This window comes from Actinoplanes sp. NBC_00393 (genome assembly GCF_036053395.1).
In the GTDB taxonomy this organism is placed as follows: Bacteria; Actinomycetota; Actinomycetes; order Mycobacteriales; family Micromonosporaceae; genus Actinoplanes.
The window spans coordinates 7,800,203-8,030,888 of the sequence record NZ_CP107942.1 but is presented as its reverse complement, the minus strand read 5'-3'; the positions used below and the strand labels follow the sequence as shown (position 1 = coordinate 8,030,888).

The 230,686-nt window shown below is 70.5% G+C and carries 201 protein-coding genes, 2 tRNA genes, 1 pseudogene and 1 riboswitch (2 of these 205 cut by a window edge); of the genes and pseudogenes, 128 read left to right on the top strand and 76 right to left on the bottom strand.

The features are described 5' to 3' along the window. Window positions 1-91 carry the beginning of a 2-isopropylmalate synthase gene (leuA, locus tag OHA21_RS37105; RefSeq protein WP_328463128.1) on the bottom strand. The gene continues 1,631 nt to the left of window position 1, outside the view, so only the first 91 of its 1,722 coding nucleotides appear in the window; the start codon lies at window positions 89-91; its stop codon lies beyond the left edge, outside the window. 143 nt (window positions 92-234) lie between these two features. Next, window positions 235-1,029: a hypothetical protein gene (locus OHA21_RS37100; RefSeq protein WP_328463126.1), complete on the bottom strand. Its 795-nt coding sequence runs from the start codon at window positions 1,027-1,029 to the stop codon at window positions 235-237. Window positions 1,030-1,165: 136 nt separating this feature from the next. Here OHA21_RS37100 and OHA21_RS37095 point away from each other — a divergent pair, with 136 nt between their 5' ends. Both OHA21_RS37095 and OHA21_RS37090 read left to right on the top strand, forming a co-directional pair. Further along, window positions 1,166-2,431 (top strand): aspartate kinase, encoded by a 1,266-nt coding sequence (locus OHA21_RS37095; RefSeq protein WP_328463124.1) that lies wholly within the window; start codon window positions 1,166-1,168, stop codon window positions 2,429-2,431. Window positions 2,432-2,439: 8 nt separating this feature from the next. Then, window positions 2,440-3,510, top strand: coding sequence for an aspartate-semialdehyde dehydrogenase (locus OHA21_RS37090; RefSeq protein WP_328463122.1), 1,071 nt, complete (start codon window positions 2,440-2,442; stop codon window positions 3,508-3,510). Between the two features lie 424 nt (window positions 3,511-3,934). Here the strand turns inward: OHA21_RS37090 and pyrE are convergent, their stop codons facing one another. Further along, complete coding sequence (gene pyrE, locus OHA21_RS37085; protein ID WP_328463120.1) at window positions 3,935-4,459, bottom strand: orotate phosphoribosyltransferase; 525 nt, start codon at window positions 4,457-4,459, stop codon at window positions 3,935-3,937. 150 nt (window positions 4,460-4,609) lie between these two features. On the opposite strand from pyrE, the gene OHA21_RS37080 reads away from it, so the two are divergent. Continuing rightward, window positions 4,610-4,906 carry a hypothetical protein gene (locus tag OHA21_RS37080; RefSeq protein ID WP_328463118.1) on the top strand — a complete coding sequence of 99 codons (297 nt, stop codon included), beginning with the start codon at window positions 4,610-4,612 and terminating at the stop codon, window positions 4,904-4,906. Window positions 4,907-5,559: 653 nt separating this feature from the next. Here OHA21_RS37080 and OHA21_RS37075 read toward each other — a convergent pair. The 3 genes from OHA21_RS37075 to OHA21_RS37065 form a co-directional block, all read right to left on the bottom strand. Beyond that, window positions 5,560-7,230 (bottom strand): ISAzo13 family transposase, encoded by a 1,671-nt coding sequence (locus tag OHA21_RS37075; RefSeq protein WP_442874930.1) that lies wholly within the window; start codon window positions 7,228-7,230, stop codon window positions 5,560-5,562. Between the two features lie 367 nt (window positions 7,231-7,597). Next, a tRNA-Pro gene (locus tag OHA21_RS37070) sits at window positions 7,598-7,674 on the bottom strand. A 73-nt stretch (window positions 7,675-7,747) separates the two neighbouring features. Then, the gene (locus tag OHA21_RS37065; protein ID WP_328463116.1) at window positions 7,748-8,641 is read right to left on the bottom strand and encodes a metallophosphoesterase; all 894 of its coding nucleotides are present in this window, start codon (window positions 8,639-8,641) and stop codon (window positions 7,748-7,750) included. Window positions 8,642-8,666: 25 nt separating this feature from the next. Between OHA21_RS37065 and OHA21_RS37060 the strand changes: the two genes are divergently transcribed. Next, a complete protein-coding gene (locus OHA21_RS37060) occupies window positions 8,667-9,119 on the top strand; it encodes a GatB/YqeY domain-containing protein (RefSeq protein WP_328463114.1) in 453 nt (150 codons plus the stop codon). Window positions 9,120-9,198: 79 nt separating this feature from the next. Here the strand turns inward: OHA21_RS37060 and OHA21_RS37055 are convergent, their stop codons facing one another. Beyond that, a complete protein-coding gene (locus OHA21_RS37055) occupies window positions 9,199-11,622 on the bottom strand; it encodes a transglycosylase domain-containing protein (protein WP_328463112.1) in 2,424 nt (807 codons plus the stop codon). A gap of 332 nt (window positions 11,623-11,954) precedes the next feature. Between OHA21_RS37055 and OHA21_RS37050 the strand changes: the two genes are divergently transcribed. Then, on the top strand, window positions 11,955-12,257 hold the full coding sequence (locus OHA21_RS37050) for a WhiB family transcriptional regulator (protein WP_041832981.1): 303 nt from the start codon (window positions 11,955-11,957) through the stop codon (window positions 12,255-12,257). On the opposite strand, the gene OHA21_RS37045 is transcribed toward OHA21_RS37050, so the two are convergent. From OHA21_RS37045 to OHA21_RS37035, 3 genes are read right to left on the bottom strand one after another with little or no spacing between them, the layout of a single operon-like run. Beyond that, window positions 12,258-13,388, bottom strand: coding sequence for an ArsA family ATPase (locus OHA21_RS37045; protein ID WP_328478781.1), 1,131 nt, complete (start codon window positions 13,386-13,388; stop codon window positions 12,258-12,260). 28 nt (window positions 13,389-13,416) lie between these two features. Continuing rightward, on the bottom strand, window positions 13,417-14,367 hold the full coding sequence (locus OHA21_RS37040) for an ArsA-related P-loop ATPase (RefSeq protein ID WP_328463102.1): 951 nt from the start codon (window positions 14,365-14,367) through the stop codon (window positions 13,417-13,419). A gap of 23 nt (window positions 14,368-14,390) precedes the next feature. Further along, window positions 14,391-15,206 carry an Rv0361 family membrane protein gene (locus OHA21_RS37035; protein WP_328463100.1) on the bottom strand — a complete coding sequence of 272 codons (816 nt, stop codon included), beginning with the start codon at window positions 15,204-15,206 and terminating at the stop codon, window positions 14,391-14,393. Between the two features lie 141 nt (window positions 15,207-15,347). On the opposite strand from OHA21_RS37035, the gene OHA21_RS37030 reads away from it, so the two are divergent. From OHA21_RS37030 to OHA21_RS37010, 5 genes are all read left to right on the top strand, one after another. Next, window positions 15,348-15,503, top strand: a complete 156-nt coding sequence (locus tag OHA21_RS37030; RefSeq protein ID WP_093619400.1) for a DUF4177 domain-containing protein — start codon at window positions 15,348-15,350, stop codon at window positions 15,501-15,503. Next, a complete protein-coding gene (locus OHA21_RS37025; protein ID WP_328463094.1) occupies window positions 15,500-15,994 on the top strand; it encodes a RidA family protein in 495 nt (164 codons plus the stop codon). Before OHA21_RS37030 ends, OHA21_RS37025 begins: the two co-directional genes overlap by 4 nt. 94 nt (window positions 15,995-16,088) lie before the next feature. Beyond that, window positions 16,089-16,892: an MBL fold metallo-hydrolase gene (locus OHA21_RS37020; RefSeq protein ID WP_328463093.1), complete on the top strand. Its 804-nt coding sequence runs from the start codon at window positions 16,089-16,091 to the stop codon at window positions 16,890-16,892. Then, window positions 16,889-20,473, top strand: coding sequence for an adenylate/guanylate cyclase domain-containing protein (locus OHA21_RS37015; RefSeq protein WP_328463091.1), 3,585 nt, complete (start codon window positions 16,889-16,891; stop codon window positions 20,471-20,473). The genes OHA21_RS37020 and OHA21_RS37015 overlap by 4 nt, the downstream gene beginning before the upstream one ends. A 31-nt stretch (window positions 20,474-20,504) precedes the next feature. Beyond that, a complete protein-coding gene (locus OHA21_RS37010) occupies window positions 20,505-21,500 on the top strand; it encodes a serine/threonine-protein kinase (protein ID WP_328463089.1) in 996 nt (331 codons plus the stop codon). Window positions 21,501-22,526: 1,026 nt separating this feature from the next. On the opposite strand, the gene OHA21_RS37005 is transcribed toward OHA21_RS37010, so the two are convergent. The 3 genes from OHA21_RS37005 to OHA21_RS36995 form a co-directional block, all read right to left on the bottom strand. Next, a complete protein-coding gene (locus OHA21_RS37005; RefSeq protein WP_328463087.1) occupies window positions 22,527-24,530 on the bottom strand; it encodes an ATP-binding protein in 2,004 nt (667 codons plus the stop codon). Between the two features lie 11 nt (window positions 24,531-24,541). After that, on the bottom strand, window positions 24,542-25,927 hold the full coding sequence (locus OHA21_RS37000) for a carboxyl transferase domain-containing protein (protein WP_328463085.1): 1,386 nt from the start codon (window positions 25,925-25,927) through the stop codon (window positions 24,542-24,544). A gap of 183 nt (window positions 25,928-26,110) precedes the next feature. Next, window positions 26,111-26,788, bottom strand: a complete 678-nt coding sequence (locus tag OHA21_RS36995; RefSeq protein ID WP_014447921.1) for a Crp/Fnr family transcriptional regulator — start codon at window positions 26,786-26,788, stop codon at window positions 26,111-26,113. 206 nt (window positions 26,789-26,994) lie between these two features. On the opposite strand from OHA21_RS36995, the gene OHA21_RS36990 reads away from it, so the two are divergent. The 5 genes from OHA21_RS36990 to OHA21_RS36970 all read left to right on the top strand — a co-directional run bounded on the left by OHA21_RS36990 (window position 26,995) and on the right by OHA21_RS36970 (window position 31,703). Then, window positions 26,995-28,176, top strand: coding sequence for a CapA family protein (locus OHA21_RS36990; protein WP_328463082.1), 1,182 nt, complete (start codon window positions 26,995-26,997; stop codon window positions 28,174-28,176). Between the two features lie 35 nt (window positions 28,177-28,211). Further along, window positions 28,212-29,138 carry an endonuclease III gene (nth, locus tag OHA21_RS36985; RefSeq protein WP_442874950.1) on the top strand — a complete coding sequence of 309 codons (927 nt, stop codon included), beginning with the start codon at window positions 28,212-28,214 and terminating at the stop codon, window positions 29,136-29,138. Further along, window positions 29,135-29,695 carry a TlpA family protein disulfide reductase gene (locus tag OHA21_RS36980; protein ID WP_328463080.1) on the top strand — a complete coding sequence of 187 codons (561 nt, stop codon included), beginning with the start codon at window positions 29,135-29,137 and terminating at the stop codon, window positions 29,693-29,695. Before nth ends, OHA21_RS36980 begins: the two co-directional genes overlap by 4 nt. A 73-nt stretch (window positions 29,696-29,768) precedes the next feature. Further along, complete coding sequence (locus OHA21_RS36975) at window positions 29,769-30,497, top strand: NUDIX hydrolase (protein ID WP_328463078.1); 729 nt, start codon at window positions 29,769-29,771, stop codon at window positions 30,495-30,497. A gap of 27 nt (window positions 30,498-30,524) precedes the next feature. Beyond that, window positions 30,525-31,703 carry a MarP family serine protease gene (locus OHA21_RS36970; protein ID WP_328463076.1) on the top strand — a complete coding sequence of 393 codons (1,179 nt, stop codon included), beginning with the start codon at window positions 30,525-30,527 and terminating at the stop codon, window positions 31,701-31,703. A 279-nt stretch (window positions 31,704-31,982) separates the two neighbouring features. Here OHA21_RS36970 and mycP read toward each other — a convergent pair whose 3' ends face one another. Beyond that, window positions 31,983-33,281, bottom strand: a complete 1,299-nt coding sequence (gene mycP / locus OHA21_RS36965) for a type VII secretion-associated serine protease mycosin (RefSeq protein ID WP_328463074.1) — start codon at window positions 33,279-33,281, stop codon at window positions 31,983-31,985. Window positions 33,282-33,455: 174 nt separating this feature from the next. After that, complete coding sequence (gene eccCa, locus OHA21_RS36960; RefSeq protein WP_328463072.1) at window positions 33,456-37,394, bottom strand: type VII secretion protein EccCa; 3,939 nt, start codon at window positions 37,392-37,394, stop codon at window positions 33,456-33,458. A gap of 152 nt (window positions 37,395-37,546) precedes the next feature. Between eccCa and eccD the strand changes: the two genes are divergently transcribed. After that, window positions 37,547-38,914 (top strand): type VII secretion integral membrane protein EccD, encoded by a 1,368-nt coding sequence (eccD, locus tag OHA21_RS36955; RefSeq protein WP_328463070.1) that lies wholly within the window; start codon window positions 37,547-37,549, stop codon window positions 38,912-38,914. A gap of 171 nt (window positions 38,915-39,085) precedes the next feature. On the opposite strand, the gene OHA21_RS36950 is transcribed toward eccD, so the two are convergent. Beyond that, window positions 39,086-39,589: an inorganic diphosphatase gene (locus OHA21_RS36950; RefSeq protein WP_328463068.1), complete on the bottom strand. Its 504-nt coding sequence runs from the start codon at window positions 39,587-39,589 to the stop codon at window positions 39,086-39,088. 570 nt (window positions 39,590-40,159) lie between these two features. On the opposite strand from OHA21_RS36950, the gene dacB reads away from it, so the two are divergent. From dacB to folE, 6 genes are all read left to right on the top strand, one after another. Continuing rightward, window positions 40,160-42,517, top strand: coding sequence for a D-alanyl-D-alanine carboxypeptidase/D-alanyl-D-alanine endopeptidase (gene dacB, locus OHA21_RS36945; protein WP_328463066.1), 2,358 nt, complete (start codon window positions 40,160-40,162; stop codon window positions 42,515-42,517). 53 nt (window positions 42,518-42,570) lie between these two features. Continuing rightward, entirely contained in the window at window positions 42,571-43,611 is a 1,041-nt protein-coding gene (locus OHA21_RS36940) for a zinc-dependent metalloprotease (protein ID WP_328463064.1), read from the top strand. Continuing rightward, window positions 43,611-44,576, top strand: a complete 966-nt coding sequence (tilS, locus tag OHA21_RS36935; RefSeq protein ID WP_328463062.1) for a tRNA lysidine(34) synthetase TilS — start codon at window positions 43,611-43,613, stop codon at window positions 44,574-44,576. The genes OHA21_RS36940 and tilS overlap by 1 nt, the downstream gene beginning before the upstream one ends. Window positions 44,577-44,641: 65 nt before the next feature. Beyond that, entirely contained in the window at window positions 44,642-45,217 is a 576-nt protein-coding gene (gene hpt, locus OHA21_RS36930) for a hypoxanthine phosphoribosyltransferase (RefSeq protein WP_328463060.1), read from the top strand. 257 nt (window positions 45,218-45,474) lie between these two features. Next, on the top strand, window positions 45,475-47,481 hold the full coding sequence (ftsH, locus tag OHA21_RS36925) for an ATP-dependent zinc metalloprotease FtsH (RefSeq protein WP_328463058.1): 2,007 nt from the start codon (window positions 45,475-45,477) through the stop codon (window positions 47,479-47,481). A gap of 3 nt (window positions 47,482-47,484) precedes the next feature. Further along, on the top strand, window positions 47,485-48,129 hold the full coding sequence (gene folE / locus OHA21_RS36920; RefSeq protein ID WP_328478779.1) for a GTP cyclohydrolase I FolE: 645 nt from the start codon (window positions 47,485-47,487) through the stop codon (window positions 48,127-48,129). 11 nt (window positions 48,130-48,140) lie between these two features. On the opposite strand, the gene OHA21_RS36915 is transcribed toward folE, so the two are convergent. The 3 genes from OHA21_RS36915 to OHA21_RS36905 are packed head-to-tail and all read right to left on the bottom strand — an operon-like array spanning window position 48,141 to window position 51,698. Further along, window positions 48,141-48,401, bottom strand: a complete 261-nt coding sequence (locus OHA21_RS36915) for a hypothetical protein (RefSeq protein ID WP_328463056.1) — start codon at window positions 48,399-48,401, stop codon at window positions 48,141-48,143. A 10-nt stretch (window positions 48,402-48,411) separates the two neighbouring features. Beyond that, window positions 48,412-49,089 carry a hypothetical protein gene (locus tag OHA21_RS36910; protein WP_328463054.1) on the bottom strand — a complete coding sequence of 226 codons (678 nt, stop codon included), beginning with the start codon at window positions 49,087-49,089 and terminating at the stop codon, window positions 48,412-48,414. Beyond that, window positions 49,086-51,698 (bottom strand): FtsK/SpoIIIE domain-containing protein, encoded by a 2,613-nt coding sequence (locus OHA21_RS36905; protein ID WP_328463052.1) that lies wholly within the window; start codon window positions 51,696-51,698, stop codon window positions 49,086-49,088. The genes OHA21_RS36910 and OHA21_RS36905 overlap by 4 nt, the downstream gene beginning before the upstream one ends. A gap of 138 nt (window positions 51,699-51,836) precedes the next feature. Here OHA21_RS36905 and OHA21_RS36900 point away from each other — a divergent pair, with 138 nt between their 5' ends. The 4 genes from OHA21_RS36900 to OHA21_RS36885 are packed head-to-tail and all read left to right on the top strand — an operon-like array spanning window position 51,837 to window position 54,073. Next, window positions 51,837-52,220 (top strand): hypothetical protein, encoded by a 384-nt coding sequence (locus OHA21_RS36900; RefSeq protein ID WP_328463050.1) that lies wholly within the window; start codon window positions 51,837-51,839, stop codon window positions 52,218-52,220. Then, a complete protein-coding gene (locus OHA21_RS36895) occupies window positions 52,217-53,209 on the top strand; it encodes a WXG100-like domain-containing protein (protein ID WP_328463048.1) in 993 nt (330 codons plus the stop codon). The genes OHA21_RS36900 and OHA21_RS36895 overlap by 4 nt, the downstream gene beginning before the upstream one ends. Before the next feature lie 9 nt (window positions 53,210-53,218). Continuing rightward, on the top strand, window positions 53,219-53,503 hold the full coding sequence (locus OHA21_RS36890; protein ID WP_328463046.1) for a hypothetical protein: 285 nt from the start codon (window positions 53,219-53,221) through the stop codon (window positions 53,501-53,503). Between the two features lie 27 nt (window positions 53,504-53,530). After that, on the top strand, window positions 53,531-54,073 hold the full coding sequence (locus tag OHA21_RS36885) for a hypothetical protein (protein ID WP_328463044.1): 543 nt from the start codon (window positions 53,531-53,533) through the stop codon (window positions 54,071-54,073). On the opposite strand, the gene OHA21_RS36880 is transcribed toward OHA21_RS36885, so the two are convergent. The 7 genes from OHA21_RS36880 to OHA21_RS36850 are packed head-to-tail and all read right to left on the bottom strand — an operon-like array spanning window position 54,074 to window position 62,516. Further along, window positions 54,074-54,676 (bottom strand): hypothetical protein, encoded by a 603-nt coding sequence (locus tag OHA21_RS36880; RefSeq protein WP_328463042.1) that lies wholly within the window; start codon window positions 54,674-54,676, stop codon window positions 54,074-54,076. Beyond that, window positions 54,673-55,788 carry a M23 family metallopeptidase gene (locus OHA21_RS36875; RefSeq protein ID WP_328463040.1) on the bottom strand — a complete coding sequence of 372 codons (1,116 nt, stop codon included), beginning with the start codon at window positions 55,786-55,788 and terminating at the stop codon, window positions 54,673-54,675. The genes OHA21_RS36880 and OHA21_RS36875 overlap by 4 nt, the downstream gene beginning before the upstream one ends. Beyond that, entirely contained in the window at window positions 55,785-56,327 is a 543-nt protein-coding gene (locus OHA21_RS36870) for a hypothetical protein (protein WP_328463038.1), read from the bottom strand. Before OHA21_RS36870 ends, OHA21_RS36875 begins: the two co-directional genes overlap by 4 nt. 6 nt (window positions 56,328-56,333) lie before the next feature. Then, on the bottom strand, window positions 56,334-58,283 hold the full coding sequence (locus tag OHA21_RS36865; RefSeq protein ID WP_328463036.1) for a DMT family transporter: 1,950 nt from the start codon (window positions 58,281-58,283) through the stop codon (window positions 56,334-56,336). A 1-nt stretch (window position 58,284) separates the two neighbouring features. Continuing rightward, entirely contained in the window at window positions 58,285-61,854 is a 3,570-nt protein-coding gene (locus OHA21_RS36860; protein ID WP_442874949.1) for an ATP-binding protein, read from the bottom strand. Between the two features lie 37 nt (window positions 61,855-61,891). After that, window positions 61,892-62,254, bottom strand: coding sequence for a hypothetical protein (locus tag OHA21_RS36855; RefSeq protein WP_328463031.1), 363 nt, complete (start codon window positions 62,252-62,254; stop codon window positions 61,892-61,894). A gap of 1 nt (window position 62,255) precedes the next feature. Then, entirely contained in the window at window positions 62,256-62,516 is a 261-nt protein-coding gene (locus tag OHA21_RS36850; RefSeq protein ID WP_328463029.1) for a hypothetical protein, read from the bottom strand. 363 nt (window positions 62,517-62,879) lie between these two features. On the opposite strand from OHA21_RS36850, the gene folP reads away from it, so the two are divergent. The 7 genes from folP to OHA21_RS36815 all read left to right on the top strand — a co-directional run bounded on the left by folP (window position 62,880) and on the right by OHA21_RS36815 (window position 67,324). Continuing rightward, window positions 62,880-63,692 carry a dihydropteroate synthase gene (folP, locus tag OHA21_RS36845; RefSeq protein ID WP_328478777.1) on the top strand — a complete coding sequence of 271 codons (813 nt, stop codon included), beginning with the start codon at window positions 62,880-62,882 and terminating at the stop codon, window positions 63,690-63,692. 30 nt (window positions 63,693-63,722) lie between these two features. After that, window positions 63,723-64,085 carry a dihydroneopterin aldolase gene (gene folB / locus OHA21_RS36840; protein ID WP_328463027.1) on the top strand — a complete coding sequence of 121 codons (363 nt, stop codon included), beginning with the start codon at window positions 63,723-63,725 and terminating at the stop codon, window positions 64,083-64,085. Then, window positions 64,082-64,609, top strand: a complete 528-nt coding sequence (gene folK, locus OHA21_RS36835) for a 2-amino-4-hydroxy-6-hydroxymethyldihydropteridine diphosphokinase (RefSeq protein WP_328463025.1) — start codon at window positions 64,082-64,084, stop codon at window positions 64,607-64,609. Before folB ends, folK begins: the two co-directional genes overlap by 4 nt. Beyond that, window positions 64,606-65,127, top strand: a complete 522-nt coding sequence (locus OHA21_RS36830) for a DUF3180 domain-containing protein (protein ID WP_328463023.1) — start codon at window positions 64,606-64,608, stop codon at window positions 65,125-65,127. Before folK ends, OHA21_RS36830 begins: the two co-directional genes overlap by 4 nt. Window positions 65,128-65,254: 127 nt before the next feature. Continuing rightward, window positions 65,255-66,493 carry an ABC transporter permease gene (locus OHA21_RS36825; protein WP_328463021.1) on the top strand — a complete coding sequence of 413 codons (1,239 nt, stop codon included), beginning with the start codon at window positions 65,255-65,257 and terminating at the stop codon, window positions 66,491-66,493. A gap of 13 nt (window positions 66,494-66,506) precedes the next feature. Then, window positions 66,507-66,788 (top strand): hypothetical protein, encoded by a 282-nt coding sequence (locus OHA21_RS36820; protein WP_328463019.1) that lies wholly within the window; start codon window positions 66,507-66,509, stop codon window positions 66,786-66,788. 44 nt (window positions 66,789-66,832) lie between these two features. Further along, window positions 66,833-67,324, top strand: a complete 492-nt coding sequence (locus OHA21_RS36815; protein WP_328463017.1) for a hypothetical protein — start codon at window positions 66,833-66,835, stop codon at window positions 67,322-67,324. Window positions 67,325-67,327: 3 nt separating this feature from the next. Here the strand turns inward: OHA21_RS36815 and OHA21_RS36810 are convergent, their stop codons facing one another. After that, on the bottom strand, window positions 67,328-68,293 hold the full coding sequence (locus OHA21_RS36810; protein ID WP_328463015.1) for an ABC transporter ATP-binding protein: 966 nt from the start codon (window positions 68,291-68,293) through the stop codon (window positions 67,328-67,330). Window positions 68,294-68,295: 2 nt separating this feature from the next. Between OHA21_RS36810 and OHA21_RS36805 the strand changes: the two genes are divergently transcribed. The 4 genes from OHA21_RS36805 to OHA21_RS36790 all read left to right on the top strand — a co-directional run bounded on the left by OHA21_RS36805 (window position 68,296) and on the right by OHA21_RS36790 (window position 73,243). After that, window positions 68,296-69,015 (top strand): ABC transporter permease, encoded by a 720-nt coding sequence (locus tag OHA21_RS36805; protein WP_442874948.1) that lies wholly within the window; start codon window positions 68,296-68,298, stop codon window positions 69,013-69,015. Window positions 69,016-69,103: 88 nt separating this feature from the next. After that, window positions 69,104-69,820: an ABC transporter permease gene (locus tag OHA21_RS36800; RefSeq protein WP_328463013.1), complete on the top strand. Its 717-nt coding sequence runs from the start codon at window positions 69,104-69,106 to the stop codon at window positions 69,818-69,820. A 141-nt stretch (window positions 69,821-69,961) separates the two neighbouring features. Further along, a complete protein-coding gene (locus OHA21_RS36795; protein WP_328463011.1) occupies window positions 69,962-70,963 on the top strand; it encodes a glycine betaine ABC transporter substrate-binding protein in 1,002 nt (333 codons plus the stop codon). 1,791 nt (window positions 70,964-72,754) lie between these two features. Beyond that, entirely contained in the window at window positions 72,755-73,243 is a 489-nt protein-coding gene (locus OHA21_RS36790; protein WP_328463009.1) for a hypothetical protein, read from the top strand. Window positions 73,244-73,441: 198 nt separating this feature from the next. Here the strand turns inward: OHA21_RS36790 and OHA21_RS36785 are convergent, their stop codons facing one another. Next, a complete protein-coding gene (locus tag OHA21_RS36785) occupies window positions 73,442-74,584 on the bottom strand; it encodes an NADH-quinone oxidoreductase subunit D (protein ID WP_328463007.1) in 1,143 nt (380 codons plus the stop codon). Window positions 74,585-74,596: 12 nt separating this feature from the next. Next, window positions 74,597-75,559: an SAM-dependent methyltransferase gene (locus tag OHA21_RS36780; protein ID WP_328463005.1), complete on the bottom strand. Its 963-nt coding sequence runs from the start codon at window positions 75,557-75,559 to the stop codon at window positions 74,597-74,599. A gap of 167 nt (window positions 75,560-75,726) precedes the next feature. Here OHA21_RS36780 and OHA21_RS36775 point away from each other — a divergent pair, with 167 nt between their 5' ends. The 11 genes from OHA21_RS36775 to OHA21_RS36725 all read left to right on the top strand — a co-directional run bounded on the left by OHA21_RS36775 (window position 75,727) and on the right by OHA21_RS36725 (window position 87,881). After that, entirely contained in the window at window positions 75,727-76,584 is an 858-nt protein-coding gene (locus OHA21_RS36775; protein WP_328463003.1) for a Rossmann-like and DUF2520 domain-containing protein, read from the top strand. After that, window positions 76,581-77,414 carry a pantoate--beta-alanine ligase gene (panC, locus tag OHA21_RS36770; protein ID WP_328463001.1) on the top strand — a complete coding sequence of 278 codons (834 nt, stop codon included), beginning with the start codon at window positions 76,581-76,583 and terminating at the stop codon, window positions 77,412-77,414. The genes OHA21_RS36775 and panC overlap by 4 nt, the downstream gene beginning before the upstream one ends. Beyond that, window positions 77,415-77,843, top strand: a complete 429-nt coding sequence (panD, locus tag OHA21_RS36765; RefSeq protein ID WP_328462999.1) for an aspartate 1-decarboxylase — start codon at window positions 77,415-77,417, stop codon at window positions 77,841-77,843. It begins immediately after the preceding gene. 84 nt (window positions 77,844-77,927) lie between these two features. After that, window positions 77,928-78,833 (top strand): septum formation family protein, encoded by a 906-nt coding sequence (locus OHA21_RS36760; protein WP_328462997.1) that lies wholly within the window; start codon window positions 77,928-77,930, stop codon window positions 78,831-78,833. A 154-nt stretch (window positions 78,834-78,987) separates the two neighbouring features. Further along, complete coding sequence (locus OHA21_RS36755; protein WP_328462995.1) at window positions 78,988-80,634, top strand: L-aspartate oxidase; 1,647 nt, start codon at window positions 78,988-78,990, stop codon at window positions 80,632-80,634. Continuing rightward, the gene (gene nadC, locus OHA21_RS36750) at window positions 80,631-81,488 is read left to right on the top strand and encodes a carboxylating nicotinate-nucleotide diphosphorylase (protein ID WP_328462993.1); all 858 of its coding nucleotides are present in this window, start codon (window positions 80,631-80,633) and stop codon (window positions 81,486-81,488) included. The genes OHA21_RS36755 and nadC overlap by 4 nt, the downstream gene beginning before the upstream one ends. A gap of 46 nt (window positions 81,489-81,534) precedes the next feature. Further along, on the top strand, window positions 81,535-82,293 hold the full coding sequence (locus OHA21_RS36745) for a type III pantothenate kinase (protein ID WP_328462991.1): 759 nt from the start codon (window positions 81,535-81,537) through the stop codon (window positions 82,291-82,293). Between the two features lie 57 nt (window positions 82,294-82,350). After that, the gene (gene lysS, locus OHA21_RS36740; protein WP_328462989.1) at window positions 82,351-83,859 is read left to right on the top strand and encodes a lysine--tRNA ligase; all 1,509 of its coding nucleotides are present in this window, start codon (window positions 82,351-82,353) and stop codon (window positions 83,857-83,859) included. Window positions 83,860-83,964: 105 nt separating this feature from the next. After that, window positions 83,965-84,321, top strand: a complete 357-nt coding sequence (locus tag OHA21_RS36735; RefSeq protein ID WP_328462987.1) for a histone-like nucleoid-structuring protein Lsr2 — start codon at window positions 83,965-83,967, stop codon at window positions 84,319-84,321. A gap of 336 nt (window positions 84,322-84,657) precedes the next feature. Then, entirely contained in the window at window positions 84,658-87,180 is a 2,523-nt protein-coding gene (locus OHA21_RS36730; protein WP_328478773.1) for an ATP-dependent Clp protease ATP-binding subunit, read from the top strand. 95 nt (window positions 87,181-87,275) lie between these two features. Beyond that, on the top strand, window positions 87,276-87,881 hold the full coding sequence (locus tag OHA21_RS36725) for a DUF4291 domain-containing protein (RefSeq protein ID WP_328478771.1): 606 nt from the start codon (window positions 87,276-87,278) through the stop codon (window positions 87,879-87,881). Here the strand turns inward: OHA21_RS36725 and OHA21_RS36720 are convergent. Next, the gene (locus OHA21_RS36720) at window positions 87,835-88,731 is read right to left on the bottom strand and encodes an A/G-specific adenine glycosylase (protein ID WP_328462986.1); all 897 of its coding nucleotides are present in this window, start codon (window positions 88,729-88,731) and stop codon (window positions 87,835-87,837) included. The two genes, OHA21_RS36725 and OHA21_RS36720, sit on opposite strands and share 47 nt — an antisense overlap. Before the next feature lie 20 nt (window positions 88,732-88,751). On the opposite strand from OHA21_RS36720, the gene OHA21_RS36715 reads away from it, so the two are divergent. From OHA21_RS36715 to OHA21_RS36700, 4 genes are all read left to right on the top strand, one after another. Beyond that, window positions 88,752-89,261: a glycine cleavage system protein R gene (locus tag OHA21_RS36715; protein ID WP_328462984.1), complete on the top strand. Its 510-nt coding sequence runs from the start codon at window positions 88,752-88,754 to the stop codon at window positions 89,259-89,261. After that, window positions 89,258-89,797: a peptide deformylase gene (locus tag OHA21_RS36710; protein ID WP_328462982.1), complete on the top strand. Its 540-nt coding sequence runs from the start codon at window positions 89,258-89,260 to the stop codon at window positions 89,795-89,797. The genes OHA21_RS36715 and OHA21_RS36710 overlap by 4 nt, the downstream gene beginning before the upstream one ends. Window positions 89,798-89,890: 93 nt before the next feature. After that, window positions 89,891-90,637, top strand: coding sequence for an adhesin (locus tag OHA21_RS36705; protein WP_328462980.1), 747 nt, complete (start codon window positions 89,891-89,893; stop codon window positions 90,635-90,637). 3 nt (window positions 90,638-90,640) lie between these two features. Then, entirely contained in the window at window positions 90,641-91,150 is a 510-nt protein-coding gene (locus tag OHA21_RS36700) for a 2'-5' RNA ligase family protein (protein ID WP_328462978.1), read from the top strand. A gap of 572 nt (window positions 91,151-91,722) precedes the next feature. Here the strand turns inward: OHA21_RS36700 and OHA21_RS36695 are convergent. The 5 genes from OHA21_RS36695 to OHA21_RS36675 form a co-directional block, all read right to left on the bottom strand. Then, window positions 91,723-92,823 (bottom strand): hypothetical protein, encoded by a 1,101-nt coding sequence (locus OHA21_RS36695; RefSeq protein ID WP_328462976.1) that lies wholly within the window; start codon window positions 92,821-92,823, stop codon window positions 91,723-91,725. 291 nt (window positions 92,824-93,114) lie between these two features. Continuing rightward, the gene (disA, locus tag OHA21_RS36690) at window positions 93,115-94,296 is read right to left on the bottom strand and encodes a DNA integrity scanning diadenylate cyclase DisA (RefSeq protein WP_328462974.1); all 1,182 of its coding nucleotides are present in this window, start codon (window positions 94,294-94,296) and stop codon (window positions 93,115-93,117) included. An 83-nt stretch (window positions 94,297-94,379) separates the two neighbouring features. After that, the gene (radA, locus tag OHA21_RS36685; protein ID WP_328462972.1) at window positions 94,380-95,804 is read right to left on the bottom strand and encodes a DNA repair protein RadA; all 1,425 of its coding nucleotides are present in this window, start codon (window positions 95,802-95,804) and stop codon (window positions 94,380-94,382) included. Between the two features lie 35 nt (window positions 95,805-95,839). After that, window positions 95,840-96,562: a hypothetical protein gene (locus OHA21_RS36680; RefSeq protein ID WP_328462970.1), complete on the bottom strand. Its 723-nt coding sequence runs from the start codon at window positions 96,560-96,562 to the stop codon at window positions 95,840-95,842. A 106-nt stretch (window positions 96,563-96,668) separates the two neighbouring features. Further along, window positions 96,669-97,496 carry a UbiA family prenyltransferase gene (locus OHA21_RS36675; protein WP_328462967.1) on the bottom strand — a complete coding sequence of 276 codons (828 nt, stop codon included), beginning with the start codon at window positions 97,494-97,496 and terminating at the stop codon, window positions 96,669-96,671. A 47-nt stretch (window positions 97,497-97,543) separates the two neighbouring features. Here OHA21_RS36675 and OHA21_RS36670 point away from each other — a divergent pair, with 47 nt between their 5' ends. From OHA21_RS36670 to OHA21_RS36655, 4 genes are read left to right on the top strand one after another with little or no spacing between them, the layout of a single operon-like run. Further along, window positions 97,544-98,269, top strand: a complete 726-nt coding sequence (locus OHA21_RS36670) for a class I SAM-dependent methyltransferase (RefSeq protein WP_328462965.1) — start codon at window positions 97,544-97,546, stop codon at window positions 98,267-98,269. Beyond that, window positions 98,266-99,420, top strand: coding sequence for an acyl-CoA dehydrogenase family protein (locus tag OHA21_RS36665; RefSeq protein ID WP_328462963.1), 1,155 nt, complete (start codon window positions 98,266-98,268; stop codon window positions 99,418-99,420). The genes OHA21_RS36670 and OHA21_RS36665 overlap by 4 nt, the downstream gene beginning before the upstream one ends. Further along, window positions 99,414-100,481 carry a type III polyketide synthase gene (locus OHA21_RS36660; RefSeq protein WP_328478769.1) on the top strand — a complete coding sequence of 356 codons (1,068 nt, stop codon included), beginning with the start codon at window positions 99,414-99,416 and terminating at the stop codon, window positions 100,479-100,481. Before OHA21_RS36665 ends, OHA21_RS36660 begins: the two co-directional genes overlap by 7 nt. Beyond that, a complete protein-coding gene (locus OHA21_RS36655; protein WP_328462961.1) occupies window positions 100,478-100,930 on the top strand; it encodes a DUF6023 family protein in 453 nt (150 codons plus the stop codon). Before OHA21_RS36660 ends, OHA21_RS36655 begins: the two co-directional genes overlap by 4 nt. On the opposite strand, the gene OHA21_RS36650 is transcribed toward OHA21_RS36655, so the two are convergent. Next, the gene (locus OHA21_RS36650) at window positions 100,927-101,673 is read right to left on the bottom strand and encodes a hypothetical protein (protein WP_328462959.1); all 747 of its coding nucleotides are present in this window, start codon (window positions 101,671-101,673) and stop codon (window positions 100,927-100,929) included. The genes OHA21_RS36655 and OHA21_RS36650 overlap by 4 nt on opposite strands. A gap of 335 nt (window positions 101,674-102,008) precedes the next feature. On the opposite strand from OHA21_RS36650, the gene OHA21_RS36645 reads away from it, so the two are divergent. From OHA21_RS36645 to OHA21_RS36615, 7 genes are all read left to right on the top strand, one after another. Then, on the top strand, window positions 102,009-102,494 hold the full coding sequence (locus OHA21_RS36645) for a CarD family transcriptional regulator (RefSeq protein ID WP_014447856.1): 486 nt from the start codon (window positions 102,009-102,011) through the stop codon (window positions 102,492-102,494). A 47-nt stretch (window positions 102,495-102,541) separates the two neighbouring features. Then, window positions 102,542-103,252: a 2-C-methyl-D-erythritol 4-phosphate cytidylyltransferase gene (ispD, locus tag OHA21_RS36640; RefSeq protein ID WP_328478767.1), complete on the top strand. Its 711-nt coding sequence runs from the start codon at window positions 102,542-102,544 to the stop codon at window positions 103,250-103,252. A gap of 336 nt (window positions 103,253-103,588) precedes the next feature. Continuing rightward, complete coding sequence (gene ispF / locus OHA21_RS36635; protein ID WP_328462957.1) at window positions 103,589-104,065, top strand: 2-C-methyl-D-erythritol 2,4-cyclodiphosphate synthase; 477 nt, start codon at window positions 103,589-103,591, stop codon at window positions 104,063-104,065. Between the two features lie 661 nt (window positions 104,066-104,726). Beyond that, window positions 104,727-105,113 (top strand): PPOX class F420-dependent oxidoreductase, encoded by a 387-nt coding sequence (locus OHA21_RS36630; protein WP_328462955.1) that lies wholly within the window; start codon window positions 104,727-104,729, stop codon window positions 105,111-105,113. Window positions 105,114-105,132: 19 nt separating this feature from the next. After that, window positions 105,133-106,350 carry a hypothetical protein gene (locus OHA21_RS36625; RefSeq protein WP_328462953.1) on the top strand — a complete coding sequence of 406 codons (1,218 nt, stop codon included), beginning with the start codon at window positions 105,133-105,135 and terminating at the stop codon, window positions 106,348-106,350. 57 nt (window positions 106,351-106,407) lie between these two features. Next, window positions 106,408-107,250, top strand: coding sequence for a hypothetical protein (locus OHA21_RS36620; protein ID WP_328462951.1), 843 nt, complete (start codon window positions 106,408-106,410; stop codon window positions 107,248-107,250). Window positions 107,251-107,269: 19 nt separating this feature from the next. Further along, window positions 107,270-108,421 carry an outer membrane protein assembly factor BamB family protein gene (locus OHA21_RS36615; protein WP_328462949.1) on the top strand — a complete coding sequence of 384 codons (1,152 nt, stop codon included), beginning with the start codon at window positions 107,270-107,272 and terminating at the stop codon, window positions 108,419-108,421. A gap of 268 nt (window positions 108,422-108,689) precedes the next feature. Here the strand turns inward: OHA21_RS36615 and OHA21_RS36610 are convergent, their stop codons facing one another. Then, window positions 108,690-109,904, bottom strand: coding sequence for an ROK family protein (locus OHA21_RS36610; RefSeq protein ID WP_328462947.1), 1,215 nt, complete (start codon window positions 109,902-109,904; stop codon window positions 108,690-108,692). 47 nt (window positions 109,905-109,951) lie between these two features. Here OHA21_RS36610 and OHA21_RS36605 point away from each other — a divergent pair, with 47 nt between their 5' ends. Next, window positions 109,952-111,169, top strand: coding sequence for an MFS transporter (locus OHA21_RS36605; RefSeq protein ID WP_328462945.1), 1,218 nt, complete (start codon window positions 109,952-109,954; stop codon window positions 111,167-111,169). 7 nt (window positions 111,170-111,176) lie between these two features. On the opposite strand, the gene hisC is transcribed toward OHA21_RS36605, so the two are convergent. Together hisC and OHA21_RS36595 are read right to left on the bottom strand one after the other, a co-directional pair. Then, window positions 111,177-112,256, bottom strand: a complete 1,080-nt coding sequence (gene hisC, locus OHA21_RS36600) for a histidinol-phosphate transaminase (RefSeq protein WP_328462943.1) — start codon at window positions 112,254-112,256, stop codon at window positions 111,177-111,179. Continuing rightward, window positions 112,253-113,251: an RDD family protein gene (locus OHA21_RS36595; RefSeq protein WP_328462941.1), complete on the bottom strand. Its 999-nt coding sequence runs from the start codon at window positions 113,249-113,251 to the stop codon at window positions 112,253-112,255. Before OHA21_RS36595 ends, hisC begins: the two co-directional genes overlap by 4 nt. Before the next feature lie 139 nt (window positions 113,252-113,390). Between OHA21_RS36595 and OHA21_RS36590 the strand changes: the two genes are divergently transcribed. From OHA21_RS36590 to OHA21_RS36580, 3 genes are all read left to right on the top strand, one after another. Further along, window positions 113,391-113,876, top strand: a complete 486-nt coding sequence (locus OHA21_RS36590) for an Lrp/AsnC family transcriptional regulator (RefSeq protein ID WP_328462939.1) — start codon at window positions 113,391-113,393, stop codon at window positions 113,874-113,876. Between the two features lie 61 nt (window positions 113,877-113,937). Continuing rightward, window positions 113,938-115,209, top strand: coding sequence for a hypothetical protein (locus OHA21_RS36585; protein WP_328462937.1), 1,272 nt, complete (start codon window positions 113,938-113,940; stop codon window positions 115,207-115,209). Between the two features lie 70 nt (window positions 115,210-115,279). Further along, window positions 115,280-116,947: a fumarate hydratase gene (locus OHA21_RS36580; protein ID WP_328462935.1), complete on the top strand. Its 1,668-nt coding sequence runs from the start codon at window positions 115,280-115,282 to the stop codon at window positions 116,945-116,947. Between the two features lie 24 nt (window positions 116,948-116,971). Here OHA21_RS36580 and OHA21_RS36575 read toward each other — a convergent pair whose 3' ends face one another. Then, window positions 116,972-117,493: a hypothetical protein gene (locus OHA21_RS36575; RefSeq protein WP_328462933.1), complete on the bottom strand. Its 522-nt coding sequence runs from the start codon at window positions 117,491-117,493 to the stop codon at window positions 116,972-116,974. 302 nt (window positions 117,494-117,795) lie between these two features. On the opposite strand from OHA21_RS36575, the gene OHA21_RS36570 reads away from it, so the two are divergent. From OHA21_RS36570 to rlmB, 7 genes are all read left to right on the top strand, one after another. Continuing rightward, window positions 117,796-120,654, top strand: coding sequence for an AfsR/SARP family transcriptional regulator (locus tag OHA21_RS36570; protein ID WP_328462931.1), 2,859 nt, complete (start codon window positions 117,796-117,798; stop codon window positions 120,652-120,654). A 31-nt stretch (window positions 120,655-120,685) separates the two neighbouring features. Beyond that, window positions 120,686-123,607 carry an AfsR/SARP family transcriptional regulator gene (locus OHA21_RS36565; protein ID WP_328478765.1) on the top strand — a complete coding sequence of 974 codons (2,922 nt, stop codon included), beginning with the start codon at window positions 120,686-120,688 and terminating at the stop codon, window positions 123,605-123,607. Between the two features lie 31 nt (window positions 123,608-123,638). Then, window positions 123,639-124,994 carry a class II fumarate hydratase gene (locus OHA21_RS36560; RefSeq protein WP_442875198.1) on the top strand — a complete coding sequence of 452 codons (1,356 nt, stop codon included), beginning with the start codon at window positions 123,639-123,641 and terminating at the stop codon, window positions 124,992-124,994. A gap of 85 nt (window positions 124,995-125,079) precedes the next feature. After that, the gene (locus OHA21_RS36555) at window positions 125,080-126,732 is read left to right on the top strand and encodes a S8 family serine peptidase (RefSeq protein WP_328462927.1); all 1,653 of its coding nucleotides are present in this window, start codon (window positions 125,080-125,082) and stop codon (window positions 126,730-126,732) included. Between the two features lie 65 nt (window positions 126,733-126,797). After that, on the top strand, window positions 126,798-128,360 hold the full coding sequence (locus OHA21_RS36550) for a S8 family serine peptidase (protein ID WP_442875197.1): 1,563 nt from the start codon (window positions 126,798-126,800) through the stop codon (window positions 128,358-128,360). 66 nt (window positions 128,361-128,426) lie between these two features. Continuing rightward, window positions 128,427-129,842: a cysteine--tRNA ligase gene (gene cysS / locus OHA21_RS36545; RefSeq protein ID WP_328462923.1), complete on the top strand. Its 1,416-nt coding sequence runs from the start codon at window positions 128,427-128,429 to the stop codon at window positions 129,840-129,842. Next, on the top strand, window positions 129,842-130,966 hold the full coding sequence (rlmB, locus tag OHA21_RS36540; RefSeq protein ID WP_328462921.1) for a 23S rRNA (guanosine(2251)-2'-O)-methyltransferase RlmB: 1,125 nt from the start codon (window positions 129,842-129,844) through the stop codon (window positions 130,964-130,966). Before cysS ends, rlmB begins: the two co-directional genes overlap by 1 nt. Before the next feature lie 331 nt (window positions 130,967-131,297). Here the strand turns inward: rlmB and OHA21_RS36535 are convergent, their stop codons facing one another. The 5 genes from OHA21_RS36535 to OHA21_RS36515 all read right to left on the bottom strand — a co-directional run bounded on the left by OHA21_RS36535 (window position 131,298) and on the right by OHA21_RS36515 (window position 141,771). Next, complete coding sequence (locus OHA21_RS36535; RefSeq protein WP_328462919.1) at window positions 131,298-132,410, bottom strand: outer membrane protein assembly factor BamB family protein; 1,113 nt, start codon at window positions 132,408-132,410, stop codon at window positions 131,298-131,300. Window positions 132,411-132,471: 61 nt separating this feature from the next. Further along, window positions 132,472-134,769: an RICIN domain-containing protein gene (locus tag OHA21_RS36530; protein ID WP_328462917.1), complete on the bottom strand. Its 2,298-nt coding sequence runs from the start codon at window positions 134,767-134,769 to the stop codon at window positions 132,472-132,474. Window positions 134,770-134,848: 79 nt separating this feature from the next. Further along, a complete protein-coding gene (locus OHA21_RS36525) occupies window positions 134,849-137,041 on the bottom strand; it encodes an FG-GAP repeat domain-containing protein (protein WP_328462915.1) in 2,193 nt (730 codons plus the stop codon). Between the two features lie 15 nt (window positions 137,042-137,056). Continuing rightward, complete coding sequence (locus OHA21_RS36520; protein ID WP_328462913.1) at window positions 137,057-139,252, bottom strand: FG-GAP repeat domain-containing protein; 2,196 nt, start codon at window positions 139,250-139,252, stop codon at window positions 137,057-137,059. Window positions 139,253-139,287: 35 nt separating this feature from the next. Then, window positions 139,288-141,771, bottom strand: a complete 2,484-nt coding sequence (locus tag OHA21_RS36515) for an FG-GAP-like repeat-containing protein (protein ID WP_328462911.1) — start codon at window positions 141,769-141,771, stop codon at window positions 139,288-139,290. Window positions 141,772-142,284: 513 nt separating this feature from the next. Here OHA21_RS36515 and OHA21_RS36510 point away from each other — a divergent pair. Together OHA21_RS36510 and OHA21_RS36505 are read left to right on the top strand one after the other, a co-directional pair. Then, window positions 142,285-146,058, top strand: a complete 3,774-nt coding sequence (locus tag OHA21_RS36510) for a hypothetical protein (RefSeq protein ID WP_328462909.1) — start codon at window positions 142,285-142,287, stop codon at window positions 146,056-146,058. Next, window positions 146,051-146,536, top strand: a complete 486-nt coding sequence (locus OHA21_RS36505) for a hypothetical protein (protein ID WP_328462907.1) — start codon at window positions 146,051-146,053, stop codon at window positions 146,534-146,536. The genes OHA21_RS36510 and OHA21_RS36505 overlap by 8 nt, the downstream gene beginning before the upstream one ends. A 4-nt stretch (window positions 146,537-146,540) precedes the next feature. Here the strand turns inward: OHA21_RS36505 and OHA21_RS36500 are convergent. Next, window positions 146,541-146,614, bottom strand: a tRNA-Thr gene (locus OHA21_RS36500). Between the two features lie 138 nt (window positions 146,615-146,752). Between OHA21_RS36500 and OHA21_RS36495 the strand changes: the two genes are divergently transcribed. Then, entirely contained in the window at window positions 146,753-147,841 is a 1,089-nt protein-coding gene (locus OHA21_RS36495; protein ID WP_328462905.1) for an ABC transporter ATP-binding protein, read from the top strand. A 62-nt stretch (window positions 147,842-147,903) separates the two neighbouring features. Here the strand turns inward: OHA21_RS36495 and OHA21_RS36490 are convergent, their stop codons facing one another. Beyond that, window positions 147,904-149,502: an outer membrane protein assembly factor BamB family protein gene (locus OHA21_RS36490; protein WP_328462903.1), complete on the bottom strand. Its 1,599-nt coding sequence runs from the start codon at window positions 149,500-149,502 to the stop codon at window positions 147,904-147,906. Between the two features lie 82 nt (window positions 149,503-149,584). On the opposite strand from OHA21_RS36490, the gene OHA21_RS36485 reads away from it, so the two are divergent. Continuing rightward, window positions 149,585-150,016: a GNAT family N-acetyltransferase gene (locus OHA21_RS36485; protein WP_328462901.1), complete on the top strand. Its 432-nt coding sequence runs from the start codon at window positions 149,585-149,587 to the stop codon at window positions 150,014-150,016. Here the strand turns inward: OHA21_RS36485 and OHA21_RS36480 are convergent. Both OHA21_RS36480 and OHA21_RS36475 read right to left on the bottom strand, forming a co-directional pair. Beyond that, on the bottom strand, window positions 149,970-150,479 hold the full coding sequence (locus tag OHA21_RS36480) for an MSMEG_6728 family protein (RefSeq protein ID WP_328462899.1): 510 nt from the start codon (window positions 150,477-150,479) through the stop codon (window positions 149,970-149,972). The genes OHA21_RS36485 and OHA21_RS36480 overlap by 47 nt on opposite strands. 95 nt (window positions 150,480-150,574) lie before the next feature. Further along, on the bottom strand, window positions 150,575-151,552 hold the full coding sequence (locus OHA21_RS36475) for a hypothetical protein (protein WP_328462897.1): 978 nt from the start codon (window positions 151,550-151,552) through the stop codon (window positions 150,575-150,577). Window positions 151,553-151,676: 124 nt separating this feature from the next. Between OHA21_RS36475 and OHA21_RS36470 the strand changes: the two genes are divergently transcribed. Next, complete coding sequence (locus tag OHA21_RS36470) at window positions 151,677-153,443, top strand: potassium channel family protein (RefSeq protein ID WP_328462895.1); 1,767 nt, start codon at window positions 151,677-151,679, stop codon at window positions 153,441-153,443. Here the strand turns inward: OHA21_RS36470 and OHA21_RS36465 are convergent. Further along, entirely contained in the window at window positions 153,420-154,640 is a 1,221-nt protein-coding gene (locus tag OHA21_RS36465; protein WP_328462894.1) for a DUF4032 domain-containing protein, read from the bottom strand. The genes OHA21_RS36470 and OHA21_RS36465 overlap by 24 nt on opposite strands. 92 nt (window positions 154,641-154,732) lie before the next feature. Here OHA21_RS36465 and OHA21_RS36460 point away from each other — a divergent pair, with 92 nt between their 5' ends. Both OHA21_RS36460 and OHA21_RS36455 read left to right on the top strand, forming a co-directional pair. Next, window positions 154,733-156,091, top strand: a complete 1,359-nt coding sequence (locus tag OHA21_RS36460; protein ID WP_328462892.1) for a trypsin-like serine peptidase — start codon at window positions 154,733-154,735, stop codon at window positions 156,089-156,091. Between the two features lie 10 nt (window positions 156,092-156,101). Continuing rightward, on the top strand, window positions 156,102-156,806 hold the full coding sequence (locus tag OHA21_RS36455) for a phosphatase PAP2 family protein (protein WP_328462890.1): 705 nt from the start codon (window positions 156,102-156,104) through the stop codon (window positions 156,804-156,806). 874 nt (window positions 156,807-157,680) lie between these two features. Here the strand turns inward: OHA21_RS36455 and nagA are convergent. The 3 genes from nagA to OHA21_RS36440 are packed head-to-tail and all read right to left on the bottom strand — an operon-like array spanning window position 157,681 to window position 160,615. Next, window positions 157,681-158,775: an N-acetylglucosamine-6-phosphate deacetylase gene (nagA, locus tag OHA21_RS36450; protein ID WP_328462888.1), complete on the bottom strand. Its 1,095-nt coding sequence runs from the start codon at window positions 158,773-158,775 to the stop codon at window positions 157,681-157,683. Continuing rightward, window positions 158,772-159,695 (bottom strand): ROK family protein, encoded by a 924-nt coding sequence (locus OHA21_RS36445; protein ID WP_328462886.1) that lies wholly within the window; start codon window positions 159,693-159,695, stop codon window positions 158,772-158,774. Before OHA21_RS36445 ends, nagA begins: the two co-directional genes overlap by 4 nt. Next, window positions 159,692-160,615 carry an SIS domain-containing protein gene (locus tag OHA21_RS36440; protein ID WP_328462884.1) on the bottom strand — a complete coding sequence of 308 codons (924 nt, stop codon included), beginning with the start codon at window positions 160,613-160,615 and terminating at the stop codon, window positions 159,692-159,694. The genes OHA21_RS36445 and OHA21_RS36440 overlap by 4 nt, the downstream gene beginning before the upstream one ends. A gap of 190 nt (window positions 160,616-160,805) precedes the next feature. On the opposite strand from OHA21_RS36440, the gene OHA21_RS36435 reads away from it, so the two are divergent. The 5 genes from OHA21_RS36435 to OHA21_RS36415 all read left to right on the top strand — a co-directional run bounded on the left by OHA21_RS36435 (window position 160,806) and on the right by OHA21_RS36415 (window position 164,541). Continuing rightward, complete coding sequence (locus tag OHA21_RS36435; protein WP_328462882.1) at window positions 160,806-161,591, top strand: DeoR/GlpR family DNA-binding transcription regulator; 786 nt, start codon at window positions 160,806-160,808, stop codon at window positions 161,589-161,591. 85 nt (window positions 161,592-161,676) lie between these two features. Beyond that, complete coding sequence (locus OHA21_RS36430) at window positions 161,677-162,078, top strand: contact-dependent growth inhibition system immunity protein (RefSeq protein WP_328462880.1); 402 nt, start codon at window positions 161,677-161,679, stop codon at window positions 162,076-162,078. Between the two features lie 41 nt (window positions 162,079-162,119). Then, entirely contained in the window at window positions 162,120-163,133 is a 1,014-nt protein-coding gene (locus OHA21_RS36425) for an ABC transporter ATP-binding protein (protein ID WP_328462878.1), read from the top strand. Next, window positions 163,130-164,137 carry an ABC transporter permease subunit gene (locus OHA21_RS36420; protein WP_328462876.1) on the top strand — a complete coding sequence of 336 codons (1,008 nt, stop codon included), beginning with the start codon at window positions 163,130-163,132 and terminating at the stop codon, window positions 164,135-164,137. The genes OHA21_RS36425 and OHA21_RS36420 overlap by 4 nt, the downstream gene beginning before the upstream one ends. 71 nt (window positions 164,138-164,208) lie before the next feature. Continuing rightward, window positions 164,209-164,541: a DUF3263 domain-containing protein gene (locus OHA21_RS36415; RefSeq protein ID WP_328462874.1), complete on the top strand. Its 333-nt coding sequence runs from the start codon at window positions 164,209-164,211 to the stop codon at window positions 164,539-164,541. Here OHA21_RS36415 and OHA21_RS36410 read toward each other — a convergent pair whose 3' ends face one another. Beyond that, a complete protein-coding gene (locus tag OHA21_RS36410; RefSeq protein WP_328462872.1) occupies window positions 164,542-166,749 on the bottom strand; it encodes an AAA family ATPase in 2,208 nt (735 codons plus the stop codon). It abuts the gene before it with no gap. 104 nt (window positions 166,750-166,853) lie between these two features. On the opposite strand from OHA21_RS36410, the gene OHA21_RS36405 reads away from it, so the two are divergent. From OHA21_RS36405 to thrC, 4 genes are all read left to right on the top strand, one after another. Further along, window positions 166,854-167,465: a hypothetical protein gene (locus OHA21_RS36405; protein WP_328462870.1), complete on the top strand. Its 612-nt coding sequence runs from the start codon at window positions 166,854-166,856 to the stop codon at window positions 167,463-167,465. Between the two features lie 46 nt (window positions 167,466-167,511). After that, the gene (locus OHA21_RS36400; RefSeq protein WP_328462868.1) at window positions 167,512-170,289 is read left to right on the top strand and encodes an alpha/beta fold hydrolase; all 2,778 of its coding nucleotides are present in this window, start codon (window positions 167,512-167,514) and stop codon (window positions 170,287-170,289) included. Next, window positions 170,286-171,155: an ABC transporter permease gene (locus OHA21_RS36395; protein WP_328462866.1), complete on the top strand. Its 870-nt coding sequence runs from the start codon at window positions 170,286-170,288 to the stop codon at window positions 171,153-171,155. The genes OHA21_RS36400 and OHA21_RS36395 overlap by 4 nt, the downstream gene beginning before the upstream one ends. A 375-nt stretch (window positions 171,156-171,530) precedes the next feature. Next, window positions 171,531-171,669: riboswitch (SAM riboswitch) on the top strand. 11 nt (window positions 171,670-171,680) lie between these two features. Next, window positions 171,681-172,964: a threonine synthase gene (gene thrC, locus OHA21_RS36390; RefSeq protein ID WP_328462864.1), complete on the top strand. Its 1,284-nt coding sequence runs from the start codon at window positions 171,681-171,683 to the stop codon at window positions 172,962-172,964. Window positions 172,965-173,176: 212 nt separating this feature from the next. Here thrC and OHA21_RS36385 read toward each other — a convergent pair whose 3' ends face one another. Beyond that, window positions 173,177-173,614: a hypothetical protein gene (locus tag OHA21_RS36385; protein WP_328462862.1), complete on the bottom strand. Its 438-nt coding sequence runs from the start codon at window positions 173,612-173,614 to the stop codon at window positions 173,177-173,179. Next, on the bottom strand, window positions 173,614-174,117 hold the full coding sequence (locus OHA21_RS36380; RefSeq protein ID WP_328462860.1) for a GNAT family N-acetyltransferase: 504 nt from the start codon (window positions 174,115-174,117) through the stop codon (window positions 173,614-173,616). The genes OHA21_RS36385 and OHA21_RS36380 overlap by 1 nt, the downstream gene beginning before the upstream one ends. A gap of 385 nt (window positions 174,118-174,502) precedes the next feature. On the opposite strand from OHA21_RS36380, the gene groL reads away from it, so the two are divergent. Further along, window positions 174,503-176,125 carry a chaperonin GroEL gene (gene groL, locus OHA21_RS36375; RefSeq protein ID WP_328462858.1) on the top strand — a complete coding sequence of 541 codons (1,623 nt, stop codon included), beginning with the start codon at window positions 174,503-174,505 and terminating at the stop codon, window positions 176,123-176,125. A gap of 135 nt (window positions 176,126-176,260) precedes the next feature. Here groL and OHA21_RS36370 read toward each other — a convergent pair whose 3' ends face one another. Continuing rightward, complete coding sequence (locus OHA21_RS36370) at window positions 176,261-181,711, bottom strand: Ig-like domain-containing protein (protein WP_328462856.1); 5,451 nt, start codon at window positions 181,709-181,711, stop codon at window positions 176,261-176,263. A 109-nt stretch (window positions 181,712-181,820) separates the two neighbouring features. Here OHA21_RS36370 and OHA21_RS36365 point away from each other — a divergent pair, with 109 nt between their 5' ends. Further along, entirely contained in the window at window positions 181,821-183,620 is a 1,800-nt protein-coding gene (locus tag OHA21_RS36365; RefSeq protein WP_328462854.1) for a glycerol-3-phosphate dehydrogenase/oxidase, read from the top strand. Next, window positions 183,617-183,901, top strand: coding sequence for a DUF4031 domain-containing protein (locus OHA21_RS36360; protein WP_328462852.1), 285 nt, complete (start codon window positions 183,617-183,619; stop codon window positions 183,899-183,901). The genes OHA21_RS36365 and OHA21_RS36360 overlap by 4 nt, the downstream gene beginning before the upstream one ends. Here OHA21_RS36360 and OHA21_RS36355 read toward each other — a convergent pair. After that, entirely contained in the window at window positions 183,874-184,512 is a 639-nt protein-coding gene (locus tag OHA21_RS36355) for an HD domain-containing protein (RefSeq protein WP_328462850.1), read from the bottom strand. The genes OHA21_RS36360 and OHA21_RS36355 overlap by 28 nt on opposite strands. 29 nt (window positions 184,513-184,541) lie before the next feature. On the opposite strand from OHA21_RS36355, the gene OHA21_RS36350 reads away from it, so the two are divergent. Both OHA21_RS36350 and OHA21_RS36345 read left to right on the top strand, forming a co-directional pair. Then, complete coding sequence (locus OHA21_RS36350; protein WP_328462848.1) at window positions 184,542-185,669, top strand: FUSC family protein; 1,128 nt, start codon at window positions 184,542-184,544, stop codon at window positions 185,667-185,669. Between the two features lie 57 nt (window positions 185,670-185,726). After that, window positions 185,727-187,352 (top strand): PrsW family intramembrane metalloprotease, encoded by a 1,626-nt coding sequence (locus tag OHA21_RS36345; protein WP_328462846.1) that lies wholly within the window; start codon window positions 185,727-185,729, stop codon window positions 187,350-187,352. On the opposite strand, the gene OHA21_RS36340 is transcribed toward OHA21_RS36345, so the two are convergent. After that, window positions 187,343-187,639 carry a GroES family chaperonin gene (locus OHA21_RS36340; RefSeq protein ID WP_185046288.1) on the bottom strand — a complete coding sequence of 99 codons (297 nt, stop codon included), beginning with the start codon at window positions 187,637-187,639 and terminating at the stop codon, window positions 187,343-187,345. The two genes, OHA21_RS36345 and OHA21_RS36340, sit on opposite strands and share 10 nt — an antisense overlap. A gap of 157 nt (window positions 187,640-187,796) precedes the next feature. Between OHA21_RS36340 and OHA21_RS36335 the strand changes: the two genes are divergently transcribed. Continuing rightward, on the top strand, window positions 187,797-189,056 hold the full coding sequence (locus OHA21_RS36335) for an AI-2E family transporter (protein WP_328462844.1): 1,260 nt from the start codon (window positions 187,797-187,799) through the stop codon (window positions 189,054-189,056). A 48-nt stretch (window positions 189,057-189,104) separates the two neighbouring features. Here OHA21_RS36335 and OHA21_RS36330 read toward each other — a convergent pair whose 3' ends face one another. From OHA21_RS36330 to OHA21_RS36310, 5 genes are all read right to left on the bottom strand, one after another. Continuing rightward, window positions 189,105-189,455: a DUF1416 domain-containing protein gene (locus OHA21_RS36330; RefSeq protein ID WP_328462842.1), complete on the bottom strand. Its 351-nt coding sequence runs from the start codon at window positions 189,453-189,455 to the stop codon at window positions 189,105-189,107. A 2-nt stretch (window positions 189,456-189,457) separates the two neighbouring features. Next, window positions 189,458-190,306: a sulfurtransferase gene (locus OHA21_RS36325; protein ID WP_328462840.1), complete on the bottom strand. Its 849-nt coding sequence runs from the start codon at window positions 190,304-190,306 to the stop codon at window positions 189,458-189,460. Between the two features lie 184 nt (window positions 190,307-190,490). Next, window positions 190,491-190,568 carry an Ms5788A family Cys-rich leader peptide gene (locus tag OHA21_RS36320; RefSeq protein WP_316248150.1) on the bottom strand — a complete coding sequence of 26 codons (78 nt, stop codon included), beginning with the start codon at window positions 190,566-190,568 and terminating at the stop codon, window positions 190,491-190,493. A gap of 79 nt (window positions 190,569-190,647) precedes the next feature. Then, window positions 190,648-191,439 (bottom strand): LmeA family phospholipid-binding protein, encoded by a 792-nt coding sequence (locus OHA21_RS36315; RefSeq protein ID WP_328462838.1) that lies wholly within the window; start codon window positions 191,437-191,439, stop codon window positions 190,648-190,650. A gap of 73 nt (window positions 191,440-191,512) precedes the next feature. Next, window positions 191,513-192,505 (bottom strand): hypothetical protein, encoded by a 993-nt coding sequence (locus OHA21_RS36310; RefSeq protein ID WP_442875196.1) that lies wholly within the window; start codon window positions 192,503-192,505, stop codon window positions 191,513-191,515. 306 nt (window positions 192,506-192,811) lie between these two features. On the opposite strand from OHA21_RS36310, the gene OHA21_RS36305 reads away from it, so the two are divergent. From OHA21_RS36305 to pstB, 6 genes are all read left to right on the top strand, one after another. After that, window positions 192,812-193,528 carry a winged helix-turn-helix transcriptional regulator gene (locus tag OHA21_RS36305; RefSeq protein WP_328462834.1) on the top strand — a complete coding sequence of 239 codons (717 nt, stop codon included), beginning with the start codon at window positions 192,812-192,814 and terminating at the stop codon, window positions 193,526-193,528. 14 nt (window positions 193,529-193,542) lie between these two features. Beyond that, window positions 193,543-194,427 (top strand): mycothiol synthase, encoded by an 885-nt coding sequence (mshD, locus tag OHA21_RS36300; protein ID WP_328462832.1) that lies wholly within the window; start codon window positions 193,543-193,545, stop codon window positions 194,425-194,427. A gap of 276 nt (window positions 194,428-194,703) precedes the next feature. After that, the gene (pstS, locus tag OHA21_RS36295; RefSeq protein WP_328462830.1) at window positions 194,704-195,798 is read left to right on the top strand and encodes a phosphate ABC transporter substrate-binding protein PstS; all 1,095 of its coding nucleotides are present in this window, start codon (window positions 194,704-194,706) and stop codon (window positions 195,796-195,798) included. Between the two features lie 38 nt (window positions 195,799-195,836). Next, window positions 195,837-196,907, top strand: a complete 1,071-nt coding sequence (gene pstC / locus OHA21_RS36290; protein WP_328462828.1) for a phosphate ABC transporter permease subunit PstC — start codon at window positions 195,837-195,839, stop codon at window positions 196,905-196,907. Between the two features lie 32 nt (window positions 196,908-196,939). Continuing rightward, window positions 196,940-197,989, top strand: a complete 1,050-nt coding sequence (pstA, locus tag OHA21_RS36285; RefSeq protein ID WP_442875195.1) for a phosphate ABC transporter permease PstA — start codon at window positions 196,940-196,942, stop codon at window positions 197,987-197,989. A 12-nt stretch (window positions 197,990-198,001) separates the two neighbouring features. After that, window positions 198,002-198,778, top strand: coding sequence for a phosphate ABC transporter ATP-binding protein PstB (gene pstB, locus OHA21_RS36280; RefSeq protein ID WP_328462824.1), 777 nt, complete (start codon window positions 198,002-198,004; stop codon window positions 198,776-198,778). Between the two features lie 103 nt (window positions 198,779-198,881). On the opposite strand, the gene OHA21_RS36275 is transcribed toward pstB, so the two are convergent. After that, entirely contained in the window at window positions 198,882-199,649 is a 768-nt protein-coding gene (locus OHA21_RS36275; RefSeq protein WP_328478755.1) for an NUDIX hydrolase, read from the bottom strand. Between the two features lie 98 nt (window positions 199,650-199,747). On the opposite strand from OHA21_RS36275, the gene OHA21_RS36270 reads away from it, so the two are divergent. Continuing rightward, window positions 199,748-200,725 (top strand): Gfo/Idh/MocA family protein, encoded by a 978-nt coding sequence (locus tag OHA21_RS36270; RefSeq protein ID WP_328462822.1) that lies wholly within the window; start codon window positions 199,748-199,750, stop codon window positions 200,723-200,725. Here OHA21_RS36270 and OHA21_RS36265 read toward each other — a convergent pair. The 3 genes from OHA21_RS36265 to OHA21_RS36255 all read right to left on the bottom strand — a co-directional run bounded on the left by OHA21_RS36265 (window position 200,722) and on the right by OHA21_RS36255 (window position 203,388). After that, the gene (locus tag OHA21_RS36265; RefSeq protein ID WP_328462820.1) at window positions 200,722-201,729 is read right to left on the bottom strand and encodes an inorganic phosphate transporter; all 1,008 of its coding nucleotides are present in this window, start codon (window positions 201,727-201,729) and stop codon (window positions 200,722-200,724) included. The two genes, OHA21_RS36270 and OHA21_RS36265, sit on opposite strands and share 4 nt — an antisense overlap. A 3-nt stretch (window positions 201,730-201,732) precedes the next feature. Then, a complete protein-coding gene (locus tag OHA21_RS36260) occupies window positions 201,733-202,359 on the bottom strand; it encodes a DUF47 domain-containing protein (RefSeq protein ID WP_328462818.1) in 627 nt (208 codons plus the stop codon). Window positions 202,360-202,443: 84 nt separating this feature from the next. Then, complete coding sequence (locus OHA21_RS36255; RefSeq protein WP_328462816.1) at window positions 202,444-203,388, bottom strand: hypothetical protein; 945 nt, start codon at window positions 203,386-203,388, stop codon at window positions 202,444-202,446. A gap of 98 nt (window positions 203,389-203,486) precedes the next feature. Between OHA21_RS36255 and sigJ the strand changes: the two genes are divergently transcribed. After that, complete coding sequence (gene sigJ / locus OHA21_RS36250) at window positions 203,487-204,371, top strand: RNA polymerase sigma factor SigJ (RefSeq protein WP_328462814.1); 885 nt, start codon at window positions 203,487-203,489, stop codon at window positions 204,369-204,371. Here sigJ and OHA21_RS36245 read toward each other — a convergent pair. Further along, window positions 204,354-204,860 (bottom strand): DUF402 domain-containing protein, encoded by a 507-nt coding sequence (locus OHA21_RS36245; RefSeq protein ID WP_328462812.1) that lies wholly within the window; start codon window positions 204,858-204,860, stop codon window positions 204,354-204,356. The genes sigJ and OHA21_RS36245 overlap by 18 nt on opposite strands. Before the next feature lie 176 nt (window positions 204,861-205,036). Between OHA21_RS36245 and OHA21_RS36240 the strand changes: the two genes are divergently transcribed. From OHA21_RS36240 to OHA21_RS36220, 5 genes are all read left to right on the top strand, one after another. Further along, the gene (locus OHA21_RS36240) at window positions 205,037-206,944 is read left to right on the top strand and encodes an ATP-dependent DNA helicase (RefSeq protein WP_328462810.1); all 1,908 of its coding nucleotides are present in this window, start codon (window positions 205,037-205,039) and stop codon (window positions 206,942-206,944) included. Window positions 206,945-206,946: 2 nt separating this feature from the next. Then, window positions 206,947-207,372 carry an NUDIX hydrolase gene (locus OHA21_RS36235; RefSeq protein WP_328462808.1) on the top strand — a complete coding sequence of 142 codons (426 nt, stop codon included), beginning with the start codon at window positions 206,947-206,949 and terminating at the stop codon, window positions 207,370-207,372. Between the two features lie 65 nt (window positions 207,373-207,437). Continuing rightward, window positions 207,438-207,656 carry a hypothetical protein gene (locus OHA21_RS36230; RefSeq protein WP_328462806.1) on the top strand — a complete coding sequence of 73 codons (219 nt, stop codon included), beginning with the start codon at window positions 207,438-207,440 and terminating at the stop codon, window positions 207,654-207,656. A 47-nt stretch (window positions 207,657-207,703) separates the two neighbouring features. Then, window positions 207,704-207,955 carry a hypothetical protein gene (locus OHA21_RS36225; RefSeq protein WP_328462804.1) on the top strand — a complete coding sequence of 84 codons (252 nt, stop codon included), beginning with the start codon at window positions 207,704-207,706 and terminating at the stop codon, window positions 207,953-207,955. Window positions 207,956-207,970: 15 nt separating this feature from the next. Beyond that, window positions 207,971-208,828: a hypothetical protein gene (locus OHA21_RS36220; protein ID WP_328462802.1), complete on the top strand. Its 858-nt coding sequence runs from the start codon at window positions 207,971-207,973 to the stop codon at window positions 208,826-208,828. Window positions 208,829-208,919: 91 nt separating this feature from the next. Here the strand turns inward: OHA21_RS36220 and OHA21_RS36215 are convergent, their stop codons facing one another. Continuing rightward, a complete protein-coding gene (locus OHA21_RS36215; protein WP_328462800.1) occupies window positions 208,920-209,294 on the bottom strand; it encodes a DsrE family protein in 375 nt (124 codons plus the stop codon). Between the two features lie 12 nt (window positions 209,295-209,306). On the opposite strand from OHA21_RS36215, the gene mtfM reads away from it, so the two are divergent. Beyond that, window positions 209,307-209,411: a small membrane protein MtfM gene (gene mtfM / locus OHA21_RS36210; RefSeq protein ID WP_328462798.1), complete on the top strand. Its 105-nt coding sequence runs from the start codon at window positions 209,307-209,309 to the stop codon at window positions 209,409-209,411. After that, window positions 209,408-210,007, top strand: coding sequence for an FABP family protein (locus tag OHA21_RS36205; protein WP_328462796.1), 600 nt, complete (start codon window positions 209,408-209,410; stop codon window positions 210,005-210,007). Before mtfM ends, OHA21_RS36205 begins: the two co-directional genes overlap by 4 nt. On the opposite strand, the gene OHA21_RS36200 is transcribed toward OHA21_RS36205, so the two are convergent. After that, window positions 209,990-210,754: an aminotransferase class IV gene (locus OHA21_RS36200; RefSeq protein WP_328462794.1), complete on the bottom strand. Its 765-nt coding sequence runs from the start codon at window positions 210,752-210,754 to the stop codon at window positions 209,990-209,992. The two genes, OHA21_RS36205 and OHA21_RS36200, sit on opposite strands and share 18 nt — an antisense overlap. Window positions 210,755-210,809: 55 nt before the next feature. On the opposite strand from OHA21_RS36200, the gene OHA21_RS36195 reads away from it, so the two are divergent. The 8 genes and pseudogenes from OHA21_RS36195 (at window position 210,810) to OHA21_RS36160 (ending at window position 216,229) form a co-directional block, all read left to right on the top strand. Beyond that, on the top strand, window positions 210,810-211,208 hold the full coding sequence (locus OHA21_RS36195) for a Fur family transcriptional regulator (protein WP_328478754.1): 399 nt from the start codon (window positions 210,810-210,812) through the stop codon (window positions 211,206-211,208). An 8-nt stretch (window positions 211,209-211,216) separates the two neighbouring features. Then, on the top strand, window positions 211,217-212,242 hold the full coding sequence (gene ygfZ, locus OHA21_RS36190; RefSeq protein WP_328478752.1) for a CAF17-like 4Fe-4S cluster assembly/insertion protein YgfZ: 1,026 nt from the start codon (window positions 211,217-211,219) through the stop codon (window positions 212,240-212,242). A 21-nt stretch (window positions 212,243-212,263) separates the two neighbouring features. Continuing rightward, a complete protein-coding gene (locus OHA21_RS36185; protein ID WP_328462792.1) occupies window positions 212,264-213,097 on the top strand; it encodes a 3-keto-5-aminohexanoate cleavage protein in 834 nt (277 codons plus the stop codon). Further along, on the top strand, window positions 213,094-214,002 hold the full coding sequence (locus OHA21_RS36180; RefSeq protein WP_328462790.1) for an asparaginase: 909 nt from the start codon (window positions 213,094-213,096) through the stop codon (window positions 214,000-214,002). Before OHA21_RS36185 ends, OHA21_RS36180 begins: the two co-directional genes overlap by 4 nt. Before the next feature lie 79 nt (window positions 214,003-214,081). Then, window positions 214,082-214,456, top strand: a pseudogene (locus OHA21_RS36175) (helix-turn-helix domain-containing protein); the annotation flags it as partial. 14 nt (window positions 214,457-214,470) lie between these two features. Continuing rightward, window positions 214,471-214,944, top strand: coding sequence for a hypothetical protein (locus OHA21_RS36170; protein WP_328462788.1), 474 nt, complete (start codon window positions 214,471-214,473; stop codon window positions 214,942-214,944). A 72-nt stretch (window positions 214,945-215,016) separates the two neighbouring features. Further along, window positions 215,017-215,331 carry a DUF2516 family protein gene (locus tag OHA21_RS36165; protein ID WP_328462787.1) on the top strand — a complete coding sequence of 105 codons (315 nt, stop codon included), beginning with the start codon at window positions 215,017-215,019 and terminating at the stop codon, window positions 215,329-215,331. A 4-nt stretch (window positions 215,332-215,335) separates the two neighbouring features. Next, window positions 215,336-216,229 carry an alpha/beta fold hydrolase gene (locus tag OHA21_RS36160; protein WP_328462786.1) on the top strand — a complete coding sequence of 298 codons (894 nt, stop codon included), beginning with the start codon at window positions 215,336-215,338 and terminating at the stop codon, window positions 216,227-216,229. Between the two features lie 541 nt (window positions 216,230-216,770). Here the strand turns inward: OHA21_RS36160 and OHA21_RS36155 are convergent. After that, a complete protein-coding gene (locus OHA21_RS36155) occupies window positions 216,771-216,986 on the bottom strand; it encodes a hypothetical protein (protein ID WP_328462785.1) in 216 nt (71 codons plus the stop codon). A gap of 60 nt (window positions 216,987-217,046) precedes the next feature. On the opposite strand from OHA21_RS36155, the gene OHA21_RS36150 reads away from it, so the two are divergent. Continuing rightward, entirely contained in the window at window positions 217,047-217,850 is an 804-nt protein-coding gene (locus OHA21_RS36150) for an EI24 domain-containing protein (protein ID WP_328462783.1), read from the top strand. A 970-nt stretch (window positions 217,851-218,820) separates the two neighbouring features. Here the strand turns inward: OHA21_RS36150 and OHA21_RS36145 are convergent. From OHA21_RS36145 to OHA21_RS36135, 3 genes are all read right to left on the bottom strand, one after another. Next, window positions 218,821-219,834, bottom strand: coding sequence for a LacI family DNA-binding transcriptional regulator (locus tag OHA21_RS36145; protein ID WP_328462781.1), 1,014 nt, complete (start codon window positions 219,832-219,834; stop codon window positions 218,821-218,823). Window positions 219,835-219,849: 15 nt separating this feature from the next. Next, window positions 219,850-221,253 carry a GH1 family beta-glucosidase gene (locus tag OHA21_RS36140; RefSeq protein ID WP_328462779.1) on the bottom strand — a complete coding sequence of 468 codons (1,404 nt, stop codon included), beginning with the start codon at window positions 221,251-221,253 and terminating at the stop codon, window positions 219,850-219,852. Between the two features lie 88 nt (window positions 221,254-221,341). Next, a complete protein-coding gene (locus tag OHA21_RS36135; RefSeq protein ID WP_328462777.1) occupies window positions 221,342-222,103 on the bottom strand; it encodes a maleylpyruvate isomerase family mycothiol-dependent enzyme in 762 nt (253 codons plus the stop codon). Window positions 222,104-222,171: 68 nt separating this feature from the next. Between OHA21_RS36135 and OHA21_RS36130 the strand changes: the two genes are divergently transcribed. Continuing rightward, window positions 222,172-223,236, top strand: coding sequence for a UDP-N-acetylmuramate dehydrogenase (locus OHA21_RS36130; RefSeq protein WP_328462776.1), 1,065 nt, complete (start codon window positions 222,172-222,174; stop codon window positions 223,234-223,236). Here OHA21_RS36130 and OHA21_RS36125 read toward each other — a convergent pair whose 3' ends face one another. After that, window positions 223,237-223,812 carry a CAP domain-containing protein gene (locus OHA21_RS36125; RefSeq protein ID WP_328462774.1) on the bottom strand — a complete coding sequence of 192 codons (576 nt, stop codon included), beginning with the start codon at window positions 223,810-223,812 and terminating at the stop codon, window positions 223,237-223,239. A 392-nt stretch (window positions 223,813-224,204) separates the two neighbouring features. Here OHA21_RS36125 and OHA21_RS36120 point away from each other — a divergent pair, with 392 nt between their 5' ends. The 7 genes from OHA21_RS36120 to OHA21_RS36090 all read left to right on the top strand — a co-directional run. Then, window positions 224,205-224,903, top strand: a complete 699-nt coding sequence (locus tag OHA21_RS36120) for a response regulator transcription factor (RefSeq protein WP_328462772.1) — start codon at window positions 224,205-224,207, stop codon at window positions 224,901-224,903. A gap of 65 nt (window positions 224,904-224,968) precedes the next feature. Further along, window positions 224,969-227,332, top strand: a complete 2,364-nt coding sequence (locus tag OHA21_RS36115; protein ID WP_328462770.1) for a chemotaxis protein CheA — start codon at window positions 224,969-224,971, stop codon at window positions 227,330-227,332. Window position 227,333: 1 nt separating this feature from the next. Further along, the gene (locus OHA21_RS36110) at window positions 227,334-227,771 is read left to right on the top strand and encodes a chemotaxis protein CheW (RefSeq protein ID WP_093619555.1); all 438 of its coding nucleotides are present in this window, start codon (window positions 227,334-227,336) and stop codon (window positions 227,769-227,771) included. Then, entirely contained in the window at window positions 227,771-228,643 is an 873-nt protein-coding gene (locus OHA21_RS36105; RefSeq protein WP_328462767.1) for a hypothetical protein, read from the top strand. The genes OHA21_RS36110 and OHA21_RS36105 overlap by 1 nt, the downstream gene beginning before the upstream one ends. Window positions 228,644-228,656: 13 nt before the next feature. Further along, complete coding sequence (locus OHA21_RS36100) at window positions 228,657-229,826, top strand: protein-glutamate methylesterase/protein-glutamine glutaminase (protein WP_328462765.1); 1,170 nt, start codon at window positions 228,657-228,659, stop codon at window positions 229,824-229,826. Next, the gene (locus tag OHA21_RS36095; protein ID WP_328462763.1) at window positions 229,823-230,668 is read left to right on the top strand and encodes a CheR family methyltransferase; all 846 of its coding nucleotides are present in this window, start codon (window positions 229,823-229,825) and stop codon (window positions 230,666-230,668) included. Before OHA21_RS36100 ends, OHA21_RS36095 begins: the two co-directional genes overlap by 4 nt. Before the next feature lie 5 nt (window positions 230,669-230,673). Further along, on the top strand, window positions 230,674-230,686 hold the beginning of the coding sequence (locus tag OHA21_RS36090) for a response regulator (protein WP_173476755.1). It continues 374 nt past the right edge of the window; only the first 13 of its 387 coding nucleotides appear in the window; it begins with the start codon at window positions 230,674-230,676; the stop codon falls past the right edge of the window.

Here is a 230,686-nt window from a genome sequence, read left to right as displayed (position 1 = left end):
GGTCCGGCAGTTCAACGGAGAATTCATTCTTGTACGGCGTGTAGCGCTCGTACGGCATCGAGGACGAGCGCTGCGAGGAGAAAACGGACATGTGACTGCTCCTGTCGAAACGAAGACGAGCAGGCGGCGTGCATCAACTCCGCGACGAGGTGCCGGCCTGAAATGGGGCCTCGTCGCGGCAGCGAAGGAGAAGGTACGCGTGCCACATGTCGCCCAACACCCTACGTGATCGAGTCAGCCCGGGCTAATGACCTGCCCGGATGGTGGGAAGTCGGTGGGCTGCACCACGGCCGGCGGGCTGTTCATACCCATCGGCTGGCCGCCCGCCTCCGGGCCCGGCAGCGGCACGGTCTGCGGACCGTCCACCCGCCGAACCAGCTTGAGCACACCGAACTCGACCCGGGCCGCGGTCAGCAGGCCGTCCTCGGAGTAGCAGTAGATGCCGACGTCGACCGGCGCGTCCAGCGCAGCCGAGACCGAATCGACGGCGTAGCAGGAGCCCTCGGCCCCGGCCAGCGGCTGCACCGCGGAGACCGCCAGAGCCGACTGCCGATCGGTGAACACCGAAAGCCACTGCCGGAACAGGCGCTGCACCTTCGGGTCGTACTTGCGGGGCACCTTGTCACCACGCTCGGCGACCCGGACGCAGGTCGGCGTGATCGGATTGGTCTCGGTGGCGAGGGTGCACTGGAACAACCCGCCGGCATTGCGGGTGACGGTGACCCCGGCCGTGCCGCCGAGCGCGCCGTTCGGGATGTCGACCTTCCAACTGCCGTCCTGCGCCACCGTGGCGACCACCGCGCGGGGTGCGCCGTCACCCGTGTCCAGGCTGTAGAGAGCGGCGTACCGCAGGTCCAGCCCGAGCGCGGCCAGGCCGGCCAGGGCGTCGCGGGCTTCGGCGGCCGGCTCAGCCTCGGGGGAGGCCGAGGCCGACGGCTCCGTGTCAGGGGTGTCTGCGCCGCAGCCGGCCAAGCCCATGACCAGTAGGGCGGTGGTCAACGCGAAAAGGCGCACCGCGACATTGTTCACCCCATCCCGCGACACGCTGCTGTGGTGACTCCGGCGTGTCGCGCCCGCAATGGCCGGAATCTGGGATCGCCTGTCGAGCAGCGGCAGACGCGCGGCTAGGGTGGTTGCGACTGTGTAACTGGAGGGTTGGTTCGCCGTGGCTCTTGTGGTGCAGAAGTACGGTGGTTCGTCGGTGGGGACCGCCGAGCGCATCAAGCGCGTGGCGGAGCGCATCGTGGCCGCCCGCAAGGCCGGCGACGACGTCGTGGTCGTCGTCTCCGCGATGGGTGACACCACGGACGAGCTGCTCGATCTGGCCAACCAGGTCAGCCCGCTGCCGCCGGGTCGCGAGCTGGACATGCTGCTCACCGCCGGCGAGCGGATCTCGATGGCGCTGCTCGCCATGGCGATCCACAACCTGGGGTATGAAGCCCGGTCGTACACCGGCTCCCAGGCCGGCGTGCTCACCACCTCGGTGCACGGCAAGGCGCGGATCATCGACGTCACCCCCGGCCGCCTGCGGACCGCGCTGGACGAGGGCGCGATCGCCATCGTCGCCGGTTTCCAGGGCGTGTCGCAGGACACCAAGGACATCACCACCCTCGGCCGCGGCGGATCGGACACCACCGCGGTCGCGCTGGCCGCGGCGCTGCACGCCGACGTCTGCGAGATCTACACCGACGTGGACGGCGTGTTCACCGCCGACCCGCGGATCGTGCCGGACGCCAAGCACATCAAGAAGATCACGTACGAAGAGATGCTCGAGCTCGCCGCCGGCGGTGCGAAGGTGCTGATGTTGCGATGCGTGGAGTACGCCCGCCGGTTCGGGGTGCCGATCCACGTACGCTCGTCGTACTCGAACAAAGAAGGCACGCTCGTCACCGGATCGATGGAGGACCCTGACGTGGAGAACGCACTGATCACCGGGGTCGCTCACGACCGCAGCGAAGCGAAGATCACGATCGTCGGGGTGCCCGACGAGCCGGGCGCGGCCGGCCGGATCTTCGAGACGGTGGCTCAGGCCGAGATCAACATCGACATGATCGTGCAGAACGTCTCCACCGAGGGCACCGGGCGCACCGACATCTCGTTCACGCTGCCCAAGGCCGACGGGGCGAACGCGATGGGCGCGCTCGACAAGATCAAGGATCAGATCAAGTTCAAGAGCCTGCTCTTCGACGACCACGTCGGCAAGGTCTCGCTGATCGGTGCGGGCATGCGCTCGCACCCGGGTGTCGCGGCCGCCTTCTTCGCCTGCATCGGCGCGGCCGGCGTCAACATCGAAATGATCTCCACCTCGGAGATCCGGGTCTCCGTCGTCTGCCGGGACACCGACCTCGACACCGCGGTCCGTGCAGTGCACGACCAGTTCGAGCTCGGGGGTAACGAGGAGGCGGTCGTCTACGCGGGTACCGGCCGGTAAGCCCGGCGATGGCGCAGCCAACGCTCGCCGTCGTCGGAGCGACCGGCTCCGTCGGGTCAGTCATGCTCGAGCTGCTCTCGTCCCGGCGCAACGTCTGGGGCGAGATCCGGCTGATCGCCACGGCCCGGTCCGCCGGCAAGGTCCTGACCTGCCGCGGCGAGCAACTGATCGTGCGCGAGCTGACCGCCGAGGCCTTCGACGGGGTCGACGTCGCGATGTTCGACGTGCCCGACGACGTGTCGGTCCAGTGGGCCCCGATCGCGGTCTCCCGGGGCGCGGTCGTGGTGGACAACTCCTCCGCGTTCCGCATGCAGTCCGACGTACCGCTGGTGGTGCCCGAGGTCAACCGTGAGGTGGCCGGGCACCGCCCGCGCGGCATCGTCTCCAGCGCGAACTGCACCACCGCGGCGATGATCATGGCGGTGGCTCCGCTGCACTACGAGTACGGGCTACGCGAACTCGTGCTCGCCTCGTACCAATCAGCCTCCGGCGCCGGCCAGATCGGCGTCGACACCCTCCACGACCAGCTCACCAAGGTCGCCGGCGACCGGCTGCTCGGCTCCCGGCCCGGCAACGTGCGCCAGGCGGTCGGTGACGAGCTCGGCCCCTTCCCGGCCCCGCTGGCCCTCAACGTGGTGCCCTGGTCCGGCGAACTGGCCGACCTCGGCTGGTCCTCGGAGGAGCTGAAACTCCGCAACGAGTCCCGCAAGATCCTCGGCCTGCCGGCGTTGAAGGTCTCCGCCACCTGCGTACGGGTCCCGGTCGTCACCGGCCACTCGATCGCGGTGCACGCCGTCTTCGCCTCCGAGGTCACCGCGGACGGCGCCCGCCAGGTGCTGCGCAACGCCCCCGGCGTCATCCTCGTCGACGACCCGGAAGCCGGCGAGTTCCCGATGCCGATCGACGCGGTCGGCACCGACCCGTCCTGGGTCGGCCGGATCCGCCGGGCGATGGATGATCCGCGCGCCCTCTCCCTCTTCGTGACCGGCGACAACATGCGCAAGGGGGCGGCCTTGAACACCGTCCAGATCGCTGAGCTGATCGCCGCCGAGCTGAGCAAACGCCCCGAACCCAGCTGACACCCACTGTCGTCTCCCGGCCGTCGAAGCAGCCCTGCTGGTCAGCCGGTTCTTGTCGGCTGACGCCCAGCGTCGTCTCCCGGCCGCCGAAGCAGCTTTGCTGGTCAGCCGGTTCTTCTCGGCTGACGCTCAGCGTCGTCTCGCGGGCGCTGAGGCAGCTTCGCTGGTCAGCCGGTTCTTGTCGGCTGACGCTGAGCGTCGTCTCGTGGGCGCTGAAGCAGCGTTGCTGGTCAGCTGACTCTTGTCGGCTGACGCTCAGTGTCGTCTCGTGGGCGCTGAGGCAGCTCTGTTGGTCAGCCGGCTCTTGTCGGCTGACGCTCAGCGTTGTTTCGCGCGCCGGGGAGCGGCACTGGGTGTTCTGGCTGGCGCTCAGCGCTGCCTCGCGGCGGTTGAGGCAGCGCTGAGGGTCAGCTGGGGACCGGGGTCAGGCGGCGGCGTCGAGGTCGGCGCGGGTCAGCAGGGCGCGCAGGGTGATGCCCTCGGCGGCGAGTGCCTGAGCGCCGCCCTCCTGCCGGTCGATCACGCAGACCGCGTGGTCCACATGCGCGCCCAGCTTGCGCAGGTCCATGGTGGAGAGGACGACCTGGCCGCCGGAGGTGACGACGTCCTCGACGATCAAAACCCGCCGGCCGGCCACTTCGGCGCCTTCGGCGAGCCGGGCGGTGCCGTACTTCTTGGCCTGCTTGCGGACGAAAGCGGTGGGCAGGCCGGCGTGCCGGGCCAGCGCGGTGACGACCGCGATGCCGCCCATCTCCAGCCCGGCGAGGACCTCGGTGCCTTCCGGAATCAGTACGGCGAGCTGCTCGGCCAGCTTGTCGAGCAGGACCGGGTCGGCCTCGAACTGGTACTTATCGAAGTATTCGGTCGCGGTGCGGCCGGAACGCAGAGTGAATTCGCCGGTCAGCCGGCTCACGCTGCGAACCTGCCGGGCAAGGTCGGAGTCAGTCACAAGGACTCAGCTTGTCAGGCCGCCGCCGGAGCCCGTGCGGCACCCCTGCCGGTCACCCGTAGGCGTACTTGATCTCCTCCTTACCGCAACATATGTCTGTTTGGGGTAGTTTTCGGCTAATTAGTGGCTCGCGCCCGGAAGGAAAGTTCTGTGACACCCTTCGCGCTGCTCTTCCTACTCGCCCTCGCCGGCTCCTCCTGCTTCGCCCTCGGCCGGGCTCTCGGCCGCGGCGAACGCTACGAACGCGGCTACCGGGAGGGCTTCCGCGACGGCGAGACCGGCTCCCTCGCCCGCGCCACCCGGCTCATGCAACTCGGCGACCGCCCCGCCATCGCTCCGGTGGTGGAGACGATGCTCGGCCCGTACGCGGTACCCCAGCAGGCCGCACCCCGCACCGTCGGCCCGGTGGTGGTCGGTGTGCCGTCCCGCGCCCAGCTGGCCATCTGACCGGCAGCCCGTATCAACGTCAAACCCGCCGCCGGACCCTCAGCGAGGTGCGGCGGTGGTCGGCCGTATGCCGGTTGTTCTTCATGGGCGACGCCGGCGGCCCACCAGACCCGACCCCACCTCGCCGGACTATCCCAAGCGCGAGAGCCACCCCAGGGGGCACGCCGAGGCCGGCCAGCCGTCGCTGGTGCCGGTTATGGAGGCCTGGTTGCCTGGGTGGGCGACGGCTGGGCGGGGTGGGCCGTCGCTGGTGCCGGTTATGGAGGTCTGGTTGCCTGGGTGGGCGACGGCTGAGCGGGACGGGCCGTCGCTGGTGCCCGTTATAGAGGCTGCGTTGCCTGTGGGCTACGGCTGAGGGCGGCCCAATTCCGGTAGGCGGCCGGGCGTCCTTGACCAGGGATTGCGCCCCCAGGCTCATGATCAACCGGTCGGCGTGGCGGTGGCGGCGATCCGGCTGGCTCTCACGGCTGTTCCGGGGTGTCGTAAACAGCCGTGAGAACCGGCCGGGAAGATCGTGCAAGTTGATCTTGATGGGTCGGGCATGTTCGGCTGGCGGCACCTCGCCGCCAAGATCAACTCAAGCCAAGTCGCATTGGACGGTGGCCGGCCCGTCGCTCAGGCCGGTATGCGGGTCGGTTAGGGCTCGTCGATTTTTAACTCGCTGTTTTGATCAAGGCGGGTGCGGTGAATCCGGCGGCGCGGGTGTGAGCGGCGAGGTCGGTGTGGTTGGTGAGGCGGATGTTGCTGGGTTCGATGGGGTGCTGGATTTGGGTGAGCAGGGTGCGGGTGTTGCGGATGGCGACGTTGATGGTGGTGCCGGCGACGCCGAACAGATCGGCGATGACCTTGCGGGGCAGTTGGTAGCGGTCGTGGAGCAAGGTGGCCAGTAGTTGGTGGCTGAGGGTGACGCGGATCTTGCGGCCGCCGCCGCGGGGCCGGGCGTGGCCGCGCAGGTTGTGCAGGAACGCTTCGTGTTGGGCTTGATGGGGAACGGTGAGCCGGCTGATCAGGTCGTTCCATGCGCTGTCGGGCATGCCGGTGATGGCCGGGTGCACCAGCGCGGCCAGGTGATGCAGCGGTGGTAGGGCTGTCGCGGGTTCGCCGGCGGGTGTGGCCGGGTCGGGGCGCAGGGTGTAGTTCCAGTCGCCGTGCCAGTCGTGACGGTCGATGGCCAGGGTGCTCATCTGCTCGTCGGTGATGACGACGCCGGTCGGGTAGTGGCCGGTGTCGAGTTCGGCGTGCACGCGCAGCCCGCTGCTGGTGGTGGTCGCGGCGATCGTGTGGACGATGGTCTCGTGGCTGGTCAGGGGTCGTGCCCGCCAGTTCATCGAGATGTGGGCGAACAAGCGATGCTCGATACGGTTCCATTTACTGGTGCCGGGCGGGAAGTGGCAGACGGTGATCGGTAGCCCGATTTCGGCGGCGAGAGCGGCCAGATCCGTTTTCCAGGCGCGAGTGCGGTAGCCGTTGGATCCGCCGGCGTCCGCGGTGATCAAGAGCCGTCCGGCGTTCGGGTAGCGGTCACGGCCGTAGCCGTCCCACCAGCGGCGCAGAGTGGCGACGGCGAACGCGGCGGTGTTGTGGTCGGTGCCGACGGCGACCCAGCCGGTGTCGGCGGCCAAGTCGTAGACCCCGTAGGGGATCACCTGTCCCAGCTGCGGATCGGCGAAGTCGTGGGTGCGGACTACGGCCGGCTCACCGGCAGGCCGCCACTCGCGGCCCTTGTTCGCGAACGCGCCGACGAGTTCCTTCTTCTTCGTATCGACGCTGACGACCGGGTCACCGCTGGACAGATAATCCTTGACCTGCTCGTTGATGTAGCCGAACTGGGCGTCGCGGTCGGGATGGCGTCTGCCTTCCAGAGTCTTGGCATTGCCCTGAAGGCTGAATCCCTCACCGTGCAGCAGAGCAGCGATCGTGTCCGGCCCGGCCTTATGACCCCGCCCGGCCAGTTCCTGCGCAAGGTGGCGCAACGACTTCGTCGTCCATCGCAGCGGCGACATCGGGTCCCCCCGCTCGTCCGGCTCGACCAGCCCCAACAACGCCGGCATCAGAGCGGGATCATGTTCGGTCACCGGCTTCCGGCCGCCACCGGCACGGCGGACCCGGCCCAGCGGCGCCACCCCGGCCTCCAACTCATCGACGCCCGCAGCCACCGTGCCCTCCCGGACCCCGGCAGCTCGCGCTACCGCCCGGATCCCGCCATGCCCCAGCACCCGAGCCTCAGCACCCAGCAGCAACCGGCGTTGCCGCTCGTCCAGATGCGGCAAGATCACCTCAAACTTCGCTGCCAGCCTGCCCCGTTCCTCCTCCGATACCGCCATAACAGATCAACGCATCGAAATCCGCCAAGCAACGGCTTGTTCTTCGACGAGCCCTTACCTGGGTGAGCGACGGCTGAGTGGGTCGGGATGAACGCGCTGCAAGAGGTAGGTGCAGGAACACGGGAAGCGGCTGCGGGGAGGAATGCGGGACTCGGCTGCGGGGAGGAATGCGGGACTCGGCTGCGGGGAGGAATGCGGGACTCGGCTGCGGGGAGGAATGCGGGACTCGGCTGCGGGGAGGAATGCGGGACTCGGCTGCGGGGAGGAATGCGGAACTCGGCCGCGGCGAGGAACGCGGGACTCGGCCGCGGAAAAGCGGCAGGCCCGGCCACCGCGAGCGGTGAACCGGGCCTGACCTGCAACCACGTGGTCGGGGTGGCGGGATTTGAACCCACGGCCTCTTCGTCCCGAACGAAGCGCGCTACCAAGCTGCGCCACACCCCGAGCTGCGAGAGAAATACTAGCTGACGCCCGCAGCGCCCCGCCAACCGGTATCCCTGATCCGAGAAATCGCAGGTCAGCGCGGTATCAGTGTAAGCAGGGAGGCCTCCGGACGGCAGGCGAAGCGGATCGGTGCGGTGGGGTGGGTGCCGAGGCCGGCGGAGACGTGCAGCCAGGCGTCGGAGCCGGGCCAGCGGTGCAGACCTTTCGCCATGGCTTGCGGCAGGTCGCAGTTGGTGGTGAGGGCGCCATAGCCGGGCACGCAGACCTGGCCGCCGTGGGTGTGACCGGCCAGCAGGAGCGCGAAGCCGTCGCCGGCCATCGCGTCCAGGACCCAGGAGGCGGGGGTGTGGGTGACGCCGAGGTGCAGGTCGGCGCCGGGGCTGATCGGGCCGGCCACGGCGGCGTAGTCGTCGCGTTCGACGTGCGGGTCGTCGACGCCGGCCAACTCGATGGAGCGGCCGCCGGCTTTCACGATGGTGCGGGCATTGTTCAGGTCGGCCCAGCCGGCGTCCACGAATGCGGCCCGCAGGTCTTCCGAGGGCAGCTCGACGCCCTGCACGTACTCACGGTCGGGCAGCAGGTATTGCAGCGGGTTCTTCCACACCGGCCCGGTGTAGTCGTTGGAGCCGAAGACGAATGCGCCGGGCAGGTCGAGCAGCGGTTCCAGGGCGCGCAGGACGCCGGGCACCGCGTACGGCGAGGCCATGTTGTCGCCGGTGACGACGACCAGGTCGGGGTCGGCGCCGATCAGCGCGGCCACCCAGTCCTGCTTGCGCCGCTGCTCGGGCATCATGTGCAGGTCCGACAGGTGCAGGATGCGCAGCGGTTCCGCATCGGGTTCGAGCAGCGGGACGTCGAAGCGGCGCAGCGTGAACATGTTGCGCTCGATCAGGGAGGCATAGGCGAACGTCGCGCCGCCCAGCGTGGTCAGAGCGGCGGCGGCCGTAATAAGGGAGCGCTTACGCATGACGGCAAGGGTAGTTTCTCCGTCCATGGGAACGCTGAAAGACCGCCTGAACGATGACCTGCATGCCGCGATGAAGTCCCGGGACGAGTTGATCACCTCGACGCTGCGGATGGCGCTGGCCGCGGTGCGCACCGCCGAGGTCGCCGGGAAGGAGGCCCGTGAGCTCTCCGACGACGAGGTGCTGGCGGTGCTGACCAAGGAGACGAAGAAGCGCCGGGAGGCGGCCACCGCTTTCGCCGACGCCGGCCGTGCCGACCAGGCGGCCAAGGAGACGGCCGAGGGCGAGGTCCTCGACCGCTACCTGCCGAAGCAGCTGACCGATGAGGAGATCAGCGAGTTGGTGTCGCAGGCGCTGGCCGCGGGCGGTTTCAGTGGCAAGGCGCAGATGGGCCCGGCCATGAAGGCGGCCCAGGCCGCCGTGGCGGGACGCGCGGAGGGTGGCCGGGTGGCCGCCGAGGTGCGGCGCCAGCTGGGCTGAGACCCCAAAGGCCGACAACCCTTCGGGGTACGCGAAAACGGGCGGGAGATCGACTCTCCCGCCCGTTTCCGGTGTTGTCCTAGCCGCCCGGCCTACCGCCCGGTCCCTCGGGCTGGTCGCCCGGTGTCGGTGTCTCCGGCTTGGCGTCCTTGCCGTTGCTCACCTCGATGATCACGGCGCCGTTCTTGATGGTCTTGCCGCTCGGGTTGGTGCCCGCCGCGGTTCCCTTCGGGCACTTCGAGTCGACCTCACCGCCGATCGACACCTCGAAGCCGGCGCTTTCGATCCGGGATCGGGCGGCGCCGAGTGAGTCACACTCCACGTTCGGGATCGAGCGCTGATCGCCGTACGCAATCTTGGTGCTTCCCGGCTTCTTGAACTGCTGCTTGTCCTTGCCCTTCATGTATTCCTTGAGCGTGTGCTGCACGGCGGGGTTGATGATCCCGTGGCTCATCCGGTCCTTGTGGTCCGGGTAGTCCGGGTTCGCCATGTAGCCCGCGACGACCAGCTTCGTGGTGCCCACGATCAGCGAGGCGGTCTTGTCGTTGTCGGTGGTGCCGGACTTGCCGAAGACCGGGTGGCCGACGATGCCGCGGGTGTCCGGGGCGGTGGCGCCGCCACAGCTGCCCAGCTGCGCCGAGTCGCCGACCGGGCACCGGGCCGCGTCCAGCGCTGCCCGGGCGACGTCCTTCGGGGTGGCCCGGATGCAGTGCGGCTTGCCGACGTCGAGCTTCTCGCCGTCCTTGGTGGTGATGCTCTCGACCGGGGTCGGCTGGCAGTGCATGCCGTCACCGGCGAGCGTGGCGTACGCGTTCGCCATGTCCAGCGGCGTCGACGAGGTCACGCCGAGCGTGAACGCACCCCAGCCCTTGGCCCGGTCCTGGTCGTCGGCGATGTCCCGGTCGTTCTTCGCCCGGAACTCGACGCCGAAGCGCTTGGCCACGGCGACCACCTTGTCCGCGCCGGCCCGTTCCTCCAGCGGCACGAAGTAGGTGTTGATCGATTTCGCGAAGGCGCTCCACATGGTGAAGACGCCGACACCCTTGCCGGAGTTCTTCGGACACCACTGGTCGGTGCCCGGGCATGCCGAACTGCTGCCGTAGCCGGCCTTGTACTTCGACTTGTACTGCGCGTCGGTCTTGATCGTGTAGCCGAGCGGGAGACCGGCCTCGAGCGCTGCCACGATCGTGAAGATCTTGAACACCGAGCCGGCCTGGTAGCCGCTGATGTCGCCGCCGCCGCTCAGCAGCGGGTTGGTGGTGTTCGGGTGGGTGCCGTGGATCCCCTTCGCCCGCTTCTTCGGGTCGGAGGAGAGCTTGTTCTGCGGGTTGTCCGGGTCGTCGAGCTTGTACTTCCGGTTCGCCGCGAGCATCCGCACCTTGCCGGTGCCCGGCTCGATGCCGGCCAGCAGCACCGCGTTCTGGCTGCTGTCGCTCTGCCGCTTGACGATCTCGGCGCGGGCCGCCTGCTGACCCTTCAGGTCGATCGTGGTGACCACCCGGTAGCCGCCGCTCTTCAGCCGGCGCTCACGGTCGTACTCCGTCGCGCCGAACGCGTCCTGCTCCATCCACCAGCGGTAGAAGTAGTCGCAGAAGAAGCCCCAGTAGTTCTTCGCCACCCAGGCGCAGCCGGTGCCGACCTGGCGGACCTTGGTGGGGACCTTCTCCTTCTTCGCCTCGTCGGCCTGCGCCTGCGTGATCGCCCCCATGCTGACCATGCCGGGGATGATGTAGTTGTCGCGGCGCGCGGTGATCTGCTCGTGGCCCGACGGCGTGGTCGGGTTGTAGCTGGACGGGGCCTTCACCATGCCGGCGAGCATCGCGGACTCAGCGATGCTCAGGTCCTTCGGCTTCTTGTTGAAGTAGACCTGGCTGGCCGCGAAGATGCCGAACGCGCGGGCGCCGAACGGCGCGGTGTTCAGGTAGCGCTCCAGGATCTGGTCCTTGGTGAGCTGCTTCTCGACCTGCAGCGCGTACTTCATCTCAGTGATCTTGCGCTTCGCGCTGTCCTCGGTGGCGTCGACCACCTCCTGCGGGTTGGTGGCCGAGTAGGCCAGCGACATCCGCACGTACTGCATCGTCAGGGTCGAGGCGCCCTGCTGGGTGCCGCCCTGGCTGTTGCCGACGAACGCGCGGGCGACGCCCTTGAGGTCGACGCCGTTGTGGTCGTAGAACTTGCGGTCCTCCGCGGCCAGGATCGCGGCCTGCATGTTCTTCGAGATGTCCTTGAGCGGCACGTCGCTGCGGAACTCGTCGTAGAACTGCGCGAGCTGGGTCCGGCCGTCCGACGCGTAGACGCGGGAGATCTGCGGGGAGCTGAAGTCCTTGAGCTCGCTCGGCAGGTTCGCGAACGTCTGGCCACCGGCTTTGGCAGCGAGTCCGGTCATCGCTGCGGCGGGGAATGCGGCGGCTGCCACGACCACGCCGGCCAGCAGGCCGCACACCAAAAGCGAGGTCGCGTTCGTGAAGATGTTGTGATCGCGTCTGCGAAGCCAGGAGGTCACCCGAGCAGGGTACGCGAAAGGCGCACGCGACTGCCCGCCGAGAAGGTCCGGCTCGCCCGATACGAGTGTGACGTGTCACCCGGTTCGGCGGAGTGTTTTCCCACTTCTGCACCGAAGATACCCCCGTTCCGCCATTGCGCCCTGGCCACTATGCCCGGAACAACCGAGCTATACGCATTTGCGGGACAACGTTGCGTAATCGCCTAACTACAGAGCATGATGGTCCGGCGAGACATCGCACGGCGTCTGCGCGGACGTTGGGGTCTGTGCCCCGGGGGGACATTTCGGGCCGCGTAGGCGTAGGGGGTGAAATGCAAGGGGGGACGTTAACCGTGGGGATGATCAGCGACTGGCCCAGCATGGCGGCATGTCAGAGTGGCGACCCTGACGCGCTGTTCGTGCAGGGCGCCGAGCAGAACGTGGCGAAGAGGATCTGCCGCAGCTGCCCGGTCCGCTACGAATGCCTCGCCGACGCCCTGGACAACCGTATCGAGTTCGGCGTCTGGGGAGGCATGACAGAACGGGAACGGCGGGCACTGCTGCGCCGGCACCCGCATGTGGCGAGCTGGCGGAAGATGTTCGAGGCCGCACTGCGGGAGAAGGGCGCCGACAAGGTGCTGGTGTCCACCCGCTGATCAGGCGAGCAATGCTCCGATCGTCCGCAGCCCGTCGACGTCGTGTACGTCGGCGGGCTGCGCGGCGACAGCAGTCGTGGGAACCGACGGGAACGCGTCGGTGAAGGTCGCGGCCACCCGTACCTCCCGGTCGGTCTGCCGCAGCAGTGCCGCGTGAATGCGCAGCACATCGGCGGTCGACCGCTGGTCGGCGTCGGCCTCCAGTCGCTCGGCGGCTGCCTCGCTCTCCTCGGCCGTCAGGCCGGAGGGCTCGGTCTGATGCATCCGGTTGAGCACCAGGCCGCTCAGCGGCATCCGCTCGGCCACCAGGCGCTCCGCGAAGTACGCCGCCTCCCGCACCGCGTCCCGCTCGGGCACCGCGACCAGCAGGAACGCGGTCTGCGGGTCCTGCAGGATCCGGTACGTCTGGTCGGCGCGCTGCCGGAAACCGCCGAACATCGAGTCCAGGGCGGCGACGAAACCGGACAGGTCAGTGAGCAGCTGCGCGCCCAGGATCTTCTGCACCGCCCGGGAGAAGAGCCCGAACGACGCGGTGACCAGGCTGAACATGCTGCGCCCACCGGTCCGCGCGGGCGCCAGCAGCATCCGCAGCATCCGGCCGTCGAGAAACCGGGAGAGCCGGGCCGGCGCGTCCAGGAAGTCGAGCGCGGAACGCGACGGCGGGGTGTCGACCACGATCAGGTCCCACTCGTCGCCGGCCCGCAGCTGGCCCAGCTTCTCCATCGCCATGTACTCCTGCGTGCCGGCGAAGGTCGAGCTCATGGCCTGGTAGAACGGGTTCGCGAAGATCTCCGCGGCGCGCTCCGGCTTGGTGTGCTGCTCCACCACCTCGTCGAAGGTGCGCTTCATGTCCAGCATCATGGCGTGCAGCTCGCCACCGCTGGCGGTCGCGTCGATGCCCTTGACCTGCCGGGGAGTGTTGTCCAGCTCGGTCAGGCCCATGGACTGGGCGAGCCGCCGGGCGGGGTCGATGGTGAGCACGACCGTCCGGCGTCCGTGCACTTCGGCGGCGCGCAGTCCGAGCGCCGCGGCGGTGGTGGTCTTGCCGACCCCACCGGAGCCGCAGCACACCACGATGCGGATTGCCGGGTCGGCGAGGAGCGCGTCGACGTCGAGGCGCGGTGCGGTCAAATCAGCCACTACTCCAGAGTACGAGGGATCAAGCCCGCATCAGACGGGCTGCGAACAGTTCCAGGCCGGCGAGGTCCACGCCGTCCGGCAGCTGCGGCAGCTCGATCATCGGCCGTCCCAGCTCGGCCAACTCCATCCGCAGCGACTCCTCCAGCTCCCGCCGGGTGAGGTGGGCCTGTGCCTCGGATGCGAGTTGGCTCACGGTGCCCGCCGACGCGGGCAGCCCGGCCGCGGTCAGACCCCGCTTGATCTCCGCCTTGGTCACCTTCCCGGCCGGCAGCAGGGCCGGACGGGCGCCGTTCACGATGACCCGGCCGACCGGAATGTGCAGGGCGCTGAGCTCGGCGATCGCGTCCAGGCTCTCCTGGACCGGCATCTCCTCGAGCAGGGTGACCACGTGCACCGCGGTCATCGGCGAGCGCAGCAGGGCCGCCACGCTCTCGCTCTGCGTCTTGATCGGACCGACCTTGACCAGCCGGGCGGTCTCCTCGGTGACGTTCAGGAAGCGGCCGACCCGGCCGGTCGGCGGGGCGTCGAGCACCACCGCGTCGTACATCCGGCGGCCGTCGCGGGACCGGGTGGTCGCCTCCTTGACCTTGCCGGTGAGCAGCACGTCGCGCAGGCCCGGGGCGATCGTGGTGGCGAAGTCGATGGCGCCGACCTTGCGCAGCGCGCGGCCGGCCGCGCCCAGCTTGTAGAACATGTCCAGGTACTCGAGGAGGGCCTCCTCGGGGTCCACGGCCAGGGCGCGGACCTCACCGCCGCCGGTCGTGGTGGCGATCCGCTTCTCCGCGTACGGCAGCGGGTCGAGACCGAACAGCTGAGCGATGCCCTGCCGGCCCTCCACCTCGACGAGCAGCGTGCGCCGCCCACCCGCGGCCAGACCGAGGGCCAGGGCGGCGGCCACGCTCGTCTTGCCCGTTCCGCCCTTGCCGGTCACCACATGCAGCCGCTCCGGCCAGTTCCGGTTTTCGCCCATGCCCTCAACGGTAGAGCGCCCGGTCAGCCGGAGACCTCGCAGACCAGCCAGCCGGACTTGCGGATCACGGTGAATTCCAGGTCCTGCGCGGCGGACTTCTCGTCCTCGGTCGACATCACGACCCGTACCCCGACGGTGGCCTGATCGTCGTCGTTGCTGGCCACGGTGGGGTCGTCCCACCGGAAGACGGCGCCCTGGTAGCTCTCCGCGTAGCTGCTGATCTGGTCGACCCGCTGGGCGAGCCGGGTGGTGTCCCGAGACTTACGGCACACCAGATCCTCGGCGGCGGTGGCGTCCTGTTGCGTGTAGACGGCCGTCAGGAACCGGTTGACCGCGGTCGTCGGGTCCGGCGAGCCCGGATTGTCGGCGTCGCGGAACAGAAAGTACGCCGAGACCGCGCCGCCGCCGCAGAGCACCAGGGTGGCCGCGAACGCCAGGGAGAGAAAGACAGTCGAACGCCGTCGCGGGTCGCCCGGCAGCCCGGCGTGCCCGGTCGGCGGGCCCACCCAGATCGGCTCCGGCCCGACCTCGGCCGGCGGCGAGTGCTCGAAGGCCAGGTGCTCGGGTGGCTGGTGCCGCCACTCACCGGGTTTCTCGTGCTGGGCGTGCCACGGCCCGGCCGGCGGCGGCTGATGCCAGCCCTCCGGCGGCGCGTGCGAGATCACCTGGGTGGGATCCGGCGGTGGGAAGAGGGTGGGGTGCTCGGCGGTGTCCTCGTGGAGTGGTCCGGACGCCCCCGCGGCATCCGGGCCGTGGTGCGGCACGAGCGGCGGTGGTGGCCCGCCGGCGACCGGCAGCTCGGGTGGGCCGGACCCCTCGCCACCTGCGTGCTGCGTCATGGCACCCTCCGTGCGGTGTCTCTCAGTGATGGCATGCGTGCTCTCGGTAGGCATTCCCGCTCAGCCTAGCCAACCACCTGATCCACCGGGTCCTAAGCTGTGCCGGTACCCGACTGATACCGATAGGAAGTAGTCCACGCCATGCAGAAGTGGGAGTACGTGACGGTGCCCCTGCTGGTCCACGCGACCAAGCAGATCCTCGACAACTGGGGCGAGGACGGCTGGGAGCTGGTCCAGGTCGTGCCCGGCCCGAACCCGGAGCAGCTGGTCGCCTACCTGAAGCGGCCCAAGTCATGACGACCACGCCGCCGCCGGTGGCCGGTGAGGGCGGCGTGGACGCGTACGCCAAGCTCGCCGAAATGGGCCTGACGCTGCCGAAGGTGGTGCCGCCGCTGGCGGCCTACGTGCCCGCCGTGCAGTCCGGCAACTACGTGTACGTGTCGGGCCAACTGCCGCTGGTCGACGGCAAGCTGCCGAAGGCCGGCAAGGTCGGCGCCGAGGTCACCCCGGAGGAGGCGACCGAGCTCGCCCGGATCTGCGGCCTGAACGCGCTCGCCGCGATCGAGTCGCTGGTCGGCCTGGGCCGGCTCGTCAAGATCGTCAAGCTGACCGGCTTCGTGGCGTCCGCGCCGGGCTTCACCGGACAGCCGGCCGTCATCAACGGGGCCTCCAACCTGTTCGGCGACGTGCTCGGTGAGCAGGGGCGGCACGCTCGCAGCGCGGTCGGCGTGAGCGAACTGCCGCTCGGAGCACCGGTCGAGGTCGAAGTCATCGCCGAAGTGGCCTGATCTTGGGGGGATTCGGCCGCTTTCGGTGACCGAAGGTGACCGCATCGGACATCGTGTCTCGGCCATCGGCGTGGTGCGACGTACGATTCGGGTCATGGGGGGTGCTGAGCCCGAGTCGGCGGGGGTCGACCGGCTACCGGGTTGGGTGACGCTGCTGCGAGCGCCCAACCCGGGTCCGATGACGCTGGACGGCACCAACACGTGGATTCTGCGTGCGCCCGGCGCCGACTTCGCCACGGTGATCGACCCCGGTCCGCTGGACGAGGGGCACCTGCGGCGGATCGCTGAGTTCGGACCGTTCCAGTTCATTCTTGTGACACACGGTCACCATGATCACGTCGAGGGCGCCGAACGGCTCTCCGAGTTGCTCGGCGGGACCGCCGTGCTCGCCGCGGACCCGGCCCACTGCCGGAACGGTGAGCCGTTGGACCCGAACGAGCGACTCGGCGGGAACGGACTCGAAATACAGGTGATGGACACTCCGGGGCACACAAGTGATTCGGTGTGTTTTCTCGTCGAGTGTGGGAACGACCGCGCGATGTTCACCGGTGACACGATTCTCGGGCGCGGGACCACGGTGGTGGCCCGGCCGGACGGTGACCTCGGGGCGTACCTGAGTAGTTTGCGACTGCTCAGCGCGTACCCCGAGGTGTTGATGTTGCCTGGCCACGGGCCGGCCCGAAGCGACACGGCCGAGCGTGCCCACTTCTATCTGGATCATCGCCGGGAGCGCCTCGCGCAGGTGGAGGCCGCGATGGCGGCCGGTGCGACGACCCCGGCGGCAGTGGTTGATCTGGTCTATCCGGACATCGATCCGGGAGTGCGTTTCGCCGCCGAGTGGTCTGCCGCCGCGCAGTTGGAATACCTGAGCCGGACAGACCGGTTGGACCGGCCGTGACCTGCCCCGTGTGCGGAACCGTCGCCGTTCCCGGCGCCCGTTTCTGCCATCACTGTGGTGCTGCCCTGCCCGCCGCGGCCTCGTTGCCCGCGGCAGAGCGCCGCATCGTCACCGTGCTCTTCGGCGACCTGTCGGACTTCACCTCCTGGTCGGAGGACCTCGACCCGGAGCGGGTCGGCGCGGTGACCGACCGGGTGCTGGCCGCGCTGGCCGGCGCGGTGAAGACGTTCGGTGGGCACGTCGACAAGCTGACCGGTGACGGGATCATGGCGGTCTTCGGGGCGCCGGTGGCGCACGAGGACGACGCCGAGCGGGCGGTCCGGGCCGCCCTGAGCATGCAGCGCGCGGTCCGCCGGGTGCTGGACGACGAGCGTGGTGGTGGCGCGCCGCTCGGGCTGCGCGTCGGGCTGAACACCGGTGAGGTGGTCGCCGGCATGCAGGCCGGCATCGAATACACCGTCATCGGCGACACGGTGAACACCGCGGCCCGGCTGGCCGACGCCGCCGCGGTGGGCGGGGTCTACGCTGGCGAGCGGACCAGCGCCGGCACCCGGCACGTCGCGTCCTGGCGGCAGTTGCGGCCGTTGCGGCTCAAGGGGAAGCGGGAGCCGGTCCCGACGTACGAGTTGCTCGGCCTGCACGACGCGCCGGGCACCCGGTCCGGCCTGGGTGACGAGGCGCCGTTCGTGGGCCGGGAGACCGAGCTCGGCCGGGTCTCCGGCCGGCTCGCCGAGGCGATCGACTCCGGCACCCCGCGGATCATGGTGATGACCGCGGAGGCCGGGATAGGCAAGTCCCGCTTCGCGGGCGAGGTGAAGCGGCTCGCCCTCGATTACAACGGTCACGGCGCCCGGGTGCTGCGCGTCCGCTGCCGCGCGTTCGGCGAGCGCCGCCGCTACGCGCCCCTCGCCGACCTGGTCCGCAAGGCCGCCGGCCTGCCCAAGGACGTGGTCGCCACGATGGGCCGCTCGGTCGTCGAGGAGCGGCTGCGCAAGCTGGCCGGCAGGCTGGGCGCCCAGTTGGACACTGACCGGCTGCTGGTGCTATTGGGGTACGGCGAGGCCAAGGGCAACCAGGTCGGCCCGGCCGCGCCCGCCGACTGGCCACCGAGCGCCAAACGGGTCGACGCCGACGCCATTTCGGTCGCGGTGGCCGACCTGCTCAGCGCGCTCGCCGCCGAGACGCCGCTGGTGGTCATCGTCGACGACCTGCACGACGCCACGGCCACCACGATGGACGCGCTGGGCAGCACACTCTCGCTGCTGGACGGTGCGGTCGTGGTGCTGCTGCTGGGCCGGCCCGAGCTGGTGCGTACCGCGGGGGCGATGACCCGGCTGGCCGACGCCGAGGTGCACACCCTGCCGCCGCTGCGGGGCGCCGACGCGTCCCGCCTGCTCACGTCCTACCTGAACGGCGGCAAGCTGCCGCAGGCCGACAGCGACCGGCTGCTCGCGACCGCCCAGGGCAACCCGTTCTACCTGGCCGAGATGGTCACCCTGCTGATGGAGCGGGGTGCCCTCACCCCGGCGGTCGGCGCCAACGCGATCGGCCGCTGGCAGCTGGCCGCCGGCTCGCTCGGCAGTCAGCTGCTCTCCCGGGATCTCGCGGCAGTTCTGGCAGCGCGTATCGACGCCCTGCCGGCGGAACCGCGGGCCGTGCTGCGGGACGCGTCGGTGGCCGGGACGACCGTGCCGAGCGGGGTGCTCGAGGCCCTTCAGGAACGCCGGGCCGCCACCGACATGCTGCCCGGCGCGGTGCCGATGGTGGAACTGGAACGCGCCGTCGACGAGCTGCTGCAACGGCGCATGCTGCACCGGTCGCGCGGCGGCTACCAGTTCAGCACGCCGCTGATGCGCGAGGCCGCCTACGCCGGCATCGGCAAGGCCGACCTCGCCGAGCGGCACGCCTATCTGGCGAGCTGGGCAACCGAGGCGGTCGGCCGGCTGGGCCTGACCGACAACGAACGCGACGCCTTCATCGCCACCCACGTCGAGTGCGCGGTCGAGCTGGCCGACGCGGTCCGGTTGCGCCCGGACGCCGCGGCCCGCGAGGTGGCGCCGCTGGGCGTCGCGGCGCTCGGCCGGATGGCCCGGCGGGCGCTGGCCAACATCGAGCCGGCCGCCGCCATCGAGTACGCGGAACGCGCCGCCACCCTCACCAAGGACGGCCTGCCCCTTCCCGACCAGCTCGTGCACGCCCGTGCGCTGCTGCGCCTGGGCCGGGGTGAGGAGGCGCTGGCGTACGGCGAGAAGATCACCACCGCTGCCGAGGACGATCCGGTGTGCCGGGCCGAGAGCATGATCCTGGTCGGCCGGGCGTACGAGGCGCTCGGCGACACCGGCCGGGCCGTTGCTGCCTGGCAGGAGGCCCTGGAGGTGGCCACCGAGGCGCAGCTGCTGCCGGAGCGGGCCAACGCGATGCGCCGACTCGGCATGGCCGACTTCCTGGCCGGCAAGCTCAGCCAGGCGAGCAGCCGGTTCGCGGCGGCGTACCAGGTCACCCTGGCCGCGGGCGACCGGCACGGGCAGGCCTGGGCGTTGCAGAACCTGGCCTGGGTGACCACCACCCGGGGCGATTTCGCCGGCACCGACGCGGTGCTGGGCCGGGCCGCCCGTCTCTTCGCCGAGCTGGGCGACCCGGTGGGCCGGTCCTGGCTGCGCGGCACCACGGCCTTTGCCCGGCTGCTCGCCGGCCGGTTGCAGGAGTCCCGCCGGCTGGCCCGGATCTTCCTGCCCTTCGGTGACCGGGTCGGCGAGGGCTGGGCGGTCGGCACCCTGCGGGTGGTGGAGGCGTACGCGTCCGCCGAACTCGGTGATCTGGGGGTGGCCGACAGCCAGGCCCGCCGGGCGTTCCGCGAGTTCAACGAGCTCTCCGACGATTGGGGCCGGGGACTGGCCATGGTCGTCCGCGGCGCCATCGCGCGGAGCCTGAACGAGTTGGAGCACGCCGCCGATCTGCTGAACGACGCGCTGATCTACGCGGACCGCACCGGCCATCCGCTGCTGCTCGGCATGGCCGGCACGCTGCACGGCTTCGTCGCCCTGCAGCGGGGTGACCTGGCCACGGCCGAGGCCGACGCGCGCCGGGTGATGACCGCGGTCGAGCCGCACAACCCGCTGGCGCCCGCGCAGGTGGGGCCGCGGGTGCTGCTGGCCGAGGCGCGCAACCGGGCCGGGGACGCGGCGACCGCGATCGGGCTGCTCGCGCCGATCGCCAGTGACACCTCCACTCCGTCGCTGCTCTTCTCGCGGCGGCACGCGCTGGCGGCGTACGCGTCGGCCCTGCTCGCCGACGGCCGGGTGGATTCGGCGCTGACCTGGGTGGAGCGGGCTCGTGAGGTGCCGGCCGAGGACGTCCGCAGCGGCGTGATCGCGGCGATGGTGCGGGCCCGGGTGCTGGCCGCGGCCGATCGGTGCGCCGAGGCGCGGCTGGCTTCCGAGGAGGCGGTGCGATTGGCGTACGCGACCGAGCAGGCGAGCGAGCGGGCAACAGCGGAGGAACTACGCGATACGCTCGCCTTGACGGGGGTAGAACCGGCTGCGGCGGGAACTGTCGCCTACGCGTCTGACGTGCCCGGATGATCTTTGATCCGGCTGGCGTATTTTCTTTAGCGTGACGGAGACTCCGCCTGGCGCCCTGCCCGTACCGTACGTGCCAGGCATGTCCGGCTTGTCGGTCATGGCACGTGGGGGCTATGCCACCGTGTACCGCGCCACTCAGGACTCCGTCGGGCGGGAAGTCGCCATCAAGATGGAGAACCGGACCCTGGACAACGCCCGCGACCAGGCACGCTTCCTCCGCGAAGCGCGCGCGGCCGGCCGGATGTCGTCGCACCCGCACGTCGTCGACCTCTTCGACGTCGGCGTCACGGTCGACCAGCATCCGTACCTGATCATGGAGCTCTGCGACGGGTCGTACCTCGATCGCATGCGTGTCTCCCCGCTCAACCCGGTCGAGGCCCGCGACGTCGGCATCAAGATCGCGGACGCGCTGGTGCACTCGCACGCCAACGGCGTGCTGCACCGTGACGTGAAGCCGGCGAACATCCTGTACTCGCACTTCAACCCGGCCGTGCTCGCCGACTTCGGCCTGGCCGTCCTCGGCGAGATGCGCGACTCGTCGGTCACCCTCGAGGTACTCACCCCGGCCTACGCGCCGCCGGAGATGTTCCGGCACGACAGCCCGTCCGGCGCCTGCGACGTCTACGCCCTCTGCGCCAGCCTCTACGCGGTGATGAGCGGCCGCCCGCCGCGCTGGCAGACCGACCGCAGTCCGAGTCTGATCACCCTGATGGACCTCTTCCACCAGCCGATCCCGGACCTGCCCGGTGTGCCGCGCGCCCTGACCGACATCCTGCGCTACGGCATGGCCAACGACCCCGGCTCCCGGCCCACCGCGGAGCAGCTGCGCGACCTGCTCAACAACCTGCAGCTCGACCCGAACACCCCGCAGCCTCCGCCGACGGTCTACCGCTCGGCCAGCACGCCGAGCTACCAGCCGCCGCGGCCGCGCCCGATCGTGCCGAACACGCCGACCCGCGAGGACGACACCCCGACTGTGCACAATCCGGGCGCCCGCAAGGGTTTCTTCAGCCGCTGGTTCAGCTGAGAGCAAGATCCGGTGGTCTTGCGCCGTTGTCCGGTTCCGGCCACATTTCGGTACGGGTTTGCGCCGCCCTGCCGAACTACGCCGTCCCGCCGCACCGCGCGGCCGCCAGCCCACTCCAGGCCCCAGCGCGGCCGCCGGGCCTGAGCAGCGGGTCCAGCTAACCTCGAGCGCCGCTTACGACGCCGCGAAACGGCCCTGGATGTCGGCCGGCGAATCGAACGCTGCCGGCCCGGCCACAGGCCTGTGGACCAGGGCGAGCCGCCCGACAGGCAGGTAATAGGCCTGCCGTTGGGTGTGTGGGGGGCGGCTGGTGGATGCGGGCCGTCGGGCAGGTAGGTATCAGCGTGGCGGTTGGGTGCCTGGCGGGCGGCTGGTGGGCGCGAGCCGCCGGGCAGGCAGGTAATGGGCCTGCGGTTGGGTGCCTGGCCGGCGGCTGGTGGATGCGGGCCGTCGGGCAGGCAGGTATCAGCGTGGCGGTTGGGTGTCTGGCGGGCGGCTGGTGGGCGCGGGCCGTCGGGCAGGTAGGTATCAGCGTGGCGGTTGGGTGTCTGGCGGGCGGCTGGTGGGCGCGGGCCGTCGGGCAGGTAGGTATCAGCGTGGCGGTTGGGTGCCTGGCGGGCGGCTGGTGGGCGCGAGCCGCCGGGCAGGCAGGTAATGGGCCTGCGGTTGGGTGCCTGGCCGGCGGCTGGTGGATGCGGGCCGTCGGGCAGGCAGGTATCAGCGTGGCGGTTGGGTGTCTGGCGGGCGGCTGGTGGGCGCGGGCCGTCGGGCAGGCAGGTATCAGCATGGCGGTTGGGTGCCTGGTGGGCGGCTGGTGGGCGCGGGCCGTCGGGCAGGCAGGTATCAGCGTGGCGGTTGGGTGCCTGGCGGGCGGCTGGACCCGCTGCTCAAGCCCGGCGGTCGCGTTGGAGGCCCGGAGTGGCTCGTGGTCGCGCGGTGCGGCGGAACGGCGTAGTTCGGCGGGACCGGTCACGCGTACCGGAAAAGGTGAGTGAACCCGAGGGGAGCGTGACCGGAAAGCCGTTGTTACTCGGGGTCGAGGACGGCCAGGAGTTCGCCGGTGTCGACCTCGGCGCCGGGGTGGACCGGCAGGGAGGCCACGACCCCGGCGGAGGGCGCGTGGACCGGGTGTTCGAGTTTCATCGCTTCCAGGGTGAGCAGGAGTTCGCCGGCCCGGACGCGCTGGCCCGGCACCACCAGGACGCGGCGGACGGCGCCCGGCAGCGGGGCGATCAGCGAGCTCTCAGCGGTCTCGGGCGCCGGCAGCGGGAAGCGCGAGATCTCACGCAGCGCGACCGACCCTTCCGGACTGTCCACGTAGGAGACGTCGCCGACCCGGTGTACCAGAACGGTCAAACGGATGCCCTGCACGTTGAGGACCACCCGCTCGGCGCTCGCCTGGACCACGACGATCGGCGGATGCTCGTCCATCGGCGGCTGACCGAGGCCGGCCAGGTCGAGCTCCTCGGGGTCGACCGCGCGGACCCACCAGCCGGCCAGGTCGCCGTGCCGGTTCATCCGGTAGCCGACCTCGACCGGGCCGGTGGGGCCGTCGTAGACCGCAGTCTGTGAGCCGGACGGGACGTTGCGCCAGCCGGACGGGAGCGAACCGAGGACCGGGGCCGTGGCGCGCCGGGCGGCAGCACCGGCGAGGGCGGCGGCCAGGCAGGAGAGGCGTACCGCGTCGACTGAGGAGAGCAACGGCGCGAAGACCTCGGGATGCCGGTCCAGGAAGCCGGTGTCGATGTCGCCGGAGCGGAACGAGTGGTGGCGCAGCACCCGGACCAGCAGGTCCCGATTGGACACCACGCCGTGCACCTGCGCCCGGGCCAGCGCGGACGCCAGCATCCGGGCGGCCTCCTGGCGGCTCGGCGCCCAGGCGATCAGCTTCGCCAGCATCGGGTCGTAGTGCATGCCGATCGCCGAACCGTCCGCGACCCCGGCGTCCAGGCGCAGGCCGGGCTGCGGCAGCGGGCGGAACGAGCCGGCCACGTCGGGCACGGCGAACCGGTGCAGGGTGCCGGCGGCGGGCAGCCAGGCGTACGCCGGGTCCTCCGCGCAGACGCGCACCTCGATGGCGTGCCCCCGGATCGGCGGCGGTCCCGGCATCGGCAGGCTGCCACCCTCGGCCACCAGCAGCTGGAGCCGAACCATGTCGTAGCCGGAGACGCACTCGGTGACCGCGTGGTCGGCCTGCAGGGTGGGCGTGAGCTCGAGGAACCAGAAGTCACCCTTCACGTCGAGCAGGAACTCGACCGCGCCGGCGCCCACGTAGCCGAGCGCCCGGACCGCGACGATCGCCGCCCGGCACAGGTCCTCCCGCAGCGCCGGGTCGACCGCCGGCGACGGGGTCTCCTCGACGATCTTCTGGTAGCGGCGCTGCACCGAGCACTCCCGCTCACCGAACGGGACCACCGAACCCTGCGCGTCGGCCAGGATCGGCACCTCGATGTGCCGGACGTTGTTCACGTACGGCTCGCAGAACACGTCACCGCCGACCTCACGGCGCGTCGAGGCCACCGCCTCGGCCAGCGTGTTCGCGTCCCGGACGACGCGCATCCCGGCGCCGCCGGTCCCGGTGGCCGGCTTGATCAGCACGGGGAATCCGGGCACCTGGTCCGGGTCGCTGAAGCTCGGCAGCACCGGCACCTGGGCCTCGGCGACCAGCTTCTTCACGTCGGTCTTGACGCTGAGCGTACGCAGCGTGGCCGGCGGCGCCCCGACCCAGATCATCCCGGCGTCGAGCACCGCGGTGGCGAAGTCCGGGTCCTCGGCGAGCGCGCCGATGCCCGGGTGCAGGGCGTTCGCCCCGGCCCGCTGTGCCGCCGCGATCAGGGCCTCGGTCCGCTGGTAGGTGGCCGACGGGGTGTTGCCCGGCAGGTGGACCGCGTAGTCGGCCTCGATGACGTGCGGTGCGTTCGCATCGACGTCGGAGTAGACGGCGACCGTCTCGATCCCGACCAGTCGGCAGGTGGCGAACACCCGGCGGGCGACCTCACCTCGGTCGGCCACCAGAAGTCGTCGGATCACTGGTCTACCTTTCAGGGTCGGAACACACCCACGTGTCCGGCACCTTCCACGGCCGCGCTGTGCACCGCGGAGAGGCAGAGGCCGAGGACCGTACGGGTGTCGCGGGGGTCGATGACGCCGTCGTCGGCCGGGGCCGGCCCCTTGGTGGGCCAGCTGAACTGAAAGCGGGGTTCGTCGCTGCGGTCCACCGGGCGCTCCGCGTCGGTGGCGCCGATCGTGAGGACCAGGTGCGGCACCGCCGATTTGGCCACCGCGTGCACCAGCGGCGCGTCGTGCCGGGCGTCGGGTTCCTGCTCGCCGGCCGTGCCGTGGTGCTGCAGGAACAGCAGCGGGGTGGCGGTCGCGTTGGCCAGGTGCAGGAAGTGCACCGCCTTCTGCGCCTCGGCGGCCGAGCACGGGCTGCCCGGGGTGGCGAGCACCCCGATCGGGTAGCCGTGCAGCTCACCCCAGCCGGCCACCACCGTGGCCGAGCCGGGTTTGAACTCGTCGAAGTCGCTGTCGTCGAGGATCCGGGCGAGCACCTCGCGCGGCTCGAAACCAGCCGGGTCCAGGGCGGCCAGGGTCAGCAGGTCGTCGGCGTCGTAGCGGGGGGCGGCGGGGTCCGGCGTACGCGGCGGCGGTCCGTGTTTGCGCCAGTTGAGGCGGCGTACGCACTGCCGGGCCAGCCGCAGACCGTCCCGCTCGTCCTCGGCGAGCTGGTCGGCGGGCCCACCCGGCCCGGCCGGAACCACGGGAGTTGCCCGTACGTCGACGCCGGAGTGCCCGTTGGCCGTCCCGCGTACCGGCTGCGGGTGGATGGTGAGCACCTTGGCGTGCCCGCGCACCATGATCGTGTAATCGGAGAGAGCCGGCAGGTAGGCCGCGTCCCCGGTCGTCAGCCCGAAGATCACGCAGACGGTCGGCACCCGGTCGGCGGTGAGCCGGCTCAGCTCGCGGGCGATGCCGCCGGCCGGCGTTCCGCCGCCCGCCGACTCCACCAGGTTCACCAGGGGCAGGCGGTTGACCGACGCGATCCGCGCGGCCCGGCGGATCTTGTCAGCCGTGTACGGGTTGACCGCGCCCCCGTCCACCGTCGGGTCATTCGCGATCACCACACACTCGACGCCCTCGACCACGCCGACGCCGGTGACCACGCTCGCGCCCACCGGGTACTCGGAGCCACGGGCCGCGGCCGGCGACAGCTCCAGGAACGGGCCGTCCTGGTCCAGCAGCATCTCGATCCGCTCGCGGGGGAGCAGCTTGCCACGGGCGTGATGCCGCGTCACCCACTTCTCGCCGCCGCCGGCGCGCGCCTGGTCGAGCACGGCCTCGAGTTCGGCGAGAAGTTGCAGGGTGGAGCTGCGTCCCTCCAGGTAGGCGGGATCGCGGGGGTCTAGCGCAGTGTCGAGCACGGTCATGCCTGTGCCACCTTTTGCCATGCCCCTTCCTCGTCACGCCTCGGTGCCTCTCGGCCACCTCCGTAACGAGGATCCGTGCGGGTGCGACACGGATTCGGGTGCGGCGGCCCGGTCCCACTATCAGGTGGAACGGGCACGATTAAGGGGCCGCCCAGCCGGACGGCCCCTTATAAGCGCGTTGTGCTAGACCCGCGCGCGGCGAGCCAGCCGCTCCGGGTCCAGGATGATCACGCTCTTGCCGTCGAGCCGCAGCCAGGCGCGCGAGGCGAAGTCGGCGAGCGCCTTGTTCACCGTCTCGCGCGAGGCGCCGACGAGCTGGGCCAGCTCCTCCTGCGTCAGGTCGTGGGTGACCCGCAGAACACCGCCGTCCCGAGTGCCGAAGCGGCCGGCCATCTGCAGCAGGTTCTTCGCGACCCGGCCGGGCACGTCGGTGAAGATCAGGTCGGCCAGGGCGTCGTTGGTCCGCCGCAGACGGCGGGCCAGCACCCGGAGCAGCTGCTCCGCGATCTCCGGCCGATTGTTCAGCCAGGGCCGCAGCGACGACTTCTTCAGCCGGGCCAGGCGACTGTCCGTGACCGCGGTCGCGGTCGCCGTACGCGGACCGGGGTCGAAGAGGGAGAGCTCACCGAGCATGTCCGACGGACCCATGATGGAGACGAGATTCTGTCGTCCATCCGCAGCCCGGCGACCGAGTTTGATCTTGCCGGAGAGCACGATGTACAGGCTGTCGCCGGCCTCGCCCTCGTTGAAGACCACGTCGCCCTTACGGACTTCGATAGTGTCCATCTCCTTGGCGAGCGCCTCGGCGGCTTCCGGGTCGACACCCTGGAAGATCCCGCTGCGAGCCAGTACCTCATCCATCGCCGCACCTCCGAAAACGCGCAACGTCTGCGCTCGATCAGTCTAGGCGCATGCGGGCGGGAAACGGGCGGCCACCCCTTGATCCAGATACTGGATGGTAACCAGAATTGCCATGACCGCCAGTAACAATTCGGCGGTCCGGGCATATCAGGACAGGCCTTTCGTCGGTCGATCCCGCTTGCGGACCGACGGTATCGTCCCGGTCGATGAATCCGCACCCCCCGTCCCACCGTCGGAGCCTTTTCGGTCGGCCCGTCCTCACCGTCACCATCGCCCTTGCCGCCCTGGTTGGGGCCGGTTTGGGGGGAATCGCGCTGGCGCAGCGGGACGACGAAGAAAATCCGCGCTGGTCCGCGCCGCCGACCTCGAGCGCCCCGGTCGCCTCCCAGGATGCGCCGGTCGAGGAGTCCGCCGAGGTCGATTCGATCACGCTCTCCGCGACCGGCGACATCATCATGGGCAGCGCGCCCAACAAGCTCCCGGCGAACGGCGGCGACGGATTCTTCGACTCGGTCCGCAAGGGACTCGCCTCCGACCTGGTGATGGGCAACCTGGAGCAGCCGCTCACCGGGGACACCGGCACCTCCAAGTGCGGGTCGCCGCCGCGGCCCAACTGCTTCGCCTTCCGGTCGCCGCCGTCCTACGCCGGGCACCTCAAGGAGGCCGGGTTCCAGCTGCTCAACACGGCCAACAATCACTCCAAGGATTTCGGTACGCAGGGCTACCGCAACACGGTGGAGGCGCTCGAGGGCGCCGGGCTCGAGCACACCGGGGCCGAGGATCAGATCACCGTGGTGGACGTGCGGGGCATCAAGGTCGCGGTTGTCGGCTTTTCGTCGTACGCCGGAGCCAACCCCCTGAACGACCTGGATGCGGCCGCGGCCGTGGTCGAGGAGGCGAAGTCGCAGGCCGACCTCGTCGTCGTGCAGGTGCACATGGGCGCCGAGGGCTCGGACAAGACGCACGTGAAGCCGGGCAACGAGTACTTCTTCGGTGAGAACCGGGGCGATCCGATCAAGTTCAGCCACACCGTCGTCGACGCCGGGGCCGACCTGGTCGTCGGGCACGGGCCGCACGTGTTGCGCGGGATGGAGTTCTACCAGGGCAAGTTGATCGCGTACAGCCTGGGCAACTTCGCCGGTGGTGGGCGGACGCTGTCGCGGGACGGGGTGCTCAAGTATTCCGGGATCCTGCACGTCTCGCTGACCAAGGACGGGGAGTACACGGGTGGGAAGTTCCTGTCGACCTACCTGAACGACAACGGCGTACCGATCCGGGACAGCAAGAACGAGCGCGGCCGGAAGATGGTCGCGGAGCTCTCCGCCGAGGACTTCGACGACACCGCCGCCACGATTGGTGACGACGGGACGATCAAGCCGTCGGCGTGACCGACGTTGTGGAGCGTTCGACGTACTCTTTACCGGTGACTCGACCCCGCGCAGCGTCCGCATCCCGCTTCGCGCGGGAGACGGAGCTCGGTCGTAAGCGCCGCGCCCGCCGGATGAGCCGGGTGCTGACCGAAACCCATCCGGACGCGCACTGCGAGCTCGACTTCACCAATCCGCTCGAGCTGGCCGTCGCGACCATCCTGTCGGCGCAGACCACCGACGTCCGGGTCAACCAGGTCACGCCGAAACTCTTCCAGCAGTACCGGACGGCCGCCGACTACGCCGCGGCCGACCGGGCCGAGATGGAGCAGCTGCTCCGGCCGACCGGCTTCTTCCGGGCCAAGACCAACTCGCTGATCAAGCTCGGTCAGGCGCTGGTCGAGCAGTACGGCGGGGAGCTGCCGAACAAACTGGAGCAGCTGGTGAAGCTGCCCGGCATCGGCCGCAAGACCGCCAACGTCATCCTCGGCAACGCGTTCGACGTCCCCGGCATCACCGTGGACACCCACTTCAAGCGGCTCACCAACCGGTTCGGCTGGGTCGACGAGCAGGACGAGGTGAAGATCGAGTTCCTGGTCGCGGATCTGGTCGAGAAGCGTGACTGGACCATGCTGTCGCACCGGGTGATCTTCCATGGCCGGCGGGTGTGCCACGCCCGTAAGCCGGCCTGCGGCGCCTGCACGCTGGCCACCATGTGCCCTTCGTACGGGACCGGGCCGACCGAGGCGGCTGCCGCGGCGAAACTCCTCAAAGGCCCGCGGGCCCGTGATCTGGCCGCGGCCGCCGGCGTCGACCCGGACCTGGTCCCGCTGTCTGCGGTGCTCGCGCCGGAGGAACCGGCCGCTTCCGCTGGTGAGGAACCGGCCGCTCTCGCTGGCGAGGAACCGGCCGCTCTCGCTCGTGAGGAACCGGCCGCTTCCGCTGGCGAGGAACCGGCCGCTGAGGGGCCGGGGGAACTGTGAGCCGGTTCCGCGGGGGACTGGCGGTTGCGGCCGCCCTGCTGCTGCTCTCGGCGTGCACTGCATCCGCGGAACCGGACAAACCGCCAACCCCGTCGCCGTTCGGCGAGTGCCCCGCGCCCGCAAGCGCACCGGCCGTCGCGAGTGAGCTGCCGGAGCTGACCCTGTCGTGCTTCACCGGCGGTCAGGAGATCGCGCTCAGCAGCCTGCCGCGCCCCGCTGTGATCAACATCTGGGCGTCCTGGTGTGGGCCGTGCCGGGACGAGCTGCCGGTCATGCAGGGCCTCGCGGACCGCGCCGCCGGAAAGCTCACCGTGATCGGCGTGGACAGCCAGGACCGGCGGGAAGCGGCCGCCTCGTTCGCCACCGACAACGGCATCAGCATGCCGACCCTCGTCGACCCGGACGGCAAGCTCGCGATGGCGGTCAAGCAGGCCGGTCTGCCGGCCACCGTTTTCGTCGACACCGACGGCGGGGTCTACGTGCACCGGCGCGCGCTGGATGTCGACGAGCTGATCGAAAAGGTACGGGAGCACTTCGGCGTGACGGTGACACGATGAGCGAGCTTGCGAGCGAATCCATGGGCTCGGTTCTCAACTCGTCGCGACGCCGGAGCGCAGCGGAGGTGGCGCGATGAGTCAGGGACAGATCCTCCACCGGCCGGACGACCTGCCGTCCTGGTTCGAGCCGCTGCTGACCCGGGTCGGGCAGTGCCGTACCGAGGACTTCACCACGCTGCGCCAGCCGGCCGGCGGCGGTGGGCGCCACAGCGCCGTGCTGGTGCTGCTCGGCGAGAGCGAGCCGGCCGCTGACACCCCGGGCGGACCGGACCTGCTGGTGCTGCAGCGGGCCGCGACCATGCGCAACCACGCCGGGCAGCCCGCGTTCCCCGGCGGCGCGACCGATCCGGAGGACGCCGACGCCGCTGCCACCGCGTTGCGCGAGGCGGATGAGGAGGTCGGCCTCGACAAGTCGAGCGCGGACGTGCTGGCCCTGCTGCCGGACCTGTGGATCCCGGTGAGCAGTTTCGTGGTCACCCCGGTGCTGGCCTGGTGGCGGAGCCCGCACCCGGTCCGCCCGCGGCAGCCCGCCGAGGTGGCGCATGTCGCCCGCCTGCCGATCAGTGAACTGGCCGACCCCGCGAACCGTATCCGGGTGCGACATCCGAGCGGCTGGGTCGGGCCTGCCTTCCAGGTCCGGGGGCTGCTCGTCTGGGGTTTCACGGCGGGGGTGATCTCGGTTCTGCTGGACATGGCCGGCTGGACGCAGCCGTGGGAGCCGGGCCGCATCGTCGAGCTGCCGGACGCCGCGGCACCGGTACCCGCGGCGCGTGGCGGAGCGCCCGATGAGGTGGTGCCGTGACGTGCGCCTGACTTCTACGCTAAGTGAGTGCCTGTGGTCGATGTCTTCCTGATCGTGCTGATGCTGCTCTTCGCGGTCAGTGGCTACCGCCAGGGCTTCGTCATCGGTGCGCTCTCGCTGGGCGGGTTCTTCAGTGGCGTACTCATCGGTCTTCAGCTCGGCCCGCTGCTCGCGAAACAGTTCGCGGACGGCACCGTCCGGCTCGTGGTGGCCCTCGCGGTCATCCTCACCCTGGCCGTGCTCGGGCAGACGCTGGCCGGCTGGCTCGGCACCAACCTGCGGCGCGGCATCGACAGCAAACCGCTGCAGCACGTGGACGACGCCGGTGGCGCGGTCATCTCGGTGGTCGCCCTGCTGCTCGCCGCGTGGCTGGTCGCGGTTCCGCTCGGCTCCACGCCGTTCCCGGCGGTCAACCGGGAGTTCCGCAGCAGCGCGATCCTCGGCGGGATCAACGGGCTGATGCCGGAGGAGGCGCAGACGCTCTCCTCGGCGCTGCGCGACACGCTGGACACCAGCGGCTTCCCGGACGTTTTCGGCGGGCTCGCGCGTACTCAGGCCAAAGAAGTCGCCGAGCCCGACCCCCGGCTGAAGAACTCCGAGGTCGTGCAGACGTCGAAGCGTTCGGTGCTGAAGGTCCTGGGCGCGGCGCCGAGCTGCTCCCGGCGGATCGAGGGAACCGGATTCGTGTACGCCCAGGAGCGCGTGATGACCAACGCGCACGTGGTCGCCGGAACCCGCGAAGTGCTGGTGGAAACGTCCCGCGGCCAGCTCGAAGGCACCGTCGTGGTGTACGACCCGAAGCGCGACCTGGCCGTTCTGTATGTGCCCGGCCTGAAGGCGCCGATCATGCCGTTCGCCGGCAAGGAGGCCGCGACCGGGGCGAACGCGATCGTGCTCGGCTATCCACAGGACGGGCCGTACAACGCGCAGTCCGCCCGCGTTCGTGACGTCAGCCGGATCACCGGGCCGGACATCTACGACGCGAGCGACGTGACCCGGGAGATCTACACGATCAAGTCCCGCGTCCGCAGCGGAAACTCAGGCGGCCCACTGATCGACCCGAGCGGCGCGGTCCTCGGCGTGATCTTCGCGGCCGCGGCGGACGATGAGAATGTCGGCTTCGCCCTCACCGCGGACGAGGCAGCCGGCGTGGCCAAGGCCGGCCGCCAGAGCACGAAGGGCGTCCGCACCGGCGAGTGCGCCTGATCAAGCTTGAGTCCGGGTAGCCCGGCCCAGCCGCCGCCGAGCCGGGCTTGGCCTGTGGGCCCGGCGCCCCTTCCAGCCCAGCCCAACCCCGCGGTCCAGCCCAGCCCAGCTCACGCCCAGCCCAGCTCATACCCGGCCCAGCCGCACGCCCGGCGCGGCCCGGCTGGTTGCTCTGGGAGTGGGCGGTGGGCGCTTTCAGGCGGAGCGCCTGCTCCGCTCAAACCTGTCGGCGCGCTCCAGTCGGCGGCGAGTTCCAGCGACTTTCAGCTGGTGCGGGCTTCAGGTGGTGGCGCGGGCGAAGCGGCGGATTGTTATCGCTGCGGCGGCGGCGGAGATCAGGAACAGCAGGACTGCGATCCAGCGGGCGTGGCTCGTCTCCGACTGGATCGGTGCGGCGGCCGGGATGGCGCCGCCGCCCGCGTTCGAACCAGGCGCCGGCTTGGCCGCGTCTGGCTGACCGGAAGACTCCGGAGCTGACTGCGCCTGGCCGCCCGCGGCGGGCGCGCTGCCGAAACCGGCCACTCCGGGGGGCGGCGTGTTGTCCAGCGGGTTGGTGAGCACGATCGGCACGTCGGCGGTGAGCGCGCCGACCGGGTCCACCATGCCGAATCCGAACTCGGCGTCGCGGCCCGGAGCGCCCTGGTCCTTGGCCGTCCGGATCAGCCGGTTGATCACCTCGGCGGCCGGCATGTCCGGCCAGCGGGAGCGGATCAGCGCCGCGGTGCCGGCCACCATCGGCGCGGCGAAGCTCGTGCCCTGCACCTTCCAGTAGCCGTCCGGCCGGGCGCCGAGCAGGTGGGTGGCCGGCGCGGTGATCACGGTTTCCTTGCCGGTGATCGAGCCGGACCACAGCTTGCCGCCCTCACGCTCCATGCCGGTCACCGCGACCACGCCGGGTTCGCGTGCCGGGTACCAGACCCCGGCGGACTCGGGGGTGGTCGAGGCGGTGGCGTTGCCGGTGCAGGCGATCACCACCACGTCCTTGGCGAACGCGTAGTCCAGAGCCGCGGCCAGAGCGGCGCTGGAGCCGCTGCCGCCGAGCGACAGGTTCAGCACCTTGGCGCCGTGGTCGACCGCCCAGCGCACCCCTTTCGCCACGACCAGGGCGTCGTCGTAGCGGTTCTCCGCGTCCAGAACGCGTACCGGAAGAATCTTGGCCTTGGGGGCGATGCCCACGACGCCGGCGTTGTCGTCCGACCGGCCGGCGATGATGGCCGACACCGTGGTGCCGTGGCCGACCGGGTCGGTCGCGCCGTCGCCCTCGTTGTCCACCAGGTCGAGGCCGGGCAGCACCTGGCCTTCCAGGTCGACGTGGTGGGCGTCGACCCCGGAGTCCAGGACCGCGACCGTCACGCCGGTGCCGTCCGCGTACGTCCACGCGCCGGCCAGGTTCAGCGCCTGCAGGTGCCACTGTTCGGCCCGGGCCCAGTCCGGATCGGCCACGACCGGCTCGGCCAGCGGCCCGACCTGCGTCGGTGCGGGCGCGGCGACGGCTGCGGTGGCGGGGGTAGTGATCGCGAACAGTCCGGCCAGGGCGGCCGCGCCCCAGCGTGACCGGGACGAGGGCAGGCTCAGCACCGGCCACCACCGTGCGGCCGGAAGAGTTCGCTCACATCACTCACGAGTCGGCGTCGCCATTCTGAGACGGTCGGTCGGCTGGCGCCGGGCGCTGTGGCCCCGGCCACGGTCAAGGTTCAGTCGATGGAGGGAGATTACTCCCCATGGGTGGCGTGTCGCTGCGGTCCGTCGTCGCTAATCGCACTCCGAGTCTGTTCCTTTAGCCGAATCACGAAAGGGTGGCAGATGTGTCAGCTGTATCAGGCGGGTTCCCTCACGGCGGGTGACCAGGCGGCCACGTCCCGCAGGTAGCGCCGCCGGACGGACGGTGCCGAGTAATGCACCCTCCTCGGGTGGGCCGGACATCACCAGACCCGGCGCGGAGAGCTCGCGCAGGCGTTGGATCACCGGCTCGTACAGGGCCCGGCCCGCGCCGCCGGCCCGGCGGGTGAGGACCAGGTGCAGTCCGATGTCGCGGGCCTGCGGCAGGTACTCCAGCAGGGGCGTCAGCGGGTTCGCCGGTCCGGCCACCACCAGGTCGTAGTCGTCGACGAGGACGAACAGCTCGGGGCCGGTCCACCAGGAGCGGTCCCGCAGCTGCTGGGCGGTCACCTCGGGACCGGGCAGACGGCGTTGCATGTATCCGGCCACGGACTGCATCAGGTCCTGTGTCTGCTGGGCCTGTATGCCGTACCCGATGCGGTGTTCGGTCGCGGGCAGGTCCATCAGGCTGCGCCGGTAGTCGACCAGGATGACCCGGGCCTGCTCCGGCGCGAAGCGCCGGGTCACCGAGGTGGCGAGGGCCCGCAGGAACGACGATTTGCCGCACTCGGCGTCGCCGAAGAGCAGGAAGTGCGGGTCTGTCGCGAAGTCGATGGTCACGGGCTGCAGATCGGACTCCGCGATGCCGATCGGGATGCGCAGGCCGCTGCCGTGGTCAGTGCCGGAGCCGGGGTACGGGACGGACGCCGGCAACAACCGCACCGCGGGTGCCTCCGGGCCGTTCCAGGCTGTCGCCACCGCCTTGACCAGCCCCGCCGTGTCACCGAGCACTGCCACCTCGGGCCGGACCGTGAGCAGGTGGAGTCCGCGACTGCGATCGGCCGGGTTCTCCAGCACGCCGCGGCCGGGTCGCTGCTCCGGCACGGCCAGCGCGGCCCGCCGGTTGATGATCGAGTCGGCCGGGTCGCCGAGGCGCAGTTCGATCCGGGAACCGAAGAGGTCCCGGACCGCCGGGCGGAAGTCCATCCAGCGGGAGGTGGCGGCGGCGAGGTGGATCCCGTACGACAGGCCGCGGGTGGCCAGGTCGGTGAGGACCGGTTCCAGCTCCTCGTAGTCGTTGCGGAGTGTCGCCCAGCCGTCCACCACCAGGAAGACGTCGCCGAACGGATCGGCGCCCCGCCGCTGCCGGTAGCCCGCCATCGAGTCGACACCGAGCTCGGCGAACCGCTGCTCCCGCTCGGCGAGCAAGGTCACCATCTCGCCGACCGTCCGCCGTACGCCCTCCGCGTCCAACCGCCCGAACACCCCACCGACGTGTGGCAGGTCCCGCACCGTGCCGAGCCCGCCACCACCGAAGTCGAGGCAGTACACCTGCACCTCGGCCGGCGTGTGGGTCAACGCGAGCCCGCAGATGAGCGTCCGCAGCACAGTGGACTTGCCACTCAACGTCCCGCCGACCACCGCGACGTGCCCGGCCGAACCGGCCAGTTGCAGCCACATCACGTCCCGCAGCTGCTCGCGCGGTTTGTCGACGAGCGCGACCGGCACCTGCAGCCGTCCGTGCAGCGCCGGGTTGGCGACGGTCAGGCCACGCCGCGGATCGGTGACGACCGGACCGAGCAGGTCGTCGAGTGCCGCGGACCGTTCCAGCGGCGGCAACCACACCTGATGTGCCGGCGGTCCCTGCCCGGCGAGCCGGTCCACCAGCACGCTGATCAGCGTCTCCCCGGACGGGGGTTCCGCCTGCGCGACCGGCTCCGGCGCGGCCACATGCTGGGTGGTCCACGGGAGCACGCGTGGCCCGTCCGCGTCGCCCGCCGCACGTCCGCGCCCACCGCCTCGGCGTACCGGCCCGGAGGCGTAGGCGACCTTGAACCGGCTCAGCGGCTCGGTGCCGGACTTGAGGTAGCCGTGTCCCGGGGAACGCGGCAACTCGTACGCATCCGGGACGCCGAGCACCGCACGGGACTCCAGCGCGGAGAAGGTCCGCAGGCCGATCCGGTACGACAGGTGGGTGTCCAGCCCGCGCAACCGGCCGTCCTCCAGCCGCTGACTGGCCAGCAGCAGGTGCACGCCGAGCGACCGTCCCAACCGGCCGATCTGCAGGAACAGCTCGATGAACTCCGGCTTCTTCTGCAGCAGCTCGGAGAACTCGTCACAGATCACCAGCAGCGACGGCAGTGGCGGAAGCGCGGCCCCACGCTCCCGGGCCTGCTCGTAGTCGCGCAGCCCGGCAAAGTTCCCGGCCCGGCGCAGCAATTCCTGCCGCCGGATCAGCTCGCCGTCGATCGCGTCGGCCATCCGGTCGACCAGCGGGAGCGCGTCCTCCAGGTTGGTGATCAGGGCGGCGGTGTGCGGCAGCCGGTCCATCGACGCGAACGTGGCGCCGCCCTTGAAGTCGATCAGGACGAAGTTCAGCGTCTCGGACGAGTGGGTGGTGGCCAGGGCGAGCACGAGCGTACGCAATAGTTCCGACTTGCCGGAGCCGGTCGCGCCGATGAGCAGCCCGTGCGGGCCCATCCCGTCCTGAGCCGACTCCTTCAGGTCCAGCTCGACCGGCAGGCCGTCGGCGTTCACGCCGATCGGCACCCGCAGCCGCTCCCGGTGCGGCCGGGCACGCCGGGCGGCGGACACCGTGAAACTCTCCGGATCCGCGATGCCGAGCAGCTCGGCCAGGCCGGTCTCGACGGCGGTCGGCGAGCCGCCCGGGTCGGGTGCCGTGGCCAGGCGCAACGGGGCGAGTCGGCGGGCGACCGCTTCAGCCTCCGCCTCCGACAAACCGTCCGCCCGGCCGGCCTCGGCCTGCAGATCCATCGTGGACGTCAGCAGCGATCCGTCGTCGTGCACCGCGAGGACCAGCATCGACCGGTCCAGCAGGCGCGGTGGTGCGGCGTCGAGATCCAGCACGGTCACCCCGGCCAACGAATCCTGCAGACCGGTCGGCTCCACGCCGTCACGCACGATCACCAGATGCGGGACCGTTTCGCCCTCCTCGCCGGGGTGGAACCGGGGCCGTCCGGCGAGGACGTCGTCGAGCAGCGCCTCCACCCCGGCGACGGTGCCGGCCACCAGGCGCACCGGACCGAGGGCGTCGGTCCGGCTGGGATGGCGACCGTGCGGCAGCCATTTCACCCACTCCCAGTCCGCACGGTGCTCCGGCCCTGCGCACACCGCGATCAGCAGGTCGCCGGGTGGGTGGAAGACCGCCAGCTGGGTCAGCACCGCCCGGACCAGCGCGCGAGCGCCGGCGTCCGTCCCGCGGATGAAAACCCGTGCGAAGCCACGCAGCGACATCGCGACCGGCAGGTCGGGCACCACCGAGTACGCGTCGAGAAAGCGCCGCAACGCCCCGGCGGTCATCGGCTCCAACTCGTCCAGCGGCCGGGTCACCGGTGGCAGCAACGGAGTGGCCAGCGTCTGTGGGCCCAGCCCGACCCGCACCACCCCGAAATCCGGATCGGCCGGCCGCCGCTCCCACACCCGATGACTGCCCACCGTGGACCACAACCGCTGCGGATCGGGATGGCGATAGAGCAGGCCGGCCCGCTGCCGCTGCGCGGTGTCCCGGACCCGGCGGCGCAGACCGGAGAGATGCCGCAGATACTCCCGGCGGGCGGCGATCATCTCGGCCTTGCGCGGCCCGCCGGCCGCCCCGAACGACGTGGTCAGCATGGCCAGCGAGGAGATGCCGAACAGGCCGCCGATCACATACGCATACGGCCCGGAGCGGCCCTGGCCCATCATCATCGCCATGGCCAGCGTGCCGCCCAGCATCGGCAGCGCCATCAGCCACTGCTGCCAGCGGCCGGACACCTGCTCCGGGATCTCCGGCGGCGGATCGACCGGCAGCTCACCGCCCGGGATCTCCGGAGCCGGCCGGCGAGCGGACCGCTTGATCGTCACGGTGCCCACGGCTCCCCCTCGGACGGTAGCGTTCCGTACCCCGAGTGATTACGGGGCATCACGACCGGCCCATGCTAGGTAAAGTTCGGCCGGTCCCGCAGCCTCAAGTTCGTCGATGTGGATAACTCTCGTCGGCCCCTGTGGACAGAGGAAGGATTCCGGTGAGCGTCGGTCTGGCCCGCGTTACGATCAGTGCGCCACAGCGCCGCCTCGACGTCGCGCTCCCGGAATACGTTCCTCTCGCCGACCTTCTCCCTGAGCTGCTCAAACAGGCCGGCGCCGGTCTCGCCGACGAGGGCGAGAAGCACGGCGGCTGGGTGCTGCGGCGGGCAGATGGCGTCACTCTGAGCACTGGGCAGGGTCTGCACCCGCAGGGCGTACGCGATGGCGAAGTGCTTCATCTGGTCCCGGCTCGCGAGGAGTGGCCCGAACTCGAGTACGACGACGTGGTCGAGGCGATCGCCGAGGGCGCCCGGCGCCGCGGTGGGGTCTGGGCGCCGGTGGACACCCGGACGGCGACCCTGGTGGCCGCCGCCGTGCCGCTCACTCTCGGCCTGCTCGCGGTCCTGTCCGGCGGCGCGGGCTGGGCCGGGCTCGGCGTGGCCACGCTGCTCACGCTGGCTGCGACGACGGCTTCCCGGGCGTACGCGGACGCGCGCGCCGGTGTCGTCCTCGGTGGATACGCGCTGCCCTATGCCTTCGCCGGGGGCGCCCTCCTGGTGACCTCGGACGACGAGGCCGGCATCCTGACGCCGGTTCCCTGGCTAGGCGGTCCCGAGTTGCTCGCCGGGTCGGCCGCGGTGCTGCTCTTCGCGGCGTTCGGTGGGATAGGGGTCGCGGCGGGGATCCGGATCTTCACCGCCGGGGTGACGGCCGGACTGCTCGGGGCGTTGACCGCGGTGGCCGGGCTGATCACGTCTGCCGCCGGTGCGGCCGCGGTGCTCCTGTCGGTGGTGGTCTGTGCGATCGGCCTGCTGCCGCTGCTGGCGGTTCGGCTGGGGCGGACACCCCGGCCTGCGGTCGTTCCGCCCACCGGGGAACGGGAACACCTTGATCGCACGGCGGTTTTTGCGGCTGTCACGCGTACCGAGGAATTGCTCGCCGGCATGCTGCTCGGCCAAGCCGTCCTGGCGGCCGGGGCCTTCGCCGTGCTGGCCGCCGCCGGCACGCTTTCGGCCCGGGTCCTGATCGCGGTCAGCGCGGTCGCGCTGTTGCTGCGGACGCGTCTGTTCGTCGCCCGGCGGCAGCGCGTTCCGCTGCTGGCCGGTGGGCTCGCCGGGGTGGCGGCGCTCGGCGCTGATCTGCTGACAGCCGACCTGATCGGTACGGGCATGCTGCCCGTGGTCATTGCCGGATCGGTCCTGGTCGCGCTGCTCACGGTGGTTGCCGGAGCGACGTACGCGGAACGCCCGCCCTCGCCCTACATCGGCCGGGCCGCGGACATCGTGGATGCCCTGGCCGTGATCGCGGTGATTCCGGTGGCGTGCGCGGTCACCGGCCTGTTCACCGCGGTCTCCGGCCTGTCCTGAGGCACCCGCGCCTTCACTTGGCGTCCAGCTTTGCCCTGCCCGGTTTGTCGGTTCTTGCGGGACGGGAGGGGTGGATCCGGAGCAACGGAACGGAAAGGACGCCAAACGACCGCACCTGCGAGGCGTGGGCCCCGCAGGTGCGGTCGTCAGCGGTACGGCGGGAGCGTGCGGTCAGTGCTCTTCGCCCTCGGCCTCGGCGGCCTCGGCACGCTTGAAGGAAGCGCGGATCTCGTTCTCCGCCTCGATCCGGCCGACCCAGGTCGCGCCCTCGACGGACTTGCCCGGCTCCAGGTCCTTGTAGACCGTGAAGAAGTGCTGGATCTCCATCCGGTCGAACTCGCCCAGGTGGTGGATGTCGCGCAGGTGCTCCTGCCGCGGGTCCTCGTAGGGCACGCAGAGGACCTTGTCGTCGCGGCCCTTCTCGTCGGTCATCCGGTACATGCCGATCGCGCGGGCCCGGACCAGGCAACCAGGGAAGGTCGGCTCCTGGATCAGCACCAGGGCGTCCAGCGGGTCACCGTCCTGGCCCAGGGTGCCCTCGATGTATCCGTAGTCCGCCGGATACTGAGTCGCGGTGAAGAGGGTCCGGTCCAACCGGATGCGACCGGTCTTGTGGTCGACCTCGTACTTGTTGCGCTGCCCCTTGGGGATCTCAACCAGAACGTCGAAATCCATTATTCGCTCCCCTTTTGCTTGCCCGCTTGAATAGACCGGTCCGCCGGGCAGGGAAGCGGGGCATGGAGAGGCCCGCAGGATCCGCGCGCAACGGTGTGCCGGATGTCGCTAGTCTCCCCTAAGTCTGACGCCACGGGCGAGGAGGGGCGTGTGACGAGGCAAGATTCACATAACGGTCCGGACAATACCGGCGTGTCGGGTTCGCAAAACGGGCCGGACGGCGCTAGTCGGTCGTCGGATCGCAGCGGGGGACCTTCGTCGCAACCGCACACTCCGGGCCGTGCCGCGATCCCGGCGCCGGGAGAGCAGCCGCCGGGTTCCCCGCCGCCTACGCCTGCCCCGGAGCGGCAGCCTTTTCCCTGGCAGCAGGAGGAACGCGCGCCCTTTTCCGGTGCGCAGGCGGCCGGGTCTGCTTCGGTTGCGGTCGGCGCTCCGGCGGCGAGCGGATACCCGCCGAGCGGTCCCCAGCCGGTCGGGCCGTGGAACGCCCCGGCGGCGCCGCCGGGGCCCGCCGACCCGGACCAGACGCAGGCTTTCAGCGCGCCGGGAAGTCCTGCTGGTCAGCCCCAGATGATCAACCAGCCAGGGGGTGGGCAGGGCCGGGTTGCGAGCGGGGGCAACCCGGCGGAGCGCACCCACACGCCGGCGGAGCAGACGCAGGCCCACACGCCGGCGGAGCAGACGCAGGCCCACACGCCGGCGGAGCAGACGCAGGCGCTCAACACGGCGGCCGCAGCGACCGGCGGCTCGGCGGATCAGACTCAGGTGCTGGGCGTGCCGGGTCGGAGCGCCACGAGCGGTCCGCACTGGGCGCAAGCTTCTGCCGGGCCGGTCGCTGGACAGGGCGCCGCGCGGGAGCGGAATCAGGCGCAGGGTTCGAGCGGGCCCGGGGAGCAGACCGAAGTGCTCGGCCCGGTGGGCAATCGGGCAGCGGCGAGCGCGGCGCCGAAGGCTGCCGGGGAGCCGCCGCGGGCGTCCGGTGGGCCGGGTGAGCAGACACAGGTGCTCGGTCCGGTGGCCGGTGCGCCGCAGGCACCGAGCGCTGCCGGGCGGGCGGGTTCGGTAGCCCCGAGCATCCGTCCGGTAAGTGATCAAGGCCTGGTGGGCGGCCCGGATGCCGCAGGAGGCGCCGGGCGGGCGTCGGTGCCGCCCAGCGCCCCGCAACCGGGCACCGGAGCCGGCACGCTGCACCAGTCCGCCGGGGCGGCGGGCGCGGGCGCGGTTCATCAGTCCGCCGGGGCGGCCGGCGCGGGCACGGTTAATCAGTCCGCCGGGGCCGGCGCGCGGCATCAGTCGGCTGGGGCAGGCGGGCAGCATCAGTCGGCCGGGGCGGGCACGCTTCACCAGTCGGCTGGGGCGGCCGGCGCGGGCATGCTGCAGCAGGCAGGTGGGGGCGGCTCAGCCGGCACCGTGATTCAGCCCGGCGGCGGCGCTGGGGCCGGGACCAGCGGCGGAGATCGCCGGGAAGAGGCGGGACCCCGCAGATCTCGTACCAAATTGGTTTCTGCTCTTGCGGTGCTGATGCTGCTTGCGTTGGTGGCGGCTGTCGGTCTCGTGGTGCGGCCGGGGCCGGTTGATGAGTGGCTCGGGGCTACCCCGACCACCGCGCCCACCTCGGTGCCGATCACGCCGGAGCCGAGTCCGACGCCGGTGCTGGTCGCGGCGGAGGCAGCCGGGGTCACGCCGGACACGGCGGCGGTGAAAGCGGCGCTGGATCCGCTGGTGGGTGCGGCCGCGCTGGGGTCGACCGTGCATGTGTCGGTGCTGGATGTGGCTTCGGAGACGGTGCTCTACCAGCGCAACGCCGACCGGATGGTCACGCCGGCGTCGACCACGAAGGTGCTGACCGCGGCGACCGCGCTGGCGGCTCGGGGGCCGGCCTACCGGTTCCAGACGCGGGTGGTGGCGGGGGCGAACCCCGGCGAGGTGGTGATCATCGGCGGCGGGGACGTGACGCTGGGGGTCAACGCGAAGCGGCTCTTTCCCGGCGCGGCGCGGCTGGACAAGCTGGCTGAGCAGGTGAAGAAGGCGCTCGGTGGGACCAAGCCGACGAAGGTGCTGGTGGATACGTCGCTGTTCAGCGGGCCGGAGACCGCGCCCGGCTGGGGGAGCGGTGACATCGGGGCCGGGCAGGTGGCGCGGATCCAGGCGCTGATGACCAACGGTGGCCGGGTTCAGCCGGTGCACAACGATTTCGGGGGCGATCCGCGGTTCGCGGATCCGGCGCTGGCGGCCGGGAAGGCGTTCGCGAAGTTCCTCGGGGTGACCGCGGTGGGCCGGGGCAAGGCGCCGGCAGCCGCGGCCGGAGTCACGCCATCGGCTGGAGCAAGCCTGGAAGCCGGAGCAGGCCTGGCGGCCGGGACCGAGCTCGGGATGGTGGAATCGCCGCCGCTGGTGCAGGTGGTCGAGTGGATGCTGCAGATGAGCGACAACGTGCTGGCCGAGGCGATCGGGCGGCAGGTGGCGCTGGCCGCCGGCCAGCCGGCCAGCTTCGCCGGGGCGGCCGGGGCGATGTCCGCGAAGCTCACCGAGCTGGGCCTGCCGGCTGACGAAGCCGATCTGTACGACGCCAGCGGGCTCTCCACCCGCAACAACATCAGCCCCGACCTGCTGGTGCAGACGCTGTCCCTGGCCGCCGGCGGTGAGCAGGCCGCCCTGAGCAACATGTTCAACGGCCTGCCGGTGGCCGGCTGGTCGGGCACGATGCGGACCAGATTCGTCACGCCGAGCCCGAACCAGAGCGCGCAGGGCATCGTCCGGGCCAAGACCGGGACGCTGAGCGGGGTCAACACCCTGGCCGGGGTCCTGATCACCAAGGACGGCCGGGTGCTGGCCTTCGCGATCATGGCGAAGGGCGGGGCGAACGCGGTGACCGCCCGGTCGGCGCTGGACAAGGTGGCGGCCCGGCTCGTGCAGTGCGGCTGTTGATCTGGGGGTTTCACCTGAGTGCGGAGTGGAGCCGCGCGGGTACGGTGGGCTGCATGGCGCAGTTCGTTGACTGGGATTTGGCCGCCGCCACCGCGGGCGCCCTCTCCAAATCCGGCCCCGCGGTCTCCTTCGAGGAGGCCACTCAGGTGGTGTCCGAGCTGCGGAGCCTCACTGACGAGGCGGCCGGGCACGTGGCGGCGTACACGGGGCTGACCTCGCAGGTGGAGGTGCCGCCGGTACGGGTGGTCGACCGCCGCGACTGGGCGAAGGTGAACATCGCCGGTCTGCAGCAGGTGATCGGCCCGCTGGTCACCCGGCTCTCCGGGGACAAGCCGCCGGGCCCGCTGGCCGAGGCGATCGGGTCCCGGGTGACCGGCGTGCAGGCCGGCAGCATCCTGGCCTATCTCTCCGGTCGCGTCCTCGGGCAGTATGAGGTGTTCTCCGGCGACCCCGGCCAGCTGCTGCTGAACGCGCCGAACATCGTCGAGGTCGAGCGCAAGATCAACGCAGACTCCCGGGACTTCCGGCTCTGGGTGTGCCTGCACGAGGTGACCCACCGGACCCAGTTCACCGCGGTGCCGTGGATGCGTGGCTACTTCCTGGGCGAGGTGCAGGCGTTCGTCGACGCCTCGCAGGGCGGCGAGCACGTTTTGGAGCGGCTGCGCCGCGGTGTGGCCACCCTCTCCGACGCGGTCCGCGACCCGGAGAGCCGCCTGTCCGTGCTGGACATCGTGCAGACCCCCGGTCAGAAAGCGGTGCTCGACCGGCTGACCGCCCTGATGACGCTGCTCGAGGGGCACGCCGAGTTCGTGATGGACGGCGTCGGTCCCGAGGTGATCCCCTCGGTGGAGTCGATCCGGGCCAAGTTCAACCGCCGCCGCGAGAGCGGCAACCCGCTGGAGAAGGCGATTCGCCGCCTGCTCGGCGTCGAGGTCAAGATGCGGCAGTACGCGGAGGGCCGCAAATTCGTGCACGGCGTCGTGGAGCGGGTCGGGATGACCGGCTTCAACAAGATCTTCACGTCGCCGCTGACGCTGCCCCGGTTGGAGGAGCTGGGCGACCCGGACGCGTGGGTCGCCCGGGTTCACGGCTGATGGCCCGGATCCCGCCCCCGGTGGCGGCGATCCGCACGGCGGTGCGCCGCGCGCTGCCCGGCGACGGTCTGGTGCTGGTCGCCTGCTCCGGCGGGGCGGATTCGCTGGCGCTGGCAGCGGCGGCGCGGTTCATCGGCTCGCAGGTCGGCCTGATCACGGTCGACCACGGGCTGCAGGAGGGTTCGGACCGGCGCGCCCGGTCGGTCGCCGCCTGGGCGCGTGACGCCGGCTTCGACCCGGTGCGGATCGAGACGGTCTCGGTGGCCGGCCTGCCCGGCGGCCCGGAGGCGGCGGCCCGCACGGCCCGTTACGCGGCGCTGGACAACGCGGCCGCTGAGCTCGGCGCCACCGCGGTGCTGCTCGGACATACCCGGGACGACCAGGCCGAGACGGTGCTGCTGGCGCTGGCCCGGGGCGCCGGTCCGCGCGGGCTGGCCGGGATGCCGGCTCAGCGCGGGGTGTTCCGCCGCCCGCTGCTCGAGGTCGCCCGCTCCGACACGCGCAAGGCGTGCGCGGCGCTCGGGCTGGCGCCCTGGGAGGACCCGCACAACACCGACCCGGCGTACGCGAGGTCCCGCGTCCGGGCCTCCGCGCTGCCGGCCCTGGTCGGCGCGCTCGGCCCGGCGGTGGTCGGCAACCTGGCCCGGACCGCGTCGCTGGCGGCCGCCGACACCGCCGCACTGGACTCGCTGTCGGCCACGGCTTTGGAGCAGGCCCGGTCCGGGACCGGGCTGGCGGTGTCCGTTCTCGCCGGTCAACTACCGGCGATCCGCAGCCGGGTGCTGCACCGCTGGGCCCGCGAGCTGGGTGCGCCGGGCGGCGCGCTGGCACACCGGCACGTGGTCGCGCTGGAGGCTCTGGTGACCGGCTGGCACGGGCAGGGCGCGGTGCATCTGCCCGGTGGGATCGAGGTGGCACGCCGCTCGGGCGACCTCGTTCGGGTGGTTCCGACCCATATCAAGTGAGGCATCCGGATCGGAAACCGGCCCCGTTCGACCAACGGTAACCTCGATGGGGCAGGCTTAGGTCCATGGCTGATGGCTCTTGGTACGACGCCGACATCGACCACGTGATCATCTCGGAGCAACAGATCCGGGACAAGATCGACGAGCTCGCGAAGCAGGTCTCCGCCGACCACACCGAGGCAGTCGACGGGATTCTGCTGGTCTGTGTGCTGAAGGGCGCGGTCATGTTCATGGCCGATTTCGCCCGTGCGCTCGGGCGGCACGGTCCGTCCACCGAGATGGAGTTCATGGCCGTGTCCTCGTACGGGCAGGGCACGACCTCCTCGGGCGTGGTCCGCATCCTGAAGGACCTGGACCGCGACATCAGCGGCCGGCACGTGCTGGTCGTCGAGGACATCGTGGACTCCGGTCTCACCCTCTCCTGGCTGATGAAGTACCTGGAGTCGCGTTCCCCGGCGAGCGTCGAGGTGGTGGCGCTGTTCCGCAAGCCGGACGCGGTGAAGGTGCAGGTCCCGGTGCGGTACGTGGGCTTCGACATCCCGAACGAGTTCGTGGTCGGCTACGGCCTGGACTTCTCGGAGCGTTACCGGGAGTTGCCGTACGTGGGGGTTCTGAAGCCCGAGGTCTACGCCCGTAGCTGAACCGCTTTCTCAGCGTGTTCTCAGTATTGGTCGTTATGGGCGGTTTTGCACCTGAACCGCCCCGACTTGACGCCGGGTACGGGGTGTTCGCCCTGCCGCCTCACGGGTTCGCAATCGGTACCTACGGTGTACGGTCGAGTGACCAATGGCGTAGCGCCGGAGGGGCCGCCGACGGTGTCCGACCACCCGGGGCGGCGACGTTGAGGTGACCAGGACGCCGATCAGGAGGGTCCGGGCGCTTGGCGCCCGACAACAGTATGGAACGTACGCGTTTCTTCCGCCGCCCGGTGGTCTGGATCATTCTGGTGATCATCGGCGTAGTGGCGCTGAGCTCATTCTTCACCAGTGGTCCCAGTTACCAGCGGGTAGATACTTCGGTCGCCCTTGAGCGTCTGAACCAGCCCGGCATCGAGAAGGTCGTCCAGAAGGACAAGGAGCAGACGCTCCAGATCGATCTCGCGCAGCAGGAGCGGTTCAACGGCAAGTCGACCGACAAGATCGAGACCCAGTATCCGTACGAGGTCGGCGACGAGATCTGGAACCAGATCAACGAAGCCAAGTCGGCCGGCCGTATCACCGGGACGGTCAACGCCACGGTCTCCGGCGACAACATCCTGCTCAGTCTGCTGATCAACCTGCTGCCGATCGCGATCCTCGTGATCCTGCTGCTGCTGTTCATGTCGCAGATGCAGGGTGGCGGCTCGCGGGTGCTCAACTTCGGCAAGTCCAAAGCGAAGATGATCACCAAGGACACGCCGAAGACGACGTTCGCCGACGTGGCGGGCGCCGACGAGGCGGTCCAGGAGCTGCACGAGATCAAGGACTTCCTGCAGAACCCGGCGAAGTACCAGGCACTCGGCGCGAAGATCCCGAAGGGCGTGCTGCTCTTCGGCTCGCCGGGTACAGGTAAGACGCTCCTCGCCCGTGCTGTGGCCGGCGAGGCCGGGGTGCCGTTCTACTCGATCTCCGGTTCCGACTTCGTCGAGATGTTCGTCGGTGTCGGCGCCAGCCGGGTCCGTGACCTCTTCGAGCAGGCCAAGTCGAACGCTCCGGCGATCGTCTTCGTCGACGAGATCGACGCCGTCGGCCGCCACCGCGGCGCCGGCATGGGCGGCGGTCACGACGAGCGCGAGCAGACGCTCAACCAGCTGCTCGTCGAGATGGACGGCTTCGACACCAAGGGCGGCGTCATCCTGATCGCGGCCACCAACCGGCCCGACATCCTCGACCCGGCGCTACTGCGCCCGGGCCGTTTCGACCGGCAGATCCCGGTGGACAACCCGGACATGGAGGGTCGCAAGGCCATCCTGCGGGTGCACGCCAAGGGCAAGCCGTTCACGCCGGACGTCGACCTCGACTCGGTGGCCCGCCGCACGCCCGGTTTCTCCGGCGCCGACCTGGCCAACGTGATCAACGAGGCCGCGCTGCTGACCGCCCGTAACGAGAAGCGGGCGATCTCCAACGAGTTCCTCGAAGAGGCGATCGACCGGGTCATCGCGGGCCCCGAGCGCCGCACCCGGGCGATGAGCGACAAGGAAAAGAAGATCACCGCGTACCACGAGGGTGGGCACGCCCTGGTGGCGTACGCGTTGCCGCACTCCGCCCCGGTGCACAAGGTGACGATCCTGCCGCGTGGCCGCTCGCTGGGTCACACGCTGGTTCTGCCGACCGAGGACAAGTACACCCAGACCCGGGCCGAGATGATCGACACGCTGGCGTACGCGCTGGGTGGCCGGGCCGCGGAGGAGCTCGTCTTCCACGAGCCGACCACCGGCGCCGGCAACGACATCGAGAAGGCGACCGGCCTGGCCAAGGCCATGGTCACGCAGTACGGCATGAGCTCCAAGCTGGGCGCCGTGAAGTACGGCAGCACCGGCGACGAGCCGTTCATGGGCCGCAGCATGGGGCACGAGAAGTCGTACTCGGACGCGGTCGCCGCGGACATCGACGCCGAGGTGCGGGCGCTCATCGAGCTCGCCCACGACGAGGCCTGGGAGATCCTGGTCGAATACCGCGACGTGCTCGACAACATGGTGCTTGAGTTGATGGAGAAGGAAACCATCACTCAGGAAGACATGAACCGGATCTGCGCCCGGGTGGCGAAGCGTCCGCCGATGTCGCCGTTCAACGGCTTCGGCAAGCGGCTCCCGTCGGAGGCTCCGCCGGTGCTCACCCCCGCCGAGCGGGAGAAGCTGAAGGCGCAGGCCGAGGCGGACGGACAGATCGCGGTCGGACCGAACCCGAACGGTTCGGAAGGGCAGTAACAGATCAGCACGCAGGACGAACTCGATTACCTCGCCGCCCGTCTGGTCGACGGCAAGCTCACCGGTACGCCGGTGGAGCAGGCCGTCGACCTCGGGCGGATCGAGAAGGCGGTCCGGGAGATTCTCATCGCAGTCGGTGAGGACCCGGATCGTGACGGGCTTCAGCGCACCCCGGCCCGGGTGGCCCGCGCCTATGCCGAGCTCTTCGCCGGCCTGCGGGTGGACCCGGCGACCGTGCTCACCACCAGCTTCGAGGCGGACCACGAAGAACTCGTGCTGGTCCGCGACATCTCGGTGCAGAGCATGTGTGAGCACCACCTGCTGCCGTTCAAGGGTGTCGCGCACATCGGCTACATCCCCGGCACCGACGGGCGGATCACCGGGCTGTCCAAGCTGGCCCGGCTCGTGGAGGTCTATGCCCGCCGGCCGCAGGTGCAGGAACGCCTCACCTCGCAGATCGCTGACCTGCTGATGGCGCAGCTCGGGGCGCGCGGTGCGATCGTGGTGCTGGAGTGCGAGCACCTCTGCATGGAGATGCGTGGCATCCGCAAGGCCGGCGCGCGCACGGTCACTTCGGCGGTGCGCGGCGGTTTCCAGACCGACGGCAAGGTCCGCGCCGAAGTGATGGCCTTGATAAACGCCAGGTAGGACCGGACCCTCTAGATAAGGCTGCGGAACTGGTTGGCCGAGTCCATCGCGGCCCGGGTCAGCTGAGTCGCCTCGTCCAGCCGTCCGCGGGCCTGCTCCAGGCTCGCGATGGCGGCGGCCGTGGCCGGGTGGAACGAGCCCACCGCGGTCAGCCGCAGCAGCGCCAGAGACTGGTCCAGCTGATCGGCGACGGCCTGGATGCCGACCACCGCCCGCTCGGCGCCGGCCACCGACGCGGCCACGTTGACCTTGACTTCCTCGACGCTCGCCATCGCAGCCCTTTCAGCTGAAGAAGAACTTGAGGCCCTGACCCATACAGGTCAGCAGTACCGGGACCAGGCAGACGATCACGCCGGCGAGCGGGGTGCGGTCGGCTTTGCGGCCCTCGTCGCCGTACACGAAGCCGATCGTGGCCCAGCCCAGCCCGAACGCCAGCAGCGGCATGCTGAGCCCGCACAGCAGGGCGTAGTCCGGCGGTGAATCGGTGATCAGGAACAGCACGATTTGGATCAGCAGCACCACGGCCGCGAACGGTCCGTAGATCAGCACATTGCGCAGCCACGGCCGTTCCGGGCCCAGCGGCGCCGGGCCGACGAAGGCGTTGTCCGCGGCGTCCGCGGTGGTCCGGGCCGCACGCAGCGCAGCCAGCACCGCGGCCGGCCCACCGGCCACCCTTTCCATCGCCTCGGCCTGGTCGGTCGGCTGCGGCGTCAGATCGATTTCCGGTACGCCGAAGTCGCGCACCAACCTCGCTCGTTGCGGTGCGAGCCGCGCGCGTACCGCCGAAAGTTCCTGCCGTGCGGCCGCGACCGTCGCGGCATGCTCGCCCTGCGCCGAGCTCGCGGCCCGGCGCACCGCATCCAGATCCCGGGCCGCGGCCAGGTAATCCGCCCACGGGTCGTCCGGCGGCGGCCCCGCCTGGGCCGGGACCACGCCGTGCTGCTCCGCCTGATCCGTCACGGCACGTCACTTTCTGGATGGACGAACGGAACCACCGTCACCGTGCGGTCGGCCTGGCGATCGTGCAACAGCGCCCGGTTCTCCCGGGGATGCCAGTCGACCGCCCGGCCGAGCATCAGCGAGACGTCCTGCTGCGGCACGTTCAGGAAGAGCAGGCCGGCCACGTCCTCGCGGCCCATGCTGCCCCCGGTCTCCTCGCCGAACCGGCGCACCCCGCGCCACCAGGACAGCAGGTGGGCGCCGCGGCTCGGACCGTCCCGCAGCAGCTGCCGCAGGCCGGTCAGGCTGCCCGGCGGAGCGGCGTCCATCCCGAAGATCACCCGGTAGCCGGGGCGTTCCGCATCCAGCTCGGCGGCGAGGCCGGCGGCGTCGACCACCACCACCTCCTGCCGGTGGGCGAGCTCGGCGGCCAACTCGGCGGCCAACTCGGCGGCCACGGCGTCACCCTCAGCGACCAGCGACGCGATCACGAACCGAGCGGTACGCGGAGCGTGCGCGGCGGCGACACTGCGGGCCGCGGCGTCCAGGACCTCGGCGCCGGTCGGCAGGGAGCCCAGGATGGCCAGGTGCCGTCCCGGGGAGGAGTCCAGGGGGAAGGTGGCCGTCGACAGGCTGACGTCGATCACCCGGCCGACCAGGGCCGCGGGGCGACCCAGCCGGCCGGCCAGCGCGGCGCGGTAGGTGGGGTCGTCGGCGAGGTGCTGATGGGCGTACCCGGCGAAGACCCGGGGCGGCACCGCCTCCGGGTCGCGGGCGCCCCACAGCCGATGCCGCAGGTCGCTGAGGAGCGGCTGGTCAGCGTGCGGGTCGGGAAAGCGCACCACCCGTTCGTGACCGCGGGTGGCGCCGCGCGGGCCACCCAGCCCGCCGGCGGTGTTCACCACCGCGCTGCCCATCGGCAGGCCCGCGGCGGCGTCGTTGGTGGGCTCCAGCACGTCCCCACCGCCCGGCAGTGCGATCCGGACCGGGAACTGACCGAAGATCGAGTCCCGCTTGGCGTAGAGCGCTTCCACGCCGAGCACGGTCTGGCTGGCCAGGACCAGATGAATCCCGTACGACCGGCCCTTGCGCGCCAATGACTCGAGCAGTGCCACCGCGTCGGCAGCGGTCGGGTCGTTTCCGGCCAGCAGCACCTGGAACTCGTCGATCACGCAGAGGATCCGCGGCAGCGGTGTCCCCCGGCCCTCCTCGGCGACGACCGCCCGCAGATCCGCGAAGCGCGACACCCCGGCCCGCTTGTACGCCATCGAGCGGCGGCCCATCTCGGCGTCTAGCTCGCGCAGGACGGCCAGCCCGTACTCCCGGTCGGACTCGACGCCGACCGCGCGGGCGTGCGGCAGCCAGGTGCGGTCCCGCCGGGTCGGCACGAACTCCGCGAAGGACACGCCCTCCTTGAAGTCGAGCAGGTAGAGGGCGAGCTGGTCCGGCCCGTACCGGGTGCCCAGGCCGTAGAGCACGTTGATCAGGAAGGCGGTCTTACCGGCGCCGGAGCGGCCACCCACCATCCAGTGCGGGGTCAGGTCGTTGAACCGCAGCACCAGCGGCACATCTCCGTGATGGCCCACCACGGTCTCCACCCCGGCCGCCGCGTCACCGCCCCACATCTCGTCGGCGGCCTCGGGCAGCAGGTCGGCGAGTGTGACTCGGGAGGCCTCCGCGGTGTCCGCGGCGAGCTCGTGGCAGACCGCGTCGATCAGGTGTGGCGGCGGATCCTCGTCCAGGAAGACCGGGGCGTTCAGCCACAGCGCCTCGGGCGTCGAGCCGAACGTGCCGCCCGGCGGATCCCCGATGATCGCGAACGGGTTGCGCACCGAGATCGCGGTGGTCCGCGGCAGCGGCGCCTGCGTGGTCTCCGCGGTCAGCGGCGGAGGCGGCCAGCCGGCCACGATCAGATGCAGCCCGGAATCCGGTCCCTGCTGCGCCAGCGCCGCGATCCGGCGCAACTCCTCGCCCTCGGTCAGCTCCGGCAGGCTGGCGATCACGACCAGCATCATCCGGTCCCGCCGGTTGCGCCGGGTGGCGCCGCCGCGCACCGGGCGCAGCCACTTCTCCGCCTCGGAGAGCACGTCGCGAAGGCCCTGCCGATCGGTCGCCGGTGGCGCCATCAGCCCGGCGTCGGCCAGCTCCTCGAACGGGGCGAACACCGCGCCGCCGCCGATGCCGTCAACGGTGCGGACCAGCAGGGACCCGGCCGGGGAGGCAGCCAGCAGGCGCAGCAGCAGCGAGCGCAGCAAACCGAACACGCGCGGATCGGTGGCGGTCGCGTCAACGGTCAGGTGACCCGCGCCGAGCAATGGCACGACCGCTGGAAACCGGACGTCGTCCAACGGCTGAGCGACCCCCAGCCGGACGAATTGCGGCGTGCCCCCACCATCACCGAGCGGTGCGGTCGGCGACAGCGCGTCCAACGTGGCGCCCAGCCAGCCGGGCGCCAGCCGGTCGGCCGCTGTCCGCAACCGCTCGGCAAGCCGGTGCTGCTCCCGGGGGTCGACAACGGCCGGGGCGTACGCCTCCAGCGCGGCAGCGGCCGCGTCCACCGTCGCCGCCGCCTGCCGGTGCAAAGCAGCGGCCTGCCGGACCCGCAGAGTCGAATCCGCCACTGCCACCACCTCCTGTCCGCGGAATAAAACTTATCCCAGACCCGCGCATGCGCCGCGTTGCGTCCCCGATGCCACTTTCGCGCCGCACCGTGTTGCTTTGAACCCGGAGCGTGCATCAGTGGTATTCGCGGTCGAGGGGAGGCCGAAATGGGAGTACGGCTTCAGCTGGATCCGGATTCCATCGCCGCGGCCGGAGGGGTGCTCGCCGGCATCGCGCAGCGCATGGCCGACGACGTGGCCGTCCTGGAGTCCACCGTGCACGGGGCGGCGACTCCGTGGGGGGACGACGAGAGTGGCTCCGCGTTCGCGGTGGCCTATCAGTCGGTGCTGGGGCATGCGTTGGGTGCGCTCGGCTCGTACGTCCAGCAGATGGGTGATGCGGCGCTCAACCTGGCCGTTCAGGCTCGTGCTCTCGCCGACACCGACGCCGAATCGGCGTCGGCCCTCTCCGCTGCCGGCCTGGCTTCCGGTCTCTCCGCTTCCGGGCTGGCTTCCGGTCTCTCCGCTTCCGGGCTGGTTTCCGGGCCATGACCATCGAACTGCCCGCCGAACTGACCGAGCCGCTCGGCTGGGTCGGCCTCACCTGGCCGCAAGCCGACGAGGACCGCCTCTACGCCGACGGCCGGGCCTGGATCGAGCACGGCGGGCGGTTGCGGATCCACGCGGCGGAGGCCGACGCCGCGGCCCGCCGCGTCTGGATGGAGAACGAAGGCGCCTCCGTCGAAGCCTTCGAACAGTGGTGGAACGGCCCCGAGGGTCCCGGCCGCCACCTGGCCGATGCCGCCACCGCGGTAGAGCTGATCGGTGCCGGCCTGATCGCCATGGCCGGCGTGACCGTCGCCCTCAAGACGGCGTTCCTCGCCCAGCTCACCATCCTGGCGTTCCAGGTCGGGCAGGCGGTGGCCACCTCCTTCGTCACCGCCGGCGCCACCCTCGCCGAGATCCCGGTCTTCGTCGCCGCGAGCCGCCTCGCCTGCCGCGAGATCATCCACCGGTCGCTGCAGGTGATCGAAGGCGAGGTGGCGCAGACCTTCGCCCGCGCCGCCGACCTGCTGCGCACCGCCGGCAGCCACGCCGCGGCGCAGAGCGCCGGCCGGCTGGCCAGGCACTTCGGCCAGAACTCCGACTTCCACCGGCTGATGCGCGAGGTCGAAAGAGCCGATGTACGCAGCCCGCTCGACGGCGCCACGTTCTACTCCGGAGCTGCCTACGACGGTACGCGTATGCGGGCCTACGCCGAGGCCAACACCGACGGCGTCCTCTCGCTCACCCTGGAACAGACCCCCGGCGGCAATCGGTTCGACGCCCGAGCGCTGTACGAGGCCGGGTCGCCGGTCACCAAGGAACACGCCGACAAGATCTGGGGCCGATTGTCGGAACGGTACGCCGAGAACGCGGTCGGCGAGGTCACGGCCTGGACGCACGCCCCCAGCAACCGCAGCATCTGGCTCAACCGGGAACTCCCGGCCTTGCAGAACAACCCGAACGTGACCAGCATCAACGTCATCGATCCGGTATAGGAGCCTGACGTGCCCGTGCATGAGCTGCGAAGCCAGGAAGCCCAGCACGACTCCGGGGCCATCCTGCGCAGCCACGGCCGCACCGCCGTGCAGTTCGAACTGGACGGCCGGGTCCTCACCCTGGGCGTCGAGCGTGGCGTAGGCGGCGACGTGTTCTACCTGCCGGCCACCCTGCGCTGGGACGACGGCACTCCGCTATCGGCGGAGGCCGTGGCCCTGGTGCGTCCGGTCCTGGAAGAGGTGAACGCCTTCTGGGGTTCGTCATCAGAGTTCCGGGTCGCGGGAGAGGGGTGACCGCAGTGGACGATTACTGTCGTGGGTATGCAGCCGCGTGAGCCCGACACCTCGGCCGAGCCGTCGACGCCGGCCACCCCCATGGTGACGCCGAAGCCACCCCGCCGATCCGGCCGGTTGCAGTCCCGGCGCGCACGGCTGGCGCTGGCCTTGGGCGCAGGCATCATGGCCCTGCTATGCCTGGGCGGCGTGGGCCTCTTCATAGCCCTCTACGACGAAGCCACCGAAATCAATCGCACAGAGCCCGACGCGGTGGTGGACAGCTTTCTCGGCGCCTACCTTGTCGCCAGGGACGACAATGAAGCGAAGCTCTATCAATGCGAGGCCGGCGGCGATTTCGCCCAGCTTTCTCAGTACCGTGACGACACGGTCAGTCGAGAGCAGGAGTTCTCTGTGGGGATTTCGACATCTTGGTCCAGCCTTGAGGTGCAAACCGCCGGATCAACCGGGACTGTGAGCGTCGATCTCACCCGAACGGTCGCCAGCCAGGCAGGCCGTGACAGCAGCTCCTGGCAGTTTGCCGTTGTTGATCAGGATGGGTGGCGGGTGTGCGGCGCGACCCAGATCTGATTATTCGACCCAGAGGCGATTGACCGGCACTTCAGCGGTGCGAGGCGAACGGCCGGTCCACTGCCATCGATACCAATCCAGCTCTGTGCATACGCGGGCACAGACGTGGCCGTCTTCGCTCGTGTGAATCTCGGTGACCGCTCTCAGGTCGCGTTTTTCCGAGCCGCCGTCTTGAGGAATCTCCACCACTCGTCGGCCGGTCAGATGACTGGCATCGAGAGCCGGAAGAGGGGATCGCCGAGGCGGCTCATCCAGTGACACCAGCCGCGATGTCTCTGCATCGTGCAGGGTGAGCCCCGCCATTCCGAATTCCTCGACCCAGACACGTTCGACGGGGACGAGTGGAGCGAATACCTCGACCTGTTCTGCCTCGGCGCGGTACCACTCCGACTCGGGGATCACTGGCACGTAGGTGCGACTTCCTTGAACGACCTTCTCGTCCGCACGAAGATCGGCTCGCCACCCGTGTCCAGGTAGACCGATGATCACCCGGCGACCGCGAAGATTGCCGCCCATGGTCGCAGGCGTCGGCACAACCGGACGCGGTGCGTCTGACGTCCAGTTCGGGTGGGACGAGGAACTCGATGACGGGCCGCTCGTCATCCTTCACCACCCAAAGGCGCACCCTGATCGCGCATGAATTGCACCGGGTCCACCGCGCCAGCGCTCGAACGGTCATTGTTCATGTGGACCTCGAAATGCAGGTGCGGGCCGGACGAGTTACCGCTGGAGCCGACCCGTCCAATGATGTCACCGGCAGCCACCTGCTGGTTCTCTCGAACGAAGGGCCGTTGCACCAGGTGACAGTATCGTGTCATCACGTTGCCGGCATGCTGGATCTCGACCATCCAGCCACATCCGCCCTTGCCCGGATAGCCGTCCACATTGCAGCTCTTCCGGCCCTTGAAGTCCTCATCACACTTCACGAGCGATACGACGCCGCTGGCCACCGCACCGATCGGGGTGTACTTGCCGATACTCAGGTCGACGCCCTGATGATTAGGGCGCGCGGCGGTGCGGAAGCCGGAACCTACGCCTGCCCGTAGCGGAATGGTCCAACCGGAGGCGGCGATCTGCCCGGATGCCGCACAAACCATGGAAACCGAATCACCGACCGCAGCCGCCGCGCCGTCGGCCAACTGGTTGACGATCTGCGTCGCCAGCGGTTCGTGTTTGGCATACGCATCCGGATAGGCGCTGATCTGCACCGCCTGAGCGGCACGGGTCAGCGGCATCGTCTGCCAGCCCTCGACGGTCTTCAGCTTCTCGTAGAACTTGGTGCTGGCGTAGACCGGGTCCCGGACCTGTTCCGGCGTACCCCAACCGGAACTCGGCCGCTGCTGGAACAGCCCCTGCGAGTCGTGGTCGTTGCGAGCGCCCAGGTGACCGAGATTGACCAGACGAGACTCCTGCATTGCCGTCGCCACGGCGATCACCCAGGCGCGGGGCGGCATCTGCAGGTCCGCTCCGACGTTGATGATTACCGCGGCGTTGCGGATCTGTGCGTCACCGTAGGGGCGGAGTCGCGGTAGCTTCGAATCGGGATCGACTGGCCCGCCCTTGCCGCAGCCCAGCGAGGCATTCAAGTCGCTTTGGTTGTCGTCGCTGATTCCACCGAGCAACAGGACTGTCAGGCTGCCGCCACAGCAGAGCAGTGCAAGTGTCACAACCAGGGCGATCAGTAGGACGACCTTGCGCGGTCGTGGGAATCTCACGCTGCTTCCCAGTCGATGCCGTCGACGAGCCAGAGCCCGTCCGGCGCCACCAGCCGGAGGGTGAGTTTGCCGGAGTCCATGGTGACGATCGCGTTGACCATGGAGTCGTTGACCGCTACGAGGTTAGGTCGGCCGATCACCCGTTCCGCCGGCACTCCGGAGGGATCCACGCCGCGGAGTTGATCTGCGAGGCTCTTGGTGGCATTGGGCAGAAGGCGGTCACGCCACTTCTTCCCGGTTATGTCCGTGTGGTCGACCCACGCCGAGGCGAATGCGTAGGCCACTGCCTCAGGTTGTGCTTTACCAGGACGCGTTTTCGGAGTGGGCGGCGGCTCGGTGGAAACGACGCTGTCATCCTCGGACGGGTCCACACTGATCGCGGGTGCGGGACTTCCGCCGCCCAGGGCGGTAGTGGGCGGCCCGTCGGAGAAGAGCCGCCCGATGCCCACAACTGCCAGCACTATGCCGGCAAGCACGAGGGCAACCCCCCACCGGGAACGGAAAATCCCGGTGAGGCTGCGTTCGATGAAACCCGCCAAACCAACTCACCTGGCCTCGGAACGCACCCGCGGGCTGGCCGGTTCCTGCGTAGTCGACCCCGTCTCCGGGCGGTAGATGGCGTAGGAAGCAGGTCGCTCGGCTACATCAGGCTCGGCCCAGTCCGACGTGCTCCGGGTTTTGGCCGAACTGGTCAGACTCCGTTGCTCGCTACTGGCGACCGGTGCGTCGGTCCGCGTGGTTTCGGTGCCGTCCGGACGAGTCGCGACGGCGGTTGAGGCACCCTCCCCCGGGGGAGCGCTACGCGACGCACCCGAGTGGGCCGGGTCCTCGAGTCGCGCCTCCGGGCGTAGGTTTCGCTGCTCTACATATATCGGTCGCCCGTCCTTGCCGAACATCGGCTCCCGGGTGCCACCGCCCTCGGCCACCTCCAGCTTGGCCGCCTCCCGCACGTCTCGGAAGAAACGGCGGTGCCACGAGCCCGCTGACGCGATCGCGGCTGCGTTGTCCTTTCCGCCGAGCTGGGTGATCCGGCGGTATGGGCGAAGAAGCAGCCATCCAACCACGCCGCAGAGCCACACCAGAACGACTTGCAACCAGCCGGCGAGACTCGCCGTGTTCATGATCAAGTCGACGGCGAAGAGGTAGATGGCGGCGCCGGTGCCGAATATGGCGATGTTGAAGACCGCTGCGACCACCGCATTGCCAAGACGACGGATTCCGGAACTGGCCGGACGGAGCAGGCCGATTGTTCCAAGAATAGGTGCCGCGATCACTGCCCACCGGAAGATCAAGAACCCTAGAAGAACCAGAAGCGAGGCGGTGATGTCGAACATCGCGAACATGAATGCCGCGAGCATCGCGATGAAGCCCGCCCCGACTCGCTCCATGCCGTTGATGCCCTGGAGATACTCGTATGCCTCGGGGTCCTCCTGCTTGATCTGCTCGGCGACCCGCACCCATTGGGCCCTCTTCCGATCCAAGGTGGCGTCGCGCGTCGCAGGATTGGTGCGGATCTTTTCGACTTCCTCCCACTTCAGGGAGCGAGCGTTGTAGAGCGCCTCACCGTACTTCTGAGCGGTCTCGCTGTCGGCCGATCCGAGAAGACCACGGAGCCAGTTTCGGTAGAGCATGGTCTCGGTCGCGGTGTCGCTGGCACGCACCGCAGGGGGCCGCTTGTCGGTGCAGGCGTCCGGTCCGAGAACGCACCGAGGATTGGGTTCCGCAGGGCGAGGGCCCACGGCGTCGTGGACGACTCCCAGGGTGCCGATCAGGGTCTGGTCGGCGATGTTCGCGGAGCGCACCGGCCACGAAGCAATAGCCGTGACAATGACCATGATCAGGATTGCCCAGCCGGCCGTTGTGGTTGCCATGCCCATTTCGGCCTGCCGGGAACGCCACAGCAGGTAGATGCCGATGACCGCGAGGGTCACCACACCGAAGACGGTGAAGACCTTCTGGTAGACCGCCTTGGTCGCCTGGTCGACGAGCGGATCGGCCCAGCCCCACAGCGTTTCCGGATTCCAGGCGCGCTCGCGCAGCGCATTGGAGGCACCGATGACGGCGGTCGCGATCATGAACTCGCCGTTGGCGATGGTGTTCTCGATTTTGTGATCCGCGTCGACAATCGTGGACGCGCATCCGCCTTCGAGGTCGTAGGTCGTGTAGCTGTACCCGGAATACCCGTAATCGCTGTAGAGGCCGGGGAAGCTGCCGCTGTTCGAGGAGGCCGGGCGTTCGGCGAACCAGCCGGCCAGGCCGGAGTCCGGGGTGCTGGGTGTGGGGGCCGTCAGGCACTGGGCCCGCGTGCTTCCCACCTCGGCCAGGCGTTTCACGCAGCCCTGGATGTCCTGCTGCCACTCCTCGACGCTGCAGGCGCCGTTCGGCGCCTTCGCCGGTGCCGCGAACGCGTCGGAGGGCGCCGCCACCGCCCAGGCAATCGACGCCACCACGACCAGGGCCAGGGTCGTGATGAACGCCAACCCGCGCCGCACCATCTCACACCTCCAGGTCGGACGGCAGAGGAAGCGCGGCGGGCGGTGGTGTGCCCGGGGTCGTGTCGAGGTGTTCCAGCAGGCCCTCGACGTACGAGACGTCGACCCGGACCTTCTGGACCCGCCCGTCCACGTCCCGCATCACGAATTCCCGGAAGCCGAGCCGGTGCTGGGACGACGTGTCGACCTGGGAGAGGGAGGCGAGCGTCGCCTCGTACCCGTCGTGCACCGGCACTCGCAGGAGCCGCAGGGCCTCGGAGGCGATCTCCTGGTCTTCGGCGATGCGGCCGACGAAGACGGTGGAGACCAGGTTCTGCACGTCGAGGCCGAGGATGTCGCGTGGGTTCTGGGAGGCGACCAGGGCCGCGAGGTTCCATTTCCGGGAGTCGCGGGCGAGCCGGACCAGGAACGATCGGCCGGACCGCCAGCCTTCCATGAAGTGGGCCTCGTCCAGGCCGACCATCTTGCGGGACGACATCGAGCCGCCGTAGCAGCGGCGGACCGCCAGCCGGTGCGCGGTGTGCAGCATCGGCAGGGCCAGGGATTCCTCGGCCGACCAGTACTCCCGCTCGATCTTGAGGTCGGGGAGCCGCAGGCCGGCCATGGTGATGACGGTGAGCGCGGCGTCGGCGCCGAGCAGGTGCTGCGGCGGATGACCGAAGAAGAGCAGCGCCAACGGCATCTCGGCGGTGTCGAGCAGCAGGTTGGCGAGTTCCTTGCCCTCGTCGTCGTCCAGGCCCTGCAGGGTACGCACGACGTCGTCGAGGGTCGACGTCTCCTCGGCCGGCACCTGGCGGACCGCGTGCCGCAGCAGCGTCGCCGTGGACGCCTCCTTGGCGACCTGCGGCGGCACCAGCATCGAGCAGATGTCCTGGACCAGCATCCGGCGTTCGGCGCGGGCGTTCGAGACGGCGATCTCGTACTCCCGGTCGCCGGCCGGCCCGGTCGGGAACTCGGAGCGCACCGGCGTCGGGATCAGCGCATACGGCGCCAGGGTTCCCTGCTCGGAGCCGGTCAAATTCAGAACGCGACTGTACGGCCGCAGCTCCGGCATCTGACAGAGGCGAGCAAGCGGCCCGGAGGGGTCGAGCAAAGTCACCTGTACGCCGCGCCGGGCGTTCAGATAACCGAGCGCACCCATCAGCGTCGATTTACCACCACCGGGCTCGGCCACGAACACTCCGAGACCGGAGCGCTCCCGGACCTCCATCGGGAAATGCAGGTCGAGGAAGACCGGCCGGCGGCACGTCCCCGCGGTCCGCCCGATCAGGTCCCCGCGCCGGTCACCCACCGTGGAAGCGGCCTGGGGCAGAGCCGCGGCGAGCAGCTTCACGGGCATCCGGCGTACATATCCGGTGTTGGCAATGGGCTCGCCCGGGATGAACTCGCGGGCGAGCTGGTCCTGCCCCTTCGGGTGCTGCAGCGAGATCCGCAGCTCGCGGGAGTAGAGCTGGATCAGCCGCCGGGCCCGCTCCAGGCACTCCTCGCGGGTGGCGCCGCCGACCGCGATCCGGTGCCAGCCGTGCGCCCGGGCCGACTCGACCGGCAGGCCGGTGGTCATCTCGTCGCCGATCACCAGCGCCCGTTTGGCGAGCCGTTCCAGCTCGGGCGGGGCGTCGATGCCGTGCTCGGCGTAATCCAGCTGCTGCGAGCGGATCATCCGGAGCCGGTGTTCGAGGTTCTTGAACGAGCTGCCGGAGCCGAGGATGTCGATCCGGGAGGAGAGCTCCATCGGCCACGGCAGGCGCTCGTGGAAGTGCATCCACGGCTCGTGCCGCTCGGGGATCTCCAGTGGTTCCATCCGGCCGACCGAGAGGACAGCGACGTGCCGTTCTTCGCCAGACATCCGGTTGACCAGCTTGACCGTCGACCCGTACGGCGTACGGTAGCGCTCCACCTGCTCGGTCAGCGCGAGTAGATCACCGGTCTCCCAGTGCCCGTTCGAGACGGGCGAGAGCAGCCCGGGCGGGGCCATGCAGAGCGCCACCGACCGGTAGAGCAGCCACTCCAGCTCCTGCGGGGTGACGCGTCGCCCCCGCATGCCGAACGCGTTCAGCACCTCGTCGAACTGCTCGACCGTCCGGCCCAGCTTGCGCCGCTCGCCGTCGGAGGTGCCGCGGCCGAAGACCCGCAGGATCCGCTCGGAGAAGGTGTCGCCGAGGGAGCGCCGGGCGAAGGTCACCCCCAGGTACGTCTGCCCCTCCGCATGATTCACCGAGAGCAGGTGGCGCTGCGCCGCGACCAGGTGGTCGGACCACGAGGTGGCGCCGTGCACGTCCGCGAGGGGCTTGGCGGTGAACGAGTCGACCGTGCGGGCCCACTCGTCGGCCGGGAACGGGCGGGTGGTCCGGCGCAGGTGCAGGCGGAACCCGGCCAGGCCCGCGTACTGCTCGGAGATGGCGCTGAGCAGCGCCTCCCGCTCGGCGTCGGGCCGGAACGCCCAGCGCACCTCGGGCAGGTGGTACCAGGCTGTCACGGTGCTCTGGGTGAAGGTGAGGTGCCCGGCGATCTCGCTGATCGCCAGCTCCATGGCCGGGTCGCGATCGCTGAACTTGAGCTTCTGCGGCCGGAGCGCGACCGCCTTGGCCGGCTTCGGCTCCTTGCGCTTGACCGCCTTGCTCTTCTCCCGCTTGGCGGGCGCCTTCTCCCGGCGCTCGGCCGGGGCGCGCTCCGGAACCGGCACCGGGAGCGGCGCCGGTGCCGCCTGCTGCCACAACGGGACCGGCTCGGCGGGCAGCGAAGCAGGTGGCGAGGACTGCGGCCTCGACAAAGCCGACGATGCCGGCGATGAAGACGATGCCGGCGATGAGGAGGAAGGCGGCGAGATCGGCCAGTCGTCGAACTCGGACCAGTCGTCCTCCGGATCGACCTCCGGCGCGGGCGGCGCAACCGGTTCCGGCTCCGGGAAGAAGTCGGCCTTCGGCCCGACCGGCGCCCGGGTGAACGGCGCCCCGTTCCACCCCGGCGAACTCTCCGCGACCTCCGGCGCCTCCTCCCGGTGCCCGTTGGGCGAGGGCGGCGAATAAGGCGAGGGTGCGGAATAAGCGGCCGCCGAGGAGGACGGCGGCGAGGAGGGAGCAGGCGGGGAAGCCGGAGGCGCGAAGGGCGGCGGCGCCGAGGCCGGAGGGGCCGGCGGCGAGGAAACCGGGCCCGCGGAGGAAGGCCGGGCCGCGGTGGAAGGCCGGGCCGCGGTGGAAGGCCGGGCCGCGGTGGAAGGGGGCGGCGCTACCGCCGGCGCGGAGTCGTTGAAGCCGAACCCACGATCCGGATCCACCTCGGCCGGTTTCGCATAAAGATCACTCGGACGGGTAGCAGGGGTACGCACCGGAGTGGCGGTCCCGCCGAACAGGTCGAGGAAGGGCGAGTCGATGTCCATCGTGGTGTCGACGGCCGAACCCCGCGGACGAACCGGCTGCGGCGCCTGGAACACGCCCACACCACCGTGTCCGGGCGCGGTGACGAGCTCTTCGGAGTCGTCAGGCGAGGAGTAGTTGTCCGAACGCACACCGTTACTCTGCCTGCCTGTGGACGAGGCATCCGCGCGGGGATGCCCGTGCGGAGGAGTTCCGGTCATGCGGAGACTCCACCGAGATGCACGACGGCCAAACCGGTCATACCAACTCCTCCCGAACCCGGATGCGAGTGGCGACAAGTCTTGGATCCCGTTGCTCCACCGCGGGCTCACGGGTGCGGCGCCAGTCGGTGAGCGCGGTGCGGATGACGACCCGGGCCGGGCGGTCGGGGTCGACATGCCGGAACACGTACGACGTGGTGACCATGGCGAGGGCGATCTCCCACGCCGGGAAGGGGTCGAAGTCGAGCGTGATCAGGTAGTGGATGAACATGAAGAGCGGCACGAGCACGACGAACATCCCGTACTGCGCGTACGGCAGGTGGACGGGCAGTGTGTATCCGGGCGGGCCCAGATAGACGAGGCGCGCCCGGTAGATGTCGTCGTCGGTCCGGAGCCGCATCTCAGTTGAAGATCAGCTCGATGATCGATTCGCCCACGAAGAACAGCGTCGCTGCGCCGGCGATGAACGCCAGGCCCACGATCGCGATCGCCGAACTCGTCAGCACCTTCGAGATCTCGCCGCGACTGGCTCGGCCGATGAAGATCACGCCGAGGACCGCGAGCAGGATCGGAGCAATGTTGCTCGCGAAGAAGGTGACAATGCCTTCCGTGTTGATGCTGCCGGCTGGGGCCGCCAGGATGGCGAGCTCGGTGGCGATCATCGGTAAACCTCCCCGTGTCCGGTATGGGGGTTACGGACACGCTGCAGTTGTGAACCCGTACGGCAACGCCCATATCGTGCTACCTCTGACTCACCACGTCGAGTGAGCCGTTCGGGCACTGCCATGCTCATCTGCTCTCTTCGGTCACTTCATGATGCCCAGTTCCGAAGAGTACGGCCCGTACTTGCGAGCAACAAGCGCCCGTTTCGTTACCCAAGGTGATTGAGTGGTTGAATTTGAGTCACGTGGCATCGTACACGTGTTCTAAAGCCGGCCGCCCCGTACCCTTTGTCTGTGCCGACCACGCCGACAGACGCGCAGCTCACAGGTGCTGAACTGCTCCGCCGGGATCACCCGGTCGTGATGGGCGTCCTCAACGTCACGCCGGATTCTTTCTCTGACGGTGGGAGATACACCGACCTCGACGCCGCGGTTCAACATGGCATCGACCTTTTCCGCGCGGGCGCCCATGTCATCGATGTCGGCGGCGAGTCGACCCGGCCCGGCGCCGAGCGGGTGGACGCCGCAACCGAGATCAGCCGGGTGGTCCCGGTCATCCGGCGGCTGTTCGCGGAGGGCGTACCGGTAAGTATCGACACCACGCGTGCCGCGGTCGCCGAAGCGGCGCTGGAAGCCGGCGCCGCGGTGATCAACGACGTCTCCGGCGGGCTCGCCGATCCCGGCATGGCGGCGGTCGCCGCCGCCGCGCGCTGCCCCTGGATCCTGATGCACTGGCGCGGGCACTCCCGTGACATGCAGAAACTCGCCGTCTACCAGGACGTCGTCGCCGAGGTGCGCGACGAACTGCGGGCCCGCGCCGACGAGGCGATCGCCGCCGGGGTGGATCCGGGCCGGATCATCCTCGATCCCGGCCTGGGCTTCGCCAAGACCGCCGAGCACAACTGGGCCCTCAGCGCCCACCTCGAGACCCTGCGCGAGCTGGGCTTTCCGGTGCTTTTCGCGGCAAGCCGCAAGACCTATCTGGGTCGGCTGCTGGCCGGTCCGGACGGCACGCCGCGCCCGGTGGGCGGCCGCGAGGCGGCCACTCTGGCCACCTCGATCCTGGCGGTCGCGTCCGGCGCGTGGGGGGTCCGGGTGCACGAGGTGGGCGCGACCGTCGATGCGCTCGCCGTTTGGCGCGCCACGGGATCACCACGATTCATCGGTACGGCCTAAGCACCCGCTGCCGCGCGAAAGAGGTAACTGATGAGCGGACAGATCACCCTGACCGGCCTGCGGGCCCGGGGCCGGCACGGCGTCTACGACTTCGAACGGGAGCAGGGCCAGGACTTCGTCGTGGACGTCCGCCTGGACCTGGACCTGGGCCGGGCCGCCGCGACCGACGACATCACCGACACCGTGCACTACGGCGAACTCGCCGGCCGGCTGGTCGAGGTGCTCACCGGCGAGCCGGTCAACCTGCTGGAGCGGCTCGCCGACCGGCTGCTGGACGTCTGCCTCACCGACCCGCGGGTCACCGCCGCCGAGGTCACCGTGCACAAGCCGCAGGCGCCGATCCCGCACGAGTTCGCCGACGTCGCGGTCACGCTGCGCCGGAGCCGTTCGTGACCCGTGCCGTCCTGTCGCTCGGCAGCAACCTCGGCGACCGCTTCGCGCACCTCCGGGCGGCCGTCGAACTGCTGGACGCGAGTGTCGTACGCGTCTCGCCGGTTTATGAAACGCCTCCGTGGGGCGACAGCGCGCAACCGGCGTACCTCAATGCCCTTGTCCTTGTCGACGATGCCGGCGCGACCCCGCGGCACTGGCTGGAGCGCGCCCGTGCGTGCGAATCGGCCGAAGGCCGGGTCCGGGACCCGGAGCGCCGCTTCGGCCCGCGCACCCTCGACGTCGACGTGATCGCCGTCTGGGCCGCCGACGGCACCCCGGTGGTCAGTGACGACCCCGAGCTGACCCTGCCGCATCCCCGTGCCCACCTGCGGGCCTTCGTGCTGCGACCGTGGCTCGACGTGGAGCCGGACGGGCAGTTGCCCGGGCACGGGCGGCTCACCGACCTGCTGGCCGCGCCGGAGCTCGCCACCGACCTCGCCGAGATGAGCCCGCGACCGGATCTGTCGCTAGAGTCGAGGGCGTGAGCGCCAACCCCCAAGGCGGAGATCGCCGGACCGACCCGTCGCTGCGGCCGACCAGTATCTCGGTGCTCGTGGTGGCCGCGCTGGCCGCGGCCGCGGTGGGCTGGCTGCTGCTCAGCTTCACCTATTCACAGCTGCCCGCCCTGCCGTGGTCACCGGTCCTGGTGCTCGCCGTGCTGGCGGTCGCCGAGGGCCTGCTCGCGCAGAACACCAGCGCCCGCATCCAGCGCAAACCCGGCGCGCCGCCGGTCGAGCCGCTCGCCGTCGCCCGCTACGCGGCGCTGGCCAAGGCCTCCTCGCTGGTCGGCGCGATCTTCGCCGGCTTCTCCGCGGGACTGCTCGGCTGGCTGCTGCTGGAACCGACCCGGGCCGCCCGGGAGGACGTGCCGGCCACGGTCGGCGCGCTCGTCGCCGCGCTCCTGCTGATCGGTGCGGCGCTGTGGCTGGAGCGCTCCTGCCGGGTGCCCGAGCAGCCCGACCGGGAGGACGACGACTCCGATCGTCCGACCGGCCGACGTTGAAGCTTGTCGAAGCCATCTAGCCTCTGAACTGAGGCCATCTCTTATCCGTATGCTTTGCGGCGGGCGGCCCACAGCCGGAGTAGCGTGCGCCTCGAACCGCTCGTGGAGGCGTGAGGAGGCGCGGAGCATGGCCTACGACGAGACCACTTTCCGCAGGCCTGGTGGCGACGAGGACACCCCGACCGACCCAGCGGCGTACCGGCGTCGGGTGCAGTACGACGACACCGCGGGCACGACTCTCGACCAGTCGCTGCGGGCGCCGGTCACCACGGGCGCCCTGCCGGTCGTGGAGGACGAGCGGGACCGCCTCGGCATCCACCTCGGGTGGGAGGTGGTGCTCCTGGTCGCCGCGGGCGTCATCGGCTTCCTGCTGTTCCGGGAGGACTCCGGCGCGCTGCAGCGCCCGGCCCTCGACACGCTGCTGGTCACCGGTGCGGCGATCGGGCTCCTCACCCTCGGGGCCGGGTTGAGCCTGCGGGCCGGCGTACCGAATCTGGCGCTCGGCCCGATCGCTCTGGCCGCCTCCCTGCAGTACGCGGAGAACAGCGACAAGGGCCTGCTCCAGGCCCTCGTCCCGGCCCTGATCATCGCGGCGGCCGGCGCCATCGTGGTTTCTGTCCTGGTCGCCGGCCTGCACGTGCCGGCCTGGGCGGCCACCCTGGCGGCCGGGTTCGGCGCAGTGGTCTACGTCCAGTTGCGGGTGGCCCCGGTCGACGTGCAGGGCGACTGGGACCCGACCGACCAGGCGTTCCTGATCTTCGGCGGGTTCGCGCTGCTGGCCGTCCTGGGTGGCGGGCTCGGCGCGGTCGGCCCGGTGCGCCGGTTCGTCGGCCGGATGCGCCCGACCGCCGACCCGGCCCGGCGTCGTGGCGTCGCCGCTGTCGTACCGGCTGTGCTCGCCCTGGTCCTCTCCTCACTCTTCGCGGTCGGCGCCGGCGTCCTGATCGCCGCTCAGGCCGGCAAGGCCGGCGAGCCGATCGTCCCGGGCACCGGCCTGGAGTGGACCGGCATCGCCATCGGCCTGGCCCTGCTCGCCGGCACGAGTGCGTACGGTCGGCGGGGCGGCATCTTCGGCACTCTGTTCGCGGTGACCGCGCTGACCCTCTTCCTCGACTACGAGTCACGCCGCGAGCTGGACATCGCACTCTTCGCGATCGCCGCCAGCCTGATGGTCGCCGGGCTGCTCATCACGCGGCTGGTGGAGACCCACGGCAGCCCGTACGCGTCCGGTCCGGAGGAGTGGAACGCTGCGGCGTCCAACGGCACCACGTGGTCGCCGACCCTCCCGGAGACCTGGAACACGCCGGCCACGCCGCCCGCTCGCAGCGACCGTTGGGACGACGGCCCGTGGGGCGCCGCGCGCTGACTATGCTTCGTTCATGACCACGCCCAGCTTCGCCGAACTGGACGCCCTGCCCACCGAGGTGCTGCGCCAGCGGGCCTTCGCGAAGGCCCGTCACCACCACGACCTCAAGTTCTACTGGTCGGTGCTGAAGCATCTGCCGGACTCCGACGAGGCGGCTGCCCTCGACGGCGCGCCCAACTCGATCGGGCCCACGGTCGACGAGGCGGTCGCGCTCTGGCGCGAGCTGGAGGGCCGCGACCTCGGCGAGCAGGAGCCCCTGCTGCGGGCCGCGTTCATCGACTATCTGAGCAAGTGATGCTCATCGTTTGAGAGTCGTGGCCCGCAGGGAAATAGCGGGCCATGGCTCTCGGTAACCGATATAAGACCGCGCCGGGTGCAGGGACACTCGCCGCGCTCGTACTCGTACTCGTCTTCGGCAGCCCTTGGTACTCGGACTGGGCGCTGGAGAACACCGACCCGGAGACGGCCGGTGGCTGGTGGCTGCGACTTCTCGCCTGGCCGCACTGGAGTTTCGACACCGACGACTCGCTACGGGACGTGATCGTCGGCGACCTCAAGGCGATCCTCGTCGTGGTCCTGACGTTCCTCTTCCTGGTCCTGCTGCCCGGCTCCCAGCTGGCCCGGGCACGCGGCACGATCAGCCAGTTCTTCGCCGGCTGGGCCGCGTACATCTTCGCGGGTGGTTTCGCGGCGCTGCTCGCCACCCTGTTCCTCTCCAACCCCTCACTGCTCGGCGCGTTCCGGGCGGCCGGCGCAGGCGCCTCGTACGGCCTGTTCGTCGGCTGGATCGTCGGTCTCGCCTCCCTGGGTGGGTGGCGCGGAACCCGGTGATCGTCAGACCTTCGCCGGCACCTCGAACACGGCCGCCCGGGACACCGTTCCCACTGGGCGGCCGTCGTTCGTCACCAGCACGGTCTCGGTCGCGTCGGTGAGCATCAGGGCCAGGGCGTCGTGCAAGGTGGCGCCGGAGTCCACGGTGGGCAGGCCCTCCGCGCCCGAGCCGTCGGACGGGGTCATCACCTCGCGGACCGGGGTGACAGCGAGCCGGCGGATGCCGCGGTCGGCGCCGACGAAATCGCGTACCTCGGGGGACGCGGGGGTGCTCAACAGCTCGGCGGGCGGCGCGAACTGCAGCAGCCGGCCGCCCTCGGCGAGGACCGCGATCCGGTCACCCATCCGGACCGCCTCGTCGATGTCGTGAGTGACCAGGACGATCGTCTTGCGTACGGTCGCCTGCAGGCGCAGGAACTCCTCCCGCAGCCGGGCCCGCACGATCGGGTCGACCGCGGAGAACGGCTCGTCCATCAGCAGCACCACCGGGTCCGCGGCGAGCGCCCGGGCCACGCCGACCCGCTGTCGCTGACCGCCGGAAAGCTCGTGCGGGTATCGCTTGCCGTACTTCGCCGGGTCCAGCCCGACCATCTCGAGCAGCTCGTCGGAGCGGCTCTCGATCCGCTTGCGGTCCCAGCCGAGCAGGCGCGGCACGGTGCCCACGTTCGCCCGGACGGTGTGGTGCGGGAAGAGTCCGACGTTCTGGATCACGTAGCCGATCTGCCGGCGCAGCTCGACCGGGTCCTGCTCCAGGATGTTGCGGCCGTCGATGGTGATCACGCCGCTGGTCGGCTCGATCAGCCGATTGATCATGCGGAGAATGGTCGACTTGCCCGAACCGGAAGGGCCGATCAGTACGGTGAGCTCGCCGGCGCGTACGTCGAGGCTGAAACCGGAGACGGCGGCGGTGCCGTCCGGGTACACCTTGCCGACGTTCTCCAACGTGATCGATGCCGCGGTAGCGTCCACGTATGCCCTTCCTCTCGTGGGGCCCGGCGCTGCTCACGCCGGTCGCCGCACCCGCCGATGACGGCCCGGGGAACCCCTGGTTCTCCTGGCGATATGTCCAGGAGAACGCCGACGCGCTCGGTGCCGCCCTCAGCTTCCACGCCGGACTGACCGCACAGACGGTCCTCATCGCCCTGGTGGTGGCACTGCCGCTCGCCGTCGCCGCCTACTGGATCAGACCGCTGACCGCGCCGATTCTCGCACTCTCCGGCGTTCTCTACACGATCCCTTCGCTGGCCCTGCTCGCCCTGCTTGCCCCGGTGGTCGGCACCACCAGCACCACGTCCGTCCTGATCGCCCTGGTGATGTACGCGTTGCTGGTGCTCGTCCGCAACGCGCTGGCCGGGCTCACCCAGGTGCCGTCCGAGGTGCTCGAGGCCGCGGCGGGCATGGGATACGGCCGGCTGGGCCGGTTGTGGCGGGTGGAGCTGCCCCTCGCCCTCCCCGGCATCCTGACCGGGCTGCGCCTGGCCACGGTCTCGACGGTGGCCTTGGTCACAGTGGGCTCGCTGATCGGTCAGGGCGGACTCGGTGACCTGATCCTGAGCGGCTTCCGGAACAACTTCTACAAGGCGCAGATCATGACCGCGGCCCTGCTCTGCGTCGGCCTGGCGCTCGTCCTCGACCTGGTCCTGGCCGGTCTGGGACGGCTGCTGACGCCGTGGACGAGGGGTCTGGCATGACCGCCTGCACCGAGCGGCACCCGGCCGGAGTGACGGACGACCTCGCAGGCGAGGGCCAGAAGGGCATGCCGAAGGAGAAGAGCACCACATGAACTACTTCCAGGAGGGAATCGTCTGGCTCAACGACCCGCTGAACTGGACCAACCCGGGCGGCCTGCTGGACCGGCTCGGCGAACACCTGGTGATCAGCTTCTGGGCGGTCCTGCTCGGCTGCCTGGTCGGCTGGCCGATCGGCATCTGGCTCGGGCACCGCGGGCGCGGCGGCGGCGCGGTGATCACCGTGGCCAACCTGACCCTGGCGATCCCGACCCTGGCCCTGTTGACCATCCTGCCGCTCACCCCGCTCGGCTTCGGCAAGCCGCCGGTGGTGGTGGCGCTCGCCGTCTTCGCGGTGCCGCCGCTGCTGGCCAACGCGTACACCGGACTGCGGTCGGTGGACCCGGAGACCCGGGACGCGGCGCGGGGGATGGGTCTCTCCGGCGGGCAACTGCTGCGGCAGGTCGAGCTGCCGCTGGCGGTTCCCTACCTGGCGGCTGGTCTGCGGACCGCGGCGGTCCAGGTGGTGGCGACCGCGGCGCTGGCCGCCTTCGTCAACGGCGGCGGGCTCGGGCAGATCATCAGCGCCGGGTTCGGCATCGGGATGAGCAACGGCGGCGGCGGTCAGATCGTCGCCGGCGGCATTGCTGTGGCGTTGCTCGCACTCCTGGTCGAAGGGCTGCTCGCGGTGGTCCAGCGCCTGGTCACACCCCCTGCGCTACGTCCACGGGGACGCCGGGCCACGGCTGCGGCGGTACCGGCCGGGTAACGCTCCGGCATCAGATGATGATCTTGTCATACCTGAAGAGTAGGAATAGCTAGAGGTTTCAGCGGGCGTCGCACTTCCGGCTGCCCGTCGGACACGCGGCACGGCCATTCGGGCCGCGCCGGGACACAGAAGGCGGCAGTAATGCGTAGACATCTCTTCCGGGCTGCCGGCGTTCTCGCCGTGGCCCTTGTTCTGACCGGCTGTGGAGACGCTGGCTCGTCCGGCACCGAGGCGCCGCCGTCGGCGGCGGCCGGCGGAGGCCAGGGCTGTGCGCCGGTCGCCGGTGACGCGCTGGTCGTGCTCGACGACGACAAGCAGCTGCAGAACACGGACAACATCATCCCGGCCATCAACAAGAAGGCCGCCACCCCTGAGCTCATCGCGGCGCTCGACAAGGTCTCGGCCGCGCTCGACACCACCAAGCTGATCGAGCTCAACAAGGCCGTCGACATCGACCGCAAGTCGTCGAAGGCGGCCGCCGAGGAGTTCGCCACGGCCAACAACCTGACCGCGGGCATCGCCAAGGGCGCGGGCGGCAACATCACCGTCGGCGCCGCCAACTTCAGCGAGAACGCGACGCTCGGCGAGCTCTACGGCATCGCGCTGACCGCCGCCGGCTATACCGTCAAGGTGCAGCAGATCGGCAACCGCGAGCTGTACGAGCCGGCGCTGGAGAAGGGTGACATCCAGGTCGTCCCGGAGTACGCGGCCACCCTGGCGTACTTCCTGGCCGGCAAGGTCGAGGGCAAGGACGCCAAGGACCCGTCCTCGCCGGACCTGAACACCACGGTCACCAACCTGAAGGCCCTCGGTGAGAAGACCGGCCTGGCCTTCGGCGCGCCCAGCCAGGCGCAGGACCAGAACGCGTTCGCCACGACCCAGGCGTTCGCCGACAAGTACGGCGTGAAGACCCTCTCCGATCTGGCGGCCAAGTGCTCCGGGGCGGCGACGGTCCTGGGCGGCCCGGCCGAGTGCCCGCAGCGGCCCAAGTGCCAGCAGGGGCTCGTCGAGACGTACTCGTTCCAGGCCGGCAGCTTCAGCACGCTGGACGCCGGTGGCCCGCTGACCAAGACCGGCCTGAAGCAGGGCACGATCTCGGTCGGCCTGGTCTTCAGCTCGGACGGCGCACTGGCAGCCGGCTGATCCCGTCCGGCTGCTGCGATATCCGGGGCGCCGCGACTCCCCGGCTGCCGGAGCTTCCCGGCTGCGGGGGCTTCCCGGCTGCCGGGGCTTCCCGGCCCCTCGGCCTTCCCGGCCCCTCGGCCTTTCCGGCCGCTGGGCTCCAGGTCCGCGGGCTTACCGGCCCAGGGGCCCCACTTCCGCGGGCCTCCTGGCGGCCGCGGTTTCCCGGGCCGGGCTCGCGGCCGCGCGGGTGAGCCGAAAAGGCCGAGCATCGGGGCTGTCTGTGCCCGTCCGGTGCTCGGCCGTTTCGTCTCGGGCGCACTCTCGGTAACATCTGCGCCCATGCCGGAACGGGACCCGCAGGCGGGACACAACGCACGGCTGCTCCGTGGCCTGGTTTGGGCAGGCGTGGCGCTCGCCCCACTCGGAGCCGCTGTCGTGCTGCTCGGCTCGCCGCGCTTCGCGGTCCTGCTGGTCGCGGTGAGCGTCGTGCTGGTCGGTGCGTCGCTGCTGGTCCGCAGCGATCCCGAGCTGCTCAGGATGGACGTGGAGGACCGCGTCGCCGAAGAGGTGGAGGCACTCCGCCGCGAGATGCGGGCCGAGTTCGCAGCTGTCGCCCCGGCCCCGGTCCCGACCGGCGGCCCGGAGGGCGCGCGTCCCTCGCGTCCCCCGCTTCCGCCACGCAACCCCGGGGGCCGCGCACAGGTCGGCGTCCCTCCGATCGACGCCGGTCACGCTGCGCAGTCCAGCTTCGGCCCCGGCTATGCGGCCGGCCCAGGCGACTTCGACGGCGGGCACCCGGCCGGCGCTCCCTACGGCCCCACCTACGATCCAGCGGCCGGCTTCGACGCCGGGCCGGGATACGACTCGGGCGGCTTCGAGTACGACGGGGGCTTCAACCAGCCTGCCGGCCCTGGCTTCGACGCCGGCCCCGGCTTCAACGGTCCGGGTTCCTTCAGCGGCCCGGCCGGTCCCGAGTTCGCTGCCGGCCCTGGCTTCAACAGCCCGGAGTCCTTCAGCGGCCCGGCCGGTTCCGGGCTCGCTGCCGGGCCGGGCTTCGACGGGTCGGCTGGTCCTGGGTTTGATGTTGGACCGGGTTTCAACGGACCGGCTGGGCCTAAGTTTGATGCTAAGCGGGGCTTCGACGGGTCGGCTGGGCCTGGGCTTGGCGCTCGGCCGGGCTTCAGCGGCAGGGGGTCCTCCGACCGCCCGGCCGGGCCCGGGTTTGATGCTGGATCAAGCTTCGAGGGCGCGGCTGGCTCCGGATTTGATGCCGATCCGGGTTTCAGCGGATCGGGCGGCTCTGCGGGCCCGGGATTTGCTCCGGGATCGGGCTTCGATGGGCAGGCCGGCTTCGGCGCGGGGCCTGGCTACGACGGTGATGCTGGTTTCGTGGCCCCTCCTGCGGTTCGTCCCACGAATCCCGGGCGTAACACCGGTGGGCGGGCCTCAGTTCCGGCTCCCGGCCCGGCGCGGCCGATCTCTCCGGCCCGGAACCCAGGGGTCGCCTCGGCCGGACGCGCCTCTGCGGCCGTTCCCGGAGCGTCCGGGTCGGCCTCGGTGCAACGTTCGGCCCCGCCGGCGCCGGCCGGTGCTGCCTCTGTCCCCGGACCGCGGCCGGTCGGCGGATCGGCTCGCGTTCCCGGCAACGCCCCCATGTCCGGAGCTGCCCACGTCCCTGGCCCGCCTCCGGTCGCCCGGGCCGGTGTCGCCTCCGTTGCTCCGCCGCCCGGACCGGGCCTAGTACCCCAACCCCGCGCCGCGGCCGCCGGGCCTCCGCCGGGAGCCGGCCCGGTTCGAGGGGGCGCTGCCGTGCGGCCTGGATCCCAGTACGGCCGGCCGGAAGCCCTGAACGGTGACTTCGGTGCCGCCAGCGGTTACGAAGGTGCCGCCAGCGGTTACGAAGGTGCCGCCAGCAGCTACGAAGGTGCCGCCAGCGGCCACGAAGGCATCGGCAACGGCCATGGAGGCTCGGTAGGCGGCTACGAAAGCGCCGGCAACGGGCATGGAGGCGCGGCGGGCGGTTATGGCGGCGGTGACGGCTACGACGGTGCCGGCCAGTACGGATCCGCCCAGTACGGCGGCTACGACGGCGCCGACTACGAAGACGCCAACGGGTACGGCAGCGACTACGACGGCTATGACGGCGCCGACGGACACCAGGGCTATGACCAGGACCGCGGTGGTCGACCTCAGGCCGAGCAACCGGTCGACTACAAGGCCCGTCGGCACCGCCCGTCAGCGAACGACACCAACGTCGGCACCCTGGCCGACTTCGCCTCCTACGGTGGCCATCGGTAAGGCCAGCGGCCACGAGAGGTCGGCGGGCCAGGCGAGCTAGCCAGGAGAACCTAGTGGGCTGGGGCCGGGGCCGGGCGAACTAGCCCGGGGCCAGGCGAGGCCAGCGCGCCACGTCGGGCCGGCAGGCCGGGCGAGGCTGGCAGGCCGGGTGAGACGGGCGGGCGCGTGAGCCGGTGGGCTAGTCGAAGGCGGGAACGGCTACTTGTCGATGTCGCCGACGACGAAGAACATTGAGCCGAGGATGGCGATCAAGTCGGGCACCAAGCAGCCGGGGATCAGCGTGGCCAGCGCCTGCACGTTCGCGTACGACGCGGTGCGCAGCTTGAGCCGCCACGGCGTCTTCTCGCCGCGGGAGACCAGGTAATAGCCGTTGACGCCGAGCGGGTTCTCCGTCCACGCGTACGTGTGGCCTTCCGGCGCCTTCACCACCTTCGGCAGGCGTACGTTGACCGGGCCGCCGATGCGGTCCACCTGGTCCAGGCACTGCTCGATCAGGTCGAGGGACACGAGCACCTGCTCCAGCAGCACCTCGAACCGGGCGTGGCAGTCGCCGGCCGTCCGGGTCACCACCGGGACGTCCAGCTGGTCGTAGAAGAGGTAGGGCTCGTCCCGGCGTACATCGAAATCCAGACCGCTTGCCCGCGCCACCGGGCCGGAGGCGCCGTAGGCTGCGGCCTCGGCGGCGGTCAGGACGCCGACTCCGACCGTGCGTGCCATGAAGATGTCGTTCTTGTGGATGATGTTGTCGAGGTCGGGCATCCGCCGGCGGACCGCCGCGACCGCGGCGCGGGCGCGCTTGGTCCACCCGGCCGGCACCTCTTCTTTCAGGCCGCCGACCCGGTTGAACATGTAGTGGATGCGGCCGCCGGAGACCTCTTCCATGACCGCCTGCAGCGTCTCCCGCTCGCGGAACGCGTAGAACATCGGCGTGATCGCGCCGATCTCCAGCGGGTAGGAGCCGAGGAACATCAGGTGGTTGAGCACGCGGTTGAGTTCGGCGAGGGCCATCCGCAGCCAGACCGCGCGTTCCGGCACCTCGATGCCCATCAGCCGTTCCACGGCGAGGACGACGCCCAGTTCGTTGGAGAACGCCGACAGCCAGTCGTGGCGGTTCGCCAGCATGATGATCTGCCGGTAGTCGCGGACCTCGAAGAGTTTCTCCGCGCCGCGGTGCATGTAGCCGACGATCGGCTCGCAGTCGACGACCTTCTCACCGTCGAGGGTGAGTTTGAGCCGGAGCACGCCGTGCGTGGAGGGGTGTTGCGGCCCGATGTTCAGCACCATGTCGGCCGTGTCCAGGCCGGCGCCGGTGCCGACCGTCATCTCCTGCAGGGCGTCCATCAGAGCATGGTGTCAGACGAAGGGGATTTCCACGCCGACGGTGTGCCAGAGCCACCAGTGGTCGCCCAGGCCGGCCGGGTCGATCAGCTCGGCGGCGCTGCCCGCCGCGGCGAGCGCACGCAGGTAGGCCGCCGGGTCGGTGCGGGCAAGGTCGAGCGGTGGCCGGGCGCCGTCCACCCCGAGCGCTTTCAACGCCGCACGCTGGCGGATCATCCGGTACGGCGTACCCGCGGCCATCGCCACCGCGTCCATCGCGACGTGGGCTGTGACGTCGCAGCTGCCGTCCGGGACCGGGGTCACCTGCCGGCCGTCCCGATACCCGGTGAGGGTGCCGAACGCCGGCCGGTCGTCGCGCCGGTGCCCGTAGTCGACGCAGAGTGCGGCCCCCCGGCGTACCGAGGCGACCGCGTCGGCCCAGGCGCTGTCCCGTGGCCAGCCGATCTCGATCCGTCCCGGGCCGGGCCACCAGCGGCTCAGCCAGAACAGGTCGGCCGCGTCGGCCGGCGCACCGAACGTCTCGGCGCCGGTGACCCGGTCCACCAGCACTTTGCGCAGCACCCCGCCCTCGTCGATGTCCACGACGTCGAGAGGCACGTTGTCCAGCCATTCGGTGGCGATCAGCAGCCCGACGATCGACTGCGGGATGTCCCGTCGCCAGTGGATTTCCGGGTGCAGCCCGTCCGGCCGGGGCACGACTTCGACGGCGGTCAGGCGTACCCGGTCCGGCAGCTGTCTGCGCAGGGCGGTGAGCAGTTCGCCGCGTCCGGCGCCCACGTCGACCAGGTCGAACGTCTTCGGGTGGCCGAGGGCGGCGTCCAGCTGCTCGATCACCTTGAGCAGGGCGCCGGCGAACAGCGGGGAGGCGTGCACGCTGGTGCGGAAGTGATCAGCGGGACCACTGCGCGGCCGTACGAAGAAGCCGCCGGACCCGTACAGGGCAGCCTGCATCGCCAGCCGCCACCCGATCGCCGTCATGCCGTCAGCGTAGGCAGCCAGAAAAAGCGGGCTCAGGCCTGGCGGTGGGTGGCCGAACGGTGGAGGGCGCCCTCGTGCAGTTCTTCACACGTGGTTGCTACGAACGTGTCAACCCGGCGCATACTGGCGCTCGACCGGTACCCCGACACTGAGGACTGGATCCATAGATGAACGCTTCGACTGTCGGCGTCATCGGCGCCGGCCGGGTGGGCGCTGTGCTGGGCGCGGCGCTGAGTTCGGCCGGGCACCGGGTGGTCGCCGCCGCCGCAGTTTCCGCCGCCTCCCGCGAGCGGGCCGCGCGCCTGCTGCCGGACGCCGCCATCCTCCCTGCTCACGAGGTGGCTCAGGCCGCCGAGGACCTGCTGCTGCTCGCGGTGCCGGACGACACCCTCGCAAGTGTGGTGGCCGGTCTGGACCGGACCGGGGCGTTGCGCGCCGGGCAGGTCGTGGCGCACACCTCAGGGGCTCACGGACTCGCCGTTCTGGGCGATGTGAACGGCATGGCCCTGCACCCCGCGATGACCTTCACCGGCGCGGACTCCGACCTGGACCGGCTGCCCGGCATCGCCTGGGGCGTCACCACGCCGGACCGGGCCTTCGCCACCCGGCTGGTCGCCGACCTGGGCGGGGTGCCGGAGTGGGTGGCCGAGGACTCCCGGCCGCTCTACCACGCGGCCCTGGCGCACGGCGCGAACCACATGGTCACGCTCGTGAACGAGGCCGCCGATCTGTTGCGGTCGGCCGGTGTCGGGCAGCCCGGCCGGGTGCTGGCGCCGCTGCTGACCGCCGCGCTCGACAACGCGCTGCGGATGGGCGACACCGCGCTCACCGGCCCGGTCTCCCGGGGTGACGCCGGCACGGTCGCCAAGCATCTGAACCGGATGCCGGCCGACGCGATCCCGGCCTACCTGGCGATGGCCCGCCGCACCGCGGACCGGGCGATCGCCTCCGGCCGGCTCCGCCCGCAGGACGCCGCCGCCCTGCTCGACGTTCTGGCTCAGACCGAGGTTAGGGAGACCGCGTGACTTCGCTTGTGCACACCCGCGCTGAGTTGGCATCGGTGCTGGACCTGGCCCAGGGTGAGATCGCGGTCGTGATGACCATGGGCGCGCTGCACGAGGGTCACCGGCAGCTGATGCGTGAGGCCCGCGAGCGCGCCGACTTCGTGCTGGTCACGATCTTTGTGAACCCGCTGCAGTTCGGGCCGGACGAGGACTACGAGAAGTACCCGCGCACCCTCGAGACCGATGTCGCGGCCTGCGCGGACGAGGGTGTCTCGGTGGTCTTCGCGCCGGGCCGGGACGACGTCTATCCCGGCGGTGCGCCGTCGATCACGATGCATCCCGGACCGCTCGGCGACATTCTGGAGGGCGCCAGCCGGCCCGGTCACTTCTCCGGGATGCTGACCGTGGTCGAGAAGCTGTTGATGCTGACCCGGGCGGACGTCGCGTACTTCGGGGAGAAGGACTTCCAGCAGCTCGCGCTCATCCGGCGGATGGTGGCCGACCTGGAACTCGGTGTCGAGATCGTCGGCGTTCCGACCGTACGCGAGCCGGATGGCCTGGCCCTCTCCAGCCGCAACCGGTATCTCTCGGCCGAGCAGCGCCGTTCGGCGCTGGCGCTGTCTCGCGCGTTGCGCGAGGGCGCCACGCACAGCGACCCCGAGTCGGTCCTGGCCGCAGCTCACAAGATCTTGGCAGAGGAGCCCGGGGTACGCGTGGACTACCTCTCCCTGACCGGCCCGGACCTGGGCGCCGCCCCGGAGGAGGGGGAGGCGCGCCTGCTCGTGGCCGCCAGAGTCGGCACCACCCGTTTGATCGACAATGTCCCGCTCCGTCTGCAGAAGGGCGCCTGAATGCTCCGCACCATGCTGAAGTCGAAGATCCACCGGGCCACCGTGACCCAGGCCGACCTGCACTACGTCGGTTCGGTCACCGTCGATCTGGATCTGCTGGAGGCGGCCGATCTGATTCCGGGTGAGCAGGTGGCGATCGTCGACGTCACGAACGGCGCGCGCCTGGAGACGTACGTGATCCCGGGCGAGCGGGGCAGCGGCGTGATCGGCATCAACGGGGCCGCCGCGCACCTGGTGCACCCCGGTGACCTGGTCATTCTCATTTCCTACGGGCAGATGGACGACGCCGAGGCGCGCGCCTACCAGCCGCGGATCGTGCACGTGGACGCCACCAACAAGATCATCGAGCTGGGCGCGGACCCGGCCGAGGCGGTCGCCGGCATGGTCGACGACCTGGTACGGGGAGATCTCACCCTGAACGCCCGCTGACTTTCCGGAACGCCGCCGGTATCCCACTCGATCACCCTATGATCGACAAATCGGACACCGGCGGCGTACGGGGAGGCGGGGTTCATGCGAAGGTGGGGGCTGGCCGCCGCGAGCCTGATCCTTCTCGCAGCCGCGGGCTGCGGCGACGGCGGTGACATCGACGGCGACCTGACCAACAACTGGGGCGCCATGGCGGCGGCAACCGGCTTCCAGCCGGCCGCCGAGACCTGCCACCTCTCCAACTTCGCCGTCTCCGGGCCGCGGGCCACCTACGAAGAGGTCGACTGCGACGTCCTGCACCGCACCGAGACGGTCTTCGTCGGCGAATACAAGGCGCCGGCCGCGGACGCCGCGGCGCCGCCGGAGAACACCTCGGCCGGTGCCCGCGCCGCCTACGAGACGTGCGACGAGAAGACCACCCAGTACGTCGGCGGCCCCTGGCGCAACGCCCGGCTCTGGATCGGCGTCACCCACCCGTCTCCGGCAGCCTGGACCGGCGGCTCCCGTTGGTTCCGCTGCGAGGTGGTGGAACTCGACTCGATCGAGGACGACGGCGCCCTGGTCCAGCGCGAGGGCAGCGTCCGCAACGCGCTCGCGGACCCGTCCTCCGACCTGATGCTGACCTGCTACGCGATCGACCTGAACAAGTCCGGGGCGATCGACACGATGCCGGCCGCGGAGTGCACCGAGAAGCACAACGCCGAGTTCACCGGCATCTACGAGGCGCCGGAGAAGGCCTCCTACCCGAAGGGCGACACGGCCTGGGAGGAGTTCCACGACGGGTGTCGCAGCGTGGTGGCCACCTATGTCGGTGTCCCGGACGACGATGACCTGCAGTACCGCACCGGGGTCGTCTCCCTGCCCGGCAATGCCGACGTGTGGGCGCAGGGTGACCACGGGGTGCGCTGCTACCTCTGGCTGGACGGCGCCGAACTGACCACGTCGCTCAAGGGCAAGGGGACGAAGGCCCTTCCGGTCCAGTACAAGTGAACCTTTTTCAACGTGGCGAGGGCGGTCCCACCTTGCGCCGGCCAACGGCCCGGACGTATCGGGCCCGATGCCAGGTTGAAAAGGTTCAGAGACGATGACCACTGATGGTGCCCCCGCTGCGACGTTTCCGTGAACGCGGAGTGTACTGAAACACATGTCTCCTCTCGCGGATCTCCCGGCGCTGCCCCGCCGGCTCGCCGCCGCCGAGCCGGGCTGGACCGAGACCACCGACGTCCTGGTGGTCGGCTCCGGCATCGCCGGCCTGACCGCAGCGCTCCACCTGCGTGAACACGGCCTGCACGTCACAGTCGTGACCAAGGTCAACATCGACGACGGCTCGACCCGCTGGGCGCAGGGCGGGATCGCCGCGGTGCTCGATCCGCTGGACACCCCGCAGGCGCATGCGTACGACACCGAGATCGCCGGCGTCGGACTGTGCGACCCCGACGCGGTGCGGGTCCTGGTGGAGGAGGGCCCGGCGCGGATCCGGGAGCTGATCCGCCGCGGCGCCGAGTTCGACCGCAACCCGGACGGCTCGCTGATGCTGACCCGCGAGGGCGGCCACCGCGCCGACCGGATCGTGCACGCCGGCGGCGACGCGACCGGTGCCGAGGTGCAGCGGGCCCTGCACGAGGCGGTACGCCGCGACCCGTGGATCCGTCTCGTCGAGCACGCCCTGGTCCTGGACCTGCTGCGCGCTGCGGACGGCCGGGCCTGCGGGCTCACCCTGCACGTGCTCGGCGAGGGCAGCGAGGACGGCGTCGGCGCGATCCTGGCCCGGGCCGTGGTGCTGGCCACCGGTGGCATGGGTCAGATCTATTCGTCCACCACCAACCCGTCGGTCTCCACCGGCGACGGTGTGGCGCTCGCCCTGCGGGCCGGCGCCGCGGTGACCGACGTCGAGTTCGTGCAGTTCCACCCCACGTCGTTCGTCGGTGGCAACCTCAACTCGGTGCAGCGGCCGCTGATCTCCGAGGCGCTGCGGGGCGAGGGCGCGTACCTGGTGGACGAGGCCGGCGAGCGCTTCATGGTCGGGCAGCACGAGCTGGCCGAGCTGGCGCCCCGGGACGTCGTCGCCAAGGGCATCTACCGGGTCCTGCGGGCCACCGGCGCCGACCACGTCTACCTGGACGCGCGCCACCTCGGCCGGGAGTTCCTGGAGGGCCGCTTCCCGACCATCATGGCCTCCACCCGCGGCGCCGGGGTGGATCCGGCGACCGACCTGATCCCGGTGGCCCCGGCCGCCCACTACGCCTCCGGCGGGGTCCGCACCGACCTGCACGGCCGCACCAGCATCCCGGGCCTGTACGCCTGCGGCGAGGTCGCCTGCACCGGCGTGCACGGCGCCAACCGGCTGGCCAGCAACTCCCTGCTGGAGGGCCTGGTCTTCGCCAAGCGGATCGCCGACGACGTGGCCCGCGACCTGCCGCAGCAGGCCGACCCGGTGCGCGCCGCCGCCGGCCCGTCCTGGGTCGTCGACCCGGCCACCCGCAGCGACCTGCAGCGCGCGATGACCCGGGGCGCCGGCGTGCTCCGCTCGGCCGACTCGCTGGACACCGCCGCCAAGGAACTGGCCCGGCTCGCCGAGCAGCGGTCCCGCCCGAACACCGCGGCCTGGGAGGCGACGAACCTGCTCACCGTCGCGACCGCCCTGGTGGCCTCCGCGCAGAGCCGCCGGGAGACACGCGGCTGCCACTGGCGCGAGGACCACCCGACTGCGGCCGACGAGTGGCGCGGCCACCTGCTCGACGCCGTTTCGGCCGACGGTTCACTGACCCAGACCTTTCAGGAGATGGCGTGATCGAGCACGGACTGAACCTCGCCGAGGTGGAGCGGATCGTCTTCACGGCGCTCGCCGAGGACCTCGGTGACCCGCCCCGTGACGTGACCAGCGAGGCGACCATCCCGGCCGACCAGGTGGACACCGCCGAGCTGGTGGCCCGGGCCGACGGTGTGATCGCCGGGCTGCCGGTGGCCGAGCTGGTCTTCGCCGTCACCTCGGCCGGCACCGCCACCTTCCAGCAGATCGCCGCCGAGGGCGACCGGGTCCGCCGGGGCGACGTGCTGGCCACGATCACCGGGCCCACCCGGGCGCTGCTCACCGCCGAGCGCACCGCGCTGAATCTGATCAGCCGGATGTCCGGGGTCGCCACGCACACCCGCAAGTGGGCGGACCAGCTGGCCGGCAGCAAGGCCACCGTGCTGGACACCCGCAAGACCACGCCCGGCCTGCGGGTGCTGGAGAAGTACGCGGTCCGGACCGGCGGCGGCACGAACAAGCGCATGGGCCTGTACGACGTTGCGATGATCAAGGACAACCACAAGCTGGCGGCCGGCACCATCTCGGCGGCGTACCGGCTGGTCCGGCAGCAGTTCCCGGACGTGGAGGTGCAGGTCGAGGTCACCACGCTGGCCGAGGCGCACGAGGCGGTCGGCGCCGGCGCCTCGTTCCTGCTCTGCGACAACATGACGCCGGAGCTGCTGGCCGAGGTGGTCCGGGAGGTCGGTGACCGGGCACAGCTCGAGGCGACCGGGAATCTGACCCTGGAAACGGCGGCGGCGTACGCGGCGACCGGCGTGGATTACCTGTCGGTCGGCGGGCTGACCCACTCGTCCCCGATCCTCGACATCGCCCTGGATCTCAGAGCGCGCTGAGCCCCGTACACAATGGGTGTCTTGATTTTGATTCTTAGGGGCCTCCGTGCTGCTCTGCATTGACATCGGTAACACCAACACCGTGCTGGCGACCTTCGACGGCGACAAGCTGGTGCACAACTGGCGGATCAAGACCGATGCCGCGTCGACCGCCGACGAGCTGGGCCTGATGTTCCGTGGCCTGCTCGCCGGCGACGCCGTGGAGATCACCGGGGTGGCGGCCTGCTCCACCGTGCCGGCGGCGCTGCGCAACCTGCGCACGATGCTGAAGCGGTACTACGGCGACCTGCCCAATGTGATCGTCGAGCCGGGGGTGAAGACCGGCGTGCAGCTGGCCATCGACAACCCCAAGGAGGTCGGCGCCGACCGGGTCGTCAACACCCTGGCCGCGCACGCCCTCTACGGCGGACCGTCGATCGTGGTCGACTTCGGCACCACTACCAACTTCGACCTGATCAGCGCGAAGGGTGAGTTCCTCGGCGGCGCATTCGCGCCGGGCATCGAGATCTCCTTCGACGCGCTGGCCGCCCGTGCCGCACAGCTGCGCAAGGTCGAGCCGACGAAACCGAAGTCGGTGATCGGCAAGAACACCGTGGAGTGCCTGCAGGCCGGCCTCTACTTCGGCTTCGCCGGCCAGGTGGACCGGATCGTCGAGCGGATGATCGAGGAGATCGGGCCGGTCCGGGCGGTGATCGCCACCGGCGGTCTGGCCTGGCTGGTGAAGGACGAGTGCCGCACGATCACCGCGCACGAGCCGATGATCACGCTGATCGGGCTGCGGATGGTATATGAGCGGAACGTCTGAGAACGGCTGAGTACGCTTTCCAGGACCTTTCCGCTCCACTCCACAGGAAGTCTTGCCGTGACCGAGCAGAACACGCCAGCCGTCGACCCCGCCGAGGACCTTCCCGAGCAGATGCGGGTCCGCCGGGCGAAGCGGGACCGGCTCCTGGCCGAGGGCGTGGCGCCCTACCCGGTCAACGTCCCCCGGACCGCCGAGCTGGCCGAGATCCGGGTCAGGTACGCCGACCTGCCGACCGACACCGCCAGTGGTGACCAGGTCTCGGTCACCGGCCGGGTGATCTTCGTGCGCAACGGTGGGAAGCTCTGCTTCGCCACCCTGCGAGCCGGCGACGGCACCGAGCTCCAGGCGATGTTCTCGCTGGACAAGGTCGGCGCGGATTCGCTGGAGGAGTGGAAGCGCGCGGTCGACCTGGGCGACCTGGTCGCGGTCACCGGCGAAGTGATCACCAGTCGCCGCGGCGAACTGTCCGTGCTCGCCGATTCCTGGACCATGAGCGCCAAGGCGCTGCGCCCGCTTCCGGTCGCGCACAAGCCGCTTTCCGAAGAGACCCGGGTACGCCAACGCTATGTCGATCTGATCGTCCGCCCGCAGGCCCGGGACATGGTGCGTACTCGTGCTGCGGTGGTCCGTAGCCTCCGTGAGTCGCTGTTCCGCCGCAATTATCTCGAGGTGGAAACGCCCATGTTGCAGTTGCTGCACGGGGGCGCCACGGCCCGCCCCTTTGTGACGCACAGCAACGCACTGGATACGGATCTTTATCTGCGGATCGCGCCGGAACTGTTTTTGAAGCGAGCCGTGGTCGGCGGCATCGAGCGCGTCTTCGAGATCAACCGCAACTTCCGGAATGAGGGCATGGACTCCACGCACTCTCCGGAGTTCGCGATGCTCGAGGCGTATCAGGCGTATGCCGACTACAACGTGATGCAGCAGCAGGTCCGGGAGTGGATTCAGGAGGCCGCCTTCGCGGTCGCCGGATCGCACGTCGTGACCCACATGGACGGTACCGAACTGGACCTCGGCGGCGAATGGGCACAGATCACCCTTTTCGGATCCGTTTCCGAGGCGCTGGGCGAAGAGGTCACCGTGCAGACCGACCTGGCGCAACTCCAGCGGTACGCGGAGAAGGTGCAGCTTTCCGTGGACCCGAAGTGGAGCGCCGGCAAGCTCGCCGAAGAGCTTTTCGAGCACCTGGTGCAGCCGACTCTGCAGGCGCCCACGTTCGTCCGGGACTACCCGGAGGAGACCGCGCCGCTCACCGCGCCGCACCGCGAGACGCCCGGCCTGACCGAGAAGTGGGATCTCTACGTCGGCGGTTTCGAGCTCGCCACCGCGTATTCCGAGCTGGTCGATCCGGTGATCCAGCGGGAGCGGTTGCAGGCACAATCCCTGCTCGCGGCCGGTGGCGACGCCGAAGCGATGCAGCTCGACGAGGATTTCCTGCGGGCCATGGAGTACGGAATGCCGCCCACCGGTGGCATGGGAATGGGAATCGACCGGCTGTTGATGGCGCTCACCGGCCTGGGCATTCGGGAAACGATCCTCTTCCCCTTGGTCCGGCCCGAGTAGTTACCGGGCATTATCTCCCCCCGCCATTGACGGGCTATGCGTCCCTGGCGTTATTGTCTTCCCATTGCTGGGGAGAGAACCTGTGTTCGGGAGGGATAACCGCGCGTGGCGAAGCAGATCATTCACAAGTTGGTCGATGACATCGACGGTGGCGACGCCGACGAGACCGTGAAGTTTGCGCTCGACGGCATTCAGTATGAGATCGACCTCTCGGAGAAGAACGCCGCGAAATTGCGGGAGGTGTTCGAGCCGTACCTCACCGCCGGGACCAAGGTGGCCCGTGGTGGTGTTGTGGTCGGCGGCCGCGCGGCGCGTGGCCGCGGCGGCGCGACTGCCGACCGGGAGCAGAACAAGGCGATCCGGGAGTGGGCCAAGAAGGCCGGGAAGGACATCTCCGACCGGGGCCGGATCCCTCAGGAGATCGTGGACGAGTTCCACGCGAAAGGCCCGGGACGGGCCTGAGCCCCTAGTGTCCGGCACGGCGCCTCGGCGATGAGGGCGCACCGCTTCGGCGGTGCGCCCTCTCCGTGTCTGTCCCCAAGTTATCCACAGGGGCGGGCGGAGTTGTCCACAGCCTGTGGATCGTCGCGATTTCGCTGTACGCGTACACGTTCGGGTGGGGGAACAGCCGTTGAGCGTGCGAAGTTGGCTAAATCAACGTTGCGGATCGTTTCGAAGGGTCGCGAGGGCCCAGCGGAGCCCGCTGGCGGCGATAGAGTTACAGCACGGGCATCACCGATGCCCGTGCGCTGGCCCCGCCAGTTCAATTGGCGCACGGCACGTGAGGAGCACGAGGGCATGTTCGAGCGGTTCACCGACCGAGCGCGACGGGTTGTCGTCCTGGCCCAAGAAGAGGCCCGGATGCTCAACCACAACTACATCGGAACCGAACACATCCTGCTCGGCCTGATCCACGAGGGTGAGGGCGTCGCGGCCAAGGCTCTGGAGAGCCTGGGCATCTCTCTTGAGGGAGTGCGGCAGCAGGTCGAGGAGATCATCGGTCAGGGCCAGCAGGCGCCGAGCGGGCACATCCCGTTCACGCCGCGCGCCAAGAAGGTTCTCGAGCTGTCGCTGCGTGAGGCGCTGCAGCTCGGCCACAACTACATCGGCACCGAGCACATCCTGCTCGGCCTGATCCGCGAGGGTGAGGGCGTCGCCGCCCAGGTGCTGGTCAAGCTCGGCGCCGACCTCAACCGGGTCCGCCAGCAGGTCATCCAGCTGCTCTCCGGCTACCAGGGCAAGGAGCCGGCCGCGGCCGGCACGGCCACCGGCGAGGCGGCCCCCTCCACGTCGCTGGTCCTCGACCAGTTCGGGCGCAACCTGACCCAGGCCGCGCGCGAGGGCAAGCTCGACCCGGTCATCGGGCGGGAGAAGGAAATCGAGCGGGTCATGCAGGTGCTGTCCCGCCGGACCAAGAACAACCCGGTGCTGATCGGCGAGCCCGGCGTCGGCAAGACCGCCGTGGTCGAGGGTCTGTCCCAGTCGATCGTCAAGGGCGAGGTGCCCGAGACGCTCAAGGACAAGCAGCTCTACACGCTGGACCTGGGCGCGCTGGTCGCCGGTTCCCGCTACCGCGGTGACTTCGAGGAGCGCTTGAAGAAGGTGCTCAAGGAGATCCGTACGCGGGGCGACATCATCCTGTTCATCGACGAGATTCACACCCTGGTGGGTGCGGGTGCCGCCGAGGGCGCGATCGACGCCGCGAGCATCCTGAAGCCCATGCTCGCGCGTGGTGAGCTCCAGACCATCGGCGCCACCACTCTGGACGAGTACCGCAAGCACCTGGAGAAGGACGCCGCTCTCGAGCGCCGCTTCCAGCCCATCCAGGTCGGCGAGCCGTCCCTCGCGCACACCATCGAGATCCTCAAGGGTCTCCGCGACCGTTACGAGGCGCACCACCGGATCAGCATCACCGACGCCGCCCTGGTGGCCGCCGCGACGCTGGCCGACCGGTACATCTCGGATCGTTTCCTGCCGGACAAGGCGATCGACCTGATCGACGAGGCCGGCGCCCGGATGCGGATCCGCCGGATGACCGCGCCGCCGGACCTCCGTGACTTCGACGAGCGCATCGCCCAGGTCCGCCGGGACAAGGAGTCCGCGATCGACGCGCAGGACTTCGAGCGGGCCGCGCAGCTGCGCGACAAGGAGAAGCAGCTGCTGGGCCAGAAGGCGCAGCGGGAGAAGGAGTGGAAGGCCGGCGACCTGGACGTGGTGTCCGAGGTCGACGACGAGCAGATCGCCGAGGTTCTGGGCAACTGGACCGGCATCCCGGTCTACAAGCTCACCGAGGAGGAGACGTCCCGCCTGCTGCGCATGGAGGACGAGCTCCACAAGCGGGTCATCGGCCAGGAGGACGCTGTCCAGGCGGTTTCGAAGGCGATCCGGCGTACCCGGGCCGGCCTGAAGGACCCGAAGCGGCCCAGTGGTTCGTTCATCTTCGCCGGTCCGTCCGGTGTGGGTAAGACCGAGCTGTCCAAGGCGCTGGCGGAGTTCCTGTTCGGCTCCGAGGACGCGCTGATCCAGCTGGACATGTCCGAGTTCCACGACCGGTACACGGTGTCGCGGCTGGTCGGTGCCCCTCCCGGATATGTGGGTTACGACGAGGGTGGCCAGCTGACCGAGAAGGTGCGGCGCAAGCCGTTCTCGGTGGTGCTGTTCGACGAGATCGAGAAGGCGCATCCGGACGTGTTCAACACGCTCCTGCAGATCCTGGAGGACGGTCGCCTGACCGACGGCCAGGGCCGGATCGTCGACTTCAAGAACACGGTCATCATCCTCACCACCAACCTCGGTACCCGGGATGTGGCGAAGGCGGTGTCGCTGGGCTTCCAGGCCTCCGAGGCCGAGGAGTCGTCGTACGAGCGCATGAAGATCAAGGTGAACGACGAGCTGAAGCAGCACTTCCGCCCCGAGTTCCTGAACCGTATCGACGACACGATCGTCTTCCACCAGCTGCGTGAGAAGGAGATCCTCCAGATCGTCGACATCTTCACCGCCCGTATCGAGGGTCAGCTCAAGAACAAGGACATGGGTCTCGAGCTGACCGACAACGCCAAGAAGTACCTGGCGGCCAAGGGCTTCGACCCGGTCCTCGGCGCCCGGCCACTGCGCCGGACCATCCAGCGCGAGCTGGAGGACACCCTGAGCGAGCAGATCCTCTTCAACGAGCTGCGCCCCGGCCAGATCGTGGTCGTGGACTGCGAAGGGGACCCGGCCCAGGTGGAGAAGTCCAAGCTGGTCTTCCGCGGCGCTGAGAAGGGCGTGACCGTGCCCGACGCGGTGCCGGCCGACCTCGGGGCCGCCACCACCGAGGAGTGACCCTCCTCTTCGCCTGATCGATTCGGCCCGGCTGCGCGATGCAGCCGGGCCGAAATCGTTCGCGCCCGGGAGGCGGCGTCAGCGAGCATCAGACGATGCGTGAGATTCGCGCCGTGTACGACGAGCGCACCATCACCGTCTATCAGGCCTACTCGCCGGCCATCGCGGAGCCGGCTCTGCGGGCTGGGCGGTTCGTGCCGCCGTTCAAACGGGACCGGATGACCTGGGTCAAGCCTTCGTTCCTGTGGATGATGTACCGCTGTGGCTGGGCCAGGAAGCCCGGCCAGGAGCGGGTGCTCGCGGTTTCGATCACGCGGGCGGGGTTCGAGTGGGCGCTGGCCAACGCTGCGCTCAGCCACTATGTCCGGGGCGTTCACGCTGATCGGACGGAATGGCAGCGTCAGCTCAAAACGGCGCCGACGCGGGTGCAGTGGGATCCGGAGCGGGATCTACGTCTGCGGGAGTTGCCCTATCGGTCGCTGCAGCTGGGCCTGGGTGGGGTCGCCGTGCCGAGTTACGTGGATGAGTGGATCACCGGGATCGTCGACGTGACCGGATTGGCGCGGGCGATCCGTGGCCATCTCGACGCCGGCAACGAGAGCGCCGCCGCGGCCCTGTTGCCGGCTGAGAAGGTCTATCCGCTCCCGGCAGAGCTCATAGGCGCTGAACTTCGCCGGGTGGACGGTCGCCGGCCAGGATGAAGTCGTCTGAGCCGAGCAACTCGACCAGGCCGTCGTCGACCAGGCCGGAGAGGGCGCGGGCGCGCTGCACCTCGTCCTGCCAGACCAGGTCCAGGCGCTGGCGGGGGACCGGGCCGGTGGCGTGCCGGAGGACCTCCAGGATCAGGCCGCGCACCTGGCGATCTGTTCCGGCGTACCGTTGCGGTTTGCGGCTCGGCCCTTCCGGCAGTGGCTCGCCTCGGAGCCGCCAGGCGCAGACATCGTGGAACGGGCAGTCGACGCATTTCGGTGAGCGGGCGGTGCAGACGATCGCGCCGAGCTCCATGAACGCGATGCTGGCCTTCGCGGCGCGCGGCACGTCGTCGGGTAGCAGGGCTTCCATCGCGGTCAGATCGGCTGCGGTGGTGGCCGGGCCGGCGTCGGGTTTGCCCTCGACCGCTCGGCACACCACCCGGCGCACGTTGGTGTCCACGACCGGGTGACGCTGCCCGTACGCGAAAGTGGCCACCGCCCGCCCGGTATAGGTGCCCACCCCCGGCAGGGCCAGCAGTTGATCCAGGTCGTCGGGGACCCGCCCGTCGTGCCGTTCCACGATGGCGACCGCGCAGGCGTGCAGGCGCATCGCCCGGCGCGGGTAGCCGAGCCGCCCCCACATGCGGATCGCCTCGGAGACCGGGTCGGCGGCGAGGGCGGCCGGGTCGGGCCAGCGGGTCATCCAGGACCGCCAGGCGGGCTCCACGCGTACCACCGGGGTCTGCTGGAGCATCACCTCGCTGACCAGGACTCCCCACGGTGTGGTGTCCGGTTGCCGCCAGGGGAGATTGCGGGCATTTGCCTGATACCAGGCGATGGCGTCGTCGGCGAGAGTCATAGCCCGTTTACTGTAGGCGGGTGCATGAGCTAGCCATCACCGTCATCGGTCCGGACCGGACCGGCATCGTCGCCGACGTGGCCGAGGCGCTCGCCGAGGTCGGTGCGAACCTGACCGACTCGACGATGACCCGTCTGCGCGGTCACTTCGCGATGACCCTGATCTGTACCGGTCCGACCGCCGACGAGGTGGAGCAGGCGCTGGAGCCGATCTCGTCCGGCGGCCTGCTCGCCACGGTCCGCAAGGTCGAACCCGAGGCGGACGGCGCGGTGCAGGGCGAGCCCTACCTGGTGAGTGTGCACGGCGCGGACCGGCTCGGCATCGTCGCGGCGGTCACCCGGGTGGTGGCCGGGTCGGGTGGCAACATCACCGATCTCACCACTCGGCTCACCGGCCCGCTGTACGTACTGGTCGCCGAAGTCGACCTGCCCGCCGGCGCCGGTGAGGAACTCGCCGAGCGTCTCGCCGTGGCCGCCGCCGAGCTGGGCGTCGACGTGACCGTGCGGCGCTCCGATTCGGAGATCCTGTGAGCGACCCCGACGTGCACTGGACCGGCCCCGAGGGCCGGGTGTTACCGGTGGTCACCGCCCCGGCGAGCGTGCTGAGCACGGTCGGCGCGGAGGTCGACCCCACCGCGCCGGAGATCGTCCAGCTCGCCGCCGACCTGGTGGCCACCATGCGGGTGTCGCCGGGCTGTGTCGGCCTGGCCGCGCCACAGGTCGGGGTCGGCGCGCAGGTCTTCTGCGTGGACGTCACCGGTCACCCGAAGGCGGCGACCACCCACGGCACGTTCGTGCTCTGCAACGCGAAGATCATCGAGGCGAGCCGGTGGCGGCCCGGCCGGGAGGGCTGCATGTCGGTGCCCGACCTGACCGGTGACGTGAAACGCGCCGGGCGGGTCGTGGTCGAGGCGGTGCTGCCCGGCAGCGGCGAGCCGGTCACCGTCGTCACCGACGCGTTCGAGGCGCGGGCCCTGCAGCACGAGATCGACCACTGCGGCGGAAAGCTCTTCCTGGACCGGGTTGCCGGAGCACACGCCATCTACCAGCGCAAGGTCTATCAATAGAAGAAACCTAACGAGCGATTCGCGAGTTGGTGTCGCATAACCGGCGCGTCGTGCACCACACGCGAGGCTTCGTGGGTTTACGGTGGCCCCATCATGCGTGCGACGGTTGGTCCTCTGCCTTCCGCTGTCTACTGGCGGCGGCGTGCGGTCGTGCTGGGCGCAATCCTGCTCGGCGTCATCGTGCTGTTCATGTCCTGCTTGGGTGAGGACGACGAGAACCCGCGTACCAAGAACGCGGCCTCGCAGTACCCGACGCCCGCACCGGCCTCGGACAACGGCTCACCCTCGCCGGACCCGTCCTTCCTGGACGACGGTCCCGGCGTCGGTCAGGCGCTGCCCGACCCCGCCGACCTCCAGCCGCAGCCGAACGAGGACGACGAGCTGCCCACGACCCTGCCCAGCCAGGGCGGCGGCACGGACGCGAACGTCAACGTGCCGGCCGACGCCGCCTGCGCGGACACCGAGATCTCCGTGACGCCGATCCCAGCCGACACCACGGTCCGCCGCGGCACGCCGGTGAACATCCGTCTGAAGATCAAGAACATCGGTACGCGTACCTGCAACCGCAACGTCGGCGCCGACGCCCAGGAGCTCTACCTCGAGTCGGGCGCCCAGAAGCTGTGGTCCTCCGACCCGTGCAGCACCGCGAAGGGTGACGACGTCCGCTCCTTCGCCCCCGGCGCCGAACGCGAGTACCAGGTCACCTGGAACGGCCGCCAGAGCTCCCGCTGCGCCTCCGGTCAGGCCGCCGGTCCCGTGGCCCCCGCCGGCCAGTACGAACTGCGCGGCCGCCTCGGCACCATCGTCAGCCAGCCGGTGGCACTCTCCGTGGTCGCCTGACGCTTGGTCGCGGCACTAGAGCTCTACCTGGACGTCGACGCGACCCGCAGGCTTCGCACCCTCTGGCGTGCCCTGGAAGCCGAAGGCATCCCCACCCTCGGCTCCCTGCACCAGAAACACCGCCCGCACGTCTCGCTGGCCGCAGCCCACCGCATCGACCCGGCGGCCGCCGCCGAGGCCCTGTCCGGCTTCCCGGTAGCCCGCCCTCTGACGCTGAGCATGGACTTTGTGGGCCAGTTCGTAGGCCGCGTCCTCTGGCTGGGCATAACCGTCACCGAAGACCTGCTCACCCACCACCGCGAGCTCCACGACCGCCTGTCAGCCGGCGGCGTCGAGGTCTGGGACCACTACCGCCCGGGCCGCTGGGTGCCCCATTGCACGGTCTCCCTCCGCGTCCCCAACCCGATGATGGCCCCGGCCATCCGCCGGTGCCTGGAGATCCTTCCGCTCACCGCCGAAGTCACCGGCGCAGCCATAGCCGACCACGCCAACGACATCTCCCACCCCCTATAACCCCCAAGATCAAGCCCTTCCCCGGTACGCGCGACCCCGCCCAACAAATTTTCCCCGTCCCCCACTACGAGGCGACGTAGCAGCCACTCCAGGCCGCCCGGCCCGCGCCGGGCTTATGCACATCCCGGCGCAGCAGACCCGGCTGCCCACCCGCGCCCACTCACCCAACAGCCGACCATGCCAGCTGGCTCCCACGGCTGTTTCGGCCCCTCGCAAACAGCCATCAGAGCCAGCCGCATCGGGCCGGCTGGCCGTCACGGTTGTTTCGGCCCCTCGCAAACAGCCCTCAGAGCCAGCCGGATCGGGTTGGCTGGCCGCCACGGCTGTTAGATGGCCCGGGGCGCGCCACTCGCGGCCAGCCGAATCCGGGGGCTGGCTGTCTCTCATGGTTGCTTCGAGCGTCCGGATACAGCCGTGAGAGCCAGCCGGGCCGGGCTGGCTGGCTCTCACGGCTGTTTCAAGCCTCTGGGAACAGCACTCAGAGCCAGCCGGGTCTGGGCGGGAATGGACTTCGGGGAGCCCAGCGGGGACGTTCCGCCGAGCTCCCCGAAGTCGTGAGGGAGGTTGTCAGGTCAGGCGCTGTGGCGTCCGCGGCGGGCCTGCCGCGCCACTACCACCAGGCCGCCGCCGATGAGCAGGAAGCCGAGCGCGTAGAGCGCCAGCCCGCTCGTGTTGGAGCCGGTGATCGGGAGGCCGTCGTCCGGGGTGGGCGACGAGACGACGGGTGACGGGACGGTGGCCGGCGTTGAGGAGGTCGGCGCGGCTGAAGCAGGCACAGAAGTGCCAGGCGCGGCCGAACTGGGGGCTGAGCCCGGCACGGAAGCACTCGGCGGGGCCGAGCCCGGCGTGGACGAGCCAGGCGTAGAGGCGCTAGGCGTAGAGGCAGGCGTGGACGAGCCGGGCGTAGAGGTGGGCGTGGAAGAGCTGGGCACCGAGGCAGGCGTCGACGGCGGGACGACAGGTGCGCAGTCGGCCGGCTGGGACCACGAGCCGGTCGTCGTCTTGAAGCTGTTGTCCCGCACCGACACCGCGCCCGACGGGCGGGACGTCAGGTCGGCGTGCTTGCCCGGCCGCACCACGATCCGCTTGCCGCCGACCACGAACGACGCGTTCACGCCCGCATCGGCCGCATTGGCCAGGCGGGTGTGCAACACGCCGTCGCAGTAGCTGCGGAAGGTCACCGACGGTTTCGGCGTGCAGGCCGCGCTGCCGCCGTTGTACCAGCCGCGGCCACCGGTCGAGCGGCTCCCGATGCCGTCGGGCGAGCCGAGCTTGGAGTCGTTGTACACATAGCTGGAGGTGATCTCGTTGACGATCCCGGTGCCGAAGATGGCGTCTACCTGGGTGTAGCAGCCGGGTACGGCCACGTCGAGGGTGACGCTGCGCCGGTCCGCCCCGATCCACGCGCTGTCGGTGTCGTAGACGAACTGCGGCACCGCGAACTTCGCTGCCCGCGTCGTGTACGAGACCAGCGAGAACGCCTGCTCCTCGCCCTCGCAGAGGGGCTGCACCGCGGTGATCGTCACGTTGCCGCCGGGCCCGTCGAACTTGTGCTGGTACGTGGCGGCCGCGGCGGTGACACAGCCGGTCGTCGCGTTCGCGGCCGGCATGATGCCGGCGAGAGCGGCTGCGACGAGCGCGACGCCACCGAGAGCGAACAGGAAACGGCGCAAGATCGGCCCCCAACGGATCGGGTGGGGGCGGTCTCACCACTGACTCCCCGGGCCGCAATGCGGTGACCGATCGAAGCTCGGCCCGGATCACAATCTCCCCAATTCTGGGCGCTCACGACAATCCGTCGTGGCGTGTCAGAAGGCTAGGCGCAGGGCCCGCGCAGGGAAAGACCCGATTACTGTGCGTACTGACGGCCGTCGAGAAATCGTGCCCGATTCAGACGTCTCGGGCGGTTGGCGGGCCGCAATGTCCGCATCTCGAGTGGCGCATATCACAGCAGTGACGGAGAGTTAGACGTAGCGCTCGAGGATCGACGCCTCGGCGAGCCGGGAGAGCCCCTCCCGAACCCCGCGGGCCCGGGCGTCACCGACCCCCTCGACCGCCTGCAGGTCCTCGACGGTCGCCCCGAGCAGCCGCTGCAGGCTGCCGAAGTGGTCGACCAGCCGGTCCACGATCTGGCCGGGCAGCCGTGGCACCTTGGCCAGGAGCCGGAACCCGCGCGGGGAGACCGCCGCGTCCAGCGCGTCGGAGGCGCCCGGGTAGCCGATCGCCTTGGCCACCGCCACCAGGTCGATCATCTCGGTGGCGGTCAGCAGGTCGAGCTCGACCAGTGCCTCGTCCAGCGTGCGCGCCTTGCGGCCGACCGGCAGGTAATCCCGGATGACCAGGGTGCGATCGGCGTCGACGCCGGCCATCAACTCGTCGAGCTGGAGGGCGAGCAGCCGGCCGTCGGTGCCGAGCTCCACCACGTATCCGGAGATCTCATCGGCGATCCGCCGGACCATCTCCAGCCGCTGAACGACGGCCACCGCGTCGCGGACGGTCACCAGGTCCTCGATCTCCAGCGCGGAGAGGGTGCCGGAGACCTCGTCGAGCCGGAGCTTGTAACGCTCCAGGGTGGCCAGTGCCTGGTTGGCCCGGGAGAGGATGGCGGCCGAGTCGTCCAGGACGTGGCGCTGACCATTCACATAAAGCCCGATGATGTGCATGGACTGGCTCACCGAGATGACCGGGAAGCCGGACTGCTTGGCGACCCGCTCGGCGGTGCGGTGCCGGGTGCCGGACTCCTCGGACGGGATCGCCGGGTCGGGCATCAGGTGGACGGCGGCCCGCACGATCCGGGTGCCGTCGCTGGAGAGCACCACCGCGCCGTCCATCTTGCACAGCTCGCGCAGGCGGGTCGCGGAGAACTCCACGTCGAGGGGGAAGCCGCCGGTGCAGATGGTCTCCACCACCGCGTCGTAGCCCAGCACGATCAACGCACCGGTCCGCCCCCGCAGGATGCGCTCCAGACCGTCGCGCAGCGCGGTGCCCGGCGCCATCAGGGCTAGATTGGCGCGGAGAGGATCGCTGGCGCCACCGGTGAGACCGGGGCCGAAAGCTGGTGTCATCGCGCGATGCCCCGCGCCGTTGACGCCGGGTCGCGGCGTGGAACTGGCGGCGGGCTTGGAACCATCGCGGTCGAGCGGCACCTGGACATTCTACGGACTGTCATCCACAGCAACGAGGGATGGTTCGATGAATGCTCCGTAGCGTGATGATTCGTAACCATCAGTCACTTCGAACCGTGCTCGGCCGAGGCGCGCGCTGCGCTCTGCAACGCTGATCGCAGGTCGCCGACCTCGATCACCTCCATGCTCTTGGGAGTGCCGGCCGCCCCGTCCGGCCCGCAGCCCGGTGGCACCAGCGCGACCTTGAACCCGAGCCGGGCCGCCTCGGCGAGCCGCCGGCCCACCGCACCCACCCGGCGGATCTCCCCGGTCAGGCCGACCTCACCGATCGCGACCAGGTGCGGCGCCATCGCCAGATCGAGCCCGCCGGACGCGACCGCGAGAGCCATCGCCAGGTCAGCGGAGGGCTCGACGAGCCGGATGCCGCCGACGGTCGCCGCGAAGACCTCCCGGTTGTAGAGCTTCAACTGCTTGGTCCGCCTTTCCAGCACCGCCAGCACCATGGCGAGCCGGGCGCTGTCGAGACCGGACACCGTGCGCCGCGGCGATCCCTGCACCTCCGCGCCGATCAGCGCCTGCACCTCGGTGACCAGCGCACGCCGCCCCTCCATCGCCACCGTCACGCAGGTGCCGGGCACCGGCTCGAGATAGCGGGTGAGGAAGAGCCCGGACGGGTCCGGCAGGCTGCTGATGCCGCCCTCGTGCATCTCGAAGCAGCCGACCTCGTCGGCCGCGCCGAACCTGTTCTTCACACCGCGCACCAGGCGCAGCGACGAGTGCTTGTCGCCCTCGAAGTGCAGCACCACGTCGACCAGGTGCTCGAGCACCCGCGGGCCGGCGACCTGACCGTCCTTGGTCACGTGACCGACCAGGACAGTGGCGATGCCGCGCTCCTTGGCGATCGAGACCAGCGCGGCGGTCACCGCGCGCACCTGGGTCACGCCGCCCGGCACGCCCTCGGTGCCCGGCGCCGAGACGGTCTGCACCGAGTCGAGCACGAGCAGGCCGGGCTTGACCGCGTCGAGGTGGCCGATGACCGTGCCGAGATCGTTTTCCGAGGCGAGGTAGAGCCGGTCGTGCAGCGCGCCGAGCCGCTCGGCCCGCAGCCGCACCTGGCTGACCGACTCCTCACCGCTGACCACCAGCGACGGGGAGCCGGCGCCGGCCGCCCACTGCTGGGCGACGTCGAGCAGGAGGGTGGACTTGCCCACGCCGGGCTCGCCGGCCAGCAGCACCACCGCGCCCGGGACGAGGCCGCCGCCGAGCACCCGGTCGAGCTCACCGACGCCGGTCGCGACGGCCCGGGCCGGGGCGGCGCTGATCTGCGCGATCGGCCGGGCCGGCTCGGCCGGCATGCGGGAGCTGACCACCCGGCCGGAGACCAGGGGTGCGGACACCGTGGACTCGATGATCGAACCCCACTCGCCGCACTCCGGACAGCGGCCCAGCCACTTGGGTGGCTGATGGCCGCAAGCGTCACAGACGTATGCCTGGCGGGGGGCCTTGGCGGTCGCTCGAGAGGATGTCACCCCGACAAGCTAGCCGGAGGGTACGACAATCCGGCTCAGTGGCCTTCGCCTTCACCCTCGGCCCCACCGGTCTCCCGGGGCGCCGGCGTGACCGGGGTCGAGACCGGGGCCTGGAGCACGAGAGCGGGCGAGCCGTCGCTGAACTCGAAGACCAGGTTCACCGACATGCCCGGCTTCAGATCGTCGGAGAGGCCGAAGACCTGGAGCAGTTCCTTGTCGGTGGGCCGGAACAGCGCCGAACCCTGCGCCGGGAGCACGACCTGCGCGGGCTTGATCGTCACAGCCGGCGCGGACGGCCTGAGGCCCGCACCGGGCGCCTCGGAACCGCTCGGCGACGGCACCTCGGAGGCGTGCACACCGGGCTCCTCAGAACCGTGCGCACCGGGCTCCTCAGAACCGGGCGCGGCGGGCGCGGTGCTGGCCGGCGCGATGCCGACCTGCCGGCCCGAGACGACCTGACCCTGCTCCGTCGGCTGGCTGCTGATCGCGACGGTGATCGGGTTGTCGGTCTGGTTGTAGAGGCTCAGCTCGATCGGGGCGTCACTTCCGGCCTTGTACCCCTCGGTGCCGTGGTAAGGGATCACCAGGTTCCGGATGTACACGCTGCCGTGCAGCGTGTCCCTGTCGACGCCGGCGATCGGCGTGTCCAGGATGGCAGTCTCGGCGACCTGACCGGCCGAGCAGCCGCCCAGAGCCAGCGCAGCGACCGTGGCAGCACCCGCGACCAGAGCGGCGCGACGGGTTCGCAGCGAGCGCATCACACGATCCTCCAAATAGAGACACCCACGTGTCAGATCAGCCTAATGGGCGGCGATCCGCCGCGTGCGCCGACCCATCCAACCGGCCATCTTGATCACTGATCGCTCACGCCACCCGGCCGCTGAGGACCAGGAGCAGGACGTCGATGAGGGCCACCACGATCACCGCGCGGAACAGGGCGACCGGCCGTCCGGTTGCGCGGCGCGCCGCGTACCAGCCAAGGGGAAGGACCACGACGGCGGCCGCTGCCGCTGCCAAGCCGGGCCACGTGGGCGGGCCGGGCGGCCCGAAGACCAGCGTGAGCGTCGCTGCCAGCAGGAGACCCGCGGCGGCCGCCTGTGACCAGCGGGCGCCGATCCGGTGCGGCAGGCCACGCACTCCGGTCGCCGCGTCGTCGGCCAGGTCGGGCAGCACGTTGGCGAAGTGCGCGCCACCGCCGAGCAGCGCGCCGGCGGCGACCAGCCAGACCGGCGGCGCCGGATGCCCGGGCAGCGCGACCACCACGAAGGCCGGCAGCAGACCGAACGCGACCAGGTAGGGCACCACCGAGAAGGCGGTCGACTTCAGCGGCCAGTCGTAGAGCAGGGCGAAAATGCCGACCACGGAGATCACGAGGGTGGGCGGGAGGCCGAGCGGCAGCGCGGGGAACGGGATCGCCAGGGAGGCGATCAGACCCGCAAAGCCGACGGTACGCCGAGACACCGCCCCCGCCGCCACCGGCTTGTCGCGCCGCCCCGCCTGCTCGTCGCGTTCGGCATCCAGCCAGTCGTTGACCCAGCCCACGGCGAACTGGGTGGCCGCCACCGCGAGCGCGACCAGCAGCAACCGCCACCCGCGATGGCCGACGCCGACGGCCAGCAGGGTCATCGCGGCCGTCACCGCCAGACCCGGCTCCGGATGGGCGGATCGGAACAGGGCGAGTGCACGCGACATGACTCGCAGTGTGGTGCTTGTGCCGTTCCCGTGCCAGGCTCGATCACATGCTGTCGATGCAGCGCAACGATCCACGTCAGTACGACGACATGGTCGGGGAATGGTGGCGTCCCGGCGGCGACTTCGAACTTCTGCACTGGCTCGCCGCGTCCCGCGCGGCCCTGATTCCGCCGGCCACCACCGAGGGGGCGATCCTGGTGGACGCCGGCTGCGGCGGCGGCCTGCTCGCCCCGCACGTCCGTGCGAAGGGCTACCGCCACATCGGCGTCGACCTGGGCCGTCCGGCGCTGGCCGAGGCCACCCGCCAGGGAATCCACGCGGTCAACGGCGACGTCACCGCGCTGCCGCTCGCCTCCGGCGCTGCCGACGTGGTCGCGGCCGGCGAGATCCTGGAGCACGTCACCGACCTGCCCGGTACGGTCGCCGAGCTCTGCCGGGTGCTGAGCCCGTCCGGCCTGGTCGTGCTGGACACCGTCAACGACACCGGGCTGAGCCGCTTCATCACGGTGACCGCCGGCGAGCGGCTGGGGATCGCCCCGGTCGGCCTGCACGACCCCGAGTTGTTCGTCGCGCCGGAGCGCCTGGTCGCCGAGTTCGCCCGGCACGGTGTCGACCTCCGGGTCCGCGGGGTTCGCCCGAGTCTTTCCGGATTGTTCCGCTGGCTGGCGTTACGCCGTACCCCGAACGGCCGCCCGCTGGGACGGATCGTGCCCACCTTTTCCACCGCAGTGCTGTATCAGGGGAGCGGCCGAAGGGTAGGGGAACCGGCATGATCGACGAAGCTCGACGGCTCACTCCGCGATTCGCGGCCCGCGCCGCCGCCAGCGATGTGGACGGCTCCTTCCCCGCCGAGGACTTCGCGGACCTGCGCGACGCCGGCTTCTTCGGCCTGATGGTGCCCACCCACCTCGGCGGCGCCGGCGCCGGCTTCGCCCAGTACGCGGAGGTCGCCTACGAACTCGCCCGCGGCAACGGCGCCACCGCCCTGATCTTCAACATGCACGCCTCGGTGACCGGCGCCCTCAGCGGCGTCACCGACGGGCTCGCCGACGCTCTGGGCCTGCCACCGGAGGCGCTGGCCGCCCGCGACGAGTACCTGAAGGCGGCCGCCGGTGGCAGTTGGTACGCGGTGGCGATGAGCGAACGCGGCGCCGGCTCCCGGCTGTCCCGGATGACCACCTCCTACCGGGCGGTGGACGGCGGCTACCGGATCACCGGCGCCAAGACCTTCTGCTCGGGTGCGGGGCACGCGGACGCGTACCTGATCGCCGCCCGCAACCCCGACGATCCCGCCCAGGTCTCCCAGTTCCTGGTGCCGGCCGGTCCCGGCCTGCGGGTGGAGCAGACCTGGGACGCGCTCGGGATGCGCGCGACCGGCTCGCACGATCTGCACATCGACGTCACCGTTCCGGCCTCCGCGCTGCTCGGCGGGGTGGAAGGGCTGGCCCTGGTGGTGGCCCAGTTGGCACCGCACTGGATGGTCGCCAGCTATGCCGCGGTCTACGTCGGCGTGGCGCGGGCGGCGGTGGACGCGGCGGTCGAGCACGTCACCAAGCGTGGCCTCACCGGATTACCCGCGGTGCGGGCCCGGATCGGCCGGGCGGACGCCGCGGTCGCCGCCGCGCACCTCGCGGTCCGGGAGGCGGCCCGCCGGGTCGACGAAGCGCCCGGCGACGCCGAGACGAACCGCTGGGTGTGGCGGGCGAAACTGCTGGCCGGCACGACCGCGGCCGAGGTGGCCGCCTCGATGCTGGAGGCCGCGGGCACCTCGGCGATGCGCCGCGGGCATCCGCTGGAACGGCTCTACCGGGATGCCCGGGCGGGTTCACTGCAACCCGCCACCAGCGACGTCTGCGCGGACTGGCTCGGCGTGGACGCGCTCGGCGGCGACCCGGACTCCGACGGCGTGGCGCCACGCTGGTGAACGCCGTGATCAGCGGCCTCGGCGTCGCGCTTCCGCCCTCGGTCTCCCAGGACGACATCTGGTCCGGGTATTTCGCCCGGCACCACACCGGGGCGCGGCTGGCCCTGGCCCGGCGGATCTTCGAGAACTCCGGCGTACGCACCCGCCAGGCCGCGGTGAATCCCCTGCTGGAAGACGTCTCCACCTGGTCCACCGAGCGCCGGATGCGCCGCTACCAGGTGGAGGCCATCCCGCTGGGCAAGGCGGCGGTGAGCCGGGCCCTGGAAGACGCCGGGGTGAGCGCCGGCGAGCTCGGTCTCTTCGCGGTCTGCTCGTGCACCGGCTACGCCACGCCGGGGCTGGACATCCTCCTCGCCCGGGATCTCGGGATGTCACCGAGCGTGCAACGCCTCTTCGTCGGGCACATGGGTTGTTACGCCGCGTTGCCGGGCCTCGGGACGGCGAGCGACTTCGTGGTGGCCCGCAACCGTCCCGCTCTGCTGCTCTGCGCCGAGCTGACCAGCCTGCACCTGCAGCCGGCGAGCACCCGCACCGACATCCAGCAGATCGTCTCGCACGCGCTCTTCTCCGACGCGGCCACCGCCGCGGTGCTCACCCCTCAAGATCAACACCCTTCGGGGTACGCCGTACGCGAGGTCGCCGCGATCACCGACACCACCACGGCCGACCACATGACCTGGGAAGTCACCGACCTCGGCTTTCGGATGGGCCTGTCACCGCAGGTCCCGTCGGTGCTCGCCACGCACGTCCGCGGGCTGGTCGACGACGTGCTCGCGCGGCACGGCCGGAGCATCGCCGACGTGGACGGCTGGGCGGTGCACCCGGGCGGTCCGAAGATCCTCGACGTGGTCCAGGAGCAGCTCGGGCTGGACGATGCGGCGCTCTCGGCCTCTCGAGGGGTGCTCTCCGCGTACGGAAACTGCTCCTCACCCACTGTATTGCTGGTGCTGGACGCCCTACGCCGCCGCGAGCGTCCACCGCGCCGGATCGTGATGCTCGCGTTCGGCCCCGGCCTCACCCTCTATGTCACTCTTCTGGAGGCCTCTACGCTCGGAGCGTGAGCGGCGAACGGGGACGCGGTGCGGTGCTGCATCTGCTGACCGCAATGATCTTGCTGGGCGGTGGGCTCTGGTGGTGGCAGACCGCGCCACGGCAGACCACCGACCCCCGGCTGCTGCACTGGCGGCTGAGCGCCGAGCAACTCCTGCCGGACGTCGGCGACCAGGAGATGGCTACCACCCTGGCGCTGCAGGACGGTGCCGGGCACGAGGAGGTGGCCGACGTCGGCCACGGTGAGTTCCTGGTCTCGGTGATCTGCGCGGGCGACAACGGCAGCCGGGTGCGGGTGAGCCTCAGCCGTTACGACTCCGGGCGGGGGATGCGGTGCTCCGGCGCGCGTACCCCCGAGGTGTTCACCGTGGGACTCGCCGACAACCTGCATCTGCGGGTCAACGTCGAAGCCGCCGGGCCGGTCGTCTTCCGTTACACACTGCAACGGATGGACCGTTAACGGCTCAGCTGTGGAAGGTACGGCAGGATCACTTCGGCCGACGCGACCCGCGGCATTCGCTGCACGATCTTCCCCGGCTTGTCGACGAGGAGCACCGCCGCTGTCCCGTCCGGTGCGCCCAGATCCAGCTTCTTGCGCAGGGTGTCGGTCTGGTCGCGCAGGTGGGTGACGACCTTCCCGTCCGCCTGCGGGGTCCGGGCCGGTGGGAGGGCCAGCGTCGTGGTCGGTGTGGTCCTGGCGGCCGTGACGACGAGAACCGCCGTCCCCGAACTGACGCCGGCCACGGTGCCGGTGATCAGGTCGTTGCAGGAGCAGCCGTCGGTCAGCAGCACGACGGCCGGCAACTGGCCGGTGAGCGAGACCAACTGACCGTCCGGCCCGATCATCTCCAGCGCGGGCAGCGTGCCGGTCGGGCTCTGCGTGGCGGCGGTGCGCTGGGTGGCGGGCTGCCGCGGCGGCCCTGGCCAGGCCGAGGCGAACAGGCTGGCCACGGTCACCAGGATGGCCATCGAGATGATCAAAACAGGGGTACGCACGGCGAGCGCGCCGAGCTTGCGGAGCTTCTGCCACGGGGTGGGCGGCGGCGCCGTGTTGAGCTCGGCACGGACCGCGTCGACCTCGTCGGAGAGCTCGGAGAGATCGTCCGGAATGACGATGACCCCCCACTCCTCGGGGAGGTCCGGAAGATCATCGGGGGTACCGCCGTCGGGCGGCCAGCCGTTGTTGTCGCTTGCGCCAGCCATGACTCACCTCCCCCCTTACCGACCAGATCTTGCTTCGGTCGGGGAACTTCCGTCCAGCGTCCCCTACCCGGGGGTCGCATCGCCAGTGGTGCGTCGTTCCTGACCTTAGCGATAAGCTTGATCTCACAAAGCCATCAGGTCCGAAATTTCCGACTCGTTGGCGGGAGACGTGACGCCGCGGTCACTTTGTGTTACTTAGGCAGCTTCTTGCGCCGGTGTCAAGCGGGAGAAAGCCCCATCACAGGGCCTCTGAGCTGCACTAACAGTGACCGTCAGGGCGAGACACGGCCGCCGGAGCGTGTTACCCTAGACACAGCGAAAGGGGTTTCGAACCTATGGTTTTCAGTGTCGGCGAGACCGTTGTTTACCCCCACCACGGGGCCGCACTCATCGAGGCAATCGAGACTAGGGTCATCAAGGGCGTTGAAAGGCAGTACCTCGTTCTGCGTGTCGCCCAAGGCGATCTTACTGTTCGAGTGCCCGCTGAGAATGCCGAGGAAGTCGGCGTGCGCGAAGTGGTTGGCGAGGAAGGCCTGGGTAAGGTCTTCGACGTCCTCCGCGCCCCGCACACCGAGGAGCCGACCAACTGGTCGCGGCGCTACAAGGCCAACCTCGAGAAGCTCGCTTCCGGCAACCCGCTGAAGGTTGCTGAGGTTGTTCGTGACCTCTGGCGTCGTGAGCGTGAGCGTGGCCTGTCGGCGGGCGAGAAGCGGATGCTCGCCAAGGCTCGTGACATTCTGGTCGGCGAGGTGGCCCTCGCTGAGAAGAGCACCAAGGACGAGGCTGAGGTCCTGCTCGACAAGGTCCTCACCGAGGCCTGATCCACCCGACGCAAGCACTCCTCAAAACTGTGTCCGACGACCGCGACGTGACCGCGCAGCTCAATGCTCGCGGTGACGTCGCGGTCGTCGTTCCAGCCGCTGGTGCCGGGCTTCGCCTCGGTCCCGGCGCCCCCAAGGCCCTCCGCCTCCTCGAGGGCGAGCCGCTGCTGGTCCACGCCATCCGGCGGATCGCCGCAGCGCCTTCGGTCCGCATGATCGTCGTGGCCGCCCCACCCGCCGAGGTGGACGCCGTGCACACCCTGCTCGCCGCGATCGCCCCGGTCACTGTCGTGGCCGGCGGCGCCGAGCGCCAGGAGTCGGTCGCTGCCGCACTCGCCGTCGTCCCTTCCGACGTCGGCATCGTGCTGGTCCACGACGCGGCCCGCTGCCTGGCGCCGGTCTCCCTGGTCGAGCGGGTCGCCGCCGCAGTCCGCGACGGTGCCGACGCGGTCATCCCGGTCCTGCCGGTCGTCGACACCATCAAAGAGGTCTCCCCCGAGGGTGCCGTCCTCGGCACGGTCGACCGCTCAGTGCTGCGGGCCGTCCAGACCCCGCAGGGCTTCCGCGCTTCAACCTTGCGGGCCGCCCACGCCGCGGCCGCCGACAGCCACACCGACGATGCCGGCGCCGTCGAAAAACTCGGCCGTCCGGTGGTTTGTGTCCCGGGCTCCGACCTGGCCTTGAAGATCACCAGGCCGATCGACTTGGCGTTGGCCACTCACCTGCTTACCTTGCCGGACCCTGACGCCCCGGCGTAACCGGTCCAGCCACATCGCGGCTCAACTCAGTGTCGGCTCGTCCGGTGTTGGCTCGGCCTAATCGCCTTGCCGGAGTCTTTGGCCGGGCCGAGCCAGCGACTATGACCGTGATCGCCACTCTGCTCGGCGTGGTGCCTCGATTCGTGGCCGCGCAGCCATTGTCGATCTTCTGGAATTGCGGGAGCTAGGGGTGGGCTGGAATTCACAGGATCTCGCGGCGGTGCGATCTGCGAATCAGTGCCGGCGTCCTTGAGTGGAAGTAGCGGAATCGCTTTCGGCAGGGCCTTTGTGTGACTAGCCAAGATCGTGGAATTGGGTCCGGCGTAGGCTGCCGGGGTGATCGTTCCGCGGGTCGGCATCGGTACCGACGTCCACGCCTTCGACCCGGAGAGGCCCTGCTGGGTGGCGGGTCTGCACTGGCCCGGCGAACCCGGGCTGGCCGGGCACTCCGACGCTGACGTGGCGGCGCATGCGGCCTGCGATGCGCTCCTCTCCGCGGCGGGGCTCGGGGATCTCGGGAGTAACTACGGGACGAGCCGGCCGGAGTGGGCCGGCGCATCCGGGGTGGCGTTGCTCACGGAGACGGCCCGTCGGGTGCGAGCGGCCGGCTTCGAGATCGGCAACGTTTCGGTGCAGGTCATCGGCAATCGGCCGAAGATCGGGAAGCGGCGGGACGAGGCGGAGAAGATCCTCTCGGACGCGGTGGGCGCCCCGGTCACGGTCGCGGGAACCACAGCCGACGGCCTGGGCCTGACCGGTCGCGGCGAGGGTTTGGCCGGCACAGCCGTAGCGATGGTCTACGCCACCACCTAGTCGATCTTGGATCTGCCGTGCCCCACCTGGGCCGGCGGCCGTATCGATCATGGGCCCGTGCGTATGGACACCTTCCAGGTCGAGGTCTGAGCTAGCAACGCTGAGCGTCAGCCGACCCACCCAGCTGACACCCAATGCGCCTTGAACGGCCGGGAAGCAACGCTCCGGGTCAGCCGAGAAGTTTGGCTGACGGTCAGCGCTCCTTCCGCGGTTAGGAAGCGACGCTCGGCGTCAGCTGGGGGTTCGGCTGACGGTCAGTGCTGTTTCCGCGGGCGGGAAGCGACGTTCGGGGTCAGCTGGGGTGTTTGGCTGACGGTCAGTGCTGTTTCCGCGGGCGGGAAGCGACGTTCGGGGTCAGCTGGGGTGTTTGGCTGACGGTCAGTGCTGCTTCCGTGGGCGGGAGGCGACGTTCGGGGTCAGCCGAGAAGTTTGGCTGACGGTCAGTGCTGCTTTCGCGGGCGGGAGGCGGCGCTCGGGGTCAGCTGGGAAGGGTGGCTGACGGTGGGTGCGGCCTGGTGCGTGGGAGGCGGCGGTGGGTGGCAGTTGGAGATGATCAAGAGGCCGGGGCAACGGGGTGGCTGCGGGGAGGGATTGGCGCTGGGGATGTGGGTGTTGATCGTCACGGGGAGGGGCGGGGGTGGCATCGGGCATGATCACTTCCATGATCGGCTCGCTGCCAGATGTTGCTCGACGGTTGATTGATAACCCCACCTATGCGGTGCTTACCACCTTGAATGCGGATGGGACGCCACAATCTACTGTGATCTGGGTTAAGCGGGACGGTGGGGACGTGCTCTTCTCCACGGTGCGCGGGCGGCGGAAGACGATGAACATGGAGCGGGACCCGCGAGTTTCGATCTGTGCGTTCGATCCGGCGCAGCCGTATTCGTACTGCACGGTGGAGGGGACGGTTGCGCTCAGTGACGATCAGGCGGATCTGATCGGCGAGTTGAGCTACAAGTACGCGAATGAGCCGTGGACCGCGGACGGGCCGGAGACGGTGCGGGTGGTGTGCCGGGTCACCCCGACTCGAGTGATCTCCAGGTAGAGCGCCTACGCTCGGCAACGTGCCCGCCCCCTTGGAGCCTGACACCACGCCGGAGGAACACCGGCAGCGAGCCCTGCTGCTCGCCGACCTCGGCCGCTACGACGAAGCCGCTGAAGAGATCGCTTCCGGTCTGCAATCGGCGCCGCAAGAGACCGCACTTCTCGCGACTCTGGCCCGCATTCACCTGGCTGCTGATCAGCCGGTTGAGGCGCTTGCCGCCGCTGATCGGGCTGCCGCTGCGGTTCAGCCGCCGGAGCTGTCCGCCCTGGTCGTTCGGGCCATGGCGCTCACCGACAGTCGGCGGTACGCGGATGCCGCCCGTGTCGCCGGTGAGATTCTGCAGAATTGGCCCGATGACGCGTACGCGCAACGGACCGGAGCCGCCCTGCTGAGTGAATCGCGCAACGGCCAGGAGGCGCTGAACGCCGCGTGGCACGGCGTGCGGGTCGCGCCGACGGAGGCCGAGGCGCACCTGGTTCTGGCCGTCGTCGCGGCTCGGCTGCGGCTGTTCGATCTGGCGCAGCGGGCCTACGGCGAGGCGCTGGAACTGGATCCGGAGATCGGGGACGCGGGCCAGGGGCTGGGCATCGTGCGGTTCGAGCGCCGCCGGTGGGCGCGGGCACTGGAGGACCTGGCCGAGGAAGCGTCCCTCGGGGTCCCGCCGGGTAGCGGCGCCGCAGTGACCGAGCCGACCCCGAAAGCAGAGCCGGGCTCGAAGGGCGAGCCGGGCTCGAAGGGCGAGCCGGGCTCGAAAGGGGAGCCGGGCTCGAAAGGGGAGCTGGGCTCGAAAGGGGAGCCGGGACCAAGGGTGGAGCCGGCCCCGTTTGACGAGGTCGTCCGGCCGCGGCGCTCGGTTCTGGACAACTCGGAGCAGTCGGCGGAGTCGGTGCGGGAGACCGTCCAGTTCGGCGCCGGCGGCACACTGGTCGCGGCCGTGCTGACCGCTGCGATGACCATGATCAGTACGGGAATCTCGCGGATCTGGGGCGGCCTGATCGGCGTACTCGTCTTCGGTGCGATCCTGTTCTGGTTCCGCAGTCGGCTCACGGAGCCGGCGGGTGCGGTGCTGGCCCGGCTGCGGGCCGCCGACCGCCGGCTGGCGGTCGCGGCCTACCTGACCTTCGTCGCCCCGGCCTTCCTGATCCTGTACGCGGCGATCGGCGGCCTGGCCCCGCTGGTGATCGCCATGGTTCTCGCTGCGGTGGCGGAATTCCTGGTGGTGACCGGGAAACGGTGACGTGGCGGGCAAAAGCGTGGTTGTCCGTTTCTCGCACCGTCCATTAGGTTCGATTTCGTGTCGACGATGGTGCCTCCGCTCTATGCCGGGCTCGTCGATGACGCGTCCCTGCTCCCGCCCAGCCCGATCGGTCTGACCGACGGCGTCGCCAAGTATCACGAGCACACCGGTGCGTGGTATGCGGACCTGCTCGGTTCGCTGCTGGTGCCGGCCTCGATCGTCAGCACCGAGCCGGTGCCACGCATGGCGGCCGGTCTGATCGGCGACGTGCCGGCCGCCGCGCTGCCGGTGACGGTCGAGAAGTTGCGGGCCGCCGGTCTGGTGATCGAGCACGTCGAGGCGGCGGTGGCGCGCCGCGGCGAGGATCCGCAGCCCGGTCTCGATGCGCTGCGTGCGTTTGCGGCCGCCGAGCGCGGTCTGCAGCTGTACGCGGAGATCCCGCTCAGCTGGGGTCTGCTGGCCGCCCTCGACTCGGTCGCCGAAGCGCGTGCCGCGGGTCTGGCGATCGCCCCGAAGTTCCGGGTCGGCGGCCTGGCGGCTGAGCTGTTTCCGACGCCGGTCGAACTGGCCGCGGTGATCTGCGCGTGCCGCGACCGGGAGCTCCCGTTCAAGCTGGCCGCGGGACTGCGGCATGCCACCCGGCACACCGATCCGGAGACCGGCTTCACGCACCATGGGTTCCTGAATGTGCTGGTGGCGACGGTGGCCGCGGCGAACGGCGGTGAGGTGGCGGAGGTGGCTGAGGCGCTGGCGGCGACCCATCCGGTGCCGCTGGTCGAGCCGGCCCGCGCGTACCGGGACGGGCCGCGGCCGCTGTTCGTCGGGTTCGGCGCGGCGAACGTGGTCGAGCCGCTCACCGAGCTGGTTCGGCTCGGCCTCATCAACGGCGGCTACGAGTAGCCTGGAATACTTACCGTCCGTGACCCGGGTGCTGATTCGAACCGCGGTGGCCCTGGTTGTTCTGGCGGCGGCGGTGCTGGTCGGGTGGCGGGTTCTCGCGCCGGCCGAGGTGCTGGCGACGGCGAACACGCCGTACCCGCCGATCTCTTTGCGGACTGCGGGCGTTACCGGGCGTACCAATCTTGCGCCGCTCGTGGTTGACGGCCGGGTTCGGGTCTATGCGGCGAAACACCAGGTCAAGGCGGATGGGCCGGTGGATGGGCGGACGCTTTACACCGCTCGGTGGTCGTTTCGGCGCTGGCCGGAGCAGCTCAGTGGGGTGGCGGCCGGCGGGACTGCGGTGATCACGCGGTGGTCCGATGGGGAGCTGGTGGCGCTCGATGCGCGTACCGGGAAAATCACCTGGAGACAGGATGGGCCGGACTCGCCCGGCTATGCCGGACATCGCACCGGGGCCGCGGCCGTCTGGAGCCCGCCGGGTCTGCGCCTTGCTGCCGGCACGGTTGTGGTTACCGCAGGTCAAGAGCTTGCGGGGTACGAGTTGAGCACCGGCGCCGAGCGATGGCAAGTGTCCGTGCCGGAGGGGTGTGCGGAGGGCTTCACCACGTTGGGTGGTGCGTACGTCTGCGCTACCGGTGCCTATGACACCCGGTCGGGGGCGGTGATCTCGGGCTGGCCGGCTGGACCCCATGTGCCGGTCGGCTGTGATTCGGGGGGCTCGGGATGTGTGGGGTTCCGGGATGGGGCTGGGCAGGGCTGGCTGGCTGACGGGGATGTGCTGCGGCGGGTTCCGGCTCTGGATGCGATGGGTGCCACGATCGCGGCCGGTGTGGTCGTTGCTGGGTCGGAAGGTGGGGTCAGCGCGCGGTCCGTGGAGGGGGCTGAGCTCTGGAACCGGCCGGGTGCGGCGCAGGTCCTTGGTGGGACGTCGACCGACGTGGTGCTGCTGACCTCGGGAAACATGCTGGTTTCGGTGAATGCGCTGACCGGGGTGGAGGTGCACTCGTTTCCGCTGGCCTATGGGAGTGAGAGCACCGAGTGGAAGGCCGGTCGGTATCGGTTGGCGGGCCGTTATCTGGCTCTGGAGCGGTTGAACGTGGACGCGCCGGATGATCCGGAGTCGCCGATCTACTACTTGACGCTCGACACCGTGATCATCGCTGCTCTTTAGCTGGTGCCGCGCTGCTTCGGCCCTGATACGACGCTGAGCGTCAGCCGGGCGGCTCGGCTGACCGGGAGTGTTGCTTCAGCGGGCGGGAGACCGCCCTGGCCGTCAGCCGGATGGCTTGGCTGACCGGGAGTGTTGCTTCAGCGAGCGGGAGACCGCCCTGGCCGTCAGCCGGATGGCTTGGCTGACCGGGAGTGTTGCTTCAGCGGGCGGGAGACCGCCCTGGCCGTCAGCCGGATGGCTTGGCTGACCGGGAGTGTTGCTTCGGGGGTCAGGCCAGGTGGGGGAGTAAGGCTGACCAGGCCTCCTCGGCGGCGCCTGCGATGGGGCCGTCGTCGTCGCTCAGGGTGGCGGGGATCACCGGTGGGGGCAAGTCTCGGTGGATCAGCATGAGGCCGTCGAGGTAGGCCGCTTGGACTGCGTCGGGGACGGTGGCCAGTAGGTCGGCGCCGAGGCCGCCGACGGTGATCAGGTCGACGTCGAGGCCGTTGACCAGGCCGGCGATGCCGCGGCCCAGAGCTGTGCCGATGACCCGGAGCGCGGCGAGGGCGGCCTCGGCATCGGCCGGGCGCTGGGCGGGCGAGCCGGCGCCGGAAGAGGGCTGGCTGAGACCGGTAGAGGGCTGGCCGGGACCTGGTGGGGGGTTGAGGGGGGTTCGGGCCGCTAGGAGGACTCGGCGGGCGTAGGTGATGGAGTCCCGGGGTGGGGGGTCGCCGAGCAGGCGGGCCAGGGCCGCGCCGTCCACCGCGGTGCCCCAGCAGCCGTGGGCGCCGCACGGGCAGGGCAGGGACGGGTCACCGAAGGGCATGTGGCCGAATTCGCCGGCGGCGCCGCGGGCGCCGATCATCGGGCGGCCGTTCTCGACGACGGCGCCGCCCAGGCCGGCTTCGATGCGGACGTGCAGGGCCACTGCGGCTCCGGCGGCGGCGCCTCGGCGGGATTCGGCGGTGGCGGCGAGGGTGGCGTCGTTGCCGGCTACGAAGACCTCGGCGGCCGGCCACAGTTCGGTCAGGTCGACGTCGTGCCAGTTCAGGCCGGAGGCGTCCAGGCGGAAGGTGCGGGAGACGGTTCCGGGGACCGAGACGCCGATGGCTCGTGGGCGTTGCGCGTACCGGGGAAGGATTTCCGTGATGGCGGCCTTGACCGCCGTGCGGACCGCGACCCAGTCGGTGGCCGCGTGCCGGCGCGAGTGGGAGGCGGTGGCGGTGCCGCCCAGCTCGACCACGTCGATCCGCCAGCCCTCGTGGGTGATCGCGACAGCCAGCACGAGCGGGCCGTCCGGATGGGGCAGGAGGACGGTGGTCGGGCGGCCGCGGGTGCCGCTGGGGGCGGCGGGGGCTTGGACGAGGAGCTTGGCGCGGCTGAGCTTGGTGACGAGTTCGGTGGCCGCGCCGGTGCCGACGCCGAGCAGGCGGGCCGCGTCGGCGCGGGTCACGCCGGGGCGGTGGTGCACCACTCGGAGCAGTTCGGTGGAGCGGGTCGTCACAGTCGGTCTCCCTATATTTGCTCTAGATCAGAGCTTATTCTGCGGGGGTGAAACTCAACCGCCCGGCGCTGATCGTCCTCGGTGCCTCCACGTTCTGCTACGTCACCGCGGAAACTCTCCCGGTCGGCCTGCTGCCGGAGATCTCCGGCGACCTCGGGGTGACCGAGGCACAGGTCGGGTTCCTGCTGACGAGTTATGCCGTGGTGGCCGCGCTGAGCACCATCCCGCTCACCGCGCTCACCATGCGGGTGCCGAGGCACAAGCTCATCGCCGTCACGGTAGCGATTTTCGCGCTGTCACAGGGGGCGGCAGCGGTCGCGCCCACCTTCGAGGTCCTGACCCTGACCCGGCTCGTCTGCGCCCTCGCGCACGGGGTGTTCTGGTCGGTGATCGGGCCGATCATCGTGCGGCTGGTGCCGCCCGGGCAGGGTGGACGGGCCACGGCGATGGTCTTCATCGGCAACTCGCTGGCCATCGTGCTCGGCGTGCCGCTGGGTACGGCCCTAGGCCAGCTGCTCGGCTGGCGGGTGGCGGTCGGGCTCTTCGCCGCAGCCGGGGCGATCTGCGTGGCGCTGCTGATGGCGGTGCTGCCCAAACTGGACCCGCTGCCGCGGGACCGGGCGGCGCGGACCGGGGAGCAGCTGCTGGGTGCGGTGCGGATCCTGCGGAACGGTTCGGTGGCCCGCCTCTGCCTGATCACGATGGTGCTGGTGGTGGGACACTTCGCGGCTTACACGTACATCGCTCCGCTGGTACGCCGGGACGCCGGCCTGGACGGCGCCGGCCTGAGCGCGCTGCTGCTGGGCTACGGCGCGGTCGGGCTGCTCGCCAACTTCCTGGTCGGCCGGTACGTCGATCGGCGGCCGGGTCCGCTGGTCATCGGCCTGACGGTGACGATGACGATTTCGGTCGCCCTGCTGGCGCCGGTGCTCGGACCGGTCCCGACTGTGGTGGCTACGCTGCTCTGGGGCGGCGCGTTCACCGCGATTCCGGTCTTCCTGGCCGCGGCGGTGCTCCGGGTGGCGCCGATCGCCCGGGACGCGGCGTCCGCGGTCTACGTGGTGGCGTTCCAGATCGGCATCGGCGGCGGCGCGTTCGTCGGTGAGCGGCTGGTCAGCGCCGGTGAGCTGGGCGCGCTGCCGCTGCTGGCGGCCGGGTTGGCGCTGGTCGCCTGCGTGCTCGTGGTGTTCTCGCCGGTGGTCTTCCCTGCTCGGATCAGCAAGGAAGACCACGACCGGGCCGAGGCAGCCGCCGCGCTGCATTGAGCGGAGCTCAGACGAGTGCGGCCTCCGCTGCGGCGAGGAACAGGTCGTTCTCCTCGGGGGTGCCGACCGTGACGCGGATCCCCTCCGGGTGGAAGCCGCGCACGATCACACCCCGGTTCTCGCAGGCGGCGGTGAAGTCGGCGGTCCGGTCGCCGAGCGGCAGCCAGACGAAGTTGGCCTGGCTCTCCGGAACCTCGACGGAGAGCTTGCGCAGGGCCTCGGTGAGCCGGGCCCGCTCGGCGACGACCAGGGCGCAGCGGCGGCGTACCTCGTCCTCCTGCTCCAGCGCGGCCAGCGCGGCTGCCTGCGCGACTGTGCTGGTGGAGAAGGGGGTGACCACCTTGCGTACCGCGGAGGCCACCTCGGGCTGGGCGACCAGGTAGCCCATCCGCAGCCCGGCCAGGCCCCAGGCCTTGCTCATGGTGCGAAGCACCACGACGTTGGGCCGGTCACCGTACGTCTCCAGCCCGTCCGGCACGTCCGGGTCGGTGACGAACTCCCGGTACGCCTCGTCGAGCACCACCAGCACGTCGGACGGCACGTCGGCCAGGAACCGGTCGATCTCGGTCTTGCGCACGCTGGTGCCGGTCGGGTTGTTCGGGTTGCAGACGAAGACCATCCGCGTCTGGTCGGTGATCGCCTCGGCCATCGCCGCCAGGTCGTGCCCGTGCGCCGCGGTGTTCGGCACCCGCACGCTGGTCGCGCCCCCACCGGCGGCGATGATCGGGTACGCCTCGAAGGACCGCCACGAGTAGACGATCTCGTCGCCCGGCAGGCAGGTCGCCTTGGCCAGGATCTCGGCGAGCGCCACCGACCCGCAGCCGGTGACCACCCGCTCCGGGTCCACCCCGAACCGCTCGCCGATCGCGTCGCGCAGCCGGATCACACCCATGTCGGGGTAGCGGTGCACGGACCGGGCCGCCTCGGTCACCGCTTCCACCACGCCGGGTAGCGGACCGTACGGCACCTCGTTGCTGGCCAGCTTGATCGCCTCGGCGATGCCCAGCTCACGGGCGAGGTCGGCGACGTTGCGCCCGGGCACGTAGTTGGGCAGCGCGTCCAGGTCGGCGCGGGTCAGCCGGGTCATTGCGGTCCTCCGGGTGTGGTCGTCGGTCGGGTGCCCGGCGGAACGGCGACGACGACTGTCGCCGCCGTCTTGTCGTGCCAGGCCTGTCGCAGGCGGGGGTCGAAAACGGGGGACAGCGAGGCGATGAACTGGACGATCAGGCCGACGCCGCACCACCAGAACAGCGTCCACATGCCGAGCCGGGCCCAGCGGGTGAAGGCCCGGGCGAAGCCGAGCGGCCCGGTCTTCTCCACCGGGAGCACCTTGATCCCCATCGCCCGTTTGCCGAGGGTCTGGCCGCGGGTAGCGGTCGAGGGCGCCTCGTAGAGCAGCCACAACAGGGTGGCGACGGTCAGGATGGCGATCGAGAGGGTCTGCATGCGCGCGGTCGGCTCGACGGTGACGTTCTGGTTGCCCGCCGCGACCTGCCGCATGTACTCCTGGAAGATCGGCGCGAAGTCCTGCCAGTACTGATAGATGAACCAGCCGTTGACGAAGATGTTGAGCACCAGGACCGCGGCGATGTCGATCAGCCGGGCGGTCAGCCGCCGGCCCAGGCCGGCGAGCGGGAAGCCGTGCGGCATCGCCTGCGGCATGGGATAGAGGTACGCGTGCATCGGCTGCCCCGGTTGACCGGGCTGGCCGGGCGGCGGCTGCCAGCCGGGCGGGGGCTGCTGCCACCCGGGCGGCGGCGCCTGCGGGCCCGGCTGCTGGGGGCCCGGCTGCTGCGGGCCCCAGCCGGGCTGCGGTCCCCAGCCGGGCGGCGGACCGTATGCCGGCGGCGTGGTCGGCTGAGCGGGGTATCCGGGTGGCGGCGCCTGGAACGCCTGCGGCTGGGGTTGCGGCGGCGCGGGCGCGGCCGGAGTGACCGGCGGCTCCGCCTCGACGGCGGGCGGCCCGTCCGGTGGGACGGCGTCGGCCGGAATGGCCTTCCCTAGCCAGCCCTCACCGTCCCAGTAGCGCTGGGTGCTGGTGTCGGCCGGGTCCTTGTACCAACCCGCGGGAAGGGAACTCATGCGCAAACCTTTACCACGACAGCCTGACGGTTCCCTGCGGGCCGGGTCCCTTTCCTACGGTGCGTGCGGGCCGCGCGGTTGGGCAAGAGGCGCACCGGAAGTTGGTCAGACTGTGCAGGAGGTGGGGTAGGTTCCCCCGATGAGTGAGCAGACTGTCCAGCTCGATGACCTTGACGGCCGCCTCATCGCGCTGCTCGCCGCGGAGCCGCGGATCGGTGTGCTGGAGCTCTCCCGGCGGCTCGCGGTGGCCCGTGGGACGGTCCAGGCCCGGCTGGACAAGCTGATCGCGCGGGGCGCGATCAAGGGCTTCGGCCCCGAGGTGGTGCCGGCCGCGATCGGCTTCGGCGTCACCAGTTTCGTCACTCTGGAGATCCGTCAACGGTACGGTCATGACGCCGTGGCCGAGCATCTCGCGGAGATTCCCGAGGTCCTCGAGGCGCACACGATCACCGGCAGCGGGGACATCCTGTGCCGGATCGTGGCCCGGGCCAACGCCGACCTGCAGCGGGTGATCGACCAGATCGTCGGCTACGAGGGCATCCTCCGGGCGCACACGATCATCGCGCTGGCCGAGCTGATCCCGTATCGAACCGTGCCGCTGGTTCGCGCAGCAAACCGGCAATAGGCCCCGACACGGACTTTTCGCGCTCGCGGGATAAGTGGATCGAGGTCATTACCGTGTCCGCATGTCCGGGGCTGGGAAGGGACTCGCGCTGGCCGCCGCCGTGACCGTCACGGTCCTGGCGAGCACCGGCGTGTGGAACCCGTTCCCGCAGATGTGGTCGTGGATCAGCACGAGTGGACCGGTCGCGCCCGGCGCACGCTGGCAGCAGGAGCTCGGCGGCACCCCGCAGAGCGTGGCCATCGCCGGGGACGCGGTGATCGTCGAGTACCGGACCTCGGTGGAGGCGTACGGGCTGACCGCGGCGGTTCCGCTCTGGTCGTCGGACGCGGACTGGGCGTCGATCGCCGGCAAGGGCTCCGACGCGGTGGTGGTCACCGGCCGGCTGCTCACCAAGGGCTATCAGGTGCTGGACCCGCGTACCGGGGTGGAGCGGCGGTCGGACACCACGGCGAGCGCGGTCTGGACGTACCAGGACGCGATCGTCGACCTGAGCTGCTCCGGGGGTGACGACTGCCGGCTGACCGCCTGGGACCCGAAGTCCGGCACCCAGCTCTGGAGCGTCGGTACCGGCAGCATCGGGTTCGTCCTGGACGCCGCCAACCCGGACCTGCCGGACACCCGCCGGCTCACCACCGACGACGTCGACGACGACGTGGCCGGACCGCCGGTGCTGCCCGGCCTGCTCGGGATCCCGGACGACGGGCAGGTCCGGGTGATCGACACCGCCACCGGCAAGCTGGTGCAGACCGTCCGGCCGGAACGCGATCAGCGGGTCGCCGTGGTCGGTGGACGGGTGCTGACCGTGACCGGTACGCCGCGCGACGGCACCTGTTACTACGGGGTGGTCGCCACCGCGCCGCCCCGCAACGCCGTGGTCTGGCAGCGCGACGGGCTGAACCTGCGGACCGCGGAGAACGGGTCGGACTGCGAGCAGGGACGCGACCCGGCCGGCGGCTACAACGTGGTGCTCGGCGTCGACCCCTACGGGCGGGAAGTCCTGATCAACGGGTACGACGGGCGCAACCTCTGGTACGGCGACAAGGACTCGGACGTGGTCGCCGTGAACGACGCCTACGCGGTGATCCGTAAGGACGACACGTTGCGCGGCTACTCGTACAGCAAAGGCAAGGCGGTGTGGCGGCAGGCCGGCACGAGCGCGGCTCTGACGCCGCACGCCGTGATCGTCCTGGGCAAGAACCGGGTCACGGCGCTCACTCCGTCGAGTGGGGCTGTTCGTGCTGATGTGCGTACCGATGCGAAGATCTTTGCCGTTGGACCTGATGGAATGATCGCCGTCTCCGGCCGCGACATGGCCTACCTGGCGTTCTCCTGAGGTGACCCGGCGCGCGAAGCGCCGGGACGGGTTCGCGTACGGCTACCCGGCTGGCCTAGGCTTGCCGCTCATGAGCAGAGGCGCCGCTTTCACCTACTCGCCGCTCTTGCCGACCGGCGCGGACCAGACCGAGTACCGCTTGGTCACGGACGAGGGTGTGGACGTTGTCGAGGGCCCGGGCGGGCGACGGTTCCTGACCGTCGAGCCGGCGGCCCTGACCCAGCTCACCGCGGAGGCGATGCACGACATCGCGCACTACCTGCGGCCGGCGCACCTGGCTCAGCTGCGCTCGATCATCGACGACCCCAAGGCTTCGCCGAACGACCGGTTCGTCGCGCTGGACCTGCTGCGCAACGCCAACATCGCGGCCGGCGGCGTGCTGCCGATGTGCCAGGACACCGGCACCGCGATCGTGATGGGCAAGCGCGGCCGGCACGTGCTCACCGACGGTCAGGACGAGGCGGCCATCGCGCTCGGCGTCTACCAGGCGTACACCCGGCTCAACCTGCGCTACTCGCAGCTCGCCCCGATCACCATGTGGGACGAGAAGAACACCGGCACGAATCTCCCGGCGCAGATCGAGCTGTACGCCGAGGACCCGGGCGGCCAGCCGGATGCGTACAAGTTCCTGTTCATGGCCAAGGGCGGCGGCTCGGCCAACAAGTCGTACCTCTACCAGGAGACCAAGGCGCTGCTGAACCCGCAGCGGATGATGCAGTTCCTGGATGAGAAGTTGCGCCTGATCGGCACCTCGGCCTGCCCGCCCTACCACCTGGCCGTGGTGGTCGGCGGCACCAGCGCCGAGCACGCGCTCAAGACCGCCAAGCTGGCCAGCGCGAAGTACCTGGACAACCTGCCGACCTCGGGCACGATGCTGGCGCACGGCTTCCGTGACCTGGAGCTGGAGGCCGCGGTCCTGGAGTTGACCCGGGACTTCGGGATCGGCGCCCAGTTCGGCGGGCGGTACTTCTGCCACGACGTCCGCGTCATCCGGCTGCCCCGGCACGGCGCGTCCTGCCCGGTCGCGATCGCCGTCTCCTGCTCGGCCGACCGCCAGGCGGTCGCGAAGATCACGCCGTCCGGGGTGTGGCTGGAGCGGCTGGAGACCGACCCCGCGCGCTACCTGCCCGACGTCACGGACGATCACCTGGAGTCGGAGCAGGTCGTCAAGATCGACCTCAACCGGCCCATGTCCGAGATCCGGGCTGAACTGAGCAAGTATCCGGTCAAGACCCGGCTGTCGCTGACCGGGCCGCTGGTCGTGGCCCGGGACATCGCGCACGCCAAGATCGCCGAGCGGCTGGACGCGGGCGAGCCGATGCCGCAGTACATGCGTGACCACGCGGTCTACTACGCCGGCCCGGCGAAAACCCCGGAAGGGTACGCCTCCGGCTCGTTCGGCCCGACCACGGCCGGCCGGATGGACTCGTACGTGGAGAAGTTCCAGGCGTCCGGCGGCTCGATGGTGATGCTGGCCAAGGGCAACCGGTCCAAGCAGGTCACCGACGCCTGCAAGACGTACGGCGGGTTCTACCTGGGCTCGATCGGCGGCCCGGCGGCCCGGCTCGCCCAGGACTGCATCCGCCACGTCGAGGTGCTCGAGTTCCCGGAGCTCGGCATGGAGGCGGTCTGGAAGATCGAGGTCGAGGACTTCCCGGCCTTCATCGTGGTCGACGACAAGGGCGAGGACTTCTTCGCCGAGGTCACCAAGCCGGTCCTGGGGATCGGCCGCCGCTGACCTCGGCGAGCCGCGGCGACGGGGTCAGGCGCAGTAGCCGGCGACGGGGGTCAGCCACTCCTGCATCTGGGGCCTGAGCGTGCGCTCGAGGTCCTTGGCGGTCTTGACCTTCTCGATGTAGTCCCGGGTCTTCGCGCTCTTCTCGAGTTTCGCCGCGGAGGTCTCGCCGGCCAGCTTGAGGTCGGGGTTCTGCGCGGCGACGGTCTCCTTGCGGATCTGGGTGCCGACCGCCTTCAGTTCGGCGGCCGCGACCTTCTCCGCCTTCTTGGCCTCGTCGGTCTGCTTCGCCTCCTTCTGGGCGATCATCTTGCCCATGGCGGCGCCGAACTCGCCGGCCAGCGCGGCGCTGAAGATCTTCTCGAGCCGTCCGCACACCTTCTCGGTGTCGGCCGAGTAGTCCGGAGTGGCCACGGTGGCGGTCGGCGTCGCGGAGGTGACGCTGGCGGCGGCCGGAGCGCCGATCTCGCTGGTGTCCGCATCGCTGTCACAGGCGGTGCCGGCCAGCAGCACGCCGCCGGCGAGCACGGCCAGGATGGCGCGTCGCATCAGAGATCCTCTTCGTCGGGGGCAACCAAACTCCGCCGACGGTACGTTCCGTTGCGGCTCGCGTCCAACCGTGAGTGATCATCAAGATACGAACGGGCCCGCCCGCGATTGCTCGCGGACGGGCCGCTCGCCCCCGTTCACTGCTTGACCGCTCCGCTGCTCTGGGGGCGCCTCGGAAGCGTTGGGCAGCGAAGCGGTGCTGGGAACAAGCTTGCGGTACGCCGCTCTCGTTCCGCTGTCGAATCACTACCGCCGATATCGGCTAGGCTTCCGAGCACGGCACAGGGGGACGGGGGGACGCCTTGCGCTACCGCATCCTGGGGCCACTCTCCGTCACCGTTGACGAGCAGACGGTGGCCGTCACGGCAGGACGTGACCGGATCGTGCTCGCCATGCTGCTGTTGCACCCCGATCGCATCGTCGCTCTGGGCAAGCTCGCCGAGGCGGTCTGGGGCGCCGACCCTCCGGCCACCGTCCGTGGACAGTTGCAGACCTGCGTCTCCCGGCTGCGGCGGACGCTGCCCGGCGCCATTCTGACCGACCGCGCGGGGTACGGCCTGCAGGTTCAGCCCGGCGAACTCGACGCGCAGGTCTTTCTCGACCTGATCGGGGAGGCGCGGTCGGCCGGGGAGGCGGAGGCCGCGCGCCGGGCGTACCGGAAAGCTCTTGATCTCTGGCATGGCCCGGCCTGTGCCGAGATCGACGCGCCGGCCGTGCGCCGCGCAGCAGCCACCTTGGACGAACTGCACGCCGCGGCGACCGAGGACTGGGTGGATCTGGAGCTCGACGCCGGCACCGACCGGGACCTGCTCGGCGACCTCGCCGCCCTGGTCGAGCGGTACCCGTTGCGGGAACGACTGCGTGGCCAGCTCATGATCGCCCTCTGCCGGTCCGGGCGGCAGGCCGACGCGCTCGCCGAGTTCCGCCGGGCCCGCGACACCCTGGTCGAGGAGCTCGGCATCGAGCCCGGCAAGGAACTGCAGGAGCTGCACCTGGAGATCCTCAGTGGCCAGACTCCGGCGTCGCGACGGCCGGCCGTCCCGGTGCGGTGCCTGCCGCGGACGGTCCGCGACTTCACCGGCCGTGCCGATCTGCTGAAGCGGCTGGTCGACGAGACCGCCGAGTCCGGTGTGCTGGTGGTCGACGGGATGGCCGGCAGCGGCAAGACGACCCTCGCGCTGCACCTCGCGTCGCTGGTCGGCGAGCAGTACCCGGACGCGCACCTCTTCGTGGACCTGCAGGCACACAGCGAGGAGGAGCCGCTGGAGCCGGCCGACGCTCTGCTCGTGCTGCTGCGGCAGCTGGGTCAGCGGGCCGAGACGGTCCCGGACGATCTGGTGGGCCGGGTCGGGCTGTGGCGTACCGAGCTGGCCCGGCGGCGTGCCCTGGTGGTCCTCGACAACGCGGCGTCGAGCGCGCAGGTGGCCGATCTGCTGCCGACCTCGGCGGGCAGTCTCGCGCTGGTGACCGGCCGGCGCCGGCTGACCGGGCTGGACGGGGTACGCCCACTGTCGTTGCCACTGCTGTCGCCGGAGGAGTCGGTCGCCCTGCTGGCCCGGATCGTCGGCGACCGGGTGGCGGCGGAGCCGGAGGCGGCGGCCGACGTGGTGCGGCGGTGCGGTGGCCTGCCGCTGGCCATCCGGCTGGCCGGAACCCGTCTGGCGTACCGGCCGCGGTGGCAGGTGGCGGATCTGGTGCAGCGTCTCGCTGAGGCGGCGCTGCCCGAGCTGGCGGTGGAGAACCGCACGGTGGAAAGCGCGTTCGCGCTCTCCTACGGACAGCTGGACCAGGCGGCGCGGCGTTTCTTCAGCCTGCTCGGCCTGCACCCGGCCTCGTCGCTGGACGCACCCGCGGCCGCCGCGCTCGCCGGCCTGCCGCTGGACGAGGCCGAGGGACTGCTCGACGAGCTGGTGGACATGCACCTGATCGAGGAGCCGGCGGCCGGGGTGTACCGGCTGCACGATCTGCTGCACGAGTACGCCGCGGCGCTCGCCGACGGACTCCCCGGGCCGGAGCGCAGCCGCGCGGTGCGTGACCTGGTCAATCTCGAGACGTTCTCGCTGGCGACCACGACGACCGCGTCGCATCAGCAGATCGTGCAGCGCGATCTGCGGACCGTCGAGAACCGGCGGCCGGACCTGGTGGAGGCGATCGCCGATCCGATCGGGCGGTTCGAGCGGCACCGGCCGGACCTCGGAGCGTTCCAGGACGCGGCAGTGCGGTCCGGTCATCCCGAGTACGGATGGTTGATCCCCCGGGCCGCCTGGTTCCAGCTGTTCCACCGCGGCTACAGCCATGACGGCACGGTTCTGCACGAGCGGGGCATGGCCATCGCCCAGCAGCGGAAGGACGACGAGGGCATGGCGATGACGGCCAACTACCTCGCGTCCTTCCTCTACCGGACCGGGTCGTACGACCGGGCGCTGGAACACCTGCGGACGGCCATCCGGATCCGGGAGAAGCACGGCGACCGGACCGCGGTCGCCGGCGCCCTGGGCAACATCGCGGCCGTCCAGGTGGCGACGAACCGGTTCACCGAGGCGGTCGAGACCGCGCGCGAGTCGCTCCGGTCGCATCCGGGGGGCATCTCCGCGATGGTCGCGCAGACCCAGCTCTCCGTCGCCTGTCAGAAGCTCGGCCGCTGGCCGGAGGCGCTGCGGATCGACCGGAGACGTCTGCTGGCCGCGATCGAGTCCGGCGACCTCCCCGAGAAGGCCGGGTGTCTCGTCCACATTCAGCGGAGCAAGCGCCGGCTCGGCCTGATGACACCAACGGCGGCGCAACGGTACGTGGAACTCGCTCTTCGCCTGATCAGGAGGCAGGAACTGGTGATGCTGGAGGCTGAGGCGCGTACCGAGCTGGGGACGGTCCTGGCCGAACAGGGCGCGTTCGAGGCGGCCCTGACCGAGCATCGGCGAGCGGTCGAGCTGACCGAACGGGTTGGCGACACCCGGTTCGCGGCCGAATTTGTGCACGACTACGCCGTCACGCTGCACCGGTCGGGGGATGTTCCGGCGGCTCGGGAAGCCTTCGAGCGGTCGTTGCGGCTGGCTCGGGCGGCGGGTCAGCCGTACTCGATCGCCCGGGCCGCGGCCGGCCTCGCGAACTGCCTCGACGACGGCGGCCGGGAGCAGAAGCAGAGGGGTGTGCCACGTGGGTGACGTACGTTTTCACATCCTTGGCCCGTTGTCGGTGACGGCAGACGGCCGGCCGGTGGTCATCAACGCCGACCGGGACCGGGTCGTGCTGGCGATGCTGCTGCTGAACCCGGGCCGGATCGTCGGGTCGAGCGAGCTCACCGAGGCGGTCTGGGGCGCCGATCCGCCGACCACCGCGCGCGGTCAGCTGCAGACGTGCATCTCCCGGCTGCGGCGGGCGCTGCCCGCCGGCGTGATCATCACCGATCCGGCGGGGTACGGGATCCGGGTGGGCCCGAACGAGCTGGACGCACTGGTCTTCGCTCGTCTGATCGGTGAGGCGAACTTCCGGGCCGCGCTGGATCTGTGGCGCGGTCCGGCGCTGGCCGAGATCGACTCGGCGGCCGTGCGCCGGCAGGTGGCGGTGCTGGACGAACGGCATGCGGTGGCCGTCGAGGACTGGGCCGACCAGGGACTGGCCGCCGGTCGCGAGCGGGAGCTGCTGGGTGAGCTCACCGCTCTGGTGGACCAGCATCCGCTGCGGGAACGATTGCGCGGCCAGTTGATGCTCGCGCTGCACCGGTCCGGACGGCAGGCCGACGCGCTCGCCGAGTTCCGCCGCATCACCGCGGTGCTCGGCGACGAGCTCGGCATCGAACCGGGCAAGGAGCTGCAGGATCTGCACCGCGAGCTGCTCGCGGGCGAGGCGCCGGAGGCTGTTCCCGCGGTGCGCTGCCTGCCCCGGACGGTCGGCGACTTCACCGGTCACGGCGACCTGGTCGGCCGGCTGATCCGGACCATCGAGGCGGACGACGGGTCCGGGCCGGTCGAAGTGGTGATCGACGGCATGGCGGGCAGCGGCAAGACCACACTGGCGCTGCACGTCGCCGGGCTGGTCGGCGAGCGCTACCCGGACGCGCATCTGTTCGTGGACCTGCACGGGCACAGCGAGCAGCAGCCGTTGCCGCCGGCCGCCGCGCTGCTCGTGCTGCTGCGCCAGCTCGGGCTCGGCGCCGAGACCATCCCGGCGGGCCTGGTGGACCGGGTCAGCCTGTGGCGTACCGAGGTGGCCCGGCGGCGGGTGCTCGTGGTGTTCGACAACGCCGGATCCAGCGAGCAGGTGGCCGACCTGCTGCCCACCGCGCCCGGGAGTCTGGCGCTGGTGACCAGCCGGCGTCGGCTGGCCGGGCTGGACGGGGTGTACCCCGAGGCGCTGCCGTTGCTGGACCCCGACGAAGCGGTGACCCTGCTCGCCCGGATCGCCGGGGAGCGTGTCCGGGCCGAGCCGGAGGCGGCCGCCGAGGTGGTGCGGCGCTGCGGCGGGCTGCCGCTGGCGATCCGGCTGGCCGGGTCGCGGCTGGCACACCGTCCACGCTGGCGGGTGTCCGACCTGCTCAGCCGGCTCGGCGCCGCGACGCTGCCCCAGCTGTCCGCCGAGGACCGGACCGTGTCGAGCGCGTTCGCACTCACCTATCGCCAGCTGGGCGAGCCGGCCCGGCGGTTGTTCCGGCTGCTCGGGGTGTACCCGGGCGCCGGCTTCGACGCCCACGCCGTGGCCGCGCTGACCGGGCTGCCGTACCAGGCGGCGGACGACCTGCTGAACGACCTCGTCGACGTGCACCTGCTCGAGAACCCGGCGCGGAACCTGTTCCGCCTGCACGACCTGCTGCGGGAGTACGCCGTACTCCTCGCCGCCGACCTGCCGGGCGAAGTGCGCCGCGAGGCGATCGTCAACGTGCTCGACCATCATCTGCACGCGGCCGTGGCCGCCGCGACGGACACCCAACGACCCATGCTGCAGCGTGATCTGGGCGCGGCCGAGCCGCTGCGCCCGGACCTTCTCGCGACCCTGACCGACCCGGTGGACCGGCTGGAGCGGGAGCGGCCGAACCTGACCCTGTTCATCGACGCCGCGGCCGGGGCCGACGCGCGGCGGTACTGCTGGACGATCCCCCGTGCGGCCTGGCCGACGCTGTACTTCCGCGGGTACCACGACGACTTCCTCGGGCTGTTCCACCAGGCGCTGGCCGCGATCGAGAACGACGGCGACAAGCACGCCATCGCGACGATCGCGAACTATCTCGCCGGCAGCTACAGCCGCATCGCCGAGCACGACACCGCCCGGTCGTACCTGGAACGCTCGATCCAGCTCCGTACCGAGCTGGGCGACATGGCTTCGGTGGCGGTCTCGTACGGCAACCTGGCGAGCCTGCACGACGCCATGGGCCGCTTCGCCGATGCGATCGAGGCGCTGCGAACCACGCGCCGGCTCCTGATCCTGACCGGGCGCGACCCGGTCGGCGCCCACACCCCGCTCATGCTCTTCGGCGTCATCCTCGGCCGGCTCGGGCGGTACGAGGAGGCGGTGCGCGAAACCCGCCTGCAGCTTCTGGCCGCGGTGGCCCGGCGCGACGACGAATGGATCGCCCTCTGCCTGGACTACCTGCAACGGCTCCGATTCGCGGCCGGCACCCTCTCGGCGCCGGACGCGCGGCGCTACGTCCGTGCCGCGCTGCGCCTGCTGGAGCGGGCCGCCTCCCGGTACGGGGTCGGTGACGGGCACAACGAGCTCGGCCGCCTGTTCCGGGCCGAGGGCCGGTACCCGGAGGCGATCGCCGAGCACCGGATCGCGCTGGACATCGTGAGCCGCACCGGGGACCGCCGTCAGCAGGCCGACTTCCGCTACGACTACGGCACCACGCTGGCGGCTTCCGGTGACCTTTCCGGTGCGCGGGAGGCGTACCAGGAGTCGTTGCGCATCGCGCAGAGCGCCCGCCAGCCGTACCTGATCGCCCGGGCGCAGGCCGGCCTGGCCGACCTCCTGGCGGACGCCGATCCGGCGCAGGCGCGCCGGTTGTGGGAGTGGGCGCTCGCCGCTTTCGAACAGATGGACGTTCCGGAGCGGTTCGACGTCGCGCAACGGCTGAAGAACTGCGATCCGGCCACCGCGGAGGGACGATGGTCCGGTGACGACTGACGAGAGCGGCTTCCGGATCGAAAAAGACACGATGGGTGAGGTGCGGGTGCCCGCCGACGCCCTCTGGCGGGCACAGACGCAGCGCGCCGTGGAGAACTTCCCGATCTCCGGCCGGGGACTGGAACCGGCGCACATCCGGGCGCTGGCCCGGATCAAAGGGGCCGCGGCCCGGGCCAACGGGAAGCTCGGCGTGCTGGAGGACGACCTCGCGCAATCGATCGCGACCGCGGCGGCGCACGTCGCCGACGGTGGCTACGACGACCAGTTCCCGATCGACGTCTTCCAGACCGGTTCCGGCACGTCGTCGAACATGAACGCCAACGAGGTGATCGCCACCCTGGCCTCGCGCGCGCTGGGCCGGCCGGTGCACCCCAACGACCACGTCAACGCGTCCCAGTCCAGCAACGACGTCTTCCCCTCCTCGATCCATCTGGCCGCCACCGAGGCGGTCAGCCAGGACCTGGTCCCGGCGCTCGAGCACCTGGCGACCGCCCTGCGGGCGAAGGCCTCGGCCTGGGCCGAGGTGGTCAAGAGCGGCCGCACGCATCTCATGGATGCCACGCCGGTCACCCTGGGTCAGGAATTCTCGGGGTACGCCCAGCAGGTCACCAACGGCGTCGAACGGCTGACCGCGACCCTGCCCCGGCTCGGCGAGCTCCCGCTCGGCGGCACCGCGGTCGGCACCGGGGTGAACACGCCGCCCGGTTTCGCCCCGGCGGTGATCGAGCTGCTCCGCGACGAGACCGGCCTGCCGCTGAGCGAGGCCCGGGACCATTTCGAGGCGCAGGGCGCCCGGGACGCGCTGGTCGAGGCGTCCGGACAGCTGCGGGTGGTGGCCGTCGGCCTCTACAAGATCGCCAACGACATCCGCTGGATGGGCTCGGGTCCGCGGGCCGGCCTGCGCGAGCTGCGCCTGCCCGACCTGCAGCCCGGTTCGTCGATCATGCCGGGGAAGGTGAACCCGGTGGTGCCGGAGATGGTCCGCCAGGTCGCCGCCCAGGTGATCGGCAACGACGCGACGGTGGCCTTCGCCGGCACCCAGGGCGACTTCGAGCTGAACGTGATGCTCCCGGTGATGGCCCGCAACCTGCTCGAGTCGATCCGGCTGCTCGCCGCCGCCTCCCGCCAGCTCGCCGACCGGTGCGTCGCCGGGCTGGAGGCGAACGAGGAGGTGGCCCGGGCGTACGCGGAGGGGTCGCCGTCGATCGTCACCCCGCTGAATCGGTACCTCGGGTACGACGAGGCCGCAGCCATCGCCAAACAGGCACTTGCCACCGACCGGTCCATTCGTGACGTCGTTCTCGAACGCGGACACGTGTCGTCGGGCAGACTCACCGAGTCGCAGCTCGACGAGGCGCTGGATGTACTCCGTATGACCAGACCGTGATGATAAATAGACGGTCTCTCATCTTGCGCTGAGCGACCTTTCTCGATGTGATCCTCCTAGCCAACTCCCAGGAGGAACGCATTCCATGAGAAGACGCGTCGTCACCGGGGCCGTCGTCACCGCGACGGGCCTCGCCTTCCTGGCTGCCATACCTGGCTCTGCCGCGGCGGAGCCAGGTAACGCAGTCGACTACACGGTCGTGGCCGCCGACGGTGCCTCCGCGGCGGAGGCCACCGCCGCCATCAAGGCCGCCGGCGGAAAGATCGTGAGCAGCAACGACGCCGTCGGCGTCTACCGGGTCACCTCGACCGACGCCAAGTTCGGTACCAAGGCGACCGCGACCGACGCCCTGATCGGCGCGAGCGAGCGCCGGGCCATCGGCCACGCTCCGAACCAGCTCGAGAAGGTCGACCGCAACGCCCGTACCGGTAGGGGCGGCAAGGGCGGCCCGGCGAAGCTGGACCCGCTGGACTCCAAGCTCTGGGGCCTCGCCATGGTCCGCGCGGACAAGGCTCGCAAGATCGAGTCCGGTGATCGCGGCGTGACCGTCGGCATCCTGGACACCGGTCTGGACGCCTCCAACCCGGATCTCGCCCCGCACTTCAGCTCCAAGCTGTCCCGCAACTTCGCGCCGGACCTGACCGACGTCGACGGCCCGTGCGAGGTGGCGAGCTGTGTCGACCCGGTCGGCACCGACGACAACGGCCACGGCACGCACGTCGCCGGCACCATCGGCGCCGCGGCGAACGGCATCGGCGTCTCCGGCATCGCCCCGGACGTCACCCTGGTCGAGCTCAAGGGTGGCCAGGACTCCGGCTACTTCTTCCTCGACCCGGTGGTCAACGCGCTCACCCACGCCGCCGACTCCGGCCTCGACGTGGTCAACATGTCGTTCTACGTCGACCCGTGGCTCTACAACTGCACGGCCAACCCGGCCGACAGCGCGGAGGACCAGGCCGAGCAGCGCGCCATCATCGCCGGCATGAAGCGGGCCCTGCAGTACGCGCACCGCAAGGGCGTGACGCTGGTCGGCGCGCTCGGCAACAACCACGAGGACCTGGGCAAGCCCCGGACCGACATCTCCAGCCCGGACTACGGCGCCGACCCGTACCCGCGCCCGATCGACAACAGCACCTGCTGGGACCTGCCGGCGGAGGGCCCGCACGTCATCGGCGTCTCCTCGGTCGGCCCGTCGAAGACGAAGTCGGACTTCTCGAACTACGGCCTCGAGCAGATCTCGGTCGCCGCGCCGGGCGGCTGGTACCGCGACGGCTACGGCACCGACACCTTCCAGACGGCCGGCAACCAGATCCTCTCCACGTACCCGCTCAAGGTGCTGCAGGAGGAGGGGCTGGTCGACGCGGACGGCAACATCACCGCGGACGGCGAGGGCCTGGTCTTCAAGGAGTGCACCAAGGCCGGCAAGTGCGGCTACTACACGTACCTGCAGGGCACCTCGATGGCAGCGCCGCACGCCTCCGGTGTGGCCGCGCTGATCGTCAGCAAGTACGGCTACCCGGACTTCCGCCGGGGCGGCAAGACCATGGCTCCGGCCCTGGTCGAGGCTCAGCTCTACCGCTCGGCGGCCGAGCAGGCCTGCCCGGAGCCGCGCCTGCAGAGCTACGTGCGGGAGGGCCGCTCCACCGAGTTCGACGCGCTCTGTGAGGGCGGGAAGAACTTCAACGGGTTCTACGGTTACGGCATCGTCGACGCCTACGCGGCGGTCGGCGGCCGCTGACCTGCGGTTTCCTTGGGGGTGCTTGTTCCGCGATCGCGGAACAAGCACCCCTTTGCCGCCCTAGCATCCGGGAAGTGAAGGCCCTACGCGCAGTCGTGTCCGGATTGACCCTGTTGGCCCTGCTGCCGCTCACCGCCGGTCCGTCGGCCACGGATTACACCGTGGTCGCGGCCGACGGGATATCCGTGCGCGAGGCCACCGCCGCCATCCGCGCCGCCGGCGGCACGGTCCTGAGCAGCAACGAAGCCGTCGGCGTCTACCGGGTCACCTCGGCCGACGCGCGGTTCGCCACGAAGGCCGCCGGCTCGGCGAAGCTGATCGGCGCCAGCGAGCGGCGAGCCATCGGCCGGGTCGCTGTGCACCCCGCCGCGCGTGCCGTCCCGGCCGCCGACGTGCCACCCGGCCCGGAGAACCTCGACCCGCTCGACACCAAGCTGTGGGGCCTGCGCATGATCCGGGCGGACCTGGCCCGCAAGGTGCAGCGCGGCGACCCGGGAGTGACCGTCGGCGTGCTCGACACCGGTCTGGACGCCGGGCACCCCGACCTGGCGCCGCACTTCAGCCGGGCGCTCTCCCGCAACTTCGCGAAGGACATGCCGGACGTCGACGGTCCGTGCGAGGTGGCCGGCTGCCTCGACCCGGTCGGCACCGACGACGGCGGGCACGGCACGCACGTGGCCGGCACGATCGGGGCGGCCGCCGACGGTCACGGGATCTCCGGCGTCGCGCCCGGCGTCACCCTGGTCGAGCTCAAGGGTGGCCAGGACTCCGGTTTCTTCTTCCTCGGGCCGGTGGTCGACGCGCTGACGTACGCGGGCGACGCCGGCATCGACGTGGTGAACATGTCCTTCTTCGTCGACCCGTGGCGCTACCTCTGCCCCGCCAACCCGGCCGACAGCAGGAAGCAGCAGGCCGAACAACGGGCCATCATCGCCGGGCTGAACCGGGCGCTGAAATACGCCCACCAGCGGGGCGTCACGCTGATCAGCTCGCTCGGCAACGCGCACGAGGACCTGGGCCGGCCGCGGGTGGACACGAGCAGCCCGAACTACGGCGCTGAACCGTACGACCGGAAGGTCGACAACAAGACCTGTGTGCACATGCCGCAGGAGGGGCCGCACGTCGTCAACACCACCGCGCTCGGGCCGTCCGGTCGCAAGGCCGACTACTCGAACTACGGCGTGGAGCAGGCGGAGATCGCGGCGCCCGGCGGCGACCAGGGCGACGGCTACGGCGTCGCCGGCGAGATCCTCTCCAGTTACCCGAAGAAGGTGCTCGAGGCCGAAGGGCTGATCGGTACGGACGGCGAGATCACCGAAGCCGGCAAGGGCGCCGTGCTCAAGGACTGCTCGTCCGGCGCCTGCGCCTACTACATGTACGCGCAGGGCACCTCGATGGCCGCGCCGCACGCCACCGGAGTGGCCGCCCTGATCGCGAGCCGCGGTGTGAAGGCGGTCGAGCGGGAACTCCTCCGTACCGCGAGTGATCGTCCGTGCCCGAAGCCCCGGCTGCAGAAGTACCCGGACCGGCCCGCCGAGTTCGCCGCCCGCTGCGAGGGGGACGCCGAGTTCAACGGGTTCTACGGGCACGGGATCATCGACGCCTACCGGGCCGTCGGCGGCGTCTGATCCGCGGCCGGCCGTGTCGCCCGGGCGGGGCGGCCGGCTGCTGGAGATGGCCGGTACCCTTGACCGGTGACGCTGCGCTTGTATGACACCGCGACCCGATCGGTCCGGGACTTCGTCCCGATGACGCCCGGTCAGGTGGGGATCTACCTGTGTGGTCTCACCGTGCAGTCGTCGCCACACATCGGCCACCTCCGCTCCGCGGTCAACTACGACGTTCTGCGTCGCTGGTTGCTGCACGAGGGCCTGGAGGTCACGTTCGTCCGCAACGTCACCGACGTGGACGACAAGATCCTGCAGAAGTCGCTGGAGCAGGGCCGGCCGTTCTGGGCGATCGCCTACGAGAACCGCCTCCACCTGGATCGCCACTACCGCGAGCTGAACGTGTTGCCGCCCACCTACGAGCCGCTGGCCACCGGGCACATCACCGAGATGCACGAGCTGATCCAGAGTCTGATCGAGCGCGGTAATGCGTACCCGGCGGCCGCCGGCAACGGCGACGTCTACTTCGACGTGCTGTCCTACCCGGAGTACGGCGCGCTCTCCGGCCAGCGGCCGGACGACATGCGGGCCGCCGGCGACGCCCCGGAGCGGGACAAGCGCGACCACCGCGACTTCGCCCTGTGGAAGGGTGTGAAGGCCGACGAGCCCCAGGATGCGTACTGGTCGTCGCCGTGGGGCCGGGGCCGGCCCGGCTGGCACATCGAGTGCTCGGCGATGGCCCGGCGCTACCTCGGCGACGAGTTCGACATCCACGGCGGCGGCCTGGACCTGACCTTCCCGCACCACGAGAACGAGATCGCCCAGTCCAAGGCGGCCGGGCTCGGGTTCGCCCGCTACTGGGTGCACCACGCGCTGCTCAACCTCGGCGAGTCCAAGATGAGCAAGTCGCTGGGCAACGTGATCGACCTGGATTCGCTGGGTGAGTCCGGCATCCGCCCGGTCGAGCTGCGCTACTACCTGGGCAGCCCGCACTACCGCTCGCGGATCGACTACACCGACGAGGCGCTCCGCGAAGCCGCGGTGGCGTACCGGCGGATCGAAGGATTCGTGCAGCGCGCCGCCGAGGTGGTCGGCCCCGGCCGGCCCAAGGCGGTGCCGCCGGCCTTCGCCGACGCGATGAACGACGACCTGAACACGTCGGCCGGGCTGGCGATCGTGCACGACACCGTCCGGGAGGGCAACACCGCCCTCGCCGCCGGTGACGAGCCGGCCATCCGCGGCGCGCTGACCGCGGTCCGGGCCATGCTCGGGGTGCTCGGCCTCGACCCGCTCGACCCCGCCTGGGACGGCGGCGAGGGCGGCAACGACCTGAAGCCGGTTGTCGACTCACTGGTCGCGCTGGCACTGGAACAGCGGGCGCAAGCCCGTGCACGGAAAGACTGGGCGGCCGCCGATTCGGTGCGGGACCAGCTCAAGAACGCGGGTATTCAGGTGGAGGACACTCCGGCCGGGCCGCGCTGGACGGTAGGAGAGCAGCACTGATGCCGGGAAATTCATTCAACGCGAGCAAGCGGACGACGTCGAAGAAGGGCGCGGCCGGCGGATCCGGTGGCAAGAACCGGTCCGGGCTGAAAGGCCGGGGCAAGACCCTGCCCGCAGACGAGCGGCCCTGGCACAAGGGGTATTCGGGCACCGAGAAACTGCCCGAGAAGACCGCGCGTAAGCAGGACAAGGAACGCCGGGCAGCGGCGGCCGAGGGTCGTGCGCCCAAGGTCGGCATCCCCGGGACCAAGGACACCACCTGGGGCCGGGGCGGCGGCCGGGCTCCCGGCATCACCCGCGCCCAGACGACGCGCGGCCGTGCCGGCGCCGGTCCGCGTGGTCCGCGGGTCGCGCCCGGCCGGCGGTCCAACCCCACCAAGGAAGGGCCCGAGCTGCTGCTCGGCCGCAACCCGGTGGTCGAGGCGCTGCGGGCGCTGGTGCCGGCGACCGCGCTGTACGTGGCGCAGGGCATCGACATCGACGACCGGGTCTCCGAGATCGTCCGGACCGCCGGGGACCGGGGCATCCCGATCCTGGAGATCAGCCGCAACGAGCTGGACCGGATGACCGGCGGGGTGCTGCACCAGGGCATCGGCCTGCAGGTGCCGCCGTTCGCGTACGAGAACTTCGACGACCTGGTCGCCGCCGCGCTGGAGCAGACCGCACCGCTGCTGGTCGCGCTGGACGGCATCACCGACCCGCGCAACGTGGGCGCGGTGATCCGGTCGGTGGCCGCCTTCGGTGGGCACGGCGTCTTCATGACCGAGCGCCGGGCCGCCGGGATCACCGCGACCGCCTGGCGCACCAGCGCCGGCGCTGCGGCCCGGGTCCCGGTCTCGCAGGTGGTCAACCTGACCCGGGCGATCAAGGCGGCGCAGAAGGCCGGCTTCACCGCGATCGGCCTGGACGCCGACGGCGAGACTGATCTGTACCAGTTGGAGGCCGCCGTCGGCCCGCTGCTGGTGGTCGTCGGCTCCGAGGGTCGCGGCCTGTCCCGCCTGGTCGGCGAGACGTGTGACCTGCGGGTGAGCATCCCGATGGCCTCCGACGTCGAGTCGCTGAACGCCAGCGTCGCCGCTGCGGTGACGCTCGCCGAGGTAGCCCGCCGCCGAGTACACGGCTGACCCCGAACAACCCTCACGGCCAGCCGGATCTGCCCAGCTGGCCGTGAGTGCTGTTTCCAGGGCCGTTAAACGACCCTGAGCGTCAGCCCGATTCTTCGGCTGACGGTGAGTGCTGCTTCGTGGGCCCGGAGACGACCCTGGGCGTCAGCTGGGTCTTTGCGGCTGGCCGTGAGTGCTGTTTCCAGGGCCGTTGAACGACCCTGAGCGTCAGCTGGCCATGTGCTTCAGCCCGGCGGGGGCGTTGGGGCCTGGGGTGGCTGGTGGCCGCCCGGGAGCGCCGGATCAGGTGTGGATTCGGCGGGGGGCGGCCTATGCCCGTACCGGGAAGGGTCTAGAAGTAAGCGCGCAGCGTGCCGCCGTCGGTGAGGTAGAGGCGGCCGCCGGCTACGGCCGGTGGGTAGTTCTGGTCGCTGGGCATGCCTCCGCGCGGGCCGCGGCCGGTGGCGGCATCGACGATCTGTAGCGGTGAGCCCATGCCGGACGGGCTGTAGAGCAGGCTGCCGGCGCGGACCGGCTGGCCGGCGGCGCCGGGCAGGTGGACGGACCAGAGTTTGCGGCCGGTGCGGGCGTCCAGGCAGACGACGCTGCGGTATCGCGGGAAATAGACCCGCTGGTCATCGGCGGTCACCGAGGGTGACGGCCAGGTGGACTTCCAGATCGGTACGCCGGTGGCCGCATTGACCGCCGTCAGGCCACCGCCGGCGCCGCCGACGTAGAAGCGCGTGCCGGCCGGATCGCTGCCGACCGCATACCAGTCGGACGGGGTCTGCCAGAGGGTCGCGCCGGTGCCGATGGCGACCGCGCGGGAGCCTTGACCTTCGGTACGCAGCAGCAGTCGCCCGCCGGCGGAGAGCAGGCCGTCGCCTCGCGTGCCGGTCAGCCGCCACAGCCGGTAGCCGTTGGAGAGCCGGTACGCGGTGGTGCTGAGCGCGAAGTCGGGCCGGGTGTCGACCACGGCCACACCCCGGTCGACGACCATGTCCTGCGCGGGACCGCCTAGCGGTACGTCCCACAGGCGCTGCCCGCTGCTGCTCTGGAAGGCGGTCAGAAAGCTGCCCTGACCGTCGCAGGCGTAGGTCAGGGTGATCAGCTTGCCGTCGCCGATCGCCATCCGGGTGACGCCCCGGCCGGGCAGTCCGGCATGCCAGCGGCGTGCCCCGGTGGCCGGGTCGTAGGCGCCGATGCCGCCCGGATCACTGGTGTAGACGTTGCCGCCGGAGACGAGCGGGTCCCGGCCGATCTCGCAGTCCGGCGCGCCGTGCGTCGGGATCTCCCAGCGCTTGGTGATCGAGCCGACCGTGCCGGCGGTGAGCCGGTTCTCGGCCGGGTTGAAGTAGGTGGCGCCCGGCCCGAAGCCGGGTTGGTTCCACTCCGAGGCGGGGGCGGGGAGCGGCAGGGTGAGGGTGAGGGCGGCGGCCAGTGCGGCCGGTAGTACGGAGCTCATACAAGATCAACGAATGGGGCCCCCGATCGGATCGAGGGCCCCACGTCGTCTTGCTGCGGTTTTAGCTGCCGATACCGATCTCGACCCGGCTGCCGATCTTGCCGTCGGCGGTGCCCGGGTAGTAGAAGACCTTGCCGGTGGCGTTGTCGGTCACCAGGAGGTCCTCGTAGCTGTCACGGTTGAAGTGACCGGCGGTGAGTTCCTTGACGCCGTTCCAGCCGCCGGTGCCGATCTCGATCCGGGTGCCGAGCGTGCCGTTGCTGCCGCCCGGGTAGAGCCACAGCTTGCCGGTCGCCTTCTCCACCGCGATCAGGTCGTTGTGATCGTCGCGGGTGAACTTGCCGGTGACGAACTTGTCGTAGCCGTTCCAGCCGGTGGCGGTGCCGACCGCGACCCGGCTGCCCAGGGTGCCCGCGGCGGTGCCCGGGTAGAGGTAGAGCTTGCCGTCCCGGACGTCCACGGCGAGCAGGTCCTCGTAGGCGTCGGCGTTGAAGCGGCTCGCGGTGAGCTTCTCCATGTTGTTCCAGCCACTGAGGCCGATCTCGACGCGGGTGCCGAGGCCGGCGCTCGCGGTGCCGGGGTAGAGCCACAGCTTGCCGGTGCTCTTCTCCACGGCGATCAGGTCGTCGTAGTTGTCGCTGTTCAGGCGGCTGGTGGCGAGCTTGTCCATGCCGTTCCAGCCGCTGTTGCCGATCAGCACGCGGGCGCCGAAGGCGTCACCGGCGGCGGTACCCGGGTAGAGGTACAGCCGGCCGGAGGAGACCTCGGTGGCGATCACGTCGGTGTAGGCGTCGTTGTTCAGCGTGGCGGCCTCGAAGTTGACCAGACCACGGGCCCGGGTGTGCCAGCCCTGCGCGGTCGCGGTCGAGCAGGCCTGCTGCACGACCCGGGTGCCCTGAGTGGCCGCGTTGTTGAGCAGGCCCATGCACATGCCGCTGTTGAGGTTCTTCAGCCGGGTGAATCCGGTGCTGTCGGCGGTCGCCGCCCACTGCTGCTCCCTGCCGTTCGTGCAGGTCCACTGGATGACGTAGGCGTTCGCCGCGGTGGACGCGGACCCCATGGCCAGGCACAGGCCGCTGTTGACGTTGCGGATCTGGTAGTAGCCGGCGGTCTTCGGGAAGAACTGCCAGCCCTGGTCCTTCGCGCCGCTGCACGGCCACTGGATGATCTGGGTGTTCCGCTCCTTCGCACCGGACGGCACACCCATGCACATGCCGGTGAGGCCGCTCTGGATGCGGTCCGGCAGGTCCGGGCGTACGGCGTACTGGCCGACCCGGACGAAGTCGTTGACCACCTGGGCGTTACCGGCCAGAGCGCGGCGGCCGGCCAGGGCCAGGTTGCGGTTGCCGGCCGCGTCGGCCCGGGCCACCACGTCGTTCGCCAGCTTGCGGTCGGCGGCCTCGGCGGCGTCCAGGGCCTCCTGGATGTCGCGGTCCCGGGCCTGGTGGATCCCGGTGTCGATGAACGCCTTCCAGACCGCCGGGTCGAGGCTGCGGACCGCGGCGATCGCGGCGTCCTGGACCTCGGTGCCCGCCTCGGTGAAGTTCCAGACCTCGGTGATGAAGTCGCGGTCGGGCAGGGCCAGCAGCTGCTCGGTGACCGGCATGCCGATGCGGTTGGCGGCGAACTGCTTGGCAGCCCGGGCGAGGGCGGCGGCCTTCTCGGCCTCGGTCTTGGCGTCGTCCTTCGCGATCCGATCGGCCGTGTCCTGCTGTGCGGCGGCCGCCATCCCGGCGCTGATGAACGCCTGCTGCTCCTCCGCGGTGCCGGCGAGGGCGGCCGCGGCGGCGGACTTGACCTTCGGCCAGTCGGCGTTGTTCTCGACCAGGTCCCAGATCTGCTGGATGAAGCTGGTGTCGGTGGCGTTCAGCAGCTCAGCGCCGGCGATGACGTTGATGCTGGCCGCGGCGGCGGCGCGGGCCGCGTCGGACTGCCGCTTGGCCTCGGCCTCGCGCTGCTCCCGGGCGACGTCGCGATCGAAGGCCTCGAACACGCCGGTCACGATGAACTCGTGGCAGGCGAGCTCGGTGGCGGCCGGGTTCTCCTCGTCGGCGACAGTGCCGAAAGCCTGTTCCGCAGCGGCAGTCACCTCGAGGTGGTCGCTGTTGTCCTTGAGGCGCTTCCAGAGCTCGATGATGAAGTCGCGGTCCGCGAGCTCCTGAAGCGCGTAGTCGTCGCCGTAGCCGAACTTGATCGCGACGGCCAGCTTGTCGTTCGGCTCGGCCGCGGCGGCGGCGAGCACGGTTCCGGAGAGTGCCGGTGCGGCATGGGCCACAGCCGGTACGACTGTGGCAAACGTGGCCGCGGCCAGGCCGACGGTCAACAGCCGCCGGCCTAGTGCGCGGGAGTTGGCAATCATGTGTGGTGGTTCCCCCGTTCAATGGGACTGGGGAGACGCCGGCTGTTCTCTCGTCCCGCCGGCGTCTCCATGTGGGTGATCAGAAAATTCGCGGGTAGGCGGCGATCGTCCAGCCGCTGCCGACGATGCGAGCCGCGCCGTTGTACAGCGCGCTGTCGCCGATGACGCCGTTGGACGGCCAGGCGCGCAGTTCGCCGTTGGCGGCCTGGCCGATGATGTCGGTCCGGCCGTCGCCGTTGAAATCACCCGAGACGATGCGCGGGTACGCGGCGACGGTCCAGCCACGGCCGACCGAGCTGAACGCGCCGGGGAACAGCTTGTCGGTGCTGATGTCGCCACTGGATGCCCAGCCACGGAGCTGGCCGTCGGCGGCCTGGCCGATGATGTCGGTCTTGCCGTCGCCGTTGTAGTCGCCGGTGAGGATGCGCGCGAAGTTGGCGGTGGTCCACCTGCTACCGACGACCTTGTACGACGCGAACAGCTTGTTGTCGGCGATGGTGCCGGTCGACGCGTAGGCGTGCAGTTCGCCGTTGGCGGCCTGGCCGATGATGTCGGTCTTGCCGTCGCCGTTGAAGTCGCCGGTCACGATCCGCGGGTAGGCGGCGACCGTGAACCCGGTGCCGACGGATCCCGACACCGTGAAGAGCTTGTCCGCGGCGATGTTGCCGGTGGACGCCCAGGCCCGCAGCTCACCGGTGGCGTAGTTCGCCATGATGTCGGTCTTGCCGTCGCCGTTGAAGTCCCCGGTGATGATCCGCGGGGTGTTCGTGGTGTTCCAGGCGCGGCCACCGACGACCTGGTAGGCGCCGTAGATCAGCTTGCTGTTGCCGATGGTGCCGCTGCCCCGCCAGGCGCGCAGCTCGCCGGTGGAGGCCTGGCCGATGACATCGGCTTTGAAGTCGCCGTTGAAGTCACCGGTGATGATGCGCGGGATGTTGGTGGTCGTCCAGCCGCTGCCGACCAGGCTGGCGGCGCCGGGGAAGAGCTTGTCGGTGGCGATCTCGCCGGTGGCCCGCCAGGCGTGCAACTGGCCGGACGGGTTCTGGTTGCCGAGGTCGTCGATGCAGTCGCCGGTGAAGTCGACGGCGTTCACCACGCCGCCGGTCTGCGCCCCGCCGTCCACGACGCCGGAGGTGTTGCAGCGCAGCCGCTCGGCGCGGTCCAGTTCGTACGCCGCGTACTGACCGGTGCGGAGGAAGGTGCTGACGTCGACGGCGGTGCCGGCCAGGGCGGTGCGGGCGGCTGCGGCGAGGTTGCGCTGGAAGGCGGCCTCGGCGCGGGTCAGGATGTCCTGGACCAGCTTGCGGTCGGCGGCTTCCACGGCGTCCAGGGCCTTCTGGATGTCGCGGTCCTTGGCCTCGTTGACGCCGGTGTCGATGAAGGCTTTCCAGACCGTCGGGTCCAGGCTGCGGACCGCGGCGATGGCGGCGGCCTGCACCTCGGTGCCGTCCGCGGCGAAGTTCCACACCTCGGTGATGAAGTCGCGGTCGGGCAGGGCGAGCAGTTGCTCGGTGACCGGCATGCCGATGCGGTTGGCGGCGAAACGCTTGGCGGCTTCGGCGAGGGCGGCGGCCTTTTCGGCTTCGGTCTTGGCGTCGTCCTTCGCGATCCGGTCGGCGGTGTCCTGCTGGGCGGCGGCGGTCAGGCCGGTGGCGATGAACTGCTTCTGGTCCTCCGCCGACCCGGCGAGCGCCGCGGAGGCAGCGGCCTTGACCTTGGGCCAGTCGGCGTCGTCCTCGACGTGGTTCCAGATCTGCTGGATGAAGCTGGTGTCGGTGGCGTCCAGCAGGTTCTTGCCGGCGACGATGTTGATGCTGGACGCGGCGGCCGCGCGAGTCTCGTCGGAGAGTCGCTTGGCCTCGGTCTCGCGCTGCTCCCGGGCGATGTCACGGTCGTAGGCAGCGTGCACGCCGGTGACGATGAACTCGTGGCACGCCTTGTCCGCGGCTTCCGGATCCTCCGGGTCCGACGTGGTGAAGGCCTGCTCGGCGGCGAGGCTGACCTCCAGAAAGTCCGGATCCTCCTTGAGCAGGTCCCACAGGCCGACGACGAAGTCGCAGTCGTTGCGCTCGACGAGTGTGAAGTTGTCGCCGAAGCCGAACTTCACGGCGACCGCGAGCCTGTCGTCGTATTCAGCCATCGCCAGATAGGCGGCCGTGGCGCGTTCGACCGGCGCGGCCTGGGCGACGGCCGGGACGACCGTGGTGAGGGTGACTGCGGCGAGCCCGGCGGTCAACAGCCGCCGAGTCAGGGCGCGGGTGGAGATGGTCATGTGTCGGTCCCCCGATCAGAAGATTCGCGGAGTGTTGGCGATGGTCCAGCCGCCGCCGACGATCGGATAGGCACCCGGGAACAGCTTGCTGTCGCCGAAGACGCCACTGGACGCGAAGCCGCGCAGTTCGCCGTTCGCGGCTTGACCGAGGACGTCGGTCTTGCCGTCGCCGTTGAAGTCGCCAGTCACGATGCGCGGGATGTTGGTAGCGGTCCACCCGGCGCCGACGATCGGATAGGTGCCGGAGAACAGCTTGCCGGTGTCGATGACGCCGCTGGACGGGAAGCCGCGAAGCCTGCCGTCGGAGGCCTGGCCGATGAGGTCGGTCTTGCCGTCGCCGTTGAAGTCGCCGGTGATGATGCGCGGGATGTTCGTGGTGGTCCAGCCGCCACCGACCACCTTGTACGCGGCGAAGAGCTTGCCGTCGGCGATGCTCCCGGTCGACGCGAAACCGTGCAGTTCCCCGCTGGCCGCCTGGCCGATGATGTCCGTCCTGCCGTCGCCGTTGAAGTCGCCGGTCACGATCCGCGGGTACGCGGCCACCGTGAATCCGCTGCCCACGATCCCGGACGCGGCGGTCGTGAAGAGCTTGTTCTCGGCGATGTTGCCGGTGGACGCCCAGGCCCGGAGCTGACCGTTGGCGGCCTGGCCGATGATGTCGGTCTTGCCGTCGCCGGTGAAGTCGCCGGTGATGATGCGCGGGATGTTGGTGGTCGTCCAGCCGCCGCCGACGATCCGGGCCGCGCCGGTGAAGAGCTTGTTCTCGCCGACGGTGCCGGTGGACGGCCAGGCGCGCAGCTTGCCGTCGGAGGCCTGACCGATGATGTCGGCCTTGAAGTCGCCGTTGAAGTCACCGGTCACGATGCGCGGGATGTTCGTGGCCGTCCAGCCGCCGCCGACCAGGCTCGACGGGCCGACGAACAGCTTGCCGGTAGCGATCTCGCCGGTGGCACGCCAGGCGCGCAGCTGACCGGACGGGTTCTGGTTGCCCAGGTCGTCGATGCAGTCGCCGGTGTAGTCGACGGCGTAAACGACTCCGCCGGCCTGGTTCGGGCCGTCCACGACGCCGGAGGTGTTGCAGCGCAGCCGTTCGGCGCGGTCCAGCTCGTACGCGGCGTACTGGCCCGTACGCAGGAAGGCGCTGACATCGGAAGCCGTGCCGGCGAGCGCCTTGCGGGCGGCCGCGGCGAGGTTGCGCTGGAAGGCGGCCTCGGCGCGCGCCAGGATGTCCTGCACCAGCTTGCGGTCCGCCGCTTCCACGGCGTCCAGGGCCTTCTGGATGTCGCGGTCCTTGGCCTGGTGGACGCCGGTGTCGATGAACGCTTTCCAGACCGCCGGGTCGAGACTGCGCACGGTTTCGATGGCCGCGATCTGAACCTCGGAGCCGTCCGGGGCGAAGTTCCAGACCTCGGTGGCGAAGTCGCGGTCGGGCAGGGCCAGCAGCTGCTCGGTGACCGGCAGGCCGATGCGGTTCGCGGCGAACTGCTTGGCGGCCCGGGCCAGTGCGGCAGCCTTCTCAGCCTCGGTCTTCTCCTCGTCCTTCGCGATCCGGTCCGCGGTGTCCTGCTGCGCGGCGGCAGTCAGCCCGGTCGCGATGAACTGCTGCTGCTCCTCGGCGTTCCCGGCGAGGGCCGCGGAAGCGGCAGCCTTGACCTTGGGCCAGTCGGCGTCGTTCTCGACGGCATCCCAGATCTGCTGGATGAAGCTGGTGTCGGTGGCGTCCAGCAACGCCTTGCCGGCGGTGATGTTGATGCTGGACGCGGCCGCGGCACGGGTCTCGTCGGAGAGCCGCTTGGCCTCGGTCTCGCGCTGCTCCCGGGCCACGTCGCGGTCGTAGGCGGCGTGGACACCGCTGACGATGAACTCGTGACAGGCCCGATCGACGGCTTCCGGGTCGTCCGGGTCCGAAGTGGTGAAAGCCTGCTCGGCGGCGAGGGTGACCTCGAGGAAGTCGGGATCCTCCTTGAGCAGGTCCCAGAGGCCGACCACGAAGTCGCGGTCGTCGCGTTCCACGAGCTCGAAGTTGTCGCCGAAGCCGAACTTCACGGCCACGGCGAGCTTCTCGTCGTAGTCGGCGAGGGCCAGGTACGCGGTCGTGGCGCGTTCGGCCGGTGCGGCGTGGGCGACGGCCGGGACGACCGTGGTGAGGGTGACCGCGGCGAGCCCGGCGGTCAGCAGCCGCCGGGTCAGCGCGCGGGTGGAGACAGACATGTGCGTATTCCCCCGTAGTGTGTGGTTTCGGCCGATCAGAAGATCAGGTTCAGGCCTTGCCAGCCGCTGCCGATCGCGGTGCCGCTGTTGAGGAAGCCGTCCTTGCCGTCGCCGCGGTAGAGGCGGAGTTCGCCCGAGGTGGTCCGCCCGATGACGTCGGCGAGACCGTCGTTGTCGAAGTCCCCGGCCGACAGCAGCGTGTTGAAGCCGTTCCAGCCGGTGCCGATGACGATGCCCCTCGCGTTCAGGAAGCCGTTCTTGCCGTTGCCGCGGTAGAGGAGCAGGTCGCCCAGAGAGTTGCGGGCGATGACGTCGGCGAGGCCGTCGCGGTCGAAGTCGCTGGGTGAGAACAGCGAGTTCAGGCTGCTCCAGCCGGTGCCGACGGAGATGCCGTTCGAGTTGAGGAAGCCGTCCTTGCCGTTGCCGCGGTAGAGGAGCAACTCGCCCTGGGAGGTACGCCCGATGACGTCGGTGAAGCCGTCGCGGTCGAAGTCGCCGGGTGAGAACAGCGAGTTCAGGCTGCTCCAGCCGGTGCCGATGGAGATGCCCCGGCCGTCGACGTATCCGCCCTTGCCGTTGCCGCGGTACAGGAGCAGGGTGCCCGCGGAGTTGCGCCCGATGACGTCGGCGAGGCCGTCGCGGTCGAAGTCGCCGGATGAGAAGACGGCGGTGAACCCGCTGAAGCCGGAGCCGAAGGAGACGCCGTCGTCCAGGAAGCCGTTCTTGCCGTTACCGCGGTAGAGGCGGAGTTCGCCCTGCGCGGTACGCCCGACGACGTCGACGAGGCCGTCGCTGTTGAAGTCCCGCACGGGCTTGTCGACCGGGTAGTTCGGCACAGTGCCCGGCTCGCCGGGATCGACCGGCGACTCGGAGATGGTGATGTCGTCGATCAGGCCCCGGTAGCCGCCGATGTTGTTCGACTGCTCGTAGCCGACGTTGAGCCCGGTGACCTGCTTGCCGGCCAGCGCGCTGCCGAGCGGCACGACGACCAGGTTCCACTGGTCGGCGGTGAGCTTGCTGCACTGGTGGGCCGGGTGGATGCGGTTGCCGCGCTGGTCCTTGAGGCCGGAGTCGCGCAGGTACGTGCCGTCGCTGAACACGAGGTCGATGGCGACGCACGTACTGTTCCGGGTCTTCACGCCCGGCCGGGCGGTGCTGCTGTCCGGCTTGATCCAGTACGACAGTGTGGTGGCGGGCTTGACGGTGATCCGGCTCAGTGCCATCGACCGCAGGTAGGCCGAGGACTGCAGGGTGTTGTCGTCCGAGCCGGAGTAGACCAGGGCCGCTCCGCCGGTGTGCCCGGTCCCGGTGCCGACGCCCAGCGCCGCCTTGCTGACGTTCACGACGGCGTTCGCCGCGGCCGGGCTGTTCGACCAGGTCGGCTGCACGTCGCCCGACTCGAAACCGGTCCTCAGGTCGAGGTCGTACTGGCCGACCCGCAGGAAGGTGTCGAGCTGGGTGGGCGTACCGGCGAGCGCCCTGGTGGTGGCGTGCAGCAGGTTGAGGTCGCCGTTCGCGGTCGCCGTCGCCTTCAGCTGCTCGGCCAGGGCGCGGTCGGCCTGATACTTCTTGTCCAGCGCGATCTGGATGTCGCGATCCTTGGCCTGATGAATGCCGGTCGCGATGAACGTCTTCCAAACCGCCGGGTCGTTGCTGCGGGCCGCGTCGACGGCGGCGGCCTGAACCTCGGAGCCGTCCTGCGCGAAGTTCCAGACCTCGGTGACGAAGTCCCGGTCGGGCAGGTTCAGCAGCTGCTCGGTGACCGGCAGGCCGATCCGGTTCGCGGCGAGCTGCTTGGCCGCGCGGGCCAGCTCGGCGGCCTTCTGCGCCTCGGTCTTCTCGTCGTCCTCGCGGATGCGGCGCTCGACGGCCTCCTTGGCGGCGGCCGCCATACCCGAGGCGATGAACTGCTTCTGCTCCTCGGGGGTGCCGTCGCGGACCTCCGCCGCGGCGTTCTTGACCTCGACCCAGTCGGGGTCGTCCAGCACCCGTTCCCAGATCTGCTGGATGAACTGGGCGTCGGTGCCGTTGAGCAGGGCCGCGTCGGCGATCACGTCGATGCTGGCCGCAGCGGCCGTACGGGCCACATCGGACTGCCGCTTCGCCTCGGCCTCGCGCTGCTCCCGGGCCACGTCGCGGTCGTAGGCGGCGTGGACGCCGGTGACGATGAACTCGTGGCAGGCGCGATCCGCGGCCTCCGGATCCTGCGGGTCCGAAGTGGTGAACGCGCGCTCGGCAGCAAGCGTGACTTCCAGGAAGTCGGGGTTCTCCTTGAGGAGAGTCCAGAGGCCGATGACGAAGTCGCGGTCGTCGCGCTCGATGAGCTCGAAGTCGTCGCCGAAACCGAACTTCACGGCGACGGCAAGCTTCTGATCGTAATCGGCCAGCGCGAGGTAGGCGGCCGTGGCGCGTCCCGCCGGCGCGGCGTGCGCGACGGCCGGGACAGTCGTGGTGAGAGTGACCGCGGCGAGCCCAGCGGTCAGCAGGCGCCGCGTCAGAGCGCGGTGCGAGGCAGTCATGTGTGTATTCCCCCGTGGTGAAGACAGCGACGTGCATCCATGAGCGGGCCAGGGACCATCCGGAACCCAGCCTCGTCGCAGGTCCGCTCTTCGGGGATGGCTGACATCTGATCGTGCCGACCGGGCATCGGCCGGGCGGTGGATGCAGACGGGAACGGTAACGGCTGTCGATGGCACAGGCAAGAACGGAAAGGTGAGAAAACCGCCCCAAGATTCCATCGATGCAGGTGAGCGGCGGTTAGTGATAGATCGCTCCTGGATCCGGGGTGGATCTCGATAGCTGTCCATGCTTAGATGTCACGGATCGTGGGGGCTTGACGACAAATCCGCTAACAGCGGTGTTCGCCCCCACGTGGTCTTTTCTGCCAACAGATCTACGGGGGATCTTGTGCGGCGTACGGGTGAAGTGCTGCCGGAGTCGGCGTCAATGCCATGCAGCGTGCGGGGTTTGCTCGCGGACTGAGTCCCTTTTCCTCCTCCCCTTTTGCTGCTGTGACGTGGACGGGTGTTGTGGTGACAACTTCGGTACGGGCGCGCCTGCGCATGTGGATTACGGCGTCGCTGGCTGCAGCGATCGTGGGTGCGGGCCTGCACGCCCCACCGGCGTCGGCGGCCGAGCCGACTCCGACTCCGACGGTCTCGGAGATCCAGGTTCCGCCGCTGATCACCGAGTCGTGGAACGGCTCGACCGGTGTGGATGCGATGGCCGAGCGGTGGCGCAAGGCAGTCGCCGACATCGCGGAGCTGACTCCGGAGCCGGAGGTCCGCGACGCCGCGCTGGCCGCGCTGGCTACCGCGGATCCGGTGATCATTCAGAAGTTCGCGATCACCGACAAGCCGGCGCTGGACAAGCAGATCGCGGCGCGGAAGACGAAGGAAGCTGCCGACAATCTGGCGGCGATCAAGGCGCTGAAGGGTACCGGCGGGAAGCATTTCAACGCCGAGGTCGACCGGGTGCTGGCCGGTACCGACAGCGACCGGGCGGCGTTCTTGGCGTACGGCGCGGCCATCGCCCGTGACCGTGATGCCAAGGAAGCCAAGGACGCGGCTGAGCGGGCTGCGGCGTTGCGGGAGCGGGTTCGGCTGATCGCCGCGACGGCGCCGGCGGAGTCGAACGTCAAGCGGGCCGCGGAGGCGGCTTTCGCGGGCGATGACGACGCGATCAACACGTTCCTGACCACTGGTTATCTGGTTGCGGCGCGGGCCGACGCGGCCGAGCGTGAGCAGTATCTGAAGGACCTCGAGGCGCGGAACAAGGCGGCCGAGGAACTGACCGAGTTGGCGCGCAAGTCGGCGGCGGCGAATGAGGCACGGACCCGCCTGTTGGCGGCGCACGGCGAAGGCGTGCGTGCTCTGCAGCAGGCGTCGAACGCGATGGCGGCGGCCGCGAACTCTGCCCGGCACGCGTCCCGGGTGCTGGCCGGCAGTGGTACGGCGGCGTCGAAGGCGACCGAGTTGGCGGCGGCGAATGCGGAGTCGAAGCGGCAGCTCGGGTACGCGCAGACCGCGGCGACCGAGGCCGCCCGATCGGCGCAGGTGGCCACTACTGCGGCGAATGATCTGATCGAGATCGGCCTGGAGTACGGCGCGGAGTGGTCGCAGATCACCCAGGGCATGAGCGAAGCCGCCACCGCCGCGGTCGGCGCCGCGCAGACCGCCGTGCACGCGGTCGACGCGACCGTCGCGACGAACAACGCGGAGGATGCCCAGGCGAAGGCTGAGGCGCACGCGCAGCAGGCGATCAAGTGGCGTCAGCATGCGGAGGAGCACGCGAAGTCGGCGGCGAAGCTGGCGGCTGCTGCGGCGAAGCAGGCGGCGGCGGCGAAGACGGCGGCGGCGCGGGCGAAGAAGGCGCGGGAGCAGGCGCAGGCTGCTGAGGCGAAGGCATGGGAAGAGGCGGAGAAGACCCGCCGGCACCGCCAGGAAGCTGAAGCGCAGGCCGCGGAAGCCAAGCGACAGCGGCAGATCGCCCAGCAGGAAGCCGCCAACGCGGCCGCACACCGCGCGGAGGCGGAACGGCAGGCCGCAGCGGCCCGCAACGCCCGTGCCAACGCCGAAGCCCAGGCGGCCATCGCCAACGGCGCACGCGGACGGGCCCAGGACGCCAACAACAAGGCCTCCGCTGCCGATACGAAGGCGTGGGGCAAGGAACGAGAGGCGGCCGCCGCCCGGGACGCGGCGCTCGTCGCGGAACGGGACCGGCAGACCGCCCAGGCCAAGGCGCAGGCGACCAAGGCGTGGGTGGCGTCGGCCGACAGCGACAGCGCCAAAGCGGAAGCCCAAGCGGCGGCGAACGAGGCGGACGCCGAGTACCGGACCGCCGACGGCGCGGCCAAGTCAGCACGATCGTTCGCCAACACCGCCACCGGCGCAGCCGCGAACGCGCGCGGTGCGGCTACCCAGGCCAGGCAGGCCGCCGAGCGGGCGTGGGCGGCTGCGGTGCGGGCGCGTGCCGCCGCGGACGCCGCGGACGCCGCAGCCGACCGGGCCGAGGCGTCGGCGAAGGCGACGCATGCGGCACGGGTACGGGCGGACGCGAAAGCGGCCGTGGCGACCGCACAGCAGGTGAAGGCGGCCCAGGCGGCGACCGCGGCGGTGAACCTCGCCGGGCAGGCGGCCGAGCAGGCGATGCGGGCGCTGTGGGCAGCGGACCGGACCAGGAGTGAAGCCGAGGCCGCCACCAGCGAGGCGGTTGCCGCCGCGGCACAGGCCGAGATCGCGGTGACCGCGGCAGCGGCGGCGCGGCAGTCGGCGGCGGGCATCGCGGAGCCGGCGAACACCGCGATCGGCATGGTCAGCCCGTTCACCGGCGCCGACATCGACGCCGACTTCGTGAAGCTGGTGGCCGAGCAGGCCAAGACGATCGGTGCGGAGCAGGCAGCTGCGGCGCAGGCTCGCGCCGAGGAGGCGCTGGTTGCGGCGACCAAGGCGCAGCAGGCCGCGGACCTGGCCAACGCGCAGGTCAAGCCGGCCTATGTGGCGGCTGCAGCGGCAGCCAAGTCGGCGGCCGACGCGGCACAGTCGGCAGCTGAGGCGAAGAAGTACGCCGCCCAAGCGGCCGCCGACGCTGCGGCCGCTCGTGCCGCGGCGGCCAGCGCCGGCCGGGCGGATGCGCAGGCCCGTGCCGACGCGCAGGCAGCCCGGCAGGCGGCGAACGAGGCCGCCAACGACGCCGCGATCGCCGGCCGCAGTGCCCAGCAGGCGCAGAACGACGCGAACGCCGCCGAGAGCGCCGCCTCCGCGGCGGAGAGCGACGCCGCGGCTGCCCGTGGCGCTGCGGACCGGGCCGAGGCCGATGCCGCTGACGCCAAGAAGTTCGCTGAGGACGCGCAGAAGCACGCGGACAGCGCCGCCCAGGCGGCGAGCAAGGCACTCGAGCACGCTGTCGCAGCTCAGCAGGCGTACGAGCGGGCCGAGGAAGCCGAACGCAAGCGGCTCGAGGAGGCGCTGAAGAACGGTTCCGGGCTGACCCCGGAGCAGGAGCAGTCGCTCCTCGAGGGAATGAGCGATGCGGATCGCGCGGCGTACGAGGCAGCCAAGGAAGCAGCCGGCCAGGGCTGGCAGGACTTCATCAAGGAGAACGGTCTCGAGATCCTCGGCGACCTGTTCCTCGGCGAGATCCTCACCTGCGTCAACGAGCCCAGTTGGAGCGCCTGCTTCTGGGCCGTCCTCGAGCTCGTGCCGTTCGGCAAGCTGAAGAAGCTCGGGAACCTCTGGGACATCTACAAGAAGTACAAGAAATTCGCCGAGAACAGCCGGAATGCGCGCAAGAAGCAGGACGAACTCCTGCAGAAGGAAAAGAAGCGGAAAGAGGAGGAAGAGGCGCCTTCGTGCCCCTACACGCCTCCGGTCACCCCTCCGCTGAATGCATTCCGGGCCGCGCCCGCTTTCTTCGGCAACAGTCTCGGATCGGGCGGCCTCCAGACGCTCTACCGCGCGGTGACCGCCGGTTGGATGTCGGCCGCGAACAGCACTGTCCCGTGCAAGAAGGGGCAGCCGGACCCGGCCAGTCAGGGCGGCAACGTCTCGCTCGTCGCCGACAAGATCGCCATGCACGCGAACGGCCGGTCCATCCCCGGCGTGGACGACGAAGATGTCGCGGAATACATCGAGGACCTCATGCGCGGCAAGCCGGGAATCAAGATGAGGGACACCCCGTCGGGAACTCCGCGTTGGGGATGGTGGGACTCCAAGAGCGGCACGATGGTCATTCGTGAAGGCGACAACGGTACATTCATGCAGCCGGACCGGGGCTATGACTACTTCTTGGAGCAGGTGAATGAATAACGGCTGGGCGAAGTGGGCGCCGGCGACGGAGACGACCTGGAGTCGGCTTCCGGCCGATGCCATGGCATTGATCGACGTCGCCGATGCCCACCGCCTGGCCGCGGAACGGGCCCGGCTGCCGCAGGCCACCGCCCGGATTCTCGCTGAGCCGACCTATTCCGTCCGGAACAGATTCCGCTATTGGGAGCGGCTGATCCGCCGGATGGAGGAGGGCTGGGCGCCGGACGGCTTCTACCTCGTCGACGAGTACGTCAATGATCTGGAGTCGCGAGATCAGATCGACGTCCTCGGCGCTGCGGAACCGGGTTTGCTGACCGGTCCGCTGGGCGAATTGCTGGCGTCCCTCGACCACCGATTCCTGGCCGCGACGCTGGACGACGGCGGCGCCGAGCTGCGGTTGCAGGCGCCGCGGCTCGGTGAGCTCGAGGGGCTGAACGCCAGGTGGCGCCGAGTTCCGCGGGTCAACCCCTGGAGTTGAGAAGAGCCCCCGGTCGGGATCGAACCGACGACCTCCCGTTTACAAGACGGGTGCTCTGGCCATCTGAGCTACAGGGGCGTGCCGGCATCAGCATAACGTCCTGTGATGCGGTCACCGTCTTGGCAGGCCAGGGAAAAAGAAATACGGTGGCGGGGCTGTTCCTTCTACTCGGATCGTCCGGCACGTTCCTGCCGGTGGAAAGGAAGTCGATTCACCATGGCTACCGTCACGTACGACAAGGCCTCCCGGATCTACCCGGGCTCTGAGCGCCCCGCGGTCAACGAGTTGAACCTCGAGATCGGCGACGGCGAGTTCCTCGTCCTGGTCGGCCCCTCCGGTTGTGGTAAGTCCACCAGCCTGCGCATGCTCGCCGGCCTGGAGGACGTGGACCGCGGCCGCATCCTCATCAACGACAAGGACGTCACCCACCTCCCGCCGAAGTCCCGTGACATCGCGATGGTGTTCCAGAACTACGCTCTCTACCCGCACATGACGGTGTACGAGAACATGGCGTTCGCCCTGAAGCTGCGCAAGACCCCGAAGGCGGAGATCGACCGCGCCGTCAAGGAGGCCGCCGCGCTGCTCCAGCTGGAGGAGTACCTGTCGCGTAAGCCGAAGGCGCTCTCCGGTGGTCAGCGTCAGCGTGTCGCCATGGGCCGCGCGATCGTGCGTCAGCCGCAGGTGTTCCTCATGGACGAGCCGCTGTCGAACCTTGACGCCAAGCTCCGCGTCCAGACCCGTTCGCAGATCGCCTCGCTGCAGGCGAAGCTCGGCGTCACCACGGTCTACGTGACCCACGACCAGGTCGAGGCCATGACCATGGGTCACCGGGTGGCGGTCATGCTCGACGGTGTGCTGCAGCAGGTGGACACCCCGCGGGCGCTCTACGACACCCCCGGCAACGTCTTCGTCGCCGGCTTCATGGGCTCCCCGGCCATGAACATCAAGACCGTTCCGCTGACCGAGAGTGGCGCCACCTTCGGTTCGCTGAACATCCCGCTCACCCGTGAGCAGGTCGCCGCGGCCCAGCAGGGCGGCGACGGCAAGGTCACCATCGGTTTCCGTCCGGAGGCTGCCGAGGTCGTCGGCCAGTCGGCCGACGCGCTGCCGATCGTGGTGGACCTGGTCGAGGACCTCGGTTCCGACGCGAACGTCTACGGCCACTCGGAGGTCGGCGGCGGCTCGGAGCGCTTCGTGGTCCGGACCGAGCGTCGCTACATGCCGCACATGGGCGAGACGGTCTACATCCGGCCGCAGACCAACGCGCTGCACGTCTTCAACGCCGGCTCCGGCGTCCGGGTCTGATCTGAGTAACTGAGAATCGGGCGGTCTCCCTGACGGGGAGGCCGCCCGGTCTCATCAACGGCTCAGCCGGCGAAACGGTAAAGCACGAACTGCTCCTTGCCGACACAGGCCAGCAGCGACGTGTTCCACGAGCAGGTGGCGGTGTACACGTCCCGCACCTCGCCCATGTCCACCGGATCGTCGCCGAGGTGCACTCCGGACAGCGTCCGGTTGCCGACCGACATGGTGAGCGGGTCGGCGAAGCGCAGCAGGTTGCCGCCGTCGATCCGGGCGGCCCGTCCGGTGGCGGTCCACACTTTGGCGCCGTCCTTGTCGAGCAGCGCGACCTCGTCGGTGGACGAGTTGGTGGTGGCCAGGACCGAGTCGCCGACCGGCGCCAGGGATTCGATCTCGGGCATGTCGGTCCGCCAGATCTCGCCGCCCTTGACGGCGTCGACCGCGACCACGCGGTCCTTCTTGCGGTCGTAGCCGTCCGTCTCGACGAAGCAGAGCCGATCCTCGCCGCAGGGTGCGAACTTGCTGATCGAGGCGTCCGGCCCGGCGGTGTAGAGCGTCACCGGCAGGCCGAGCTCGTCGAGCGCGTACCCGAAGATCTTCTGCGCGTTGCCGGTGGAGTCCTGCACGTACAGCCGGCCGTCGTGGGCGAGCACCTCGTTGCTGGTGGTGGCCACACTGTCGCGGGATTTGAGCAGTTTGCCGGAGTCGATGTCGTAGACGTTCGCCGAGCTGTCGCCGTTGATCTGCACGATCCGGGCGTCGCCGTAGGCCGGGTCGAGGAAGCGGCCGAAGACGCCGGCCGGGCGGGCCAGATCGTCCGCGGTGCTGACCGGCACCATCAGCGACGAGTCCTTGTCGTCCTGCTCGAGTTTCACCTTGCCGGTGGCCAGGTCGATCCAGAGCAGCCGGCCCTCGCCGCGGTCGGACAGCACCGCCGTCTTCGCCCCGAAATGCATGACGTCCGAGCTGCCCATCGGCCATTCCCACAGCTTGCGGCCGTTGTCCTCGGCGTCCAGGAAGACCATCTGGATCTTGCTGGACGAGGTGAGCGTGGAGAAGACGGCCACGCCCGCGGGGAGTGCCACCATCTGCTGCCAGGCGGTGGCGCCGGGACTGGACACCCTGGTGCGCCAGAGTTCGTCGCGTGACTCGGCGTCGACCGCGACCACGCCGAGATTGCCGTCCGAGTCCGAGCTGGCGTAGTAGACCCGGTCGCCGGCCACCTCGGCGTTCGACCAGCTCGACGAGATCGGCACCTGCGCGTCGTACCGTTTCTCCTGGTCCAATGAGTGGAAGTCGAGGGCCGGGTAGCCGGGCCAGAAGATCACTGCGGCGGCCACGCCGAGTGCGACGGCGCCGGCTGCGCACGCCGCCCAAACCCCTTTCCGGTACGACCTACGCACGCTTTTCGTAGCGTCCGGTGCCCCTTCCTGCGCCCCCGGAATGGTCCACGTCGAGTTCGGCTGGGCCGGCGCGTGCGGGTCTGCCAGGTGGTACGGAACGTGCCCGTTGGCAGCGATCGCCGCAGCCTCGGCCGCCGCCCAGGGGTCGACCGGATCCGCATACTCCCGGTCCGGCCCGGAGCCGAGCCGTTCCGTCCGCTCACCCTCGTCCGGGGTCTCGCTGCGCGCCGGAACCGCCATCTCGCCGCCCTTCTCCGCCACCGTATCGGCACGTCATGCTACCGAGCGCAGCGAAGGCGACGAGTACGCCGGACGCGCGGAGACCCTGACTATCGTGGGCGCCATGCGCATCGAACGTGTCACCGCCGTCGCTGACGTGCATCGCGCGGCCGATCTCTTCGACGCGCCACCGCTGGAGGCCGCCACGCAGCGCTTCCTCGCCGACCCCACGCACCACCTGCTCCTGGCGTACGACGACGCGAACCGCCCGATCGGGATGATCTCCGGGGTGGAGACGACCCACCCGGACAAGGGCACCGAGATGCTGGTCTACGAGCTGGGTGTGGCACCGGTCGCGCGGCTTCAGGGGATCGGCACCGCGCTGGTCGACGCGCTCGCCGAGGTGGCCCGGAACAACGGCTGCTACGGCATGTGGGTGGCCACCGAGTCCGACAACAAGGCGGCGCTCGCCACCTATCGCCGGGCGGGTGCGCTGGAGGAGATGACGTTCACCCTGCTGAGCTGGGATCTGTCGGTGGAGTCGCCAGAGAGCTAGGGCGGTCCGACACCGGCCAGACGTACGGCAGGTCGTCGGCGAGGTCCGGGCCGAACAACGGCCGGTAGTGGTCCGGTTCCTTGCGGAGCAGCGCGGACCGGTGACTGCGGTGCACGTCCTCGTCGCCGAGCCAGGGCGGGAGGTCGCCGGCCGCGGCGAGTTCCTGTTCGGTCCGGACGGTGTCGATGCCGGTGGCCGCCCGCAGGTCCACCAGGAGCGTGGCGGCACAGGTGTCGGCGCGACCGGTGGCGGTCCACACATCGCACATGTCCAGGCCGTACCGGACCAGGGCTTCCTCGTACCCGTGCCACATCTTGACCGCGGGGTGGTGTCGCCACCCGTACCCCGGCTGGGTCAGACCGCGCAGCACCTGGATGGTCTCGACGCGCTGCTTGCCCAGCCGCTTGGTGTCGAGCGCCTTGGCGCTCGCGATGAAATCCGGGAACGGCAGAAAGGTCTGCATGCCCTGATTGTCCGCTGCCCGATGCGTGCGTGCCCGGGTACGCGAAAGCGCGCGCCGCTGGACGTTGACGGCGCGCGCTTTCGCTGGGGCAACGACTACTGGCCGCCGAAACCTTCGACCGGCTCCTCGTGCAGGCGCGGGTCGTCCACCTCGGCGGTGGCGGGCGCGTCGGTGTCGGCCGGAGCCTTCGTGGCGCTGGCCGACTGGGTCGGCCGTGCGTCGAGAGCCGGGTCAACCGGGCGTGCGTCGCGGGCCGGGCTGACCGGGCGCGCATCGCGGGCCGAGCGTGCGTCGCGGGCCGGACGCGTGTCGTCGGCTGGGCGTGCGTCGTCGGCCGGGCGTGTGTTGTCGGCCGGGTTCACCCGCACCGGGGCGCCGCCGAGCGGCAGCCCGGCGACGTCCGACCGGAAGTCGACGATCTGCTGCTGGAGGTCGTCGACCGTGGTGGTGCCGTCGAGCCCACCGAGCAGCGGGAAGTCGGCACTCTGCCGCTCGGCGCGAGCCGTCGGGCGCTCGTCGGCGGCCGGTGTCCGGGTGTCGGTCCCGGCTGCCGTGGGCGTGCCGGCCGGCGTGAGGCCGCCGAAGACGGTTCCGCCGGCGATCTGGTCGACCGGCACGTTGGCCAGCTTCATGTCCTGGCCGGCCAGCGGCATCGGGATGCCCTGGATGGGCAGGCCGCCGAGCGGGCCGCTCGGCTCGTCCTGCGGGGCGGGCACGGTCCGGCTGATCACGTCGGCGGCGGGCGCGAGCCGGCGCCGGTCGGCCGGCTTCCCGGTCCGCCGGCCCTGCTGCTGCCCGGGGACCGCCTCGGTCAGCCCGTTGCCGGTGCCCGGCTGCACCGCGAGGAGCTGCCGGTCGCCGGGTTGGAAGGTCACCAGCGGTTCGCCGCTGAGCGGATCCGACGCGACGGGGCTGGACAGCCGCCAGTCGTTGGTCGGCTCCAGCGCGTGGCCGAGGGCGGTCAACGGCCCGTCCACCGCGCTGGGGTTCGGCAGCTGATCAGCCCGGGCGGGCGCGGCTCCGAGGAGGAGCAAACCACAGGCGATCGCTCCGGCACTCCACAACTTGCGCACTTGAATCTCTCCAGCCACATCGGACGATGGGGTTTGGGGACATACCCACCAAGTCGGACGAATGGTTCGGATGTGGCAACGAGCGGCCCCGCGAGCGGGTTCCGGCTGACTACGATCTGCGGACGTGAGTGTCGTTCCCGCCGAAGACGTTGCCGACTCCCCACAATCCACCGGGGACAACCGTCCTCACCTGGTGCTTTGCGGCGCTGACGCACTCGTCTACACGCTCGCCGAGGAGCTGGCGAATTCCCGGCACCGGATCCGGATCACAGTGATCACTCCGCACCGGTTGCGCCCGGATGTGCCTGATCTGGCCGCGCTGCGGGAGCACGGCGTCGAGTGGCGCAAGGCCGACCGGCTGGACGAGCGGACGTTCCGCGAGGCCGGGCTCGCCGGTGCGACGGCGCTCGCGCTGATCATGCCGGACGACATGGTCAACCTGCACGCCGCGCTCTGCGCCCGCGAGGTGGAGGCGAACCTGCGGGTCGTGGTGCGGATGTTCAGCACCGGGCTCGGCGACAGCGTGGTCCGGCTCTTCCCGGACTGCGCGGTGCTCTCCGACGCCGAGATGGCCGCGCCGGCCTTCGTCGCGGCGGCGCTGGGCGAGGTCGCTCCGACGCACTTCCGGCGCGCTGACCGTACCCTCTATGTCGCTCACCGCTCCGACGTCGCCGACCGCCGGATCGTGCTCACCCTGACCACCACCAGCGCCGATGGCGCGGTCGAAGTGTTGCCGGCCGAGCCGGGGCGCGAGGCGGCGCAACCCGGCGACCTGGTCCTGGCCGAGGCCGTCGGCCGCCGGCCCGGCGAAGACGTGACCCGGCGGCTGCTGGCCCGCGCCGGACGCCGTCGCCGGCCGTTCCGGGCGATCGGGCGGGTCTTCCGCGCCGCGCTCAACCGCAAACTCGGCATGGCAGTCCTGATCACCGTGGCGATCACGATCGTCGCCGGCGCCGTGCTGAGCCGGTTCGACCAGCCGCACTACGCGTTCTGGGAGTCGATCTACGTGACGCTGCTGACCGCGGTCGGCTCGTCCGATGTGGAGGTCGGCCGGCCCGCGGTGGCCCAGATCGCGCAGCTCGTGCTGACCCTGGCCGGCCTGGCGATCATCCCGCTGATCACGGCCGCGGTGGTGGACGGCATGGTGAACGCGCGCCTGGCGCTCAGCCAGGGCCGGATCGCCGGCGGGATCCGCGACCACATCGTGCTGGTCGGTCTCGGCAACGTCGGCACCCAGGTGCTGCGGCAACTGCACGACCTGGGCATCGCGGTGGTCGCGATCGACCGGCACGCGGAAGCCCGTGGAGTGAAGGCCGCCCGGCACCGCGGCGTTCCGGTGATCGTGGGTGACGCCTCGTCGGAAGAGACCCTGCAGGCCGCCTCGATCGACACCTGCCGGGCGCTGGTCGTGCTCTCCACCAACGACCCGGTGAACCTGCAGGCCGCCCTGCGCGCCCGGAGCGCCCGCGAAGATCTGCGGGTGGTGCTGCGGCTCTTCGACGACGACTTCGCGAAACGGGTCGAGTCGGCGTTCCAGATCGACATCTCGCGCAGTGTGTCCCGGCTGTGCGCGCCGGTGTTCGCGGCCGCCCTGCTGGAACGGGACGTGCACGCCACCATCCCGGTCGACCGGCACGCCGTCATGGTCGGCACGGTCACCGTCTACGCGGGCTCCACCTTGGACGGCGCGCCGCTGGAACACGCCGACCACCCCGGTGCGGCCCGGGTGATCGGCATGTCCGCCGCCGGTGAGGAATGGGTCGACTGGGTGCCGGATCGCCGGCGGGTGCTGGCCGAGGGCGACCGGATCCTGGTGGTCGCCCGGCGCGGTGGCCTGCGGGCGCTGGTCGAGCTGGCGAGCCCGCCGCTAAACCAGGCCGCCGCTCAGTGAATCCGCCTCCACACCCAGCACGGCCTGCTCGTCGGGCTTGTTGACCAGCACCTCGGTCAGGTACGACTGCACCGCCGGAGCCATCCCGACGTCCCGCCCGGCGCGCTCGGACAGCAGCCACTTGTGCTGGATGATCTGCGAGAAGATCTCCTGCGGCTCCAGCTTGCGGCGCAGGTGCGCGGGCACCGCCCGGACCACCGGCTCGAAGACCTCGGTCAGCCAGCGGTGCGCGGCCTGCTGCTCGTCGGTCAGGTGGCTCTCCGCCCGGTACGTGTCCAGGTCGTTGAGCAGCTGCCGGGCCTGGTTCTCCTCGGCGTCCAAGCCGGTCAGCCGCATCAGCCGCCGGGTGTGGTAGCCGGCGTCGACCACCTTCGGCCGGACCTTGTAGCCGCCGTCCATGGTGGACATCGACACCTCGGCGACGTCGAAGCCCATCTCGTTGAGCCGCCGGATCCGCCGCTCGATGTGGTGCCGGGCGTCCTTCGCCACCTGCTGCTCGTACGTCACCTCGTGCCACAACCGGTCGTAGCGGGCCACGATGTCGTCGACCACCTTCTCCGGGTCGATCGACTCGTGCAGCAGCTCGGCGGCCTGCAGGTCGAGGCACTCGCCGAAGATGTTCAGCCGCAGGATCTCGATGTCCTCGCTGCGCTGCCCCTCGGAGAGCTTCGGGTACAGATTGCCGGTCTCGGCATCCACCAGGTACGCCGCGAAGGCGCCGGCATCCCGCCGGAACAGCGTGTTCGACAGCGAGCAGTCACCCCACGAGAAACCGGTGAGGTGCATCCGCACGATCAGCGCGGCGAGGGCGTCCAGCAGCCGGTTCATCGTCTCCGGCCGCAGCACGCGGGAGAACAGCGCACGGTACGGCAGCGAGAACTGCAGATGCCGGGTGACCAGAACGGTCTCCAGCGGCTCGCCGTCCTTGGTCTGCCGGTCGGTGGCGATCGCGATCGCCTGCACGGCCGGGAAGTCGATCCGCTCCAGGGCACGAAGCAGGTCGTACTCCTTCTCGGCGATCCGCTCCCGGGTCTCCTTCATCGCGTAGACGACGTCGTTCAGCTTGACGAACCGGACGACGTGTCGCGAAATGCCCTGCGGAAGTGCGACCAGGTGGTCAGCCGGCCAATCCTCGAGCGGAATGTGCCACGGCAGATCCAGCAACGCCGGGTCGATGAGGGCGGACGTGATGCGCACCGACCAAGTGTGCACTTTCGTGCGGCGCGTCGCGTCCGTACGTGGCTCGTTACACAGGTGCGAAACGGGCCGACGAACGTAGCGGGAGTGGCATGCGACGCAGGACAGGCATCGTGATCGGAACGTGCGCCGCATTGGCGCTGGTCGGAACGGCCGGCGCGGTGGCGTTGACGCACACCGGCGATCGGCCCGTCGGCACCTGGCACGAGGCGCCGGGTGTGGCGCGTACCCCGGTGGCGGTGCATGGGGAGGCGCCCACCGCGACCGTCCCGGTGCCCGAGGCGGGCCGCGTGGCGGAACGCCCGGCGGCGAAGACGAAGCCATCGCCGTCCGGAAGCGCGGCGGCCCCCGAGGGCCGGAGTGAGGCACACGACCGTCCGCTCGAATCAGCGCGGGCCGAGTCGACCGGACGGCAGCGGATCGGTGAACTGCTGTCGGTGAACCGGCTGCTCGGTGCGCTGTCCGGGCCGCAGAAGGAGAAGTTCCACTACCCGGGGGCTTCGTACGTCAAGCTGCACTTCGACCGGATCGCGATGCTGCCCGGCGACTACCTGACCGTGTCGAACCCGGAGGGCACCGAGTCCTACCGGTACGACGCGGGTGACGCGGACAGTCGCTGGGCGATGTCGATCACCGGTGACACGGCGGTTCTCGAGGTGCATCGGGCGGTCGACCCGCTCGGGCTGGGGTCGGCACTCGGCCGCCTCGGTGTGCACGTCGACCAGGTGGCCCGCGGCTTCGGGCGGGGCGAGTCAGCGCCTGCTTCGCCGGGCCGGGAGGAATCGGTGTGCGGGGCCGACACCTCCACCGACGCTGTCTGCTACCAGACGAAGGACCGGGTGGCGTACACCAAGTCGAAGGCGATCGCCCGGCTGCTGATCAACGGGACCGAGCTCTGCACCGGCTGGCGGGCCGGCCCGAAGAACCGGATGATCACCAACAACCACTGCCTGACCACGTCGGGCGAGGCGTACGACACCGAGGTGTGGTTCAACTACCAGTGCGCTCGGTGCGGCGGGTACGACGTGTTCAAGCCGACCAAGGTCTGGGGCGACAAGGTCCTCGCCACCGATCGGGTCCTCGACTACACGCTGTTCACGGTCAGCGGGTTCGCGTCGATCGAGAAGTTCGGCTACCTCACCCTGGACACCGTGCGGCCGGCTCGCGGGCAGGCGCTCTACGTGCCGCAGCACCCCGCCGGTGAACCCACCCGGATCGCCGGTGGCCAGGGGGACAAAGCGGGCAACTGTGCCGTCGACAACCCGGACTACACGGGTTATGCCGCGCACTCCGATGTCTCCTACTATTGCGACACTGCTGGTGGTTCGTCCGGTTCGCCGGTGCTGTCCCGGGCCACCAACAAGGTCGTGGCGCTGCACCACTTCGGCGGATGCCCCAACTCCGGCGTACGAGGGGACCTGCTGGCCAACCGGTTGCGCGCGCACCTCTAGCGTTGGAGGCGTGACGTCGACGATCGCGCCCACGCGTACCACCGCCTGGTGGCCCGACCAGCTGGCCCTGGCCGGATTCGCGGCGCTCTCGCTGATCCTGGCGAAGGGCTGGCTGCTGGGCTTCGACCAGGCGGTCGCCGACTGGGCCTTCGCCAACCAGCCGGACCCCGCGTACTGGACCGCCCGGGTCCTCAACTACCTGGGCCAGGGCGGCCAGGTGCTGATGCCGGTCGCGCTGATCCTCACCGGCATCCTGTACTACCGCACCCGCTCGATCCGCGCGCTCTTCCCGTTCGCCGCAGCCTTCATCCTGACCTACCTGACGATCGGCCCGGCGAAGATCTTCTTCGACCGGGCCGCGCCGGCCTTCGACGGCCCGGACAAGACGATCCTCTTCAACCCGCACGCGTCCGGCATCTACGCGATGAGCTATCCCTCCGGCCACATGGGCAACGTCCTGGTCTGGTACGCGGTCTTCGCCATCCTGCTCACCGCCCTGCTGCGCCGCCCCCTCACCCGCCGCGAATGGCTGGCCTTGCGAGTCGCCCCGGTCGTGATCGTCTTCGCCACCACCGTCTACCTCGGCTACCACTGGGTCACCGACTCAGTCGCCGGCGTCCTCCTCGGCCTGGTCCTGGCCCGCTTGCTGGAGCGCATCCCGTGGGACGCGCTGCCGCTCCCCAGCCGCGGTTGGTCACGCCCGGCAGGCCTCTGACCTTTTATCGGTACGGGTCAACACCGTCCCCCATTTCCTGACCGTCCCCGCCCTACCACGCGACCAGCTGCCACTCCAGGCCCCAGCGCGGCCGCCGGGCCCATGCAGCTACTCAAGCTCCCCGGCCCCCGCCTTTCGCCACCCTCAGCCCCGGCCTTTCGCCCACCCTCAGCCCCGGCCCAGGGTCCGAGCCTCAGCTCCGGCGCGATCCTCGTCCCACCGCGACCAGCGCCGCCGCTGCCCAGCCGATCGGGCGCTGGTGACCCAGCTGGTGCTGATGGCTGTTTCAGGCCTCCCAAACAGCCGTGACTCCCAGCCGGTTTGCCCGGCTGTCGCCGAGTGCTGCCTCGGGCGCTGCGAAACGACCCTGAGCGCCAGCTGCGTTGGTCCAGCTGACGGTGGGTGCTGCTTCGCGGGCCGGGAAGCGACGTTGGGTGTCAGCCCGTTGGCCCGGCTGACCGGGAATGCTGCTTCGGCCGCCGCCCAGGCATGGAATGGGGACGGGTTGGGTGTTTGGGCGGCGGCTGGGCAGGCTCGGCCGCCGTGGAGGCATGGAATGGCGGGCCGGTTAGGCGCCTGGTCGGCGGCTGGGGAGGTTCGGCCGCCGCCCAGGCATGGAAGGGCGGGCTGGTTGGGTGCCTGGTTGGCGGCTGAGAGTGGTGGGGCCGTCGTGTTGGCAAGTCGAGGGGGCGGGATGTCGCTCTCGGCGACAGCCGAGGCCGGAGGGGTGGGGAGCGGCGCTGCGAGTCCGAGTGGCTGCCGGGCTGGCCTGCGGGAGTGGCTGCTTAAGCCCGGCGGACGCGTTGGGGCCTTGACCCGCTGGTGGATCGCGTGGCTCGGCGGGACTTTTCGAAAACTCGTACCGGGAAAGGTTTTAGATCCATGCCCCTGCACGCATGACCGACTTGACCGTTAGGTCCGAGCTGAGGGTGACCACGTCGGCTCGGTGGCCGGGGAGCAGGGAGCCGACCTGGCCGGCCAGGCCGAGCAGGCGGGCCGGGGTGGTGGCGGCCATCGCCACCGCGTTGACCAGAGGGAGGCCGGCTGCGACCGCGTTGCGGAGGGCGACGTCCATGGTGAGCGTGCTGCCGGCGATGGCGCCGCCGGCGGCGAGGCGGGCCACCCGGTCGGCGACGATCACTTCCTGGCCGCCGAGTTCGTAGTGGCCGTCGGGCATGCCGGCGGCGTCCATCGCGTCGGTGACCAGGATCGAGCGGTCAGGGCCGGCGGTGGTGGCGGCGAAGGTAAGCATGCCGGGGTGCAGGTGGATGTTGTCGGCGATCAGTTCGACGGCGGCGCTCGATGAGAGAAGGCCGACCACCGGGCCGGGTTCGCGGTGGTGCGGGGGGCGCATGCCGTTGAACAGGTGGGTGCCGAGGGTTGCGCCGGCTGCTACGCCGGCTTGGGTCTGGGTGTACGAGGCGTCGGTGTGTCCGATTGCGGCCAGAACGCCGTTCTCGTGCAGATAGGCGATCGCCTCGAGGGCGCCGGGCAGTTCGGGGGCGATGGTCATCATCCGGACTGCGCCTTCGCCGATCTTGATGAGTTCGGCGAGTTCGGCGGGGACCGGGTCGCGCAGGAAGGCCGGGTTCTGCGCGCCGCAGCGGGCGCCGGAGAGGTACGGGCCCTCGAAGTGGATGCCGGCCAGCACCCCTTCGGCGACGAGCGGGCGGTACGCCTCGGTGGCCGAGCGCATCAGCTCGAACGGCGAACTCACCAGGCTGGCCAGCAGCGTCGTGGTGCCGTGACCGAGGTGGAAGGCGGCAGCACCGCGGGCCGCGTCGGCGTCGCCGGTGGTGAAGGTGTGCCCGCCGCCGCCGTGGCAGTGCAGGTCGACGAAGCCGGGCACGATCACGTCGTCGCCGGCGGCCGGGTCCGGCACGATCGCGGCGATCTCCGGCCCGTCGAGGTCGAGGTGACCGGGGATGACCGCGGTGGGGGTGACGATGCGGCCGGAGATCCGGGTCATTCTTGTCCTAGGTGATCGAGAGCGAGCAGGGCGGAACCCAGGCAGCCGGCGGTGTCGCCGAGTTCGGCCCGGACGATCTCGGGAGCGCGGTGGAACGTGATGCCGCGGGTCACGGCGGCGCGTACCGGCCGCAGCAGGTCGTCGCCGGCCTCGGCGAGCCCGCCGCCGAGCACCACCACCCCGACGTCGTAGAGGGCCTGCGCGGTGAGCAGCCCGGCCGCGAGGGCTTCGGCGGCGTCCTCCCAGACCTCGCCGGCCAGCTGTTCGCCGGCGGCGGCCCGGGTGGCCACGTCGAACGCGGTGGCGTCGGGGTCACCGGAGAGTTCCGCGTATCTGCGGCCGATCGACTTGGCCGAGGCCTCCGCCTCCAGGCAGCCGAGCAGCCCGCAGCCGCACGGCCGGCCGCCGGGGCGGACCACCACGTGGCCGAGCTCGCCGGCGGCGCCGTGCGCGCCCGGATAGCCGGTGCCGTCGACGACCAGGCCGGCCGCGATGCCGGTGCCGATCGCCACGAACAGCACGTGCCGGCGGCCCCGCCCGGCGCCCAGACGGGCTTCGGCGAGGGCGCCGACGCGGACGTCATGGCCGAGCGCGGCGGGCATACCCAGGCGCTGGGCTGCAAGATCACGAAGGGGTACGTCACGGAAGCCGACATTCGCCGACCAGACCGCGACGCCGTTCAACTCGTCGACCACGCCGGGCACCGCGATGCCGGTGGCGACCGGGGTGAGCCCGTCGGCGCGCGCCTTGCCGGCCAGCGACTCGGCGATGCTCAGGATGTGCTCGGTGACCGCCTCGGGACCGCGGTCGGCGTGCGTGGGGTGCCGTTCCTCGTGGACGACCGTGCCTTCCGGGCGGACCAGGGCGCACTTCATGCCGGTGCCGCCGACGTCCAGGGCGACTACGACGGGGCTCGTCACTGCAGGACTACGGAGCGGGTGAGGTTGCGTGGATTGTCCGGGTCGAGGCCCTGGGTGGTGGCGAGCAGCACGGCGACCCGCTGGGCCAGGATCAGGTCGGCCATCGGGTCGAGGGGTTCGCGCCCGCCGACCCAGCGGCCCAGGGAGGCGTAACCGCCGTGGTGACGGCTGTGCACGTACGCCGCGCCGGTCGCCTCCACCTCGTCGGCGAGCCCGGCCGGGACGTCCCCGAACGCCCACACCACGCGACGCGGGCCGGCGATCGAGATCGGGCCGTGCCGGTAGTCCATCGCCGGGTACGACTCGGTCCAGTAACCAGCCGTCTCCCGGCACTTGAGGGCGGCCTCCTCGGCCAGCCCGACAGTCCAGCCGCGGCCCAGGAACGTGATCTGGTCGCAGAGCGCCGGGTGCACCGGCAGCGGCAGCCGGACGGCCACCTCGCCGTCCATCGCGACCGTCTCGATGTCGTGACCGAGGTGGGCGCGGAGCACCGCCAGCACGCTGGTGGCGAACCGGGTCTGCACGACCGATTTCTCGTCGGCGAAGTCCAGCACCACCGCGTGGTCGGCGATGTCGGCGGCCGGCTGGGCGGCATCGGCGGTGATCACGGTGACCGGGGTCCGCTCACCGACCGTGCGCATCAGGTCGACGACCTCGGTCGTGGTCCCCGAACGGGTGATCGCGACGAGCCGGTCGTAGCGGCGCCCGTACGGGAAGTCGGATGCCTGGAACGCGTCGGTCTCGCCGTGGCCGGCCTGTTCGCGCAGCACCGCGTACGACTTCGCCATGAACCACGAGGTGCCGCACCCGACGACGGCGACCCGTTCGCCGCGCTCGGGCAGGCCCGGGGATCCGGCTAGCTTCGAGGCCCGTCGCCAGCACTCCGGCTGGGTGGCGATCTCCGCTTTCACATGGCTCATGGCTGTTCCTCACCGGTAGTTGCTGCGCATTCGCGCTCGGTTCCCGGGTCTTTCGCGCGTTATTGTGCTCATGACGGTGGCGCGGGGGCAAGTTCCTCCGGGCCTTCGCGCATCGGGTCGCTTTGCTTCCGGGCCTTTCGCGCACTAATGTGCACACACTTATCATGGAACGTGCATCTGGGAGTGTCGGGTGGACCGGTACGCGCGGTGGAATGCCCTGCTCGAGCTACTCACGGAGAGCGGCCGGGTAACGGTCGAGGAGGCCTCCGACCGTCTCGACGTGTCCCAGGCCACCATTCGCCGCGACTTCGACCAGCTCGCGCAACAGCAGATGATCACGCGCACCCGCGGCGGTGCGGTTGCCAACGGAGTCTCGTACGACCTGCCGCTGCGGTACAAGAGCGCGAAGCACTCCGCCGAGAAACAGCGCATCGGTGAGGCCGCCGCACGCCTGGTCACCCCCGGTCAGGTCGTCGGGCTCAACGGCGGCACCACGATCACCGAGGTGGCCCGGGCCCTGGCGGTCCGCCCAGACCTGAACGTCAGCGGTGACGGCGCTCAGCTGACCGTGGTGACCAATGCCCTGAACATCGCCAACGAGCTGCTGGTCCGCTCGCGGATGAAGATCGTGGTCGCCGGCGGCGTGGTCCGCCCGCAGTCCTTCGAGGTGGTCGGCCCGCTGGGCGGCGCCCTGCTGAAGGAGGTCACCCTCGACATCGTGCTGCTCGGCGTCGACGCCTTGGACGTCGAGCTCGGCGCGGCCTCCCACCACGAGGGCGAGGCCGCGATGAACAGCCTGATGGTCGCCCGCGCCAAGCGTGTCGTGGTGATCGCCGACTCCTCCAAGCTGGGCGGACACGCGTTCGCCCGAATCTGCCCGATCACCAAGGTCGAGACCCTGGTGACCGACTCCGGCGCGCCGGCCTCGGTGGTCGCCGCCTTCCGCGAGGCCGGCGTAGAGGTGATCACCGCCTGACGGAGCGCCACCGGGGACGGGGCGCTCGACTCGGTCTTACCAAGACGGACCGGATGAAAGAGCATCTCGCCGAGAGGGGCTGAGCGTGTCAGAGGGGGATGCGGCTTCGCTCGAAGAGGTTGAAGGGGTGTTCTGGGGCGGGCCGCCGACCGGATCGTCGCGGCTGGTTGCGACCGTTCATGAGCTGCGTCGCCGTCCGCTTGCGGAGCTCGGGGTGGAGGACCTTCGGGTGTTGATCGGGCAGCAGGTGGGCCTGCCGGTTCTCGTGCCGCGAGCGGTGCGGGTGCTCGAAGCGGACCCGCTGGCTGAGGGCGACTTCTACCCGGGTGATCTTCTCGTCGCGGTGATTCGGGTGCCGGCCGCCTACTGGGTGACCGACCGCGATTCGCGGGCCCGGCTCGAGGCCGTCCTCGCGACCGTCGAACCCGGCGAGGTGGACGACGAGACCAGGGCGGAGATCAACAAATTCGGGCGGGCCGAAGGCTGATGGGATCCCCGGAGTGGCGCCTTTGACCTAGGGTGCGGCGAATGACCGCCGTACTCGAGATATCAGGGCTGCGGAAGACCTATCGCGGCCGTAAAGGTGTCCGGAACGCGCTGGATGGCTTCGACATGGTCGTCGAGGCCGGGCAGGTGCACGGATTCCTCGGCCCGAACGGCTCCGGCAAGACCACCACGTTGCGTACGCTGCTCGGCCTGATCAAGCCGAACGACGGCCGGATGGCGATCCTCGGCCGGGAGGTGCCCCGGCACCTGCCCGAGGTGGCCAGGGAGGTCGGCGCGATCGTGGAGAGCCCGCAGTTCTTCGGCAACTTCACCGCTGAGGCGACGCTGTCGCTGCTCGCCGACGCCGGGGGTGTGAACCGCAACCGGGTCTACTCGGTGCTCGATCTGGTCGGGCTGCGGGACCGGTCGAAGGAGCGGGTGAAGACCTATTCGCTCGGCATGAAGCAGCGTCTCGCGGTTGCGTCGGCGCTGCTGAAGGAGCCGAAGCTGCTGATCCTGGACGAGCCGGCGAACGGTTTGGACCCGGGCGGCATCCGGGAGATGCGCACCCTGATGCGCGATCTTTCCGCGGCCGGGATGACCGTGTTGCTCTCCAGCCACATCCTCGGCGAGATCCAGTTGATCTGCGACTCGGTGACGATCATCTCGGCCGGGCGGCGGGTGACCTCCGGTTCGGTCACCGAGGTGCTGGCCCAGCACCGGTCCGGCGCGGTGAAGGTGCGCCTGGAGCCGGGTGTGGACCTGTTCGGCGCGGCGCAGATCCTGCGTGCGGCCGGCGCCGAGGTCACCCTGGAGACCGATCACTTCACCGTCGGCAACGCGAGCAACCCGGCGCAGATCACCAAGCTGCTGGCCGAGAAGCAGATCTACGTGGCCGAGCTGACCCCGGTCGCGGCCGACCTGGAGGACGTCTTCCTGGAGCTGACCGGCACCGCGCCGGTCGAGGGCCAGAACCGCCAGGTCGATCAAAGCGCAATGTCGGCGGCAGGAAGCGCGGCGGGAAGTGCGGCGGGCAAGGGTGGGTGGGGTCAGTGAGCCTGGCACGTGCCGAGTCGCGGCGGCTGTTCAAGCGCCGCTTCACGAAGTTCCTCATGGTCGGTGTGCTGCTCGTGCTGGGCGCCGTCGCGGTCGGTGTGTTCTTCTCCAACGAGAAGGTCACCGATACGCAGATCGCGCAGGCCAAGGCGGACGCCGACCGGGACTACCGGTCGAACCTGGAGCAGGCGGCCCGGGACAAGGAGCGGTGCATCGCGGCGCAGGGTACGCCCGAGGCCGCGAACTGGGGCACCGACTGCGAGAACCTCTACACGCCGACCCCGGAGGACTTCAACTACGTCTGGTACCTGCCGCCGAGCTTCGAGTTCCGTGCCGAGTTCCCGGACATGATCTCGGTGTTCGCAGTCGTGCTGGCCGCGGCGGCGTTCCTGATCGGAGCGTCCTTCGTCGGCGCCGAGTGGAACAGCGGCGGCATGATGAACCTGCTGCTCTGGCGGCCGCAACGGCTGCGGGTGCTGGGCACCAAGCTCGCCGTCTTCCTGGGCTGGCTGATCAGCGGCACGCTGCTGCTGGCCGCGGTGTGGACCGGGCTGTTCCGGCTGATCGCCGAGTTCCGGGGCACCACCGACAAGCTGACCTCGGGCGTGTGGCAGTCGCTCGGCCTGATGGGTCTTCGCGGCCTGGCGCTGGTCGTGGTGGGCGGCGCGCTCGGGTTCGCGCTGGCCTCGCTGGGCCGGCACACCGGGATGGCGCTGGGTGCTCTGATCGGCATCGGCGCGGTGCAGATCGGGGTGTACGTGATGGCCCAGTTGGCCAAACTCGCCTACCCGGACGCCTATCTGGTGCCGCTGTGGCTCTTCGCCTGGCTGTACAAGGAGTTCGTCGTGGAGGACTACGCGTCCTGCGATTTCTCCAGCACGGCGGGTTGTGAGTACGCGCAGTTCACGATGACCTGGCAAACGGCCGGCACGGCCATGGCGGCGCTCGTGGTCGTCATCGTGGGCGCTGCGATGTGGACGATGCGTAAGCGCGACATCACCTGAGGTAACGTACGCGGGGATCGTCGGGGGCGCTTATGCTGCTGACGATTCCCCGTCCACCACTTGGGAGTGCCATGCAGCCCGCCGCCGAACCGACCGGAGAGCAGCAGCACATTCCGGTTCCGCGTGCCGCGGAGCCGTCCGAGGCGCTGCCGCCCGCGCCCGAGCCGGAGTCGGCCGGGCTGACCGAGCGGGAGCAGGGCATCCTCGCCTTCGAGGCGAAATGGTGGAAGCATGCCGGCGCCAAGGAGCAGGCGATCCGGGACACCTTCGGGCTCTCCTCCACCCGCTATTACCAGCTCCTCAACGCGCTGCTGGACAACCCGGCCGCGCTCGAGCACGACCCGGTCCTGGTCGGGCGGCTGCGGCGGCTCCGGTCGGCCCGCGCCCGCACCCGGAGGCGCTGATCAGGGCTGGTGCGTCTGGGCGTACGCCTCCAGCCACGCCACCTGGCCGGCGTCGAGCGACGCCCGCACCCGCTTGCGGGCCGTCGCCACATTGCCGGCCGTGACCGTCGAGGCCTCCAGCGAGTCCCGCATCGCGGCCAGCGCGGACTCGCGGACCAGCGCCGCGCAGTCGGCGGCCGAGAAGCCCTCCAGTTCCGCCCCGAGCTTCACCAGGTCGACCGTCTCGTCGAGCGGCACCGCCTTGGCCGACGCCCGCAGGATCGCGGTGCGGGCCTCGGCGTCCGGCGGCGGCACGTAGACCAGCCGTTCCAGCCGGCCCGGGCGCAGCAGGGCCGGATCGATCAGGTCGGGCCGGTTGGTGGCGCCGATCACCACGACGTTGCGCAGGTCCTCGACCCCGTCGAGCTCGGTGAGCAGGGCGGCCACCACCCGGTCGGTGGTGCCGCCGTCGGTGGCCTGCCCGCGGGTGGGCGCCAGCGCGTCCACCTCGTCCAGGAAGACCAGGGTCGGCGCCGCCTCCCGGGCCCGGCGGAACAGCTCGCGGACCGCCCGTTCGCTGTCGCCGACCCACTTGCTGAGCAGCTCCGCGCCCTTCACCGAGAGCACGTTCGCCTTGCCGGTCCCGGCGATGGCCTTCACCAGGTACGTCTTGCCGCAGCCGGGCGGCCCGTAGAGCAGCACCCCGCGCGGCGGCGAGACCCCGAGCCGGGCGAACGTGTCCGGATAGGTCAGCGGCCACAGCACCGACTCGGTGAGCACCTGTTTCACGTCGGCCATGTCGCCCACGTCGTCCAGGGTCACCGCGGCCACTTCCAGGGTGGACTCGGCCATCGACGTCGGGCGTACCACGTCCAGCGCGGCCTCGAAATCCGCCATGGTCACGGTGGGTGACTCCGCGTCCTTCTGCCGCAAGGCGGCACGCACTCCGGCTTCGCGCGCGAGCGCGCCGAGGTCGGCAGCGACAAATCCGGGGGTACGCCCAGCGACATCATCCAGCCGCACGTCCTCCGCCAGCGGCATCCCACGAGTCAGGGCGCCCAGCTGTTCCCGGCGCATCGCGGAGTCCGGCAGCGGCACGGTCAGCTGGACGGCGAGCAGGTCGGGCGCGCGCAGCGACGGGTCGACCGACTCCGGGTGGCTGGTGGTGCAGACCACGGCTGCCCCGTCCGCCACCGTCTCGGCCAGGACCTGCCGGAACACCGTGGAGATCGGGCCCGGCTCGTCCCGTGGGGCCAGTGCCTCCACATCCGAGATCAGCAGGACGGCGGGGCCGTCACCGCGTACATCCTGGGCCAGCTCGCGCAGCCGCGCGGCCGCAGCGTTGTTGGTCAGCGCGGCCAGCTCCGGCGCCCAGATCGGCCGCACCCGCGCGCCCACCGCCGCGCTCACCGCGCGGACCAGCGCGGACTTGCCGGACCCCGAAGGACCGGAGATCAGTACGCCCAGCGACACCTTGGTGCCCAGCCGGGACAGCACCTCCCCGTGGTGGAAGCCGAGATCGAGCAGCTCCTCGAGCTCCTTGGCCTGGGCCCGCAAACCGGGCAGGTCGTCCAGGCTGGGCGGCGGCACCTCGGGGTCGGTGGAGGCGGGCGCTCCGGCCCGGGACGGGCTGGCGGTGGCGGTGCCGCCGGCCGACGCCGGACCGTCTTGCCAGGCGACGACCGTGTCCATGGTGACCAGGGCGGCATCGGCGTCGGTGAGATCCGTCACGGTCAGCAGGGTGCTGGTCCACGCGTACCCCACCCGGTTGGCCAGGCTGCGCCGTGCGGCCTCGACCAGGGATCGGTGCCCAGCCTCCGGCAGCACGTCCTGCGGCAGCAGCGAGACGTCGTCCCCGGCGCTGACCACCTTGCCCAGCAGCGCCAGCCGCAGCATCTCCGGCGAGACCACGGCGACGATCTCCGGCGGTCCGGACAGGGTGACCCGGCGGGCCGCCACGACCGGCACCGGCGTGACCGTGACCTGGCCGCCGTCGCGCATGCCCAGGTTGCCGAGGGTGAGATCGTCGGCGTAGAGCAGGGCCCGGCTGGCGGACGACTCGGCGCGCGCGACGATGCCGGCGGTGGTCCGGGTGCCGGTCAGGCGTACCGGATCGCCCGGGCGCAGCGCCAGGGCTGCCATCACTTCGGGATGTAGGCGTACGATGCCGCGACGTGCATCCAGGGCCGCGGGGCGCAGCGTCACCGTCAGCGTGAGATCATCAGCCACCGCGGATGCCTCCGTTTGATCGTGGGGGCTATGCGGTGTCCACGCTATCCGGCTCTGCCACGCCTTCGGGGAGGCCATTGATGAGGCGCAGTTCTCTCGTTGTGATGACCGCCGTGCTCGCACTCACCGCACTCGCTGGGTGCAGTGACGACGAGGAAAAGGCGGGTAACGAGGCCGCCGCTCCGCCGGCCGCCGCGCCGGTCGTCTCGGACGACGTCGCCGAGACGGCGCCGCCGGGTATCGAACGGCCGGGCGGCATCGACGCCCAGGCGCCGTCGGCCGGAGCGCTCAACCCGTTCACGATCACGGCGGGTGGTTTCGGGCCCTACCAGGTCGATGAGCCGCAGGCCGAGCTGGTCGACGCGGGCAGCGTCAGCGGTCTCAAGGACGCCGCCGGTTGCACCGCCGCCACCGGCAGCGTCATGTTCGGCAAGCCCGACGTGTACTTCGCCCAGGGCAAGCTGGCCGTGTTCGTCACCAAGAGTGAGAACGCGCGGACCGGCACCGGCGTGGGAGTCGGCTCGACCCTCGCTGACGCGCAGGCGAAGTACCCCAGCGGCAAGCTCCTCAGCGGCGCCGGTGGCGCGCAGGCCTGGCAGGTCGTCGACGGCACGAACGCGCTGATCTTCTCGACCAGCGCGGACAAGGTGACCGCGGTGGCCGGTGGCCTGGCCGCCAGCGTGGAGAAGAACTTCACCTCCGGCACGGGCTGCTGACCGGTTCACAGGCATCGCTCAGCCGCGTGCGGCTAGCGTTTGCGCCATGTCTGCCCTGACCGCCGGGTTGCGCCGTGCGCTGCCCCGGCTCACCCGGCGCCGGGCGATCGCTGCCGTGGTGGCGTTGTTCCTGATCGCCGCCGCGGCCGTCTGGGCCGTACGCCCGGAGCGTGACTCGTGGACCGAAGAGGATCTGCTGCTCACGATCCGTTCCGGGCCGGCCGGTGATCAGCCGGTCGAGCTGGACGCCCGCTTCTACCTGCCCCGGGAGCGCTCCGGGAAGGTTCCGGCGGTGCTGCTGGCGCACGGCTTCGGCGGCAGCAAGAACTCGGTCCGCGCGGACGCCGAGTCGCTCGCCGACCGCGGGTACGCGGTGCTGGCCTGGACCGCCCGCGGCTTCGGCCGCAGCGGCGGCGAGATCCACCTGAACAACCCGGACTACGAGGTCAAGGACGCCCAGGGCCTGCTCGACTGGCTGGCCGCCCGGCCCGAGGTGACCACCGACGGATCCGGCGACCCCCGCGTCGCCGTCGTCGGCGGCTCGTACGGCGGCGCGCTCGCCCTGCTGCTGGCCGGCCAGGACCAGCGGGTCGACGCGATCGTCCCGCAGATCACCTGGAACGACCTGGGCACCGCCCTGGTCCCGCAGTCCGCGGCGACCGATGCGGCCGGTGTCTTCAAGAAGAGCTGGGCCGGCTACTTCTTCGGCAACGGCACCGCCTCGCTGTCGGATGCCGCGCTCGGCGCCGGCGCCCCGCCTGCCGAGATGACCGGTGATCCCGCCTGCGGCCGGTTCGCCGAGGACATCTGCAAGGCGTACCTGCAGATGGCCACCACCGGCATCCCGGACGAGAACACCCTCGCCCTGCTGCGCAGATCCAGCCCGGCCACGGTCCTCGACAAGATCAAAGCGCCGACGCTGCTGATCCAGGGCGCCGTCGACACGCTCTTCCCGCTCTCCGAGGCGGACGCCAACGCCAAGGGCATCGCCGCGACCGGCACCCCGGTCCGGGTCGCCTGGTTCACCGGCGGCCACGACGGCGGCGAGGGGCCCACCTCGGACTCGGATCGCCTCAAATACCTCACGGTCCAGTGGCTCGACCACTACCTGAAGGGCGAGGGCGAGGCGCCCGCCGACGATTTCACCTGGTCACGGGTGGCCGGCTTCAGCGCCCTGGACCGAGGTCTGGTCACCAACGGGTACTCCGCTGACGCGTACCCCGGACTGGCCGGCACCGGAAGCACCGAGATCACCCTGCAGGGATCGGCGCAGCCGATCGCCAACCCGCCGAACGGGAACCCGGGCGCCATCTCCTCGATGCCCGGCCTCACCAGCCGGCTCAGTTCGCTGCTCAGCGGCGGTGTCGCGCTCGACGTCGCGGGTCAGCACGCCGTCTTCCAGTCGGCGCCGCTGACCGGCCCGGTCGAGGTCGCCGGCTCGCCGACGGTCCGCCTGCGGGCGGCGTCGCCGACCGGCGAGGCGGTCGTCTTCGTCAAGCTCTACGACGTCGACGCGAACGGCACGGCCACGCTCAGCGCCGGCCTGGTGGCGCCGGTCCGGCTCACCGGCCTGCCGGCCGACATCGCCGACGCCGAACCGGTCACCGTGACGCTTCCGGCGATCGTCCGCCAGATCGAGGCAGGACATTCGGTACGCGTGGCGGTCGCCACCTCTGACCAGGCCTTCCTCACGCCCGCGCAGCCCGCCACGTACACCGTCGCGGTGGAGCCGGCCCTGGTCCTGCCGACGCTGACCGGTACGCCGATCGCCGATCCCGGCAGCATCTGGTGGTACGTCCTGGCCGCCGTCGTCGGTGTGCTCCTGCTCGGCCTCGTCGTGTTGCTGCTGGTCAACCGGGTTCGGCATCGGCGGCGCGACGTCACCGTCACCGAGGAGTACGCGGACACCCCGCTCGTCGTCCGAGGGCTGCGCAAGGCGTACGGGGACGGGTTCGTGGCGGTCCAGGAGATCGGCTTCACCGTCGAGCGGGGGCAGGTCGTCGGCCTGCTCGGGCCCAACGGCGCCGGCAAGACCACCACGCTGCGGGTGCTGATGGGCCTGACCCAGCCGACCGAGGGCGAGATCCACGTCTTCGGGCACCGGCTGGTCCCGGGCGCGCCGATCCTGTCCCGGGTCGGCGCGCTGGTCGAAGGGCCCGGCTTCCTGCCGCACCTCAGCGGCTACCAGAACCTGAAGGCGTACTGGCAGGCCACCGGCCGGCCGTGGGCGGACGCCCGCTTCGACGAGGCTCTGGAGATCGCCGGCCTCGGTGACTCGGTGCACCGCAAGACCCGCAAGTACAGCCACGGCATGCGCCAGCGGCTCGCCATCGCCCAGGCCATGCTCGGGCTGCCGGAACTGCTGGTGCTCGACGAGCCGACGGACGGGCTCGACCCGCCGCAGATCGCCGAGATGCGCCGGGTCCTCCAGCGGTACGCCACCGACGGCCGGGCCGTGCTCGTCTCCAGCCACCTGCTCGCCGAGGTGGAACAGACCTGCACCCACGCCGTGGTGGTCAACAAGGGGCGGATCGTCGCGTCCGGGCCGGTCAGCGAGATCGTCGGGGAGTCGCCGTCGGTGCAGCTCGACGTGTCCGACGTACCGGCCGCCACCCGCGTCCTGGAGGACCTCGGCGTGCGGTCGGTGAAGCCGGAAGGCGCCAGCGGCCTGATCGTCGACATGAACGGGACCGCCCGCTCCGAGCTGGTCGCCTCCCTGGTCGAGGCCGGCATCGGGGTGGACCGGCTGGTGCCGCGCCGCCGCCTGGAGGACGCGTTCCTGTCGCTGGTCGGCGACAACTCCCGAGGAAGTGGGGACCGATGAGCACGCTGGAAGCCGCGGCCGGCTACCGGCCGTCGCGCACCCTGCCGATCTGGGCCGAGGTACGCCGGCAGGCCTCGCGCCGCCGCACCCAACTCGCTCTCGGGTTCATGGTGCTGCTGCCGGTGATCATCCTGCTGGCCTTCGAGTTCGGCGGCGAGAACCGCGGCGACGAGGACGGCGACGGCGGTGGCGCGTTCAGCAGCATCGCCGACCTGGCCACCTCGGGCGGGCTCAACTTCACGCTGTTCTGCCTCGCGGTGTCGGCCGGGTTCCTGCTGGTCGTGGTGGTCGCCCTGTTCTTCGGCGACACCGTGGCCAGCGAGGCCAGCTGGGGGAGCCTGCGCTACCTGCTGGCCATCCCGGTGCCGCGGGCCCGGTTGCTCGGCGTCAAGCTGATCGTCGCCGCCGGGTACTCGCTCTTCGCCCTGCTCCTGCTCGCCGGCACGGGCCTGCTGATCGGCACCGTGCGCTACGGCTGGGGGCCGCTGGGCAGCACCATCGCGGCGGAGATCCCGCCCGCTGAGGGACTGCTGCGGTTGCTGGGCATCCTGGCGTACCTCGCGGTGACCCTGCTGGTCGTGGCCGGCCTGGCGTTCCTGCTGTCGGTGCTGACCGACGCGGCCCTGGGCGCGGTCGGCGGTGCGGTGATGCTCTGGATCCTCTCCAGCATCCTGGACCAGATCACCGCCCTGGGCAGCATCCGCAACATCCTGCCCACCCACTACACGGACGCCTGGCGTGGCATCCTCTCCACCCCGGTCCAGACCGAGGACCTGGCCAAGGGCGCGATCTCAGCGGTCGTCTACGCCGCGCTGCTGTGGTCGCTGGCCTTCTACCGCTTCACCCGCAAGGACGTCACCTCCTGACCGTCCCACCGCCGTCCCCGGCGCCCCGCCGGCGGCCAGCCACCCCCGGGCCGTAGCTCACGCTGGTTACGCCAGCCCGGTTAGACGCCTGGGCTGAGGTGAAGGCAGGGCGGGTGGGGTGGGGTTTGGGGTGAGCGCAACCAGGCACCCAGGTCGCCCGGGGCGGGGAGCGGTTTGGACGCGTAGCGGCCAGCGAGCCGGGCCGGGCCCTCGGCGGGAGCGACGGCCTGTACCCGGCACCCGGATGCGACATTCTGATCTTGAATTGATCTTGGTTGGGGGACAGCCTGCCGGGGAGAGGGAAGTCGCTCACACCTCGGGAACTCGTGATGGCGTTCACGGAATCTCGTCGTAAGGTGTGGGAAACAACTGAATACCTCATCCAGAGGGGCTGAGGGATACGGCCCGTTGACGCCCCGGCAACCACCACGCATGTCTCGATGACGAGGCCGCCGCGTGAGCAGGTGCTAATTCCGTCCCCGTTTCGGCAGGTCGCCGCGGGGAAAGATGAGAGGGAAGGCCTCGATGACGTCTACCGTCAACGCACCCAGCGCTACCACCACCTCGCCCGCTCGTGGCCTCGTCTGTCGTGCCTGCGGCGCGGAGTACCCGCTGGCCGCGCAGCACGCCTGTTACGAGTGTTTCGGCCCGCTCGAGGTCGCCTACGACGAGGCGTCGCTCGCGCGGGTCACCCGGGCCCAGATCGAGGCGGGCCCGCAGAACATCTGGCGTTACGCGGGGCTGCTGCCCGCCGGGCAGGACCCGGCCACCCGGGTGAGCCTCAACCCCGGCCTCACCCCGCTGGTCAGCGCACCGGCCCTGGCCGCCGCGGTCGGCCTGCAGGCCCCGCTGTACGTGAAGGACGACTCGGCCAACCCGACGCACTCGTTCAAGGACCGGGTCGTCTCGGTGGCCCTGACCGCCGCCAAGGAGCTGGGCTTCACCCGGTTCTCCTGCGCCTCCACCGGCAACCTGGCCAACTCGGTGGCCGCCCACGCCGCCCGGGCCGGTGTGCCGAGCATCGTCTTCATCCCGGCCGACCTGGAGCCGGGCAAGATCATCACCACCGCGGTGTACGGCGGGGGCCTGGTCGCCATCGAGGGCTCCTACGACGACGTGAACCGGTTGTGCAGCGAGCTGGTCGAGACCGACGAGTTCGAGGACACCGCGTTCGTCAACGTGAACGTGCGGCCGTTCTACGCCGAGGGCTCCAAGACGCTGGGCTACGAGGTGGCCGAGCAGCTCGGCTGGCGCATCCCGGCCCAGGTGGTCATCCCGATGGCCTCGGGTGAGCTGCTCACCAAGGTGGACAAGGCGTTCACCGAGCTGGTCGAGATCGGACTGGTCGAGGCGCCGGAGGGCGGCTGGACGGTGTTCGGCGCCCAGTCGGCCGGCTGCAACCCGATCGCCACGGCGCTGCACAACGACACCGATGTGATCACCCCGGTGAAGCCGACCGGCATCGCCAAGTCGCTCAACATCGGCGACCCGTCCGCGGGGCCGTACGCGATCGAGGCGGTCAAGCGGACCGGCGGCTGGATGGACTTCGCCGACGACGACGAGATCCGCGAGGGCATCCGGCTGCTCGCCGAGACGACCGGCATCTTCGCCGAGACCGCCGGCGGCACCACGGTCGCCGTGCTCAAGAAGCTCGTGGCGAGTGGCAAGCTCGACCCGGCGAAGGAGACCGTCGTCTACAACACCGGCGAGGGTCTGAAGACTCTCGACGCCGTTGCCGGCCAGGTTGGACCGACACACACGATCAAACCGTCGCTGCGTGGAGCCCGCGAAGCTGGCCTGCTGGGATAGCTCTGTGTAACCGGCTGTCAGCCGGTTGTCGAAGATTCCCTCCTGGAGGGACTTGCGATCCGATCTCCGGATCGGCAGGATGCATGACGCGGGAGGACGCGACGCCGTACGAGGCCCCTCACCTGAGCTTGGCGACAATCTCCGAGGGACCCAACGACCCCAGTGCTGACCCATGCGGAGGCAGTGGTGCGTCCGTCCTCCCGACCAAATTCCTACCGCCGCTTCCAGCGGGCCGCCCACGGCCGCAGCGGCAGGTCCTCGGGATAGCCGCCGTCCTTCAGCCCGGCCCTGCGTTCGAAGAAGTTGCGGACGCCGTAGGACCTGGTCAGGGAGTACGACCAGCCGCAGGCCAGCCAGTAGGCAGGCCAGAAGAGCGGTCCGAGTACGGCGTACTGGCCGGCGTGCCGGCTCTCGTGGGCCAGCAGCGCCGCCCGCTCCTCGGCCAGCAGCCAGTCCGCGGTGCGCCGGGTGAGGATCACCGAGCCGACCGTGAAGCACGAGTTCGGCGGCACCCGCAGCCGGTATCCCTCGGCGATGATGATGCCGTCGCGGCCGCGCCGGACCCGGGCCCCGGACAGCAGCGCCAGCAGCAGGCCCGCGCCGGTGGTCCCGTTGATCGTGGTCAGGAAGGTGCGCGTGCGATGCCGCATCAGATCCTCCGCCGCATCTGCAGCTCGGCGAGCGCCGGGACGGTCGGGTGGCGCAGCCGGACCCCGGTGTCGGTGAAACCCAGTTTTTCGTACGCCCGGACGGCCCGATCGTTGCCGACCACCACTTCCAGCATCAGCTCGTTGCGCCCGGCCGCGGCGGACCAGTCGGCCACCGCGTCGATCAGCTGGGCGAGCACCTTGCCACCCCGGTACGCCGGAGTCAGGTACACCGCGAAGACCACGGTGCAACCCGGCTCGTCCGGGACGGTGGTCCCGCCGGCGTGCCCGATCAGCGGCCCGCCCGGGTCGGCGATGAACTGGGCCGTCTCCGGGCCGGTGGCGGACTGCCGGATCCGCTGCCGGTAGTTCTCGTGCGGACGGGCGGCCGCCTGGGCCAGTGTCTCCAGGAAGGCGAGGGGACTGTCCGCCAGCATCTCCAGGCGCAGCGCGCGCATCCGCCCGGTGTCCTCGGGGATGACCCGGCGCACGGTCCAGTTCTCCATGTGGTTCTCACTACCGGGCGGACGGCGTCGCGGCAACCGGCTTGGCGTAAAGAGGACGCCCGACCTGGGCCTCAAGATCTTTGCCGGGAAACCGCGGCCTGTTCGAGGGTTTCGCGGGAAGATGGGGTTTCTTGCACTCGCCATCGGAGAGTGCTAAACAAGTGATTGGCACTCGCGCCTGCTGAGTGCCAGCAGGTCGGGACGGTGGGGTTCCGGTCGCGGCGTCGCCATCGGCGCCGGGGCACGGAACCGGTCGTCGCGGGCTATCCGGCTCGGCCTGAGGACGTCACATCGCCAGGTGGTGACGTCCACAGACGTTCCTCAACGTGCGGAGAGCGGGGCCGAACAGGCCCGGCGCCGCGGATGTCCGGGAGGACAACGCCGTATGGCCAAGATCATCGCATTCGACGAGGAGGCTCGTCGGGGCCTCGAGCGGGGCATGAACCAGCTCGCCGACGCGGTCAAGGTGACCCTCGGTCCCAAGGGCCGCAACGTGGTTCTCGAGAAGAAGTGGGGCGCCCCCACGATCACCAACGATGGTGTATCCATCGCCAAGGAGATCGAGCTCGAGGACTCGTACGAGAAGATCGGCGCTGAGCTGGTCAAGGAGGTCGCCAAGAAGACCGACGACGTGGCCGGTGACGGCACGACGACGGCGACCGTTCTCGCCCAGGCCCTGGTCCGTGAGGGCCTGCGCAACGTCGCCGCGGGTGCGAACCCGATGGCCCTGAAGCGGGGCATCGAGGCCGCGGTGGCGAGCGTCTCCGAGGGTCTCTCGCAGCTCGCGAAGGACGTGGAGACCAAGGAGCAGATCGCCTCCACCGCCTCCATCTCCGCCGGTGACTCCACGGTCGGCGAGATCATCGCCGAGGCCATGGACAAGGTCGGCAAGGAAGGCGTCATCACCGTCGAGGAGAGCAACACCTTCGGCCTCGAGCTCGAGCTCACCGAGGGTATGCGCTTCGACAAGGGCTACATCTCGGCGTACTTCATGACCGACGCCGAGCGCATGGAGGCCGTCTTCGACGACCCCTACATCCTGATCGCGAACAGCAAGATCTCCGCGGTCAAGGACCTGCTGCCGGTCCTCGAGAAGGTCATGCAGTCGGGCAAGCCGCTGATCATCATCGCCGAGGACGTCGAGGGCGAGGCCCTGGCGACCCTGGTGGTGAACAAGGTCCGTGGCACCTTCAAGTCCGTCGCCGTCAAGGCCCCGGGCTTCGGTGACCGCCGCAAGGCCATGCTGGAGGACATCGCCATCCTGACCGGTGGCGCCGTCATCAGCGAAGAGGTCGGCCTCAAGCTGGACGCCGCTGACCTGTCCCTGCTGGGCCAGGCCCGCAAGGTCGTCATCACCAAGGACGAGACCACCATCGTCGACGGTGCCGGCAACGCCGAGCAGATCCAGGGCCGGGTCAACCAGATCCGCGCCGAGATCGAGCGTTCGGACTCCGACTACGACCGTGAGAAGCTGCAGGAGCGCCTGGCCAAGCTGGCCGGCGGTGTTGCGGTGATCAAGGTCGGCGCGGCCACCGAGGTCGAGCTGAAGGAGCGCAAGCACCGCATCGAGGACGCCGTTCGCAACGCGAAGGCGGCCGTCGAGGAGGGCATCGTCCCCGGTGGTGGCGTCGCGCTGGTGCAGGCCGGCAAGACCGCGTTCGACAAGCTGGACCTGACCGGCGACGAGGCCACCGGTGCCAACATCGTCAAGGTCGCGCTCGACGCCCCGCTGCGTCAGATCGCCGTGAACGCCGGCCTCGAGGGCGGCGTCGTGGTGGAGAAGGTGCGCAACCTGGCGGCCGGCCACGGCCTGAACGCTGCCAACGGTGAGTACGTGGACCTGCTGGCCGCGGGCATCATCGACCCGGCCAAGGTCACCCGCTCGGCGCTGCAGAACGCCGCGTCGATCGCCGCGCTGTTCCTCACCACCGAGGCCGTCGTGGCCGACAAGCCCGAGAAGACCCCGGCTCCGGCCGGCGCCCCGGGCGGCGGTGACATGGACTTCTGAGTCCATCAGTAACACCTGAAAAGGGCGGGTCGCCTCGGCGGCCCGCCCTTTTCAGCGCTCCCGCCGGGGTTCGGCCGGTTCAGTGCTCCCGCCGGGGTTCGGCCGGTTCAGCGCTCCCGCCGGGGTCCGGCCGGTTCAGCGCTCCCGCCGGGGTTCGGGCCGGCCGGCGAGCCAGTGCAGGGCGATTCCGGTGAGCACGGCGGCCGCGCCGTATCGGACCACGACGAGCACGTCGTGCCCGGTGAGGGGCAGGTCGCGGGCCGCAGTGACGTGCACCGTGACGGTTCCGGTGGCGGTGCCGCCCCGGCCGTCGCCGATCGTGTAGGTGAAGGTGTCCACCCCGGTGAAGCCCGCTGCTGGGACATAGGTGACCTCGCCCGCGGCGTTCCCGGTCGCTTCGCCGTGTGCCGGAAGACCCAAGTCGACGATGGTGAGCGGGTCGCCGTCCGGGTCCGAGTCGTTCCGCAGGGGCTGGAACGTCACCCGCTCGCCGGCGGTCACCATCGTGGCGTCGGCCGCGACCAGCGGAATCCGGTTCGGCGGGTTCGGCGCTGACGGCGGGGTCGTGGGCGTCGGCGTCGTGGCCGGCGGGCTCGCCGGCGGCAGCGTCGTTGTGGGCGGGGCCGGCGTCGGTGCGGTGGTGACCGGCGGCGGGGTCGGCGCGCTGGTCGGGGGGAGCGTCGGGAGAGGCGGCAGCGGGTCGCCGACCAGCACGACGATCGTCGCCTCAGCCGCGTTCCCGAACGCGTCGACCACCGTGTAGGTGAAGGTATCGGTCCCGGAGAACCCCGGATTGGACCGGTAGGTGACGGTTCCGTCCGCGTTCAGGACCACGGTGCCGTGTGCCGGCGTCCCGACGGAGACGATGGTGACCGGCCGGCCGGCGTTGTCGGCGACCGGGAGCGGGACGGCCACCGGGTCGCCGGGCTTGGTGACCGTCGCCCGGTCCGGCACCTTCGGCGGCGCGTCGACGGTGATCGTGACGTTCGCGGTGACCCGCTGCCCGGCATCGTCCTGGGCGGTGTATCCGAAGACCGCCGGACCGGAGAAGCCGTCCGGCGGGGTGAAGGTGACGGTGCGCGCCCCGTACGTCACGGTGCCCCGTGCCGGCTGGGTGACCGCGACGACGGTGAGCGACCCGGCCGGGTCGACGTCGTTGGCGAGTACCGGCACGATCACCGCACGCCGGTAGGGGGTGTCCTGGAAGTCCGCTACGGCCACCGGCCGCCCGTCGCTGACGGTCACCCCGACAACTGCCGTGCCGAGCCCGCCGGCGCCGTCGCTGACCGTGTAGACGAAGGTGTCCCGGCCGAGCCAGCCGGCCGCCGGGGTGTACCGGATCCGCCCGCCCGACACGGTCGCGGTGCCGTGCCCGGGCGAGCCGGGTGAAGCGATGACGAGCGTCTGGCCGGTGTTGACGTCGCTGTCGTTGGCGAGCACGTCGATCGTGACGGTGCGGCCGGTCAGCACCCCGCCCTCGTCCGGCCGGGCGATCGGCGGCGCGTTCGCCACGGTCACGGTGATCTGGCCGGTGGCGCGGTTGCCGAGGGTGTCGCGTACGTCGTACCCGAACGTCTCCACACCGGCGAACGCGGCGCTCGGGGCGTACCACACGCTCCCGTCCGCGTTGAGTCCTGCGGTGCCGTGTCCCGGCGTCCCCACCGAGACGACGGTCAGCGCATCCCCCTCCGGGTCGGTGTCGTTCCCGGCGACCGGGATGGTCACCGGCGCCGCCGGGCCGGTCGACGCCGTGTCCGCCACCGCCACCGGCGGCCCGTTGATGGTGATCGTCACCGCGCCAGTGTCGGTCCGTCCCAGGTCGTCGGTGAGCACGTAGGTGAACGTGTCCAGTCCGGTGTTGCTGCCGGTGGACCGGTAGGTGAGCGTCCCGTCCGCGTTCAGCGTCACCACACCCTTGGCGGCCGCACCGGCCGACGCCACGGTGAGCAGCTGCCCGGCGTTCGGGTCGGTGTCGTTGTCGAGGACCGCCAGCGGCGTGGCCACCTTGGGGTGGGCCACGAAGGCGTCGTCCACGGCGATCGGCGCGGCGTTGCGTACGGTGATGGTCAGCACCGCCGAGTCGGCCAGCCGCTCCGGATCCTCGATGGCGTAGCTGATCGAGTCGGTGCCGTAGAAGCCGGCCGCCGGCGTGTAGGTGAGCGTCCCGTCCGGGTTCCGGACGATCGTGCCGTGCGCCGCAGCAGCCACGCCGGCCAGGGTGAGCAGGTCGCCGTTCGGGTCCTCGTCGTTGTCGAGCACAGCGACGGTGACGGCCGTGCCGGTGTCGGTGGCGGCCGCGTCCGGCCGGGCGACCGGCGCCGAGTTGACCACCCCGATCGTCACCGCCGCGGCGGAGGACCCCTGCCCGTCACTCAGCGTGTATCCGAACGTTTCCGGCCCCCGGTGCCCCGCGCCCGGGGTGTAGGTGATCATGCGACCCGGCCCGATCGACACCGTGCCGTGCGCGGGCAGGGCGGTCACGGTGATCGTCGCCGGAACGCCGTTCGGATCGTCGTCGTCGTTGGCCATCACGTCGATCGCGAGCGGCACCCCGGCCTGCACGGTCACCGCGTCCGGCCGGGCCACCGGCAGCGCGTTCGCCACGGTCACGTCGATCCGCCCGACGTCGCTGCCGCCGTGCCCGTCGTCGATCGTGTAGTCGAACTGATCCGTGCCGGAGAAGCCGGCGTCCGGGGTGTACCGGATGGTGCCGTCCGGCTGGACCGTCGCGGTGCCGCGGGTCGGATTGGCCGTGCCGCTCACCCGCAGCACGTCGCCCGGATTGGGGTCGGTCGCCCACGGGCTCAGCACGGCGATGTCCAGGTACTGCCGGTAACCGGTGCTCACGACCCGGTCGGCGGCGACCGGGAGGGCGTTGCGGACGGTGACTGTGACGGTCGCGGTGGAGGCGGCGTGGCCGGTGTCCTCGGCGGTGTACGAGAACGCGGCGGTCCCGGAGAACCCGAGCGGCGGCTGGTAGAACACCTCGTTGTTGACGATCGACGTGCTCCCTGTGCCGGTCGGCGGCTGGTCGACCGAGATGATGGTCAGGTAGTCCCCGAAGAGGCTGTTCGGGTCGGTGTCGTTGTCGAGCACGTCGATCGACTTGCCGGTGTTGTGAGCGGTGTCCGCCACGTCGTCCGCCGCGGTCGGCGCGGCGTTCTCCACGTCGATGTAGACGTGGCCGACCGCCTGCCCGCCGTACAGGTCCTGGATCGTGTAGGTGAAGTGCGCCCGGCCGGTGAAGCCCAGCGCGGGCGTGTAGGTGAGCAGCGGACCGACCTGCAGGACCGTGCCGGTGCCGGGCGCCGGCTGGCCGGCCGCGACGACGAACGGCAGGTCGAGAGTGTTCGGGTCGCTGTCGTTGTCCAGCACCGAAATGATCACCGGGGTCCCGGCCCGGGTGTTCTTCTCGTCGTCACGCGCGATCGGCAGGGCGTTTGCCGTGGTCACCGTGGCAGTGGCGGTATCGGTGCCGCCGTTGCCGTCGTTCACCTCGTATCCGAAGGTGTCCGCCCCGGTCCAGCCGAGCGTCGGTGTGTAGGTGACGGTGCCGTCCGCCGCCACCACCGCGGTGCCGTGACCGGGCGCCGAGACGATCGAGACCCCCAGGCCACTCGCGGCATCATCGGGATCGCTGTCGTTGCTGCGTACGTCGAACGTGACCGGAACACCGTTCGTGGTGCCGGCGCTGTCGGCCACAGCCACCGGCGGCGAGTTCACCGCGACCGACGCGGTGCCGGTGTTGTTGCCGCTCACCGTGTCCCGCCCGTCCCCGGAGACGGCCAGCGTCGCGGTCGCGTCCGCCGCGGCGGCCCCGGTCACGGTCGCCGGGATCGTGACGTTCGCCTGGTGTGTGGCGAGCAGCGGCCCGAGCAGGCAGGTGACGACCTGGCCGGCCGCGGTGCACCCGGTCGGCAGGGTGTCCGGGGTGACCCCGGCGGGCAGGGTGAGGACGGCCCGGACGGCCGGTTCCGGATGCGGGCCGGCGTTGGTCACCGTCGCGGTCCAGGCGACCGGGCGCGGGGTGGCGGCGCGTTGCAGGTACGCCGGACTGACGGTGAGCGCGGCGGCCAGGTCGGCGTCCGGCTGGTTGACGGTGCTGGCGACGGTCCCGCCGACCGAGGCCACGGCGACGCTGGTGGTGCGGCCGGTGTAGCTGACGTTCACCAGGTTCGCGATGGCGTACCCGCTGGGGGCGCCGACGCCGACCCGCACCCGGAACGTGACATACGTCGTCCCCTGGTACGGAATGCTGCCTAATCGGAACACGGCTGTGCCGCCGCTGACCTCACCGCGGTCGCCGTCGACGGCGTCGCTGAACGCCGACCCCTGGACCGTCAGGCTGCCCGGGACGTACGTGGTGTAGACCGGGATCGCGTCGGCGAGCGTCACCCCGTCGGCGATGTCGTTGCCGTCGTTACGCACGGTGATCCGGTATTCGATCTCGTCGCCCGGCACCAGGACGCCGCCGTTGACGTCGGTCGCGGTGGCCGTGGTGACGATCTTCGGGGCGTACAGGTCGATGGCGATCGTGATGACACCCGGGTAGTAGGTCTCTCCGGCCGTGGTCATCGTCAGGGTGGCGCTGGTCGCCGCGTTGGCCAGCTTCCCGGACGCGTCGAACTGGTCGATGTCGACCCCGAACAGGTTCGAATAGGCCGGGTTGCGCCCGGCGACGCTCACCCCGCCGTCACTCACCGTGCTGTTGAAGACGTTGTTCGCCGGGTTGGCCGCGTCGCTCAGCGACTGCCCGTTCAGGCGCAGTCCGTCGCCGGTCTTGCCCAGGTCGCCCTCGTACGCGACCGCCCCCACCTCGGCGTTCACGATGCCGGTGTGCGGCGCCTCGAAGCCGGTCACCGGGATGTTGACGCTGCCCGACGCGATCGAGCCGAACCCGTCGTAGACCCGCAGGCTACGCAGGTCCTCGGCGGGATTGCGGTACGCGATGACCAGGGTCCAGCCGGCGTACCGGTCGGTGCCCCGCCCGGACTGGATGTTGGCCACCGCGTACACCCCGTTGCCGGCGCCGGCCACCAGTCCGGTGACGTCGGCGAAGCCCTGGTAGGCCCCGGTCGGGCTGATCGTGTAGAGGCTGGAGGCGGTGATCGGATGCCAGGTCGCGCCGGACGGCGTACGGAATAGGACCTTGTTCTTGTCCGGCGCGGATGGCGCCGCGGCACCCAGCAGCGCCCCCAGCGAACTGCCCGCGCTCGGGTCGGCGCCCCAGTACAGGCCGGCGAAGAGCACGCTGCTGCCGGCCGGCATGGTGATCGTCGCGTTGCTGTCGTTGAACGTCGCCGCGTCGCCGTCCGCGTCGGTGAAGACCATCGGATAGCCGTTGTCGTTCAGTTCCTCGTTGAGGCTCGAACCCGTGCCGTTGCGCGCCGCCGCGCAGGTCGGTGTGAGCAGATGCACCGGGCAGGTCAGGTTCGCGTTGCCGCGCAACATGATCGAGCCGTTCGCGTTGACGTCGAACCGGGTGGTGAACGGCGTGGTGATCGCCGCCTCGACCCGGGCCGGCGGCAGCATCGTCAGCATCACGGCCAGGACGAGCAACAGGATCCCGGCGCTCCGTCCGCGCACCCACTCACGCTAGGGAGAGCGAGTGGCCGGGCGGGCGGGAATCGGAAACGGTGGATCGCAGAAGGATTCCCTCGCCGGGGTGAACGGTCGGGGCGCTAACGTGGGACGGGTGCGTGATCCCTCCGTCTCCCGCTACTCGGCCGGCCGGCTCTCTCCGATCCGCCGCACGGCCGATCTCCGGCGGCTCCGTGACGAACAGTTCGACGTCCTGGTCGTCGGCGGCGGCGTCACCGGCGCCGGCGCGGCGGTCGACGCGGCCTCCCGCGGGCTGAAGGTCGCCCTCGTCGAGGCCCGTGACTTCGCCGCCGGCACCTCCAGCCGGTCCAGCAAGCTCATCCACGGCGGCCTGCGCTACCTGGAGCAGCTCGAGCTGCACCTGGTGCACGAGGCGCTGACCGAGCGCGGGCTGCTCGCCACCCGGCTGGCCCCGCACCTGGTCCGCCCGGTGCCGATCCTGGTGCCGCTGCCGGCCGCGGGTGTGCCCCAGCGGGTGTGGCAGCGGGGCTACTACGGGCTCGGCGTGGCGGCGTACGACGCCTTTGCCGGCATCTTCGGCTCCGGCCGCGGCATGCCGCTGCACCGGCACCTGAGCCGGGACGGCGCCCGCCACCTCTTCCCCAGCCTGCGGGCCGACAAGATCAGCGGCGCGATCCGCTACTTCGACGGGCAGATGGACGACGCCCGCCTGGTGGTCAACCTGGCCCGGACCGCGGCCAGCCTGGGCGCGGCCGTGGTCACCAGCGCGCGGGTCACCGGCTTCGTGCGCGAGGCCCGGCAGGTGGTCGGGGTCAAGCTGCGCGACCTGGAGTCACCCGGTTCGGAGGAGTTCGAGGTTCGAGCGAAGACGGTCGTCGCCGCCACCGGAGTGTGGAGCGACGACATGTCGGAGATGCTCCGCGACGTGGGCGTCCGCCCCGGCCTGCGGGTCCGCGCCTCCAAGGGGGTGCACCTCGTGGTGCCCCGCTCGGCGATCACCGGTGAGGCCGGCCTGATCCTGCGGACCGCCACCTCGGTGCTCTTCGTGCTGCCCTGGGGCGGGCACTGGATCATCGGCACCACCGACACCGACTGGCAGCTCGACCGGTCCCACCCGGCCGCCTCCGCCCGCGACATCCGGTACCTGTTGGACCAGGTCAACACCGTGCTGGACCGGCCGCTCACCACCGACGACATCGAGGGCGTCTACGCCGGGCTGCGCCCGCTGCTCTCCGGCGAGGCCGACTCGACCTCCAAGCTGTCCCGTGAGCACGCCGTCGTCGAGCCGATGCTCGGGCTGATGCTGGTGGCCGGCGGCAAATACACCACCTACCGGGTGATGGCCGCCGACGTCATCGACCGGGCGGTGCGCCGGCTGGGCGGTCCGGCACGGCCGTCCCGCACCGATCAGCTTCCGCTGCTCGGCGCGGACGGCTACGCCGCCGCGTGGCGTGACCGGCAGGACATGGCGAGGCGGCACGGCGTCACCACCGGGGTGGTCGAGCATCTGCTGGAGCGGTACGGGACGCTGACCGTACATCTTCTGGCGATGATGGCTGCCGACCCGGCGCTGGCCGCCCCGCTCGCCGGCGCCCCGGAATACCTCGCGGTCGAGGTGGCGTACGCCGCTCTCGCCGAAGGCGCGCTGCACCTGGACGACGTGCTCACCCGGCGTACCCGGATCTCGATCGAGACCGCGCACCGGGGCGCCGAGACCGCCGCGCACGCCGCCGAGGTGATGGGTGAGGCGCTCGGCTGGGACGCGACCGTGCAGGCCAAGGAGATCGAGCACTACCTCGCCCGGGTGACCGCCGAGCGCCAGTCGCAGACCATGCCGGACGACGCCACCGCCGACGCGGCTCGGCTCGGCGCGGCCGACGTCCGCGGGCTGGCCGCCGACCGGCACGTCGAGCTGCTCGAGATCGATCTTTGATCCTCGTCGACGAACCTCGCTGGCCGGGTCGCGGCTGCCTCTGGTCGCACCTGGTCAGCGACGTGTCGTTCGACGAGCTGCACGCGTTCGCGGAGATGCTCGGCGCGCCGCGGCGGGCCTTCGACCGGGACCACTACGACATCCCGGAGTTCCGGTTCCGCAGCGCGCTCTGGCTGGGCGCCACCCTGCTGCCGTCCCGGGAGCTCGCCGCCCGGCTGCGGGCGTCCGGGCTGCGCCGCCCGAAGCATTTGAGTCAGGCGAGTTCGTCCAGCTCGGCCTGAAGGTTGGCCCGGGCGCGCGACTCCCACTCGTCGTGGATCGGGGCGAGGCGGTAGATCGCCGGAAGTCTCAGCAGCTCCTGCAGCACCTGGGTGCGGCCGGCGCGGAAGGCGTCGTCGGGCACGTGGGCGTACTCGCGGCGGATCGCGCTGGTGTAGTGGGCGTACCGGTCTGCCGCACTGGCGAGAATGGCCAGGTCGGCGTCGCAGAGCAGCTCGCCGTCCGGGTCGTCCTCGCCGGTGGCGTGACCGGCGGTCAGCCCGACCAGCCGGGCCACCTCGCCCGCCACCTCGGCCGGCGCGCCCAGCGTCAGCAGCAGCCCCTCGGCGAACTCGGCGCTGTCCCGCTCGTTGGCGTCGCCCAGCGCCCGCGGGTCGTAGACCGCGTCGTGCATCCAGGCGGCCAGGCGTACCCGGTCGGGGTGCGGGGCCAGCCCGGCGAACTGGTCCACCACGTCGAGCACGGACGCCAGGTGGCTCACGTCGTGGTAGTGGCGCTGCGGCTCGGTCCAGCGGCTGAGCAGGTGCTGCGCGGCGGCGTCCAGGTCGGCGTCGCTCGCGGTGGCGCCGGCGCCGCGCGCCGCCGCCCGGAAACGATCGGGCAAAGATGTCACCTCAGCATCCTGGCACGTAGGTTGAGGCCATGATCGGCGACGGGTTGGCGGCTGTCCCGGGCCGGGCCCGGGCCGGACTGATGCTCGCTGTCCAGGCCGGGCTCGCCGCGGGGATGGCCTGGTTCGTTGCGCACGACGTGTTCGAGCGGCCGATGCCGTTCTTCGCGCCGATCGCAGCGGTGATCGCACTCGCGTCGTCGGTCGGTCAACGGCTGCGGCGCACCGCTGAGCTGGTGCTCGGGGTCGCGGTCGGCATCGGCATCGGTGACCTGATCATCCTGCTGATCGGCGCCGGGCCGGTGCAGATCGGCCTGGTCGTGTTCCTCGCGGTGCTGGTGGCGACGTCAGTGGGTGGCACTCCGGCGTTGATCGTGCAGTCCGCCTCGTCGGCGGTGCTGGTGGCGACGTTGACCACCACCACCGAGCAGCCGTGGACCCGGTTCTTCGACGCCCTGGTCGGCGGCGCGGTCGCGCTCGCCGTGATGACCGTGCTGCTGCCGATCAACCCGCTCACCGTGGTGAAACGGGCCGCCGACCCGGCGCTGCGGGCGTTCACCGCCGGGCTGCACGAGGCGTCCCTGGGCCTGGCCGAGGGCGATCCGGACGTGATCGAGGCGGCGCTGGCCCGGTTGCGCGCGGCCGAGGGCACGTTCGCCGCGTTCACCGCGGCGATCGACGCGGCACGGGAGAACGTCGCGTTCGCCCCGGCGCGCTGGCGGGCCCGCGGCGCCCTGGCCCAGTACGTCGAGGGCGCCCCGCAGATCACCTACGCGCTGCGCAACGTCCGGGTGATGATCCGCCGGGCGCAGACCGCGCTGAACGACCGGGAGCGGGTCCCGGAGGTGCTGCCGGCCTCGGTGCGGCACCTCGGCGACGCCGTCGACCTGCTCCGGGAGGAGTGGGCGGAGGGCGCCGACCCGGTCGCCGCACGCAAACGGGCGCTGCAGGCGGTCTCCGAGTCGGGGCGCGCGCTGCAGGACGGGGTCGGATACTCCGGCGGCGTGGTGGTGGCACAGATCCGGACCGCGGTCGCGGACCTGTTGCGGGCCACCGGTGTGGAGTACGCGGAGGCCACCCGCCAGGTCCGCGACGCCCTCGGCTGGCACGGGCGGTCGCACGGCGCCCGGAAACGACCGGGTCGATCGCGTCCTTCTTGATCTGTTTCACGCTCCTCGGGCGAGTCGGACGCGAGTCCGGTGGCTAGGCTGGCGGACATGGCCGACGACTCGCCGCCCGGAGCGCCCGATCCGGCTGCCCATCCGCAGCCGGTCAACCCGCAGTCCGGGCCGCCGTCGCTCGGCGGGCCCGGGTCCGAGCCGGGCGCCCACGTCCTGCCGGACACCGTGGCGCCCGATCCCGTCCCGCCGTACCCGGTGGCGACCGACGCGGCGGCGCCGATCCCCGGCCGGCGGATCGGCTGGCGTCGCTGGCTGCCGATCGCCGCCGTGATCACGCTGATCGCGCTCGCGGCCGTCGGCATGCTCATCTTTTTGGGCTACAGCCTCGGCATCACCGGCCTCGCCATCGGCCTGACCGCGGCGATCCTTCCGGTCCCGCTGCTGGCCAGCGCCTTCGCCTGGCTGGACCGCTATGAGCCGGAGCCGGTGAAATACCTGGTCTTCTGCTTCGCCTGGGGCGCGGCCGTGGCGACCGCGGTGGCCCTGCTGGTGAACACCGGCGCGGCGTACCTTTTCAGCGAGTTGGGCCTGCCGGACGCGCTGGTCGCCGTCCTGATCGCCCCCTTCATCGAGGAGTCGATGAAGGTGCTCGGCCCGCTGCTGCTGTTCTGGCGCCGCCGGGCGGAGTGGTCCGGCATCACCGACGGCATCGTCTACTGCGGTCTCTCCGCGCTCGGCTTCGCCATGGTGGAGAACGTGCTCTACCTCGGCGGTCACGGGTACGCGGCGGGTGTCGACCAATACGGCCCGGCCACCGGCCTGCAGAACGTCTTCCTGATCTTCATCGTGCGGATCCTGTTCACCGGCTTCGCGCACCCGCTCTTCACCTCGATGGCCGGCATCGGGCTGGGCATCGCGGCGCGCTCGGCGGACCGCACGGTGCGCTGGCTCGCCCCGGTCGCCGGCCTGCTCGCCGCGATGATCCTGCACGGGCTCTTCAACCTGCTGCCCACGCTCACCGCCGCGACCGGCGAGATGCTGATCATGCTGTACGGCTACCTCGGCTTCATGGTGCCGTTCTTCTTCGCCGTGGTCGGTTTCGCCGTGGCGCTGCGCAGCTGGGAGGGCCGCCTGGCCGAGCGGACCCTGCACCACTACGTGCAGGCCGGCTGGTTCGCCCCGCCGGAGGTGGCCTCGCTGGCCAGCCTGGGCCGGCGGCACTCGGCCCGGCAGTGGGCCAAGCGGGTCGCCGGTCCGGCCGGGCACCGGGCGATGCGCAGCTTCCAGTTCGCCTCGACCCGGCTGGCGCTGCTGCGCGACGGCATGCAGCGCGGCCTGGAGCAGCATCCGCGGGAGCTGGAACGGGCGCGGGCCGAGGAGCACGAGTTGCTCGCCGCGATCACCGGTTACCGCTCGGTCTTCGCCGGGCGTGATCCGCAGACCCCGCCGGCCTGGTGGGACGGGCAGAGCTACCGGATCACCTTCCCGGACGGGGTGGTGCGCAGCGTGGCGCCGCCGCCGGAGCCGGTCATGCCGGTGCCGATGCGGCTCGCTCCGCCGCCGATCTATCCCGCCTACGGCGGTTACCCCGGCCAGCAGCCCGGCTACCCGCCGCCGTTCCCGCCGGCGCCGGGCTCACCGCCGCCGTTTCCGCAGGCCCCGGGTTCGCCGCCGCCGTTGCGCGGCAGTTACCCGGACCCCTGGCAGCCGCCTCAGAGGTAGAGGCCGGTTCCGTCCGACTCGACGCGGGTGGCTGCGACCGCGTGCACGTCCCGTTCGCGCAGCAGGACGTACTCCTTGCCGTGCAACTCCACCTCGGAACGGTCGTCGGGGTCGAAGAGCACCCGGTCGCCGACCACGATCGAGCGGACGTTCGGCCCCACCCCGACCGCGGTCGCCCAGGACAGGCGCCGCCCCATCGACGCGGTGGCGGGGATCACGATGCCCGCGGTGGATCGGCGTTCCCCCTCGCCGCCGTCCTGACGGACGAGGACGCGGTCGTGCAGCATCCGGATCGGCAATCCGGTGTCGGTCTGGGCTTCGGTGCTCACAACCGCAGACGGTACGCCGGTGTCACGCGTGGCCCGGGTGCCGGGGGGAAGGCGATTCGGGCAGCAGGGCACTACCGTGACTACTGCGCACTGCAATGGTCAAGGGGGTAGGCGGTTGAACCGCTTGCAGCGGGTCCGGGACAACTTGAAGAAGGCCTACGACTCGGGGCGGGACTCCGTGCGGCTGGCCCGCACCGAGAGCCCGCCCCCCGAGCCGTACGAGGTCGAGTTCGCCCCGCCCCCACCCGAGCCGGAGATCGTGCACCACTCCACGAGCAGCCGGGACGACGCGGACGTGCCTCAGCCGTTGCGCATCGCCGCGGCCTGGAGTTGGCGGCTGATCGTGGTCGGCGTGATCGGCTGGGCGCTGCTGCGGCTGATCGGCATCGTCAGCATCGTGGTGATCCCGCTGGCCATCGCCCTGCTGCTCTCCGCGCTGCTCGGCCCGGCCGTCGGCTGGCTGCTGCGGCTGCACGTGCCCCGGTCGTTCGCCACGTTCCTGGTGCTGATCGGCGGTCTGGCCGCGGTGGCCGGCACGTTGACGCTGGTGGTGAACCAGTTCATCGACGGCGTGCCGCAGCTGACCGAGAACGCCAGCGCCGGTGTCCGCCAGATCCAGGAGTGGGCGCGGACCGGCCCGCTGCACCTCTCCGACGACCAGGTGGACCAGGCGATCGACTCGGCCCAGGAGTGGGTCAACTCGAACACCTCGCAGCTGACCTCGACCGGTATAGCGACTGCGGCCACCATCGCCGAGGTGGTCACCGGCCTGCTGCTGGTGCTCTTCGCGACCTTCTTCTTCCTGCGGGACGGGCGGCAGATCTGGCGGTTCACGGTTCGCCTGTTCCCGGTGAACGCGCGCTGGTCGCTGGCCGACGCGGGCGACGCCTCGTGGGCCACGCTCGGCGCCTACGTCCGGGCCACCGTCCTGGTCGCGTTCATCGACGCGCTCGGCATCGGCCTGGCCCTGCTGATCCTGGACGTGCCGTTCCCGTTCCCGCTGGCCGCGCTGGTCTTCCTGGGCGCGTTCATCCCGATCGTCGGCGCCAGCGTCTCCGGTGCGGTGGCCGTCCTGGTCGCCCTGGTGGATCAGGGCTGGGTGGTCGCGCTGATCACGCTGGGCGCGGTGATCCTGGTGCAGCAGCTGGAGGGGCACGTGCTCCAGCCGCTGATCATGGGCCGGGCGGTGGCCATCCACCCGCTCGTGGTGATCATCGGGATCGCCTGCGGTGTGGTGCTGGCCGGCATCATCGGCGCGCTGGTGGCGGTGCCGATCATCGCGGTGCTGAACACCGCGATCCGGCGCCTGTCCCGGCGCCGCCCGGAGGTCCCGGCGGACGCCGTGGTGGTCACCGCCGGGAGCGCAAACGACTGAGGGCGGGACCCCGTACGGGGTCCCGCCCTCATCACAGAGCGTGGGCGATCAGACGGTGGCCACGGTCAGCGCGACCTCGTTGACTCCACGGGTGGCGTCCACCTCGAGCTCGCCGTTGCCGAACCGGCTGAGCGCCCGCACGGTCCAGGAGCCGGGTGCCGCGAAGAAGCGGAACACGCCCTCGGGGGAGGAGACGACCTCGGCGGTGAACTCGCCGGAGCCGTCCAGGAGGCGGACGTACGCCCCGCCGACCGGCTCGCCCTCGGCGGTCCGGACGAAGCCGGTGATGACCGTCTCCTTCTCCAGGTCCACGCTGCTGGGGAGGGGCGCGGACTGGTCGGGGGCGGCGCAACCGGCCGCGACGTTGGCCGCGGTGTTCGCGGTGGTAGGCAGAGTCATGATCACGCCTTTCCGGGTTCGTCGCCGAGCGCGATCGGCACGCCGATCAGCGAGCCGTACTCGGTCCACGAGCCGTCGTAGTTCTTCACGTTCTCGTGGCCGAGCAGTTCCTTGAGCACGAACCAGGTGTGCGAGGAGCGCTCGCCGATCCGGCAGTAGGCGATGGTGTCCTTGCTGCCGTCCAGCCCGGCCTCGCCGTAGATCTTGGCGAGTTCCTCGTCGGACTTGAAGGTGCCGTCCTCGTTGGCCGCCTTGCTCCACGGCACGCTGAGCGCGGTCGGGATGTGGCCGCCCCGCTGCGACTGCTCCTGCGGCAGGTGCGCCGGCGCGAGGAGGCGACCGGCGAACTCGTCGGGGCTGCGGACGTCGACCAGGTTCTTCACGCCGATGGCCTGGACGACCTCGTCGCGGAAGGCGCGGATCTCGAGGTTCGGCGCCTTCGCCACGTACTCCGTCTTCTCGCGGACCGGCACGTCCTTGGTGTAGACGCGGGCGTCGAGCTCCCACTTCTTGCGGCCGCCGTCGATCAGCTTGACCTGCTCGTGGCCGTAGAGCTTGAAGTACCAGTACGCGTACGCCGCGAACCAGTTGTTGTTGCCGCCGTAGAGGATCACGGTGTCGTCGTTGGAGATGCCGCGCTCGGAGAGCAGAGCGGCGAACTGCTCCTGGTTGACGAAGTCCCGGCGGACCGGGTCCTGCAGGTCCTTCTTCCAGTCGATCTTGATCGCACCGGGGATGTGGCCGCCGTCGTAGGCGGTGGTGTCCTCGTCGACCTCGACGAAGACGAGGCCCGGCGTGTCCAGGTTCTGCTCGGCCCACTCGGCCGAGACGAGTGCGGTGTCGCGACTCATCGGTTCACTCCCTGTGGAAGGTGGGTGGAGGGAGAGTCAGCGCACGGAAGTGTTTCTCAGTCGCACTCCGCGCGGACCCATCGGTTAGTTGGGATCACGGGCTGCTGTGCGACGGCGCCACTGCCGGACAAAGAAATGCCCCGGGCTCAAAGGAGAGTTAGGTGCTCAGCACCGAGTGGCCCCGTCAGTTGACAGGGCGACACAGGCACGCGGCCACGCGGCACAGGTCGACCGCGCGCCTCTTCGTGAGCAACAGGCTCATGGGAAGCGACACTACCAGCGGGCCCACACCGCGGAACAGCTCCGACCACCATCCGGGAACGGCTGATGCCTGTGAGTTGTCATACCCCGGCCGCGGAGAGGTTCACGTTCTCCGCGCCGGCGGTGACCCGCAGTCCCTCCGGCAGGACCTGGACCTCGCGCAGGTCGAGGTTCATCGGGAGCTCCGGGACGGCCAGGTCGAAGGCCAGGTTCTCGGCGAAGCGCGAGACCGCGGCCTGGATCAGCGGGTTGTCCGGCAGACTCGGCGCCGACACGTCGGAGAAACGAACCCGAACCACGCCCTCGGCCACGGTCAGCTCGGCCGTGCCGGCCAGGTCGATCGGTTTCTGGCCGGGAATCGACAGCGGGGCGGAGCCGACCAGCTTGCCGTCCTTCTCACTGAGCTGCACCCCGTCCCGGCCGACCAGCTTGGCGAGCTGCGCGTAGTCGACGGTCCCGGTGCCGCTCACCGTGCCGGCGACCACGTCGCCCTGGCCGCTGCGCACGGTGTCCAACGGCGCCTTGACGTCGCGGGCGTGGATGTCCAGCAGCGGCATGGTGATGTTCTCGCCGGTGCCGGTCGGTGCGGTGAAGTCCGGCAGCTCGATCCGGATCTCCTGGTAGTCACCGGCCAGCACCTGGGTGAGGAACGGGATGCCGGCGATGGTGACCTCGGGTTCCCCGCTGGTCGCCTTCTGGTTCGCCAGCTCCTCGGTGACCCGGGTGGCCAGGACCCGCTCGGCGTAGGAGGCGCCGAAACGGTCCAGCACGACCAGGCCCGCGAGCAGGAGCAACAGCAACACCAGGACGACGGTCAGCAGCGCGCGGCCCCGGCGGCGTCGTGGACGTTCCGTTTCGTACACCTCGGCCACTGAACCTCCCCGGTCCGCCCGCTTGTCTGGGGAACGTACATGCCCCGGCTGAGGGTTCACCGAAACTGAGGTGTCAACTCAGGTAGAGATGCGTCAGCGCGTACGCCGCTGCGGCAGTCAGTGCGAGACCGCCGAGCGGGCCCTGCATATGCCGGGCCAGCCAGAAGGTCGGGGCCTCGCCGGCCAGCCGGCGGCCGGCCTCGCCGAAGTTCACCGCGAGGTCGATGAGGTTCGCCGCGACAGCGGCGACCAGGCCGAGCACCGCGCCCTTGGCCGGGGTGAACGGCAGCACCAGGTAGCTGCCGAGCATCGCGCAGGCCAGCGTGCCGAGCATCGCGCCGAGCACGACGCCGGTCGCGCCGCGCGGCACCTGCGCCGCGATCCGCGGCTTCGGGAACACCGCGTCGGTCAGCCGCGCGACCAGCAGGGCCAGCCCGGCGCCGGTGCAGCACACCAGGATGGTCTGCGCGCCGAGCGGCTGGCGGACCAGCACGAGCAGGATCGCGTACGCCACCGCGCCGAGCACGATGAGCAGCGTGCTCCGCCACGAGTCCCGGGCCCGCTGCCGGTCCTCGGCGCGGATGAACTGACCGATCATCGCGGCCACGAAACCGCCGAGGGCCACCCAGATCAGCGGCAGGAAGCGGGCCGGTTCACCGGTGACCGCGAGGTAGTCGGCGGCCAGCGCGGTGAGCGCGACGATCGCTGCGGTGGCGCCGGCCGCCGGCGGGTGCAGCGCCATGGTCCAGGCCAGCAGGCCCAGCAACTGCACCCCGAAGAGCACGATTGCGTACGAGAGACGCGCGTCCGGACCGGTCGTCTGAGCGCCCAGCGCCACGGCGACGGCGAGGAGCGCGGCGAATCCACCGATCGCGACCGAGAGCTTCGGGCGCACCGGGACGACCTCGATCTCCTCGAACTCCTCCTCCTCGTCCTCGTCCGACGACGGATGCCGGCCGTCCTCGTCGTCCTCCGGGACAGCGCCGTAGAACCCGGCCTTGGGCCGGCCCGGGTTGCGGGCGACGTGCTGGGAGGCTTCGGCGTCCCAGGGATCGTCCTGCGGCATGGAGGGAAACACGACTGCGATCGTGCCAGACGCGTGACCGTCGTCCCAATCGCTGCGCGATCAGGGCCGGTTCGCGCCGGTGGGTTCCGGTAAAAGGCTGGTTAACGAATCCATCGAACAGCCACCTTTCCGGCGTTCCTTGCATCACTTGCGTGTGCGACAAGGGCGTCGAAGGAGCTGCATCGGTTAAGGTGAGCGCAACCCACCCGTCGGTGACGCCGGGCCCAGTTCTCCGGTAGCGGAGCTTTGAGCTGCGCAAACCGGGTCACCCGAGCGGCGCTGAGCGCTGCGAGGACGGAGGTGAGTGTGGAGATCCTTCTGCTGGTGACGGCACGTGCCGGCGAACCATCCGCCGTGCTGCCCGCCCTGGACCTTCTGCCCCACTCAGTACGTACTGCCCCCCGTGATGTGCGCACCCTGGTGTCCGGGCCGAGCCCCGACGCCGTCCTGGTCGACGCCCGCTCGGAGCTCTCCGAGGCACGCGCCACCTGCCGCATGCTGCACGCCACCGGCATCGGGGTCCCGCTGATCGCGGTGGTCACCGAGGCCGGCCTGATCGCCCTCAACGCCGACTGGGGTGTCGACGACGTCATCCTGGCCAGCGCGGGACCCGCTGAGGTGGAGGCCCGCCTGCGGCTCTGCGTCGGCCGGCTCAACAACGCGACGGCCGGGGCGGGCGGCTCGATCCGGGCCGGCGAGCTCAACATCGACCCGGATACGTATGCGGCGAAGCTCAAGGGCCGCCCGCTCGACCTCACCTACAAGGAGTTCGAGCTCCTCAAGTTCCTCGCCCAGCACCCGGGCCGGGTCTTCACCCGTGACCAGCTGCTCCGCGAGGTCTGGGGCTACGACTACTTCGGCGGTACGCGTACGGTCGACGTGCACGTGCGGCGCCTGCGGGCCAAGCTCGGCTCGGAGTACGAGTCGATGATCGGCACCGTGCGCCAGGTGGGCTACAAGTTCGTGGTCCCTCCGTCGGGCCGGCAGCTGCCGGACAACGATCCCGTGTCGATCCCGGTCTGACCTAAGATCACGACATGACGATGCGACAGCCGGTCCGTGCCGCGGACCGGCTGTCCGCGTCTGAGGTGGACGACGTTCTCGCCCTGGCTGCGGCCGCGGGCGAGCTGGACGGCGTCTACCCGCTCTCCGAGGACGTCGTTCTGCGGGTTCGTGGCGACGTGCCCTACGACGGCGTACATCTGCTGTCCTATTCGGGTGACCGCCTGGCCGGCTATGCCTTCCTGGAGGGCTCGGCCGGCGAGCTGGTGGTTCATCCGCAGTTCCGGCGGGCCGGGCACGGCACTGCTCTGCTGGCCGCGGCCGGCGAGGGTCCGCTGAAGTTCTGGGCGCACGGTGACGATCCCGGCGCCGCCACCTTCGCCGACCGCAACGGCTTCACCCGCGCCCGGGTCCTCTGGCAGATGCGCCGCTCGCTTCTCGAGCCCCTGCCCGAGGTGCCCCTGCCGGACGGGGTCACGCTCCGTGCCTTCAATCCGGACGCCGACGAGCAGCGCTGGCTCGAGGTCAACGCGCGGGCCTTCGCCCACCATCCGGAGCAGGGCCGCTGGACCCTCGACGATCTGCGTACGCGTGAGGCCGAACCCTGGTTCGACCCGGCCGGCTTCCTGCTCGCCGTCGACATCGCCGACACCCTGCTCGGCTTCCACTGGACCAAGGTGCACCCGGCCACCGGTGACGAACCGGCGATCGGCGAGATCTATGTGCTCGGGGTGGACCCGGGCGGCCACCGTCGCGGCCTCGGCAAGGCGCTGAGCGTGGCCGGCCTGCGGCACCTCGCCGACGCCGGGCTGACGGTGTCCAACCTCTACGTCGACGAGTCGAACCCGGCTGCGGTGAAGCTGTACCGCGGGCTCGGCTTCGAGGTCTACAAGACCGACGTCAACTACCAGCGGCCCTGAGGCTCGTTTCTCGCACTCTGGGCGTGCCGCTTGGTCACGCCCGGGACAAGCGGGTGTCTCGCTGCGGTAACAACTAGCCCGAAATATCCGGCATATCGGGTAGCAGGGGCGTCGTTCACTTAACGGACAACTTCATCTCGGTGGATGGCTACCTTCTGGGGCCGACGTGTTCACTCCCAGTTCATTTGCGACCGGGGATCCGGTCACTTGGCGCTCTTAGCTTTTGCCGTGTGAGCCGGTGAGAGGCCGGCGGCAAGTGAACCCGAAGGGAAAACCGTGAAGCTCCAGCGGGCTGGTTTCGTGGCCGGCATTGCTTTGACTGCGACGATCGCGCTCACCGCGTGCGGTTCGGACAACGAGCCCACCGGCAGCGGTAGCGGCGCATCCGCCGCTCCGGGCGACTGCGTCAGCGGCAGCCTGACGGCTCAGGGCTCCACTGCTCAGAAGAACGCCATGGACGAGTGGATCAAGGCGTACCAGAGCCAGTGTGCGGACGCCAAGGTGGACTACCAGGGCACCGGTTCGGGTGCGGGCATCGAGGCCTTCGTCGCCGGTACGGCCGACTTCGCCGGCTCGGACTCCGCTCTCAAGGAGGAAGAGGTCGCGCAGGCCGACGCCAAGTGCCCCGGTGGCAAGGCGCTCAACCTGCCGATGGTGATCGGCCCGATCGCCGTCGTCTACAACGTGCAGGGCGTCGACGGCCTCCAGCTGTCGCCCTCCACCCTCGCCAAGATCTTCTCCGGCAGCATCACGAAGTGGAACGACGCCGCGATCGCGGCCGAGAACTCGGGCGCCAAGCTCCCGGACGCCACCATCGAGACGGTGCACCGCTCGGACGAGTCCGGCACCACCGACAACTTCACCAAGTACCTCAGCAAGACCGCTGAGGCCGACTGGCAGTACAGCAACGCCAAGGCCTGGAAGGCGCCGGGCGGCACCGGTGCGGCCAAGTCGGACGGTGTGGCCACCAAGGTCAAGAGCACCCCGAACACCATCTCGTACGTCGAGCTCTCGTTCGCCGAGAACAGCGACCTGCAGACCGCGAAGATCAAGAACGGCGCGGGCGAGTACGTCGAGCTGAGCGGTGAGAGCGCCGGCAAGACCTTCGAGAACGCCACCGTCAAGGGCACCGACGGGGACCTCGCGCTGGACCTCGACTACACCACCAAGACCGCGGGTGCGTACCCGATCGTGCTGGTGACCTACGAGATCGCCTGCAGCAAGGGCAGCCCGAAGGCCAAGGAGATCCAGTCCTTCCTGAAGTACACCTCGAGCACGGCCGGCCAGACGGCGCTCGCTGAGCTGGGCTACGCCCCGCTGCCCGAGACGCTGCGCGCCAAGGTCGAGGCCTCGGTCGCCTCGATCTCCTGACCCTCGTCAATCCCTCCGAGACGACAGCGAGCGCGTAGATGGGTGACTACCCTTCCCGCTCGGGTAACGCCACCGCCGGCGAACCGGGTGTGACAAACGGTCACACCCGGGGCGCCGGCACCGGTGCGTCCCCGAGCAGTTACCAAGAGCCCCCGCTGGGTGGCGGCGGCGCCCTCCCCAAGAAGGCCCGGTTCTCGATCGAGACAGGTTTCCGCGGCCTGTCCACCGGCGCCGGCGCGATGGTGCTGGTCATCATCGTCGCCATCGCGGTCTTCCTGGTGTCGAAGGCGGTGCCGGCCCTCCAGGCCAACACGGCGAACTTCCTGACCGAGAAGACCTGGTTCCCGAACGACACCGAGCCGGTGTTCGGTATCGCCGCCCTGGCCTTCGGCACCGTGCTCAGCTCGATCCTCGCGCTCGTCGTCGCGGTTCCGATCGCACTGGCCATCGCGCTCTTCCTGTCGCACTACGCACCCCGGCGGCTGGCCACGCCGCTGGGCTTCGTGATCGACCTGCTGGCCGCCGTACCCAGCGTGGTCTTCGGACTCTGGGGACGCGACGTCCTGCAGGTGCCGGTACGCAACTTCTCGATCTGGCTCAACGAGCACTTCGGCTGGATCCCGATCTTCGGTGGCGAGGGCCCGTTCGGACAGTCGATCATGCTCGGTGGCCTGGTGCTGGCGATCATGGTGCTGCCGATCGTCACGTCGCTCTCCCGCGAGGTCTTCCAGCAGACCCCCGGCATGAACGAGGAGGCGGCACTGGCTCTCGGCGCCACCCGCTGGGAGATGATCCGGACCGCGGTCCTGCCGTACGGCAAGCCCGGCGTGATCGCCGCGGTGATGCTCGGCCTGGGCCGGGCGCTCGGCGAGACCATCGCCCTGGCGCTGACCCTCGGCATCACCTTCAACATCTCGTTCAACCTGATCGAGAACGGCGGTAACTCCATCGCCGCCAACATCGCGAACACCTTCGGCGAGGCCAACGCCACCGGTCGTGGCGCCCTGATCGCCTCCGGTCTGGTGCTCTTCGCGATCACGCTGGTGGTCAACATGACGGCGCGGGCGATCATCTACCGCCGTCGCGAGTTCCGGGACAGTGCCGCATGAGTCTTCTCGAACGTGAGGTTCCCGGCGTCGTCATGACGCCGGACAACATCCGGACCCGCAAGCTGCCGGTCGTCACCAACGTGCTGGTCGCGGTGGCTGCCTTCGCAATCGCCGCCGTCATCGTGCTGGGCACCGGCTTCGGCAACTGGGTCCTGGTCCTGGTGGTGGGCCTGGTTCTCTACCTGGTCGGCCTCAACATCGCCGCCAGCCGGGTCGAGGGACGGCGCGCCGCGCGCAACCGCACCATGCAGGCGCTGATCTACTCGGCCTGTGTGCTGGCGATCCTGCCGCTCGCCTCGGTGGTCTGGACGCTGATCTCCAAGGGCGCCGAGCGCCTGGACGCCAACTTCTTCGGCACCTCGATGAACAACATCGGTGCGCGTGACCCCGAGGGCGGCGCCTACCACGCCATCATCGGCACCCTGGAGCAGGTCGGCATCGCCACCCTGATCGCGGTGCCGCTCGGTGTGCTGGGTGCGATCTACCTGGTCGAGTACGGCCGCGGCCGGTTCGCCAACACGGTCCGCTTCTTCGTCGACGTGATGACCGGTATCCCGTCGATCGTGGCCGGTCTGTTCATCCTCTCCTTCTGGGTGCTGATCGTCAGCCCGTGGTTCAACGACGGGAACCCGCGGTTCTCCGGTTTCGCCGCCGCGCTGGCGCTGACCGTGCTGATGCTGCCGACGATCGTCCGGTCCACCGAGGAGATGCTGCGGCTGGTGCCGGGGCCGCTGCGGGAGGGTTCGTACGCGCTGGGCGTACCCCAATGGAAGACCATCCTGAAGGTCGTCCTCCCCACCGCCCTGCCCGGCATCGTCACCGGCGTGATGCTGGCCATCGCCCGCGCAGCGGGCGAGACGGCCCCGGTGCTCCTGGTCGCCGGCGGTGCTGCCGCGATCAACTTCGACCCGTTCGCCGGGAACCAGCAGTCGCTGGCGCTCTTCGTGTACCAGCAGGCCGGGGACGCCTCCCGGTACGCACCGGCCCGGGCCTGGACGGCCGCGCTCACCCTGGTGGCGCTCGTGCTGATCCTGACCATCGCCGCCAAGCTGCTCGCCCGTCGCAACAAGCTGTCCCGATAAGAGGTGTACCCCATGGCCAAGCGCATCGAGGCGAACAACGTCTCCTCCTACTACGGTTCGTTCAAGGCGATCGACAGCGTCTCGATGACCGTCGAGCCGAAGACGATCACCGCCCTGATCGGCCCGTCCGGCTGTGGCAAGTCCACGTTCCTGCGGTCCATCAACCGCATGCACGAGGTGCTGCCCGGCGCCCGGATCGAGGGCCGGCTCACCATCGACGACCAGAACATCTACGACGCGGACGTGGACGTCACCGCGGTCCGTCGCATGATCGGCATGGTCTTCCAGCGGCCCAACCCGTTCCCGACGATGTCGATCTACGAGAACGCGGTGGCCGGCCTCAAGCTGAACGGCGTCAAGAAGAAGGCGCTGCTCGACGAGGCCGCGGAGAAGTCGCTGCGCGCCGCGAACCTCTGGGACGAGGTCAAGGACCGGCTCGACCGCCCGGGCGCCGGCCTCTCCGGTGGTCAGCAGCAGCGTCTCTGCATCGCCCGCACGATCGCCGTCGAGCCGCAGGTCGTGCTGATGGACGAGCCGTGTTCCGCGCTCGACCCGATCTCGACGCTGGCGATCGAGGACCTGATGTTCAAGCTGAAGGACCGCTTCACGATCATCATCGTCACGCACAACATGCAGCAGGCCGCGCGGGTCAGCGACAAGACCGGTTTCTTCTCGATCGACAAGACCGGTGACCCGGGCCGCCTGATCGAGTACGACGACACCCAGAAGATCTTCAGCAACCCGACCCAGAAGAAGACCGAGGACTACATCACGGGTCGGTTCGGCTGACGCTCAGCGCTGCACAAACGTTCACGAGGGGACACTCGCGGTCAGCCGGTTGGTTCGGCTGACCGCGAGTGCTGTCTCCGCGGCCGTGAGACGACCCTGGTGGTCAGCCGGGGTGGTTCGGGACGTGCAGGAGGACGCGGCCGTCGGCGGTCACCTCGATGCGGGGGTTGAGCGGGCTGGCGGCGTCCCGGTGTTCGGCGGCCGCCACCACTCCCGGGATGGTGTCGCAGGCGGCGATCTCGCGCAGTGTGCGCAGGGTGGGCGGCAGCATCGGCAGGTCACCCGACTCGGCGGGCGAGATCCACTCGGTGCGGTCGGCCTCGCCGGAGACGTCCCGGGCCGCCTGGCTCTCCGGCAGCAGCGCCACGAAGAACCAGGTGTCGAAGCGCCGTGGCTCGAACTCCGGGGTCACCCAGCGGGCCCACGGCAGCAGCAGGTCGTCGCGCAGCCGCAGACCCCGCCGCTCCAGCAACTCGGTCATGGTGAGCTCGCGGCGCAGGACGGCCGCCCGGTCCGCCTCCCAGTCGGGTGTGCTGACGTCGGCCACTGTGCGGTCCGGCTGCTCGACCGGGCCGGCGAGCACGACACCGGCCTCCTCGAAGAGCTCCCGGGCGGCGGCGCCGACCACGGCCCGGGCCTGGTCGTCCGGGACGCCCAGGCGAGCGGCCCAGTCGTCGTGGATCGTGGAGGGGCGGTCGGACGGGTCGACCGCGCCGCCGGGGAACGCGTACACGCCGCCGAAGACCATCGTGGTGGCGCGGCGTAGGACGTACACCTGAAAGGCATCACCGTGCGGGCGGAGAAGGACCACGGTGGCCGCCGGACGGGCCGCCGCGGGCGGGCCGGTGAAATCGCGCGCCCGCTGCAGCATCGCGGCGGGTAGCAGGAGGGGTTCGGACGGAAGCGGCGTCGATTCGGTCACCGGTCGATCCTGCCACCGGGCGCGCTCAGGGCGATACCGTATCGATCATGAACGGACAGAACGTGCGCTGGGGCATTCTCGGCCCCGGCGGGATAGCCAGCACCTTTGCCGCCGACCTGCCGCTGGTGCCGGGCGCGGAACTCGCCGCCGTCGGCTCGCGCTCCCTGGCCACCGCGGAGGCGTTCGCGGAGCGGCACGGCTTCGCCCGGGCGCACGGCTCGTACGCGGAACTAGCCGCCGACCCCGGGGTGGACGTCGTCTATGTGGCGACCCCGCACGCCTTCCACTTCGAGGGGGCGATGCTCTGCGTGGAGGCCGGCAAGGCGGTGCTGGTGGAGAAGCCGATCACGCTGGATCTGGCCTCGACGGCACAGCTGGTGCAGGCTGCGCGTACCCGGGGGGTGTTCCTCATGGAGGCGATGTGGATGCGCCTCAACCCGGCGATCCGGCAGATCGCCCAGCTGGTGGCGGACGGCGCGATCGGTTCGGTCAGCGCGATCCACGCCGATTTCGGCCTGCAGGGCCCGTTCGCCGCGTCGCACCGGCTGCGTGACCCGCTGCTGGGTGGCGGCGCGCTGCTGGACCTCGGCGTCTACCCGATCCACCTGGTGCACCTGATCCTGGGCGCGCCGTCGACCGCACACGCCTGGGCGCACCTGACCCCGGAGCGGGTGGACGAGAACACCGGTGTGCTGCTCGGCTACGAGTCCGGGGCGGTGGCCGCGCTGACCTGCAGCATCAACGGGGCCAGCCGGAACGCCGCGTCGATCACCGGCACCGACGGCCGGATCGACCTGCCCGAGGGCTTCATGGTGCCCCGGTCGTTCGTGCTGAACCGGCCGGGCAAGGCCGCCGAGACGTTCGAGGTGCCGTTCGAGGGCAGCGGTTATCAGTTCGAGGCCGCCGAGGTGCAGCGCAGCCTGCTCGCCGGCGAGCTGGAGAGCCCGCTGATGACGCACGACACCACGCTCGAGGTGATGGGGTTGCTGGACAGCCTGCGCGACCAGATCGGCGTCCTGTACTAGCTGAACAGCGGGCGGACCACGAAGTAGACGAGGCAGGCGATCAGAGCGGCGGCGGGGAAGGTCGTGATCCAGGCGATCACGATGTTCCCCGCGACGTTCCAGCGCACCGCGCTGAGTCGCTTGGTCGCGCCGACACCCATGATCGCCGAGGTGATGGTGTGGGTGGTCGAGATCGGCGCGTGCAGGACCAGCGCGTTGAAGTAGAGCACCGAGCTGGCCACGGTCTCCGCGGCGAAGCCTTCCGCCGGGCCCAGGTCGATGATCTTCCGGCCCAGGGTGCGGATGATCCGCCAGCCACCGGAGTAGGTGCCGGCCGCCAGCATCGTCGCCGACGCCCAGTAGACCCACTCCGGGATGTGCGACGAGTCGCTCTGGTAGCCGCCGGTGTAGAGGGCCAGCACGACGATGCCCATGGTCTTCGCGGCGTCCTGCATGCCGTGCCCGACCGACATCGCGGCGGCCGAGGCGGTCTGCGCGTGCCGGAACCCGCGGTTCAGCTTGCCCGGGTGGCCGCGCCGGAAGATCCACATGATCGCGACCATCATGAGGAAGCCGAGGATCAGGCCGACCACCGGCGAGAGCACCATCGGGATGAGCACCTTGGTGAGGATGTTGCCCCACTGCACGACGCCGATCGAGGCGACCAGGGTGGCGCCGACCAGACCGCCGAAGAGGGCGTGCGACGAGCTCGACGGCAGGCCGAAGTACCAGGTGATCAGGTTCCAGATGATGGCGCCGACCACGCCGGCGAAGACCACCCCCAGGCTGGGGACACCGACCGGGAGGTCGACCAGCCCGTCACCGACCGTCTTGGCGACCTCGGTGCCCAGGTGGGCGCCGATGAAGTTGCCGACCGCAGCCATCAGCAGGGCCACCCGTGGCGTCAGGGCCCGGGTGCTGACGCTGGTGGCGATCGCGTTCGCCGCGTCGTGGAACCCGTTGGTGTAGTCGAACACCATCGCGGCGATGATCACCGCGATGACGGCGATTAGTGCGGCGTCCAAGGCCTAGGACTCCTTGACCGCAATGGTCTCGACGGTGTTCGCCACGTGCTCGAACGCGTCGCAGGCGGCCTCGAGCTCGTCGACGACCTCTTTCATCTTCAGCACGGTGAGGGCGTCGTACTCGCCGGAGAAGAGGCGGACCAGCAACATCCGGTACGCCCGGTCGCCGTCGTTCTCCAGCCGGTTGATCTCGATCCAGTACTCCTCGAGACCCTTCATCGACCGCAGCCGGGGCATCGCCTCCGCGGTGATCTTCGCCTGCTGGTCGAGAACGGTCACCAGCTCGTGCATCTCCCGGGGCAGCGACGGCAGGGCGGTCAACCCGTACAGGTAGAGCAGGTTGCCGGCCGCCTCCAGGTGGTCCATCACGTCGTCGAGCTGCGAGCCCAGCGAGTAGATGTCCTCCCGGTCGAACGGGGTGATGAAGGTGGAGTTGATCTTCTTGTAGAGCTCGTGCGTGATCGAGTCGCTGTCGTGCTCCACATCGCTCAGCCGGTCGGCGACCGACTGCACGTCCACTCCGGGCAGTGCCAGCTCGTTCAGCAGTTCGGTGCCCTTCACCAGATTGAGCGCAGCCTTGGTGAAGAGTTCGTAGAAGGCACCCTCGACGGGTCGGAATGAGAACTTCACGGCGCGGACCTCGATCGGCGGGCGTTGGTTGAATATCCGGAGGGCATGCTATCGGTCCACGCTGTTCACCCCTTGGCCATGTGACTAAACAGGTTCGTGACGATTGGCTGTCCGGGGCGCGTTCGGGCGGGGGGTGGAACGGCGTACCGCCCTGGTGGGCAGGTCGGGCAGCGGCGTGGCACTGACCGGGTGACGGCGCAGGTGCTTGGCGAGTCCGGTGTGGTCGGTGTCGGCGATCACATCGACTCCGGCGGCCCCGAGCTCGGTCCAGATGGCCGCGCGGACCCGCCGGGAGCCGGTCGGCAGCCCGGAGATCCGGACCGTGCGGCCGTCCTCGTGCGCCGCGCGGACCAGCGCGTGCAGGTGGTGACGTTCCTCGGCGGCGATCGGTTCGAGCCCGTCCCAGCCGAACCGGCGGGTCCACGGCTCACTGATCATCGGGACCAGCCACGGCGGCGCGGATCGGGAGCCCAGGTCGTCGAAGGTGCCGTCGGCGAACGCGTACCGGTCGGGCTGGGCGGCGAGCAACTCGCGGGCGTCCACGATGCCGGAGACGGTCACGGTCACCACGCCCGGTGTCAGCACCCCGTCCCGGCAGCGGCTCAGCAGCGCGGCATGGTCACGCAGCTGCCGGTCCAGCATCCGGTAGGCGCGCAGCAGCGCCGCCGCGTCCCGGTTGGTCCCGCCGAACTCGACGACCAGCCGGAACGGCGTCTGCTGATCGGGCCAGAGGCGCCCGCCGCCGGCCTGCGCCCGGGTGAAGAGCGGGGCCAGCACGAGCCGGCGCAGGGTGCGGCCGGGCTGCGGTTCTCCGGGCCCGAGGAAGAGCTCGCCGTGCGGTCCGGCGACCACCGGCACGGTCATCCCGCCCAGGCCGAGCTTCAGCACCGCGGGCAGCGGATCGACGTCGGTGTTCCCGACGAGCGCATGCCCGGCGGCGATGCAGGGCCGGGATCGGCGCAACACCGCGACCGAGACCGCGCCTCCAGCCCCGGCGAGCCCGGCGAGGCTGCCCGCGAAAGTCGCCATGTCCTGCACGAAGCACCATCCGATTCGTACTTTATGGGTGTTTTATACTGTGGCACAAGTGATACCCGCGGACCGGTAATCTCGCGCAGAATTCCCCTATGCCGTCCGCGACAGTCGACGAGTTCGAGGCCCAGCGCTCCTATCTGACGGCCGTCGCCTACCGGATGCTCGGCAACCGGACCGAGGCCGAGGACGCTGTGCAGGAGGCCTGGCTGCGCTACGCGCAGCATCGGGACGAGATCCGCGATGTGCGGGGCTGGCTCACCACGGTCACCGCCCGCATCTGCCTGGACCAGCTCAATTCCGCTCGGGTACGCCGAGCCGCGTACCCCGGCCAGTGGCTGCCCACCTACGTGGTGGATCCGGACGCGGACCCGGCCGGCCGGGCCGAGCTCGCCGACCAGGTCAGCGTGGCGCTGCTCGTGGTGCTGGAACGGCTCACCCCTGAACAGCGCGTGGCGTTCGTGCTGCACGACGCGTTCGGCGTGCCGTTCGACGAGGTGGCCGAGGTGCTCGACACCACGCCGGCGGCCGCCCGGCAGCACGCGTCCCGCGCCCGGCGCGCCGCCTCCGACGGCGGCATCCGGCACACCGCCGGGCTGGCCGAGCAGCGCAAGGTGCTGAACGCCTTCCTCATGGCGGCGCAGAGCGGGGACATGCGTACGCTCGCCGCCGTGCTCGCGCCCGATGTGGTGGCCGTCAGTGACGGCGGTGGCATGGTCCGCACCGCGCTCAACCCGGTGTTCGGCGCCGACAAGGTGGCCCGGTTCTGGGTCGGGCTGCTGCAGAACAAACTGGCCGACGTGGTCGACGCCAAGGTGGAGCCGGTGCTGGTCAACGGCTCGGCCGCGGTGCTGCTGCGCGGCGTCCGGGCAAGCGGGGAGCAGTTGCTCGCGGTGCTCACGGTCGCGGTCGACGACGGCCGGATCACCGGGCTCTTCAACCAGCAGAACCCCGAGAAGGTGTTACTGGGTGACCTCTAGCAGGTGCTTGCGGTAATGCGAGGCGAACGGCTCGGTGCCGTCGCCGAGCGACGCCAGCAGCTGCCGGGCCGCCGCGTGCGCGTTGGCGACCACGTCGTCCGGGTACCCGAAGGCCTTCCGGTGCTCCTCGAACTCGTCCTCGTCACGCAGCTCGACCAGGCCGGTCTCGCGGCGCCGCACCGCGTCCAGGTCCAGGTCGATGATGTGCACGGTGTCACCCTCCCAGCGGGCCGGCGTGGTGATGTCGCAATACACCTCGCTGGTCCGCGGGGGTGGGTTGAACATCCCGGTCCACCAGGCGTGATGCGGGATGAGCAGGACGAACGGGATCTGCTCGACCGAGGGGCGGCCGTGGTAGACCGAGGCGGTCCCGCGGGTCACGCCGACCCAGATGCCGAGGTCGTCCTCGGCCAGACGGCGGGCCGGGTAGTCACGATGCGCCGAACCGTCGTACTTCGTGTAGATGACCCGGACCATCTCGCTCGGCATGAGGTGCACCCTAGCGGTGAGCCGGTTCTGTCGGTGGTGGCGGGTACGGTTCCTCCGTGCCCGCAGCTACCCAGAAACCTGCTTCTGCCTCCAGGAAAAAGGCGACCGCTGAAAAGCTCCTTGCCGCAGCCGTCGGGGCGGTTCCCGGCGGATCCGCCCGCCCAGGCCAGCAGGCCATGGTCGAGGCCATCGACAAGGCGATCAAGGATCGCGAGCACCTGCTCGTCCAGGCCGGCACCGGCACCGGCAAGAGCCTGGGCTATCTGACACCGGCCCTGCTCGTGGACGGTCCGGTGGTCGTCTCCACCGCCACCCTGGCTCTGCAGAATCAGCTGGTCGAGCACGACCTTCCGCGCCTGGCCGAGGCCGTCGAGCCGGTGCTCGGGCGCCGGCCCACCTTCGCCGTGCTGAAAGGCCGGCACCACTACCTCTGCGCGGCGAAACTGGATCACGCCGACGAGGAGGCGCCGACCGACACCCTCTTCGACGACCCGCCGGCGCCCAAGGCCGGGCAGTGGCTCGGCGAGGCGGGCCGGCTCGGCAAACAGATCATCCGGATCCGGGCCTGGGCGGAGAAGACCGAGACCGGCGACCGCGACGAGCTGGACCCGGGCGTCGACGACACCGCCTGGCGGTCCGTCTCCATGCCCGCGCGGGACTGCGTCGGCGCCGCCCGCTGTCCGTATGGGCAGGAGTGCTTCGCCGAGGCGTCCCGCGCCCGCGCCCGGGAAGCCGACATCGTCGTCACCAACCACAGTCTGCTCGCCGTCGACATGCTGGCCGGCCGGCACATCGTCCCGCCGCACAAGCTGCTCGTCGTCGACGAGGCACACGAGCTGGCCGACCGGGTCTCCTCGGCCGCGCAGGCCGAGCTCACCCCGGAGGCGATCCAGCGGGCCGGCCGCCGCGCCCGCACCATGATCCCGCCGGCCGCCGCCGAGCAACTGGCCCAGGCGGCCGACGCGCTCACCGTGGGCCTCGCCGAGGTGCCCGCCGGGCGGCTCACCACCGGCCTGCCCGACCAGCTGCGGATCGCGGTCACCCTGCTGGAGTCGGCGACCCGGGCCGGGCTCTCCGCGATCGGCGAGATCAAGTCCGACGACTCCGACCCGGTCGGCAAGCAGCAGGCCAAAGCGGTCCTCGACGAGCTCTCCAGCACGTCCCAGCGCCTGCTGGAGGAGGACGACTTCGATGTCGCCTGGGTGGAGAAATCCGACCTGGGCAGCGGCCGGCGGGCCCTCGTGGTCGCCCCGCTCTCGGTCGCCGGCACCCTCTCCGAGAGCCTGTATTCGGACCGGACCGTCGTGGTCACCTCGGCGACGTTGACGCTGGGCGGCCGGTTCGACACGGTCGCCCGGTCGCTCGGCCTTCCGGCGGCCACGCCCGGTCCGGAGGGCACACCCGCCTCCGGTGACGGCTGGACCTCGCTGGATGTCGGCTCGCCGTTCGACTATCCGAAGCAGGGGATTCTGTACGTTGCGGCGCACCTTCCCCGGCCCGCGATGTCCGGTCTGCCCGACGCTGCCGGTGCGGAGTTGCTTCGGCTGGTCGAGGCGCTCGGTGGGCGTACGCTCGGGCTGTTCTCTTCTCGTAAGGCCGCCACCCAGGCGGCCGAGCTGTTGCGCAGCAAGACCGACCTGCCGATCCTGCTGCAGGGTGACGAGACGCTGCCGATCCTGGTCCGCAAGTTCCGGGAGGAGAAGGCGAGCTGCCTGTTCGGGGTGATGTCGCTCTGGCAGGGCGTCGACGTGCCCGGCGACTCCTGCCAGCTCGTGGTGATCGACCGGCTGCCCTTCCCACGCCCCGACGAGCCACTGGCCGCGGCCCGCTCGGCGGCGGTCGACTCGTCCGGCGGCTCCGGCTTCGCCGCGGTGAGCGTGCCGATCGCGGCGGTCCGCCTGGCCCAGGGCGTCGGCCGGCTGATCCGCTCGACCGGCGACAAGGGCGTGGTGGCGGTCCTCGACTCCCGCCTGGAGACCGCCCGCGGTTACGGCGCCTTCCTGCGCAAGTCGCTGCCCCCGTTCTGGTACACGACACGTCCCGACGTGGCGCTCGGCGCCCTCAACCGGCTGGCCAAGAGCTGATCATGCTGCAGATCGCGTGCACCCTCCTTGTCGATGCGGCCGGAGCGCTGCTGCTCCAGTTGCGTGACGACAAGGCTCCCTATTTTCCGAACGTCTGGGGTCTGCCGGGTGGCTCCGTCGAGCCCGGCGAGACCCCGGCGGAGGGTGCGGCTCGGGAGCTGTGGGAGGAGGCGCAGCTTCGCGCCGTCGAGCCGCTGCGGCTCTTCGTTCGGCAAGAGTTGCCTGCGCAGGGCCGGGTGAAGCATTACTTCTACGGCTGGACGACCGCGCGTCAGGAGGACGTGGTTCTGGGTGAGGGCGCCGCCATGCTCTTCATCCCCGCGGCCGAGGTCCTGGACCGGCCCTTCACCCCCGGAAGCGCCGCGGTCATCGAAAGATTTCTGGCTTCCGCGGAGTATTCCGGCGCCTTCCCATCTAGTCATGGGTAACTGTGCGCTAGTAAACTAGTCACATGCTTAAGACTTCTGACTGGGCATGCCCTAGCGTTAGGCGCATGCCGATTGAGCGGGTCATTCTCGAGCTGGACGCGACCGCGCTGTATGCGGCCCGGTTCGTGAGCGAGGCGCAGGGTGTTCCCCTGTCGGACTGGATTTCTCGAGTCGTGCGTGACCAAGCGATCGCCGAGGCGATGCAGGCCCACGTCGTGAGTCCCGCCCCGCCCGGATGGGAAGGGGAAACCCTGGAGCGGCTCTTCGGGGACGAGGACGAGTGAGGCGCGGAGAGGTCTGGACCGTCGTTCGGCTCGGTCACGAACACAAGGTGATCATCGTGGGAACCGACGGTGTGACGGCCCGGCGGCCGGGCGCCTTGACCGTGCCGATCTCCGACGTGGGGCCGCCCGAGTTGGTTCAGCCAGTCGTTGCCGACACCGACGGAGTCACGCTGGGCGTGGCTCAGATTCCCAGGGTCGGTGAGGTGAACAAGGATTACCTCAAGTCGCGGGTGGGCGCATTGGCTCCGGCAAGCGTGGAGATGGTGGACATGGCGCTGCGGGTGACGCTTGCCCTTTGAGGGCGGCGTGTCACCATGGCTGCCGTGACGGGGCCGGGGTATCAGGGGGCGCCGCCGGTGCGGGTGGGCCGGCGGGGGCGGTGGCCGGCCGGGCTGGTTGCGGTCTGGATCGTGCTGCTGGTCGCCGGGGTGTACTGGTCGGCGCGCAACGATCCGGCGACTGTGCAGGAGCAGCGGGACATCGGGCAGGCTGTGCCTGAGCTGCGGAAAGCCACCGGGATGCTGGTTGCTGCGGCGCAGGATGAGCGCTGGGTGATCCGGCTGGGGGAGCTGCGGATCGAGAGCTGCTCGCTCAATCCGGCCTGGACCGGGAAGCGGGTCAGCCGGGATCTGACCGTCTATGTGCCGGAAGGCGAGGCGGCGGCCGCGCTGGACGGGATTGCTGCGGGGCTGCCGGAGAAGTACGGCGCGGGGGTGGTCAAGACTCGTGGGGCCACCCGGCTGTCGCTGTATGCGGATGCCGGTGAGTTCATCGCCATCGACGCCGAGGCGCAGTCGACCGACCAGGTGCTGACTGTGCGCGTCGATTCCGGGTGTCGACCGCCGACCGGGACGGTTGATCAAGCCGATCCGGCGGCGGGGGAGGCGCCGGAGATTTTTGCGGCGACGTTGGCCACGCTCGGCGTCTCGGATGATCGGGCCGAGGTTCGGGCGGTGGCCTGCCCTGGCGGTGGGACGGCCGCGACCTATGTGGCTGACGCGGGGACGACTGAGCCGGATGGCGCGCCGCGCGGGCTGCCGGACGGGGCGATGCCGGTGTGGTCGGAGGGCGGCGAGTGGGCGTACCGGGCCGGGTCTGCATCGGTCGTGGCCACCGCTGACGGTGGGCGGCTCGTGGTGAGCGTGACCACCGCCTGCCGGGCCGGCCCATAGGCGAGGCCGGTCACATAGGCGGGCCGGTCACATAGGCGAGCCGGTCACATAGGCGGGCGGGTTGCTGAGCGGGCCCCTGCAGGCCGGCCGGTCAGTAGACCAGGGCCTGCGCGCCCTCGGTGGTGATCTCCTCGACGAAGACGGCGGCGCCGGCGATGCGGATGCCGGGAAGGACGTCGTCGGGGCCGATGCTGCGGCGGGCGGCGCACTGCGTGCAAGCGGTCACGCGGCCGGCGCTGAGCAGGGCGTCCAGCAGGTCGGGCAGGGGTGCGGCGTGCGGGAGTTCGAACTCGGCGGCGCGGCCGGGCAGGGCGAACCAGGTGGACTCGCCGGTCAGCCAGAACGAGACGTCCACTCCGGACGCGACGGCGGTGCTCGCCACGGTGAAAGCCTGCGAACAGCGCTCGGGAGCGTCGGCTCCGGCGGTGGCCTTGACGACCAGCAAACGTGCCATACCGGCCAGCATAGGATGGGCGGGATGGTTACCGAGATCGGGTTCGTGAGTCTGCTGGTGGCTGCGCTGGGTGCGCTCGCCGGCGGCTTCGGCTATGTGGCAGTGCGCATTTCGAGGGGGCGTTGGTGAGCAGCGAGACGGAAAACCCACTGGGCCCGCCGCCGTGGCTCAACGCGCCGCCCGTCGAGCGGTATCCGTACGAGGACACCCACGATCTCCGCACCGGCCCTGACCTGCACCCCTCGCTGTTGGGGCTGCTGCCGTTCGTCGGTCTGTGGCGGGGTCGCGGGCAGGGCGGCTTCCCGCAGGAGGAGGACTACAACTTCGCCCAGGAGATCCGGATCAGCCACGACGGCCGGGACTTTTTGCGGTACGAATCACGCGCCTGGCTGCTCGACGACGAGTCGAAGCCGCTCGGGCAGGCGCTCGTCGAGTCCGGGTTCTGGCGGCCGGTGCTGGTCGACGGCCGGCCCGGCGACGAGATGGAAGCCACCATGATCCGCCCGGACGGGGTCGCCGAGCTGTACCTCGGCAAGGCGGCGACCACCCGGCTGGAGATGGGCACGGACGCGGTGGCGTACACGGCGACGGGCTTGCACGTGACCGGCGGGCACCGGCTCTTCGGCATCGTCGAGGGGGCGCTGCTCTACGCCCACGAGATCTCGATCGACAACAGTGGTCTGCAGCCGCACATGTCGGCGCGGCTGCTACGCATCGGCGGCTGAAGAAACCGGGAAGCCGAGCAGTTTCAGCAGGCGGGGTGTCCAGGACGAACGTGTCCGGGGCACCCCGTCGAGCTCGATGACCTCGGCCAGCCCGCGCACCGAGGACGCCAGCCAGATCGCGTCAGCGGCGGCCAGTTCGGGCAGCGTGATCATCCGCTCGGCGGCGGTCAGGCCGACCGACGGCGCCAGCGAGAGCAGGTGTGCGGCGGTGATGCCGGGCAGGATGCCCGCTGTGGCCGGCGGGACCGTGCAGAGCTGGTCACCGGTCAGCCAGACCACGGACGCGGTGGGCGCTTCCAGCGCGTACCCCTCGGTGGAAAGCCAGATCAGGTCGGCGGCGCCCTGCTTCGCCGCCCACCGCCGGGCCGCGAAATTGCTCGCGTAGGACAGCGACTTGGCCGCCGAGATGTCCCACGGCGGGCGCCGGAAGGCGGCGACGCCGAGGTCGGCGCTGATCACCCGGATGCCGTCCCGGCGCTCCCGCAGCACTGTGTCGGGAATCTCGGAGACGGCGATGTGGAGCAGACCACTCCTGGTGCAGATCACGCGGAGCATCCCGGTGCCGTCGACTGCGGCGATCCGGTCGCGGACATCGGCGGGCGGCGGCAGCTCGAGCAATGCGGCTGACGCGGCGAGCCGTTCCAGGTGGGCGTCGAGCAGCCACGGGCCGTCCGGCCGCAGGTGCATGGTCTCGAAGACGCCGTCGCCGAGGAGGTCGCCCGGCGATACCGGGATGCGGTCGGTCACCCGTTCGAAACTAGCGAACTATGCTCGTACCGTGTCCGCCACTTCGCTTGCCGCCATGCTCCGTGAGCGTGGTCTGCGACTCACCCCGCAGCGTCAGCTGATTCTCGAAGCGGTGCACGACCTCGGGCATGCGACACCGGAGTCGGTGCACAACGCGGTCCGGGAGCGGGCTGCCGGCGTCAACATCACCACGGTCTACCGGACCTTGGAGCTCCTCGAGGAGCTCGGTCTGGTCAACCACACACACCTGTCGCACGGTTCGCCGACCTACCACCCGGCCGGCGAGGATCAGCACGTCCACCTGGTGTGCCGGTCCTGCGGTTCGATCGCCGAAATGGACCCGGCGGTGATGCTGCCGGTCACCGAGCGGCTCCGCGACGAGCGTGACTTCCGGGTGGACGTCGGCCACGTCTCCCTCTTCGGTGTCTGCGGCGACTGCAAGGAGTCCGAGTGACCGTCGTGATGGTCGAAGACCTCGACCCCAACTCCGCCGATGCGGGCGTGTCGGCCCACTTCGGCGACCCGATGCGTGAGCAGCGCCTGCTGGAGACCGCGGTCGGCCTCGTCGACCGGTCGAACCGGGACGTCATCGCCGTGCCCGGCGAGGAGCGGGCGAGTTGGCTGCACACGCTGACCACGCAGCATCTGTCCGGTCTGTCGGCCATGACCGGCACCGAACTGCTCGTGCTCTCCCCGCACGGGCACGTGGAGCAGCACGCGTTCGTCACCGAGGACGGCGAGACCGCCTGGCTGGACACCGAGCCCGGCGCGGGTGCCGGGCTGCTGAAGTACCTGGAGATGATGCGGTTCTTCACCAAGGTGGAGCCGCGTGACGCGAGCGGTGAGCTGGCGGTGCTGTCGCTGGTCGGGCCGGGTGCCGCCGATCTCTTTCCGGACCTGGGGGAGCCCCGGGTGGGCGCGGTGCCGGGCCCGAAGTTCGCTGCCGGGTCCGTTCCGTCCGAGCCGACGAGCCGCTATCCGGTACGGGCATACGAAGGCGGACTGGCCCGTCGAGTGCCGCTCGGGGTGGACCTCCTGATTCCCCGCGAGGCGAAAACGGCGGTCATCGAGAAGCTCGGTGTGGCGCGGGCCGGGCTCTGGGCGTACGAGGCGGTTCGGGTGGCCGCCCGCGCGCCGCGACTCGGCTGGGAGACCGACCACCGGACCCTTCCGTCCGAGGCGGGTTTCCTCGCCGGTGGCGTGCACCTGGACAAGGGTTGCTACCGCGGCCAGGAGACGGTCGCCCGGGTGCATCACCTGGGCCGCCCGCCGCGCCGTCTGGTCCTGCTCCACCTGGACGGGGTCGCCACCGACCACCCGCCGGCCCGGGGCACCGCGGTCGAGCTGGACGGCCGGGCGGTCGGTTTCGTCGGCACCGCGGTCCGTCACCACGAGCTCGGCATGATCGCTCTGGCCGTGGTGAAGCGCAATGTCGCGGATGACGCGAGGCTCGTCGTGGGGGAGTCGGCGGCGGCCATCGACGGGTGAATCCCGTGGCAGGATGCAGGCATGACCGGGACCTTGATCACCGTCGCCCCGACCGGCGCGGAGAGCAGCAAGGCGGACGTGCCGGCTCTGCCAGTGACCCTGGATGAGCTCGTTGCCACCGCCAAGGAGTGCGAGGCGCTGGGCGCCTCGATCGTTCACGTGCACATCCGGGACGCTGACGCCCGGCCCACCCTGGATCAGGGCCGGCTGCGGGACACCGTCGCCGCCCTGCGCGAGTCCACCGGGCTGATCGTCCAGCTCTCCTCCGGCGGGGCGGTCACCGATCCGGAGGCGGACCGGCTGGCCGTGCTGGACGCCGGACCGGAGATGGCGTCCTGCACGATGGGTACGGTCAACTTCGGCGACGACGTCTTCCTGAACCGCTGGGAGTTCATCGTCGACCTGCACACCCGCATGCAGCAGCGCGGCATCGTGCCGGAGTACGAGATCTTCGACCTGGGCCAGCTCACCTCGTTGCAGCGGCTGCTCGGCAAGTACGGCCTGCCGTTCGGCGGACACGTCCACGTCGACCTGGTGATGGGCGTGCCGGGCGGGATGCCGGGCACCACCGCCGCGGTGGCCGCATGTGAGCAGGCGATCCGTGACCTGCCGGAGGGCACCACGTTCTCGGCGACCGGCATCGGGCGCAGCGCCCTGCCGGTGATCCTGGCGTCGCTCAGCGCGGGTGGGCACCTGCGGGTGGGGATGGAGGACACCCTCACGTACGCGAAGGGCCGCCCGGTCGAGTCGAACATGCAGCTGGTCGCGCGGGCTGTCGCCTTCGCGCAGTTGGCGCAGCGGCCGCCGTACACCCCGGCCCAGGCTCGTGACCTGCTCGGAGTGCCTGCCCGATGATCGTTGCAGAGGTCGTCCGCTCCGGCTTCGTGGAGAGCGTCCACCACGGCATCGTCGCGTTCACCAGCGGTGACGGCGTCGGCGACGTCGAGAGCCCGTTCTTCCCCCGTTCCTCGGCGAAACCGTTGCAGACGGTCGGGATGCTCAACTGCGGTCTCGTGCCGCGCGACGAGGCTGACCTGGCCCTGATGTGCGGCAGCCACGACGGCGAGAGGTTCCACGTGGAACGCGCGCGGGACATCCTGGCCGCGGTCGGGTTGGGCCCGGAGGCGCTGCGGTGCACGGCGGATCTGCCGCTCGGTTCCGTGACGCGCGAGGCCTGGCTGCGCGCCGGCGGGGAAGCCGAGCCGATCCTGATGAACTGCTCCGGCAAGCACGCCGGGATGCTCGCCACCTGTGTCGTCAACGGGTGGCCGCTCGATTCGTACCTCGATCCCAAGCACCCGTTGCAGGTCGCGCTCGCCGAGACGGTGGCCGAACTGGCCGGTGAGCCGGTCGCCGCGACCGGCGTGGACGGGTGCGGCGCGCCGGTCCTCGCGATCTCTCCGCGCGGGCTGGCCCTCGCGTTCCGGAGGCTCGTCGAGGCGGAGCCGGGCAGCCCGGAGCGCCGGGTTGCCGACGCCATGCGGGCGTTTCCGGCGCTCGTGGCGGGCACGGGCACGGATGACACCGTGCTGATGAGCGCGGTGCCGGGCCTGCTGGTGAAGAAGGGCGCGGACGGCGTGGCCGCGGCAGCGATGCCGGGAGTCGGAGCGGTGGCGGTCAAGATCTCGGATGGGAGTGCGCGTGCGCGTACCCCGGTGTTGCTTGCTGCTCTGCATCGGCTCGGCATCGCTGTGCCGCAGATGGCCGAGGTGATTCTGGGCGGAGGTCGTCCGGTCGGTGAGGTTCGCGCGGTCTTCTGATGGTGGGGTGACTCGGTTCACGCTAGCTGTAGCAAGCGTTTTGCTTGCAACAGCTAGCACTCCGAGCTAGTTTCGATGCATGGCCACACCGAAGGACCTGCCCGAGGACATCGGATCGTTCATCCGGGACCTGAGGCAGACCGCGAAGATCTCGCTGCGGCAGCTTGCCGACAAGGCGGGGGTGAGCAACCCCTACCTCAGCCAGATCGAGCGTGGCCTACGCAAGCCGAGCGCCGAGGTGCTGCAGCAGATCGCCAGCGCCTTGCGAGTGTCGACGCCCGCGATGTACCTGCGGGCGGGACTGCTCGATGGCGAGGGCCAGCAGGGCGTGCTGGCTGCCATCGCGGTCGACCCGGAACTCACGATCGCGCAGAAGCAGTCCCTGTCGCAGATCTACGAGACATTCCGCAACGAGAACGCGCGCAACACGCCCCCCGAGACCACCGCCCCGAGCGCCGAGGAGAACTCATGACCGAGCAGACCAACACCAAGATCCCTGCACCGCTCTACGCCGCTGCCGGCGCCGGTGACCTGGCGTACCAGCAGCTTCGCAAGCTCCCCGCCGTGCTGACCCAGCTCAGCGACAAGGCTGCCGCCTCGCTGAAGGTCTACAACGAGCAGGCCAACACCCGGGCCGCCGAGCTGCGCGAGAAGGCCAACACCACCGACTTCGTCGCCCTCCGGGAGAACGCGGCCAGCGCCGCCACCGCCTTCGCCCAGCTCGCCCAGGACCGGGCGATCGCGGTCTACACCGACCTGGTGGCGCGCGGCGAGCGCGTCGTGGGCACCGGTGTGATCGAGGCCGCCGACGTGGTGAACGCTGACATCGAGACCACTGAGGAGCCGAAGGCCGTCGAGGCCGCCGTCTCCGAGGCCAAGGCCGTCGAGGCCGCGCCGAAGCCGCGCAAGCGCGCCAAGCCGGCTCCGAAGGCTGCCGAGTAAGCGGCAACACCTAGCACGACATGATCCGCGGGCCCCGGCGTTTGCCGGGGCCCGCGGCATAGACTCTGCCTCATGGCCTACTCCGCGCCGATCTTCTACACGACAGTCGTCGGTTACGTCGACCTGTTGGTCTTCCTGCTGTCGCTGGTTCTCCAGTCGGTGGCACTGATCCACTGCCTCACCCAACGCGGCGCCGGTTTCCAGGCACTCGGCACCCTGCCGAAGGGCGCATGGGCGGCGATCATCGGCGTCTGCCTGCTGATCACCGTGTTGACCCTGGGGTCACTACTGATCATCAGCATGATCGGCGTCGCCGCGGCGCTCATCTACCTGCTCGACGTCCGCCCCGGCCTCAAGGATCTGACGGACGGCAAGGGCTTCTGGTGATCCGGTGAGGGGCCGGTTCGGTCCGCCTCCGCCGGACGGTGGCCCACGCTTGCAGCGCGCCGATCGGACCGGGCCGCGAACCGGTCGCCCCACGTTGCCGGGTCCGGCCACCGAGCTGGTCACTCTGCCTTCCGGCGTACGCCTGGAGCAGCTGATCACCGGCGCCGGTGACCCGGTGACCGTCTTCGCACACGGGCTCGCCGGCGACATCGCCGGCACCCGCCCGCTGGGCAGCGCGGTCGCCGGCCGCCGGGCCTTCTTCCACTTCCGCGGGCACGGCCGCTCCGATGTGCCGCCCGGCCCCTGGTCCTTCGAGGACCTGACGGCCGAGCTGCGCGGCGTGGCCGACCTGGCCGGGGCGACCCGTGCGCTCGGGGTCAGCATGGGTGCGGCCGCGCTCTGCCGTCTGCTCGGCGAGACGCCGGACCGTTTCGAGCGCGTCGTGCTCTACCTGCCCGCCCCGCTCGACGGCAAGCGCCCCGCGGCCGCGGTCGAACGCCTGCAGCGATTGCTCGCCTCGGTGGAGTCCGGCGAGGCGGCGATGATCGCTGAGGCGGTCGAGCAGGAGATGCCGGCGGCGGTGCGCAACACCCCGGCCGGGTGGAGCCACCTGCGACAGCGGGTGGCCCAGCTGCAGCAGGACGGCCTGGCGGTGGAACTCGAGTCGATCTGGGAACGGCCGGCCATGGCGGACGAGTCGCTGCTGCGTGCGTTCCGCGGGCGGGCGTTGGTGATCGGGTGCCTGGGGGACGAGGTGCATCCGGTCGGCTGGGCGGAGCGGCTGGCCGAGTTGTTGCCTGATGCTGAGCTCGAGGTCTTTGACCGGCCGGCGGTGCTCTGGAACAGTCGCCGGGAGCTGCGCGACCGAATCTCCACATTCCTCAACGCAGCCGGCTGACGAGAGCGTGGCTGGTTGACAGGGTTGCTCCGCGCCGGCTGGTTGACACGGCTGTTCGGCGCTGGGGGTCAACGGGCTGTCCCACGCCGGCTGGTTAGCCGGGCTGTCCCACGCCGGCTGGTTAGCCGGGCTGTCCCACGCCGGCTGGTTAACCGGGCTGTCCCACGCCGGCTGGTTAACCGGGCTGTCTGACGCTGGCTGGTTAGCCGGGCTGTTTGCCGGGCTTCAGAACAGCCCTGTTAACCAGCCGCCGAAGATCCACCCTGCCAGCCCGGGCAACAACTTGCACCCTATGTCCGGTTAAGCCGTAACTTTTCGGGCCATGAACCGGTGTTCCGTACGTGCGCTTGTCCCCTAAATCCGTCTTTTTCGCTTTGGTGGTAGTCGGACTGCCGTTCGCGATCGTGGCCGGCTGGGCTCTCGGCGCCCCCGCGGCCTACCGAGCCTCGCTGAGCGGCGTGCCGGGCGGACCCGGCAACGGCGTCGACGGCGACGGCGGAATCGGTGCCGCCCCCGCCGGAGCCACCCCGTCCACAGACGGCTACCGCTCCCGCCCCGCCCGGCCCCACACCGTGCCGTCCTCCTCAGCGCCGCCAACCGCCGCTCCGGTAGCGACCATGACCGTGACGGTCACGGCGGAACCAGCACCGACCACATCCTCCGCACCTCCATTGCTGACGCTCCCGCCGGTACCCACCCCGACCCAGATCGTCACCACCCCGCCGGCCCCATCGGCGACACCGTCGACGAGCGCCACCCCCAGTCCGTCGACCCTGCCGTCATCCGGGGTAGCGACCGGGTCCTAAGCTCCCGGAACGTGAACGGAGATCAGGCTCAGGCACCGGCGACCGTGGTACGGCAGTTCCTCACCGGCGTCGGCCTGCTCGCCCGGGGACTGAGCCTGGTCCTGCGCAGCCCACGCCTGCTCCTGCTGGGCCTGCTGCCGGCCTTGCTCGCCGGCATCATCTACATCGCCGCGCTGGTCGTGCTGATCCGGTTCCTGCCGGACATCTCCGAGCAGGTCACCTGGTTCGCCGACGGCTGGTCCGCCTGGCTGCGCGACACCGTCCAGGTGCTGGCCGGCGCCGGTGTGCTCGGCCTGTCCGTACTGCTCGGCATCCTGACGTTCACCGCGGTCACCCTGCTGATCGGCGACCCGTTCTACGAGAAGATCTCCGAGCTGGTCGAGGACCGCTTCGGCGGCGTACCCGACGAGGTGGAAATCAGCCTCCTGCGCTCCCTGCGCCGCAGCCTCGCCGACTCGCTCCGGCTGATCGGCATCTCGATCCTGATCGCGATCCCACTGTTCCTGCTCGGCCTGCTGCCGTTCATCGGCCAGACCGTCATCCCGGTCCTCGGCGGCGCCATCGGCGGCTGGATCCTCGCCCTCGAACTCACCGGCGTCCCGTTCCAGCGACGCGGCCAGCGCCTCCGTCACCGCCGGGTGGCGCTCGCCGCCAACAAGCCACTCACGCTCGGCTTCGGCGCCGCCGTCTTCGCCACGTTCCTGATCCCGCTCGGCGCGATCTTCCTGATGCCCGCGGCCATCGCCGGCGCCACCCTGCTGGCGCGCCGCACGCTGGGCAAGCCCATCGAGATCACCACAACACCCTCCCTCTGACGTACGGGCATGCCCCGCCCCACCGAAGCCGTGGCCGTCCCCCGCTACCACGCGATCACCAGCCCCGTCCCGGCCCCACCGCGCCCGCCGGGCGTAAGCGCCCCGTAACGCTCACCCCAAACCCAGCTGACCGCGACCGCTGCTTCCAGCGCCGCGAGGCAGCACTGCACGTCAGCCGCGCGGCTCGGCTGACCGCGACCGCTGCTCCCAGCGCCGCGAGGCAGCATTGGCGGTCAGCCGGGTGGGTTGGCTGACCGTGAGTGCTGCTTCCAGCGCCGCGAGGCAGCGCTGAGCGTCAGCCGCGTAGGCGGGCTGACCGTGAGTGCTGCTTGCGGCGCTGCGAGGCAGCACTCGGCGTCAGCCACGCCGGTCGGCTGACTGCTGGAAAGCTTTCGACGTCAACGTCTCGGCCGGCTCACAGGCGGCGCCTCTTGCTTGCTCTCGCCCCCGTGCTTCGGGCGGTTCCTTCAAGATCAAGCTAACGGCAAGCCAGCCGACCCCACAGGCGTGGCCGCCGCGCATGCCATCGCGCCCGCTCGCCGTGTCTCCGTGCCAGCCGGGGTCTCGCCGGCTGGCCGTCACGCACCTATCGGGGCCACATTCCGTGCCTCGGGCCCACTTGCCCGCCCCAGCGGGGAAGCAGCGCTGGGCGTCAGCCACGCAGGGCCGGCTGACCGTGAGGGTTGCTTGTGGGGCTGCGAGGCAGCGGTGGGTGTCAGCCGGGTGGGGCTGGCTGACCGTGAGTGTTGCTTGTGGGGATGCGAGGCAGCGCTGGGTGTCAGCCGGGTGGGGCTGGCTGACCGTGAGGGTTGCTTGTGGGGATGCGGAGCAGCGCTGAGGGGCGGCTGGGGCTGGCCACGTGGGTGAGCCCGGCGGGCGCGGTGGGGCCGTAAGTGGGCTGGTGATCGCGGTGTAGTGGGGGACGGGCAGGGTTCGGCGGGACGGGGCATGCTCGTACTGAAAGGGTTGGTCAGGCTGAGGCGCGGATGACCAGCTCGGTGGGGAGTACGACGGAGGCCGGGACGTCGGGATCGCCGGCGATCAGGCGCAGCATCTGGCGGGCCATCGTGCGGCCGGCGTCGCTGATCGGCTGGCGGACGGTGGTGAGCGGCGGGTCGCTGTAGCGGCTGATCTCGAAGTCGTCGAAGCCGATCACGGCGACGTCGTCGGGGACGCGGCGTCCGGATTCGCGCAAGGTCTGCAGCGCGCCGTGGGCCATCAGGTCGGAGGCGGCGAAGACGGCGTCCAGGGTGGGGTCGCGGTCGAGCAGGTCGCGCATGGCGGCGATGCCGGACTCGCGGGTGAAGTCGCCCTGGGCCACGAGTTCGGGCAGGCCGGCGGCGCGCAGGGCGTTGTGGTAGCCGGTCAGGCGTTCGACGCCGGCGACCATGTCCTGCGGGCCGGCGATGGTGGCGATCCGCCGGCGGCCGCCGGTGACCAGGTGGTGGACCGCGGCGGCGACTCCGCCGGCGTGGTCGACGTCGACGTACGGCACCGGCGGGTCGGCGGTCATCGGGCGGCCGCTGCAGACCACCGGGATGCCGCGCCGGGCCAGCAGGCCGGGCAGCGGGTCGGCGCCGTGGATCGAGGCGAACATGACGCCGTCGACGTGGCCGGCGACCGCGTACCGCTCGACGCGATGATGACCGGCTTCGGAGCCGGTCATCATCAGGACGAGCTGTTTGTCGGCGGCTTCGAGTTCCATCCCGACGCCGCGGATGATCGCCGGGAAGAACAGGTCGTCGGAGAAGACCCGGTTCGCGGTCTCCGGCAGTATCAGGGCGATGGAGTCGGTGCGCTGGGTGACCAGGCTGCGGGCCGCCTGGTTCGGCACGTAGCCGAGTTCCTCGACGGCCCGGTTGACGGCCTCCCGGATGGTGGCCGCGACCGTGGTCGAGCCGTTGACGACACGGGACACGGTCGCTCGGGAAACCCCGGCGCGCCGGGCAACCGCTTCCAGGGTCGGCCGTTCCCGCGTCGTCACAAACCGCTCCTAGCTTTACTCCAGGCCGTTACGCCGGATCACCTCGCGGTACCACTTCGCGCTGTCCTTGAGCACACGCTGCTGCGTCGTGTAGTCGACGTGCACGATACCGAAGCGCTTCGCGTACCCCTCGGCCCATTCGAAGTTGTCCATCAGGGACCAGGCGAAGTATCCCCGCAGATCCACTCCGGCCGCTACCGCGTCGTGGCAGGCGCGCAGGTGGGCGTCGATGTACTCGATGCGCCGCAGGTCGTGGACCTCGCCGTTCTCGGTCGGGCCCTCCGGGTACGCCGCGCCGTTCTCGGTGATCAGCAGCGGGGTGCCCGGGTAGTCCCGGTGGATGCGGGTGAGCAGCCGGGTCAGTGAGGCCGGCTCGATCTGCCAGCCCATGTCGGTGACCGGGCCGACCGGCCGGCGGAACGCGATGCCGTCACTGCCCGGGTAGTCCAGCGCACCAGGGTGGCCGGGCTTCGCCGACACGTACGACGGGGTGTAGAAGTTGATGCCCAGCACGTCGAGCGGGGCGTTGATGATCGCCTCGTCGCCGTCCTTGATGTGGGCCAGGTCGGTGAGCCGGGCGATGTGCTCCAGAACGTCGGCCGGGTACTGGCCGCGCAGCAGCGGGTCCAGGAAGATCCGGTTCGCCAGGCCGTCGATCAGCTTGGCGGCGGCGCGGTCGGCCGAGCTGTCCGGGTCGAGCGGGGAAACCTCGCACGGGTTCAGCGTGATGCTGATGCTGCGGGCGCCGGCCGAGCGCAGGGCGCGGGCGGCCAGGCCGTGGGCCAGGTTCAGGTGGTGTACGGCGGTGAGGGCCGACGCCGGGTTCTGCACGCCGGGCGCGTGGATGCCGGAGCCGTACCCCAGGTACGCCGAGCACCACGGCTCGTTCAGCGTGGTCCAGGTGCCGACCCGGTCGCCGAGACGGGCGTAGACGATCTGCGCGTACTCGGCGAACGCCTCGGCGGTCTCCCGGTTGGTCCAGCCGCCGCGGTCCTCGAGCGTCTGCGGCAGGTCCCAGTGGTAGAGGGTCACCACCGGGTCGATGCCCTTGCCGAGCAGCTCGTCGGTGAGCCGGTCGTAGAAGTCGAGGCCCCGGATGTTGACCGGGCCGGTGCCGTCGGGCTGGATGCGCGGCCAGGCGACCGAGAACCGGTACGAGGCCAGTCCCAGATCCGCCATGATCGCGACGTCGTCGGCGTACCGGTGGTAGTGGTCGCACGCGACGTCGCCGGTGTGGCCGGCGTGCACCTTGCCCGGCGTACGGCTGAAGGTGTCCCAGATGGACGGGCCGCGACCGTCCTCCCGCGCCGCGCCCTCGATCTGGTACGACGCGGTGGCCGCGCCCCAGACGAATCCGTCAGGGAAGGAGATCCCCGCGGGGGCCGGCTGCGCCGACGTGGACGTGACGGTTGCCGTCATTATTCACCGCTTCCTGCTCTTGATCAGGTGAACTTAACCGGTTCATCTTAGTCGTTTGCAGCGGTGAAACAACGCCACCCCGTCAAGATCAACCAGCCCGCAGAGCCTGAATGAGGCGGGGGTCACCGGTGAGCGCGAGTTGATCGGGGCGTTTTCGGCCCATCAGGGCCAATTGGAGGTCGCTCGCGGTGCCGGTGGCCTTCGCGCGGGCGTGATGGTCGTCGCTGTCGAGAATCGTGCCGGTGTCCAGCAGCGCGATGCCGGCGCCGCGCAACCGGACGAACCACTCGTGAGCGGCGTCGGTGGCGACCAGGTGGACCACGCCGTGCAGATCGGTCGGGCCGGACCGGCGGCCGGCCGGCAGCCAGGTGTCCAGCACCTCGCCGACCCCGTCGGCAGCCAGTTTCGTCTCGATCGGGGTGGCCCGGCCGGCGGCGGACTCGGCATCCCAGCGGTGCACCGAGATCTCGTGGGCGACCCGGCGGTGCCAGAAGACGGCGCGTTTCGGCTGCGGCGCCCAGTTCCACGCCGGGAAGTCCGGGTCGAGCGCCTCCAGCGTCTCGATCGTGCCGGTCAGCTCCCGGCGCAGCTGGTCGAGCGACTCGGACCACTCGGGGCGGCTCTGCGGCTCCTCCGGCACCGGTGGCCGGTCGGTGACACCGCGGGCGACGGTGGCGCGGACCCAGCGCAGCAGATCGGTCAGGTGGTGCGCGAGGTCGGCAACGGTCCGGTCCGGGCCGGCGGGCACCGCCGCCTCCGGGCCGGTCTCGGCGACGGCATCCCACAGGGCCGGCCCGTCCGCGCGCAGCGCTGCCAGCCAGAAGTCCTTCGTCGCGTGCAACCTGTTCATCGCACCTGTCTCCCGCTCGGCCGGACCGCCGGTGAAGCCCGTTCCACTGTGAGCTTAGGGTGAACGTCGTGCCCGACGCATTCGCCGATCATCTGACTGACACACCCCCGGCTCCGGACGACTCCTTGGCGGCGTACACGACGCTACGCCTCGGCGGGCCGGCCGGCACGGTGACCACGGCGGTACATGCGGATGAAGCGGTCACTGCCGTACGTAACGCCTCGGCTCAGGGCCGTCCGGTGCTGATTCTGGCCGGCGGGAGCAACGTCGTGGTCGGCGATGCCGGCTTCGCCGGCGAGGTGCTGCTGCTGCGCACCCGCGGGATCGAGGTGGTCGCCGAGGACGCGGCGAGCGTGCTGGTCCGGGTGGCAGCGGGGGAGCCCTGGGACGACTTCGTTCAGTACGCGGTGACGAGCGGATGGTCCGGACTCGAGTGCCTGTCCGGCATCCCCGGATCGGCCGGCGCCACCCCGATCCAGAACGTGGGGGCGTACGGGCAGGAGGTCGCGCACACCATCGAGGCGGTCTCGGCGTACGACCGGGTCGACGACGAGGTGCGCACGATGTCCCCGGCGGAGTGCGGCTTCGGCTACCGGTCCAGCGTGTTCAAGCACAGCGACCGGCACCTGGTCCTGTCCGTCGAATTCCGGCTGGCGAAGTCCCCTGACTCCGCCCCGATCCGGTACGCGGAACTGGCTCGTGACCTGGGCGCCTCGGCCGGTGACCGGGTGCCGCTGCAGCAGGCCCGGGACACCGTGCTGAAACTGCGCGCGGGCAAGGGCATGGTGCTCGACCCGGAGGACCGGGACACCTGGTCGGTCGGGTCGTTCTTCACCAACCCGGTGGTCTCCGCCGAGTTCTTCGCGACGCTCGGCGAGATGCCGCACTGGCCGGCGGCGGACGGCACCGTGAAGATCCCGGCCGCCTGGCTGATCGAGCAGGCCGGTTTCCCGAAGGGCTTCGCCGGCGCCGGGGTGGCCATCTCCAGCAAGCACACGCTGGCCCTGACCAACCGGGGCGCCGGCACCACCGGGGCGCTGCTCGACCTGGCGCGGACCATCCGGGACGGGGTCCGGGACCGGTTCGGCGTCGAGCTGCACCCGGAGCCGGTGCTGATCAACTGCGCCCTCTGACTACTCCCACCCGAACACCTGGGTGTAGTACGGCGTGCCGTCGGCCGAGTACGCGACACCCGTACCGATGGATTTCGCACCGCAGTTGAGGATGTTGGCCCGGTGGCCCGGGCTCTTCATCCACGCGTCGACCACGTCGGTCGCGCTGCGGTAGCCCCAGGCGATGTTCTCCCCGGCGGGCTGCCGGTAGCCCGCGGCCCGGCTGCGGCTGACGAAGTCCGAGCCGTCCCGCCAGACATGGCTGAACAGCCGGGTCCGGGCCATGTACCAGCTCTGCCGCAGCGACGCGGTGATCAGCTCGCGGTCGGTCGAGAGCGCGGGACAGCCGGCCGCCTGACGTTCCTGGTTGGTCAGGCGTGCCACCTGGACCATCATCGAGTGGGCCCGCTGCCGGGCCACCGAGGTCGCTTCGGGCGTGGGCACTGTCGCCGGGATGCGGGGTGCGGCGTCCGGTGGCGGTACGAGAGAGGGCCGGGGCGGGACGATCGGGCCGTGAGCCACCGCCGGGGCGGCCAGGACGAACAGGACCGGCGTCGCCGCGAGCATGGCGACACGTCGTACCACCAGGTCGAACACGTATGCCTCCCGGGTCGGAGAACGGACGGGAATCGTCCGACACGCATATCGCACCCCGTACCTCGCGGCGTGTCACATCTTTCGCGGAAAGGACGAAAAGCCGTACTCGAGATGTCACGCTGAGGGGATGGCCCGGCCGGGCGGCCATTCCACCGGCTTGGCCGGAAACTCGCGACCGCCTCTTGTTCCGGGCGTTGGCCGCTAAACTGTCACTGTCCGTAAATAGGCGATGACATCACGCTATGGTGTTTTTGCGCCTTTGAATTTCCTCCGTTCGCGGTCGCGCGGACGGTGCCAGGCAAGACGCCGATAACCGGAGCACACCCGTGCCGCCGGAGTTCGGCCGTGCCCGTACGGGCGCGAGTGCGGGTTGGGGGCAGGGTGAGCAAACGATGAGTCGCCTTCTCGTGGTCGAGGACGACCCCGACATCGCACTCGCTCTCCGGTTGCTGTTCAGCCGGGCCGGATACGAGGTGGCACACGCCGCCGACGGCCGGGCCGGCCTGAAGGAGGCGTACGCCGAACATCCCGATCTGGTGGTGCTCGACGTCGGCCTGCCGGAGATGGACGGATGGCAGGTGCTCGAACGGCTTCGGGACGTGTCGGACGTACCGGTGCTGGTGCTCACCGCGCACGGCCAGGAAGCCGAGAAGGTGCGCGGCCTGCGCGGCGGCGCCGACGACTACCTGACCAAGCCGTTCGCCAACAACGAACTGCTGGCCCGGGTGGAGGCGCTGCTGCGTCGCTCCTCCAGCGGGCAGAACAGCTGGGCGAGCCAGGTCTACGACGACGGGCTCGTCCACCTCGACCCGACCAAGCGCCGGGTGTACGTCAAGGGCGACGAGAAGCGGCTCACCCCGACCGAGTTCCGCCTTCTCAACGCGCTGGTCCGGCACGCCGGCGCGGTGCTCAGCCCGAACCAGTTGCTGACCCAGGCCTGGGACGACCCCACCGGCATCGGTCAGGAGCGGGTGAAGTTCGCGGTGCTGCGGCTGCGCCGCAAGCTCGGATGGTCGGATCCGGACGAGTCGCCCATCGAGTCGGTGCGTGGATTCGGATACCGATACCGGCGTCCAGGTGGAGAAGCCTGAGTCTCCTCATTTTGCGTCCGCTCGAGTCGATGAGGGCTGTGAAGCCGAGCAGGAGGTAGTAAGTCGTGGAAGACCTTGGCGAGATCGTCGGCGAATTCCTGATGGAGAGCCACGAGAACCTGGACCAGATCGACCGGGACCTCGTGAGCCTCGAGCAGGAACCGGACTCGCGTGACCTGATCTCCCGTATCTTCCGGGCGATCCACACGATCAAGGGCACCAGCGGGTTCCTGGCGTTCAGCCGCCTGGAGAAGCTCGCCCACGCCGGTGAGTCGCTCCTGTCCCGGCTTCGGGACGGCGTTCAGCCGGTCACCCCGGAGACCATCACCGTGTTGCTGGTCTGCATCGACGGCGTGCGGTCCATCCTCTCCTCGATCGAGGAGAACGGGTCCGAGGCCGAAGTCGACATCGACAGCATGATCGTCAAGATCAATGCGCAGATGAACGCGCCGGCCGCGGCCGCTCCGGCGGCTGCTCCGGCCGCGGCTGCGCCGGCTGCCGAGGCCGAGGCCGACGCGGAAGCCCCGGTGCAGCTCGACGAAACGCCGTCGGCACGCCCGGCGCCCGAGCCGGTCGCCGAGCAGCGCCAGCCGCTCGGCCAGATCCTGGTGGACGCCGGCGCGGCCCAGCCCGCCGACGTCAGCTCGGCGCTTCAGCAGCAGATCGAGGGTGACGAGCGCAAACTCGGCACGATCCTGCTCGAGGAGGGCAAGGCTCAGCCCGCCGCGGTGAACGAGGCGCTGCAGTCCCAGGCTCCGAAGCGGAGCATCGCGGACAGCGCGATCCGGGTCGACGTCGACCTGCTGGACACCCTGATGAACATGGTCGGCGAGCTGGTGCTGGCCCGGAACCAGCTGGTCCGCGGCGTGATGGAGATCGGTGACTCCGGTCTGGTCCGCAGCGCCCAGCGGCTCGGCATGATCACCAGCGAGCTGCAAGAGGGCATCATGAAGACCCGGATGCAGCCCATCGAGCACATCTGGTCGAAGCTGCCCCGAGTCGTCCGGGACCTGAGCAACTCGCTCGGCAAGCAGGTCCAGCTGGTCATGGAGGGCAAGGAGACCGAGCTCGACCGGAGCCTGCTGGAGGCGGTCAAGGACCCGCTCACCCACCTGGTGCGGAACGCGGTCGACCACGGCATCGAGGACCCGGAGCGCCGGATCGCCTCGGGCAAGGGCTCGGAAGGCACGCTCACGCTTCGCGCGTACCACGAGGGTGGGCACGTGGCGGTCGAGGTCGCCGACGACGGCGCCGGCCTGAACGTCGAGCGGATCGCGCAGAAGGCGGTCGAGAATGGGCTGCTCCGGCCGGAGCAGATCCCGAACATGGACAAGCGCGACATCATGGCGATGGTCTTCCAGCCCGGTTTCTCCACCGCGGCGAAGGTCACGAACGTCTCCGGCCGCGGCGTCGGCATGGACGTGGTGAAGACCAACATCGAGAACATCGGTGGCGCGGTCAGCGTCGATTCAACCCCGGGCGAGGGTACGGTCTGGCGGCTCACCATCCCGCTGACCCTGGCGATCATCCAGGCGCTCACCGTCGACTGCGGCGATCAGCGTTACGTCGTACCCCAGGTGGCGGTGCTCGAGCTGGTCTTCATCGACGGCAACACCACCAAGATCGAATATGCGTCCGGGGCGCCGGTCTACCGGCTGCGCGGCAAGCTGCTCCCGCTGGTCCGCCTCGACCGGGCCCTCGGCCTCGAGGTCGGCGGTGATCAGGGCGTCTACATCATGGTGCTGCAGGCCGACGGCCGGCGGTTCGGCATGGTGGTGGACCGGGTCCTGAACACCGAAGAGGTCGTGGTCAAGGCCCTGAACACCCGGTTCAAGGACATCGGCCTGTACGCCGGCGCCACGATCCTCGGCGACGGCAAGGTGGGCCTGATCCTGGACGTATCGTCTCTGGCCCGGCGTTCGCACCTGGCCGTCGACTCGGAACGCGAGAACGTCGTCGCGAACTCGAAGGCCTCCGGCGGAGGCGGGATCCAGCGCCTGCTGGTCACCGCGGTCGGGGAGCGCCGGGTGGCGATCCCGTTGGACACCGTCACGCGGCTCGAGGAGTTCCCGCGGGACCGCATCGAGCACGCGGGTTCCCGCGAGGTGGTGCAGTACCGCGGCCAGATCCTTCCGCTGGTGCGGCTGTCACACCTGCTCGGGGCGTATGGCGAAGAGCTCGAGGGCGACACCGTTTCGGTGGTGGTCTACAGCGAGGGCGGCCGCAGCGTCGCGCTGGTGGTGGACCGGATCGTGGACATCGCCGAGAACGAGACCACCGCCCGCCGCGACGCCGAGGAGGACGGTCTGGTCGGCACCGCGGTCATCCAGCAACGCGTGACCGAACTGCTCGACGTACGCCGGGCGATCCTCGCCGCCGACCCGAACTTCTACACCGACGCGGCGGACGAGATGCTGGTGGAGGCCTGAGATGGCGAGTCGTCAGTTCGCCACCTTCGAGGTGGACGGCCAGCTCTTCGGGGTCGAGGTGCACACCGTGCAGGAGGTGCTCTCGTACAACGAGTACACCCCGGTGCCGCTCGCCCCGCCGGCCGTCGGTGGCCTGTTCAACCTGCGCGGTCAGGTGATCGCCGCGGTCGACCTGCGGGTGCAGCTCGGGCTGGCCCGGCAGGCGCTGCAGGGCCCGGTCATGAACGTCATCCTGCGCGGTGACGGCGAGCCGGTGAGCCTGCTGGTGGACAAGATCGGCGAGGTCGTGGATCTCGACGACGAGACGTTCGAGCCACCGCCGGACACGTTGAGCGGGCCCACCCGGGAGCTGGTGGTGGGCACGTTCAAGCTGGACGGGCGGTTGATGCTGGCTCTCGACGTCAATCAGGCCGTCGACACGTACCGCGCCACGAACTGATGTACAGCCTGGTCAGCGCCCCCGTGCTGGGCTTCGATCTGACCCGCCTGGAAGGCGGGCCGGCCGCGGCCGAGGTACTGCTGCGCGCCCTGCGCCTGCAGAGCGGGGATCTGCCGGTGCTCGCCGAACGGCTGCCCGACGAGGGCGCCCGGGCTCTGCTCTGGGTGGAGGTGGAAAGCGCCGCCCGGCGGATGCCGTCCCTCAAGGGCATGTCGAAGGACGATCCGGCCGGCAACCTGGCCCTGGTCGAGCGGGCGCCGATCGGTTCGGTCGACTCGCTGCTGACCTGCCTGCGCTACGACGTGATGTCGTGGACCTGGCAGGGCTCCGGCCGGGCCGCCCGGCAGAGCGAGGAGGCGGCGGCCGCCACGGCGCTGCTGTGCGACGCCGCGGTCGCCAGCTACCTGCGGGAAGTGCTGGACGAGGAGACCCGCCGCCGGCTCGGCGCCGGCTGGGTGTCAGCGGTACGCAAGCTGCCGGCCGGGGCGCCGATCGACCTCGGCCCGCACCACTACACGGTCTCCGCTCTGCTCGACCGGCTGCGCACGTTGCGACCGGAGGACCGCCAGCGGGTGAGCTCCTCCGCCGACGACGCCCGCCGCAACACCGCGGGATGGTCGCCTGCCGTGCACTCGGCGTCCTGGGCGGCGTACCTCTCGGACCGGGTCCGTACCGCGGCGGCCGCGCAGATGCTGCTGGTCCAAGCGGTGGACTCGGCCGGAATTCCGTTGGCCGACCGGGCCGGTGGCGTCTGGAACATGCTCAGCGGCGCCGTTCAGGCGCTGGTCGTACGCGATCTGCTGGACACCGCCACGGCTCACCGGCTGCTCGCGCCGGTGGTCGCGGCGCTCGGCCCGGCCTGGCTCGGTTGAAGGGAGTGGTCGAATGATCTCGGTCCTCGTCGTCGACGATTCCGTAGTGGTCCGTCGGCTGATCGTCGATGCTCTCGGGGAAGCTCCGGGCATTCAGGTCGTCGGTACGGCCGCGAACGGCCTGCTCGCGCAGGCGAAGATCGATCAGCTCAAGCCCGATGTCGTGACGATGGACATCGAGATGCCGCAGATGGACGGCATCGAGGCGGTACGGGAGCTGCGCAAGCGGCACGCGAACCTTCCGGTGATCATGTTCAGCACCCTCTCCGCTTCCGGCGCGACCGCCACGCTGGAGGCGCTCTCCGCGGGTGCGACCGACTACGTGACCAAGCCGAGCAACGTCGGCTCGGTGCAGCAGTCGATCGCCGCGGTACGCGAGCAGTTGGTGCCGAAGATCCAGGCCCTGGGCGGCCGGCGTCGTCCGGCCGGACCTGCCGGACCGGCGGGACCGCCCACCCGTCCGGCGCCCGCGGCGGCACGTCCCGGCGCACCGCTGCGACCGGGTGCTCCGCCCGCCGCACCCGGCCGGCCACCGGCAACCGGTCCGGCGCCGGTCCGGCCCGCGGCGCGCCGCAGCAGCGGCGGGAAGATCGACATTCTGGCGATCGGATCCTCCACCGGTGGGCCGGACGCGCTCACCAAGGTGCTGCTGGGGCTTCCGGCGGACTTGCCGGTACCGATCGTGATCACGCAGCACATGCCGCCGGTCTTCACCAAGATGTTCGCCGAACGGCTGGACCGCAGCACGCCACTACGCGTGGTCGAGGCGGGTGAGGGCATGGAGCTCGCGCCCGGCTCCGTCTATATCGCCCCGGGTGACCGACATCTGGTCTTCCAGCGCCGGGGAACAGCGACGTTGACCCAGCTCAGCGGCGCACCGCAGGAAAATTCGTGCCGGCCGGCGGTGGACGTGATGTTCCGCTCCGTAGCGGCGCTGTACGGCGGATCGGCCTTCGCGGCCGTGCTCACTGGAATGGGACAAGACGGACGGAGTGGTGCGAAAGTGCTACGAGACTCGGGCGCCGAGGTACTGGCACAGGACGAGGCGACCTCGGTGGTCTGGGGCATGCCCGGCGCCGTCGTGGGCGCGGGCCTGGCCGACGAGGTGCTGCCGCTGGACCGGATCGCGGGAGCGCTGCTCAACCGCGTACGGGTGGGTCGCTCACCGGCGGTGGCCCGATGACCCTCTCGCAGGCGGAGTTCACGTTCGTCTCCAACCTCGTGCGGCGTGAGGCGTCGATCGTGCTGGCGCCGGGCAAGGAATACCTGGTCGAGGCGCGGCTGATCCCGGTGGCCCGGGCGGTCGGGGCGGCGAACGTCAACGACTTCATCGCCGACTTGCAGAAACGCCCCAACCCGCAGAACCAGCGCAAGATCATCGACGCGCTCACCACGAACGAGACCTCGTTCTTCCGGGACCGGGAACCGTTCGCGGCCCTCACCGACGTGGTGCTTCCCGAACTGATCAAGTCACGGGCCTCGGTACGCAAGCTCCGGTTCTGGTCGGCGGCGAGCTCCAGTGGGCAGGAGGCGTACAGCCTGGCCATCACGCTTCAGGAGGCGCTTCCGGCCGGCTGGTCGTACGAAATCGTCGGCACCGACATCTCCACCGCCATGGTGGAACGTGCCCAGAAGGCCGAGTACAGCCAGGTAGAGGTCAACCGAGGCCTGGCGGCCACACAGTTGGTGCAGTACTTCGAGCGGGCCGGCGCGCACTGGCGGGTCGTGTCCAACCTGCGCAAGAACGTCGATTTCAAGCACATGAGCCTGACCGCGCCGTTCCCGCCGATGCAACCGTTCGACGTGATCTTCCTGCGCAACGTTCTCATCTACTTCGACGTCGCGACCAAGCGTCAGGTGCTGCAGAACGCTGCCCGGATCCTGCGCCCGGACGGCTGGCTCTTCCTCGGTGCGGCCGAGACCACGATCGGAATCGACGACAACTACGAGCGGGTGGCCGCCGGCCGCACCTCTGCCTACCGGACTCGCAATGCGGTGCCCGCCGGTGCCGCGAGAAGGGGATGACGCCGATGCGCGCCATGG

Excerpts from the sequence above, each read along its gene's own strand:
- OHA21_RS36885 (WP_328463044.1), top strand. The coding sequence starts at position 53,531 with ATGCAGCCGCGTGAGCCCGACACCTCGGCCGAGCCGTCGACGCCGGCC.
- OHA21_RS36140 (WP_328462779.1), bottom strand. The coding sequence starts at position 221,253 with ATGACGGCAACCGTCACGTCCACGTCGGCGCAGCCGGCCCCCGCGGGG.
- OHA21_RS36995 (WP_014447921.1), bottom strand. The coding sequence starts at position 26,788 with ATGGATGAGGTACTGGCTCGCAGCGGGATCTTCCAGGGTGTCGACCCG.
- OHA21_RS36630 (WP_328462955.1), top strand. The coding sequence starts at position 104,727 with ATGATCGGCTCGCTGCCAGATGTTGCTCGACGGTTGATTGATAACCCC.
- OHA21_RS36555 (WP_328462927.1), top strand. The coding sequence starts at position 125,080 with ATGAGAAGACGCGTCGTCACCGGGGCCGTCGTCACCGCGACGGGCCTC.
- OHA21_RS36880 (WP_328463042.1), bottom strand. The coding sequence starts at position 54,676 with ATGACGAGCGGCCCGTCATCGAGTTCCTCGTCCCACCCGAACTGGACG.
- OHA21_RS36975 (WP_328463078.1), top strand. The coding sequence starts at position 29,769 with ATGAGTCAGGGACAGATCCTCCACCGGCCGGACGACCTGCCGTCCTGG.
- OHA21_RS36395 (WP_328462866.1), top strand. The coding sequence starts at position 170,286 with ATGAGCACGCTGGAAGCCGCGGCCGGCTACCGGCCGTCGCGCACCCTG.
- OHA21_RS36950 (WP_328463068.1), bottom strand. The coding sequence starts at position 39,589 with ATGGATTTCGACGTTCTGGTTGAGATCCCCAAGGGGCAGCGCAACAAG.
- OHA21_RS36650 (WP_328462959.1), bottom strand. The coding sequence starts at position 101,673 with ATGGCTGGCGCAAGCGACAACAACGGCTGGCCGCCCGACGGCGGTACC.
- ygfZ (WP_328478752.1), top strand. The coding sequence starts at position 211,217 with ATGGTCGAAGACCTCGACCCCAACTCCGCCGATGCGGGCGTGTCGGCC.
- panD (WP_328462999.1), top strand. The coding sequence starts at position 77,415 with ATGCTCCGCACCATGCTGAAGTCGAAGATCCACCGGGCCACCGTGACC.
- OHA21_RS36780 (WP_328463005.1), bottom strand. The coding sequence starts at position 75,559 with ATGACGGCGATCGGGTGGCGGCTGGCGATGCAGGCTGCCCTGTACGGG.
- OHA21_RS36110 (WP_093619555.1), top strand. The coding sequence starts at position 227,334 with ATGGCGAGTCGTCAGTTCGCCACCTTCGAGGTGGACGGCCAGCTCTTC.
- OHA21_RS36775 (WP_328463003.1), top strand. The coding sequence starts at position 75,727 with ATGAACGCTTCGACTGTCGGCGTCATCGGCGCCGGCCGGGTGGGCGCT.
- OHA21_RS36480 (WP_328462899.1), bottom strand. The coding sequence starts at position 150,479 with ATGCAGACCTTTCTGCCGTTCCCGGATTTCATCGCGAGCGCCAAGGCG.
- pstA (WP_442875195.1), top strand. The coding sequence starts at position 196,940 with ATGACGCCGGACAACATCCGGACCCGCAAGCTGCCGGTCGTCACCAAC.
- OHA21_RS36730 (WP_328478773.1), top strand. The coding sequence starts at position 84,658 with ATGTTCGAGCGGTTCACCGACCGAGCGCGACGGGTTGTCGTCCTGGCC.
- nagA (WP_328462888.1), bottom strand. The coding sequence starts at position 158,775 with ATGACCCGGATCTCCGGCCGCATCGTCACCCCCACCGCGGTCATCCCC.
- OHA21_RS36330 (WP_328462842.1), bottom strand. The coding sequence starts at position 189,455 with ATGACTCTGCCTACCACCGCGAACACCGCGGCCAACGTCGCGGCCGGT.
- folB (WP_328463027.1), top strand. The coding sequence starts at position 63,723 with ATGAGCGGACAGATCACCCTGACCGGCCTGCGGGCCCGGGGCCGGCAC.
- OHA21_RS36100 (WP_328462765.1), top strand. The coding sequence starts at position 228,657 with ATGATCTCGGTCCTCGTCGTCGACGATTCCGTAGTGGTCCGTCGGCTG.
- OHA21_RS36585 (WP_328462937.1), top strand. The coding sequence starts at position 113,938 with ATGTCCGGGGCTGGGAAGGGACTCGCGCTGGCCGCCGCCGTGACCGTC.
- OHA21_RS36320 (WP_316248150.1), bottom strand. The coding sequence starts at position 190,568 with ATGAGCCTGTTGCTCACGAAGAGGCGCGCGGTCGACCTGTGCCGCGTG.
- OHA21_RS36275 (WP_328478755.1), bottom strand. The coding sequence starts at position 199,649 with ATGCTGCAGCGGGCGCGCGATTTCACCGGCCCGCCCGCGGCGGCCCGT.
- OHA21_RS36680 (WP_328462970.1), bottom strand. The coding sequence starts at position 96,562 with ATGCGCTCGCTGCGAACCCGTCGCGCCGCTCTGGTCGCGGGTGCTGCC.
- OHA21_RS36720 (WP_328462986.1), bottom strand. The coding sequence starts at position 88,731 with ATGACTCTCGCCGACGACGCCATCGCCTGGTATCAGGCAAATGCCCGC.
- OHA21_RS37065 (WP_328463116.1), bottom strand. The coding sequence starts at position 8,641 with ATGCGTAAGCGCTCCCTTATTACGGCCGCCGCCGCTCTGACCACGCTG.
- OHA21_RS36895 (WP_328463048.1), top strand. The coding sequence starts at position 52,217 with ATGACCATCGAACTGCCCGCCGAACTGACCGAGCCGCTCGGCTGGGTC.
- OHA21_RS36195 (WP_328478754.1), top strand. The coding sequence starts at position 210,810 with ATGCTCCGTGAGCGTGGTCTGCGACTCACCCCGCAGCGTCAGCTGATT.
- OHA21_RS36855 (WP_328463031.1), bottom strand. The coding sequence starts at position 62,254 with ATGCGGCTCCGGACCGACGACGACATCTACCGGGCGCGCCTCGTCTAT.
- OHA21_RS36805 (WP_442874948.1), top strand. The coding sequence starts at position 68,296 with ATGCCCTTCCTCTCGTGGGGCCCGGCGCTGCTCACGCCGGTCGCCGCA.
- OHA21_RS36240 (WP_328462810.1), top strand. The coding sequence starts at position 205,037 with ATGGTCGAGGCCATCGACAAGGCGATCAAGGATCGCGAGCACCTGCTC.
- OHA21_RS36425 (WP_328462878.1), top strand. The coding sequence starts at position 162,120 with ATGACCGCCGTACTCGAGATATCAGGGCTGCGGAAGACCTATCGCGGC.
- OHA21_RS36575 (WP_328462933.1), bottom strand. The coding sequence starts at position 117,493 with ATGCGACGCGCCATCCTGGCCGTGCTCGCCGGCGGCGTGCTGCTGGCC.
- mtfM (WP_328462798.1), top strand. The coding sequence starts at position 209,307 with ATGGTTACCGAGATCGGGTTCGTGAGTCTGCTGGTGGCTGCGCTGGGT.
- OHA21_RS36255 (WP_328462816.1), bottom strand. The coding sequence starts at position 203,388 with ATGGCGACTTTCGCGGGCAGCCTCGCCGGGCTCGCCGGGGCTGGAGGC.
- OHA21_RS36350 (WP_328462848.1), top strand. The coding sequence starts at position 184,542 with ATGATCGGCGACGGGTTGGCGGCTGTCCCGGGCCGGGCCCGGGCCGGA.
- OHA21_RS36120 (WP_328462772.1), top strand. The coding sequence starts at position 224,205 with ATGAGTCGCCTTCTCGTGGTCGAGGACGACCCCGACATCGCACTCGCT.
- thrC (WP_328462864.1), top strand. The coding sequence starts at position 171,681 with ATGACGTCTACCGTCAACGCACCCAGCGCTACCACCACCTCGCCCGCT.
- OHA21_RS36105 (WP_328462767.1), top strand. The coding sequence starts at position 227,771 with ATGTACAGCCTGGTCAGCGCCCCCGTGCTGGGCTTCGATCTGACCCGC.
- OHA21_RS36185 (WP_328462792.1), top strand. The coding sequence starts at position 212,264 with ATGACCGGGACCTTGATCACCGTCGCCCCGACCGGCGCGGAGAGCAGC.
- OHA21_RS36245 (WP_328462812.1), bottom strand. The coding sequence starts at position 204,860 with ATGCCGAGCGAGATGGTCCGGGTCATCTACACGAAGTACGACGGTTCG.
- OHA21_RS36940 (WP_328463064.1), top strand. The coding sequence starts at position 42,571 with ATGGCGCAGTTCGTTGACTGGGATTTGGCCGCCGCCACCGCGGGCGCC.
- pstC (WP_328462828.1), top strand. The coding sequence starts at position 195,837 with ATGGGTGACTACCCTTCCCGCTCGGGTAACGCCACCGCCGGCGAACCG.
- OHA21_RS36230 (WP_328462806.1), top strand. The coding sequence starts at position 207,438 with ATGCCGATTGAGCGGGTCATTCTCGAGCTGGACGCGACCGCGCTGTAT.
- OHA21_RS36900 (WP_328463050.1), top strand. The coding sequence starts at position 51,837 with ATGGGAGTACGGCTTCAGCTGGATCCGGATTCCATCGCCGCGGCCGGA.
- OHA21_RS37020 (WP_328463093.1), top strand. The coding sequence starts at position 16,089 with ATGGGGGGTGCTGAGCCCGAGTCGGCGGGGGTCGACCGGCTACCGGGT.
- OHA21_RS36800 (WP_328463013.1), top strand. The coding sequence starts at position 69,104 with ATGAACTACTTCCAGGAGGGAATCGTCTGGCTCAACGACCCGCTGAAC.
- OHA21_RS36990 (WP_328463082.1), top strand. The coding sequence starts at position 26,995 with ATGAATCCGCACCCCCCGTCCCACCGTCGGAGCCTTTTCGGTCGGCCC.
- OHA21_RS36135 (WP_328462777.1), bottom strand. The coding sequence starts at position 222,103 with ATGAACAGGTTGCACGCGACGAAGGACTTCTGGCTGGCAGCGCTGCGC.
- OHA21_RS36520 (WP_328462913.1), bottom strand. The coding sequence starts at position 139,252 with ATGTCTGTCTCCACCCGCGCGCTGACCCGGCGGCTGCTGACCGCCGGG.
- OHA21_RS37060 (WP_328463114.1), top strand. The coding sequence starts at position 8,667 with ATGGGAACGCTGAAAGACCGCCTGAACGATGACCTGCATGCCGCGATG.
- OHA21_RS36525 (WP_328462915.1), bottom strand. The coding sequence starts at position 137,041 with ATGACCATCTCCACCCGCGCCCTGACTCGGCGGCTGTTGACCGCCGGG.
- OHA21_RS36380 (WP_328462860.1), bottom strand. The coding sequence starts at position 174,117 with ATGGAGAACTGGACCGTGCGCCGGGTCATCCCCGAGGACACCGGGCGG.
- OHA21_RS36405 (WP_328462870.1), top strand. The coding sequence starts at position 166,854 with ATGACCGCCGTGCTCGCACTCACCGCACTCGCTGGGTGCAGTGACGAC.
- OHA21_RS36755 (WP_328462995.1), top strand. The coding sequence starts at position 78,988 with ATGTCTCCTCTCGCGGATCTCCCGGCGCTGCCCCGCCGGCTCGCCGCC.
- OHA21_RS36590 (WP_328462939.1), top strand. The coding sequence starts at position 113,391 with ATGAGTGAGCAGACTGTCCAGCTCGATGACCTTGACGGCCGCCTCATC.
- OHA21_RS36415 (WP_328462874.1), top strand. The coding sequence starts at position 164,209 with ATGCAGCCCGCCGCCGAACCGACCGGAGAGCAGCAGCACATTCCGGTT.
- OHA21_RS36850 (WP_328463029.1), bottom strand. The coding sequence starts at position 62,516 with ATGATCGCCACCGAGCTCGCCATCCTGGCGGCCCCAGCCGGCAGCATC.
- sigJ (WP_328462814.1), top strand. The coding sequence starts at position 203,487 with ATGCCGTCCGCGACAGTCGACGAGTTCGAGGCCCAGCGCTCCTATCTG.
- OHA21_RS36505 (WP_328462907.1), top strand. The coding sequence starts at position 146,051 with ATGAATAACGGCTGGGCGAAGTGGGCGCCGGCGACGGAGACGACCTGG.
- OHA21_RS36515 (WP_328462911.1), bottom strand. The coding sequence starts at position 141,771 with ATGACTGCCTCGCACCGCGCTCTGACGCGGCGCCTGCTGACCGCTGGG.
- OHA21_RS36220 (WP_328462802.1), top strand. The coding sequence starts at position 207,971 with ATGGCTGCCGTGACGGGGCCGGGGTATCAGGGGGCGCCGCCGGTGCGG.
- OHA21_RS37030 (WP_093619400.1), top strand. The coding sequence starts at position 15,348 with ATGCAGAAGTGGGAGTACGTGACGGTGCCCCTGCTGGTCCACGCGACC.
- OHA21_RS36495 (WP_328462905.1), top strand. The coding sequence starts at position 146,753 with ATGGCTACCGTCACGTACGACAAGGCCTCCCGGATCTACCCGGGCTCT.
- hpt (WP_328463060.1), top strand. The coding sequence starts at position 44,642 with ATGGCTGATGGCTCTTGGTACGACGCCGACATCGACCACGTGATCATC.
- folP (WP_328478777.1), top strand. The coding sequence starts at position 62,880 with ATGGGCGTCCTCAACGTCACGCCGGATTCTTTCTCTGACGGTGGGAGA.
- OHA21_RS36815 (WP_328463017.1), top strand. The coding sequence starts at position 66,833 with ATGGCTCTCGGTAACCGATATAAGACCGCGCCGGGTGCAGGGACACTC.
- OHA21_RS36825 (WP_328463021.1), top strand. The coding sequence starts at position 65,255 with ATGGCCTACGACGAGACCACTTTCCGCAGGCCTGGTGGCGACGAGGAC.
- OHA21_RS36530 (WP_328462917.1), bottom strand. The coding sequence starts at position 134,769 with ATGATTGCCAACTCCCGCGCACTAGGCCGGCGGCTGTTGACCGTCGGC.
- OHA21_RS36670 (WP_328462965.1), top strand. The coding sequence starts at position 97,544 with ATGCTGTCGATGCAGCGCAACGATCCACGTCAGTACGACGACATGGTC.
- OHA21_RS36675 (WP_328462967.1), bottom strand. The coding sequence starts at position 97,496 with ATGTCGCGTGCACTCGCCCTGTTCCGATCCGCCCATCCGGAGCCGGGT.
- OHA21_RS36235 (WP_328462808.1), top strand. The coding sequence starts at position 206,947 with ATGCTGCAGATCGCGTGCACCCTCCTTGTCGATGCGGCCGGAGCGCTG.
- OHA21_RS36310 (WP_442875196.1), bottom strand. The coding sequence starts at position 192,505 with ATGCCGCAGGACGATCCCTGGGACGCCGAAGCCTCCCAGCACGTCGCC.
- OHA21_RS37075 (WP_442874930.1), bottom strand. The coding sequence starts at position 7,230 with ATGGCGGTATCGGAGGAGGAACGGGGCAGGCTGGCAGCGAAGTTTGAG.
- groL (WP_328462858.1), top strand. The coding sequence starts at position 174,503 with ATGGCCAAGATCATCGCATTCGACGAGGAGGCTCGTCGGGGCCTCGAG.
- pstB (WP_328462824.1), top strand. The coding sequence starts at position 198,002 with ATGGCCAAGCGCATCGAGGCGAACAACGTCTCCTCCTACTACGGTTCG.
- OHA21_RS36440 (WP_328462884.1), bottom strand. The coding sequence starts at position 160,615 with ATGAGCCATGTGAAAGCGGAGATCGCCACCCAGCCGGAGTGCTGGCGA.
- OHA21_RS37040 (WP_328463102.1), bottom strand. The coding sequence starts at position 14,367 with ATGGGCGAAAACCGGAACTGGCCGGAGCGGCTGCATGTGGTGACCGGC.
- OHA21_RS37025 (WP_328463094.1), top strand. The coding sequence starts at position 15,500 with ATGACGACCACGCCGCCGCCGGTGGCCGGTGAGGGCGGCGTGGACGCG.
- OHA21_RS36270 (WP_328462822.1), top strand. The coding sequence starts at position 199,748 with ATGAACGGACAGAACGTGCGCTGGGGCATTCTCGGCCCCGGCGGGATA.
- OHA21_RS37000 (WP_328463085.1), bottom strand. The coding sequence starts at position 25,927 with ATGACCGTGCTCGACACTGCGCTAGACCCCCGCGATCCCGCCTACCTG.
- OHA21_RS36860 (WP_442874949.1), bottom strand. The coding sequence starts at position 61,854 with ATGACCGGAACTCCTCCGCACGGGCATCCCCGCGCGGATGCCTCGTCC.
- OHA21_RS36170 (WP_328462788.1), top strand. The coding sequence starts at position 214,471 with ATGACCGAGCAGACCAACACCAAGATCCCTGCACCGCTCTACGCCGCT.
- OHA21_RS36580 (WP_328462935.1), top strand. The coding sequence starts at position 115,280 with ATGAGCAGAGGCGCCGCTTTCACCTACTCGCCGCTCTTGCCGACCGGC.
- OHA21_RS36400 (WP_328462868.1), top strand. The coding sequence starts at position 167,512 with ATGTCTGCCCTGACCGCCGGGTTGCGCCGTGCGCTGCCCCGGCTCACC.
- OHA21_RS36665 (WP_328462963.1), top strand. The coding sequence starts at position 98,266 with ATGATCGACGAAGCTCGACGGCTCACTCCGCGATTCGCGGCCCGCGCC.
- OHA21_RS36385 (WP_328462862.1), bottom strand. The coding sequence starts at position 173,614 with ATGCGGCATCGCACGCGCACCTTCCTGACCACGATCAACGGGACCACC.
- tilS (WP_328463062.1), top strand. The coding sequence starts at position 43,611 with ATGGCCCGGATCCCGCCCCCGGTGGCGGCGATCCGCACGGCGGTGCGC.
- OHA21_RS36705 (WP_328462980.1), top strand. The coding sequence starts at position 89,891 with ATGCGTGCGACGGTTGGTCCTCTGCCTTCCGCTGTCTACTGGCGGCGG.
- OHA21_RS36560 (WP_442875198.1), top strand. The coding sequence starts at position 123,639 with ATGGGTGAGGTGCGGGTGCCCGCCGACGCCCTCTGGCGGGCACAGACG.
- OHA21_RS36785 (WP_328463007.1), bottom strand. The coding sequence starts at position 74,584 with ATGGACGCCCTGCAGGAGATGACGGTCGGCACCGGCGCCGGCCTGGAC.
- OHA21_RS36915 (WP_328463056.1), bottom strand. The coding sequence starts at position 48,401 with ATGGCGAGCGTCGAGGAAGTCAAGGTCAACGTGGCCGCGTCGGTGGCC.
- OHA21_RS36820 (WP_328463019.1), top strand. The coding sequence starts at position 66,507 with ATGACCACGCCCAGCTTCGCCGAACTGGACGCCCTGCCCACCGAGGTG.
- OHA21_RS36725 (WP_328478771.1), top strand. The coding sequence starts at position 87,276 with ATGCGTGAGATTCGCGCCGTGTACGACGAGCGCACCATCACCGTCTAT.
- OHA21_RS36865 (WP_328463036.1), bottom strand. The coding sequence starts at position 58,283 with ATGGTGCGGCGCGGGTTGGCGTTCATCACGACCCTGGCCCTGGTCGTG.
- hisC (WP_328462943.1), bottom strand. The coding sequence starts at position 112,256 with ATGACCCGGCTGACCCGCGCCGACCTGGACGCGCTGCCCAACTACGTG.
- OHA21_RS36535 (WP_328462919.1), bottom strand. The coding sequence starts at position 132,410 with ATGAGCTCCGTACTACCGGCCGCACTGGCCGCCGCCCTCACCCTCACC.
- OHA21_RS36095 (WP_328462763.1), top strand. The coding sequence starts at position 229,823 with ATGACCCTCTCGCAGGCGGAGTTCACGTTCGTCTCCAACCTCGTGCGG.
- dacB (WP_328463066.1), top strand. The coding sequence starts at position 40,160 with ATGATCAACCAGCCAGGGGGTGGGCAGGGCCGGGTTGCGAGCGGGGGC.
- ftsH (WP_328463058.1), top strand. The coding sequence starts at position 45,475 with ATGGAACGTACGCGTTTCTTCCGCCGCCCGGTGGTCTGGATCATTCTG.
- OHA21_RS36795 (WP_328463011.1), top strand. The coding sequence starts at position 69,962 with ATGCGTAGACATCTCTTCCGGGCTGCCGGCGTTCTCGCCGTGGCCCTT.
- OHA21_RS37035 (WP_328463100.1), bottom strand. The coding sequence starts at position 15,206 with ATGACGCAGCACGCAGGTGGCGAGGGGTCCGGCCCACCCGAGCTGCCG.
- rlmB (WP_328462921.1), top strand. The coding sequence starts at position 129,842 with ATGCCGGGAAATTCATTCAACGCGAGCAAGCGGACGACGTCGAAGAAG.
- OHA21_RS37090 (WP_328463122.1), top strand. The coding sequence starts at position 2,440 with ATGGCGCAGCCAACGCTCGCCGTCGTCGGAGCGACCGGCTCCGTCGGG.
- OHA21_RS36345 (WP_328462846.1), top strand. The coding sequence starts at position 185,727 with ATGGCCGACGACTCGCCGCCCGGAGCGCCCGATCCGGCTGCCCATCCG.
- mshD (WP_328462832.1), top strand. The coding sequence starts at position 193,543 with ATGACGATGCGACAGCCGGTCCGTGCCGCGGACCGGCTGTCCGCGTCT.
- OHA21_RS36485 (WP_328462901.1), top strand. The coding sequence starts at position 149,585 with ATGCGCATCGAACGTGTCACCGCCGTCGCTGACGTGCATCGCGCGGCC.
- OHA21_RS36595 (WP_328462941.1), bottom strand. The coding sequence starts at position 113,251 with ATGAGTTCCCTTCCCGCGGGTTGGTACAAGGACCCGGCCGACACCAGC.
- OHA21_RS36325 (WP_328462840.1), bottom strand. The coding sequence starts at position 190,306 with ATGAGTCGCGACACCGCACTCGTCTCGGCCGAGTGGGCCGAGCAGAAC.
- OHA21_RS36760 (WP_328462997.1), top strand. The coding sequence starts at position 77,928 with ATGCGAAGGTGGGGGCTGGCCGCCGCGAGCCTGATCCTTCTCGCAGCC.
- OHA21_RS36645 (WP_014447856.1), top strand. The coding sequence starts at position 102,009 with ATGGTTTTCAGTGTCGGCGAGACCGTTGTTTACCCCCACCACGGGGCC.
- OHA21_RS36180 (WP_328462790.1), top strand. The coding sequence starts at position 213,094 with ATGATCGTTGCAGAGGTCGTCCGCTCCGGCTTCGTGGAGAGCGTCCAC.
- OHA21_RS36215 (WP_328462800.1), bottom strand. The coding sequence starts at position 209,294 with ATGCTGGCCGGTATGGCACGTTTGCTGGTCGTCAAGGCCACCGCCGGA.
- OHA21_RS36460 (WP_328462892.1), top strand. The coding sequence starts at position 154,733 with ATGCGACGCAGGACAGGCATCGTGATCGGAACGTGCGCCGCATTGGCG.
- OHA21_RS36340 (WP_185046288.1), bottom strand. The coding sequence starts at position 187,639 with ATGCTGCACGACCGCGTCCTCGTCCGTCAGGACGGCGGCGAGGGGGAA.
- OHA21_RS36165 (WP_328462787.1), top strand. The coding sequence starts at position 215,017 with ATGGCCTACTCCGCGCCGATCTTCTACACGACAGTCGTCGGTTACGTC.